This is a genomic window from Pseudomonas paraveronii (assembly GCF_963681955.1).
GTDB lineage: Bacteria > Pseudomonadota > Gammaproteobacteria > Pseudomonadales > Pseudomonadaceae > Aquipseudomonas > Aquipseudomonas paraveronii.
The window spans coordinates 2394762-2625447 of record NZ_OY817130.1 but is presented as its reverse complement, the minus strand read 5'-3'; the positions used below and the strand labels follow the sequence as shown (position 1 = coordinate 2625447).

Annotated in this window: 209 protein-coding genes and 10 pseudogenes (2 of these 219 only partly in view); 113 read left to right on the top strand and 106 right to left on the bottom strand. The window is 62.2% G+C overall.

The annotated features are described in order from the left end of the window. The 7 genes and pseudogenes from U5A08_RS29905 to U5A08_RS11965 all read right to left on the bottom strand — a co-directional run. On the bottom strand, window positions 1–496 hold the 5' portion of the coding sequence (locus tag U5A08_RS29905) for a pentapeptide repeat-containing protein (RefSeq protein WP_425262847.1). It extends 77 nt beyond the left edge of the window; the window shows 496 of its 573 coding nt (coding positions 1–496); the start codon lies at window positions 494–496; its stop codon lies off the left edge, out of view. A 388-nt stretch (window positions 497–884) separates the two neighbouring features. Further along, a complete protein-coding gene (locus U5A08_RS11990) occupies window positions 885–1508 on the bottom strand; it encodes a hypothetical protein (protein WP_321851681.1) in 624 nt (207 codons plus the stop codon). A gap of 9 nt (window positions 1509–1517) precedes the next feature. Continuing rightward, window positions 1518–1835: pseudogene (locus U5A08_RS11985) on the bottom strand (AHH domain-containing protein); the annotation flags it as partial. 132 nt (window positions 1836–1967) lie between these two features. Beyond that, window positions 1968–4931 (bottom strand): annotated as a pseudogene (locus U5A08_RS11980) (DUF6531 domain-containing protein); the annotation flags it as partial. 265 nt (window positions 4932–5196) lie between these two features. Further along, window positions 5197–5427, bottom strand: coding sequence for a cytochrome C oxidase subunit IV family protein (locus U5A08_RS11975; protein ID WP_253395105.1), 231 nt, complete (start codon window positions 5425–5427; stop codon window positions 5197–5199). A 7-nt stretch (window positions 5428–5434) separates the two neighbouring features. Beyond that, the gene (locus U5A08_RS11970) at window positions 5435–5998 is read right to left on the bottom strand and encodes a cytochrome c oxidase subunit 3 (RefSeq protein ID WP_321851680.1); all 564 of its coding nucleotides are present in this window, start codon (window positions 5996–5998) and stop codon (window positions 5435–5437) included. Then, window positions 5982–6758 (bottom strand): CbbQ/NirQ/NorQ/GpvN family protein, encoded by a 777-nt coding sequence (locus tag U5A08_RS11965; RefSeq protein ID WP_321851678.1) that lies wholly within the window; start codon window positions 6756–6758, stop codon window positions 5982–5984. Before U5A08_RS11965 ends, U5A08_RS11970 begins: the two co-directional genes overlap by 17 nt. 195 nt (window positions 6759–6953) lie before the next feature. Between U5A08_RS11965 and nirS the strand changes: the two genes are divergently transcribed. From nirS to U5A08_RS11910, 11 genes are read left to right on the top strand one after another with little or no spacing between them, the layout of a single operon-like run. Further along, window positions 6954–8627: a nitrite reductase gene (gene nirS / locus U5A08_RS11960; RefSeq protein WP_482221339.1), complete on the top strand. Its 1674-nt coding sequence runs from the start codon at window positions 6954–6956 to the stop codon at window positions 8625–8627. 24 nt (window positions 8628–8651) lie between these two features. Beyond that, the gene (locus tag U5A08_RS11955; RefSeq protein WP_321851676.1) at window positions 8652–8966 is read left to right on the top strand and encodes a c-type cytochrome; all 315 of its coding nucleotides are present in this window, start codon (window positions 8652–8654) and stop codon (window positions 8964–8966) included. 16 nt (window positions 8967–8982) lie between these two features. Further along, window positions 8983–9300 carry a c-type cytochrome gene (locus U5A08_RS11950; protein WP_301294963.1) on the top strand — a complete coding sequence of 106 codons (318 nt, stop codon included), beginning with the start codon at window positions 8983–8985 and terminating at the stop codon, window positions 9298–9300. Beyond that, window positions 9297–10466: a cytochrome D1 domain-containing protein gene (locus U5A08_RS11945; RefSeq protein ID WP_321851674.1), complete on the top strand. Its 1170-nt coding sequence runs from the start codon at window positions 9297–9299 to the stop codon at window positions 10464–10466. Before U5A08_RS11950 ends, U5A08_RS11945 begins: the two co-directional genes overlap by 4 nt. A gap of 1 nt (window position 10467) precedes the next feature. Continuing rightward, window positions 10468–10926 (top strand): Lrp/AsnC family transcriptional regulator, encoded by a 459-nt coding sequence (locus tag U5A08_RS11940; protein ID WP_247407497.1) that lies wholly within the window; start codon window positions 10468–10470, stop codon window positions 10924–10926. 23 nt (window positions 10927–10949) lie between these two features. Beyond that, entirely contained in the window at window positions 10950–11438 is a 489-nt protein-coding gene (gene ahbB, locus U5A08_RS11935; RefSeq protein ID WP_425262732.1) for a siroheme decarboxylase subunit beta, read from the top strand. Beyond that, window positions 11431–11874: an Lrp/AsnC family transcriptional regulator gene (locus U5A08_RS11930; RefSeq protein WP_247407493.1), complete on the top strand. Its 444-nt coding sequence runs from the start codon at window positions 11431–11433 to the stop codon at window positions 11872–11874. Before ahbB (U5A08_RS11935) ends, U5A08_RS11930 begins: the two co-directional genes overlap by 8 nt. Continuing rightward, on the top strand, window positions 11849–12349 hold the full coding sequence (gene ahbB, locus U5A08_RS11925; RefSeq protein ID WP_253395095.1) for a siroheme decarboxylase subunit beta: 501 nt from the start codon (window positions 11849–11851) through the stop codon (window positions 12347–12349). The genes U5A08_RS11930 and ahbB (U5A08_RS11925) overlap by 26 nt, the downstream gene beginning before the upstream one ends. Window positions 12350–12361: 12 nt before the next feature. Beyond that, the gene (nirJ, locus tag U5A08_RS11920; RefSeq protein WP_321851671.1) at window positions 12362–13543 is read left to right on the top strand and encodes a heme d1 biosynthesis radical SAM protein NirJ; all 1182 of its coding nucleotides are present in this window, start codon (window positions 12362–12364) and stop codon (window positions 13541–13543) included. A 44-nt stretch (window positions 13544–13587) separates the two neighbouring features. Beyond that, window positions 13588–14412: a uroporphyrinogen-III C-methyltransferase gene (gene cobA / locus U5A08_RS11915; RefSeq protein WP_321851669.1), complete on the top strand. Its 825-nt coding sequence runs from the start codon at window positions 13588–13590 to the stop codon at window positions 14410–14412. Beyond that, the gene (locus U5A08_RS11910) at window positions 14409–15863 is read left to right on the top strand and encodes a cytochrome D1 domain-containing protein (RefSeq protein ID WP_321851667.1); all 1455 of its coding nucleotides are present in this window, start codon (window positions 14409–14411) and stop codon (window positions 15861–15863) included. The genes cobA and U5A08_RS11910 overlap by 4 nt, the downstream gene beginning before the upstream one ends. A gap of 68 nt (window positions 15864–15931) precedes the next feature. Here U5A08_RS11910 and hemN read toward each other — a convergent pair whose 3' ends face one another. From hemN to U5A08_RS11880, 6 genes are all read right to left on the bottom strand, one after another. Beyond that, window positions 15932–17317, bottom strand: coding sequence for an oxygen-independent coproporphyrinogen III oxidase (gene hemN / locus U5A08_RS11905; RefSeq protein WP_321851666.1), 1386 nt, complete (start codon window positions 17315–17317; stop codon window positions 15932–15934). Next, window positions 17304–18623: an oxygen-independent coproporphyrinogen III oxidase gene (locus U5A08_RS11900; protein ID WP_321851664.1), complete on the bottom strand. Its 1320-nt coding sequence runs from the start codon at window positions 18621–18623 to the stop codon at window positions 17304–17306. Before U5A08_RS11900 ends, hemN begins: the two co-directional genes overlap by 14 nt. Before the next feature lie 90 nt (window positions 18624–18713). Next, window positions 18714–19157 (bottom strand): CopD family copper resistance protein, encoded by a 444-nt coding sequence (locus tag U5A08_RS11895; protein ID WP_247405576.1) that lies wholly within the window; start codon window positions 19155–19157, stop codon window positions 18714–18716. Between the two features lie 95 nt (window positions 19158–19252). Beyond that, entirely contained in the window at window positions 19253–20569 is a 1317-nt protein-coding gene (locus tag U5A08_RS11890) for an OprD family outer membrane porin (protein ID WP_253395083.1), read from the bottom strand. 223 nt (window positions 20570–20792) lie between these two features. After that, a complete protein-coding gene (locus U5A08_RS11885; protein ID WP_321851663.1) occupies window positions 20793–21338 on the bottom strand; it encodes a putative natural product biosynthesis protein in 546 nt (181 codons plus the stop codon). 62 nt (window positions 21339–21400) lie between these two features. Beyond that, entirely contained in the window at window positions 21401–21784 is a 384-nt protein-coding gene (locus tag U5A08_RS11880) for a DUF2946 domain-containing protein (RefSeq protein WP_321851662.1), read from the bottom strand. A 181-nt stretch (window positions 21785–21965) separates the two neighbouring features. Here U5A08_RS11880 and U5A08_RS11875 point away from each other — a divergent pair, with 181 nt between their 5' ends. Further along, window positions 21966–22571 (top strand): SCO family protein, encoded by a 606-nt coding sequence (locus U5A08_RS11875; protein ID WP_253395077.1) that lies wholly within the window; start codon window positions 21966–21968, stop codon window positions 22569–22571. Next, a complete protein-coding gene (locus U5A08_RS11870; protein ID WP_321851660.1) occupies window positions 22571–23038 on the top strand; it encodes a copper chaperone PCu(A)C in 468 nt (155 codons plus the stop codon). Before U5A08_RS11875 ends, U5A08_RS11870 begins: the two co-directional genes overlap by 1 nt. Window positions 23039–23053: 15 nt before the next feature. Here the strand turns inward: U5A08_RS11870 and U5A08_RS11865 are convergent, their stop codons facing one another. Then, the gene (locus U5A08_RS11865; RefSeq protein ID WP_253395075.1) at window positions 23054–23383 is read right to left on the bottom strand and encodes a DHCW motif cupin fold protein; all 330 of its coding nucleotides are present in this window, start codon (window positions 23381–23383) and stop codon (window positions 23054–23056) included. A gap of 200 nt (window positions 23384–23583) precedes the next feature. Further along, window positions 23584–23727 (bottom strand): hypothetical protein, encoded by a 144-nt coding sequence (locus U5A08_RS29900; RefSeq protein ID WP_373423809.1) that lies wholly within the window; start codon window positions 23725–23727, stop codon window positions 23584–23586. A gap of 82 nt (window positions 23728–23809) precedes the next feature. Here U5A08_RS29900 and U5A08_RS11855 point away from each other — a divergent pair. Continuing rightward, window positions 23810–23977, top strand: a pseudogene (locus tag U5A08_RS11855) (LuxR C-terminal-related transcriptional regulator); the annotation flags it as partial. A gap of 81 nt (window positions 23978–24058) precedes the next feature. Here U5A08_RS11855 and U5A08_RS11850 read toward each other — a convergent pair. The 3 genes and pseudogenes from U5A08_RS11850 to U5A08_RS11840 all read right to left on the bottom strand — a co-directional run. After that, a pseudogene (locus U5A08_RS11850) lies at window positions 24059–24331 on the bottom strand (aldehyde dehydrogenase family protein); the annotation flags it as partial. Further along, a complete protein-coding gene (locus U5A08_RS11845; protein WP_253395074.1) occupies window positions 24318–25691 on the bottom strand; it encodes an aspartate aminotransferase family protein in 1374 nt (457 codons plus the stop codon). The gene U5A08_RS11845 and the pseudogene U5A08_RS11850, both read right to left, overlap by 14 nt. Before the next feature lie 46 nt (window positions 25692–25737). Then, window positions 25738–26535, bottom strand: a complete 798-nt coding sequence (locus U5A08_RS11840; RefSeq protein WP_253400371.1) for a helix-turn-helix transcriptional regulator — start codon at window positions 26533–26535, stop codon at window positions 25738–25740. Window positions 26536–26729: 194 nt separating this feature from the next. On the opposite strand from U5A08_RS11840, the gene U5A08_RS11835 reads away from it, so the two are divergent. The 5 genes from U5A08_RS11835 (at window position 26730) to U5A08_RS11815 (ending at window position 30848) form a co-directional block, all read left to right on the top strand. Continuing rightward, window positions 26730–28061 (top strand): flavin-containing monooxygenase, encoded by a 1332-nt coding sequence (locus U5A08_RS11835; RefSeq protein ID WP_373423808.1) that lies wholly within the window; start codon window positions 26730–26732, stop codon window positions 28059–28061. A 22-nt stretch (window positions 28062–28083) separates the two neighbouring features. Next, window positions 28084–28494, top strand: coding sequence for a RidA family protein (locus tag U5A08_RS11830; RefSeq protein ID WP_253395072.1), 411 nt, complete (start codon window positions 28084–28086; stop codon window positions 28492–28494). 10 nt (window positions 28495–28504) lie between these two features. Further along, window positions 28505–29182 carry a DUF1028 domain-containing protein gene (locus U5A08_RS11825; RefSeq protein ID WP_321851657.1) on the top strand — a complete coding sequence of 226 codons (678 nt, stop codon included), beginning with the start codon at window positions 28505–28507 and terminating at the stop codon, window positions 29180–29182. Then, on the top strand, window positions 29179–30321 hold the full coding sequence (argE, locus tag U5A08_RS11820) for an acetylornithine deacetylase (RefSeq protein ID WP_321851656.1): 1143 nt from the start codon (window positions 29179–29181) through the stop codon (window positions 30319–30321). Before U5A08_RS11825 ends, argE begins: the two co-directional genes overlap by 4 nt. 203 nt (window positions 30322–30524) lie before the next feature. Beyond that, a complete protein-coding gene (locus U5A08_RS11815) occupies window positions 30525–30848 on the top strand; it encodes a hypothetical protein (protein ID WP_253395069.1) in 324 nt (107 codons plus the stop codon). Window positions 30849–30931: 83 nt separating this feature from the next. Here the strand turns inward: U5A08_RS11815 and U5A08_RS11810 are convergent, their stop codons facing one another. Beyond that, the gene (locus U5A08_RS11810; RefSeq protein WP_247396955.1) at window positions 30932–31843 is read right to left on the bottom strand and encodes a LysR substrate-binding domain-containing protein; all 912 of its coding nucleotides are present in this window, start codon (window positions 31841–31843) and stop codon (window positions 30932–30934) included. A gap of 216 nt (window positions 31844–32059) precedes the next feature. Between U5A08_RS11810 and U5A08_RS11805 the strand changes: the two genes are divergently transcribed. From U5A08_RS11805 to U5A08_RS11785, 5 genes are all read left to right on the top strand, one after another. Continuing rightward, on the top strand, window positions 32060–33475 hold the full coding sequence (locus U5A08_RS11805; protein ID WP_321851653.1) for a purine-cytosine permease family protein: 1416 nt from the start codon (window positions 32060–32062) through the stop codon (window positions 33473–33475). A gap of 259 nt (window positions 33476–33734) precedes the next feature. Further along, on the top strand, window positions 33735–34226 hold the full coding sequence (locus tag U5A08_RS11800) for a GNAT family N-acetyltransferase (RefSeq protein ID WP_253395065.1): 492 nt from the start codon (window positions 33735–33737) through the stop codon (window positions 34224–34226). Between the two features lie 322 nt (window positions 34227–34548). Further along, window positions 34549–34890: a hypothetical protein gene (locus tag U5A08_RS11795; RefSeq protein WP_253395063.1), complete on the top strand. Its 342-nt coding sequence runs from the start codon at window positions 34549–34551 to the stop codon at window positions 34888–34890. Window positions 34891–35062: 172 nt separating this feature from the next. Beyond that, entirely contained in the window at window positions 35063–35200 is a 138-nt protein-coding gene (locus U5A08_RS11790; protein WP_253395062.1) for a hypothetical protein, read from the top strand. 258 nt (window positions 35201–35458) lie between these two features. Further along, a complete protein-coding gene (locus U5A08_RS11785) occupies window positions 35459–35884 on the top strand; it encodes a GNAT family N-acetyltransferase (protein WP_253395061.1) in 426 nt (141 codons plus the stop codon). 11 nt (window positions 35885–35895) lie between these two features. Here the strand turns inward: U5A08_RS11785 and U5A08_RS11780 are convergent, their stop codons facing one another. Then, window positions 35896–36453, bottom strand: coding sequence for a hypothetical protein (locus tag U5A08_RS11780; protein WP_253395060.1), 558 nt, complete (start codon window positions 36451–36453; stop codon window positions 35896–35898). 253 nt (window positions 36454–36706) lie between these two features. On the opposite strand from U5A08_RS11780, the gene U5A08_RS11775 reads away from it, so the two are divergent. After that, a complete protein-coding gene (locus U5A08_RS11775; protein ID WP_253395059.1) occupies window positions 36707–37600 on the top strand; it encodes an AraC family transcriptional regulator in 894 nt (297 codons plus the stop codon). Here the strand turns inward: U5A08_RS11775 and U5A08_RS11770 are convergent. Together U5A08_RS11770 and U5A08_RS11765 are read right to left on the bottom strand one after the other, a co-directional pair. Next, the gene (locus U5A08_RS11770) at window positions 37542–38129 is read right to left on the bottom strand and encodes a LysE family translocator (protein WP_247396973.1); all 588 of its coding nucleotides are present in this window, start codon (window positions 38127–38129) and stop codon (window positions 37542–37544) included. The genes U5A08_RS11775 and U5A08_RS11770 overlap by 59 nt on opposite strands. Window positions 38130–38207: 78 nt before the next feature. Continuing rightward, window positions 38208–38909, bottom strand: a complete 702-nt coding sequence (locus tag U5A08_RS11765) for a FadR/GntR family transcriptional regulator (protein WP_253395058.1) — start codon at window positions 38907–38909, stop codon at window positions 38208–38210. A gap of 319 nt (window positions 38910–39228) precedes the next feature. Between U5A08_RS11765 and U5A08_RS11760 the strand changes: the two genes are divergently transcribed. Together U5A08_RS11760 and gudD are read left to right on the top strand one after the other, a co-directional pair. After that, a complete protein-coding gene (locus tag U5A08_RS11760; RefSeq protein ID WP_253395057.1) occupies window positions 39229–40578 on the top strand; it encodes an MFS transporter in 1350 nt (449 codons plus the stop codon). Window positions 40579–40590: 12 nt separating this feature from the next. After that, the gene (gudD, locus tag U5A08_RS11755) at window positions 40591–41940 is read left to right on the top strand and encodes a glucarate dehydratase (protein ID WP_321851648.1); all 1350 of its coding nucleotides are present in this window, start codon (window positions 40591–40593) and stop codon (window positions 41938–41940) included. A 28-nt stretch (window positions 41941–41968) separates the two neighbouring features. Here gudD and U5A08_RS11750 read toward each other — a convergent pair whose 3' ends face one another. Further along, entirely contained in the window at window positions 41969–42853 is an 885-nt protein-coding gene (locus U5A08_RS11750) for an NAD(P)/FAD-dependent oxidoreductase (RefSeq protein WP_253395053.1), read from the bottom strand. A gap of 143 nt (window positions 42854–42996) precedes the next feature. On the opposite strand from U5A08_RS11750, the gene U5A08_RS11745 reads away from it, so the two are divergent. Next, window positions 42997–43434 carry an Rrf2 family transcriptional regulator gene (locus U5A08_RS11745; protein ID WP_046383812.1) on the top strand — a complete coding sequence of 146 codons (438 nt, stop codon included), beginning with the start codon at window positions 42997–42999 and terminating at the stop codon, window positions 43432–43434. 5 nt (window positions 43435–43439) lie between these two features. On the opposite strand, the gene U5A08_RS11740 is transcribed toward U5A08_RS11745, so the two are convergent. After that, window positions 43440–44885, bottom strand: a complete 1446-nt coding sequence (locus tag U5A08_RS11740) for a mechanosensitive ion channel domain-containing protein (RefSeq protein ID WP_321851647.1) — start codon at window positions 44883–44885, stop codon at window positions 43440–43442. A gap of 224 nt (window positions 44886–45109) precedes the next feature. Here U5A08_RS11740 and U5A08_RS11735 point away from each other — a divergent pair, with 224 nt between their 5' ends. Further along, a complete protein-coding gene (locus U5A08_RS11735; RefSeq protein WP_321851645.1) occupies window positions 45110–46336 on the top strand; it encodes an MFS transporter in 1227 nt (408 codons plus the stop codon). Window positions 46337–46536: 200 nt separating this feature from the next. Here U5A08_RS11735 and U5A08_RS11730 read toward each other — a convergent pair whose 3' ends face one another. The 8 genes and pseudogenes from U5A08_RS11730 to U5A08_RS11695 form a co-directional block, all read right to left on the bottom strand. Next, a complete protein-coding gene (locus tag U5A08_RS11730) occupies window positions 46537–47403 on the bottom strand; it encodes a pirin family protein (RefSeq protein WP_321851644.1) in 867 nt (288 codons plus the stop codon). Window positions 47404–47533: 130 nt separating this feature from the next. Continuing rightward, window positions 47534–48733 (bottom strand): M20/M25/M40 family metallo-hydrolase, encoded by a 1200-nt coding sequence (locus U5A08_RS11725; protein ID WP_321851640.1) that lies wholly within the window; start codon window positions 48731–48733, stop codon window positions 47534–47536. A gap of 47 nt (window positions 48734–48780) precedes the next feature. Beyond that, complete coding sequence (locus U5A08_RS11720; RefSeq protein WP_321851639.1) at window positions 48781–49839, bottom strand: diguanylate cyclase; 1059 nt, start codon at window positions 49837–49839, stop codon at window positions 48781–48783. An 82-nt stretch (window positions 49840–49921) separates the two neighbouring features. Then, window positions 49922–50046 (bottom strand): annotated as a pseudogene (locus U5A08_RS29895) (LysE family translocator); the annotation flags it as partial. A 190-nt stretch (window positions 50047–50236) separates the two neighbouring features. Continuing rightward, window positions 50237–50902, bottom strand: a complete 666-nt coding sequence (locus U5A08_RS11710) for a methionine ABC transporter permease (RefSeq protein ID WP_253395040.1) — start codon at window positions 50900–50902, stop codon at window positions 50237–50239. Further along, entirely contained in the window at window positions 50899–51645 is a 747-nt protein-coding gene (locus U5A08_RS11705) for a methionine ABC transporter ATP-binding protein (RefSeq protein ID WP_253395038.1), read from the bottom strand. Before U5A08_RS11705 ends, U5A08_RS11710 begins: the two co-directional genes overlap by 4 nt. Further along, complete coding sequence (locus tag U5A08_RS11700; protein WP_253395036.1) at window positions 51642–52433, bottom strand: MetQ/NlpA family ABC transporter substrate-binding protein; 792 nt, start codon at window positions 52431–52433, stop codon at window positions 51642–51644. Before U5A08_RS11700 ends, U5A08_RS11705 begins: the two co-directional genes overlap by 4 nt. Before the next feature lie 16 nt (window positions 52434–52449). Continuing rightward, entirely contained in the window at window positions 52450–53481 is a 1032-nt protein-coding gene (locus U5A08_RS11695; protein WP_253395033.1) for an isopenicillin N synthase family dioxygenase, read from the bottom strand. Window positions 53482–53930: 449 nt separating this feature from the next. On the opposite strand from U5A08_RS11695, the gene U5A08_RS11690 reads away from it, so the two are divergent. The 4 genes from U5A08_RS11690 to U5A08_RS11675 all read left to right on the top strand — a co-directional run bounded on the left by U5A08_RS11690 (window position 53931) and on the right by U5A08_RS11675 (window position 57752). Further along, window positions 53931–54647: a winged helix-turn-helix domain-containing protein gene (locus U5A08_RS11690; RefSeq protein ID WP_253395031.1), complete on the top strand. Its 717-nt coding sequence runs from the start codon at window positions 53931–53933 to the stop codon at window positions 54645–54647. Window positions 54648–54651: 4 nt separating this feature from the next. After that, window positions 54652–55407, top strand: coding sequence for a YuxH family protein (locus U5A08_RS11685; protein ID WP_253395029.1), 756 nt, complete (start codon window positions 54652–54654; stop codon window positions 55405–55407). A gap of 29 nt (window positions 55408–55436) precedes the next feature. Next, complete coding sequence (locus U5A08_RS11680) at window positions 55437–56108, top strand: winged helix-turn-helix domain-containing protein (protein WP_253395027.1); 672 nt, start codon at window positions 55437–55439, stop codon at window positions 56106–56108. Between the two features lie 252 nt (window positions 56109–56360). Further along, window positions 56361–57752: an undecaprenyl-phosphate glucose phosphotransferase gene (locus tag U5A08_RS11675; RefSeq protein ID WP_321852202.1), complete on the top strand. Its 1392-nt coding sequence runs from the start codon at window positions 56361–56363 to the stop codon at window positions 57750–57752. A gap of 37 nt (window positions 57753–57789) precedes the next feature. Here U5A08_RS11675 and U5A08_RS11670 read toward each other — a convergent pair whose 3' ends face one another. From U5A08_RS11670 to U5A08_RS11585, 18 genes are all read right to left on the bottom strand, one after another. Continuing rightward, a complete protein-coding gene (locus tag U5A08_RS11670) occupies window positions 57790–59865 on the bottom strand; it encodes a YjbH domain-containing protein (protein ID WP_321851635.1) in 2076 nt (691 codons plus the stop codon). Next, window positions 59862–60629 (bottom strand): capsule biosynthesis GfcC family protein, encoded by a 768-nt coding sequence (locus tag U5A08_RS11665; protein ID WP_253395021.1) that lies wholly within the window; start codon window positions 60627–60629, stop codon window positions 59862–59864. The genes U5A08_RS11670 and U5A08_RS11665 overlap by 4 nt, the downstream gene beginning before the upstream one ends. Beyond that, the gene (locus tag U5A08_RS11660) at window positions 60626–61285 is read right to left on the bottom strand and encodes a YjbF family lipoprotein (RefSeq protein WP_253395019.1); all 660 of its coding nucleotides are present in this window, start codon (window positions 61283–61285) and stop codon (window positions 60626–60628) included. Before U5A08_RS11660 ends, U5A08_RS11665 begins: the two co-directional genes overlap by 4 nt. Window positions 61286–61298: 13 nt before the next feature. Then, complete coding sequence (locus U5A08_RS11655) at window positions 61299–62411, bottom strand: polysaccharide biosynthesis/export family protein (RefSeq protein ID WP_247398547.1); 1113 nt, start codon at window positions 62409–62411, stop codon at window positions 61299–61301. An 88-nt stretch (window positions 62412–62499) separates the two neighbouring features. Next, a complete protein-coding gene (locus U5A08_RS11650; protein ID WP_253395017.1) occupies window positions 62500–62739 on the bottom strand; it encodes a hypothetical protein in 240 nt (79 codons plus the stop codon). 251 nt (window positions 62740–62990) lie between these two features. Continuing rightward, entirely contained in the window at window positions 62991–64400 is a 1410-nt protein-coding gene (locus tag U5A08_RS11645) for a mannose-1-phosphate guanylyltransferase/mannose-6-phosphate isomerase (protein WP_253400370.1), read from the bottom strand. Between the two features lie 22 nt (window positions 64401–64422). Further along, the gene (locus U5A08_RS11640) at window positions 64423–64881 is read right to left on the bottom strand and encodes a GDP-mannose mannosyl hydrolase (protein WP_321851630.1); all 459 of its coding nucleotides are present in this window, start codon (window positions 64879–64881) and stop codon (window positions 64423–64425) included. A gap of 5 nt (window positions 64882–64886) precedes the next feature. Beyond that, window positions 64887–66095, bottom strand: coding sequence for a glycosyltransferase WbuB (locus tag U5A08_RS11635; protein WP_253395015.1), 1209 nt, complete (start codon window positions 66093–66095; stop codon window positions 64887–64889). Then, window positions 66095–67072, bottom strand: a complete 978-nt coding sequence (gene fcl, locus U5A08_RS11630) for a GDP-L-fucose synthase (RefSeq protein WP_321851627.1) — start codon at window positions 67070–67072, stop codon at window positions 66095–66097. The genes U5A08_RS11635 and fcl overlap by 1 nt, the downstream gene beginning before the upstream one ends. A 2-nt stretch (window positions 67073–67074) precedes the next feature. Further along, on the bottom strand, window positions 67075–68196 hold the full coding sequence (gmd, locus tag U5A08_RS11625) for a GDP-mannose 4,6-dehydratase (RefSeq protein ID WP_247398576.1): 1122 nt from the start codon (window positions 68194–68196) through the stop codon (window positions 67075–67077). A 69-nt stretch (window positions 68197–68265) separates the two neighbouring features. Next, entirely contained in the window at window positions 68266–69201 is a 936-nt protein-coding gene (locus tag U5A08_RS11620; protein WP_321851624.1) for a glycosyltransferase family 2 protein, read from the bottom strand. Between the two features lies 1 nt (window position 69202). Beyond that, a complete protein-coding gene (locus tag U5A08_RS11615) occupies window positions 69203–70162 on the bottom strand; it encodes a nitroreductase family protein (protein WP_321851623.1) in 960 nt (319 codons plus the stop codon). Between the two features lie 14 nt (window positions 70163–70176). Beyond that, window positions 70177–70728, bottom strand: a complete 552-nt coding sequence (locus tag U5A08_RS11610; protein WP_247398584.1) for an LbetaH domain-containing protein — start codon at window positions 70726–70728, stop codon at window positions 70177–70179. Beyond that, window positions 70725–71888, bottom strand: a complete 1164-nt coding sequence (locus tag U5A08_RS11605) for a polysaccharide pyruvyl transferase family protein (protein ID WP_321851622.1) — start codon at window positions 71886–71888, stop codon at window positions 70725–70727. Before U5A08_RS11605 ends, U5A08_RS11610 begins: the two co-directional genes overlap by 4 nt. Then, window positions 71885–73075, bottom strand: a complete 1191-nt coding sequence (locus U5A08_RS11600; protein WP_321851621.1) for an O-antigen ligase family protein — start codon at window positions 73073–73075, stop codon at window positions 71885–71887. Before U5A08_RS11600 ends, U5A08_RS11605 begins: the two co-directional genes overlap by 4 nt. Next, window positions 73072–74409 carry an MATE family efflux transporter gene (locus U5A08_RS11595; RefSeq protein ID WP_321851619.1) on the bottom strand — a complete coding sequence of 446 codons (1338 nt, stop codon included), beginning with the start codon at window positions 74407–74409 and terminating at the stop codon, window positions 73072–73074. The genes U5A08_RS11600 and U5A08_RS11595 overlap by 4 nt, the downstream gene beginning before the upstream one ends. 6 nt (window positions 74410–74415) lie before the next feature. Then, entirely contained in the window at window positions 74416–76635 is a 2220-nt protein-coding gene (locus U5A08_RS11590; RefSeq protein ID WP_253395005.1) for a polysaccharide biosynthesis tyrosine autokinase, read from the bottom strand. 38 nt (window positions 76636–76673) lie between these two features. Next, window positions 76674–77114 carry a low molecular weight protein-tyrosine-phosphatase gene (locus U5A08_RS11585; protein WP_247398609.1) on the bottom strand — a complete coding sequence of 147 codons (441 nt, stop codon included), beginning with the start codon at window positions 77112–77114 and terminating at the stop codon, window positions 76674–76676. Window positions 77115–77450: 336 nt separating this feature from the next. Between U5A08_RS11585 and U5A08_RS11580 the strand changes: the two genes are divergently transcribed. Beyond that, complete coding sequence (locus tag U5A08_RS11580; RefSeq protein WP_253395003.1) at window positions 77451–77660, top strand: phosphomannomutase; 210 nt, start codon at window positions 77451–77453, stop codon at window positions 77658–77660. Here the strand turns inward: U5A08_RS11580 and U5A08_RS11575 are convergent. Continuing rightward, window positions 77622–78272: a hypothetical protein gene (locus U5A08_RS11575; RefSeq protein ID WP_247398601.1), complete on the bottom strand. Its 651-nt coding sequence runs from the start codon at window positions 78270–78272 to the stop codon at window positions 77622–77624. The two genes, U5A08_RS11580 and U5A08_RS11575, sit on opposite strands and share 39 nt — an antisense overlap. Window positions 78273–78572: 300 nt before the next feature. Here U5A08_RS11575 and U5A08_RS11570 point away from each other — a divergent pair, with 300 nt between their 5' ends. From U5A08_RS11570 to U5A08_RS11550, 5 genes are all read left to right on the top strand, one after another. Further along, complete coding sequence (locus tag U5A08_RS11570; protein WP_253395001.1) at window positions 78573–79301, top strand: AraC family transcriptional regulator; 729 nt, start codon at window positions 78573–78575, stop codon at window positions 79299–79301. A 259-nt stretch (window positions 79302–79560) separates the two neighbouring features. After that, the gene (locus tag U5A08_RS11565) at window positions 79561–80628 is read left to right on the top strand and encodes an HlyD family secretion protein (protein ID WP_253394999.1); all 1068 of its coding nucleotides are present in this window, start codon (window positions 79561–79563) and stop codon (window positions 80626–80628) included. Then, window positions 80625–82142 (top strand): DHA2 family efflux MFS transporter permease subunit, encoded by a 1518-nt coding sequence (locus tag U5A08_RS11560; RefSeq protein ID WP_321851617.1) that lies wholly within the window; start codon window positions 80625–80627, stop codon window positions 82140–82142. Before U5A08_RS11565 ends, U5A08_RS11560 begins: the two co-directional genes overlap by 4 nt. A 23-nt stretch (window positions 82143–82165) precedes the next feature. Next, complete coding sequence (locus U5A08_RS11555) at window positions 82166–83509, top strand: TolC family outer membrane protein (protein ID WP_253394994.1); 1344 nt, start codon at window positions 82166–82168, stop codon at window positions 83507–83509. 198 nt (window positions 83510–83707) lie between these two features. Next, complete coding sequence (locus U5A08_RS11550; protein WP_321851616.1) at window positions 83708–85333, top strand: methyl-accepting chemotaxis protein; 1626 nt, start codon at window positions 83708–83710, stop codon at window positions 85331–85333. 185 nt (window positions 85334–85518) lie between these two features. Here U5A08_RS11550 and U5A08_RS11545 read toward each other — a convergent pair whose 3' ends face one another. From U5A08_RS11545 to U5A08_RS11525, 5 genes are all read right to left on the bottom strand, one after another. Then, on the bottom strand, window positions 85519–86280 hold the full coding sequence (locus tag U5A08_RS11545; protein WP_321851615.1) for an energy transducer TonB: 762 nt from the start codon (window positions 86278–86280) through the stop codon (window positions 85519–85521). Continuing rightward, complete coding sequence (gene tolR / locus U5A08_RS11540) at window positions 86277–86723, bottom strand: protein TolR (protein ID WP_253394988.1); 447 nt, start codon at window positions 86721–86723, stop codon at window positions 86277–86279. The genes U5A08_RS11545 and tolR overlap by 4 nt, the downstream gene beginning before the upstream one ends. A 14-nt stretch (window positions 86724–86737) precedes the next feature. Next, the gene (tolQ, locus tag U5A08_RS11535; RefSeq protein ID WP_321851613.1) at window positions 86738–87430 is read right to left on the bottom strand and encodes a protein TolQ; all 693 of its coding nucleotides are present in this window, start codon (window positions 87428–87430) and stop codon (window positions 86738–86740) included. 49 nt (window positions 87431–87479) lie between these two features. Then, complete coding sequence (locus tag U5A08_RS11530) at window positions 87480–89345, bottom strand: phytase (RefSeq protein WP_321851612.1); 1866 nt, start codon at window positions 89343–89345, stop codon at window positions 87480–87482. Between the two features lie 144 nt (window positions 89346–89489). Continuing rightward, window positions 89490–92003, bottom strand: a complete 2514-nt coding sequence (locus U5A08_RS11525) for a TonB-dependent receptor (RefSeq protein ID WP_321851610.1) — start codon at window positions 92001–92003, stop codon at window positions 89490–89492. 379 nt (window positions 92004–92382) lie between these two features. Between U5A08_RS11525 and U5A08_RS11520 the strand changes: the two genes are divergently transcribed. Both U5A08_RS11520 and U5A08_RS11515 read left to right on the top strand, forming a co-directional pair. Continuing rightward, a complete protein-coding gene (locus tag U5A08_RS11520) occupies window positions 92383–93297 on the top strand; it encodes a GGDEF domain-containing protein (protein WP_321851609.1) in 915 nt (304 codons plus the stop codon). A 1-nt stretch (window position 93298) separates the two neighbouring features. Further along, window positions 93299–94336, top strand: a complete 1038-nt coding sequence (locus U5A08_RS11515) for an AraC family transcriptional regulator (RefSeq protein WP_253394981.1) — start codon at window positions 93299–93301, stop codon at window positions 94334–94336. Here U5A08_RS11515 and U5A08_RS11510 read toward each other — a convergent pair. From U5A08_RS11510 to U5A08_RS11490, 5 genes are all read right to left on the bottom strand, one after another. Continuing rightward, complete coding sequence (locus tag U5A08_RS11510) at window positions 94323–95210, bottom strand: LysR family transcriptional regulator (protein WP_321851608.1); 888 nt, start codon at window positions 95208–95210, stop codon at window positions 94323–94325. The two genes, U5A08_RS11515 and U5A08_RS11510, sit on opposite strands and share 14 nt — an antisense overlap. Before the next feature lie 197 nt (window positions 95211–95407). Next, on the bottom strand, window positions 95408–96025 hold the full coding sequence (gene ycaC / locus U5A08_RS11505) for an isochorismate family cysteine hydrolase YcaC (RefSeq protein ID WP_159935861.1): 618 nt from the start codon (window positions 96023–96025) through the stop codon (window positions 95408–95410). Window positions 96026–96049: 24 nt separating this feature from the next. Next, window positions 96050–97888 carry an amidohydrolase gene (locus U5A08_RS11500; RefSeq protein ID WP_321851604.1) on the bottom strand — a complete coding sequence of 613 codons (1839 nt, stop codon included), beginning with the start codon at window positions 97886–97888 and terminating at the stop codon, window positions 96050–96052. Continuing rightward, the gene (locus U5A08_RS11495) at window positions 97885–98475 is read right to left on the bottom strand and encodes an antibiotic biosynthesis monooxygenase (RefSeq protein WP_253394978.1); all 591 of its coding nucleotides are present in this window, start codon (window positions 98473–98475) and stop codon (window positions 97885–97887) included. Before U5A08_RS11495 ends, U5A08_RS11500 begins: the two co-directional genes overlap by 4 nt. A gap of 110 nt (window positions 98476–98585) precedes the next feature. Continuing rightward, window positions 98586–99497, bottom strand: coding sequence for a LysR substrate-binding domain-containing protein (locus U5A08_RS11490; protein WP_253394977.1), 912 nt, complete (start codon window positions 99495–99497; stop codon window positions 98586–98588). A 203-nt stretch (window positions 99498–99700) separates the two neighbouring features. Between U5A08_RS11490 and U5A08_RS11485 the strand changes: the two genes are divergently transcribed. Then, window positions 99701–100096, top strand: a complete 396-nt coding sequence (locus U5A08_RS11485) for a helix-turn-helix domain-containing protein (protein ID WP_253394974.1) — start codon at window positions 99701–99703, stop codon at window positions 100094–100096. 58 nt (window positions 100097–100154) lie between these two features. Then, window positions 100155–102917: an ATP-binding protein gene (locus U5A08_RS11480; protein WP_321851602.1), complete on the top strand. Its 2763-nt coding sequence runs from the start codon at window positions 100155–100157 to the stop codon at window positions 102915–102917. Here the strand turns inward: U5A08_RS11480 and U5A08_RS11475 are convergent. After that, window positions 102864–104315 carry an ATP-binding protein gene (locus U5A08_RS11475; protein ID WP_321851600.1) on the bottom strand — a complete coding sequence of 484 codons (1452 nt, stop codon included), beginning with the start codon at window positions 104313–104315 and terminating at the stop codon, window positions 102864–102866. The genes U5A08_RS11480 and U5A08_RS11475 overlap by 54 nt on opposite strands. A 150-nt stretch (window positions 104316–104465) precedes the next feature. Continuing rightward, entirely contained in the window at window positions 104466–105416 is a 951-nt protein-coding gene (locus U5A08_RS11470) for a GlxA family transcriptional regulator (RefSeq protein WP_321851599.1), read from the bottom strand. Between the two features lie 180 nt (window positions 105417–105596). Between U5A08_RS11470 and U5A08_RS11465 the strand changes: the two genes are divergently transcribed. Next, complete coding sequence (locus U5A08_RS11465; protein ID WP_321851598.1) at window positions 105597–106319, top strand: pirin family protein; 723 nt, start codon at window positions 105597–105599, stop codon at window positions 106317–106319. A gap of 117 nt (window positions 106320–106436) precedes the next feature. On the opposite strand, the gene U5A08_RS29890 is transcribed toward U5A08_RS11465, so the two are convergent. Together U5A08_RS29890 and U5A08_RS11455 are read right to left on the bottom strand one after the other, a co-directional pair. After that, window positions 106437–106874 (bottom strand): hypothetical protein, encoded by a 438-nt coding sequence (locus U5A08_RS29890; RefSeq protein WP_425262825.1) that lies wholly within the window; start codon window positions 106872–106874, stop codon window positions 106437–106439. 75 nt (window positions 106875–106949) lie between these two features. Beyond that, window positions 106950–107909 carry a GlxA family transcriptional regulator gene (locus U5A08_RS11455; RefSeq protein WP_321851596.1) on the bottom strand — a complete coding sequence of 320 codons (960 nt, stop codon included), beginning with the start codon at window positions 107907–107909 and terminating at the stop codon, window positions 106950–106952. A 108-nt stretch (window positions 107910–108017) separates the two neighbouring features. Between U5A08_RS11455 and U5A08_RS11450 the strand changes: the two genes are divergently transcribed. Further along, the gene (locus tag U5A08_RS11450) at window positions 108018–108560 is read left to right on the top strand and encodes an acyl-CoA thioesterase (protein WP_247403831.1); all 543 of its coding nucleotides are present in this window, start codon (window positions 108018–108020) and stop codon (window positions 108558–108560) included. 102 nt (window positions 108561–108662) lie between these two features. Here the strand turns inward: U5A08_RS11450 and aqpZ are convergent, their stop codons facing one another. The 3 genes from aqpZ to U5A08_RS11435 form a co-directional block, all read right to left on the bottom strand. Beyond that, a complete protein-coding gene (gene aqpZ / locus U5A08_RS11445) occupies window positions 108663–109367 on the bottom strand; it encodes an aquaporin Z (RefSeq protein WP_321851594.1) in 705 nt (234 codons plus the stop codon). 121 nt (window positions 109368–109488) lie between these two features. Continuing rightward, on the bottom strand, window positions 109489–110673 hold the full coding sequence (locus tag U5A08_RS11440; protein WP_253394958.1) for a sugar transporter: 1185 nt from the start codon (window positions 110671–110673) through the stop codon (window positions 109489–109491). A gap of 137 nt (window positions 110674–110810) precedes the next feature. Next, a complete protein-coding gene (locus tag U5A08_RS11435) occupies window positions 110811–111809 on the bottom strand; it encodes a bile acid:sodium symporter family protein (protein WP_321851592.1) in 999 nt (332 codons plus the stop codon). An 85-nt stretch (window positions 111810–111894) separates the two neighbouring features. Between U5A08_RS11435 and U5A08_RS11430 the strand changes: the two genes are divergently transcribed. Further along, the gene (locus tag U5A08_RS11430) at window positions 111895–112683 is read left to right on the top strand and encodes an AraC family transcriptional regulator (RefSeq protein ID WP_253394954.1); all 789 of its coding nucleotides are present in this window, start codon (window positions 111895–111897) and stop codon (window positions 112681–112683) included. A gap of 15 nt (window positions 112684–112698) precedes the next feature. Here the strand turns inward: U5A08_RS11430 and araH are convergent, their stop codons facing one another. The 7 genes from araH to U5A08_RS11395 all read right to left on the bottom strand — a co-directional run bounded on the left by araH (window position 112699) and on the right by U5A08_RS11395 (window position 121158). Continuing rightward, entirely contained in the window at window positions 112699–113667 is a 969-nt protein-coding gene (gene araH / locus U5A08_RS11425) for an L-arabinose ABC transporter permease AraH (protein ID WP_253394952.1), read from the bottom strand. 9 nt (window positions 113668–113676) lie between these two features. Then, window positions 113677–115179 carry an L-arabinose ABC transporter ATP-binding protein AraG gene (gene araG / locus U5A08_RS11420; protein WP_321851589.1) on the bottom strand — a complete coding sequence of 501 codons (1503 nt, stop codon included), beginning with the start codon at window positions 115177–115179 and terminating at the stop codon, window positions 113677–113679. Continuing rightward, window positions 115176–116180, bottom strand: a complete 1005-nt coding sequence (locus tag U5A08_RS11415; RefSeq protein WP_253394950.1) for a substrate-binding domain-containing protein — start codon at window positions 116178–116180, stop codon at window positions 115176–115178. The genes araG and U5A08_RS11415 overlap by 4 nt, the downstream gene beginning before the upstream one ends. 149 nt (window positions 116181–116329) lie before the next feature. Further along, window positions 116330–117193, bottom strand: a complete 864-nt coding sequence (locus tag U5A08_RS11410; RefSeq protein ID WP_321851586.1) for an SMP-30/gluconolactonase/LRE family protein — start codon at window positions 117191–117193, stop codon at window positions 116330–116332. A gap of 36 nt (window positions 117194–117229) precedes the next feature. Then, on the bottom strand, window positions 117230–118810 hold the full coding sequence (locus tag U5A08_RS11405) for an aldehyde dehydrogenase (NADP(+)) (protein WP_321851585.1): 1581 nt from the start codon (window positions 118808–118810) through the stop codon (window positions 117230–117232). A gap of 11 nt (window positions 118811–118821) precedes the next feature. Next, complete coding sequence (araD1, locus tag U5A08_RS11400; RefSeq protein ID WP_321851583.1) at window positions 118822–119814, bottom strand: AraD1 family protein; 993 nt, start codon at window positions 119812–119814, stop codon at window positions 118822–118824. 21 nt (window positions 119815–119835) lie between these two features. Beyond that, window positions 119836–121158 carry an MFS transporter gene (locus U5A08_RS11395; protein ID WP_253394942.1) on the bottom strand — a complete coding sequence of 441 codons (1323 nt, stop codon included), beginning with the start codon at window positions 121156–121158 and terminating at the stop codon, window positions 119836–119838. A 193-nt stretch (window positions 121159–121351) separates the two neighbouring features. Between U5A08_RS11395 and U5A08_RS11390 the strand changes: the two genes are divergently transcribed. Beyond that, on the top strand, window positions 121352–123088 hold the full coding sequence (locus U5A08_RS11390; protein WP_253394940.1) for an IlvD/Edd family dehydratase: 1737 nt from the start codon (window positions 121352–121354) through the stop codon (window positions 123086–123088). Between the two features lie 47 nt (window positions 123089–123135). Beyond that, window positions 123136–123858, top strand: a complete 723-nt coding sequence (locus tag U5A08_RS11385) for a FadR/GntR family transcriptional regulator (protein ID WP_253394937.1) — start codon at window positions 123136–123138, stop codon at window positions 123856–123858. Between the two features lie 228 nt (window positions 123859–124086). Here U5A08_RS11385 and U5A08_RS11380 read toward each other — a convergent pair whose 3' ends face one another. After that, a complete protein-coding gene (locus U5A08_RS11380) occupies window positions 124087–125178 on the bottom strand; it encodes an NADH:flavin oxidoreductase/NADH oxidase (protein ID WP_253394935.1) in 1092 nt (363 codons plus the stop codon). 53 nt (window positions 125179–125231) lie between these two features. Between U5A08_RS11380 and U5A08_RS11375 the strand changes: the two genes are divergently transcribed. Then, window positions 125232–125567 (top strand): ArsR/SmtB family transcription factor, encoded by a 336-nt coding sequence (locus U5A08_RS11375; protein ID WP_373423807.1) that lies wholly within the window; start codon window positions 125232–125234, stop codon window positions 125565–125567. A gap of 45 nt (window positions 125568–125612) precedes the next feature. Here U5A08_RS11375 and U5A08_RS11370 read toward each other — a convergent pair whose 3' ends face one another. Continuing rightward, on the bottom strand, window positions 125613–126371 hold the full coding sequence (locus U5A08_RS11370) for a Fic/DOC family protein (RefSeq protein WP_321851580.1): 759 nt from the start codon (window positions 126369–126371) through the stop codon (window positions 125613–125615). Beyond that, window positions 126368–126631: a hypothetical protein gene (locus tag U5A08_RS11365; protein ID WP_253400368.1), complete on the bottom strand. Its 264-nt coding sequence runs from the start codon at window positions 126629–126631 to the stop codon at window positions 126368–126370. The genes U5A08_RS11370 and U5A08_RS11365 overlap by 4 nt, the downstream gene beginning before the upstream one ends. A 179-nt stretch (window positions 126632–126810) precedes the next feature. Here U5A08_RS11365 and U5A08_RS11360 point away from each other — a divergent pair, with 179 nt between their 5' ends. The 10 genes and pseudogenes from U5A08_RS11360 to U5A08_RS11320 all read left to right on the top strand — a co-directional run bounded on the left by U5A08_RS11360 (window position 126811) and on the right by U5A08_RS11320 (window position 135231). Beyond that, complete coding sequence (locus tag U5A08_RS11360; RefSeq protein ID WP_321851578.1) at window positions 126811–127701, top strand: bestrophin family protein; 891 nt, start codon at window positions 126811–126813, stop codon at window positions 127699–127701. Between the two features lie 132 nt (window positions 127702–127833). After that, window positions 127834–128913, top strand: a pseudogene (locus tag U5A08_RS29885) (HAMP domain-containing protein); the annotation flags it as partial. 327 nt (window positions 128914–129240) lie between these two features. After that, window positions 129241–129777: pseudogene (locus tag U5A08_RS29880) on the top strand (methyl-accepting chemotaxis protein); the annotation flags it as partial. A 267-nt stretch (window positions 129778–130044) separates the two neighbouring features. Further along, window positions 130045–130635 carry an amino acid synthesis family protein gene (locus tag U5A08_RS11350; protein WP_253394924.1) on the top strand — a complete coding sequence of 197 codons (591 nt, stop codon included), beginning with the start codon at window positions 130045–130047 and terminating at the stop codon, window positions 130633–130635. 41 nt (window positions 130636–130676) lie between these two features. After that, window positions 130677–131510: an alpha/beta fold hydrolase gene (locus U5A08_RS11345; RefSeq protein ID WP_253394922.1), complete on the top strand. Its 834-nt coding sequence runs from the start codon at window positions 130677–130679 to the stop codon at window positions 131508–131510. Beyond that, window positions 131507–132988 carry an aldehyde dehydrogenase gene (locus tag U5A08_RS11340; RefSeq protein ID WP_321851576.1) on the top strand — a complete coding sequence of 494 codons (1482 nt, stop codon included), beginning with the start codon at window positions 131507–131509 and terminating at the stop codon, window positions 132986–132988. Before U5A08_RS11345 ends, U5A08_RS11340 begins: the two co-directional genes overlap by 4 nt. 12 nt (window positions 132989–133000) lie before the next feature. Then, window positions 133001–133486, top strand: a complete 486-nt coding sequence (locus tag U5A08_RS11335) for a flavin reductase family protein (RefSeq protein ID WP_010567340.1) — start codon at window positions 133001–133003, stop codon at window positions 133484–133486. A 13-nt stretch (window positions 133487–133499) separates the two neighbouring features. Then, window positions 133500–133889 (top strand): carboxymuconolactone decarboxylase family protein, encoded by a 390-nt coding sequence (locus U5A08_RS11330; RefSeq protein ID WP_247407889.1) that lies wholly within the window; start codon window positions 133500–133502, stop codon window positions 133887–133889. A gap of 23 nt (window positions 133890–133912) precedes the next feature. Beyond that, window positions 133913–134665, top strand: a complete 753-nt coding sequence (locus U5A08_RS11325) for a GntR family transcriptional regulator (RefSeq protein ID WP_247407890.1) — start codon at window positions 133913–133915, stop codon at window positions 134663–134665. A 2-nt stretch (window positions 134666–134667) separates the two neighbouring features. Next, window positions 134668–135231 carry an NUDIX hydrolase gene (locus U5A08_RS11320; RefSeq protein ID WP_247407892.1) on the top strand — a complete coding sequence of 188 codons (564 nt, stop codon included), beginning with the start codon at window positions 134668–134670 and terminating at the stop codon, window positions 135229–135231. Between the two features lie 825 nt (window positions 135232–136056). On the opposite strand, the gene U5A08_RS11315 is transcribed toward U5A08_RS11320, so the two are convergent. Next, entirely contained in the window at window positions 136057–136350 is a 294-nt protein-coding gene (locus tag U5A08_RS11315) for a DUF1330 domain-containing protein (protein WP_046383894.1), read from the bottom strand. A gap of 68 nt (window positions 136351–136418) precedes the next feature. Between U5A08_RS11315 and ribBA the strand changes: the two genes are divergently transcribed. The 5 genes from ribBA (at window position 136419) to U5A08_RS11290 (ending at window position 141682) form a co-directional block, all read left to right on the top strand. After that, window positions 136419–137528 carry a bifunctional 3,4-dihydroxy-2-butanone-4-phosphate synthase/GTP cyclohydrolase II gene (gene ribBA, locus U5A08_RS11310; protein WP_253394915.1) on the top strand — a complete coding sequence of 370 codons (1110 nt, stop codon included), beginning with the start codon at window positions 136419–136421 and terminating at the stop codon, window positions 137526–137528. 226 nt (window positions 137529–137754) lie between these two features. Further along, on the top strand, window positions 137755–138780 hold the full coding sequence (locus tag U5A08_RS11305; RefSeq protein ID WP_247408482.1) for an ABC transporter substrate-binding protein: 1026 nt from the start codon (window positions 137755–137757) through the stop codon (window positions 138778–138780). Continuing rightward, window positions 138777–139694 carry an ABC transporter permease gene (locus U5A08_RS11300; protein ID WP_253400367.1) on the top strand — a complete coding sequence of 306 codons (918 nt, stop codon included), beginning with the start codon at window positions 138777–138779 and terminating at the stop codon, window positions 139692–139694. Before U5A08_RS11305 ends, U5A08_RS11300 begins: the two co-directional genes overlap by 4 nt. Before the next feature lie 6 nt (window positions 139695–139700). Beyond that, window positions 139701–140510 carry an ABC transporter permease gene (locus U5A08_RS11295; protein ID WP_247406707.1) on the top strand — a complete coding sequence of 270 codons (810 nt, stop codon included), beginning with the start codon at window positions 139701–139703 and terminating at the stop codon, window positions 140508–140510. A 17-nt stretch (window positions 140511–140527) separates the two neighbouring features. Further along, window positions 140528–141682, top strand: coding sequence for an ABC transporter ATP-binding protein (locus tag U5A08_RS11290; RefSeq protein WP_321851570.1), 1155 nt, complete (start codon window positions 140528–140530; stop codon window positions 141680–141682). Between the two features lie 178 nt (window positions 141683–141860). Here the strand turns inward: U5A08_RS11290 and U5A08_RS11285 are convergent, their stop codons facing one another. The 3 genes from U5A08_RS11285 to U5A08_RS11275 are packed head-to-tail and all read right to left on the bottom strand — an operon-like array spanning window position 141861 to window position 144279. After that, window positions 141861–142604, bottom strand: coding sequence for a PAS domain-containing protein (locus tag U5A08_RS11285; protein WP_321851568.1), 744 nt, complete (start codon window positions 142602–142604; stop codon window positions 141861–141863). Next, window positions 142605–143264, bottom strand: a complete 660-nt coding sequence (locus tag U5A08_RS11280; RefSeq protein WP_253394909.1) for a response regulator — start codon at window positions 143262–143264, stop codon at window positions 142605–142607. Continuing rightward, window positions 143233–144279, bottom strand: a complete 1047-nt coding sequence (locus U5A08_RS11275; protein WP_321851566.1) for an ATP-binding protein — start codon at window positions 144277–144279, stop codon at window positions 143233–143235. Before U5A08_RS11275 ends, U5A08_RS11280 begins: the two co-directional genes overlap by 32 nt. Before the next feature lie 248 nt (window positions 144280–144527). On the opposite strand from U5A08_RS11275, the gene U5A08_RS11270 reads away from it, so the two are divergent. The 9 genes from U5A08_RS11270 (at window position 144528) to U5A08_RS11230 (ending at window position 155471) form a co-directional block, all read left to right on the top strand. Next, on the top strand, window positions 144528–144974 hold the full coding sequence (locus tag U5A08_RS11270) for a dimethylamine monooxygenase subunit DmmA family protein (protein WP_321851565.1): 447 nt from the start codon (window positions 144528–144530) through the stop codon (window positions 144972–144974). After that, on the top strand, window positions 144971–145900 hold the full coding sequence (locus U5A08_RS11265) for a PDR/VanB family oxidoreductase (protein WP_321851564.1): 930 nt from the start codon (window positions 144971–144973) through the stop codon (window positions 145898–145900). The genes U5A08_RS11270 and U5A08_RS11265 overlap by 4 nt, the downstream gene beginning before the upstream one ends. A gap of 11 nt (window positions 145901–145911) precedes the next feature. After that, window positions 145912–146928 (top strand): heme-dependent oxidative N-demethylase family protein, encoded by a 1017-nt coding sequence (locus tag U5A08_RS11260; RefSeq protein ID WP_321851562.1) that lies wholly within the window; start codon window positions 145912–145914, stop codon window positions 146926–146928. Between the two features lie 27 nt (window positions 146929–146955). Continuing rightward, on the top strand, window positions 146956–148086 hold the full coding sequence (locus U5A08_RS11255; protein ID WP_321851561.1) for an aminomethyl transferase family protein: 1131 nt from the start codon (window positions 146956–146958) through the stop codon (window positions 148084–148086). A 30-nt stretch (window positions 148087–148116) separates the two neighbouring features. After that, window positions 148117–148983, top strand: a complete 867-nt coding sequence (purU, locus tag U5A08_RS11250; protein ID WP_321851559.1) for a formyltetrahydrofolate deformylase — start codon at window positions 148117–148119, stop codon at window positions 148981–148983. 21 nt (window positions 148984–149004) lie between these two features. After that, window positions 149005–150372 (top strand): trimethylamine monooxygenase, encoded by a 1368-nt coding sequence (locus U5A08_RS11245; protein WP_321851557.1) that lies wholly within the window; start codon window positions 149005–149007, stop codon window positions 150370–150372. Window positions 150373–150385: 13 nt separating this feature from the next. After that, window positions 150386–152695, top strand: a complete 2310-nt coding sequence (locus tag U5A08_RS11240; RefSeq protein ID WP_321851555.1) for a trimethylamine N-oxide demethylase — start codon at window positions 150386–150388, stop codon at window positions 152693–152695. An 88-nt stretch (window positions 152696–152783) separates the two neighbouring features. Continuing rightward, complete coding sequence (locus tag U5A08_RS11235; RefSeq protein ID WP_253394891.1) at window positions 152784–154463, top strand: APC family permease; 1680 nt, start codon at window positions 152784–152786, stop codon at window positions 154461–154463. 63 nt (window positions 154464–154526) lie between these two features. Further along, window positions 154527–155471 (top strand): bifunctional 5,10-methylenetetrahydrofolate dehydrogenase/5,10-methenyltetrahydrofolate cyclohydrolase, encoded by a 945-nt coding sequence (locus U5A08_RS11230; protein WP_321851554.1) that lies wholly within the window; start codon window positions 154527–154529, stop codon window positions 155469–155471. Window positions 155472–156187: 716 nt separating this feature from the next. Here the strand turns inward: U5A08_RS11230 and U5A08_RS11225 are convergent. The 6 genes from U5A08_RS11225 to glnT form a co-directional block, all read right to left on the bottom strand. After that, a protein-coding gene (locus U5A08_RS11225) for an IS3 family transposase (RefSeq protein WP_321848324.1) occupies window positions 156188–157563 on the bottom strand; the annotation gives its coding sequence in 2 pieces (ribosomal slippage) (window positions 156188–157060 and window positions 157063–157563; 1374 coding nt in all). A 112-nt stretch (window positions 157564–157675) separates the two neighbouring features. Continuing rightward, window positions 157676–159001, bottom strand: coding sequence for an ammonium transporter (locus U5A08_RS11220; RefSeq protein WP_321851553.1), 1326 nt, complete (start codon window positions 158999–159001; stop codon window positions 157676–157678). A gap of 188 nt (window positions 159002–159189) precedes the next feature. Then, on the bottom strand, window positions 159190–160512 hold the full coding sequence (locus tag U5A08_RS11215; protein WP_321851552.1) for an FMN-binding glutamate synthase family protein: 1323 nt from the start codon (window positions 160510–160512) through the stop codon (window positions 159190–159192). A gap of 15 nt (window positions 160513–160527) precedes the next feature. Beyond that, entirely contained in the window at window positions 160528–161202 is a 675-nt protein-coding gene (locus U5A08_RS11210; RefSeq protein ID WP_253394883.1) for a GltB/FmdC/FwdC-like GXGXG domain-containing protein, read from the bottom strand. An 11-nt stretch (window positions 161203–161213) separates the two neighbouring features. Then, on the bottom strand, window positions 161214–162119 hold the full coding sequence (locus U5A08_RS11205) for a class II glutamine amidotransferase (RefSeq protein ID WP_321851548.1): 906 nt from the start codon (window positions 162117–162119) through the stop codon (window positions 161214–161216). Window positions 162120–162141: 22 nt separating this feature from the next. Next, entirely contained in the window at window positions 162142–163476 is a 1335-nt protein-coding gene (gene glnT, locus U5A08_RS11200) for a type III glutamate--ammonia ligase (RefSeq protein ID WP_321851546.1), read from the bottom strand. Between the two features lie 282 nt (window positions 163477–163758). Here glnT and U5A08_RS11195 point away from each other — a divergent pair, with 282 nt between their 5' ends. From U5A08_RS11195 to U5A08_RS11135, 13 genes and pseudogenes are all read left to right on the top strand, one after another. Further along, window positions 163759–164358: a helix-turn-helix domain-containing protein gene (locus U5A08_RS11195; RefSeq protein WP_046383917.1), complete on the top strand. Its 600-nt coding sequence runs from the start codon at window positions 163759–163761 to the stop codon at window positions 164356–164358. Window positions 164359–164703: 345 nt separating this feature from the next. Continuing rightward, window positions 164704–165570, top strand: coding sequence for a formyltetrahydrofolate deformylase (gene purU / locus U5A08_RS11190; protein WP_321851545.1), 867 nt, complete (start codon window positions 164704–164706; stop codon window positions 165568–165570). Beyond that, complete coding sequence (gene folD / locus U5A08_RS11185; protein WP_321851544.1) at window positions 165567–166472, top strand: bifunctional methylenetetrahydrofolate dehydrogenase/methenyltetrahydrofolate cyclohydrolase FolD; 906 nt, start codon at window positions 165567–165569, stop codon at window positions 166470–166472. The genes purU (U5A08_RS11190) and folD overlap by 4 nt, the downstream gene beginning before the upstream one ends. Next, a complete protein-coding gene (locus tag U5A08_RS11180) occupies window positions 166454–167695 on the top strand; it encodes an FAD-dependent oxidoreductase (protein WP_321851542.1) in 1242 nt (413 codons plus the stop codon). Before folD ends, U5A08_RS11180 begins: the two co-directional genes overlap by 19 nt. Window positions 167696–167708: 13 nt before the next feature. Beyond that, the gene (locus U5A08_RS11175) at window positions 167709–168008 is read left to right on the top strand and encodes a sarcosine oxidase subunit delta (protein ID WP_253394874.1); all 300 of its coding nucleotides are present in this window, start codon (window positions 167709–167711) and stop codon (window positions 168006–168008) included. After that, window positions 168005–170902 (top strand): 2Fe-2S iron-sulfur cluster-binding protein, encoded by a 2898-nt coding sequence (locus tag U5A08_RS11170; RefSeq protein WP_321851540.1) that lies wholly within the window; start codon window positions 168005–168007, stop codon window positions 170900–170902. The genes U5A08_RS11175 and U5A08_RS11170 overlap by 4 nt, the downstream gene beginning before the upstream one ends. Before the next feature lie 3 nt (window positions 170903–170905). Next, window positions 170906–171475 (top strand): sarcosine oxidase subunit gamma, encoded by a 570-nt coding sequence (locus U5A08_RS11165; RefSeq protein ID WP_321851539.1) that lies wholly within the window; start codon window positions 170906–170908, stop codon window positions 171473–171475. Between the two features lie 335 nt (window positions 171476–171810). Continuing rightward, window positions 171811–172296 (top strand): flavin reductase family protein, encoded by a 486-nt coding sequence (locus U5A08_RS11160; protein ID WP_253394869.1) that lies wholly within the window; start codon window positions 171811–171813, stop codon window positions 172294–172296. A 145-nt stretch (window positions 172297–172441) separates the two neighbouring features. After that, window positions 172442–172516, top strand: a pseudogene (locus tag U5A08_RS11155) (flavin reductase family protein); the annotation flags it as partial. 99 nt (window positions 172517–172615) lie between these two features. Further along, window positions 172616–172690: pseudogene (locus U5A08_RS11150) on the top strand (flavin reductase family protein); the annotation flags it as partial. Window positions 172691–173165: 475 nt separating this feature from the next. After that, window positions 173166–174209, top strand: a complete 1044-nt coding sequence (locus tag U5A08_RS11145; RefSeq protein ID WP_253394868.1) for an LLM class flavin-dependent oxidoreductase — start codon at window positions 173166–173168, stop codon at window positions 174207–174209. 165 nt (window positions 174210–174374) lie between these two features. Beyond that, window positions 174375–176783 (top strand): glucose/quinate/shikimate family membrane-bound PQQ-dependent dehydrogenase, encoded by a 2409-nt coding sequence (locus U5A08_RS11140; protein WP_321851537.1) that lies wholly within the window; start codon window positions 174375–174377, stop codon window positions 176781–176783. A gap of 57 nt (window positions 176784–176840) precedes the next feature. Further along, window positions 176841–178118 (top strand): carbohydrate porin, encoded by a 1278-nt coding sequence (locus U5A08_RS11135; protein WP_321851536.1) that lies wholly within the window; start codon window positions 176841–176843, stop codon window positions 178116–178118. On the opposite strand, the gene U5A08_RS11130 is transcribed toward U5A08_RS11135, so the two are convergent. Continuing rightward, window positions 178115–179290, bottom strand: coding sequence for a XylR family transcriptional regulator (locus U5A08_RS11130; RefSeq protein ID WP_321851535.1), 1176 nt, complete (start codon window positions 179288–179290; stop codon window positions 178115–178117). The two genes, U5A08_RS11135 and U5A08_RS11130, sit on opposite strands and share 4 nt — an antisense overlap. A gap of 139 nt (window positions 179291–179429) precedes the next feature. Here U5A08_RS11130 and xylA point away from each other — a divergent pair, with 139 nt between their 5' ends. The 4 genes from xylA to U5A08_RS11110 all read left to right on the top strand — a co-directional run bounded on the left by xylA (window position 179430) and on the right by U5A08_RS11110 (window position 184663). Beyond that, window positions 179430–180746: a xylose isomerase gene (gene xylA, locus U5A08_RS11125; RefSeq protein ID WP_253394863.1), complete on the top strand. Its 1317-nt coding sequence runs from the start codon at window positions 179430–179432 to the stop codon at window positions 180744–180746. 101 nt (window positions 180747–180847) lie between these two features. Next, a complete protein-coding gene (gene xylF / locus U5A08_RS11120; protein WP_253394861.1) occupies window positions 180848–181846 on the top strand; it encodes a D-xylose ABC transporter substrate-binding protein in 999 nt (332 codons plus the stop codon). Window positions 181847–181981: 135 nt separating this feature from the next. Next, the gene (gene xylG / locus U5A08_RS11115; protein WP_321851532.1) at window positions 181982–183526 is read left to right on the top strand and encodes a D-xylose ABC transporter ATP-binding protein; all 1545 of its coding nucleotides are present in this window, start codon (window positions 181982–181984) and stop codon (window positions 183524–183526) included. Beyond that, window positions 183527–184663: a sugar ABC transporter permease gene (locus U5A08_RS11110; RefSeq protein WP_253394857.1), complete on the top strand. Its 1137-nt coding sequence runs from the start codon at window positions 183527–183529 to the stop codon at window positions 184661–184663. Window positions 184664–184849: 186 nt separating this feature from the next. On the opposite strand, the gene U5A08_RS11105 is transcribed toward U5A08_RS11110, so the two are convergent. From U5A08_RS11105 to U5A08_RS11095, 3 genes are read right to left on the bottom strand one after another with little or no spacing between them, the layout of a single operon-like run. Beyond that, window positions 184850–185773, bottom strand: a complete 924-nt coding sequence (locus U5A08_RS11105) for a LysR substrate-binding domain-containing protein (RefSeq protein ID WP_017847903.1) — start codon at window positions 185771–185773, stop codon at window positions 184850–184852. After that, window positions 185773–186621 carry an EamA family transporter gene (locus tag U5A08_RS11100; RefSeq protein WP_017847904.1) on the bottom strand — a complete coding sequence of 283 codons (849 nt, stop codon included), beginning with the start codon at window positions 186619–186621 and terminating at the stop codon, window positions 185773–185775. The genes U5A08_RS11105 and U5A08_RS11100 overlap by 1 nt, the downstream gene beginning before the upstream one ends. 55 nt (window positions 186622–186676) lie before the next feature. After that, window positions 186677–187624, bottom strand: a complete 948-nt coding sequence (locus U5A08_RS11095) for a TauD/TfdA family dioxygenase (protein WP_108525578.1) — start codon at window positions 187622–187624, stop codon at window positions 186677–186679. A 468-nt stretch (window positions 187625–188092) separates the two neighbouring features. Between U5A08_RS11095 and U5A08_RS11090 the strand changes: the two genes are divergently transcribed. Then, on the top strand, window positions 188093–188401 hold the full coding sequence (locus U5A08_RS11090) for a DUF6124 family protein (protein WP_017847906.1): 309 nt from the start codon (window positions 188093–188095) through the stop codon (window positions 188399–188401). Window positions 188402–188806: 405 nt separating this feature from the next. Here U5A08_RS11090 and U5A08_RS11085 read toward each other — a convergent pair whose 3' ends face one another. After that, window positions 188807–190306, bottom strand: a complete 1500-nt coding sequence (locus U5A08_RS11085; RefSeq protein WP_321851529.1) for a CoA-acylating methylmalonate-semialdehyde dehydrogenase — start codon at window positions 190304–190306, stop codon at window positions 188807–188809. A 110-nt stretch (window positions 190307–190416) separates the two neighbouring features. Between U5A08_RS11085 and U5A08_RS11080 the strand changes: the two genes are divergently transcribed. Next, the gene (locus U5A08_RS11080; RefSeq protein ID WP_321851528.1) at window positions 190417–191355 is read left to right on the top strand and encodes a LysR family transcriptional regulator; all 939 of its coding nucleotides are present in this window, start codon (window positions 190417–190419) and stop codon (window positions 191353–191355) included. A 6-nt stretch (window positions 191356–191361) separates the two neighbouring features. Here the strand turns inward: U5A08_RS11080 and U5A08_RS11075 are convergent, their stop codons facing one another. Then, a complete protein-coding gene (locus U5A08_RS11075; protein WP_321851526.1) occupies window positions 191362–192879 on the bottom strand; it encodes a trypsin-like serine peptidase in 1518 nt (505 codons plus the stop codon). 240 nt (window positions 192880–193119) lie between these two features. Between U5A08_RS11075 and U5A08_RS11070 the strand changes: the two genes are divergently transcribed. Beyond that, the gene (locus U5A08_RS11070; RefSeq protein ID WP_321851525.1) at window positions 193120–195519 is read left to right on the top strand and encodes a DUF3772 domain-containing protein; all 2400 of its coding nucleotides are present in this window, start codon (window positions 193120–193122) and stop codon (window positions 195517–195519) included. Window positions 195520–195543: 24 nt separating this feature from the next. Here U5A08_RS11070 and U5A08_RS11065 read toward each other — a convergent pair whose 3' ends face one another. After that, the gene (locus U5A08_RS11065; RefSeq protein ID WP_321851524.1) at window positions 195544–196320 is read right to left on the bottom strand and encodes a DNA-binding transcriptional regulator; all 777 of its coding nucleotides are present in this window, start codon (window positions 196318–196320) and stop codon (window positions 195544–195546) included. Window positions 196321–196453: 133 nt separating this feature from the next. Here U5A08_RS11065 and U5A08_RS11060 point away from each other — a divergent pair, with 133 nt between their 5' ends. From U5A08_RS11060 to U5A08_RS11015, 10 genes are all read left to right on the top strand, one after another. Continuing rightward, on the top strand, window positions 196454–198112 hold the full coding sequence (locus tag U5A08_RS11060) for a bifunctional 3-(3-hydroxy-phenyl)propionate/3-hydroxycinnamic acid hydroxylase (RefSeq protein WP_321851522.1): 1659 nt from the start codon (window positions 196454–196456) through the stop codon (window positions 198110–198112). 1 nt (window position 198113) lies between these two features. After that, window positions 198114–199067, top strand: coding sequence for a 3-carboxyethylcatechol 2,3-dioxygenase (mhpB, locus tag U5A08_RS11055; RefSeq protein WP_321851520.1), 954 nt, complete (start codon window positions 198114–198116; stop codon window positions 199065–199067). Between the two features lie 17 nt (window positions 199068–199084). Next, the gene (locus tag U5A08_RS11050) at window positions 199085–199948 is read left to right on the top strand and encodes an alpha/beta fold hydrolase (protein WP_321851518.1); all 864 of its coding nucleotides are present in this window, start codon (window positions 199085–199087) and stop codon (window positions 199946–199948) included. Between the two features lie 14 nt (window positions 199949–199962). Next, the gene (gene mhpD, locus U5A08_RS11045; RefSeq protein WP_321851516.1) at window positions 199963–200769 is read left to right on the top strand and encodes a 2-keto-4-pentenoate hydratase; all 807 of its coding nucleotides are present in this window, start codon (window positions 199963–199965) and stop codon (window positions 200767–200769) included. A 32-nt stretch (window positions 200770–200801) separates the two neighbouring features. Further along, window positions 200802–201737 carry an acetaldehyde dehydrogenase (acetylating) gene (locus U5A08_RS11040; protein WP_321851514.1) on the top strand — a complete coding sequence of 312 codons (936 nt, stop codon included), beginning with the start codon at window positions 200802–200804 and terminating at the stop codon, window positions 201735–201737. A 10-nt stretch (window positions 201738–201747) separates the two neighbouring features. Beyond that, window positions 201748–202758: a 4-hydroxy-2-oxovalerate aldolase gene (dmpG, locus tag U5A08_RS11035; protein ID WP_321851513.1), complete on the top strand. Its 1011-nt coding sequence runs from the start codon at window positions 201748–201750 to the stop codon at window positions 202756–202758. Between the two features lie 84 nt (window positions 202759–202842). Beyond that, a complete protein-coding gene (gene mhpT, locus U5A08_RS11030) occupies window positions 202843–204048 on the top strand; it encodes a 3-(3-hydroxy-phenyl)propionate transporter MhpT (protein WP_321851512.1) in 1206 nt (401 codons plus the stop codon). Between the two features lie 75 nt (window positions 204049–204123). Then, the gene (locus U5A08_RS11025; protein ID WP_321851510.1) at window positions 204124–205395 is read left to right on the top strand and encodes an OprD family porin; all 1272 of its coding nucleotides are present in this window, start codon (window positions 204124–204126) and stop codon (window positions 205393–205395) included. A gap of 256 nt (window positions 205396–205651) precedes the next feature. After that, window positions 205652–206713: a Rieske 2Fe-2S domain-containing protein gene (locus U5A08_RS11020; RefSeq protein ID WP_321851509.1), complete on the top strand. Its 1062-nt coding sequence runs from the start codon at window positions 205652–205654 to the stop codon at window positions 206711–206713. Between the two features lie 29 nt (window positions 206714–206742). Beyond that, window positions 206743–207693, top strand: a complete 951-nt coding sequence (locus U5A08_RS11015) for a PDR/VanB family oxidoreductase (RefSeq protein ID WP_321851508.1) — start codon at window positions 206743–206745, stop codon at window positions 207691–207693. Between the two features lie 6 nt (window positions 207694–207699). On the opposite strand, the gene U5A08_RS11010 is transcribed toward U5A08_RS11015, so the two are convergent. From U5A08_RS11010 to U5A08_RS10985, 6 genes are all read right to left on the bottom strand, one after another. After that, window positions 207700–208413, bottom strand: a complete 714-nt coding sequence (locus U5A08_RS11010) for a GntR family transcriptional regulator (protein WP_321851505.1) — start codon at window positions 208411–208413, stop codon at window positions 207700–207702. Window positions 208414–208468: 55 nt separating this feature from the next. Then, window positions 208469–210223, bottom strand: a complete 1755-nt coding sequence (locus U5A08_RS11005) for an acyl-CoA dehydrogenase family protein (RefSeq protein WP_321851503.1) — start codon at window positions 210221–210223, stop codon at window positions 208469–208471. A 43-nt stretch (window positions 210224–210266) separates the two neighbouring features. Then, window positions 210267–211508 carry a thiolase family protein gene (locus U5A08_RS11000; protein WP_321851501.1) on the bottom strand — a complete coding sequence of 414 codons (1242 nt, stop codon included), beginning with the start codon at window positions 211506–211508 and terminating at the stop codon, window positions 210267–210269. Further along, complete coding sequence (locus U5A08_RS10995) at window positions 211505–213379, bottom strand: feruloyl-CoA synthase (protein ID WP_321851499.1); 1875 nt, start codon at window positions 213377–213379, stop codon at window positions 211505–211507. Before U5A08_RS10995 ends, U5A08_RS11000 begins: the two co-directional genes overlap by 4 nt. A 62-nt stretch (window positions 213380–213441) precedes the next feature. Next, on the bottom strand, window positions 213442–214890 hold the full coding sequence (locus tag U5A08_RS10990; protein ID WP_253394815.1) for an aldehyde dehydrogenase: 1449 nt from the start codon (window positions 214888–214890) through the stop codon (window positions 213442–213444). Between the two features lie 109 nt (window positions 214891–214999). Beyond that, the gene (locus tag U5A08_RS10985) at window positions 215000–215830 is read right to left on the bottom strand and encodes a p-hydroxycinnamoyl CoA hydratase/lyase (protein WP_046483783.1); all 831 of its coding nucleotides are present in this window, start codon (window positions 215828–215830) and stop codon (window positions 215000–215002) included. Between the two features lie 213 nt (window positions 215831–216043). Between U5A08_RS10985 and U5A08_RS10980 the strand changes: the two genes are divergently transcribed. After that, window positions 216044–216532 (top strand): MarR family winged helix-turn-helix transcriptional regulator, encoded by a 489-nt coding sequence (locus tag U5A08_RS10980; RefSeq protein WP_253394808.1) that lies wholly within the window; start codon window positions 216044–216046, stop codon window positions 216530–216532. 5 nt (window positions 216533–216537) lie between these two features. Here U5A08_RS10980 and U5A08_RS10975 read toward each other — a convergent pair whose 3' ends face one another. Continuing rightward, window positions 216538–217863 carry an OprD family porin gene (locus tag U5A08_RS10975; RefSeq protein WP_253394803.1) on the bottom strand — a complete coding sequence of 442 codons (1326 nt, stop codon included), beginning with the start codon at window positions 217861–217863 and terminating at the stop codon, window positions 216538–216540. Window positions 217864–218173: 310 nt separating this feature from the next. Between U5A08_RS10975 and mhpT (U5A08_RS10970) the strand changes: the two genes are divergently transcribed. Then, window positions 218174–219403, top strand: coding sequence for a 3-(3-hydroxy-phenyl)propionate transporter MhpT (gene mhpT, locus U5A08_RS10970; protein WP_253394801.1), 1230 nt, complete (start codon window positions 218174–218176; stop codon window positions 219401–219403). Here mhpT (U5A08_RS10970) and U5A08_RS10965 read toward each other — a convergent pair. Beyond that, window positions 219400–219573, bottom strand: coding sequence for a hypothetical protein (locus U5A08_RS10965; protein ID WP_321851498.1), 174 nt, complete (start codon window positions 219571–219573; stop codon window positions 219400–219402). The genes mhpT (U5A08_RS10970) and U5A08_RS10965 overlap by 4 nt on opposite strands. A gap of 13 nt (window positions 219574–219586) precedes the next feature. Here U5A08_RS10965 and U5A08_RS10960 point away from each other — a divergent pair. Then, window positions 219587–219726, top strand: a pseudogene (locus U5A08_RS10960) (helix-turn-helix domain-containing protein); the annotation flags it as partial. A 95-nt stretch (window positions 219727–219821) separates the two neighbouring features. Beyond that, entirely contained in the window at window positions 219822–220433 is a 612-nt protein-coding gene (locus tag U5A08_RS10955; protein WP_321851496.1) for a TetR/AcrR family transcriptional regulator, read from the top strand. A 26-nt stretch (window positions 220434–220459) separates the two neighbouring features. Here U5A08_RS10955 and U5A08_RS10950 read toward each other — a convergent pair whose 3' ends face one another. From U5A08_RS10950 to U5A08_RS10940, 3 genes are all read right to left on the bottom strand, one after another. Then, window positions 220460–221563: a polyamine ABC transporter substrate-binding protein gene (locus U5A08_RS10950; protein ID WP_321851494.1), complete on the bottom strand. Its 1104-nt coding sequence runs from the start codon at window positions 221561–221563 to the stop codon at window positions 220460–220462. Between the two features lie 40 nt (window positions 221564–221603). Continuing rightward, window positions 221604–222941 (bottom strand): alginate export family protein, encoded by a 1338-nt coding sequence (locus tag U5A08_RS10945; protein WP_321851493.1) that lies wholly within the window; start codon window positions 222939–222941, stop codon window positions 221604–221606. A 116-nt stretch (window positions 222942–223057) separates the two neighbouring features. Further along, window positions 223058–224320 (bottom strand): serine hydrolase domain-containing protein, encoded by a 1263-nt coding sequence (locus U5A08_RS10940; RefSeq protein ID WP_321851492.1) that lies wholly within the window; start codon window positions 224318–224320, stop codon window positions 223058–223060. A gap of 384 nt (window positions 224321–224704) precedes the next feature. Between U5A08_RS10940 and U5A08_RS10935 the strand changes: the two genes are divergently transcribed. From U5A08_RS10935 to U5A08_RS10910, 6 genes are all read left to right on the top strand, one after another. Next, window positions 224705–225697: a SphA family protein gene (locus U5A08_RS10935; RefSeq protein ID WP_321851490.1), complete on the top strand. Its 993-nt coding sequence runs from the start codon at window positions 224705–224707 to the stop codon at window positions 225695–225697. A gap of 15 nt (window positions 225698–225712) precedes the next feature. Beyond that, window positions 225713–226894, top strand: a complete 1182-nt coding sequence (locus U5A08_RS10930; protein WP_321851489.1) for an MFS transporter — start codon at window positions 225713–225715, stop codon at window positions 226892–226894. A 45-nt stretch (window positions 226895–226939) separates the two neighbouring features. Beyond that, window positions 226940–228385, top strand: a complete 1446-nt coding sequence (locus U5A08_RS10925) for a carotenoid oxygenase family protein (RefSeq protein WP_321851488.1) — start codon at window positions 226940–226942, stop codon at window positions 228383–228385. A gap of 234 nt (window positions 228386–228619) precedes the next feature. Then, a complete protein-coding gene (locus U5A08_RS10920) occupies window positions 228620–229471 on the top strand; it encodes a fumarylacetoacetate hydrolase family protein (RefSeq protein WP_321851487.1) in 852 nt (283 codons plus the stop codon). Between the two features lie 3 nt (window positions 229472–229474). Further along, window positions 229475–230287 (top strand): IclR family transcriptional regulator, encoded by an 813-nt coding sequence (locus U5A08_RS10915; protein ID WP_321851486.1) that lies wholly within the window; start codon window positions 229475–229477, stop codon window positions 230285–230287. 30 nt (window positions 230288–230317) lie between these two features. Continuing rightward, a protein-coding gene (locus U5A08_RS10910) for a bifunctional 3-(3-hydroxy-phenyl)propionate/3-hydroxycinnamic acid hydroxylase (protein WP_321851485.1) crosses the window boundary here: on the top strand, window positions 230318–230686 show its 5' portion. The gene runs 1278 nt beyond the window's last position; the window shows 369 of its 1647 coding nt (coding positions 1–369); it begins with the start codon at window positions 230318–230320; its stop codon lies off the right edge, out of view.

The window sequence follows — 230686 nt, the reverse complement described above, 5'->3', positions numbered from 1 at the left end:
TTAAAAAAATGTGCTGGGGATCCGCAGGGGGAATGATATTATCAAGATTACAGTTCTGGAAAGTCACATACTCCAGCTTGCAAAGTTCAAAGTCGACGAGAAGAGGAGTGTTCGACTGATCGGATATGAAATATATCTCTTGGAGCTTTCCAGTAAATTTAATATTGGCAATCTTCTTCGCATTAAATGAGTTATCTATAATTTTGCACTGAATGAATGTGCAGTTGCTAAGGCGACAGCCTTTAAGTGACGTCTCTCGAAAATTGCATTTTGTAAACGTGCAGCTTTCAAACTCACTATCGTTTAGACCGGATGTTTGAAAATCGACGCTCTTGAACGTGCATTTGATCAAAGCTGTTTTATTAAAGAATCGAGATCCGGAAAAGTCAGTTTTTTCAAACTCGCAACCTTCCAGATCACACTGGTCAAAAATTGGGTCAGAGAGTTTCGAGTTTTTTAGTTTGCAGCTACCAATGAACTCGTTTTCGAAAAGCATTTTTGTAGGAAGAACTAATCCCTCCCGCTCAACGCCGGATAATATCTTTGATGTGATTTTTTCACTCACCATAACACTCCTTTATAACCATTGCCCCAGTTGCCATAACGCCGCTGATGCGTGCCTCTTTTCCAATCAGCTTTCGTCGTTAGACCCACCAAGTTTTAGTTTAAATATCATACACACCGTGTAGGCACTCTCCTGTTTTCGATACTTTTATGTGACGTAGTGACGGGTCATTACTTACCTTGCCTTTGAAAACGGCATCGATTCTCGGGGTAAAGGGGACGAATATATTTGAACTGTTAGAAAAACAAACAATGACATCCCCCCTAGTTCAAGAAATACCATTCCCACTCTGCCTGCATGGTGAAGCGGCACGATCAGTTCAGCTTTCCGAATATATTGACAGCTTTCTATTGTCCGGCAACTTTTCAAAAATCGTTAAGTTGCCATTCTTGCTATTTATTTCATAATTTCGCGTCGTGAAGGTCTCACGCCATATGTTTTCAGTGACGAAAGAGACTGCACCGGCATCGTACTTGTAAAATGTTTCGAAGTACTCACCTGTATCGAGCAAGCTATAATGCGCTATTACATGATTGACTTTAAGGATATTAATAGAAGCCGAATCGAGATTGGCCTCTGCACTATTTTCAAAATTACTGCCGAATGTCAATTCTACAATGCGACCTGGCTCATTAATAAAAAAACGTCTATATACAATCCATTGGCCTTTAAAGTCTGCGTATTTGGCGTATTGTATTTCCGCTATGATTTTTTCATTGGCGTCTAAAAAGTAGCAATGCCTATCTTTAGCTGGCTCAGAATCTTTTTTAAGTAAACGTCCAGGCTTGCATCCTTGTAGCTCGCAGATGTACGGTGCAGGATTGTATGAAGGCATGACGCCCACTCCCCACTTTTTTGTTTTGTACGTACTTTCTACGAACGACATGAGCTCAGCATATTTGTTATGATATTCATTTAACAATGAGAGCAAAAGTTCTTTCATAAAAGTCTCCTATTTGACCAGCGGAAAGGTTTTTCCGCCGCTTAGTTCAAGGTTGAGTGCCTTTAAACCTTGCTCGAACTCGGATTTAGTCTTTGCCTCTTTTAGGGACTCCCATACGTGTTTTTTGTAAGCGTTACCATGCACACCCTCTTCCGCGTGAGCCGTTGCTTTTGTATTTGGCAGGCGCGCTTTTGAATTAGCAGGCAGCCATATACCGTTTTCTTTTTGATTTATATCTATGCCTAGCCTGTCCATTCGTCTTCTCAACCAGCGCATACGTGCATCTTTCGAATTGGACATCACAACGTGGTGGGCTCGATAGTCTTTGCTTGGAGCCTTGCCTAGGCGTCCTCCAAGTTTTTTTGCGTCACTCGAGCAACTTAACCCAAGTGGGTCCATCCACGTGAGTGGGTTGGGTGTGTATTGATAAAGGTTCAGTCCACCCGCCAACCCAATCGGATCTGGATTCAGCTGATGCAGGTGGCCGCTGCCGTAGTACAGGCGATTGAGCCAGCGTCCGTCAGGCAAGTGGGTTTGAGTCAGGTTGCCCAATGCGTCGTAATGGTGTTGCAGACACCCCGCCGCGCTGTGTTCTTCGAGCAGTTGCCCCAGCGCGTCATAGCTAAAGCCAAGTGCTTGCTCGCGCCCGTCGAGGGCGGTGAAGGTGACCGCGACCAGTTGGTCGTTCAGGTCGTGCTTATAAACGGTGGTGCCGTCGGCGGTGACTTTGCTGACCAGGCGCCCGAGCGGGTCGCGTTGGAACTGGTGTGTCAGCGCGTCTACCGCCTCGCCTTCGCTTCCCGGCAGGTAAGCGACGGCGACGACGTTATCCAGCGGGTCATAGGCATAGCAGCGCTGACTGTGGTCGAGGTCGTGTTGCTGCACCAGGCGGTCGGCCGCGTCCCACTCAAAGCGATAGCTTTCGCCGTTTTCATTGGTCAGTTTCAGCAGTCGCCCGTAGGCGTCGTGGTCGAAGGTGACGCAGCGGTTGTGCGCGTCCCAGCGTTGTTTGACCTGGCCGCGCCGGTCGTAGGCATAGCGGGACGTGTTGCCAGCGGGGTCGACATAGCCCGTCAGATAACCACTGGCGTTGCGCTGGAAATGCTCAAGGCGGCCGTCCGAAAGTCGGCATTCCAGCAACAACCCTTGCCGGTTGTACTGATAGCGCACCGACTCACCTTCAGCATTGGTGTGCACCAGCACATTGCCGAACGCATCGTACTGGTAGCCGGTGGCGTAGCCCGAGCAATCCACTTCTTCGATCAGTTGGCTCCACTCGTTCCAGTGCAGCTTCCGGATTTTGTCGGTGGCATCGATGATCTGCACCGGCTGGCCGAAATCGTCGTAGACGTAGCGGGTGCGGTTGCCCAGCGGATCGATCTCTTCGATGCAGTTGCCATGCCGGTCGTAGCGGTAATGCCAACGGTTACCCGCCGGGTCGGTTTCCACTTCGGGCAATGCCCAATGCGCCAGCCACTGTGTGTTGCTGATCCTGGCCAGAGGGTCGGTCACTGCGCTGAGGTTGCCGGAGTCGTCGTAACTGAAGCGCCACTGGCCGTTTTGCGGATCAATCGCGCCGAGCAATTGGCGATCTTCGCTCCATTCGAACTGCCACGTATGGCCCAGGTTATCGACGTAGCGGGTGATCTGGTACTGCGGGTTCCAATAGCGCGTGCTGACCCGCTGCAGGCCATCGGTGACGCGCGTGATACCGGCATCCAGGTCGTAGTCGAAGGTGAATGCATCGCCGGCATCGGTCCAATGCCGGCTGACGCGCCATTCTTCACCCTGCGGGCCAGACACTGCGCGCCATTGGTAGAAGCAACGCAAGCCGCTCGGCAGTTGGTGTTCGACCATGCGTTGCGCGTTGTCGTAAGCAAAACGTCGTTGCCGCGTGCCTTGTGCGTCGAGGACTTCGGCCAGGTTGCCGTGGGTGTCGTAGCGATAGCTGACCAGCACGTCGCTGCGCCCAGCAAAATGTTGCCGATGCAGGTAACGGCGCTCGATATGGCTCACGCGCCGCGGATGCTCGGCGGTGTAGCTCACGTCGACGTGCATCAGCTCGTGGCTGTCGCGCAGGCGACACAGGCGCCCTTGCGCGTCGTAATCCAGAAAGATGCGCCCTTCGTTACGATCGCCCAACAGGTGCAGGCGCATCCGCGAGGGGTTCAGAGGGTCGGGTTCGAAGAGCCGATACAGGCCGTCGATACTTTCGATCAGGATAGTGCCGTCGGCGCTGCGCCTGACCGCAAGGCCTTCGCCGGGGCTGAAGGCGCCGCCTGACAACGGGATGTAGCCGATGTCTATACGGCGCCCCTGTTCGTCGATGTAGGTGAGGTGGTCATCTTGATCGATCTCGACGGCGACCTCATAGGCAACGCTCCAGCCGGCGCCGAAAAGGCCGTCGTGGCGTTGATCGAGGCTGCTGTAGAAGCGCTGCCAGTCGATGGGGAGCAGGCCTGGCAGGACGAAGTCCAGTTCTTCTTCGGCACCGAGGATTTTGGCGCCGGTCGGGCTATGCACCGGGTTGGGCGAGCCGTTGACCGCACTGTTGAGTGCCGAGGTGAGCTTGCCGGTTCCATACGCCACCGCCCCGCCCGCCAGCGCGCTGCCGACCAGGCATGGCAATGCGCTCCTAAAGCCCCGCACATTGCCGCGTAGGGCGAGCAGCGCGGCAATCGCCAAACCGACGCCCGGTGTCTTGCCACTGCGAATTTCGCGCACCACGACGGGGTCGCCGCCGATACGCACATCGGCAGAAATCAGCCCTTCGACGCTGCCGATCTTGGCGCCACACGTGCTGCGGTCACCGCTGCGGGCGGCCGGTTGCCCGTTGATGAAGACCGAACTGGAACCCTCGGCAATGAATTGCTCGGGCATGGGTGGGTGCTTGCTGCAGGCGACCGTGTCCAGCGCACACGGCACGGTACCGGCAGCGGGTGTGGCGACCGTCGGGCGCCACAGTTGTGAGAAAAATCCCTGTGCCATGTCCAGAAAACTGGGGGCCGGGGGCTCACTGGGCGCGACCGGCACCGCCATCATCTTTCCGGCGGCCCGGGCGGCCGGTTTGCCATTGATGAAAACGTCGTCTGAGCCGCTGGTGATAAAGGCCTCGATCACCGGCGGAAAAACCCAGTTGGCGGCGGTTTCGCACCAACTGGAGATCTTCACGTCAGCCCCCGAGAGCCCGGCGGTGACCCCCACCACCGCGCCGACCGCCAGCCCCAGGGCGACGCAGCCAACGCCGCCAGTGGCGATGGTCACGCCGGTCGCTGCGGCAATCAGCGCGCCAGCGGCCAGGCAGCCCACGGACGTGATGGCGGCATAGGCGGCGACTTCCAGCACACCGCCGAGAACATCGGCCATCATTGAGGTGTGCAGCAGCGCGTCGCCCTCGCGGGCGGCCCAAAACGCGTCAGTCATGCCCGCAATCCCTGCCTGAAAAGGCCGGAATCAAATCACGCGACTAACGTGTTGCTCAGGTGAGACTTTCCGAGAGGGGCGTAAGAATTTTCCCAAAACAGGCGGAGCGGAGGTGCCTGCGATGCAGTCACCTCAGTCCATCAGGTCCACCCAGGCGATGCCATCGCAGGCAAGCCAGCTCCCACAGGTGACCAGGCCTGGCTTCCAGGATCAAGTCGGCTATACGGCCGCCTCGCTTTGGCTTTTGATCTTGGGCACTCCGAGCCTAGACAAGCCCCACCACCAACACCAAAACGACAGGCCAGCCCAGCACCAGAGCGCGCCAAAACCCTGGAGCATGCCGCAACTCCATAAACCCATCGGCAATCATCCACGCCTTGACCACCGCTAGCAGCAAAACCACCAGCCACAGCCCGGAGCCGCCGGCCAGCACGGTGCCGACGCTGAGCACCACCAACGCAGCCCAACACACGATCAGCCCTTGGGAAGCGGTCATCAGCACCTCATCCAATCACGTAAACCAACGGAAACAGCACCACCCACACCAGGTCCACCATGTGCCAATACAGCACACCCGACTCCAGCCCGCCGACCGACAGCCCGCCGCGCCAGCAACCCAGCGCCAGCCACGCGAGAATCACCATGCCCAGCAGCACATGCAGGAAATGAAACCCCGTAAGTATCCAGTACAAGGTAAAAAACGTGCTGTGCTCCAGGCCCAGTCCGGCAGCGCCGAGGTGGGCGTACTCGGTGAGTTTGATCGCCACATAGACCAGCGTCACCAACAGCGCCGCGACGAACAAACCGGCGCCGCGTCGCCCGCGCTGCAATCGCACCTGCTGCAACGCCAGCGCGGCGAGCAACCCGGCGCTCAACAGACTCAAGGTCATCGCCAGCCCGGTGGAGGTGTCCAGTTGCGCGCGCCCTTCGGCAAACACCTCGGGCTTGAGCACCTGGGTCACGGCAAACGCGAGGATCAGAATCGCGAACACCGACAACTCGGCGAGGATGAAAAACCACATCGCCAGGTCGCCCGGCAGGCGGCGGGGTTCAGGCAAAGTGCACATCGACCACGTCCATCAAGGCGGCCACGGTGTGCGGGTCGTCCGTCAGCGCCTCGGCCAGGCACGCCAGGCAGGCTTCGCGAATGGGCATGCCGGCGGCGATCAGGCGCGCGGTGAAAATCAGCAGGCGCGTGGAGGCCACTTCTTCCAGGTCGTGTTGATCGAGGCGGCGCAGGGCCTGGCCGAGGCGCACCACCTGGGTCGCCAGGGCAAGGTCCACCTGAGCCTCACGCGCGACGATGCGCGCCTCGCCCTCGACGGCCGGGTAATCGAAGCGCATCGCGACGAAACGCTGGCGGGTGCTGGGCTTCATGCCCTTGAGCAGGTTCTGGTAACCGGGGTTATAGGACACCACCAGCATGAATGACGGCGGCGCCTTGACCACTTCGCCGGTGCGTTCCAGGTACAACTCGCGGCGGTCGTCGGCCACCGGGTGCAGCACCACGGCGGTGTCCTGGCGGGCCTCGACCACTTCGTCCAGGTAGCAGATGCCACCTTCGCGCACGGCGCGGGTCAATGGGCCGTCCTGCCACCAGGTGCCCTCGGCGCCGATCAGGTGGCGGCCGATCAGGTCGGCGGCACTCAGGTCGTCGTGGCAGGCCACGGTGTACAGCGGCAAGTTCAGACGATGCGCCATGTGCTGCACGAAACGGGTCTTGCCGCAGCCCGTGGGGCCTTTGATCAGCACCGGCATGCGGTGGCGCCAGGCGTGTTCGAACAGCAGCTGTTCATTGTCCAGGGGTTGGTAGAAGGGCTCAGTCATGACAGGCATCCACAGCGGGTTTGACGGCCACGCTACGGGCGCCTGCGACAACCTGGCAAGCGTCGCCTGCGGCGAACTTGATCGCGGTCAAGCGGGTATTCCGGCATGGCGCCATAGTCTGTGCCGGCACGAAGAACCTGCGCCCCGCACCGCGTTGCGAGGCACCGTAAAGGTCCCGCCTGAGGAGTAAATGGAATGCTGACTCGCAACAGAAAACCCTTCACCCTGAGCCTCGCCGCACTGAGTTGCGCGCTGGCCTTGGCACTGCCCATGAGCGCCCATGGCGCACCCCAGCCGACAGAAGTGAAAAGCGCCGGCGCGCCGGACATGAGTCAGGCCGACTTCGACACCTCCAAACAGATTTACTTCGAGCGCTGCGCCGGTTGCCACGGCGTGCTGCGCAAGGGTGCCACCGGCAAACCGCTGACCCCGGACATCACCCAGGCCCGTGGCCAGGCGTACCTGGAAGCATTGATCACCTATGGCTCCCCCGCCGGCATGCCGAACTGGGGCACCTCCAATGCGTTGACCAAAACCCAGATCAGCCACATGGCCAGCTTTATCCAGCACACCGCGCCAACCCCACCGGAATGGGGCATGGCCGAAACCCTCAAGACCTGGAAAGTGCTGGTCAAGCCCGAAGACCGGCCGAAGAAACAGCTGAACAGCCTCAACCTGGAAAACCTGTTCTCCGTCACCCTGCGCGACGACGGCAAGATTGCGCTGATCGATGGCGACAGCAAGAAAATCGTCAAACTGATCAACACCGGGTATGCCGTGCATATCTCGCGGATCTCCGCCTCGGGCCGCTACCTGCTGGTGATCGGCCGCGACGCCAAGATCGACATGATCGACCTGTGGCCTGCCGAACCGACCAAAGTCGCCGAGATCAAGGTCGGCATCGAGGCGCGCTCGGTGGAGACCTCGAAGTTCAAGGGCTACGAAGACAAGTACGCCATCGCCGGTTCCTACTGGCCGCCACAGTTCACCATCATGGACGGCGAGACCCTGGAGCCCAAACAGATCGTCTCCACCCGCGGCATGACCGTCGACAAGCAGGAATATCACCCCGAGCCCCGCGTCGCGGCGATCATCGCCTCCCACGAATGGCCGGAGTTCATCGTCAACGTCAAGGAAACCGGCAAGGTGATGCTGGTCAATTACCAAGACATCAAGAACCTCACCGTCACCACCATCGACGCCGCACCGTTCCTGCATGACGGCGGCTGGGACAGCACGCACCGGTACTTCATGACGGCGGCCAACAACTCGAACAAGGTCGCGGTGATCGACTCCAAGGAACGCAAGCTCACCGCGCTGGTCGAGGTCGGCAAGACCCCGCACCCAGGCCGTGGCGCCAACTTTGTGCACCCCACCTACGGGCCGGTCTGGGCCACCAGCCACCTGGGCGACGGCGGTATTTCGGTGATCGGCACCGACCCGGTCGACCACCCGCAATACGCCTGGAAACAGGTGGAATCGCTCAAGGGCCAGGGCGGCGGCTCGCTGTTCATCAAGACCCATCCCAACTCCCGGCATTTGTATGTCGACACCACCCTCAACCCCGACGCCAAGCTCAGCCAATCGGCAGCGGTATTTGACATCGACCATCTGGACAAGGGTTACACCGTGCTGCCGATCGCCGAATACGCCGGCATCAAGCAAGGCGCGCTGCGCGTGGTGCAGCCGGAATACAACAAGGCCGGCGACGAGGTGTGGTTCTCGGTGTGGAACGGCCAGACCGAGGAATCGGCGCTGGTGGTGATCGACGACCAGACCTTGAAGCTCAAAGCCGTGATCAAGGACAAGCGCCTGATCACCCCGACCGGAAAATTCAATGTCTACAACACCCAACACGACATTTATTGAGCCCCATCAACACAAGGACTTCCGATGAAAAATACTCTCTTCGCACTGTTGGCCTGCACCGCTGCACTCAGCCTGCAACCGGCCCTCGCCCAAGATGGGCAGGCCTTGTTCAACAGCAAACCCTGCGTCGGCTGCCACATGGTGGGCAGCAAGCTGGTGGGACCGGCCTTGAAGGATGTTGCAGCCAAGAACGCCGGCGTGAAAGACGCCGCCGTGACCCTGGCCAGCCACATCAAGAACGGCACCCAGGGCAATTGGGGACCGGTTCCGATGCCGCCGAATCAGGTGACGGAAGACGAAGCCAAGGTCTTGGCCGAATGGGTCCTGACCTTGAAATAAGCACAAGGAGCGCGCCATGAATGCATCGATGATCGGTACGGCCATGGCGCTGCTCCTGCTGATTCCCGCGCGGGCGCTGGCCACACCGGACGCCGCCCGCCTCGAACACCTGCTGACCCAGGACTGTGGCGCCTGCCACGGCCTGTACCTCACCGGCGGCCTGGGTCCGCCCCTCACCCCGGCGGCTCTCGCCGGGCACAGCCGCGACAGCCTGACCGCCACCATTACCTATGGCCGCCCTGCCCGTGCGATGCCCGGCTGGGCGCCGTTGCTCAGTGCCGGCGAGATCGCCTGGCTGGTCGAACGCCTCCTGCAAGGAAGCCCCGCACCATGATGCGTCCCACTCTTCTATCGCTGTGCCTGCTGCTCGGCGCCTGTGCCCAACCGCCGCTGCGCGGGACTGGCGACCTGGGCCTGGTGATCGAACGCGCCAGCGCCAGCGTGCAAATCATCGAAACCAGCGGGATGACGGAGCTGGGGCGGATCGACGGCTTGGGCGACCTGTCTCACGCCTCGGCGGTGTTTTCCCGCGACCAGCGCTACGCCTACATCTTCGGCCGCGATGGCGGCCTGAGCAAAGTCGACCTGCTGCGCCAACGCGTTGAAAAACGCATCATCCAGGGCGGCAACAGCATCGGCGGCGCGATCAGCCAGGACGGGCGCCTGATTGCCGTGTCCAACTACCAGCCCGGCGGGGTCAAGGTGTTCGATGCGCAGACCCTGGCCCAGGTCGCCGACATTCCCGCCACGCCCCTGGCCGACGGCAAACGCTCGCGGGTGGTGGGCCTGGTGGATGCGCCCGGCCAGCGCTTCGTGTTCAGCCTGTTCGACAGCGGCGAGATCTGGAGCGCCGACTTCAGCCAGGGCAACACCCCGCGGATCACGCGGTACCAGGACATCGGCGAGCAACCCTACGACGCGCTGATCACCGCCGACGGCCGTTACTACATGGCCGGGCTGTTCGGTGAGGACGGCATGGCCCAACTCGACCTGTGGCATCCGGAGCGCGGCGTAAAGCGCGTGCTCGCGGATTACGGGCGCGGCCAGGCCAAACTGCCGGTGTACAAGATGCCCCACCTCGAAGGCTGGGCCGTGGCCGATAACCAAGCCTTTGTGCCCGCCGTCGGCCATCACCAGGTGCTGGTGATGGATGCGCGCAGTTGGCAGCAGACCGCCGCCATCGACGTGGCCGGCCAACCGATTTTCGTCACCGCACGCCCGGACGGGCGCCAGTTGTGGGTCAATTTCGCCTACCCGGACAACGACCGCGTGCAGGTGATCGACACCGAGACCCACCAGGTGGTGGCCGACCTGCGCCCCGGCCCCGGCGTGCTGCACATGGAGTTCACCGGGCGTGGCGAACAGCTGTGGCTGTCGGTGCGCGACGGCGAGCAGGTACAGGTCTGGGACCCGTATCGCATGACCTTGCTCAAGACCCTGCCGGCCTTGAGTCCCAGTGGAATTTTCTTCAGCAATCGCGCGCAAAAAATGGGGTATTGAGATGGACCTTGACCTGCTCAGCCGTCAATTGATCGAACGCTACCAGCACGGCATGCCGCTGTGCGCCGAACCTTATCGCGAAATGGCCCAGGTGCTGGGCTGCAGCGAGGCACAGTTGATGACATGCCTGCACCGCCTGGAACTGGCCGGCTCGCTGTCGCGGGTCGGCCCGGTGTTCGAACACACCCGCGCCGGCGCCAGCACCCTGGCCGCCCTGGCGGTGCCGGTCGAACGCCTGGAACAGGTGGCGCGGCGCGTCAACCAGTACCCGGAAGTCAACCATAACTATGTCCGCGAGCATCAATACAACCTGTGGTTTGTCTTGACCGGCCCGCACCGTCAGCACCTGCAACAGATCCTCGACGAGCTGGAGCAAGACACCGGCCTCATCCCCCTGGACCTGCCGATGCTCACCGCCTACCGCATCGACCTCGGGTTTTCCCTGGGAGCGCATCCGTGATCGTCCCGCTGAGCCAAGAACAGATGCTCGACCTGCGCCAATGCCTGGAGCGCGGTTTGCCCCTCGTGACGCGACCCTACGACAACCTCGCCGAACAGATCGGCGCGCACCATGACCAGGTGTTGCAACAGATGCAGCAATGGCAGGAACAAGGCCTGTTCCGCCGCGTCGGCCTGGTGCTCAATCACCGCGCCCTGGGCTTTGTCGCCAATGCGATGCTGGTGCTGGATGTGCCCGATGCGCTGGTGGATGAAGTCGGCAACCGCCTGGGCCACGCGCCCGGCGTCAACCTGTGTTATCAGCGCCCGCGCCGCCTGCCGCAGTGGCGCTACAACTTGTTCTGCATGGTGCATGGCCGCGAACGCAAGGAGGTCACGGCGCATATCCAGCGGGTGCTGGAACAGCAGCAATTGAGTGACCTGCCGCACCAACTGCTGTTCAGCACCCGCGCCTTCAAGCAATGCGGCGGGCGCTTTACGCCGCCGTCGTCGCAGGTGTGGGCCCATGGATGATCTCGACCGGCGCCTGATCAATCGCCTGCAACACGGCCTGCCACTGGTGCGCGATCCCTGGCAGCAGGTGGCGCAGGAACTGCACAGCCAGCCGAGTGAAGTGCTCGACCGCCTGCATGACCTGCTCGAAGACGGAGTGCTGACACGCTTCGGTCCGATGTTCGATGTCGAGCGCCTCGGTGGCGCCTTCACCCTGGCCGCGTTGACTGTGCCCGAGGCGCGGTTTGAGGCGGTCGCCGAACAACTCAACGCATTGCCCCAGGTGGCCCACAACTACCGCCGCGAACACCGCTGGAACATGTGGTTCGTGCTGGCCTGCGGCACCGAGGCGGAACTGGCCGCCACCCTGTCCCGCATCGAGACCCTGACGGGGTTGGCGGTGCTCAATCTGCCGAAGGAGCAAACCTACCATGTCGGTCTGTATTTCCCGGTCTGATGACCACCTGGCCCTGCGCCTGGTCGCCCTCACCCAGGCTGGCCTGCCGCTGCTGGACGATCCCTGGGCCTGGCTCGCCGAGCAGTTGGGCATCAGCGTCGAGTCGACCCTCGACCTGCTCAAGCGCCTGCAGGCCGAGGGCGCGATCCGGCGTGTCGCCGCCGTGCCCAACCATTACCGCCTGGGTTATCGCCACAACGGCATGACCGTGTGGGATGTGGCCGACGTGCAGATGCCGCGCCTGGGCGAATTGATCGGGGCGCAGCCGTTTGTCAGCCATTGCTACCGCCGCCCGCGCCGTCCCGACTGGCCCTACAACCTGTTCGCCATGGTGCATGGGCGTAGCCGCGAAGAAATCGACAGCTACCGCGAGCACCTGCGCTACCTGCTCGGCGATGCCTGCCGCGCCGACGAGATGCTGGTGAGCAGCCGCATCCTGAAAAAAACCGGCCTGCGCCTGACGCCGGCAACCTAGAAGGAGCGTCCCATGCTGCGGATCAGTCAGTACCTGCGTACCCTGGCCGGACAATGCCCGCCGCCCCGCACCTCGCCGCCCGGCAAGGACCGGCCGCCGGTGGTGATCTGGAACCTGCTGCGGCGCTGCAACCTCACCTGCAAACACTGTTACGCCACCAGCGCCGACAGTGTGTTTCGCGATGAACTGGACACCCCGGCCGCACTCCAGGTGATCGATGACTTGCACGCGGCCGGGGTGCGCGTGCTGATTCTGTCGGGCGGCGAACCGCTGCTGCGTGCAGACTTGTTCCAGCTCAGCGCCTATGCCCGCGACAAAGGTTTTTTTGTCGCGCTGTCGAGCAACGGCACGCTGATCGACGAACAGAATATCCAGCAGATCGCCGACGCGCGTTTCGATTACGTGGGCATCAGCATCGACGGTCTACAGGCGACCCACGATGCGTTTCGCCAGTTGCAGGGCAGTTTCCAGCGTTCGATGCACGCTATCCGCCTGTGCCGCGAGGCCGGGATTCGCGTGGGCCTGCGCACCACCCTGACCCAGGAAAACCATGGCCAGTTGCCGCAACTGCTGGCGCTGATGCGTGACTACGATGTGCAGAAGTTCTACCTGTCGCACCTCAACTACAGCGGGCGCGGCAAACGCAGCCGCCAGCTGGACGCGCACCGGCAGATGAGCCGCGATGCGATGACGCTGATATTCCAGCAGGCCTGGCACGACATCGAAAACGGCGTCGACAGTGACTTCGTCAGCGGCAACAACGACGCCGACGCCGTGCTGTTGCTGCAGTGGGTCCACCAGCATCTGCCCGAGCATTACCCGCAACTGGAACACCTGCTGCACGGCTGGGGCGGCAATGCCTCGGGCAGCGGCGTCGCCAACATCGACAATACCGGCGAGGTCCACCCCGACACGTACTGGTGGCAGCACTCGGTAGGCAACGTGCGCAACACCACGTTCCGCCAACTCTGGCTGGACCAACCCGACCCGTTGCTGCTGCGCCTGCGCGAACACCCGCGGGCCATCGGCGGGCGGTGTGCCGAGTGTCGCTGGCTGCCGATCTGCAACGGCAATACGCGCACCCGCGCCTGGGCCGACGGCGACCTTTGGGGCCCCGACCCCGGTTGCCACCTCAGCGACGCCGAGATCGCCCTGCAGCCTTGCAACCTGATCCCTTGCTCGACCACCCGGTGACACAACCGGGGGCAGCCCACCTGATGATGTACCAAGGACGTCTCATGCACACTCCGACCGCCTTACCTGCCAGTTTGCACTGCCCTTTCCACCCCGGCGAAGTCGCGTTGGTGGGCGCCGGCCCCGGCGACCCGCGCTTGCTGACCCTGCGCGCCTGGAGCCTGCTGATGCAGGCCGATGCGGTGGTCTTCGATCGGTTGGTCAGCGCCGAGCTGTTGGCGCTGATCCCGCTGACTTGCGCGCGCCATTACGTGGGCAAGGCCAGCGGCTGCCACAGCCTGCCCCAGGATGAGCTCAACGAGCTGCTGGTAGAACTGGCCGACCAGGGCCAACGGGTGGTGCGCCTCAAGGGCGGCGACCCGTTTATCTTCGGCCGTGGCGCCGAGGAACTGGAATACCTGCTGGCCCACGGCGTGCCCTGCCAGGTGGTGCCGGGCATCACCGCCGCGTCCGGGTGCAGCGCCTATGCCGGCATCCCCCTGACCCACCGCGACCTGGTCAACTCCTGCCGCTTCGTCACCGGGCACCTGCAACGCGACGGCGCGTTGAAGCTGCCTTGGGCCAGCCTGGCGGAGCCGAGCCAGACGCTGGTGTTCTATATGGGCCTGTCGAACCTCGCGCTGATCGCCGAACACCTGGTGGCAGCAGGCCTGCCGGCGGACACCCCGGCGGCGCTGATCAGCAACGGCGCGCGCGCCGACCAGCAGGTGGCGCGTGGCACCCTGCGCCAATTGCCGACAATGGCCGCCGACTGCGAACCCGGTGTGCCGACCCTGACGGTAATTGGCCAGGTGGTGAACCTGTTCGCCGGGGCCGCCCTGCACTTTCCCGCCAGCCTGTCACCGGCCCGCGAAGCGGTGGCGGTATGAAACGCCTGCTGCTGGTGCCCTTGCTCTGGGCTACCACCGCCCACGGCACGCCGGCCGAGGACTACCAACGTCACTGCGCAAGCTGCCACGGCCTCAACCGCATCGGCGCCAGCGGCCCGGCGCTGCTGCCGGAAAGCCTGGGGCGGATCAAGCCCGAGGAAGTGCGCAAGGTCATCGAGCAAGGGCGCCCGGCCAGTCAGATGGCCGCGTTTGCGCCACAGCTGAGTGCCGCGCAGATCGACGGCTTGGCGAATTTCCTGCAGCAACCGCCCGCCACACCGGCAACCTGGAACGAACAGGACATCCGTAACAGCCACACCCTGCTGGCAGACCTGAGCCGCTTGCCGACCATGCCTTCGCATCACGCCGACCCGCTCAACCTGTTTGTGGTGGTGGAGTCCGGCGACCATCACATCGACATTCTCGACGGTGACACCTTTGCCGTGCTGGACCGCTTCCCGACCCATTTCGCGGTCCACGGCGGGCCGAAATTTTCGCCGGATGGACGCTTTGTGTACTTCGCCTCGCGCGACGGCTGGATCAGCCTGTACGACCTGCACAACCTGAAACTGATCGCCGAAACCCGCGTGGCACTCAACACGCGCAACCTCGCGGTGAGCAAGGACGGACGCTGGGTGCTGGTGGGCAATTACCTGCCGGGCAACCTGGTGGTGCTGGATGCCCGCGACCTGTCGCTGGTCAAGACCCTGGACACCGCGTCCCGGGTCAGCGCGGTGTACACCGCACCGCCGCGCAACAGCTTTATCGTAGCGCTCAAGGACGTGAATGAAGTCTGGGAGCTGTCCTATGCCGCCGCCCAGCCGAGCTTCGAACCCCGGCGCATCCAGGCCCAGGACGTGCTCGATGACTTTTCGTTTTCCCCCGACTACCGCCAACTGATCGCCACCTCACGCAAGGCCGGCGGCGGCCAGGTCATCGATCTGGACAGCGGCCACGTGGTCACCGACATCCCGCTGTCCGGCATGCCGCACCTGGGTTCAGGGACGTATTGGCAGCGCAATGGCCAGTGGGTGTTTGCCACGCCGAATATCAGCAAGGGGCAAATCTCGGTGATCGACCTCAATACGTGGAAACTGATCAAGCAGATCCCCACCCTCGGCCCGGGCTTTTTCCTGCGCAGCCATGCGAACTCGCGTTACGTGTGGAGCGATGTGTTTTTCGGGCCGGACAACGATGCGATTCACCTGATCGACAAACAGACCCTGGAAATCGCCCACACCCTGCGCCCAATGCCAGGCAAGACCGCCGCCCACGTGGAATTCACCCGCGATGGTCGCTACCTGTTGCTGAGCATCTGGGCCACCGATGGCGCGTTGATCGTCTACGACAGCCAGACACTCAAGGAGATCAAGCGCATCCCGATGAACAAACCGTCGGGCAAGTACAACGTGGGCAACAAGGTTGAATTTGCCGAAGGCACATCACACTGAACAGGGATTGAAATGAAAATCCCCTGTGGGCGCTGTCCAGCGCCCACAGGGGATACAGTCCTATCCGCTCAAACCGTGCGGGAAAACTGGCCTTTGTGCGCGCCGCCCAGGTAGGCGTCAAAGGCCATGGCCACGCTGCGCACCATCAGTTGGCCCTTGGGCAACAGTTGCAGCGCATCGGCCTGGATCAGCAATAGCCCGTCCGCTACCTGCTCGTCCAATTGCAGCAGTGCCTCGGCGAAATAGTCGTTGAAGCGCACGCCGTGGTCCGCCTCGATCCGTGGGAAGTCGACCCGGCCGTCACACATCAGGCCGTTGATCACTTCACGGCGCAGTACGTCATCCGGGTTGAGCCGATAACCGCGCTGCACCGGCAGCATCCCCGCGTCGAGTCGGGCGTAGTACTGGGACAGCTCCTTGACGCTCTGGCTGTAGCTGTCACCGACTTTGCCGATGGCCGATACGCCAAGGCCGATCAGGTCGCAGTCGGCATGGGTCGAATAACCCTGGAAGTTGCGCTGCAAGGTGCCGTTGACGCGGGCCAGCGCCAGTTCATCGTCGGGCAAGGCAAAGTGGTCCATGCCGATGTAGACGTAACCGGCCTCGGTCAGGCGGCGGATAGTCAGTTCCAGCAGTTCCAGCTTGCGCGCCGGCGGTGGCATGTCTTCGGGGCGGATCATGCGCTGGGCGCGGATCTGGCTCGGCAGGTGCGCGTAACTGTAGGCGGCCACACGGTCGGGGCGCAGGGCGATCAGCTTGCTCAAGGTCACGTCGAAGCTGGCCACGGTTTGCAGCGGCAGGCCATAGATCAGGTCGACGCTCACCGATTTGAAGTGTGCCTCACGGGCTGCGGCCACCAGTTGCAGAATCTGCGCTTCGCTTTGCACGCGATTGACCGCCGCCTGCACGTCGGGGTCGAAGTCCTGCACGCCGAAACTCAGGCGATTGAAGCCCAGGCGGCGCAGCGTGTTTATCCGCTCGACGCTGATGGTGCGCGGGTCGACCTCGATGGAGAACTCATGGGCGTCGCTGTCATCCAGGGTGAAGTGTTCGGCCAGGCAGGCCATCAGCTCGGCCAGTTGCGTATCGTCCAGATAGGTCGGCGTGCCGCCGCCCAGGTGCAACTGGGTCAGGCGCCGGGAACGCTCGAACAACGCCGCCTGCATCTGGATCTCGCGCTTGAGGTAAGCCAGGTACTCCACGGCCCGGTGGGTCTTGCGGGTGATGATCTTGTGGCAACCGCAGTAATAACAAAGGCTCTGGCAAAACGGGATGTGGATGTACACCGACAACGCCTTGGGCGTGGCCACCTGGTGACTGGCGCGGACCGCCTGATGATAGTCATCCAGGGCGAAGGCGCTGTTGAACTGCGGCGCGGTCGGGTACGAGGTGTAGCGCGGTCCCGGTCGGTCGTATTTGTGCACCAGGGCACGGTCGAATTCAAACGCACTCATGGTCGATCACCTCGTCGTTGGCGCTGACCGGGGTGGCGAGCACAGCCCGTTCAAACAGTGCGCAGATACCATCCACGTGCGGCAGGCCGGCCGGCAGCAACCAGATGAACGTCGGGGACAGCTCGATCAGACCGTCGCGGTGCAGGGCTTCCAGCAGCGGCCACAGGTAGGCGAAATAGCGCGCGAACACCAGGCCGTAGCGCCGCTCCACCGCCTGCACATCCAGTTCCAGGTCACAGGCCAGGCGTTCGGCCACGTGCAGGCGCACCGGGTCAGAGGTTTCGCGGAACCAGCCCCGCTGCGTGGCGAGCTGAGCATTACCCAACTGTTCGCGGTACTCGCGGGCATCGGCCGTGTTCTGCACGCACAGGGTGTCGATCTGGCTGATGGCGCCGAGGCCGAAACCGACGTGGTCGCAGTAACCGTGCAGGGTGAAGCCCTCGCAGTTACGGCTCAGGCGCCCGCGTTCCTGGGCTTGCTTGAGGTCATCGTCGGCGCGGGCGAACTGGCCCAGGCCGATGTAGTGATAGCCCGCCGCCGCCAGGTGCTGAAAGCAGAGACGGCGCATGGCGCTCTTATCCGACTCGCTGCAGAACGCCTGGGGTTGCTGGGATTGATAGCGCACAGGCGCGTGGGCGTAATCGAATACTTGCAAGCGATCCGGCTCCAGGGCGATCAGGCTGGTCAGTTTCAGCTCGATACTGGCTGGGGTTTGCCAGGCATGCCCGTAGCCGAGGTCGATGTTCACCGAGCGAAACCCGAAGGTGCGGGCCGCATCCACCAGCGACTCGATCGGCGCCGGGTCCTGATACCGCGCCTGGCACAGCGGCCCCTCGCGGTTGGCGTCCGGCACGCCGATGCTTGCATGGTTGAAGCCTTGTCCGCGGAGCAGGCCCATCGTGGCCCAGTCCATGTGCCAGGGGTCGAGGTCGATGCAGTAGTCGCCCCGGTCGTGGTCGAGAAAGTTGAAGCGCTCATGCAACAGCGCCATCAACTGCTGCACCTGGGCGAACGCCGGTGTGGTGCCGCGCAGGTGAAAGTGATCGACCGGCTGGCGGCTGCCGAGTTGGCAGCTGATCAGGTGGATTTCCTGGGCGAGGCTGTGCCAATAGTCACCGCCAACGTCGCTCGTCGGCCAGTGCAGGTTCAGCGCCAGGGGCCGCTGGCGCTGACGGCTGTCGCGCAAGGCGCGCAACAGGTCGAGGGAGCCGACACCGGCATGGAAGCGGCGGGTGTCCGTTTGGCAAGCCAGGTCCAACACGCCTTGATCGTGACGAAAGCGAGCGGGATGAAGATGGGTGCGCATGACAGACTCCGGTTCGGGCGGCGGTGGTGCATTGTCCGGTGCGACCCGGCAACGCACCTTGATATGCGTCAAGGTCGCAGCCCCGCCTGTCTACCAGCTCAGGTAAAACATGCCCTTGGCCAGCAGCACAATGGCGACCATGTGCGCGAACAGGCTCAGATGCACCCAGCGGACATAGCGCGCACTCACCGAGCCCCAGCGCATGCGCGCCATGGTCAGCAGAAAATGCACGAGCACACTGGCAGCCAGGATCAGCTTGAGGGTCAACAAGGTGCCGAAAGCCGACGCCGACGGCGCAGCCAACACTGGCAGGTAACGCAACCAGACCATGCCCAGGCCCGCGCCGAACAGCACCAGCAACACCCACGGCATCAATACCCGGGCACGCTGGCCGACGCCCTGCTCCACCAATACCATCACCCGCGCCGGCAATTGCCGGTGCAGGTGCCCCAGGATCAGCACCTCGAAAAACACCGTGCCGATGAAGATCAGCGCGGCGAACAGGTGAGCCACTAGAAACAGGGGGTAAAGCATGGTGGCCTCTCAAGGGGACCGGCCGTTGGGACTTCAGTGTGCGGCCTGGCGCAACGCGTGGCCTTGATACCGATCAAGCGTTGCGACGGCGCGGCTTACAGCAGTGGGATGCTGTAGCTGACGATCAGTCGCGTCTCGTCCTTGTCGGCCGTGTCGTTACCGCGCCACACCGCACCGCGCCAGGTCAGGCCCAGGCCCTTGAACGTGCCCGAGGGGATCACGTAATCGACACGCAGGTCGCGCTCCCACTCGCTGTTATCGCGACGCGCCGCCTGGATGTGGCTACCGTGGATATAGGTCACGCTCGAGCGCAGGCCCGGAATGCCAAGGCTGGTGAAGTCGTAGGCGTAGCTGCCTACCGTGGCCTGTTCCCCGGCATTGACGAACTTCAGCGACTGGGAGTTGGTGATCAGGTACAGCGAACGGCCCTGCCCCTGGTTGATATGGGGGAAGTCACTTTCGCCGGTGGTCTTTTGATAACCGAGGCTCACCGAGTGCCCGTACAGGCCGTAGGTGAACAGCGCACTCCACAGGCGGTTGTCGACCTTGCCGGTGTTGACGCCCGCGCCGTAATACCCCGAGCTGACATAGCCTTCGCCACGCCCGGCGGCGCTGGCGTTCTTGCCGTCGGCGGTGCTGTAGAAATAGCGCAGGTCGGTCTTGAACTGCCCCACCGGCAACTGCCAGTTGTGGATCAGGCCCAAGAAGTGCTGCTGGTAAAAGTTCTCCAGGCTGGCGTAGTAGTACTGCAGTTGCAGTTGCTTGCTGACGGCGTAATCCACCCCGCCGTAGTAGAACTGGTTGCTGAACTTGCCCTTGACCGGATCATTCGCACCGACGATGGACATGCCCTGGCCGTTGCTGGAGTTACGGTCCAGTACCTGCTCGATTTTACCGGCGATCAGGTTGAAGCCTTGCAGGTCCTTGGAGTCCACTTGATAGCCACGGAACGTCTGCGGCAACAGCCGGCCGTCTTCGGTGGTCAGCACGGGCAGCTTGGGCATCAGCGTGCCGGCTTTGAACTGGGTCTGGGAGATGCGCATCTTGCCGGTGGCGCCGGTTTTGCTGAAGTCGTTGGCGGCCTTGCCATCGGACAACGGAAAAACGCTGCCGGGGGTGTTGTCTTCACCGGCCTTGCCTGCGCGCCCCGAGGCGTCCAGGCGCAGGCCGTACATGGCTTGCAGGTCCAGGCCAAAACCGACCAGACCCTCGGTGAAACCGGACTGGTAGTTGAACATGAACGCCTGGCCCCACTCCTTATCCGTAGGGGCCTTGGCGTTACGAGTGTCTTGGTTGTAGTAGAAATTGCGCAGGTCGAGAGTGGCTTTGCTGTCGTCGATAAAACCCGACGCAGCCACCTGCTGCGCAGCGCCAAGAGAGACGGCGAGCGCCATGCAAGTCTTGTGATTCATGAAGGCTCCTGAAAGTAATTGAGGCAACCCGTCACAGCCCAGCCCTGTTCTTTGTAGGTCGGGTGGTGCTGCCTTTAACGGGTGCGCGCACGGTATAGCGTTGGGCGGCCGGGAAATAGTCGCTAAAACCGTCATTCAGTTTTTCATTTTTTGTAACAATCCCACCAGCGCGGCGGCCTCGCCGGGGCTCGCAAGCCCCCACGGGCAGCCGCCTGTGGGCACCTCATGGCACCGGCAACCAACCGCTGAAGCCGTCCCGCCGGGTCAACGGGCACCAGGCGAAGTCCCATGCGGGGGCTGGCAATGCCCGATGTTCGACGAGCGCAAACGCGCGCCCCTTCCAATCGAAGACTTCCGCACCCTGCCAGGCCAGGACCACCCCCTGGGCCAGACTGTCATCGGTGTGCACCCACCGCGCCGCCGCCGCAGCCATGAACGCGTCGATCGGTTCATCGTCGATCTGCGCGCGGTATGGCGAGCCCAGCAGCCAGCGGCAGACGTTCAGGTGCCAGGTCCAGTCCTGCGCCGGCTGGTTGCGGTAGGCCCAGGTCATGAAGCTGCGAAACAGGTTCAAGCCTTCGGGTGGGTCGAGCTTGAGCAGTGCCGGGCAGATATCGAACAAGGTGTGCCAATAGGGCAACAGGCGTGCATCCAGATGCACGAAGCTGCGGGAATTGCTCGGGTATTGCGGCCCCGCCGGTTCCGCGCGCAGGCGACGGGACGCCTTGCTGACCAAGCGGCTGGCGCCGGTAGGCAATAGAGGGTTCATAAAACGCACTCACAGTCGTGACGATAAAACGCCTCCTGATCACAGGAAGCCCAAGGCACACGTCAGACTGCGGGGGATGCGCGGGGGTTGGCCGAAGGCCAGGAATAACGCGGCGGCGCCTTGTTGCGCCGGTCATGGGCTGGCCGTGGGGTCTGGCCAAGGCCCAGCAGCCAGGCCAGGCCGATCAGAAACACGATGGCCACGCTCACGGCGGCGCACACCGGGCAGGCAAAGTAGTTCGAGATATTGCCGGACGCCGGGCTGCTCAACCCTTTGTCGGAAAGTGGCGCCTGGCTGCCGTCCACCGAACAGAACGCACCACCGATCCCATTGAGTTGCTGGCCCAACATCTGGCCATGGCCCAAACCGCACACGAACAGGTTCAGCAGGACGCAGACGTACAGGGTCCAGGCGATCAGCGAACGGTCGAAGTGGCGCAATTTCATGGCGCCGACTCTAGCATCGAAGCCCCGAAGGGATGAAGCGCAGCGCGCCCCTGTGGCAGAACGTCGCAGATTACGCGCATCGGCCAGGGTTGGTAGACTTGGCGCCCTCCGCGTTTACTCCTTTTCAACGCCTGGCGTATAGATCCAGAGCAAGGCAGGCGCTTCACAGGATGCACAGTTGATGAGTACGTTATTCACCCGCCGCAACGTCCTGACCGGCATGGGCCTGTTGGGTCTGGGCCTGCTGGCCGGTTGTGACAACAGCCCCAAGTTGAATTTCAAGTACGGCAAGGACTTGAGCGACAAGATCATGGGCCGCACCTTCAAACTCAAGAATACCCAGGGTGAAACCGTCACCCTGAGTTCGTACCGTGGCCTGATGCCGGTGGTGTTTTTCGGTTTCACCCAGTGCCCGGCCGTGTGCCCGACCACCCTCGCCCGCGCCGCCCAGGCCAAGAAACTGATGGGCCGCGACGGCGAGATCATGCAGGTGATTTTTATCACCCTCGACCCCGAGCGCGACACGCCGGAGATTCTCGACAAGTACGTCAAAGCCTTCGACCCCAGCTTCGAAGCGCTGTACGGCACCCCGGAAGAAATCGCCGTGGCCGCCAAGGAATTCGGGATCTTTTATGAAAAGGTCCCCGCCGGCGACACCTACACCCTGTCCCACACCGCCACCAGTTTCGTGTTCGACACCCGCGGCAACCTGCGCCTGGGCCTGTCGGCATCCCTTACCGCTAAAGAGTGCGCAGAAGACCTGCTCACCGTCATGGAGGTCTGCTAATGACTGCCGTTCAACACCTCAAGCGCACCCTGATCGGCCTGTCCCTGCTGGGCCTTGCCGCGCACGCCAGCGCCCAGGTCCACGTCAGCGACGCATGGGTGCGCGCCACGGTGCCGGGCCAGCCATCCAGCGGCGCGTTCATGACCGTGACGGCCGACAGCGACAGCAAACTGCTGCGCGTCGCCTCGCCGGTGGCCAAGGACGTACAGATCCATGAAATGAGCATGAAGGACGACGTGATGCGCATGGGCCCGGTGGACTCAATCGCCCTGCCCGCAGGCACAGCGGTCAAGCTCGACCCGGACGGTTATCACGTGATGCTGATGGGCCTGACCGGGCAGATCAAGGAAGGCGACCAGGTGCCGCTGACCTTGACCGTGGAAAATGCCAAGGGCGAGCGGCAGACCGTCGAGGTCAAAGCGGCTGCCCGTGGGCTGGGTGCCATGGACCCTGGCAAGATGCATTGAGGGACACGGGCAGGCTCAATCCACAATGAACAGCTTGGCGCCAACCCGCGTCGATGAGCGATGCCCTTCCATATCATTACCCACCTGATAACTCATCCCGGCCGTCAGCGTGAACTGGCGGCCATCTTCGAGTTCCGTTTGCAACTCACCTTCAAGGCACAGCAGCACATGCCCACGCCAGCACCAGTGATCGGCCAGGTAGCCGGGGGTGTATTCGACCATGCGCACACGGGTAGTGCCAAAGTGGCAAGTGCGCCACCAGGCACTGCCCGTAACGCCGGGATGAAGCTCGGGCTCAAGGATGGACCAATCGGTGATGCCAAACGGGACAGCGGTGAGTTCCATGGTGGGCTCGCTCGTCAGTTAACGTGACTCGACCCTAGCCACTTGGAACGATGCGCGACAGACACAGATCGCCGGCTTTTGCGGGATACAGGCGACCGTACTGGTTATCCTGGCGCTCCAACGCCCCATTTTTTGCCAGCCCCTCCGTCATCGCGGCCTCACTGAAGCTCAACGGCACCTCCAGGGGCTTTCCGGTGCGCTCAGCTGAGTCGCTTGACCATCGGAATACACGCCAACTGCAACCCCGACGGCGAGTGATAAATCGCCTCATCGTGCCCCACATATAGGCGGATGTCGAACGCCGCCTGGGCGTCCGCTTGGTTGGCACGCTTGATCTCCAACATCCCTAGCTCCTTCCATGATCTCAACATGCCGTTATCCCACGTGTGCTATTCGACCCGCGCGATATTCCCCAGCCCTTCCAACACGTGCCAGCAAGAGGTGCTGCGCCTGAGCGCCCAGGACAAGACCCACTGGGACATCGCCAAGGCCCTGGATCTCTCGCCGTTTACCGTGCGCATTCATGTGTCGTCGCCGCTGCACAGTTTGAAACTGTCGTTGCATGCAGCGCCTGCGGTCAAGTATTCCGGAGAGTTACAGGCGTTTTCGTTGCTGGGGCGAGTGAAGGCAAGGCGGTCGTGCACTCATGCATGCACGACCGGACGACAGCCTGCATTAACGCAGCTGAAACCTGGTGGTTTTCAACTGCGTGTACTTGTCAAAGGCATGCAGCGACAGATCACGACCGAACCCCGATTGCTTGCCGCCACCGAAGGGCACCGCGACATCCAGCGCATCGACGGTATTGACCGAAACAGTCCCGGCATTCAGGGCGCGAGCCACACGGTGGGCGCGGTTGAGGTCATCACTCCATACCGACGCCGCCAGCCCATAGATGCTGTCATTGGCGCGCTGTATTGCCTCTGCTTCCGTATCAAAGGCACTGATGGGTGCGGTCTACGGCAATATGGGTCTTCTCGACCAACTCGTCCAACTCCGCGCGCGTGGCCACCAATGCCGGCGCCATGATCATTCGCCCGAGTGTCGAGCGGATGATCACGCCCTCTTCAAAGCCAAAGGTGCGGCACTGCCAGGCCAGGTCGTTTTCATTGTCGAAGCGTTTGCGCGTGGTCTTGTCCTCGGCAAACTGCAAGGCTGCCAGCAGTCCGGCACCCTGGATCTCGCCGATCATGGGGTGGTTGTCGAACACCTCGTGGAGGATGCTCTGCAAGTACGGCCCGGTGTCGTCCTTCACCTGGCGCACGATGCCTTCATCGCGCAGGGCCTTGAGGTTGGCCAGCGCCACCGCCGCCGCCACTGGGTGGCCGGAATAGGTCAGCCCGTGGGCAAACACGCCGCCGCGCTCCACCAGCGCTTCGGCCATGCGTTTGCTCAGCACCAGGCCACCCATCGGCATGTAGCCGGACGTCAGCCCTTTGGCGATGGACAAGGTGTCCGGCTCGAAGCCGAAGTGTTGATGGGCGAACCACTCGCCGGTACGGCCAAACCCCCCAATCACCTCATCGGCGCACAGCAGCACATCATATTGACGGCAGATGCGCTGGATCTCGGGCCAATAGCTTTGCGGCGGAAAAATCATGCCACCGGCGCCCTGGAACGGCTCCGCGATAAAGCCCGCGACGTTCTCAGCGCCCAGCTCAAGAATTTTCTCTTCCAACTGCCGGGCACAGCGATGGCCGAATTCAGCGGGGGTCAGCTCGCCTCCATGAGCGTACCAATAAGGCTCGTCAATGTGTGCGACGTCAGGAATCAGGCCGCCCATCTCGTGCATGAACTTCATGCCGCCCAGCGCAGAAGCCGCCAGGGTGGAGCCGTGATAGCCGTTCCAGCGCCCGATCATGATCTTTTTCTGCGGCTGGCCGACCACTTGCCAGTAGCGGCGCACGGTACGGATCAACACCTCGTTGGCCTCGGAGCCGGAGTTGGTATAGATCACGTGACTGTAGTGGCTCGGCAACAGGCTGAAGAGCAGCTCCGACAGCTCGATCACCGCCGGGTGGGTAGTGTGAAAGAACATGTTGTAGTAGGCCAACTGGTCCATCTGCGCCGCGGCGGCAGCGGTCAAGTCCTTGCGGCCGTAACCCAGCTGGGTACACCACAAGCCGGACATGCCGTCCAGGTAGCGCGTGCCTTCGCTGTCCCACAGGTACAGCCCCTCACCACGCACCATCACACGCGGGCCTTCGGCATTCAGCGCCTTTTGGTCCACAAACCCATGGATATGGTGGGCTGCATCGGCCTTCTGATAGTCCTTGGTCAGACGGTTCGGTTGAGCGGGTAGATTCATGGCTTTTCTCTCTTGTTAGTGATGATGCAAGGAGGAGCAACGCCGCTCAGCGGTTCTTGCTCATGTAGCTTTCAAGGGGGTCTTTGCTCAGCACGCCCTGGGCTTCGGCCAACGAGTCGATAAACAAGGCAAACAGTTCCGACTGTGCGCAGATGTCGAGCTTGGTGTAGATGTGTTTGCGGTGGGACTTGATCGTATCCTCCGAGACTTCAAGGCGCTCGGCCAGCGAGCGGGTGGAATGCCCGCGCAGGATCAGTTGAGCGATGCGGCATTCACGCTCGGTCAATATCGATGAGCCGAAGTTGTTGAGCGCCGCGTGAATACGCTGTTCCAACACGTTTTCGAAGCGGGCACCGTGGGCATCCAGGCCAACGAATTGCTTACCCAATACCGCCAGCACCCAGGGCGCAATACGCTTGAACTGCTGGGTAGTGGCGGCGTCGAGTTTTTGCGTAAAGGCCAGTGAAACCGCCAGGCTCGACCCGTTGCTCGACTGCAGGATGTAGTTGAGTTCATCCTCCAGGTGCGAGTGGCGGTAGAACGACTGGAAGTACTCGCTGAGCTCAAAGTGATCGGGGGCGACGTCGGCGAGGTCGTAACAGCCTGAGCGGACGCCTTCCACGCACGCGCCATAAAAGGGGTCGAGCAAATAGAAGCCGGACAAGTACTGGCGCACATTACCTTGTGGCAACCACGGCCCTTCCAACTCGAACAGCGCGCTGGGCATGCCGCCGCGCGGGTAAAAATACAGCGTCGTGGCCTGAATCGGCTGGATATAACCGAGGGCCTCGAACAAGGTGGCGGCGAAGCCCGCTTGCCCGAGGCTCTCGGTCACCCGGGCCATCTGTTCGAACCATTGCACTGAAGAAAGCCGGTCGTTTTCCACTTCAAAGACTCGCTCAAAGAACTGCAGGAATGGTCACACACCTACCCCGTCATCGAAATCACCCGATAGGGTGAGGTTGCATCCGATATTTATGCTCACTTCCCAGCTTAATAATATTTTATTAAAAACCGCCCGCCCCCTACCTTGAAGTCATGCCCAAGCTGAATCCAACTGCATTACGCAAGGACAGACACATGACGCAAGCAATCACACAAACAGACACCCTGGTGGTGGGCGCCGGCCAAGCTGGCGTGGCCATGAGCGAGCATTTGAGCAAGCAAGGCGTGCCGCACCTGGTGCTGGAACGCAGCCGGATCGCCGAGCGCTGGCGCACCGCGCGCTGGGACTCGTTGGTGGCCAACGGGCCGGCCTGGCATGACCGTTTTCCCGGCCTGGCGTTCGAAGGTGTGGCCCCCGATGCGTTCGCGCCGAAAGAGCGCGTGGCGGATTACTTCGAAGCCTATGCACGCCAGTTCAATGCACCGATCCGCACTGGCGTGGAGGTGACCTCTGTAGTGCGCAATGAGGGTCGCCCAGGCTTTACCGTACACACCAGCGACGGCGTGATCGAAGCCAACCGCGTGGTGGCGGCGACCGGGCCGTTCCAGACGCCGGTAATTCCGGCGATTGCGCCTAAAGACACCGCGCTGCATCAGATTCACTCCGCCGACTACCGCAACCCGGCGCAGTTGCCGACCGGCGCCGTGCTGGTGGTGGGGGCAGGCTCCTCCGGCGTGCAGATCGCCGATGAGCTGCAACGCTCCGGTCGCCAGGTGTACCTGTCGGTCGGCGCCCACGACCGCCCGCCTCGCGCCTATCGCCAGCGCGATTTCTGCTGGTGGCTCGGTGTGCTGGGCGAATGGGACCAGGCGGCGATGAAACCTGGCCGCGAACACGTGACCATTGCCGTCAGCGGCGCCCACGGCGGCAAGACCATCGACTTCCGTGAACTGGCCCTGCAAGGCATCACCCTGGTCGGGCTCACCCAGTCGTTCAACGGCAGCGTGGCGACCTTCCAAGCCAACCTGGTGGAAAACCTGGCACGCGGCGACGAGAACTACCTGGCCCTGCTGGACGCGGCGGATGCGTATATCGAGCGCAACGGCCTCGACCTGCCCGTGGAGCCCGAAGCCCGGCGCGTCTTCGCCGATGCCGAGTGCGTGAAACAGCCGATCCTGGAACTGGACCTGGCCCGGGCCGGCATCACCTCGATCATCTGGGCCACCGGTTTTGCCGTGGATTACAGCTGGTTGAAGGTCGATGCGTTCGATGCCGCCGGCAAGCCGCAGCACCAGCGCGGCGTGTCCAGCGAAGCCGGCATCTACTTCCTCGGCTTGCCCTGGCAGTCGCGCCGTGGCTCGTCGTTTATCTGGGGCGTGTGGCACGACGCCAAGTACCTGGCCGACCACATCGCCACCCAGCGTCAGTACCTCGAGTATCGCGTCGCGGCCCCGGTCGTTCGCCCGTCCCCTGTCAGCGCCTGATCATTTTCCCCGGAGTTTTTTGATGCCTACCCACACGCGTATCCGCATGTTCAACACCCAGCAAACCTACCCCAACCAGAGCCTGGACAACGACCTGTGCCAGGCCGTGCGCGCCGGCAACACCGTGTATGTACGCGGCCAGGTCGGCAGCGATTTCGACGGTAACCTGGTGGGCCTCGGCGACCCGCGTGCCCAGGCCGAGCAGGCCATGCGCAACGTCAAGCAACTGCTGGAAGAAGCCGGCAGCGACCTCAGCCATATCGTCAAGACCACCACCTACCTGATCGACCCGCGCTACCGCGAGCCGGTGTACCAGGAAGTCGGCAAATGGCTTAAAGGCGTGTTTCCGATTTCCACCGGGCTGGTGGTATCGGCCCTCGGCCAGCCGCAGTGGCTGATGGAAATCGATGTGATCGCCGTGATTCCCGAGTAAGGAGCCGCACATGACCTTTTCAATCGTCGGCCGTTGCGCCGACACCGGCCAACTGGGCATTGCCATCAGCTCTTCGAGCATCGCCGTGGGCGCACGCTGCCCCTGGCTGCGGCCCGGTGTCGGGGCAGTCGCGACCCAGAACATCACGCTGCCGGCACTCGGCCCGGACGTGCTCGACCTGCTGCAACAAGGCCTGGCCCCCGCCGCTGCAATCGACCAGGCGTTGACCCGCAACGGCTACAGCCAATACCGCCAACTGACTGCGATCGATCACCTGGGCCGCAGCGTGCATTTCAGCGGCAGCCAAACCCTCGGCAAGCACCACGCCGTGTCGGGCGAACAGTGCGTCGCGGCCGGCAATATGCTCGCCGACCGTGCGGTGATCGAGGCGATGGTCCAGGCCTTCGAGCAAGGCGAAGGCCAACTGGCCGATCGACTCTTGGCCGCACTGCATGCTGCCATCGCCGCCGGTGGCGAAGCCGGCCCGGTGCATTCGGCCGCGTTGCAGGTGGTGGGCGAGCTGACCTGGCCGATCATCGACCTGCGGGTGGATTGGGCCGACACCAACCCGATGGGCCAACTGCACACGCTGTGGGACGCCTATCGCCCACAGGTGCAAGCCTACATCGACCGCGCCCTGGCGCCGGACCGCGCGCCCGGCTATGGCGTCGCCGGGGACGAACGATGAGCCGCAGCCGCGCGTTGTTGCAGACGCTGGTGGGGTTCGATACCACCAGCCGCGAATCCAACCTGCGGTTGATCGCCTTTGTGCGCGATTACCTGGCGAGTCACGGCGTGGCCAGCGAACTGATCTACAACGAGGCCCGCACCAAGGCCAACCTGTTTGCCAGCATCGGCCCGGTGGAGCTGCCCGGTATTGTGCTGTCCGGGCATACCGACGTGGTGCCGGTGGAGGGTCAGCCGTGGAGCGTGCCGCCGTTTGAATTGACCGAGCATGACGGCAAGCTGTTTGGCCGGGGCACTGCGGACATGAAGGGCTACATCGCCTGTGTGCTGGCCCTGGTGCCGGCGCTGGTCGCGGCCACTTTGCGGCGGCCGGTGCATATCGCCCTTTCCTACGACGAGGAAGTCGGTTGCCTGGGCGTGCGTTCGTTACTCAGCGTGCTGGCGCAGCGGCCGGTGAAGCCGATGCTGTGCATCATCGGCGAGCCGACCGAACTCAAACCGGTGCTCGGCCACAAAGGCAAACTGGCGATGCGCTGCGATGTGCATGGCGCGGCCTGCCATTCGGCGTATGCGCCCCATGGCGTGAATGCGATCGAGCATGCCGCCGAATTGATCGGCGAGCTGGGACGCATCGGACAGCGCCTGCAAGACCAGCAGGATGCGCGGTTTGATCCGCCGTTCAGCACGGTGCAGACCGGGGTGATTGGCGGGGGCAAGGCGCTGAACATCGTGCCCGCCGATTGCCAGTTTGATTTTGAGATCCGCGCGCTGCCGGGCCAGGCCCCGCAAGCAGTGGCTGATGAGTTGCGCGCCTACGCCGAGCAACAGGTATTGCCGCGCATGCAGGCGGTGAGCGCGCAGAGTGCGATTCGCTTTACTGAGTTGTCGGCGTATCCGGGGCTGATGACTGATCAGCAGAGCGAGGCTGCCGAGTTGATCGCGGTATTTTGCGGCTCGCGAGCGTTCGGCACGGTAGCGTTCGGCACCGAGGGCGGCTTGTTCGACGCGGTGGGCATTCCCACCGTGGTATGCGGGCCTGGCAGCATGGACCAGGGGCATAAGCCGGACGAGTTTGTGAGCGTGGCGCAGTTGGCGCAGTGTGATCAGATGTTGCAAAGACTGCTGAACTCGCTGCGTTGACCGCCCCTCTGCGGTGCGGACGACATAACCTGCATCAATCGCCGCCCGCAGCTGACGGAACCGTATTTGAAGGCTGCCCACATAGGGAAACGGCTAATAGCCGTTTTCACTTCAACAGCCTTTGAGTATTGACCATGATAGGAATTCCACCGCACTCGCCGTCGAACAGCCCGCTCAACGCTGCGCCACCCGAAGAGTTGCGTATGCGCCCCCAAGCAGGTGCGCCTGACCGGGAAACCATACGCATGGGCGTAAGAGAAGAGGACGCATACCGCACGCTGGATACCTTTTTTGACGTGGCAGAAGCTAACGGCATCAACGATCTGAACCCGCACCACGGCAAGCCCTACTTCGATAACAACTTGAACCCGCCGGGCAACGTGGTGCCGCTGTCCGTGCACTTCCGCCCGGACCGTCCGGATGACACCTACAGCCCGGAGCACTTGAAGGCGGTCAACAACTTCGGCACGCAACTCGACGCACGGCTGAAGCAACTGAACATCCAAAACGTCGGACCCAGCGAGTAATCCCATCGCTGATCAGGGTTAACGCCTGCGTGACTCAGTACAGCCAGGCCGATGCGTTGTCGGCCCTGGCTTGAGCGCGCCGATCAGGCGAGCAAACGCGCCAGCTCCTCGCGGCAGTAATCGACGAACAACTGCACCGGCTTGGTCAGTGGTGCGCGGCGCAACCACACGGCGGACAAGCCCGAACCGGTGACGGTTTCCGCCAGCGGCAGGCACACGACTTTCTGGCCGTCATAGGTGTACTCGGTAAACGGCCTGGTCACCAGGATCGAAAAGCCAAACCCGCGCCCCACCATGCCCCGTACCATCTCGATCGACGGCGAGCTGAACACGATGTTCGGCGTCAACCCACGCTCTTCAAAGATGCTCACGAAGTACGTGCGGCTCGGCAGTACATCCAGCAGGATCATCGGCTCCAGCACCAGGTCCGCCAGCGACACCTTGGCCTGCTGCGCAAAGCGATGATCAGCCGGCAGCAACGCATATGGCTGCTGCGGCGGCATCAACGGCGTGGTCTCGATGGTGGCGCCCAGGTCATGCTCGAACAGCATCGCCACGTCGATACTGCCGGCGGTCAGCGCTTGCACCAACTCTTGTTGCTCGCCATCGCGAATGCGGATTTCCACCCCTGGCCAGCGCGCCTTGAAACCGGCGATCAAGCGCGGCAGGTACAACGGTGCGACGGTCTCAAAGCAGCCGATATCGATCTGCCCCGCCACCACGTCATTGTCGGCCAGGGCGTTCTGTTCGAACTCGTGGGCCACCCGCAGCAGCTCCAGCGCCTTGCGATAAAACCGTGCGCCGCTGGGGGTGAGCGACACGCCCTGGGCGTGATGGCGGATGAATAGCTGCACGCCAAAGCTGTCTTCCAACTGCTTGATCGCGGTGGACACCGACGGTTGCGCGATATACAGCTTGCGCGACGCCTCGGCGACGCTGCCGCACTCGGCCGTGGTGACGAAATATCTGAGCTGGCGCAGGTTATAGGCAGCCATCGGGCCCTCCGCAAATGTGGGACTTCGCCCCAAAACACAAGCAGGCAACATACCGGAGCGCATGGCCACGCGAGATACTTTTTTTAAGGTCTATAGCAACAAACTTACTAATTTACCTTCCCGCACCCATTGCAGATGATCACTCCAACAACAAAGCGCCGCTGAGCGGCGCACAGCGAAGTACGTCAACGTACTCACCTTGCCTTGGAGCTCGTCATGGTTACCACTGCAACATCATCCGCCCCGCTTATCGAAAAACACACGATTGGATACGTGCCCCCACAAGATCGCCACGGAAAGGTAAGAGACCTGTTCACCCTGTGGTTCGGCGGCAACATCGCGCCGTTGCCGATCGTCACGGGTGCGCTGGGCGTGCAACTGTTCCACCTCAACCTGATCTGGGGCATCGTCGCCATCCTCGTCGGCCACCTGGTCGGCGGCGTGCTGATGGCACTGCACTCGGCCCAGGGCCCGCAAATGGGCATCCCGCAAATGATCCAGAGCCGCGCACAATTCGGCTCCCTCGGCGCGTTGCTGGTGGTGGTGATCGCCGGGGTCATGTACATCGGTTTCTTCGCCTCCAACATCGTACTCGCCGGTAAATCCCTGCACGGCGTGGTCGACAGCGTGCCGGTGCCGGTGGGCATCGTGATCGGCGCCATCGGCTCCGGGATCATCGGCATCATCGGCTATCGCTTCATCCATGTGCTCAACCGCATCGGCACCTGGGTGCTGGGCGCGGGGATCGTGCTCGGCTTCGGCTACATCTTCACGCATGTGCAGACCACGGACTTTCTGACCCGCGGCAGCTTCAACCTCTCCGGTTGGCTGGCCACCGTGTCCCTGGCCGCACTGTGGCAGATCGCGTTCGCGCCCTACGTCTCCGACTACTCGCGCTACCTGCCGGCCGACGTACCCGTCGCCGCCACCTTCTGGACCACCTACCTGGGCTCGGCCCTGGGTTCGAGCCTGTCATTCATCTTCGGCGCCGTCGCCGTGCTCGCCACCCCGGTAGGCATGGACACCATGGACGCGGTCAAACTCGCCACCGGCACCATCGGCCCGCTGATGCTGGTGCTGTTTTTGCTCAGCGTGATCAGCCATAACGCGCTCAACCTGTACGGTGCGGTGCTGTCGATCATCACCCTGGTGCAGACCTTCGCCTACCGCTGGATCCCCACCGCGAAAAGCCGCGCCGTGATCTCGATCATCGTGCTCGCGGCCTGCTCGGTTGCCGCCGTATTCGCCTCGAAAGACTTTATCGGCCACTTCGTCGACATGGTCCTGGTGCTGCTGGTGGTCCTGGTGCCATGGACGGCGATCAACCTGATCGACTTCTACGCGATCCATAAGGGCAAGTACGACATCGCGTCGATCTTCCGCGTGGACGGCGGGATTTACGGACGCTACAACCCCCAGGCGCTGCTGGCGTATGCGGTGGGGATTGCGGTGCAGATTCCGTTCATGAACACGCCGCTGTACGTGGGGCCGATTTCGGAGCACATCAACGGCGCGGATTTGTCGTGGGTGGTGGGGTTGGTGGTGACGTCGCCGTTGTATTTCTGGTTGGCGAGTCGGGACAGTGCGTATAAGCGGCGGATGGATGCGGGGACGTTGGTGGGTGGGGTTTGATTCAGGCGGCCTTATAGCCGACCTGATACTGAAATCCGAACTCGGTCAAAAATGTGGGAGGGGGCTTGCCCCTCCCACATTTCTGACCGAGTTCGGCTTTTGCTCTGGCCAAGCCACAAGAGAACTGCATTGCCCGCAAAAAATCCCGCTTGCCGAAGCTCACCCTGTGGGAGCCATCCAACCCCAGCGAGGCCACGATGGCGACGCTATTGACACCCCGCTATGATGTGGCCCTTCGCTTAACACCCCAGGAAACCGCATGCCCGCCCTCACCTTCCGCAACGCCCTCCCCAGCGACGCCGCCCGTTGCTTTGACATCGAAATCAGCGCCTACGAAGGCGACGAAGCCGCAACCCTGGAAAAGATCGCCACGCGCATTGCGTTGTACCCGCAAGGCTTTTTGATCCTGGAGGCAGATGGCGAGGTGGTGGGCTTCATCAACAGCGGCTGCGCCCACAAGGTGGTGATGTCAGATGAGGCGTTCAAGGAGTTGGTCGGGCATTCGGCCGAGGCACCGAATGCGGTGATCATGTCGGTGGTGGTCGCTCCGGCGCACCAGGGCAAGGGTTATTCCACCGCGTTGATGCGCGAGTTCGTGCAGCGCATGCGCGCGATGGGCAAGCAAACCCTTCACTTGATGTGCAAAGACCGCCATGTCGAGTTGTACACACGCATGGGCTACCGCTATGTGCAACCGTCGGCGTCGGATCATGGCGGGATGGCGTGGCATGAGATGGTGATGGACCTTTAGGTCGGCGCCGCGTGGGGCGCATTTATGTGTCAAAACATCTAACCGTCAGCGAACGCCCAGTCGGCAAATGTATTTCAACCCGAAAAACCCCTATCTGCATGCCCAACATCTGACGCTACTCCTGACGCGGCGCAGTCTGACCCAGACACGCCCTACAGCCACGTCGCGCATTCTGTGGATGCGTCCAGCGCCGGTTTTAACCAGTTACATCCGCCCGAATTCACCTTATTGAGCGCCCCTTCATGACTCGGTAGCCTGCCGATGCGATCAACCAGACCGGGGTCTGGCGGATCTTTTCATTCCCCATCTACGAGGTGTACTCATGTCTTCCATCGGCGGTTCCAACCTATACCCCGCGCTTTACCCGGCGTCAGACGCAAGCAGGTTCAATAACGACAATTCAAGCCACAACTCACAGGGTCCAACGAAAGGGAATGACATCCTGATAGCCAAACCGGGCGGCTACGATAACGACGCTCCACGCCATAACCCGCTGGATAGCACGGCCGGGGACGATGCCGAGGTCTTCGATCCGAATACCCAAAGCTGGCAACCCACCCAGGCAGCCGGCAACGGCCAATACGCCCCGCTTGGCGATCCTTACCGCGAGGCCATCGATTTCGAGATCAAGCCCGATAACATGGGCGGCTGGCAGCGGGCGTAAGGCAACTGGCGGGCTGGGGCGGTTTCATCCTCCCCAGTTCCGCCCCGCCAGCACGCCATAGGGCTGTCGCGCGGTGCTACCCTCGGCGTCGGATCACAGCGGGATGGCGTGGCACGCAAGGCTCAGTAACGATCAGCGCCGCTCATTTTAAGTCCGGGGAAGGAACTGCAACGTGATCATCGCAAGACCGCTCACCTTTCAACAGGCGTTGAAAAAGAACCTCAAACGGGTGCTGACCTTCTGGGCGCCGCTCAGCGTTATTTTTACCGGACCGGGCGCCCTGCTGGGGTTTTATACGTTGTCGAGCTAGGCGACTGCTATAGGTCGTCTCGACGTGATGGCCGCCGCACTCGAGGCCAAAGGAACAATCGGCCTACTGCGTGCTCACCCAAAGCAGCAACGCGATTCGCGTCCCCAAAAAGTCGCAGCCGGCAACCTCTACGGTAACGACACCCGCAAACACCACAGGAATTCGCGTAGGAAATCCTACGGCAGACGCAACGAAAAAAGCATAAAGTCTGCCTCCAGGGACAGAGTCAAGGCTCAGCACAACAAGGAATCCAGCGCGATGCAGCACCCCCTCATTGAAATCAGCGACCAACCCAACCCCGACGCCGAACGCATCCTTGCCAACGGCCTGGCGGCGTTCAACGAACAAGCCACCGGCTACCATGACCGACGCCCGCTGACGGTGCTGGTCAAAGACCCGCACACCCAGCAAGTGCTCGGCGGCATCACCGGCCGGAGCGCATTCGGCATGGCCTTCCTCGACCTCTTCCACCTACCCGCCACGTTGCGCGGTGCAGGCATCGGCAGCCAATTGCTGCACGCATTCGAAGACGAAGCCCGGCGCCGGGGTTGCCGCAATGCCGTGCTCTACACCATCAGCTTCCAGGCGCCGGGGTTCTATGAGAAGAACGGCTGGGTGCGGTTTGGCGAAATACCCTGTGAACCCGAGGGCAGCAGCCGGGTGTTTCTGTCTAAACAGCTGTGAGATTCAAGCGTTTACTCGTTGGAAATCAACGTGCCGGTACCGACAGGCGGATAGATGATTTCCTGGGTATCCAGGTTCTTGATGCTCGAATAGGTGTGGTATTGGGTGCTGTAGTTCGGCCCGATGCCCTTGGTGCTTGCGGTCAGGCGGTAGGTCACCACGTAACGCTGGCCGGCCTTGAACTCCACGTCGTCCGCGCCGTTGTTGCAGAACGCACCACCGGTGCCGAGGGCATTCATCGACACGTTGCACCAACGTAGCGAATGTTTGCCGGGGGCCAGTTTCAGGGCTTGTTCGCCGGTGACGTTGAGGATCGAGTGGCGACCCGCACCAGGCAATGGCACACCGTCGACTTCCATCGCCAGGGCCAGGCGGTGAAACGGCACGCCCAGCTCACGTTCACGCCAGGTGTCGAAGTACACCAGCGCGGCGTCGGGCGCGCCATTGGAGAGGTCGACAGGCTGGAGCTTTTCCGGGGCCCAGTCGCCCTGATAGTTTTTGTAGTGGTAGTCGGAGCAGGCGCCAAGCAGTGGCAAGGTGAGTACGGCAGTGAGCTTCAGCCATTTCATCGGGTAACGGTCCTTGTGGGTGATGATAGCCTATCGACATCACCACTGATTTCTTTAGGCAATCGATACGCCATCCTGAAGCAGACCTTACGCCCGACACCCTGCTGACCCTCGGCATCGACCAGCAAGGCACCGGGTTCCACGGCGTACCGCGCAGCCTGCAACTGGCGACTAAATCGGACTTCCCGGCTGACGGCCCTCGCCGTCTGTGCAATGATCCTCCCTCGATCTCTCGAGGGATGGAGCCACCGCCATGTCGCTGAACACTGCCACTCACCCCGCACAAGCGCCGCGCTTCTGGCGCGACGAGCGCTTGCCGTTCATCGAAGCGCGGACCATCGCCGATGGGCGTAAGGTCACCTACACCCGCCACGCCCACGAGCATTTCTCCATCGGCGCGATCACCACCGGGTGCAGCGATTACCACTACGGTGCGGACACCTTTCAGATCAGTGCCGGCACGGTGGTGTTGATGAACCCTGGCGATGTGCATGCGTGCAACCCGATCCACGACCAGCCCTGGTCGTATCACATGCTCTACCTCGACACCCCCTGGCTGACGGACCTGCAACACCAATTGGGTTTCAGCACCGACCAGGGTTATCGACCGTTCAATACGCCCTATACCCGCGATCCGGTGTTGTACAACGGCCTGATCGAACTGTACCGGGTGCTGCTGGATGAGCAGGCCGAACTGCTGCAAAAACAGAGCGTGCTGGTGAGTTACTTCAGTGAGGTGCAGCAGCGCCTGAACCCTTCGAACACGCCGGTGCGGGAGGTCAACCACAAGTTGGAGCGCGCCGCTGAGTACATCCGCGAACACTGCACTCAGGCCTTGAAACTCGAAGACATTTGCTTGGCGGCCGAGCTGTCGCCGTCTTATCTGATCCGCGCGTTCAAGCTGTATTACGGCCTGACGCCCCATGCGTTCCTGGTGAACCGGCGCATCCAGTTTGCCCGCACCCAATTGCGCAACGGCGAACTGATCGCCGACGTGGCCCTGGCCGCCGGCTTTGCCGACCAGGCGCACTTCCAGCGCACCTTCAAGCAGCACTTCGCCGCCACGCCGGGGCAGTACCGCGACTTGCTCAAGCCATCAGCAAATAACCCACACTGGCCACCAGCAACGCGGCCATCGAACGGTTGAACACCCGCACGCCCTGCGGGTTGCCGAGGTAACGTCGCAAGAACGTGCCGGCATAGGCCCAGCACGCCACCGACAGATAGCAGATCACCAGGTAGAGCGCCGCAAACAGCCACACTTGCCTGGCGTCGCCATCCGCGACAAACAACCCCATCCCCGCCACGCAGGCCAGCCAGGCTTTCGGGTTAAGCCATTGCATGATCGCCCCGTACAACATCGACGGCGCCGTTGCGGTGCCTTCGGCGTCCAGGCGGCCATCGTCCACCGCGAGTTTCCAGGCCATGTACAGCAGGAAAGCGACCCCGCCCCACTGAATCAACTGGGTCAGGATGGGCCAGCGCACCAGCACTTCATGCAGCCCCAGGCCGATCAGCACCAGCAACAGCGTGAAGCCGGCGGCGGCGCCGAACACGTGTTTCTGGCTGGCGGCAAACCCGAAGCGTGCGCCCGAACTGAGGGCGACCACATTCACCGGCCCCGGTGTGATGGAAGTGGCCAACGCGAAGGCGGCCATGGAAAGGATCAAGCTCATTGCGGTTCCTTGTTGTGGTGATGAACAAGGGCCACGGTAAACACCCCAACGAGCCGGGTATTGAAGAAAATACCCCTGCTACTCGCCGGTCATGCGTTCCAGGCTGTTGCTCAGGTGCAACAACATGGCGGCGCGGGCGGCGTCGGGGTCCTGGCGGCGGATCGCCTTGAGGATCGCCTCGTGTTCCAGGTTGGCCAACTGGCCCAGCTTCATCAGGTCGATATCGCCGCGCTCCTCGGCATTGATGCGCGTGCGCGGGATCACCGAGTTGCCCAAGTGATAAATCACATCGGTGAAGTAGCTGTTGCCGGTGGCCTGGGCAATCAACTGATGGAAGCGCACGTCGGGTTCGACGCTGCTGTCATTGTTGGCCAGCGAGGCCTGGTAGTCGTCGAGGGCCTGGCGCATGAGCTGCAACTGCGCCTCGCTGCGACGCAACGCAGCCAGGGCAGCGGCCTGGGTTTCCAGGCCAAGGCGCAACTCAAGAATGCCGCGCACGCTGACGGCGGTGTCGTGGTTCAGTTGCAGGCCCTGGCGCTGGTCCCGCTCAAGCACAAAGGTGCCCACCCCATGCCGGGTTTCCACCAGCCCCGCCGCCTGCAACTTCGACAACGCCTCACGCACCACCGTGCGACTGACGCCGTACTCGCCAACGATGGCCGACTCGGAGGGCAGCTTTTCGCCCGGCGCCATTTGGCCGAGGAGAATGCGCTGGGTCAACGTAGTGACGATGTCATGGGCAAGGCCTTGGGAGCGCTTGCGGGGGGCGTCGGTGTGCATCGGTCATTCCATGGGTTGGGCCCGGCCAATACTAACACCTCCACCGACCACCTACTTGTATGACAACAAACAAATTCCACTATGTCTGGCCACGATTTTTGTGGGAGTAGGCTTGCCTTGGATTGCGTCGAGGCGGTTGAAATCAAGCACAATGACGCCTAATCCTTAGGAAATAAAGCTCCCACAGCGCGCTCATACTGCCGAAATTTACGTTGCCACATGGAAAAAAGCAGTTGTATGATGTCTATCAAGTTGTCAGACATCTCCGGCAGCCCTGAACCCATCCCCGCACAACAATAATCCGTGGGAGTTCTACCCCGTGACCGCTTCCAGCCCTGCGACAGCTGCGCCCGCCCTCGACCCCGTCCTGGCCCGCGCGATCAAGAAAGTGAAGCAGCATGTGCTGCCATTGTTCGTGATCATGTTCATCGTCAACTACATCGACCGCGTCAACATCGGCTTTGTACGCACCCACATGGAACACGACCTGGGCATCGGCGCGGCCGCCTATGGTTTCGGTGCCGGTTTGTTCTTTATCGGCTATGCCTTGTTCGAAGTGCCCTCCAACCTGCTGCTGCAAAAAGTCGGCGCGCGTATCTGGCTGACCCGCATCATGTTCACCTGGGGCATCACCGCGACGCTGATGGCCTTTATCCAGAACGAAACCCACTTCTATATCCTGCGTTTTCTGCTGGGCGTGGCCGAGGCCGGGTTCTTTCCGGGGGTGATCTACTACTTCACCCGCTGGCTGCCCGGGGTGGAGCGCGGCAAAGCGATTGCGATCTTCCTCAGCGGCTCGGCCCTGGCCTCGCTGATCTCCGGCCCGCTGTCCGGCGTGCTGCTGCAAATCAACGGGCTGGGCCTGCACGGCTGGCAATGGATGTACATCATCGAAGGCATGGCCTCGGTGCTGTTGTGCTTTTTCGTGTGGTTCTGGCTCGACTCCAAACCCCACGATGCCAAATGGCTCAGCCGCGCAGAACAGGACGCGCTGGTCGGCGAGATCGAGCGCGAACAACGCGAGCGTGACGCCGCCAACACGGTCAAGCCAACCCTGGGCACGCTGCTCAAGGACCGCCAGATCATGCTGTTCTGCGCCCTGTATTTCTGCATCCAACTGACCATCTATGCCGCCACGTTCTGGCTGCCGAGCATCATCAAGAAGATGGGCGACCTGAGTGACATCCAGGTGGGTTTCTACAACTCCATTCCCTGGCTGATTTCGATCATCGCCATGTACTCGTTCGCGGCCCTGGCCGGCAAGTACAAGCACCAGCAGGCGTGGGTGGCCACGGCGCTGTTGATTGCCGCAGCGGGGATGTTTTTCTCCACCACCGGTGGGCCGATCTTTGCCTTTGTCGCCATCTGTTTTGCGGCGATTGGGTTCAAGTCGGCGTCCTCGCTGTTCTGGCCGATTCCCCAGGGCTACCTGGATGCGCGCATCGCGGCGGCAGTGATCGCGCTGATCAATTCCATCGGCAACCTCGGCGGGTTTGTCGCACCCACTACCTTCGGGTTTCTGGAGCAGACCACCGGGTCGATCCAGGGCGGTTTGTATGGGCTGGCCGGCACCTCGATCCTCGCGGCGATCCTGGTGTTCTTCGCCAAGACCCGGCCCGGCGCCCAAAGCCCGAGCGTGCTGCACCCCGCCCCCGTCTTGAGCAAATAAGGAAGCGTTTTCATGAACACAGAACACCAGCACCACGCCAGCCACGCCCCAATCGTCACCCACCTGCAAGTGATCCCGGTGGCCGGCCACGACAGCATGCTGCTCAACCTCAGCGGCGCCCACGGGCCGTTTTTCACGCGCAATATCGTGATCCTCAAGGACAGCGCCGGGCACATCGGCGTGGGCGAAGTACCGGGCGGCGAACGCATCCGCGAAACCCTGGAAGACGCACGCAGCCTGGTGATCGGCAAACCGATCGGCGAGTACCAGAGCATCCTCAATGCCATGCGCCGCACCTTCGCCGCCCGCGACAGCGCGGGTCGCGGCCTGCAGACGTTTGACCTGCGCATCACCATCCACGCCGTCACCGCGATGGAAGCGGCGCTGCTCGACCTGCTCGGCCAATTCCTCGAAGTGCCAGTGGCCGCCCTGCTCGGCGAAGGCCAGCAGCGCGACGCGGTGAAGATGCTCGGCTACCTGTTCTATATCGGCGACCGCCAGCAGACCGACCTGGCCTACCGCAGCGAAGCCGACGGCGACGATTGGTTTCGCCTGCGCCATGAACCGGCCCTGACCCCGGACGCCATCGTGCGCCTGGCCGAAGCCGCCCAGGCCAAGTACGGTTTCAACGACTTCAAGCTCAAGGGCGGCGTGTTGCGCGGCGCCGAAGAAATCGAAGCGGTCACCGCCCTGGCCGAGCGCTTCCCCGACGCACGCATCACCCTGGACCCGAACGGCGCCTGGTCACTCAAGGAAGCCATCGCCCTGTGCCGCGACCAACATCACGTCTTGGCCTACGCCGAAGACCCGTGCGGCGCGGAAAACGGCTATTCGGGCCGCGAAGTCATGGCTGAATTCCGCCGCGCCACCGGCCTGCCTACCGCCACCAACATGATCGCCACCGACTGGCGCGAATTGGGCCACGCGATCCAGTTGCAATCGGTGGACATCCCCCTCGCCGACCCGCACTTCTGGACGATGCAAGGCTCGGTGCGCGTCGCGCAGATGTGCCATGAATGGGGCCTGACCTGGGGCTCGCATTCCAACAACCACTTCGATATTTCCCTGGCGATGTTTACCCAGGTGGCGGCCGCCGCACCGGGCGCTATCACCGCGATCGACACCCACTGGATCTGGCAGGACGGCCAGCGCCTGACCAAGGCGCCGTTGCAGATTGTCGACGGTCACATCCAGGTGCCGACCAAACCAGGCCTGGGTGTAGAGATCGACATGGACGCCGTGGCCCAGGCCCACGAATACTACAAAGGCATGGGCCTGGGCGCGCGCAATGACAGCGTGGCCATGCAGTTCCTGATTCCCGGTTGGAGTTTCGATAACAAGCGCCCGTGCCTGGTGCGCTGAGCGCCGATCCCGGCCAGCCCGGCCGACCTCAACCGTGGATCAACGAAACGTGCGCGCCCACCCCGGCGCGCACGCCCTCGGCCACCGCCAGCGCCACGGAACCGGCGGCAAGGGACGCATCGCCACAGGCAAACACCCCGGCCACGGAGGTCTGGCGGGTTTCGTTGGTGTGCAGGTACGGGCCGGTAGGGCCGTCGGCCAGCGCACAGCCCAACTGCTCGGCCAAGGGGCTGAGGCGAGTGCGGGACATCGTGAATACGCCGTCCAGTTGAATCACGCGACCATCAGCCAGTTCCAGATCCACGCGCTCGCCGCTGATCCGCGTCACCGCCGTGTGCTCCACGCGAACCCCGCGCCGATCCAACTGCGCCTGTTGCTCTGCATCCGGGGTGAACACGCCATTGGTGAACAAGGTGGTGGTGCCCCAGTCCGGCAACATCAGCGCATGGTGCATCGCCAGCGGCGAGGTGGCCAACACACCGATGCGGCCTTGATCCAGCTCATAGCCATGGCAGTAAGGGCAATGGAACACGTGCTTGCCCCAGCGTTCCGCCAAGCCTTCGAGAGCGGGCAATTCGTCCACCACCCCGGTGGCGAGGATCAGGCGGCGGGCCTTGAACTCTGCGTTGCACTGCGTGCGCACGCTGAAACCACCTTGCACCGGGCCGGCCTGGATCGCGCTGTCCTGCACCCAGGTGACGCTCGGATATTCCATCAACTGACTGCGACCTTCGGCGGCAATGACGTCCGGCGCCTCGCCGTCCTGGCCGAGAAAGCCATGGGCGGTGGCGGCAAACCGATTGCGCCGCTGCCCCGCGTCGATCACCAGAACCTTGCGTCGCGCCCGCGCCAACTGCAGGCCGGCGGACAAGCCAGCATAGCTACCGCCCACGATAATGACGTCATGCATCATGAAAGTGCCCCTTGTCAGGTGCGCACGGTCATCCGCGCGCTTTCACGACACACCATAAGTTACGTAAAAATAGCGCGTCAAGTGTCTCGCAACTTTTTGGGTTACGAAGGATACTTTCGACCCAATCGACTTGAGGTTTTTTGATGAGAAACGACACCCGCCTCTCGCGCATGCTGCATGTACTGATCCATATGGACCGCCATGAAGCGCGCGCCACCTCGGAGACCATCGCGCAGATGCTCGGCACCAACCCGGTGGTGGTGCGGCGCACACTGGGGCTGCTCAAGGAAAAAGGCTATGTACGCTCGGAAAAAGGCCATCAGGGCGGCTGGACGCTGGGCAAACCCTTGAGTGAAATCACCTTGCTGGATATTCACAATGCCTTGGGCACACCGTCGATATTCGCCATCGGCCTGTCCACCGACCACCCGCAATGCCTGGTGGAACAGGCAGTGAACGCGGCGCTGAGCGACGCGTTCGACCAGGCCCAGGCTCTGTTACTGGCGCGGCTGGGGGATGTGACGCTGGCGCAGTTGGCCGAAGATTTCGACGAGCGTTGCCGCCTCGCCCCGGCGCCCTGATCGCGCTACAACCCGCGCTTGCGCAACCACTGCAGGAAGCCCTTCTTCACCGGCACCACCGGCGCTTCCTGGGTCAGGGTCTGCGCCGTATGTACGCGAAAATCCAGCAGCGCTTTCATCGCTTCGCCGATGTCATGCCGCGCATCCAGGCACGGCTTGAGGTATTCCTTCTCGACGCGGTAGAGCGTGCAGTAGGTCTTGGCGCTGAAGTCCGCCAGCGTGGCCTCGTCGGACAAGATCCCGGCCTCGCCGATCACTTCCCCCGGCCCCATGCGCCCGGCTTCGAACGTGTGCCCAGCCTTGTTCAGCATCACCGAGACCACGCCGGTTTCGACGATAAACAAATGATCGCTGACTTCCCCCGCCGGCAGGATCATCTCGCCAGCACGGTAGCTGTGCAGGGTCATGTTCTGGCTGAAGGTGTCCTTCTCTTCCTGGCGCAAGGTGGAGAAAATCGACGAACGCTCCAGCAACGCCCGCGCACCTGACAGCGCCGGCGGCGTGCTGCTTTCGGTGGCCGACAGCAGACCGACACCTGCCGCCTGCAGGTGCCGGAAAGCCAGGTCGTATAGCTGATTGCGCACTTCGCGCTTGAGTAGCATCGCCGGTACAAAACCGCTGATTTCATACTCGACGCCGCCACTGGACGAGGTTTTGAACGCCACGTTCGGCGCCGGTTTGGCCAGCAGCGGCCGGCAACCTTGCATCGCCCGTTCCAACGCCTCGATCACGGTTTGCGGACGTGCGTGGGGGCTGACTTGCAGGCAGACCGACAGGCCGAACATATCCGCCGGGCGCGAGAAATTGATGATCTTGGCCTTGGCCGCCAACGAATTGGGGATCACCGCCATGCTGCCCTGGGACGTCTGCAACCGCGTGGCGCGCCAGTCGATATCGGTGACGCGGCCTTCAGTACCGTCGATGGAAATCCAGTCGCCGAGCTGGTAGGGCTTGGTGGTGTTGAGCACGATCCCGGAAAACACATCGCTGAGGGTGCTTTGCAACGCCAGGCCGACGATGATCGCCACCGCACCGGAGGTGGCAAGCACGCCCTTGACCGGCAGGTCGAGCACATAGGCCATGGCGGCGATGATCGCAATCAGGAAAATCACCGCGCCCAGCAGGTCCTGCAACAGCCGACCGGTATGGCCCACGCGCTGCATCATCACCGCACCGAGCAACACCGTCAGGGTCCGCGCCGCGAACAGCCACCAACCGATCTGCAACGCGGTGGCGGCCAGGTGCAACGCGGTGTTGTCGGCATACGGCGCGACGAGCATCGGGTTCATGCCGTCGTTGAACAACACGGCGCTGAACACCGCAAAAATCACCAGCCGCGCCGCCAGCTTCCAGTTGGCCAGCTCAGCGGAAATCAGGCGCCACACACCGATGTCGATAAAGATCAGCGCCAGGGCGCACAACATGGGGTGATCAGCGATAAATGAGGGCATCCAGACGACTCCAGGGTGAATGCCGAGAAGATCGCATGAAATGGGGATGTGGGGGTATAGCGCGGAGCGAAATGCGGGTGGGAAATTGCACCGTATCTGACCACCTGATTGCATCAGCACTGACCAGGCGTTTGCATCGCGCCGGATTATCTAGACACCTTGCAAACTCATACTGATGTTTCTTCAGACCGCTATGCCACGTCGCTTACACAAAGGAGTTCCCTATGCGTAAGGATTACCTCGCCTTTTTTATCTCGCTCTTTCTATCGAGGCTGGCGGATCAGATCCTGTTGTTTATTGTGCCGCTGGTGGTGTTCCAGACCACCAACAGCGCTTCATGGGCAGGGCTAGCGTTCTTCGTCGAATCGCTACCGCGATTTCTCGCGTTCCCGCTGTGCGGCGCGCTGTGCGACAAGTACCCGCCTATTAAGATCCTGCATATCAGTCAGGTCTACCGGGCATGGCTCTGTGTGCTGGGGGTGGTGCTCTACGGAATCTTTGGTGGCATCGGTTGGATAGTGGTGCTGTCGGCACTGTGCGGAGTGCTGACCACGCAAGGCATCATGGCTCGCGAAGTGCTGATGCCGCATATCTTCCAGCACTACAGCTACACCAAGACGTTGTCCTACTCCCAGATCGCCGACCAGACGGGACTGGTCCTCGGGCCTCTGGTGGCGGCACTGATGCTTGAGGTTTGGGCTTGGCATTGGGTGGTGCTTTGGATCGCCGGATTGTTCCTGCTGGCAGACCTGAGCATGCTGGCGTGGCAACGTCTTGGCCGTATGACGCTGGACGTGTTCGAGCAGCATCAAGACATCTGGCTGCAGCCGTTGCGGATCGCTTTTGGGCATATCCGTAGCCTGGCGGAATTGAAAAAAATCATCATTCTGGCGGTAGGCGTCAACCTGATCGTTGGTGTCACCTTGGCAACTTCGGCGGCCATGGTGATCGGCCAGTACAGCGCCGGCAAGGATAGCTATGCAGGGCTTCAGGCGGCGGGTGCGGTGACAACAATCGTGATCCTGTTCCTTCTCGCTCGGGTGGTGCTGCCTCTGCGAGTCCTCGGGGGTGTCGGATATTCGATGATCGCAACGGGGGCATTCATCAGCGCCCTGAGTCCGAGTCTGCTCGGCTATGTGCTGGGTTTCCTGTTGATCGCAGGCTTCGACAAAATGTTCAACGTCTACATACGCACTATCCGGCAGCGGGTGATACCGCCTCAGGACTTCGGCAAGACGGTAGGTGTGATCACGCTGCTGAACAACATGTCCCAGCCTCTGGCAGGTTTACTGGTGGCTTTGTTAGCTGCGCCCTTGGGCACCCAGACCGTAATCCTGATTTTGGCCGTGTTAACGACTATTCTTGGGACATTTGCCATGTGGTGGTTCGCAAAGGCTCGCGGCCCATCCCCGAGCTTGATTCTCGAAGCTGACCAAGAAGCCGGAAAATAGAAAATTGCGTCGGCAGGCTTGTAAGCCTATTCCAAGGAAGCATACGGATCATGTCCGCAAAGAAGAGTCTGCCGGTTCGAACTCATGATCGCCGCCGAACGTTTACAGCATAACGACCACTCTCGGCCTCACGGGTCAAGTCCATGCAATTACGCATGTGGGGGCTTGCCCGCTCCCACATTAGGCTTGGCGTCAACCTTTCAGCGCTGCATCTGCCCGAAATGACCGGAGTGAAAATCAGCAAACGCCTGATGGATTTCCTGCTCGGTATTCATCACGAACGGCCCATGCCCGACGATAGGCTCGTCGATCGGCTCACCACTGAGCAGCAGCACCCTGGCATCGTCGCTGGGCTCCAGGGACAGTTGCGTGCCGTCGCGCTCAAACAGTGCCAATTGCCCCTGGCGCGCGATTTCTGCGCCATTGACCAGCACCGTACCGCGCAAGATCACCAGCGCGGTGTTGCGTCCGGCGTGCAGGTCCAGGGTCAGCGCCTTGCCGGCGTTGAGGCGCAGGTCCCACACGTCGATGGGTGTGAAGGTGCGTGCCGGGCCTTTTGTACCTGCGAATTCACCGGCAATCAGGCGCAGTTGGCCGGCCTCATTGGCCAACGGCAGCAGCGGAATATCGCCGTCGACAATCGTCTGGTAGCCGGCGTCGGCCATTTTGTCCTTGGCCGGCAGGTTGACCCACAGTTGCACCATCTCCAACACCCCGCCGCTACGGGCGAAGGCTTCGGAGTGGAACTCTTCGTGGAGGATGCCCTTCGCGGCGGTCATCCATTGCACGTCGCCGGGGCCGATCGTGCCACCGGCCCCGGTGGAGTCGCGGTGTTCGACTTCGCCGTCGTAGACGATGGTCACGGTTTCAAAGCCGCGATGCGGGTGCTGGCCGACGCCGCGACGTTGTGCGGTCGGGGTGAAATCCGCCGGACCGGCGTGGTCCAACAACAAGAATGGGCTGATGTGCTTGCCCAGGGTGTCGTAGGAAAATAGCGTGCGCACCGGAAAACCGTCGCCGACCCAATGGGCGCGGGGGCTGGTGTAGATGCCGATGAGTTTTTTCATGGTGTACCTCCAAAGTGCCTACACCCTAAGCCCCTCGAGCCCTGGGGACTAGCCGGTAAACGCGACCTTGTTCGTTCTATGCATAGGACAATCAGCAGGTCCTCACAGAACGATCCCGGAGAACCTCAAGTCAGCGCTTCGCCAACTCCATGATCATGCGGCTCAACAAATAGATGCGCGGCGCCACACTCCCCACCTCCGCATATTCCTCGGGCGTGTGGATATTCCCACCGACAATCCCAAACCCATCCAGGGTCGGCGTTCCTACCCCGGCCGACAAACTCGCATCCGCCGCGCCACCACTGCCTTCAATGGTCAGCGTGCGCCCCAGCTCGCCATAAATGCCTTGGGCAATCGCCACCAACTTGTCCGATTCCGGCGTCTGTGGCATCGGCGGCAGACCGCGCTGCAGGCTGGTCTTCACTTGCGTCTCGGGGATCAACTTGTTGGCCGATACCCGCGCCAGGTCTTTCTCGATGCGGTCGAACTCTTCCGGCAACGCCGCACGCACATCGGCCTTGGCCGTCGCCTGGTCAGGAATCACGTTGACGCGATCACCGGCCTGAAGCACGGTGAAGTTGATGGTGGTTTTCTTTTCTGCATCGCCCAGCTGGCCCAGTTGCAGGATCTGATGGGCGGCTTCCATCGCGGCGTTGCGCCCCAGTTCCGGTGCGACGCCGGCGTGAGCGGCTTTGCCTTTGCGCCAGACCACCAGGCCATCCGCCGGGCGACCGGGCTCGAGGTTCAAGGTCACATCGTGGGCCTTGGCAGTTTTGCGGATCAGCGCTGAGGCGGCGTCGGAACCGGTTTCTTCGCTGGCGTCGAGCAGGAAGGTGATCCGCGCGTAGTCCGTGAAGCCCTGGTTTTTCAGGACTTTCAGCGCGTAGATACCGGCGACGATACCGCCCTTGTCATCCATCACGCCGGGACCGTAGGCGCGACCGTCCTTGATGTGGAACGGACGTGCGGCGGCCGAGCCTTCTTTGAATACGGTGTCCATGTGGGCCATCAGCAGGATGTTGGCCTTGCCGGTGCCTTTGAGGGTGGCGATTACATGGCTGCTGTTGGCCGCGGCATCGGGCACCCGTTCGATACTGAAGCCCAACTGCTTGAGCTCATCGACGGCGATGTCGCTGACCTGGGTCAGGCCCGGCCCGTAGCCAGAACCCGAGTCGATGTTGACCAGGCGCTCGAGCAGTTTCAGCGCGTCGGCCTGGTACTGTTCGGCAGCCGCCTGGATCTGTGTGTGGGGTTCGGCACTGTAGGCCGGGAGTGCGAAGGACACGGCCAGGGTCGCGGCCAAAAGAGTACGGGGGAAGGTGAAGAGCATGAATCGATCCTTGTTTTTATTGGAAGGGATCGTCACACCCTACCCCACTAGACCGACCTCAACCAAGGGCCCTGCACCGCGCTGACCCGGTTGCGCCCGCTGCTCTTGGCTTCGTATAACGCCTGGTCAGCATCGTTGAGCCAACTGGTGGAATCGGCATGCCCAGGCTGATAAGGCGCCAGGCCGATGCTCAAGCTGGCACGCAGGGTCGGGTCCTGGGCATAGGCCAGCGCATTGAAGCGATCACGCAGGGTATCCATGACTTCCGTGGCCCGATTGAGCGGCACGCCCGGCAGGATCACGCAGAATTCATCACCGCCGTAGCGCCCGACCAGGTCGGTGGCGCGCAGGTTCTGGCGCAGCACTTTACTGAGCTGGCACAGGACGATATCGCCAGTGACATGGCCGTAGGTGTCGTTGATCGCTTTGAAGTGATCGATGTCGATCAGGGCAATGACCGCGCCCTGTGGTTCGCGGTGGCAGCGTTGGAACTCGATGTCCAGATGGTCCTTCCACGCGCCATGGTTGAGCAGGCCGGACAAGCTGTCGGTACGACTCAGGGCCAGTAGCTCGCGCTTGTGCCCGGCCAGGCTCACGGCCTGGCGATAGCAAATCCAGCCCAGGGCCAGCGGATACAGCATCAGGATCGGCAAGCAGGCGTACAGCTGCGCCTGGGTGGTCATGCTGACGAACGCCGGGGTGAAGATCAGCAGCGCCACGCCGACACCCAACGCCTGCGCCACCCAGCCCGCCAGCATGAAACGGGTACCGCCGATGGCCACATTATTCATGGTCATCATCGACAGGGTGGTGACGCTGGGCAGTGGGTTGAAGTGCATGGCGCCGACCCAGAAGCCGCCGCAAAACGAATCGAACAGCAGGTTGCGGCGCTCACAACGCAAGGTGTTGGCGGTACGGCGCGACCATTGATAAGCCAGATGCGGCCAGACAAAGCCGTTGATCACCATCAACACCCACACCCATGACGGTGGGTTGAGCGGATACATGCCGAACGCCACGCAGGCAAAGCCAAGCGTCAGCCCCAACATGCGGGATTTGTATAAGCGGGTAGCGAGCGGAACTCCATTTCCTCCGGGGGCAGGCATGGTGGGATGCGATCCTGAGAGAGTGCCTGGAGTCTATCAGGGCAACGTCATATCACCACTACCGCTCATAAACTCTCCGTCGTCAGTCGGAAAAGCCCCGTGCCAGCATCCCGGCAACGCCCAGCAGCAGCAGCAACGCCGTGACCCGTTGCAGCCATACCCGCCGCCGGGGGGGTCCAGCACGGGCTTGATGCGTTGGCCGAAATAGCCGCCGGTCCACTGTTTGTAGGCCAGGTAGAGGATGTAGGCGGCATGTTCATCTGGGCCAGCCTGCCGCCAGGGGTGAACGGTGAACAGTTGGCCCACACTGATGGGCCTGGGGTGCAGCAAGCCTTCGAAACGCTGTTGCTCAAGGCCGTGCGCGACCGTTGAGCATGCCGCGATCAACATTAAGCGTTTATCGGCGATGCGCCAACGACCTCACGCAGCGATCCCCCAGGCTTTGCACGCCCTGCACGAGCACGACCAACACCACCACCGTCACCACCATGATCTGGTTGTTGAAACGCTGGTAGCCGTAGCGAATCGCCAAGTCGCCCAAACCACCACCACCGATCACCCCGGCCATGGACGAAAAGCCGATCAGCATCACCAGGGTCAGCGTGACCCCGGCCACCAGCGCCGGCAAGGCTTCGGGCAGCAGCACCTTGAAAATCACATGCCGGATATCGCCGCCCATCGCCACGATCGCCTCGATGCGGCCCGCGTCCACTTCGTCCAGGGCGGCCTCGACAATGCGTGCGAAAAATGGAAAAGCACCCATGGTGATCGGCACCACGGCGGCCGTGCTGCCCAAGGTGGTGCCGACAATCAGGCGGGTCAGCGGAATCAGCGCGATCAACATCACCACAAACGGCAACGAACGCCCCAGGTTGATCACCGCGCCCAACACACGGTTGAGCCGTGGCAGCGGGAACAGCCCAGCCGGGCGGCTGATAAACAGCAACACGCCCAGCGGCAGGCCGATCAACAAGGTGAACAGCCCCGCCAGCAGCACCATGTAGAGGGTTTCGCCGGTGGCGTTGAGCAGCAGTTGGAGCACCTCATACCAGTCGGTTTTCATACGGCCCTCACCACGTGCAGGCTGGGCGCCAGCGAGCGGCCCAGGCGCGATGACGGGTCAGCCTGCAGTTGCAGCAGCGTGCCGCTTTCCACCACGCGCCCCGCCGCCAGGGATACCGCGCTGTCGCAGATCGCCTTGACCACCTCCAGTTCATGGGTGATCAACACGATGGTCACCCCGAGTTGCCGGTTGATGTCGCGCAACAGCGCCAGGATCGAAGCCGTGGTTTCCGGGTCCAGGGCGCTGGTGGCTTCATCCGACAGCAGATACGCCGGGCGCGCGGCCAATGCGCGGGCGATGCCGACGCGCTGCTTTTGCCCACCGGAAAGTTGCGAAGGAAACGCCGCCGCCTTGTCGCTCAAGCCAACCAACGCCAGCAACTCCTCCACCCGCACGGCACGCTCGGCCTTGGGCAGCCCGGCAATCTCCAACGGCACCGCGACGTTATCCGCCACATTGCGCGAGTGCAGCAGGTTGAACCCCTGGAAGATCATGCCGATGCGCTGGCGTTGCTGGCGCAGCGCCTTGTCGGTTAAGCGGGTCAGGTCCTGGCCATCCATGAGGATGCGCCCGGAGGTCGGCCGCTCCAGCAGGTTAAGGCAGCGCAGCAAGGTGCTTTTACCCGCGCCGCTGCGGCCGACGATGCCGAAGATCGAGCCGTCGGCGATCTGCAGCGACACGTTATCCAGCGCCGCCGGCTGGCCGTCGGCGTAGGTTTTGCTGACGCCCTCGACGACGATCATTCGAGCGCCACCGGGATCACCGAACCGGCATATTTCTCGCTGATGAACTGGGCCACCGCCGGCGAGCGCAGGTCCTTGGCCAGTTGCTGGATGCGCGGGTCCTGCGCCAGTTTGGGCGTGGTCACCAGAATATTCGCGTAAGGGTTGCCCTGGGCCTTTTCCAGCCCCAACGCATCCTTGGCCGGTTGCAGCCCGGCTTCCAGGGCGAAGTTGCCATTGATCACCGCCAGGTCGACATCCTCCAGCGCCCGGGGAATTTGCGGCGATTCGATTTCCAGGATCTTCAGGTGCTTGGGGTTCTCGGCAATGTCCTTGGGCGTGGCCTGGTCCTTGGCCGCATCGTTGAAGCCCGGCTTGAGGGTGATCAGGCCATTGGCTTGCAACAGGTACAGGGCGCGACTGAGGTTGGTGACGTTATTCGGCACGGCGACGGTGCCGTTGTCGGGCACCTGGTCGAAGCGGGTGTGGCGGTGCGAATAAATCCCCAACGGTTCGATATGCACGGTGGCCGCCACGGCGAACTTCTGGCCGAGCGCCTGTTCCTGGGACTTGAGATACGGCAGGTGCTGGAAGTAATTGGCGTCGACATCGCCATGGGCCAACAACTCATTGGAGTTCACGCCGCTGGGGATCTCGATGATGTTCAGCTTCAGGCTCGGGTCGAGCGTCTGCACGTATTCGAGGATTTGCGCATGGGGAATCGGGTCGGCGGCGACGCGCAAGGCATCGGCGGCCGACACATTGAAAGCGGCCAGCAAGGCCGCCAGGGTAAGTGCGGATGTCTTCAACTGAGTGATCTCCTGATCAGGCGGACAGTGCGTGGGGCAACGTGGCGTCGGCGTAGAAACGCTGGGCGACATCCGGGTGGGAGCGCAGGCGGCCCTTGAGGTAGTTCCAGCCGACGTCGCGCAGCAACGGGTTGCGCGGATCGCTGGTGGGGCCGTGGGCATCGCGCAGCAGTTCGGGCGCGAGTTGGTACACCGGCACCACCGCATCCAGTTGCGCGCCGAGGAAAAATGCCAGGGACAAGCGTTCGCTGCCCACCGGCGGCGACACCACGCGGTGGACCGTGGCACGCAGATAGCCGTTACTGGCCAGTTCCAGCAATTCGCCGATATTCACCACCAGCGTATCGGGACGCGGCGCGGCATCGATCCAGCGGCCCTCCTCCACTTCTACCTGCAAACCGGCCTGCTGGTCTTGCAGCAGGAAACTCAGGAAGCCGGAGTCCTTGTGCGCGCCGACACCCTGGCGACTTTGACCGGCATGGCGGCTGGGATAGCGGATCAGCTTGATATGTTCGTTGGGCGTGTCGCCGTACAGCGCGTCGAACGCGTTCTCGGGCAGGGACAAGGCCTGGGCGAACGCACGTAGCAGGCGCAACGACATCTGGGTCATCGCCTGCTGCCAGGCCAACACCAAGGGCTTGAGCTCGGGCAACGCCGCCGGCCATTGATTGGGGCCTTGCAGGCGTGCCCAGGCCGCAGGGTGCTGATCGACGGCCAAGGGTTCGCGCTCGGCACCGACGTCGAACTGCTCACGCAGGTCCGGCTGGCCGCGGGTGATTTCCGACGCTGCGCGGTTATAGCCGCGAAAGTGCGCGGAGTTGAGCATGCCGACGGCCAGTTTTTCTGCCTCGGGCAAGGCGAAAAAAGCCCGCGCTTGCTGCTGCACCTGCGCCAGCAGCGCCGGATCGATACCGTGACCGGTGAGGTAGAAGAAGCCGATGTGCCGCGCGGCAAAACGCAGCTCATCGAGAAATGCGCCGCGCTGCGCCGGGCTGCCATCGAGCAGCGACAGGTCCAGCAGCGGCAAGGCGTTGATTGATTGCAGCATCGGCGGCTCACTCCATGAGTGTCTTGGGGGAGCGACCAAGCTAAACGATCTTAAAAAGCGGTAATAAATACCTTTTTAGAATTAGCTTAAGCAGTCATTGGTCCCGGCAGGATCACTCATGCCAGCGCGGAATCGACGGCACCGCGCTGGCATTTTCAGGCTATTCGTCGCCCCGCCACCCGGCCTCATTTATAGAAAAAATTAAATCACCATAGGCCTAAAAACCAATTGACCTAAGACACTTACCGCATACTAACAATCTGCACTAGCATATGTGTACACCCGCGCAAATGCGGCCCCGCAACACGCCCCCGTCACCCCGCTGCAGCCTTTAGAACAAAGTGACGAATGTTAAAATTTGTCACGTTTTGGCGGAATCAATTCGATTAGTATCTAACGCTAGCAGCGATTGAACTGTCGGCCTTGCATGCCAGAAAAGGGAGTAGGTGATGCATTTTTCCAACGTCCTCGCTATTGCACGGACTACGTCTAAAACCGAGGATTTCAGAGCACTTATAGTTCGCACTGTACCGAATGATTTAAAAGTCGATACACGCAGCTACGGTCAACTAGTCGGTCATCAGGAAGATCACGCCGATTATCGCGCCATTGTCATAGAAATCGACACCCCTTCTGCCAGCAGTCAAACCCTGGACATCATAAAAAAGACCAGGACTAAAAATCCGGCCTGTCTAATAGTTATTTTCATCACGTTCGCCTCAACTCAAAGCAAAACCAAATATTATTTGGCCGGTGCGGACTACTGTCTAAAAGTGACAGACACCTCGCCGGAGGAAAAGTTGAGTTTAGTCGAGGCGTTTCTCAATGAAACGTATCGTTTGAACTACTGCAAACTCATCCTGGATCAGGATCGGATGTGCCTTTACGGCAACGGCCAGAAACTCGAGATTTCCTTCGTCGAAATGAAAGTCCTTGAGGCACTGATCCATAGTCGGCTGCTCAGTCATGATGAAATCGCCAGCGTTATGGGACTCAATACCAAATTCTACGACTCTCGCGCCCTGGAGAAATCCATCAGCCGCCTGCGCAGTAAAATCAAGGCATGTTATGGCGAAAACATCATTCAGAACATCCGTGGCTACGGCTATAAATTGAGCCGCGGAATTATTTCCGCCCATCATTTACACCCGACCCAAGAGAGCTAGCATCGTGAATAACGAGAAAATATCGCCTGCCGGAATAGCGCACCCCAAGCTCTTCAGGCAAGCGATAGTTGAACGAAGCTGCACACTTTGGGGCAATGAAATTCGCGTAACTAGCGCATGTAATCCGCTCAACCTTCCAGAGCATTTGCACCCCATATATCGCGAGCAACTTAAATGCGCCTACCGTGACGCGTTATTGCGCATCGCCCCGCGCACGACTGCCGACTTCAGTCACCGTCGCCTTGCTTCGGCACAGCCTGCGACTCATAAATTTCTGCGCATCGACCAATCGGCGCTTATGTCCGAAGATACGCTAAATGAACTTATCCATGTCGCGAATGTCTTGGAAAGCTATAAACAACAACTCGTTATCAGCGTGGAGAACCCCTTGGACGCACTCCCCGGCCCAACAGAACGCCGCGCGATGGTGCGCCAGCTTTATGCCCTGAAAGACCGAAGCAGTATCAAGCTCGCCTACAATAACTACACTCTGGATACAAAGCAGGCTGACCTGCTGATCGAACTAAAGCTCTATGACTATATAAAAATGCCATTTCCGGATGCTGCCCTGAGGTTGAGTTTGAATACTCGCTCAGACCTGTTCGACCGCCTCTATGACCGCATGCTAGAGCTGATAAGCGCCACCCGAATTTCGTTCATTGCGGACAAGGTTGAGTTTTCCGACAGTGCGACACTCGCTAAGCGCTTGCCTTTCAATCACTTTCAGGGCAGTTACTACTCGCCGCCTGAAAGTTTATAACTCCTACCCACCTGACCATGGTAACCACTATGAGCTCACTCAAGAAACACCTACCCACCGCGCCCTCCGCTTTTATCCCGCTGCCCGACTTTGCGTCGAACGCGGAGTTACTCTATGGTGACATCGCTTGGCTGCCACTAACGCAGGCAACTGAGGATCAGGCACCCCACACACCATCGCTCGCCAACCATTACTTCAATCCACAGCACGCTCATTACCCCGCGTTCAAAAAACTCGACAGTCCCAATACCGCAGCGAAATCTGTTATTTATAGAACATTACAACCTTACAATAAACTTGAACTCAATGTTCAACTTTGCGAGGCCGACCGGCATCAAAAAACACTGGCGACACACACCGAAAAACCTCCGGTACAGGCACCCGACTTCTGGATACTTACGCAACATGATCGAATGTTGAGCAAGGGCGGCCTACGCATTTCCCTGACCACCATTGAATCAGCACTTATCAAAAAAATGTTACACCATGAAGAACGCGTGGTGAGCAAAGAAGAACTTATTCGCAATATTGGTCGCGAACCTGAGTTGTACCGCGGCCTGGAAATGTGCCTCAGCCGACTTCAGGAGAAATTCAAGCGCATCAACGATGGCGAGCGTTTGTTCCGCTCGGTGAGAAATCGTGGTTATTGTTTGACCCAGAGAATAAAAAAGCCCATGGAGCTTTCCCAGCAACTCCGTTGAAAAAAACAATAATTCCAAAATCGTCAATCTTGGCGTTGATCACGCTCGTATATCTGCCTTTTTATAACAATCCGTCTCACCCAACAACCACTTAACTACCGCTATGCGCCTGTTATAAGTCGTCAGCTACTGCCCCCTGCCGTTGATTAATATCAATCTGTGCGCGCTTACGTGTGCCTGTCATTTGGCCGCTTTAACGCCACGTCTCGCTTAAGCCTGCCACCGCGAGTGGTCACCACTGGGAGCAGTAGTATGCTAAATAACCGGAGAATGCATCGTCACCTAACCCCCAAAGGTCTGACCTTTTGGGGGCAGTGGACACTGGCCTCAAGTTTGGTCGTCGCGCTGTTATTTGCATTGGTTATTTTAAAGACCGGCCAACTGGAGTATCACTACCGGGTTTTGGCCGCCTTTAGCATATTGGCCTCGATTCCGGCCTATATGCTGTGTGACGTTTATAGCAAGAAAGATGATTACGGCGTGGGATTAGGCCGACTTTTTATGGGTTGGTTACTTACCCTGCTGATACTGCTTGCGGTGGGCATCGCCTGCAATGCCGATGCCTTATTCCCGATCGAAATACTGCTGCTGTGGGCGGCAACCAGTTATGCCGTGCTGGCGCTCTGTTACATCCCCATCCATAGTCTTTCCCGCTATTATCATGGGCAACTTCACGAGCGGCATAAGTCGTTAATAATTGGCACCGGCAAACTTGCCGCCGACCTTGCGAGAACACTTTCCCGGCAAAAACGCTCGCCGCTGGTCGGCCTCGTCGGCACCACGGCGTCCGCCTCCCCAGGCGTACAATCGCAGATACTCGGCGAGTTGCAGGACCTGCCGCAGTTGATCAGGCAGCACGGTATCCGCAGGCTGTACATCACCCATTCGCTGCAGGAAGCCACCCACATCGAGGCGCTGTACATCAACCTGCTGGAGATCAGCGTGGACGTCATTTGGGTCCCCGACCTCAATAACATGCTGCTGCTCAATCACTGCGTGGCCGAGGTGGATGGCCTGCCAGCGATTTTCCTCAATGAAAGCCCGCTGACCAGCCGCCCGACCGCCGCACTGAGCAAGTCGCTGCTGGACAAAAGCCTGGCCTTGCTCGCGATCATCCTGCTGAGCCCGCTGCTGTTGCTGTTCGCCGTGCTGATCAAACTGACCTCCCCCGGCCCGGTGATTTTCAAGCAGGACCGCCACGGCTGGAACGGTCAGGTGATCAAGGTGTGGAAATTCCGCTCGATGCGTGTGCATGACGACCAGGAGGTACGCCAGGCCAGCCGCCACGATTCGCGCATCACCCCGGTGGGGCGGTTTATACGCCGCACGTCCATTGATGAACTGCCGCAGTTGTTCAACGTGCTGCAAGGACACATGGCCCTGGTCGGTCCAAGGCCCCATGCGGTTGCGCACAACGACTACTACTCGGGGAAGATTCACGCGTACATGGCGCGCCACCGTATCAAGCCCGGCATCACGGGGCTGGCGCAGATCAATGGGTGCCGGGGCGAGACCGAGACCCTGGAGAAGATGCAAAAACGCGTCGACATCGACCTGCGCTACATCAACACCTGGTCACTGTGGCTGGACATCAAGATCCTGCTGAAAACGCCGTTCACCCTGCTGTCCAAAGACATCTACTAAGATCAAAAAAGGGGGACTTCACGTCCCCCTTCCCCGCCTATTCAGTGACTTTCTCGAAGTTCCGGTAGAACAGGTCACTGTCGCGGCCGTCGGTCATCGTATGCAGCGAATACGCGCGATTGAGCCGCGCACCACCATCGCGGGTCAGCGGCGCCCACACCAGGTTGGCGCGGCGCATCGTCGACAGGCTCATCAACTCATCGAAGGGAATCGACAGATAAAGGCCTTTGTCGAAGCTGCCTTCGCCGTAGGCTTCTTTTGACGCGGTGGTGCGGGTGACCCACGCGCCAATCCGCACGCCATTGTTGAACTCGCGCGACAAGTCCAGGGTGGCGCCCCAGTCCCGGGCCAGGTAGCGACCGACACTCAGCGCCCCCTGTGTGTTGAACGGCAAGTCGGTGTAGCCGGTGATATGCCCCGTGACCGTGCGGTAGTCGCGCAGGCTGAAGTCCTGCTCGAATCCGCGCTGGCGCACGTAGTTCAGATCAGCGCCCAGCGCCCAGCGCTGGCCCATCGGCCGGTACAGCACTTCACTGCCGACACCGGCATACATCGACTCCAGTAAACCGCCATAGACCATGCCGTACAGATCCTGATCCAGTCGCACCGCATGGTTGAGCTGGAACGTCGGCAAGGTTACATCGGAGCTGGTCATGTACTTGCGCAGATCGGTGCGCACGCGCGGCAAGCCGCTGGGGGCGTCGTAGGTGAAGCCATCGTAATTGTTCAGCAGGTTGACGCTGAGCAGGCCGCTCCACCAGGTGTTGCGGGTGAAGCGGTATTCGGCGTCGAGGTCGGCGGAAATCTGATACAGCAGGCCATCCGGCCCGCCGACGTTCTGCTTGTATCCCAGGCCGACGCCGTAGCTCAAGGGCTTGGGGGGTTGGGTGTAGAGCAGCGTTTGCGCCTGGGCGCCAGGCGGGTTGACTTCAGTCTGGCGACGCAGGGTTTGCAATGCCTCGCGCTGGTTGATCACCTCGCGGAACGTCTCGCGGGGTACGCTGGTTTCTTCGATCGGCATGGCGTACCGCTCGCTGACCAGGGTGAACCAACTGATCTGGTCATTGACGCTGGCGTCCAGGATCCGGCTGGCGCGGCCCACGGCCTTGGCGCTGGAGAAATAGCGTTGCTGCTCGCCATACACCAATAGCTCAGGGCCGCGCTGGGCAATCCGCTCGACGCTATAGCCGGCATTGTCCTGCAAGCGCCTGGACACCGCGGCCCAATCCACCTGATCCATGGCGACGGTCGGCGCCTGGGCGGGCAGCTTGGGGGCCGGCGGGTCGTAGGTTTTGACCGGCGCCTTGCGGCTGACGAAATTGGTGTGCAGGGTGATGCCGAACATCGCCGTGTTGCCGCGTTCCCAGGCGGCACTCACGTCGACGGCGTCGGCCACCTTGTAGACCAGCCCGAGGTTGACCGGCGAGTCCTGGCGCTGGTTGTTGTTTCGGGGCTCGCTTTGGTAGTCGTTGCCCTCGTATTCCAGCTTGAGGCTCAACGGTGCCCAGGGGGTCTGGTAGGCGACGCCGCCAAACAGCGCGGGCCGGCCGCGGAAGTAACCGTTGGAAAAGTTGCCGGAACCTTCGGCGGTAGGCCGCTCGTTGAACCGATCACTCAGCGCGCCCAACGGGTTGCCGAAATCGCCACGGCTGCCCAGGTAGCCCCAGGCGATGCCCGCACTGAAATCGAATTCGCCATACCGCTTGTTGGCCACCAGGTACTCGCTGGAAAACAGCCCGGTGCCCCCCAGGTCGAGCATCCCCACTGCGACCTGGGGCAACCAGTGGCTTTCCTCGTAGAGGCGCACTTTGGCGTCGATGGCTTTGTCCTTGTAGCTCTGGCTGCCACTGAACGATTCGGCGCCATAAGGCCGGTTGGTAATGGCGGTGTAGCGAAAGGTGCCTTCGAGCCAGTCCAGCGGCTGCGCCGAAAAACTGTAGCGACTGTAAGGCTCGGTGCGGTTGGCATTGACGCTGAGTTCGCCGGCCGGGGCCATGCGTGCGGTCGGCGTTTGCAACAGCCCGACCCCGCCAAAATCACTCTGGGTGTAACGCGGATCGCCATGCGCGACGCCACAGGGCACCAGCAGCACGGCTGCAATACATAATTTCAAGGCGTGACCTCAGCCAGGGGTTGGGTGGCAAGAAACTCGGCCAGTTGTTGGTTCAGCTCAGGCGTGGGCGGTTCCAGGTCGTCGCTGCGCAGCGGCACCAGCAATGTGCTGCCCGGTGCAGGCGCGGCAGCTGTCTCGCGGTTCCACGGGGCAATGCCCAGGCGCGTGACCTGGCCGTCGGGCTGGATCTGCCACACGTAGTCGAGATCGGCACCCGCCACCGCCGGGCATTCGTCGAGGTAGTCGCGCGCCGCACGCATCGGTTGGAACGCCAAGGTGCAAGGGGCCGCAACGGCGCCCACGACGCGCACGCTCGTGGGCCTTTCCGGGTAGATCAGTTGATCACCCTCGCTGACCCGCAGGTTGGGCGCAAAGCCGACCTCCACGGCCACCGGGTCCAGCACCGCGCGTTGCCGGCCGGTCACCGGCAAGGCCTGCACCTGTCGATAGACGCGCGCCGCCACGTCGGCCCTGCCGTCGCGCCCGGCGGCCAATGCGGCCTGACGCAACGTATCCAGATCAAACAGCACACCGGCTTTGAGCCGGGCCTGGGGCTCGATCAATGGCCGGTGCAGCCAGGCCGCCGCCAGCCAGTAGCCCTGGGCATCCGGTTGCGACGCGGTGATCGCGTCGAGCAGGCGCGCCTCGGGTGGCAGGGTGATCGGCCCGGGGTGCAGGACTTGACCGCTCACCGTCACGGCGGCCTGGCAGGCACTGGCGCCGCTCCACAACAGCGCCAGCACCCATCGTTTGCGAGCGGTCATCGGGCCTCCTGGCGGGCGGGTTGCAGTTGGGTGATTTTCAACGTGAGGCGGGGGCTGAGGTGCTGTTCGCTTTGCACGATGAAGCCGTCAGTGGGGTCGACCCAATAACGGTTGCGCGCACGAAACCCCAGGGCCTCGGCTTCGATGTCTTCATCGACGCGCAGCAGGGCGTAAGGCTTGTCGAGGATCTCGAGCGTCTCCATGCCCTCGCGGGTCAGGCGGCTGGTGACGGTGATGCCGACGCGATAGCCCTCCACCAGGTCGATCTGCCGGCTGCTGCGGTAGCCGTCCGGCACGCGGTGCAGCCCCTGCTGGAACGGCGACTGCCCTTGCCAGCGTGTGCCATCCAGATCAGTGCCCAGGCCAACGGTGCGCACTACCAGGCCATCGCGCATCAACAGCACCTGTTTGCCGGAGGCGACCCAGAACTGCAGGTCATCGCGCTGGCGAATCATCGCCATCACCCCTTCGCTGGACACCGTGGTCACTTTGATCTGGGGAAACGGCACGGCGTCCACCTGGGCCTGGCTCAGCGCCAATGGCGCAGGCCCGACGACGGCCGCCTTGAAGGTATCGAGCGAGGCCTGCATCAGCGGATTGCAGCCGCACAACAGCCACGCAAGACACACGTAAATACCGATTTTCACACTGTCCACGCTGGTTCCACCCTTATCGGCTGTTGGCTTCGCTCAGGTTGTTTTGGGTGGAAGCACCGGTGCCGATGATCGAGGCAGAAGGTAACAACTGACTGATGACCCGGTTCCAGCGGGTGATATTGGCGGGGCCGACAAACACCACGTCCTGGGGCTGCACATCGAAGCGCGTGGCCAGGGCCATGGCCGCTGCGGAACCGGCTTGCAGATGGAAGACCTTGGCCGGTTGCGCGTCCAGGTTCTGCGCACCGCGGATCACGTAGATCGCATCGGCGTTCGAGGTGTTCTGGTTGATGCCGCCCACCGAGCCCAACACATCCGAGAGGTTCATGCTGCGTGTCTTGAAACTCAGCGCGCGAGGCTGCATGACCTCGCCCATCACATAGATGCGCTTGCGGTCGTTGTAGGGCAGGTACAACTGGTCACCGTCCTTGAGGTAGATATCGTTCAAGCGCGACGGGTTGAGATTCAACATGTCGAGGTCGAGCGTGTAACGCTTGCCGTCGCGGGTCAGCGTCAGGTTCGAGAGGTCGGCATTGATCGGATCGACGCCGGACGCACCGATGGCCTCCATGACGCTCATCGGGATGGTGGTGATCGGTACAGGCCCGGCCTTGAGCACTGCCCCGGTGATCACCACTCTCTGGCTGGCAAACCGCAGCACACTGATATCGACCTGGGGGCTGTCGATGTACTGACGTAGCTTGTCGCTGATTTCGCTGCGCAACGCCGTAAGGGTGCGGCCCTTGGCAGCCACTTCGCCCACATAGGGGTAGAACAGATTGCCATCGGGGTTGACCAGACGCCCGTTGGCGTCAATTTGCTGCTGCGGACCGGAAGGCGCGGTCAACTCCGGATGATCCCAGACCGTGATGTACAACGCATCATTTGGGCCGATCAAATAGGGACCGGGTTTATAATCGAGCAGTTCTTTGGGAAGCGCATAAGACACTTGAGTCGCTGCGTCCATGGCCAGCAACTTTGGCGTAATCGGGATCAACTCCACGCGACTGCTTTCTGCACCGCCCTCCTTGGTCATTGCCTCGGTATCCATATATTGACCGGGCGCAAACATGCAGCCTTGTAACAATGCGGAGGCCACGACCGCCACAGAAAAAATACGCATCATAGGGCTAAGACACTCGCGATAAACGACAAGAAAAAAAGACTACTTGGGCGGGGTTTCCAAGCAGTCTTATAAAGCGGAAGGCGTTCTATTAGTTGCCGGTACCGGTGGTACCCGTGGTGCCTGTAGTGCCTGTGGTAGTACCACCGTTGGAGCTGCCACCGCTGCTGGAAGCGGCGGCGACGCCCGCTACCAGTGCCGTGCCGACCAGCAGGGTTTCCCCCACCGTCACAGATCCCACCACTGCGGTACTCAGACCAAGCGGCAACTCGGCAGACAGGGCAGAAGTACTCAAAAGACTGAGCACAATAATAGCCAGTTGTTTTCTCATATCAGACTCCTTATCGATAGTGAGTATTCAGCAAACGAGCGTGTGCCACTGAAGTACGCCTTGATAGTGCCACTCAAGTAAACAGCGCACCAGCCATACTCCAGCCCGGCCATTACCCGGTAAGTTGAACGTATTCATTCGAAAATAACATTTCTCGACGCCAGCCCCCGTGTATCAACACATTGAGGTCGCGAAGTTAACAAGGCTGGCAATTTAACATTGAGGCAAATGTTATTAATTGTCGGAAAACCTCAGGCCCTGCCGTACTTGTCTTCAAAGCGCACAATATCGTCCTCGCCCAGATAAGAACCCGATTGCACCTCGATCAACTCCAACGCAATCACGCCCGGGTTTTCCAGTGCATGCACCTGGCCAATCGGGATATAGGTCGACTGGTTTTCCGAGACCAGATACGTCTGCTCGCCATTGGTGACCTTGGCCGTACCGCTGACCACGATCCAGTGTTCCGCACGGTGATGATGCATCTGCACCGAGAGCTTGGCGCCGGGCTTCACGGTGATGCGCTTGACCTGGTAGCGGTGGCCGCTGTCGATGGCGTCATACATGCCCCAGGGCCGGTAGACCTCACGATGGTTGAGGTGTTCATGACGCCCGTCGCGCTTGAGTTGGTCGACAATGCCCTTGACCTGCTGCACCTGGTCCTTGTGCGCCACCAGCACCGCGTCCTTGGTTTCAACGATGATCAGGTCCTGCACACCCACCGTCGCGACCAGGCGGCTGTCGGCGTTCACGTAGGTATCGCGGGTATCCAGTTGCAGCACATCGCCCTGCAGCACGTTGCCGCCGTCGGTCTTCTCGCTGGCTTCCCATAACGCCGACCAGGAGCCGATATCACTCCAACCGGCCTGCAACGGCACCATGATCGCGTCGCTGGTTTTTTCCATCACGGCATAATCGATGGAGTCGTCCGGGCAGGCGGCGAATAGCGCCTCATCGACCCGGGTGAACAGCTGATCCTGGCTACCCGCAGCCAACGCCGCGCGACAAGCCGCGAGAATCGCCGGCTGCAAGCGTGCCAAGGCGTCCAGGTAACGGCTGGCACGGAACATGAACATGCCGCTGTTCCAGTAATGATCGCCCCGCGCCACGTAGTCCGCAGCGGTGGCGGCGTCCGGCTTCTCGACGAAACGCTTCACGGCGTACCCGCCCTCGCCCACCGCCGCGCCCTGTTCGATATAGCCATATCCGGTGTGCGCGCAGGTCGGCGTGATGCCGAACGTCACCAGCTTGCCGGCCTCGGCCAGGGGCCGCGCCACCGCAAGGCTGGCATGAAACGCGGGAACATCTTCAATCAGATGATCCGCCGCCAGCACCAGCAGGATCGGGTCATGGGACTCGTCGACCGCCTTGCAGGCCGCCAACGCAATCGCCGGCGCCGTATTGCGCCCCATGGGTTCCAGCAGGATGCGCGCCTGCTCCATGCCCAATTGACGTAATTGCTCGGCCACCAGAAAACGGTGCTGCTCATTGCAGATCACGTGCGGCAAGGCGACATCCGCGCCCTCCAGGCGGCCGATGGTCTGCTGCAACATCGACAGGTTTTTATGGGTCAGGCGCAAGAACTGCTTGGGGTTGAGTTGCCGCGAGAGCGGCCACAGGCGCGAACCCGAACCTCCCGCCAAGATCACCGGTAATAACATGAAGGCGTCCTTCGATAGAGGGTCAGAAATAGGCACGGGTGTTCTCGTGTACACGTGGGCTGTAGCGCAGCTCATCGAGCGACCACCAGCGGTAGTGCCGATGCTGCTCGGTGGGCGGTTCCAGCACCTGATCCTCGGCGAGGGTCAGGCAATAACTCAGCACCACATAGTGGGTGTCCGGGCCGCTCCCGGTGTTGGCGAAGACGCTGTCGTCGTAGAAGTGCTCGAACACGCCCAGCAGCCGCGCATCGGCGCGTTCAAAGGTACGGCCCAGTTCTTCGCGGGTCAGGCGGCGGAAGGCGTTGTCCAGGGTTTCGTTTTTCTGGATACGCCCACCAGGGACAAACCAGAAGCCATAGGCCGGCCGATTGATCCGCAAGCCCAGCAACGTATCACCGCTGGGTTTGCTCACGACCAAGTCGATGGCCACCAACGGCGTCGATGCCACGACCGTATTGAAGGTCGGTAAATCAAGCCACATAAGCGTCAAACCTGTGCCAGGAAGCGTTGGAGAATGCGTTCTTTATCGAGAAATTCTGCGGCGTAGTTCAACGCCACCGCGTTGTGCGCCGGCAATGCCAGCACCCGCGCGATCCCTTCATTCAGGGCGGTGACCGATTCGGGCTCGACCCGCACGGCAATGCCCGGATGCTCATCGCACAAGCGACCAAGGGTGGTTTCGGGGTCGGCGGTGATGATTGCATTGCCGCCGACGGCCAGAATATTGGTCAGCTTGGAGGGCAATACCGAATCCGCCGCGCCGCGTTTCTGGATCACCAAATGGACGTCCGCCGAGGCCAGTAGCGCAGGCAAGTCTTCATAGGCCTGTAACGGGGCGAAGACCACGTTGTGCAAGCCCTCGCGCTCTACGCGCTGCTGCAGACGGGCCTTGCCGGCGCCCTGGCCGACGATCAGAAACACCAGCTCCGGGCGATGGGCGTGGGCCTGGGCGGCATCGAGGATCAGTTCGAGCCCCTGCTTCTCGCCGATGTTGCCCGAGTACAACAGCACCCGCTTTCCCGCCGGCACGCCGAGCCGTTCCAGCAGCCCGCTGTTGCGCGGCACATCGAGGAAACGCTCGGTCTCCGACCAGTTGGGAAAGAACAGCAGGCGCTGAGCCTCGACGCCCTTGCCGGCGGCCTTATCGAGCATGCCGCTGGATATCGTCGAGACCCGATCAAAGCGCCGCAGCAAGCCGCGCTCCACACCCCACGCGAGTCGCCGCAGTAAAGGGCTGCCGCCCAGGCCCAGGCCGAACATCGCATCGACTTCATAATCCTGGATATGCAGCACCGACTTGGCGCCACACAGCCTGGCCAACAGCAACGCCTGGGGCGCGCAGAACAAGGTGGGCACCACCAGGATCACCAGGTCCGGCTTCCAGCGCAGCTGCCCCAGTACCGCCAGGCACGAGCTGGCGGAAAAGCTGATCAGGTGCAGCAAGCGCTTCAGCGCCGTGGGCTTGCGCGGCACGTACAACGGGCAGCGCACCACCGTCACGCCGTCGACCTGCTCGGTGCGAAACCGCCACGCCGAGTAGCCCTCGCTGACCTGCCATTGCGGGTAATACGGCGGCGCCGTGACCACCCGCACCGCGTGGCCCTTGCTGGCCAGCCAACGCGCCTGTTCACCGCTGTACTTGCCGATGCCGGTCAGCTCGGGGCTGTAGTTGATGCCATACAGAAGGATCTTCATCACTGGCCCCGAGGCTGTTCGAGGGCAGCGCGATACGCGTTGTAGGCATCGCGCAGGCCCTCTTCCAACGGCACGTAGGCTTCCCAGCCGAGGGCGTTGATACGGCTGACATCGAGCAACTTGCGCGGCGCCCCGTCGGGTTTGCTGGTGTCGAAACGCAAACGCCCCTTGAAGCCCGTGACCCGCGCCAGCGCCTCGGCCAGTTCGCGGATGGTGCAATCCACGCCGGTGCCGACGTTGACGTGGGAGCGCATGGGTTCGGTGTGTTCGCCATAGCGCTCCTGGCTGAGCTCCATCACATGCACGCTGGCGGCCGCCATGTCATCCACATGCAAGAACTCGCGCCGTGGCGCGCCGCTGCCCCAGATCAGCACCTCTTCATCACCGCGCTGCACCGCCTCATGGAAACGGCGCAGCAAGCCGGCGATCACATGGCTGTTGTGCGGGTGGTAGTTGTCGCCCGGGCCGTACAGGTTGGTCGGCATCACGCTGCGGTAATCGCGCCCGTGCTGGCGGTTGTAGCTTTCGCACAGTTTGATGCCGGCGATCTTGGCCACGGCGTAGGGTTCGTTGGTCGGCTCCAGCGCGCCCGAGAGCAGCGCTTGTTCGGTCATCGGTTGGGCGGCGAGCACCGGGTAAATGCACGATGAGCCGAGGAACAACAACTTGAACACCCCATGCGTGTGGGCGGCGTGGATCACATTGGCCTGGAGCATCAGGTTCTGGTAGATGAAATCGGCCGGGTACGTGGCGTTGGCATGAATCCCCCCGACCTTGGCCGCGGCCAGGTACACCTGGTCGACCCGTTGCTCGGCGAAATACGCCTGCACCGCTACCGGGTCCAACAGGTCCAGTTCATCACGGCTGGCGGTGAGGATCTGGGTATAACCCAAGGCCCAGAGGCGGCGCACGATGGCCGAGCCGACCATGCCGCGATGGCCGGCGACAAAAATCCGCGCGTTCAGATCACGTGCCATGCTCAGTTCTCCACGGCAATCGGCGCATCGTGGCCGTGCAGGCGCAGCAACGCATGGCGCCGCGCGATTTTCAGGTCTTCACGCACCATCTCCGCACACATCTGCTGGGCGCTGATTTCCGGTACCCAGCCCAGTTTCTGCTTGGCCTTGGAGGGGTCGCCCAGCAGCGTCTCGACTTCCGCCGGGCGGAAGTAGCGCGGGTCCACCCGCACAATCACGTCGCCCACCAGCATGCCGGGCGCCTGGTCGCCGTCGATGTGCTCGACCACCCCGACTTCCTCCACGCCCTCCCCGACAAAACGCAAGCGCACCCCCAACTCCGCCGCCGACCAGCGAATGAAGTCGCGCACCGAATACTGCACGCCGGTGGCGATCACGAAGTCCTCGGGGTTGTCCTGTTGCAGCATCATCCACTGCATGCGCACGTAGTCCTTGGCGTGGCCCCAGTCGCGCAAGGCGTCCATGTTGCCCATGTACAGGCATTGCTCCAGGCCCAGGGCGATGTTGGTCAAGGCCCGGGTGATCTTGCGGGTGACGAAGGTTTCGCCACGACGCGGCGATTCGTGGTTGAACAGGATGCCGTTGCAGGCATACAGCCCGTAGGCTTCGCGGAAATTCACGGTGATCCAGTAGGCGTACAGCTTGGCCACGGCATAGGGCGAACGCGGATAGAACGGCGTGGTTTCCTTTTGCGGGGTTTCCTGCACCAACCCGTACAGCTCGGAGGTGGAGGCCTGGTAGAAACGGGTTTTCTTTTCCAGGCCGAGCAGACGGATCGCCTCGAGGATGCGCAAGGTGCCGAGGGCATCCACATCGGCGGTGTATTCCGGCGAATCGAAGCTGACGGCCACGTGGGATTGGGCGCCGAGGTTATAGATTTCGTCCGGCTGGATCTGCTGGATGATGCGCGTCAGGTTGGACGCATCCGCCAAGTCGCCATAGTGCAGAATCAGGTTTTTATGCGGGGCTTGGGGGTCTTGGTAAATGTGATCGATGCGCTGGGTATTGAACGACGAAGAGCGGCGTTTCAAGCCATGCACCACGTAGCCTTTTTCCAGCAACAGTTCCGCCAGGTAAGAACCATCCTGCCCGGTAACCCCGGTAATAAGCGCGACTTTTTTCATGTCTATCTCCCAAATAATAGGCGAACGAAGGCCGACACCCGAACTTGGGTGTTTGTTAAAAACGGTCAGTTACTTCGGTGTGGGCAGCGTCAAGTTATGTCCGGTCAACGTTGAAAGTTCGCGGATAATTGCGTCCTTATCGCGTAAGTGAGCAATCGCGGTTTCCAGTTCAAGCACCTTGGCGCCCACCAGAAAGCGGTACCAGTAACCTTGGAGCACGTGATAAACCAGGCCGCTGCGGCCATCGAGAAAACCCAGTTGAATGAAGTAGCGCCAGAGAAAGTACGCGGTCGAACTCAAGGTAAACGGCACGCGGTTATACACACGGTTTTTAACCAGGCGCTTGAGCCTGGCCTGGAACGAACTGTGCCCCTCATTCAATTCATGGCGCACCACAAATAACCCCAGGCGCGAGTTGATGATCTCAATCGCTTCCCGGGTCGCGTACTGGTTGTGCTTGTGGGTGAAGAACGTCAAGTCATGCAGGTTGTGATCGGCAAACCCGCCTTCCAGGGTGATGGTGCGGCCCTCGGCCACCGAGATGTGCTCGTCCATCCAACGATCTTCGATGCGCCCCTGCCCCGTGCGCCATAGCCGCAGCATCTGCAACGGGTAGCGGCCGCCATGGCGCACCCAGCGGCCCATGAAAATATGCTTGCGCTTGAAGTTGATGCCGGTGATGTCCTTGTCCAGCGTCGGTAGCCGCGTGTTGATCTGCGCGGCCAGGTCGGCCTCGATGATTTCATCGGCATCCAGGCGCATCGTCCAGTTACCGGTGACCGGCAAATTATCCAGCGCCCACTGGAACTGCTTGGCCTGGTTGACGAACGCGTGCTGCACCACCAGGGCACCGTGGCGCCGGGCGATCTCGCAGGTGTCGTCACTGGAGAACGAGTCGACCACCAGCACTTCATCGCTGAAGGCGCGCACCGATTCGATCGCACGGGCGATATGCAGGCTTTCGTTGTAGGTGAGGATAATCACACTGACGGTTTCGCGTTTCATGTCAGCCACCGTGCAGTTGCAGAATTTCGGCGGTCAAACGTCGTGGCGAACGCGCGGCCCGGAAGTGGCTTTCCAGGGGTTTGCCCACCGCGATCATCATGATCAACCGCTCGCTGGCTTCGATACCGCCCACACTGCAGATTTTCTTTTCCAGCGTGTTCAGGATCGCCAGGTTCAACGGGCAAGCGCCCAGCCCATTGGCATGACACGCCAGCAGCAGGCCCATGGAAAACAGTGCACCGTCGACATATAGCTGGTTACGCTGGCCGGCACCGCCCCAGGCAGTCACTTCCGAGGTGACCACGAACAGGTTGTCCACGGAATGCGCGAAGCCGCGCGATCCGCCTTGCAGCTCAAGCAATTGCGCAATCACCGCGCGGTCCTGGTAGACATGCACCCGCGACGACTGGCGGTTGCATTGCGACGGCGCCGACTGCGCCAGCTCCACCAGCGAGGTCAGCAAGCGGCTGTCTAGCTTGCCGGGCTGGAACATCCTGCAACTGGAGCGCGACTCCAGGAACGCCTTGGCGTCAAGCCCGCCATTGCCCAGCCACGGCGCGGCGCGCTTGGTGCCGCCATTGCCCGAGGTACCGTCGCGCTTGAGATGCTCGACATAAGCATCCAGGTAAAACAGGAAGTCATCGCTCAAACCCAGGGTGCGATGCAGGTCGAGATAACCCTGGAAGGCGCCCAGCGCCATTTCCAGCGGTAACGACGAGTAGGTGCGGTCGTACTCGTTGAGCATATGAATGATACCGTTGATCTTATCCTTGCCGAACAGCGGCTTGGGCTCCTTGAGCGACAGGCCTTTTTCAACGGTGTGGGTTTCAATCAGGATTTTGTAAAACAACTTCTTGTTGCGGCTCGCCAACGGCGAATACCCGTTGTGGCGAATAAACGTGTACATGTCGCGAAAAAACTCGCTGAAAAAAAACATCAACTTCCATGTCTTATCCATCATGCGCTTTACCTGTTTCATTGTGCGATGTCTCTCGGTTTGATGGAGCGGCAGGGCGCACCGACGCAAATCATCCAGGCCGGTAAGTCGGTGGTGACCACCGAGCGCGCGCCAACCACACAGCCCTCGCCCACCACGCAACCCGGATGGATGAAGGACTCGGCGGCAACCCATACGTGGTCCTTGATGACGATCGCCCGAGTCACCAGCGGCCGCAGCAGGCTGCGAGTGTCATGGGTGCCCGTGCATAAAAAGCTGCGTTGGCTGATGGCGACTTTTGATCCAATGGTGATCCTGGCCATGGCGTACACATCCACTCCATCGGCGATGGCCGTAAAGTCACCGACTTCAAGGTTCCACGGTGCCCAGATGCAGCAGGTGGGTGCGATGCGGCAACCAACACCGATCCTGGCGCCGAAACAGCGCAGCAGAAAACACCGCCAGCCATGCAGCATCCACCGTGGCGTAGGGCGAAACAGCAACCGATACACCACGCCCCAGACCAGGCGCCGAGCCTTGTCGCTGCGGGGCAAGGTGTCCACATACTTCAGGCGTTCAAAGCCACTCATGACTTGATCGCCGCGAGTTGTTCCAACAAATAGCGCTCGCCCACTTGCTGCAACGCCTGGCGCCGGGCGCGCACCGCGACCCAGTCAATCGGCGCAGCGATCAAGCGCTGCACCTGATCGGCGTTGTCCGCCGGCAAAAAGCGCTGGGACAGTTCCAGCTTTGCCAGCAGGTTGCACACGCGGGCGTTGAGCGAGGCCTTGCTGCCCGGCAAACCGACGGCAATAAACGGTTTCTCGAAAATGATCGCGAACACTGTTGCGTGAAAAGAGTTGGTCACCACATACGCCGACTCCTTCAACAACTTGAGCCAGTCCTGCGGCCCGACTTGCACGGTCTGGCCGATCTGCCGCCAGCGCCGGTGCGCGTTATAGGGCGAAACAATCGGCCCGGCGACGTGCTGGGACAACGCCTGAGCGACCTCCCTGACACCGACGCCGGTACGCAACGCATAACAGAACACATGGCCGCTGCGGGTCTGCGTGGACGTGGCCAGCAACGCCGAGTAATCGCGGTGCAGCAGCGTCGGGTCGGGCACACACTGGGCCGCCAGCCCCGAAACTTGCTGGACAATTGCCACCCCGCTCTCTTCACGCACGCTGACCGCTGACAGTTGCTTGAGCAGCACCTCGGCTTTCGCATGGTACTCAGGCTCCAGGTACTCCTTGCCAAAGCTTGCGGCGTAAGAGATGCGCCGAATCGCCTTGTCGCAATCGAAAGCAAGAAAATACGCAGGGTCCAGGCCCGTCTGGCCCGATGGGTTCCAGATCTGATCACTGCCTGCCACCAACAACTGCTGGTTGCGGACCGCTTGGTTGAGCTGATCTGCACGGGTATAGCGCGGCCCGTCGATATTCAGGAAGCGCGCCTTGAACGCCTCAAACTGACGAGATTGAGCGTTAGCCCCAAACACCCAGGTTTTCAAAGACAGGGTTTTCAAGTACAGCGCCTTGAGATTGCCCTTGAAGTGACGTGGATTCAGCAGTTGTTTGAGCTCGCTGCCGTCTTCGACGTAAGCCGGATGGTAGTTGATCAAACTGACCTGCAAGCCCTGTTGCTGCAGCCAGCGCTGTAACGCATAGGCCTGCAACACAGCGCCGAAGTTCTCACTGAAATGGTACGTCAGTATCCCGGCCCTGACGGGGCGTAAAGATGCGCTCATGATCCAGCCTGTTTTAACGAGGAATGTGTAGGGGGTATAGGCAGGACAAAGGCCTGGCGCGCAGGTGCTGCGTTATTGAGCAGCCCGATGAATATCGACCACACCAGCAGATAGCTGCCGTCAAACGTGGTGAAAAACTGGTAACTGGTCTTGAACGAGAAGATCAGCAGGATCGCCCCCACCGCCAGCGACACTGGGTTGCGTGGCAAGGCGCTGAATAGCAGGCCAAACAGCACGACCCCCACCACGCCCAACTTCGCGAGTACGCCCCAATATCCGTTCTCGATATCGAACTTGGAATTCTCGAACCAACGCTCGTCATTGGTGGGTACCCCCGGCGTCAATTGCTTCGCCAGGCCATTGCCGAGAAACACCGTGGCCGGGTTCTCCAGAAAGGACGCCTTGGCATGAGAGATCTCGAAGGCACGGGTGACGTCCTCGCCCTTCTCCTCAAACAGATACGCGGCAAAACGCGACACCGCCAGGGGGCTGGCATAAAACGTCAGCGTGCCCAAGGCACCGATGGCCACTACCAGCACCGCAAGGGATTTGAGCTTGCGCTGGGTGATCGCCGATAACAGGATCATTACCGCCATTGCCGCCAGGATGGTCTTGGAACCCGCCGCCAGCAGTGTCACCGCGAGGATCAGCATCAACGCGATCTTGCGCTGGCAACAGGCGTAGAAAAACAGCAGCACGGCCGAACTGGTGGGAAACAGCATGATCCGGCCCACCTCGTCGCTGGACTTGGAGGCCGCGTTGGTAAGATCAATGCCGACGCCATACAGGCTCACTTGCAGCAACTGACCCAGGGCAAAAATGTAGATCGCCCGCTCGATGATGCGGCGATAGCTGACGCTGTGGGCGCGTGCGATTTTCTCCACGTTGGCCAGCGCATAGCGATAGCCGGCCAACAGCAGCACAAAATAGAGAAACGGAATGCCGGAACGCAAAAATTGATACAAGGAGATTTTCGAGCCGCTGGACACCAGCACCTGCAGGATGCTGGCGCCGACCACGAACGCCAGCAAAGCCGCTGCCCGGGTGAATCCGCGCGCCGCATACACCACAAAGGGCAATAGCAGCAGCAATGCCAAGGGCTGCGACAGGTTATTGCTCAACGCCAACGGCAAGGCGAAAAACGTCAGCGGCAGGTACAGGGTCAAGCGCGCCTGGGACAACATCATGGGCACACCTCCCCAGCGAACTGCACCTTACTGATCAACCGCAGGTACACCAGCACCACCAGTTCCGGCAGCGACAGCAACAGCGAAGCTCCCAACAACGGGTCAATCCGGTCGATGCACAGCATCCACAACAGCAACACCGCCAAGCTGCTCAGGGCGTAAATCACCGATGTCCGGGTGTGACGATTAGTGGAGATCAACATTGCCGCGAGAATGAACCAGGCCACGTTCAAAATTGTATGGGAGCCGATCAGCGCCAATGACACCCGGTCGATCTGCACCAAACCATGGCTCCACAGCATAATAATTTGCGGGCCGGCCCAGATACCGGCGCCGTAAACCAGCACGCACACACCCAGTACGAGAGAACTGGCGCGCTGGGTAAAGCGCCGAGCCTCCTCGAACTGACCGCGCCCGGCCAGGCGCGAGATTTCAGGGGTCAGCGCATTGCTGCAGGTGATGCCCAACTGGATGATCAGCCGCATCAAAGTACGTGCCATGGTGTAACCCACCACCACGCCTGGGCCGGCGATCTGGTTCAGCAGCTGCAAACCGCCTTGCAGGGTGATCAACTGCGCCAGCGGGATGGCTGCGCTGCCCACGGCGGGTTTCCAAATGCCGCGAAACTCTGCCCAGGAGGCCGACGCCAATCCAAGCAGCGGCCAGGGCGAAATACGTCGCACAAACAGCGTCACTAACACCAGGAACAGCACTTGGCTGAAGAACATGCCTTGGGCCAACTGCAGCTCGGTACCGCCCAGCATCAGGATGAGAATCGACAGCACGATATCCAGCGTTCTGCGATTGGCCATGATCAAGACACCGCCGACGGTTTTGTCGATCACCCGGAACCATGCTTCGATCGGCCCACCCAATAAACGCGTACACAGGTAACCGGACATGCACAGCACCACCAGGCTTGCCTGGCCAGGCTCAAGACTCTTGAGCTTCAGTAACCCGACCCAGTCGATCCACCGGCCCAAGGTCAACGCGAACAGCGATACCAGCGCAACCACCACCAGGGTAAATGCCAACGCGGTCTGCACACTGCGCCGCGCACCTGGCACATCCCCTTGGCTTGCGCGCACCGTAGCGCGGGTGGCCGAGGCTTGGGCAACACCCAGGTCCAGCAGGCTGAGCATCGACGGAATACCGGTGAGTACCAACCAATCGGCATAACGCCCAGTCCCCCAGGCGTGCAGGAAGAACGGCACCAGTACCAACTGCGCCGCCAGTGTCACCAACTGGGTGTAGCCATAGCTCAAAACGTTGAGGCGAAACCGGCTCGACAACGAACGTTGCCCCAGCAGCGGCTTCTCAAGAACCTTGCTCATAAGTCGTCAGGCTTTGTCAGAGTGGTAGGCATAGTGGTAGTAGCCGTAGTCGCCGTAGCCGTAACTGGCAGAGCGGCGTTTTTCCACACCATTGAAGATTGCGCCCTTGAGCTCGATACCGTTCTGATGGAAGCGCCGTAGGGTCAACTCGACTTCCTTCGCCGAGTTGACGCCAAAACGGGTCACCAGCAGGCTTGTACCGGATTGACGCCCGACGATGGCGGCGTCCGTCACCGCCAGCAATGGCGGCGTATCGATGATCACCAGGTCATACAGCTCGCTGACCTCGGCCAACAACACAGCAAAATTGGGGTGCATCAGCAATTCGGACGGGTTGGGCGGAATCTGCCCGCGCCCGATGAAATCGAACAGTTCCAAATCGGTTTTTTGAATCGCCTCCTGCAATTGGCACCGTTTGACCAACAGATCCGACAAACCGTTTTGCGCGGTAGTGCCGAGCATTTTGTGCATATAGCCCTTGCGCATATCCGCATCGATCAGCAGTACCCGCTGCCCGGACTGGGCCACCACCGCAGCCAGGTTCGCCGAGACAAACGTCTTGCCCACCTCCGGGCTGGGGCCAGAAATCATCAGGCGATTGTCCTTCGCCTCCAGCATCGCGAAATGCAGGCTGGTGCGCAGGCTGCGCATCGCCTCCATGACCAGATCATGAGGATGATTCAGGGCCAGTAGCTGCGGCATCGCCGAGCGGCCCTTGAGGGCACGGATTTCCGCGGTCTTTTGCAACGGACTGAATGGGATTGAGGCATATACCGGCAAGCCGAGCTTCTCGATGTCATCGGGGTTTTCCAAGCCACGATTGAGCAGGCTGCGCACCAGCACCAGTCCCACCGAAAACATGCCACCGAGCAGCATCGCCAGCAGCACCACAATGACCTTGCGCGGCGCAACGGGCTTGCTGATGTTTGCGTCGGCGCTGTCGATCAAGCGCACGTTACCCACGGTGCCGGCCCGCATCACATCCAGTTCCTGGGAACGATTGAGCAGTTGGGTATAAATCTCGGTGCCCACCTGCACATCCCGGGTCAGGCTCAACAGTTCTTGCTGGGTGCTGGGCAGACCTTCGATCCGCTTGGTCAATTGCGCCTGCTTGCCGTTGAGCTCATCAAGCTTGGCCAATAACGCGCGATAGGCCGGATGTTGACGAGTGAACTTGCGGTCCATTTCGGCCTGTTGCAGCTTGAGTTCGGAGATCCCGGTGTCCAGGGCAACCACCTGATCGAGCACGGCCTTGGCTTCGAGACTAATGTCGATGGATTTGCTACGGGTCTGAAAGCGATTCAGCGCGCTTTCAGCCTTCTCCAAGTCGCGGCGCACCTGTGGCAATTGATCATTGAGGAACGCCAGGCTCTGCGCCGCCTCGGCTGAAGTGCGGTCAACATTCTGGCGCACATACAGGTTGGAAATTTCATTCAGCGTGCGCACCGCCAAGGCCGGGTGAGTGCTCTCCAGCGATAGGCTGATGATTCCCGATTCCTTACCGCGCTCCACCACATTGAGCAGGTCCTGATAATCAGCGACTGCGTCCAGGCGTGGTTTGCGTACAATCTTGAAGCGCGCACCCGGGTTAGCCCGCAGGGCTTCGACCAGCACCTCCACGCCATCCTCGGCGAACGGCTCGCCGACGCGGCCCGCAGCGATCTGCCGGCCGTCCTCGTCAAACAGTTGATAGCTTTGGTCATCTCCGGCCACCAACACCAGTGTGGTACCCAACAATGCGGCCGGCAGCTTCAGCGTCGCCAGACTCAGGCGCTCGCCACCGGCGTTATAGCGGCTGATGCCGAACAGCGGCGACGCAATATCGCCCGGGGTTTGTGGCGCATAGCGCCGGGCAAGAAAACCGCCGATCAACGGGAAGTGCTGGGGGGTGATGGTAATGTCCAACTTCAAGGTATCGACCGTCTTGCCAATGATCGTGCGCGACTTGATCAGCTCGATCTCAGTCACCGCCGGTGATTCCTTGCCCAACAAACTACTCACATCGGAGAAACCGAGCATGTCGTTTTTCTTCGGTTCCACTTGGATCAAGGCGTTGGCCTGGTACACCGGAGACGCCAGGACTGCGTAGGCTGCGCCGATCAACATGCAGGTACCGGTGACTCCAGCGATCAACCATTTGTGATCGATCAGGGTGCCCAGCATGCCGAGTACATCGATCTCGTCACGGTGCGGATTGTCAGCAGAGGCGTTCTGGGGTGAATACATAAATCGAGTCTTCGTCCTTGTAATCATTAAAAGGGGCGTCATCGCGCCAAGCGCTGTGCCCAGGCGTGTGCCGCCTGCTCAATCAAGGCATAGGCCTGCACAAAGGCCGGCTTTCCCTGTCGATACGGGTCCCGGATTTCAAGCTCTTGCTGCCACTTGCCCAGCAGGAACACTTTGCCCCGGGCCTCGGGAGCGAGGTTGAGTACGCCGTCGATGTGATGCCTTTCCATCACCAGAATCAGATCCGCCTCGCTCACGGCCTCGACGCTCAGTTGCCGGGCCCTGTGCGTTTGGGGAGCATGCCCATGCTCTTGCAGGACTTCGTCTGCCGTGGGCTCCATCGGGTGATCAGACAAAGCCGCCAGGCCTGCCGAACTCACCTTGATACCGGATGAATGAAGGGCGGCCCCCAGCAGTTGTTGCGCAGTGGGACTGCGGCAAATATTGCCAATACACACGATCAAAACTTTTTTGAACAAGGCAACCTCCCACACACCGCACAGTAATAAATCGGCAAAGGGACTGCCTTATCTCAAACTTCCAAGAATAGATAACTTACGACCCTTTAATTATGATCACAGCTGACAGAGGGCGACCATCTATCGAGCAGGACAATAAATAACAACAACTGCATTGCCTGACTAAAAATAACATTCGCTTACTTTTGTTCTTCTTCATAATAAAGTGCCCACTGAACATAGCGACGGGGCACGGCCATGAAAGGTTCAAAGTTACTCGTAGAGCGTATTGGCCTATTCCCTTCTTCGGGAAACATTCATCTCAACGTCGACAACTCGACAACGGTAGTTGAGCGTATGCACGTGTTATATGCCGGCAACTCTTTAGACTTCGACGAGTCCGGCTCCGGACTGTCCATGGTCTTCGCTGACTGGCGCTTCAAGTTGCAAGTCAGTAATCCCCTGTCCGTATGCCTGTGCGTAGAAAGCCGTGGCGACCGCCATTTCATGCAAGCCAAGACCGACGAGTTACTGGCGCACATCTTCAGCGCCGAGGGGCACTCGTGAACCTGTACGGCCAGTCAAGGCGCGCCACGCGGGCTCCTGGTGGGCGTGTTGCGCCCCCGAGACGCTGACGGCTAAATGGTTAAGCAGGCGCTCGGCGTTGTACTTGGGCGCCAGCGCACTCAATAGCACGACCACTAGCCCAGCGCCGATCAGCGACGGCGGCACATTGACCGGCGCGACGTCTATTCGCCACAAGAAAGCCAGCGCAGCCACAGCGCCCAATAACCCGCCCGCCAACGCCTCGTTCAGAGGGTGAATATACGGCGCGACACAATAAGCACTGAACCAGCCGGTGGCGATTAGTCCGGCGAGCGCCGCCGGCCAGCGAAAGGCCAGGTTGAACTGGCGTGCAATCAAACTCATTGCCACGGTGACCATCAGGCACGTGTTCATGGCGTGGCCACTGAGCACGGCAATATCAAGGTGTTGAAACGAAACGCCCCAGCCCTTGAACAGCAACTTGCTGAACGCCACGATTGAATAAGTGCAAGTGACGGTGACTACCCACCACCTGAACGCCTGCGGCGATGAATAGCGCAGCCACACAGCGATGACCAGCGCGGCCGGAATCATGACGGTAATACCGCCATAGTGTGCGAGTTCTGCGCGCATGAGTGACCAACCTGACCCACTAATTTTCCGCGCCCATCTGACCGCAGGCCTGGGAAAAATACAACGTTATCTACGGTCAGACTAAAACCCTTGCAACCCTTTCCCGCAGCGCGCGAAAACCCGACGTGCGTGGGCAAGAGAACCATCCGACCCTGCTAGCGAATACGACGAAACCTGTATCAAATTGGGAGGCATGCGCGCAGCGTCGCAGAGAGACCCGGCGCCCAGTGCTTGAATCAAGATTTGTGCAGGCCTACCCTGCACACGCACTATTCACCCTCCGAGTCAGGAAGACCTTACATGTGGGATGGCAATGTTACCTTTGGTGATTCATGGGCCGGCTACATGGGTCGCGCGGATCAAAACACTGCACATTCTCATGTTGCGATTCAGTTGTGCATCGGCGTACACCAGCCAGTCACCCTGGAACTGCCCGGCCAGCTGATCCGTGCGGCCGGCGTGATCATCGGGCCCAATGTCGAACACCGCGCCGTGGCCGATAGTCATCCGGTGGCCTTTGTGTACGTCAACGCGGACACCCCGTTGGGCCGTGCGCTCAACGCATTGCTGCAAGACAATGGCATTGCCCTGGCCAGTGACGAACTGCTGGAGTGCTTTCACCGCACCACCTCCCTGCCCCAGTTCGTCGAAGCCCTGGGGCGATTGCTGGCGATTGTGTCGCCCATCGACCAACGCCTCTACAAAGCCTTGAACATTCTGCGCCTGGACCACGACGGTCCTGGCTCCGTCAGCCGCGCCGCCAATGCAGTCGGCCTGTCCGGCCCGCGTTTGCGTTATGTCGCCACGCACCAGATGGGCGTGTCCCTCTCCCAATGGATCATCTGGAACAAACTCGAGCGAGCGTCCAAATCCCTCGCTGACGGCTCCAGCTTGTCGGACGCCGCCGCCGACGGCGGCTTTTCCGACCAGGCGCACTTAGCCCGCATGATGCGCCGCATGATTGGCATGACGCCCCGCACCGCCGCCATGGTTTTGCGAAAGACAAGCGTTTCGTTCAAGACGCACTGATATTAAAAAACCAATATCGATCGGGCCTTATTCGCGAAAACGTTAAGCGCTGATTGCCTGCGTCACCAAGCCCCTCAGCGCCAACGACAGTGAACACAAGCGTGTTCGCCAGGGGGCTCCATGCCCGGGATTCGGTGGAACGCGCCGTTAATTCTTTCTATGACTCCGCAGGAAGCATCGACCGTCCTTCTCACCGGTGGCAAACGCGCACTCGGTGATTCACTGCTTGAGCGCCTCGCATGACCACAGGGAACAGGACATGACCAAAGGTAAATTGATAAAACTGACACTGTGCGGCGTTGTGGTCGGTGGGTTACTGCTGCTCGGCTGGCAGCGTTGGCAGTATTCCAACGCTTACGTGAGTACCGATAACGCCGAGCTCGATGGCGTGATCATTCCGGTGCGCGCCAAGCTCTCGGGGGTGGTGGTGAGCGTGCCGGTGACGGACAACGTCACGGTGCAAAGCGGTGATCTGCTGTTTCAGATCCGCGACAGCGAATATCAATACCAGGTCGAGCAGCGTGAGGCGCAATGGCAGGCGTTGCTTGCCGCCGCAGGGCGTGGCGGCGGCCCGGGCGCGTTGGACAGCCAGGTCCTCGGCGCGGTCGCGATGCGCCAGGCGGCGCAAGCGGCGCTGGCACAATCCAGCGCCAATCTGCAGCAGGCGCGCAACGACTATGGGCGCGCCCGCCGCCTGGGCGCCCAAGGCGTGTTGAGCACCCAGGATCTTGAGGTGGCCAAGGCGCGTTTCGACGCCCTGAGCCACGCCCAGGAAGTAGCACGCAGCAATGCCCAGGCTGCCGCGCAAAGCACCTTGGCCAACAAAGCCGAACTCAAGGTGCAGGACTACCGGATCGCGGCGGCGCAAGCCGAACTGGAACAGGCCCGGATCAAGTTGCACGACACCCGTCAAACCGCGCCGGTGCGCAGCATTGTCTCGAAAAAAGAAGTGGAACCCGGCCAATTTGTGGTCGCCGGGCAGAAGCTGTTGAGCCTGATTGCCACCGACCCACTGTGGATTACCGCCAACTTCAAGGAAACCCAGGTCGGGCGCGTGCGAGTCGGCCAGCACGCCAAAGTCAGCGTGGATGCGTTTCCCGGGCACACATTCGACGGGGTGGTCGAAAGCCTCGCACCGGCTACCGGTGCAAAGTTTTCACTGCTGCCTCAAGAGAACGCCACCGGCAATTTCACCAAGGTGGTGCAGCGCGTCCAGGTCAGGATTGCCCTCAAAGACGTGACGGATGACTACAAAGCCTTGTTGAGCCCCGGCATGAGCGCCTTCGTCGAAGTCGCCACGCTACAGCACGGTAGCCAAACGCTATGAGGTCGCCGTACCTGATTGCGCTGACCGTGACGCTGGTGTCGATGATGGAGCTGCTCGACGTCACCATCGTCAACGTAGCGATTCCCAGCCTGATGGGCACCTACGGGGCGTCGGTCGATGAAATCTCCTGGGTGTCTACCGGCTACGTGGTGGCCAACGTGGTGATCCTGCCGGTCAGCGGCTGGCTGTCGGCCTGGTTTGGGCGGCGCACTTATTACCTGGTCTCCACGGCGGTGTTCGTACTGGCATCCGTGGGCTGCGCCTTTTCCGCCGAACTCTGGCAACTGGTGGCATTCCGCGTACTGCAAGGCTTGGCGGGCGGCGGGTTGCTGGGGATTTCCCAGGCAATCATTTACGACGTATTCCCCAAGGAGAAGGTCAGCAGCGGCATGGCGTTGTACGGCGTTGGCGTGATGATGGGGCCGACGTTGGGCCCCACCGTCGGCGGCTATCTGATCGACACCTTGTCCTGGCACTGGATATTCCTGATCAATGTGCCTATCGGGGCCGTAGCCCTGCTGCTGTGCTGGCTGTGCATCGGCGATTCAGCCAATGAAAGCAAACCCAGCAGCGTCGACTACAGCGGCTTCTGCCTGCTGGCCCTGGGCGTCGGCAGCCTGCAGATCCTGCTGGAGCGCGGCGAGCATTGGGACTGGATGGAATCCAACTGGACGGTCGCCTGTCTGTTGCTCAGCAGCTTCAGCCTGGTGGGGTTCTTCTGGTGGGAACGGCGCGCGACCAACCCGATCGTCAATGTGGCGCTGTTTCAGAACCGCGAGTTTTTGATGGGCTGCATCTGCGCGTTTTGCGTGGGCTTCGGGCTGTACAGCACCTTATTCATGGTGCCGCTGTTTTTGCAGACGTTGCTGGCACAGAGCGCGTACCAGAGCGGGCTGGTGATTTTCCCCGGGGCGGTGGCCAGTGCCATCAGCACCTTGGTGATCGGCAAGCTGTCCCAGGAAAACAAGATCGACGAGCGCGTGTTCGTGACCTTGGGCATCGTCATGTACTGCTACGCGATGTTCCTGCACACCCAATTCACCCTCGACAGTAACCCGGACACGCTCTATTGGCCCCTGGTGATTCGCGGCCTGGGCCTGGGCATGATCTTCGTACCGCTGACCAACCTGGCCATGCGCCGTCTGCCGCTGACGTTGATCTCGGGCGCCTCGGGCGTGCTCAACCTGATGCGCCAACTGGGCGGCAGCGTCGGCATCGCCATTGCCGCGACCCTGCTCACGCGGTTTTCGTGGGAGCGCTATCGCCTGCTGTCCGAGCATGTGACCGAGTCCAGCCTGGTTGCCAGTGGCTGGGGCGGCGTGGAATCCAACCCGCTGTTTCTGTCCCTGAACCTTGCAAGCCATCAACAAGCCTTGGCGCTGATGCCTTACCTGCAAGCACGTGAACAAGCGCAAATGCTGGCCTTCAGCATGCTGTTCGGCACGTTGGGGGCGGTCATGGCCATCGGCATTCCCATGGTACTGATGATGCGCAGAAGCACCCTCAGCCGATAAATTTTCCAGTGGAGCACATCCCCTTGCGTATTCCAGGGCTGCATCTCGACCCCATCACACTGCTCACTTTCCTGTGCGGCCTCACCCTCACCTGCTGCCCGGCCAACGCCTCGGCGGAAGACTTGTACCAGCTGTACCAGAAGGCGCTGACCCACGACATGAAGTTCGCCGCCGCGCAGGCGCAACAATTGGCCACGGCGGAAAAAGAACCGCAAAGCCGCGCCAACCTGTTGCCGGACCTGTCACTCACCGGCGGCGCGGCCTGGGTCGATGCCGAGGATTCGTCCGACTACCATCGCAACCGCAATAACACCAACGCCTATGCCGTGGTCCTCACCCAACCGTTGTTGCGCTGGCAGAAGGTGATCGCCCACGACCAAAGCAAACTGTTGATCAGCGTCAGCGAAATACAGACCGAACAGGCGCGCCAGGACCTGATGCTGCGTGTCGCCCGCGCCTACTTTGATGTGCTGCTCAACCAGGAACTGCTCAACACCCGCACGCAACAGTTGCAAACCCTGCAGGAGAGCCAGGACCGCACCCGGCGTTTGTTGGCCGATGGCGCCAGCACCCACAACGCGCTCGAACAGGTGCAGGCCAAGTACGACCAGGCCTTCGCCGAGCAAATCGCCGCACGCGGCGCGCTGGATATCGCCACCGAAGCCCTCACCCAATTGACTGCCGCCCAGGCGCTCCCGTGGTCGGGCAAGGAGCCGCAATTCAGTGCCCCGGTGCCCGCCGCCATCGACGCCTGGGCGACCACCGCGCAACAAGGCAACCTCGCCGTGCAGCAGGCGCAGATTGCCCTGAGCCTGGCCGAAAAGGACATCAACAAGGAACAAGCCGGCCACTTGCCGACCCTTGACCTGATCGCCGCCCATGGCCGTTTTGCCTCGGTGGGCGGCGAAGTGTACGACGTCACCCTGCCCGAGAATCGTTACAACCACACGGTGGTCGGGGTCAAACTGAGCGTGCCACTGTATGGCGGTGGCCGTACCAGCAGCCGCGTGCGTGAAGCCCATGCGTTGCAGAGCAAGGCCCTGGATGAGCTCGAAGACGCGCGCCGCAACGCCGGGCTGATGGCCCGCCAGGCCTACCTGCAAGTGACCAGCGGCATGAGCCAATACCGGGCGCTCAAGCAGGCGCTGAAATCCAGCCAAGTCAACCTCACGTCGGTAACCCAGCGCTTTGAGGCCGGTTCGCGCATCAACACGGATGTGCTGGACGCACAGCAGAAAGTCACGGATACCCAGCAACGTCTGGCCCAGCAGCGCTATGGAATTCTGCTCGCGCAGTTGAACCTGCTGGCGTCTACGGGGAACCTGAACGACGTGCGTCTGCGGGAGGTCAGTCGCCTGCTGGATTGAAGCCTTGCGGGCATGCCATACGGCTTGTCAGCGAAGCGGGTGAAACGGCTGCGTCGCAAACCCCACTCAGCCCGCGCACCCGACCCCTTGAACGCTTGGTTCGATAATCGAACGGGTTTCCACTTCTGCCATTTAAGTTCCGGGGATGAATGCGGATAGTTCGATCAATATCAATCAAGTGGTCCGCGGAGTACTCCCATGTTTGCCCATCTGAAAATTCGCACCGGCATGATCGGGGTGCTACTGCTGTTCGCCATTGCACTGTTGTTTTCGACCCTTAACGGCGGGCGGTCGGCGGTACTCAGTTACGATCAGATTGACGAGTTGGGGCGTACCTCGCGACAAATCGACGGCATCAACAATGCGTTGCTGCTGGCAATCCGTACCAGCGCCAACGTGTCCTCGGCGTTCATCGAGACCGTCGGCGAGCGTTTCGATGACGCTGAAGCCCGGCTGGTTCGCAGCGAGGCGATCTGGAGTGAAGCCATCGCCAAGGTCAATGCCTCTACCACAGACTTGCGTGACCCGAAGTTGAAGGCCCTCGCCGAAGATCTCAAGCATGCGTTCGCCGAATATGGCGTGGCCATCGTCGGTCAGCGCGCCGCCGCTCGCGCGCGCTCCGCCAAACAGTATTTTCAAGTCAACATCGATGCCGGCAACAGCATGACCAAGCTCCAGGACATTCGCATGAAGCTGGTCGGCGCATTGGATGCCCGTACTCAGGAGATCAACACGCAGGCGGCTGCGCGGCTACAGACTTCGCAAACCCTGGCCATTGCCTTGATCCTGCTGACCCTGGCACTGGCTGTCGTCTGCTGGATATTCATCTCGGGCACCGTCCTGCGCCCATTGCGCGCGGCCGGCGAGCACTTCAAGCGCATTGCCGGGGGCGATTTGACCCGCGAGGTCGTCTCGCCTGGCCGCAACGAAATTGGCGAGTTGTTCCTTGAGCTCCAACGCATGCAAGCCAGCCAGCGTGAAACACTGATCCAGATCGCTGACTCAGCCACGCAGTTGGCCTCGGCCGCTGAAGAACTCAACGCCGTCACCGAAGAAAGCAACCGTGGCCTCCAGCAGCAGGACATGCAGCTCGAACAGGCCGCAACCGCCGTTAACCAGATGACCAGTGCGGTCGAAGAAGTGGCGCGCAACGCGGTGTCTACTTCGCAAGCGGCCACCGCCTCCAATACGCTGTCAGAAAAAAGCCGTCAGCAGGTACGCGAGAACATCAACGGTACGCAATCGATGACCGCCGAGATTCAGGGCAGCGCCGAACGTATCCAGCACCTCGCCGATGAGGTGCGCAACATCGGCAAGGTGCTGGACGTGATCCGAGCCGTCTCGGAGCAGACCAACCTGCTGGCCCTCAACGCAGCGATCGAAGCCGCCCGGGCGGGTGAAGCCGGTCGGGGGTTTGCGGTCGTGGCCGACGAGGTGCGCACCCTCGCCTACCGCACTCAGGAGTCGACCCGCGAGATCGAGCAGATGATTGCGAGCGTGCAGAGCACTGCCGAACAGGCGGTGGATTCGATGCGCAGCAGCACGGCTCGGGCACAAGGCACGCTGGAGATCACGCAGGCGTCGGGGGTAGTGCTGGAGGATATCTTCGCCGCCATCGGCCAGATCAATGAGCGCAACTTGGTGATTGCCAGTGCCGCCGAAGAGCAAGCCCAGGTTGCCCGTGAGGTGGACAGCAACCTCGTGGCGATCCGCGACCTGTCGGCGCAATCGGCAGCGGGCGCCTTGCAGACCAACGCGGCAAGCCATGCACTGTCGAAGTTGGCCGCCGAACTGAGCGGGCTGGTGGGGCGCTTTCGTACCTGATCCTGCGGGCTCGCCAAGACAGACCGACACGCCACCCAATGCAATGGACATAACGTGAACTGCGCACCGCCCCCTTCTCCAGGCGCAGGTAAGCGAAGCCTTTGACGATCGCCGACCGCCGACCTGCAACCGCTGCGGGCGGCGAATCAGAAGACCACGATCAAGGGCCTGGCCAGCGCCAGTCCCTACTTGATGCGGTAGTGAAAGGTATTACGCACCGCCGGCACCGCAACCGCCCTGCCTTCAACAATCCTCGGCTGGTAGCGGAACGTATTCGCCGCCGCCAGTGACGGCCGGATAAACAGCGGGTGACAGCCGTCCAGCACCTTGGGGTTTTCCACGCGGCCCTGGGGGTTGACGGTGTATTCCACCGAGCAATCGCCTTCGATGTTTTTATCCAGGGCGCGCTCGGGGTACTCCGGTGCTTCTTTGCTCAGCGGCAGGTATTGACGACTGTCGAACGCCGGGGCCGGAGCGGGTGTGGCGACTCGCGGTTTTTCAGCGGCCAGCCGGTCCTGGTTCAGCCGTTGTTGCGCCAGCTCCAGCTCGCGGTTGCGCTGTTCGGAGGCCAAGCGCTCCTGTTGCTGCTCAAGTTTTTTGTCCTCGACCCGTTTACGCGCCAAGGCAGCCTTCTCCAGTTTTTGCGCCTGGACCTGCGGGTCGAGGGTGGGTTTGAGCGGCGGCGGGACCACCACGGGCGCAGGCGGTGGCGGCGCCACAGCCACCGGTTCGGGCACGGGCGCCGGCGGCAGCATCACCAGCTGGGTGTGCATCACCTGAGGCGCTTGCACCCTCGGTTTCTCCGGTGACCAGCCCAGCATCAGCGCGGCTACCACGCCCACATGCAGCGCAACGGCCAGACTCGCCGCCATACCCTTGCGCCACCACCCGCTGAAATCCCGAGGTGCCATAACCAGGGTCGAACTGTGCATGATCATCGCCGTCATTGCGGGGCCTCGGTCACCAGCCCCAGGTTGCTGACGCCGCCCTTTTGCAACACCGCCATCGCTGCGACCACGCGCCCATAACCCGCGTCTTCGTCAGCACGGATATAGACCTGCGTATCACTGCGCGCCGCCACCACCTGCATGACCTTGGCGCCCATCTCCTCCAGGCTCACGGCGCTGTCGGTCTGGTGCTGCGTGTCCAGCTCGCCGCCGAGGTTCCAGTAGTAACCGCCGTCAGCCTTTACCGACAGCGTGAGGATCTGTTGACGGGTATCGGTGGCCAGCGCCTCGGCGGCGACCTTGGGCAGTTCGATCTTCACGCCCTGGGTCAGCATCGGCGCGGTGACCATAAAGATCACCAGCAGCACCAGCATCACGTCGATGTAAGGCACCACGTTCATCTCGGCCTTGGGCCCGTGCTTGCGTTGCGGCCTGGTTAACATGGGCTTGCTCCTGTTCAGGCGGCCGTGGCCAGGTGGCTCGGCATGCCGCGCAGACTGCGATGCAGGCGCACTTGCAGTTCATTGCCGAAGGCGTAATAGCGGGTGAGTAGCGTCTGGCTGCGCGCTGAAAAGCGGTTGTAGGCGATCACCGCCGGGATGGCGGCAAACAGGCCAATGGCCGTGGCGATCAACGCCTCGGCGATGCCCGGCGCCACCGTGGACAGCGTGGCCTGTTGCACCTGGGACAAGCCGAGAAAGGAATTCATGATGCCCCACACCGTACCGAACAGGCCGATGTAAGGGCTGACCGAGCCCACGGTGGCGAGAAATTGCAGGCCTTTTTCCAGCTCGATTTCCTGCTCCGTGATCGCCACCTGCAAGGCGCGCTCCACCCCTTCCAGCACCGCCGGATCGTGGCTGTGCAGGTGCTGGTATTCCTGAACGCCGGCAATAAAGATCGTCGCCACGCCGCCCTCGCCCGCTTGCACGCTGTCGCGGTACAGCGTCTGCACGTCCGGTGCGGCACGAAAGCGCGGCACAAACCCGTTCAACTGGCGCTCCAGGCGCCGCAGCACACTGCCACGCTGGATAATCAGGTACCAACTGAGCAAGGACGCCAACAGCAGCGTGACCATCACCGCCTTGACCAACAGGCTGGCGTCGCTGATCAAACCCCAGATCGTCATATGTTCCATCGTCGCGTGCATGGTGGTGAACTCCTATTCGATTAAAAAGTGATGACCGGGTGATGACGGCTCACGGCAATTTCAGGGCGCCAGTCACATCGCGCCAGGGCACGAACTTGAAGTTCTGGGTTTGCTCGGGCATGCGCTTGCGCCCGTCCTGCACCACCAGCATGCCTTGGCTCCACGGCCCGCCGAGGTTGACGGCGGTGACTTCGAGGCCATCGGTTTCCGACGCGCCGTCGATCCCGGCTTCAGCGTTCAAGCCGACGCGAAAGGCGCCGTGAGCGGCGAACGGCGGTTCGGCATCCACCACCAGGTAGCTGTCATTGCCTTGGCTGGAGATCACCAGGTAATCGCGCGCGCCGCTCTGATACAGCGCCAGCCCCTCGACATCCGCATGCAGTTGCGCACCGACCTTGATCACGCTGGTCAGCGTCGCCGGCTGATCGGCACGGGCGTCGACGGCCCAGACGCCGACATCTTCTTCACCGATGAACAGGCGCTGGCGCTGGTCGTCGGCCACGCAGCCTTCGGGTTGGCTGTCGACCTTGAACTGACGCACCAGCTCGCCCTGCACCCGGCCATCCGGCGCGCTCAGGCGGTATTGCAGGAAGGTGCCGTCCTTGCCATTGGCGATCGCGTAAATGTCCCCGCTGGGCGGCTGGAACAGGCAGATACCGTAGATTTCCTTGAGGGGCGTCGGCACTTCGCCGGCTTCGCGCAACTCGCCGCTGCGACGGTCGATGCTGAACAGGCTCAGGCTGTTGTGGTCGCGATTGCTCGCCACGGCAAGGTCGACGGTCTGCTGGCCGAGCTTGAAGTTGGGACGCACATCGACGTTGTTCAGGCGCCCCACCGCCAGCTCTTGCAGCAGCTTGCCGTCGAGGTCGTAGGCCAGCAGGCCCTGTTTCTTGTTGGTGCCGAGCACGCGGCTCTGCGCCGGCTGTTCCGGGTGAATCCAGATCGCCGGGTCATCCGCCGCATCGCCCTGACGGCCGACCGGGTCGGTCTGGCGCTGGGCGGCGACTTCCGGCAGCACTGGCGCCGGCGCGACAGGCTTGGCCTGCCACGTCAGTTCAGCCTGATAGAGGTTGCCGGTGTCGTCGTCGCGCAGCAGCAGTTGCCGGCCTTTGATTGCGAGGTTTTCCGGTTCCGTCACACCCGGCAGGCGCAGGTTCGATTGTGCAACCCAGCGTTCGCCCTCCTGCTGGAACAGCTGCAGTTGCGCGGTCTTTGGATCAAGCGCGACCACACCACCGGGCACCAGCGCCATGGCACCGGCTGCGCGCTTGGGATTGTCAAACAGCGCGACCGGGGTGCGTTTCACCTCGGCTTCCGGGTGCGCCGGGTAGGCCCACCAGCCGACGTTTTGCTCATTGACCAGCAACTGATTGGCGGCATCGTCCACCTGGCAGAACTGCGCCGACGGCGGCAGCGGCAAGCCGCGTACACGCAGGGGTTGTGCCAGCAACGTCGGGCCATTGCCCACCAGCCATTGCTCACCCTTGCCCTCTTCGCCCACCAGGAACACAAACAGGTTGGCCGCCGGGTCGCGATACAGGCACAGGCCGTTGACCGGATAGTCGCGGGTCGGCAGGTACAGCGGCGCGCCCCAGCGTTTGCCGGCGCTATCCAGGCTGATCAGCATGGCCTGCTGGCGTTGGTTATCCAGGGTTGCCACCAGCACCTGGGCACCCGCGGCGCGGCTGTCGAGGCTGCTGAAGTTACCCTTGAAACGCGCCAGTTCGGCGCCTTTGTCGTCGAGCAGCAACAGGCCGTCGCGGGTGCTGGCGGCCAGGCGTTCAGGGCCGTTGGGCAGGAAGGCCAGCGCCTCGGCGTTCAGGTTCGGTGCCCAACGAGTCAGGGCCAGGTCGGCGGCCAGCGCATGGCCGCAGGTGGCCAGGGCCATCAGCAGGTATAGCTTGGAAAATCTCATGAACAGGCAAATCCTTCGAAAACGATGAAGAACCCATGTGGGAGGGGGCTTGTTCCCGATGGCAGTGGTTCGGCTAATGAATCCGGCGACTGACATACCGCTATCGGGGGCAAGCCCCCTCCCACATTCGGATTGAGGTGTTGGTTAGAAATGGGTGAAGGTCAGGCCGAGCTTGTAGGTCGGGCCGTACTCCTCGTACTGGCCGTTGTAGCTGCGGTGGCCGGTGTAGACGAAGTACGACTCGTCGGTCAGGTTCTGCGCCTCGAAGCTGACCTGCAGGTTCTTGGTCAGCGAGTAACGCGCGCTGAAGTCGACAAAGGTCTGTGCGTCGACGTGCAGGTCGTGGGCCTTGTCGTTGATCGAAGCCAGTTCATACAGGTAGTCCGATTTGTAGTTGGCCGACAGGCGCAGGCTGAGCTTGTCGTCTTCCCAGCCGAGCATCAGGTTGCCAACGGTGTCCGACTGGTTGGGCAGGCTGATGTTGCGTTTGCGGTTGCCGCCACTGGCGGCGTCGAAGCCTTCGATATCGGCGCTGGAGCGGCTGAACGTGGTGTTGGCACCGACCAGCAGGCCGTTCCACGGCGCGGGCAGCCAGTCGAACTTCTGTGAGTAGGCCAGTTCCAGGCCGTAGAGCTTGGCGCTGTCGCCGTTGGCATAGGTGTGGGCCTCGGCGAAGTTGGTCCAGGCGCCGGTGCCGGCCACGTCGGTGTTGTAGACAAAGTGCTTGATGTCTTTGTAGAACACGAACGCCGACACGGTGCCCGCACGGCCCATGAAGTGCTCGATACCCAGGTCCAGGTTGCTCGACTCCAGGGGCTTGAGGTCCGGGTTGCCGAAGGTCGCTTCGTCATCGTCGATCACAAAACCCGGCGCCAACTGGCCAAAGGTCGGGCGCACCACGGATTTGGTCCAGGCCGCGCGCACCTGGGTGTTCTTGTCGATCTGGTAACGCGCATGCAGGCCCGGCAACCAATGGTGATAGCGCCGTTTGGTCTCGGTAGCGCTGAACTGGCCGTCGGTGGCGCCGGTGCCCTTGGCTTCGAACTCGGTGCCTTCGTAGCGCATGCCCGCGATGAAACGCCAGTCGTCGATGTCGACGGTGTTCATCAGGTAGCCGGCGTTGATGTCTTCGCGGATGGTGAAATCGTTGACCCGGGATTCGGTCTCGTCATAGAAGTCATCGCGGTTAAGGCCGCCGATCAGTTGCTTGATGCTGCCCGCGTTGATACCCGGGCCGTAATTGCCGAGGCGGTAGTCGACGTTGCCCGTCTGGAACTGGGTGAGGTTGAGCTGTTCGTCGGTAAAGCCCAGGGTGTCGAAGTTCTTATAAACCCAGGCTTCCAGGTCGTTGTCCTTGTGGCGCCGGCTGACCTTGCCGCCGAACTTGACCTGGGACGCGTAGCCGCTCAGGTCGTAGTCGCGGGCCAGGTCCAGGCGCAGGTTCTTCTCGGTGTCTTGGGTGTTCTGTTTTTCCCAGTCGACCTTGTCCAGGGTGAAGTTGCTCGCGTCGTAGAAGCCGGCGCCGACGATGGGGCGTGGTTTGTCTGTGTCGTAGAAGCCGCTGTCGGCAAAGTCGCCGCCATCGAAGGTGGCGCCGGCGATGTGCGCCGGGCTGTCTTCGCTGGATTGGCTGTAGCCGGCCTGGCCGCTGAGGGTCCACAGGCCGAACATGCGTTCGCCGCCGAACACGTAGGACTGGATTTCCTGGGTCTCCTCGCGGTTCTTCAGCTTGCGCTTGCCCTCCGCCACGCCCAGCTCGCCAGGCGCCTGGGGGTCGGCAAATTCGAGGCTGGCGGCGTTGCGGGTCTCGGTGTCTGTGTAGCGGCTGTAGAGGGTGCGCAGGTAGTAGCTGCTGAGGTCATCGGGCTTGTAGTCGAAGTTCAGGCCACCACCGGCGCGCTCGCGACTGATGTCGTAGTCGCGCTGCTCGAACTCGCTGAGTTTGGCCCCCTGGCTGAAGTCCCAGGCGCCGCCGGTTTCGACGTTGTCCGAGCCGAAGTCGCGCTTCTGCCAGCTCAGGGCTGCGGCGACGCCAAAGTTGTCGATGCCATCGCCAAGGCTGAAGCGATTGCTGGCCGCGCCGGAGAATTTCGGGCTGGTCTGGCGTGTGTTCTTGTCGTAGCTGGCCTCAGTGCTGCCGGTGTAGAACAGGCCCTTGTGGTCGAACGCCGACAAGCTCTTCACATCGACGGTGCCACCTAGGGAGTTGGCGTCCATGTCCGGAGTCAGGGTCTTGATCACCGACAGCGACTGCACCAGCTCGGAGGGCAACACATCGAGGGCCACGGCGCGACGTTCGCTTTCGGGCGACGGCACCAGGGTGCCGTTGATGGTCACGCTGTTGAGGTCCGGGCCGAGGCCACGCACGCTGACAAAACGCCCTTCGCCCTGGTCGCGCTCGACGCTGACACCGGGCAGGCGCTGCACGGCTTCGGCGACGTTTTCATCCGGCAACTGGGCCACGCCGTCGGCATGCACCACACTCTTGATGCTGTCGGAAGAACGCTGCTCCTTGAGCGCCTGGTCGATAGCGGCAGCCTGGCCGACCACGTCGACGTGCTCGATGTTGGCGATGTCGGCCGCCTGGAGCCGCTCGCTGGCCATCGCCAGGGCCAAGGCGGTAAGCGTAAAGCTGACGAGCCCGGTGCGCTTGTACATGAAATCCTCCCCAAGAGTCCGTTGGCGCCAGGCAAGGGGCCCGGCAACTGGGAGGGCAAGCTAGGGATGAGGGATGACGGTTCTGTGACAGGGATCGACCGTGGAGCCCGTAAATCGTGAGTTTTGCCTGGTTCTCAACGTGGAATGAGCCGAAATGACCTCTGGTGGTCAACGGTGGGAGGGGGCTCGCCCCTGATAGCGGTGGGTCAGTCAATAGATAAGCCATCTGGCACACCGCAATCGGGGGCAAGCCCCCTCCCACCGTTGGTTTTCATCGCGTGTGGGGTGAGCTGATTCGACCCTCCCCCCTCGTCATCCAACCGTCACATCCATCTGCTGTGCTGGCGCCCATCGCTCATTTGCCCAAGGACTCGCGGCCATGTTTTCCGTGCTCAAACCCCACCGCTGGAAACTCGCCCTGCTGCTGATCGCCGCCAACCTCGGCCTGCTGCTGTTCCTGGCCTGCGGCGAGCTGAAAAGCATCAACGAGTGGGTATGGCTGGATATCATCGGCGAGGGCGGCTCCGCCCTGCTCGCCCTGGTATGGCTGGGCCTGGTGCTGAAAAGCCGCCCCGCCGGGCGCGTCACCAATTACCTGGCACTGGGCCTGTCGTGCATCTTTTTCTCCTGGTGGATCGACAGCCTCGACGAATTCATTCGCCTGCCCGCCAGCATCACCTGGGATCACTGGCTGGAGTCCGGGCCGATGCCGGTGGGCATGATCCTGCTGACCCTCGGCATCTACCACTGGCACCGCGAACAACTGGCGATCAGCGCGCAAATGGAAAAACGCGAGCGGCTGTTTCGCGAGCATCGGCTGTTCGACAAACTCACGCCCCTGGGTGGCGCCGATTACCTCAAGCGCCAACTGGCCCACAGCCTGCAAGACAGCCGTGACCAGCAACAACCGCTGTCGCTGCTGGCCCTGGACCTGGACAACTTCACCGCCATCAACCAGGCCTACGGCCACGCCGAGGGCGATGCGGTGTTGCAAGCCCTCAGCCATGTGCTGCTGCTCAACCTGCGCCGTCAGGATTTACTTTGCCGCCTGGCCGGCGACCGCTTTGTGGTGGTGTTGCCCAACACCGGCGAGCGCCAGGCCCAGGTGCTGGCGCTGGAGCTGGAGCAAGCGGTACGCAGCCTGGCGCACAAGACGCGGCAACACGGCGAGCGCCTGCAACTGGCGGCGACCCTGGCCGTGGTAATGGCCTTGGAAGAACCGCCGCAGGACCTGCTCAAGCGCCTGAACCTGGCGCTCGCCCGGGCCAAACAACCGCTTGCGAAAAGCGCCTGAGATGGCCGTGAAAACCCGTTGGTATGAAGCCGACAGCCGCTTCATCCCTGGGCATTACCAACCTGCCACGCTGATCGACCTGGCGTTGTCCCGCGACATCGACAGCCATCGGCTGCTGCGCGGCACCGGGCTGTTCCACGAGGACATCCTCGCCGGTAAAGCGCAACTGAGCCCGCAGCAGTTTCTCGCATTGATCGGCAACAGCCGGCGCCTGCTCGATGCCGATGAGAGCAGCTTTCTGTTTGGCCAACGCCTGCTGCCCGGCTATTACGGCGCCGCCAGCCATGCCCTGGGCCACGCGCAAAACCTCGATCAGGCGCTGGAGATCCTGATCCAGCAACAGGTGTTGCTCAGCCCGTTGGTCACGCTGCAAGTGGAGCTCGATGAGCACCACGCCTACCTGTACTGGCGGGACAGTTGCGGCGCCGGCGAACACTGGCGGTTCCTGCTGGAAGCCAGCATGACGTCGCTGGTCGCAATGAGCCAATGGCTCAGCGGCCAACGCCTGCCGTGGCAATGCAGCTTCAGCCATGGCGAGCCGCACTATGTCGAACAATATTGGGTACACCTGGGGGAACACACGCGCTTCGCCCGCCCGCTGGACATGATGTGCATCCCGCGCGAATACCTGGTCATGGCCTGGCCCGGCGCGTCGGCCACCGCCGGCCAAGTCGCGCGGCAGCAGGCCCGCGAGCAGGTCGAAACGCTCGGCTTTGCCGACAGTTTTCTCGATTGCCTCTACGACTACCTGCGCGAACAGGTGCGTCAGCCGCCCAGCCTGGAACAGGCGGCCCAGGCGTTCGCCATGAGCCCGGCGACCCTCAAGCGCAAACTGCACAAGCACGACACCGGCTTTCAACAGCAGGTGGATCGGGTGCGCAAGCACGTCGCGTTGCACCTGTATCAGGTCAAGGGGTTCAGCAACGATGAAGTGGCCGCGTACCTGAACTTCAACGATGCGGCGAACTTCCGGCGCTCGTTCAAACGCTGGACGGGTACCACGCCGAACCTGATCCGTCAGCTATTCAGCAGCCGCTAGCCAGGCGCTCACGCAGGAAGTCCACCAGCGCCTGCACCGGCCGCGAACTCTGCCGGTGCTGCGGGTACACCGCCGACAGGGTCAGGGCGTCGGGGGCGAAGTCCTCCAGCAGCGTCACCAGGCGCCCGTCCTTCAAGGCATCGTCGATGATAAAGGTTGGCAGGTAGGTGATGCCCAGGCCGGCGATAGCGGTGTCGCGCAGCAGCTCGCCGTTGTTCACGCGCATGCGCCCGCTGACGTTCAGCGACTGCAGCTTGCCCTTGTTCTGGAACCGCCATTGCACTTGGCGGCCGTGGCCGTAGGGCAGGCAATCGTGGTCGGCCAGGTCGTCAGGCTTCTGCGGCGTACCGTGCAACGCGAGGTACTCGGGGCTGGCGCAATACACACGCTGCACGCTGGCGATACGGCGGGCGATCAGGGTGGAGTCTTCGAGAATGCCAATGCGCAGCACCAGGTCGTAGCCTTCGCCGATCAAATCCACGGGGCGGTCGCTCAGGTCGACTTCCACCGATACCTGCCGATAGCGCTGCAAAAACGCCGGCAGCAGGCAGCCCAGGTGGGCCATGGCAAACGACAACGGCGCACTCAGGCGGATCGTGCCGCGTGGCTCGCTGTTCTGGCCGGCGATGCCCTGCTCCACTTGCTCGACTTCACCGAGCAGGCGCAAGGCCGACTCGTAGTAACTCTGCCCCAGGGGCGTGACATCCAGGCGGCGGGTGGAGCGGTTGAGCAAACGCACGCCGAGGCGGTCTTCGAGCTGGATCAGACGACGGCTGACGAATTGCTTGGACAGCCCCAGTTGTTCGGCGGCGGCGGTGAAGCTGCCGGATTCCATGACCTGGCAAAACAGGCGCATGTCTTCGAAGGGGTTCATTGTCGCTTCTCGGTGGACATTTTGCTGACTTATAGCCTGTCAGTGACCACACCACAAACCCAATGTGTGAACACCATCAAATGTGGGAGGGGGCTTGCCCCCGATGGCAGGGTGTCAGCCAATGCATGCGTGACTGACACACCGCTATCGGGGGCAAGCCCCCTCCCACATTGATTACCTACATTCGTGAGGTCGGGTTACTTGGCAGTGAACGCCGAGTAGCTGTTCATCAGGTTGCGGTAGTTGGGAATGCGCGGCGACAGCAGGTTGGCCAGGCCTTCCATGTCGTTGCGCCAGTCAACTTGCAGCTCGCAGGCCACGGAGAACCAGTTCACCAGTTGCGCGCCGGCAGCGGTCATACGGGCCCAGGCAGCCTGTTGCACGGTTTCGTTGAAAGTGCCGGAAGCATCGGTGACCACAAACACCTCAAAGCCTTCGTCGAGGGCGCACAGGGTCGGGAACGCTACGCACACATCCGTCACCACACCGGCAATGATGATCTGCTTGCGGCCGGTGGCCTTCACCGCTTTGACGAAGTCTTCGTTGTCCCAGGCATTGATCTGGCCAGGGCGCGGGATGTACGGCGCGTCCGGGAACAGTTCTTTGAGCTCGGGCACCAGCGGGCCGTTGGGGCCGCTTTCAAAGCTGGTGGTGAGGATGGTCGGCAGGTTGAAGAACTTCGCCACGTCGGCCAGGGCCAGCACGTTGTTCTTGAATTCGTTGGGGGAGAAATCCTGCACCAGGGAGATCAGGCCAGTCTGGTGATCCACCAACAGCACGACTGCGTCATCTTTATTCAGGCGTTTGTAAGTCATGGGAGTAGCTCCTTTGTGGGTTGATTAGAAAGCAAAGCAGGAACAGCCAAACGCGCCCCAGAAACCCTGGAAGTCGCTGACCGGCACGCTGGAAAGGCGTGCTTTTTCATGGCTATGGGAATGCACGCCGCACGGGCCGCTGCACTGGTGAACCTGGGCTTGCAGCGGCGACGTCGGACGCCAGTGCCCCGGCACCTTGACCACCGGCGACCAGTCCGGCAGCACCGGCACGCGCGGGGGCGCGAAATCTTCGAAGTCGCCGGCGCCATACACCACCTTGCCGCCGACCACGGTCAGCACCGATTCGATCCACTTGATGGCCTCTTCATCGACACTGAAAAAATCCGCCGACAGCGCGGCGACATCCGCCAACTGGCCGACCTTGATCTGGCCCTTCTTGCCCTGTTCGGACGAGAACCAGGCGCTGCCATGGGTGAACAGTTCCAGCGCGGTCAGGCGCGGCAGGCCTTCGGCGTGCAACTCCAGGCCGCCCACGGTGCGGCCGCTGACCATCCAGTACAACGAGGTCCACGGGTTATAACTCGAGACCCGCGTGGCATCGGTGCCCGCGCCGACCGGCACGCCTTCGGCGAGCATGCGCTTGATCGGCGGCGTGGCTTCGGCGGCCTTGGCGCCGTAGCGCTCGACAAAGTACTCACCCTGGAACGCCATGCGGTCCTGGATCGCAATCCCGCCGCCGAGGGCGCGCACGCGCTCGATGTTGTGCGGGGTGATGGTTTCGGCGTGGTCGAAGAACCACGGCAAGCCATTGAACGGGATATCGCGGTTGACCTTCTCGAACACGTCGAGCATGCGCGAGATCGATTCGTTATAGGTGGCGTGCAGGCGGAACGGCCAGCGCTGCTCGACCAGGTGGCGCACCACCGGCTCCAGTTCCTGCTCCATGCTCAGCGGCAGGTCCGGGCGTGGTTCGAGGAAGTCTTCGAAATCCGCCGCCGAGAACACCAGCATCTCGCCGGCGCCGTTGTGGCGCAGGTAGTCGTCGCCCTGGTGCAAGGTGACGCTGCCGGTCCAGTTTTTGAAGTCACTGAGTTCTTCCTTGGGCTTCTGGGTGAACAGGTTGTAGGCGATACGCACCGTCAACTGTTCATCCTTGGCCAGTTGCTCGATCACCGCGTAGTCATCGGGGTAGTTCTGGAAACCGCCGCCGGCGTCGATTGCACTGGTCAGGCCGAGGCGATTGAGTTCGCGCATGAACTGGCGGGTCGAGTTGACCTGGTATTCCAGCGGCAGTTTCGGCCCCTTGGCCAGGGTCGAGTAGAGAATCATTGCGTTGGGCCGCGCGACCAGCATGCCGGTGGGGTTGCCGTGGCTGTCGCGCACGATCTCGCCGCCCGGCGGGTTGGGCGTGTCCTTGGTGTAGCCGGCCACGCGCAGGGCGGCGCGGTTGAGCAAGGCACGGTCGTACAGGTGCAACACGAACACCGGGGTGTCCGGCGCCGCCTGGTTGAGTTCTTCCAGGGTCGGCATACGCTTTTCGGCGAACTGGAATTCGTTCCAGCCGCCCACCACGCGTACCCATTGCGGCGTGGGGGTGCGGTCGGCCTGATCCTTGAGCATGCGCAGCGCGTCAGCCAGGGACGGCACGCCCTCCCAGCGCAGTTCGAGGTTGTAGTTCAAGCCGCCACGGATCAGGTGCAGGTGCGAGTCGTTGAGGCCGGGGATCACCGTGCGGCCTTTGAGGTCGATGACCTGGGTGGCGCTGCCACGCAGGGCCATGGCTTCACCGTCGGTGCCCACTGCCACGAAGCGCCCCTGGCGAATGGCGACGGCGGTGGCGCGTGGATTTTCACGGTCCACGGTGTGGAACTGGCCATTGAACAGAATCAGATCGGCGTTCATAGGGTTTCCTTTACAGAGGCTTCAAGCCAGGGAGCGAACAGGCGGGTAGCCGCTGGCATCAGCAGGTACACCACCAGCACGACGATGGTCACGGTCACCAGGAAGGTGGCGACCACGTAGTTGGACAGCAACGGATGCAGAGCCAGTATCGGACCCCACGCGATCGGCACCAGCAGGGTCAGCGGCAGGATCACACACAGGGTGACCACGGCCTGTTTCCAGCGCGGCGGTTTGGCGACGCTGTCGGTTTGCGGCGTGAACCAGAACTCGTTGACCGCACCGATTTCGGTGTGGTCGCCGTCGGCCAGCATCGGCGCGGCTTCTTCGATCAGGGTCTTGCGCTGCGGAGAGTCGAGCCAGCGTTGCAGGTCGTCGGTGGAGCGATAGCGCAACACGCAGGTGAACAGCGCCAGGCCATCCTGTTTACCGCGCACGACGTCGACACCGAGATGGCCGGGACGCTCGCCGGCGATGCGCACGATGCGCCGTAGCCAGGCTTCGTAGTCAGCCTCGCTGCCGGATTTGATCCGGTGTTTGACGATCAGGGTGACGACTTCGTCGGGGCTGGTTTCGAGTGTTGGGTTCATGCTGTGTTCTTCCCCCCTGGAGAGCTGAGCGATGGAGGGAGTTTGGCGGCGACGGGCAATTCGGAATTGGATGTTTGTGCTGTTTGGCGGGGCGACCTTTCAGGGGGCGCCTACACAGGGAAAGTGGACATGTGCGCGCTGATCCGGCTCCTCAACCAGCGCTCCGCCGGGTCGTTGTCATGCACCCCGCTCCACACCATCGACAACTCCGCCGCATCGATCGCAAACGGCGGGTCTTGTGCGCGTAACGTGGTGCCTTCCGTCAAGGCACACGCCGCGTAGTCCGGCACCGTCGCGATGATCTGCGTGCCCGCCAGTAACGCACGCAATCCGCTGAATTGCGGCACCGCCAGCACCACCCGGCGCGCTCGGCCGATACGCGCCAGGTCGAGGTCGATATTGCCGCTCAAGTCCCCCGAGAACGACACCATGGCATGGGGCCGCGCGCAGTATTCGTCCAGGGTCAGCGGTTCTATGCCGCCATCGCCGCGCAGCACCTTGCACGGTATATCGCGCAGTTTCTTGCGCTTGGCATTGGCCGGCAGATCCGTGGTGTAGCTGACGCCTACAGTGATCTCGCCACTGGCCAACAGCGACGACATCAACAAGTAATTGGCGCGGCGCACCACCAGGATAATCCCCGGTGCCTCGTCACGCAGTTGGCTGAGCAACGGCGGGAACAGGCCGAACTCGGCGTCATCGGACAGGCCGATGCGGAACACCGCACAGCTGGTGGAAGGGTCGAAATCCTTGGCGCGGCTGACGGCGCTTGAGATGGTGTCCATGGCCGGTTGCAGCTCCTTGAGTATCGCCATTGCGCGTGGCGTGGGCTCCATGCCCCGCCCGTTGCGCAGCAGCAACGGGTCGTCGAACAAATCGCGTAAACGGCCCAGGGCCGCACTCACCGCCGGTTGGCCCATGAAGAGTTTTTCAGCGACCCGGGTCAGGTTCTTCTCGAACATCAGCGCTTCGAAAATCACCAGCAGGTTCATGTCGACACGGCGCAGGTCGTTGCGGTTCATGGCGGTATCCAAACAGTTAGCAGAGCACTAGCTAAGCACGCGGCAGGCGAGCGCGATTGCACACCTGTGCTGTCTTTTTTACGTCCGCACCTGGCGAAATTAACAACGATTAACTCGTCAGCCGAGCGGTTCGGTTCCAAAAATAACGCCGTCTACACTCTTCCATTCACCGGGAACGCTCCCATCGACCACGGATATTCGTCATGGCCCGACTTGAGCACCGTGCTCCAAGCATCTGCGCGACCGGCGGCCTCTGCCCCCGGCGCGAGCGTATCGCCAAGCAACTGATCCTCGCCAACCTCGGCGAAAGCCTGACGATTGCCGACCTGGCCCAGGCCTGCGCCCTGTCACGCAGCCACTTCTCCCGCGCCTTCAAATGCACCACCGGGCTGTCGCCACAGGAATGGATTCGCCAACAGCGCATCCAGCGCGCCAAGGAATTGATCACCGGTACGTCCTTGAGCCTGACGCAAATCAGCCTGGAATGTGGCTTCTGCGACCAGGCGCACTTTTGCCATATGTTCACCCGCAGCGAAGGCGTCAACCCGATGACCTGGCGCAATCACCAACTGCGCCACAAGCAGGTCATCGCGGCCTAGTGCTCGCTGCACGCGTGGAATATGCTGGGCAGCCCCTTGTCTCAGAGCATGCGCAGGCATGAGCGACCTCAGCGAACAGGCCGTGCACTTCGGCCCGTACCGGATCCACCCACGCCAACGCCTGGTACTGGAGGCGGGCCGGCCGCTGCGCCTGGGACGGCGGGCGGTGGAGATCCTGCTGATCCTGCTGGAACAGGCCGGCAATGTGGTGAGCAAGCAGGAACTGATCGCGCGGGTCTGGCCCAAAAGCGTGGTCGAAGACGGCAACCTGCGGGTGCATATGGCGGCGTTGCGCAAGGCCCTCGGCGATGGCCAGGCCGGGCAGCGCTATATCGTCACCGTGGCCCAGCGCGGTTACAGTTTTGTGGCGCCACTGAGCATCGAACCGATGACCATTCCAGCCGACGGTATTCCCCAAAGCCAGGCCCATAACCTGCCGCTGCGCCGCACGCGGATGATCGGCCGCCAGGCGCTGATCGATGCGCTGGTGCAGCAATTGCCGCAACAACGTTTTATCACCCTGACCGGCGCGGGGGGCATCGGCAAGACCACGGTGGCGCTGCGCGTCGCCGAATTGTTGATCGGGCACTACCGCGACGGTATCCGCCTGCTGGACCTGGCGCCCCTCAGCACGCCGTCGATGATCCTGCCCAACCTCGCCGCCCTGCTCGACCTCACACTCGCCGAACACGCGCCGCTGCTCACCCTGGCACGCAGCCTGCAGGCGCGCCAGTTGCTGTTGGTGATCGACAACTGCGAACACCTGCTCGACGACATCGCGCTGATCAGCGAAACCCTGCTGCGCCACGCGCCCGACCTGCACATCCTCACCACCAGCCGTGAAGCACTGCGAGCCGAGGGTGAGTACGTGCAGCGCCTGGAGCCGCTGGCCTGCCCGCCCGCCACCGGCAACCGTGCCCAGGCCCTGGGCTATCCGGCCCTGCAACTGTTGATCGAACGGGCCATGTCCCATCAGGACAGCTTCGCGCTCAGCGAAGCCGAACTGCCGCTGGCGATTGATATCTGCCAGCGCCTCGACGGTATCCCGCTGGCCATCGAGCTGGTAGCGGCGCAGATCGAACGCTTCGGCCTGCCGGGCTTGCTGGTGCAGATGGAAGACAACTTTCGCCTGCTGACCCGTGGCCGCCGCAGCGCCCTGCCCCGTCAGCAGACCTTGCGCGCCACGCTGGACTGGAGTTTCGACCTGCTCTCGCCCTGCGAACAGATCTGCCTGCGCCGCCTGGCGGTGTTTCGTGGCGGCTTCAGCCTGGCCAGCGCGGCGGCGGTAATCGCCGGGGAGCAGATCGCGCCGGCCGAGGTGCTGGGTTCGATCACCCAACTGGTGGCCAAGTCGCTGCTCAATGTCGAGCCCGGCGATGACGAAATGGTCTACCGCCTGCTCGACATCACCCGCACCTACGCCCTGGAAAAGCTCAGCGTGGCCGCTGAACTCGACACCACCCGCGAGCGCCACGCCGCACGCTGCCTGGCCTTGATGGAACAGGCACGGGAAGATTGGGAACGGACCGCGACCCAGCCCTGGATCGACCGCTATGCGCCCCTGCGCGAAGACATCCGCACCGCGCTGGATTGGGGCCTGGGCGACCAGGGCGCGCACCTGTTGGGGATTCGCCTGACGGTCAGCGCGATGCCGTTGTGGCAGGAGCTGTCACTGCTGAGGGAGCACGGGCTGTACGTGGGCAAGGCGCTCGCGCGGCTGGCGCAATCGCCGGCGCCGAACCCGCACTTGCACATGGCGTTGCAACTGGCGCTGGGCAGTTTCTCGTATCACACCCAGGGCGGTACGCCGCAGACCATTGACGCCTTTGCCTGCGCGCGGCGCCTGGCCGAAGCGAACAATGACCTGAGCGGCCAGTTGCGTGCGGTGTCGGGCCACATGGCGGTCAACCTGTGTTGCGGCAACTATCGCCAGGCGCTTGCGCAAAGCCTGCACTTCGATCAACTCGGCCCCCAGGCCGTCCCCTTGCTCGACCTCAGCGCCCAACGCCTGCGGGTACTGGCCCAGCACTTTGCGGGTGACCAGGCGTTGGCCCAGCACAATGCCGAACAGGTGATCCAGCGCATGGCCCACAGCGGTCATCTGAACCGGTTCACCCATGGCTTCGGCGTGCAGTACGACCAGAGCGTCGCCTCTCTGACGATCCTCGCCCGCATCCTGTGGCTGCGGGGCTTCCCGGAGCGCGCCTGGCGCACCGCGAACCAGGCCCTGGAACTGGCGCTGCAGATCAACCACGGCACCTCGATCTGCTACACCCTGGCCCTGGCCGGGGTGGTCATCGCCCGCTACAACGGCGACGCGACCACGGCGCATTCACTGCTGGACCTGTTGATGCAACAAGCGCAAAAACACTCGGTGCAGCTGTTTCACACCTGGGCCAGACACTACGCCGGCACGGCGCCAGAGCAAGACATGCACGGGCTCGGCCTGGTCGCAGACACCCTGGTGACCTTCAACGCGACGGCGGTGGACACGGCGATGTTCGAACGCGCCAGAAACGGCGCGGCCGGCTGGTGTACTGCGGAGATTCTGCGGGTGCGCGCCGAGCACATCGACGATCCCCAGGCGGCAGAAGCACTGCTGCTCGACGCGTTGGGCCTGGCGCACCAGCATGGTGCCCTGGCCTGGGAGTTACGCAGTGCGACCGCACTGGCGCGGCTGTGGCAGCGCCAAGACCGCCGGCAAGCGGCCCACGAGCTGCTGAACGCGGTCTACGCGCGATTCACCGAAGGGTTCGCCACCCAGGACCTAATCGGCGTGCGCCGCCTGCTCGACGAGTTGCAAGACAAACGGCCGGCCTGAAAACGCGCCCAGATAATGCCCATACCCTTGCTGCAACTGCGCCACCTGCAGCGGGTCGCGCAGTTGCGCCAGGGCGTAGCTGCGCACGCTGTTGAGCAGGCGATAACGCTCGGGACCGAGACCGGGTTCCACGCTCAGCAGCGAGGTGTCGACCAGTCGCCGCAGCAGGTAAGCCAGGTCGGCGTGGGCCAACTCGGTGCCGGCGATCAACTGAGTCAGGGCGGGCAAGCTCACCGCCATCTTGAACAGCCCCAGTTGCAGGAACATCCAGCGCTCCGGCAGGCTCAGGCGCTCGTATGACCAATCCAGGGCCGCCGCCAGGGATCGGTGCCGTTCCACCGCCGTGCGCCGACCGCGCGCCAGCACTTGCAGGCCGCTGCGCAATTGCACCTGCAAGCCCTGCACGCCGAGGGCGTCGACCTGGGCGGCTGCCAGTTCCAGGGCCAAAGGGATACCGTCGAGCCGGCGGCAGATATCGCGCAGCGCCGGCAAGTCCTGGGAGCGCAGGGCAAACCCTTGCTGACTGGCGCGTACCCGCGCAACGAACACCTGCACCGCCGAGTAGGCCATCGCCTGCTCGACACTGCCCCAGGCGGACGGCATCGGCAGCGCCAGGCGAGGCACGCGCTGCACCCACTCGCCGGGCACCCGCAAGGCTTCGCGACTGCTCAACAACAGCGTCACTCCGGGCGCGCTGGCCTGCAGCGCGCGCGCCAGATGACGGCAGGCACCGAGCAATACGTCGGCACCATCGAGCACCAACAGTAACTGGCGCGAGGCCAATTGACGGGATAACGCCGAGGCACTGTCACACGCCTCGAGCCCAAGGGTCTGGGCCACGTGGCGCAGGATTGCCGTGGGCGCATCGACGCTGGCCAGGTCCAGCCACCATACGCCGTCGCGATAACGCGGCAACACGCGCTCGGCCAACGCCAGCGCCAGGCTGCTCTTGCCGACACCGGCGCCTCCGGTCAAGGTCATCAGGCGTTGCCCGGACAGGCGCCGGACCAGCGCACCCAAGAGTTCGTCGCGGCCGATCAACGGGCTGAGTCGGGTCGCAAGGTTGTGCCGCAGTGCCACGTGGCGGGCGGCATCCTGCAGCGGCGCGACGCAGCAATAGCCGCGCTGGGGGTCATTGAGAATGTAGCGACGGCCGTCCAATGCACGGCGCAGGGCGGCGATATGCACCCGCAGGTTGTTCTCTTCCACCACGCTGCACGGCCAGACGCGGGCGATCAGGGTGTCTTTGCCGACAAATTGCCCCGGCGTTTCGAGCAGCACCGCCAGGATATCCAACGCGCGCCCGCCCAACGGCACGGGCATGCCCGCCTTGCTGACCAGGCGCTGCTGGCGATGAAAGGTGTAAGGGCCAAAGCGCATCGCATGGTCGTTGTTCATCTGCGTAAAAGCGCTGAAACACCCGAGCTTGGGCGCCTGCGCATCCTTCTTCCATGGGCCTGCCGTTATCTTGCCAGCTCGTTGTAACAGGACAATGCTGGCACGGGGAGCGATACGGACAATCGGGTGCGCGAGACGGACATCCTGTCGTTAACTGAACTGCTGGCGGTATTGGGTGGGGTTAAGGCCGAGTTTTTCACTGAACAGAAAGCGCATATGTCGCACGCTGCCGAAGCCTGCGTGAAAGGCCACGGTCTTGAGCGGCAGGTCGGTGGTTTCCAGCAAGTGCCGGGCGCGGTCGATGCGCGCGCCTTGCAGGAACGCCATGGGCGTCATCTGCACTTCTTTGGCGAACAATCGCGCAAAGTGCCGCGCACTCATGCCCGCCAGCGCCGCCATGGATTCGATGGTGAACGGCTGGTCCAGATGCGCCAGCACCTGGTTCTGCACCCGCGTGATCGCGGTTTCCTGGGGCGCCACGGCGGCGGTCATCGGGCTGAACTGGGCCTGCCCGCCCTGGCGTTTCATCACCACCAGCAGCACTTTGGCCACGTCCACCGCCACCTGCTTGCCGTGGTCCTGGGCGACGACCGACAGCGCCAGGTCGATGCCCGCCGTCACCCCACCCGAAGTGATCAGGCGACCGTCCTGCAGGTAGATGCGGTCGGTTTCAACGATGGCCTGGGGGAAGGCCTTGATCAGCCGCTCGGTGTAATGCCAGTGGGTGGTCACGTGGTGGCCGTCGAGCAGCCCGGCATGCCCGAGCACGAAGGCACCGGTGCAGATCGAGCCGAAGCGCCGCGCGCGCGGGGCGGCGGCCTTGAGCCAGGGCAACAGGTCGGGGTGGCATTCGTTATAGGCACCGGGGCCACCCGGCACCAACAGCAGGTCATAGGCCTCGTGCGCCTGGGCCAGCAGCAGGTCGGGCTGGACGACCACGCCATTGGACGCACGCAGCGGGCCGGGCTCGGTGCCGACGGTCAGGATCTGATAGTGCTGCGCCGCTGGCAGGTAGCGGTTGGCAATCGAAAACACTTCTAGCGGCCCGGCCATGTCGAGCAGGAGGAAGTCTGGAAACAGCGCCATGGCCACGGTGTTCATAGAGAGAGACGTCCATCAGGAAGGAAGGCAGCGGCCATTATGCCACGCCTGAGACTGTCAACTTAAACGTGACAGTTATTCAAATATCAGCTCCTTAATGAATATTTCAGTAACCAGTAACCTTCTTCTCAACGCAAGCGCCCTGCATTTCGCAGCCCGCTCTGACTTGAGGACACCACCATGCTGACCCTTCGCAAAGCCTCCGACCGCGGCGCCGCCAATCACGGTTGGTTGAAGTCGTTCCACACCTTCTCGTTCGCCAACTACTGGAACCCCGCCGAACAGGGTTTTTCCGACCTGCTGGTGATCAACGATGACCGCGTCGCCGCAGGCCGTGGTTTCGGTCAGCACCCGCACCGCGACATGGAGATTTTCTCCTATGTGCTTGAAGGCGCCCTGGAACACAAGGACACCCTGGGCACCGGTTCGGTGATCCGTCCCGGCGATGTGCAACTGATGAGCGCCGGCAGCGGCGTGGCCCACAGCGAGTTCAACCATAGCCAGAGCCGTGGCGTGCACTTCCTGCAAATCTGGATCGTGCCGAATGTGGCCGGCGCCGAGCCGCGCTATCAGCAAGAGCACTTCAGCGCAGCGCAGAAACGTGGACGCTTGCAGTTGATCATCTCGCCGGATGGCGCCGACGGCTCCCTGCACGTGCGTCAGGATGCACGGGTGTACGCCGGGCTGTTCAACGCCGACGAAAGCGCACGCCTGGACGTGGCGCCGGACCGCCACGTGTACATCCATGTGGCCCGTGGCAGCGTCGAGATCAACGGCCAGCGCCTGCAGGAAGGCGACGGTGCCCGCGTGCGTGATGAGCGCCAGATCCACCTGAGCCACGGTGAGGATGCCGAAGTACTGGTGTTTGACCTGCGCCCCCTGGAACTGCCGCAGATGCCGTGACCGCTGCGCGATAGCCCGCCCACACGGGCTATCGCTGGCATCGATAGTCACCATCAACCCAATGAAGTTCTCTTAAAAATAGCAACGCGTAACATCAAACCCACACCAGGCAACACCCTAATCAAACACTCGGAGCACACTCTCATGAAACGCCAACTCTTGCTTAGCCTCGCTTTCTCGGTACTTGCAGCAAACGCTTTTGCCCACCCTGTCGTCGCTGAAGGGGGCGCTGATCGCCTCAACGAAAATCGCGTCGCCGAAGGTGGTGCGGATCGCCTGCAAGGCAACCGTGTCGCTGAAGGCGGTGCTGATCGCCTGCAGGAACGTGGCCTGGCCGAAGGCGGTGCTGATCGCCTGCAGGAACGTGGCCTGGCCGAAGGCGGTGCTGATCGTCTGCAGGAACGTGGTCTGGCCGAAGGCGGTGCTGATCGCCTGCAGGAACGTGGCCTGGCTGAAGGCGGTGCTGATCGCCTGCAGGAACGTGGCCTGGCCGAAGGCGGCGCTGATCGCCTGCAGGAACGTGGCCTGGCCGAAGGCGGCGCTGATCGCCTGCACAGCAACAACGCCTGACCCCGCGCTGTTTGCGGAACACCCCAAACCGGCCTGATCAGCCGGTTTTTTTTCGTCTGCTCATCGGTTGTTGGCTTGAAATCGCTTGCGATACGCCGCCGGCAGCATCCCCACCCGCTGCTGAAACAGGCGCCGAAACGAGTTGCTGTCTTCATAGCCCACCGCGTAGGTGATGCTTTCGAGGGTCATGCGCGTCGATTCCAGCATCTGCTTGGCGCGCTCCAGGCGCAGGGTCTGCACATAGGCGATCGGTGTATAACCGGTGGCTTCCTTGAAACGCCGCTTGAAATTGCGCACACCAAAACCAAAGCGCCCGGCCACGTCGTCAATCGCCAGCGTCTGGGCGCAGTGCTGCTCCAGCCAATGCTGCACGCGCAGTATCTGCGCGTCGCCATGGTTCTTGGGCAACGACCACATGGCGTACACCGACTGCACCGTGCGCACCGTGTCGATCAGCAGGTATTTGCCACAGGTGTGAGCCAGTTCCGGCGAACCGAAGCGGCGGATCAGGTGGAGCATCAGGTCCATCGCCGCACTGGCACCACCACCGGTAATCACGCGGTTTTCTTCGCAGAGCATCAGCGCGTCATCGAGGATCACGTCCGCGTAGCGTCGCCGGAAAAGTTCGGCAAAGGCCCAGTGGGTGGTGGCATGCAAGCCTTGCAGTACACCGGCTTCAGCCAACACAAAGGCGGCGGTACACATCGAAGCCAGCACAGCGCCGCGCCCATGCTGTTCGCGCAGCCAGGGGCCGAAGGCGGCAAACGTCGGCAAAGCCTCTTTCAAGGTGAAGAGAAAGCCGGGGATCAACACCAGCTCGGTCTGCCCGATCTGCGCGGTCGAACAGTCCACTTGCAGACGCTGCCCGCCCCAGGCGTTCACGGCCTGGCCGTCCAGGGACGCGACCACAACCTCGAAGGGCGGGCTGTCGGCAAACAGGTTGGCGGCGCTGAGCATTTCCAGGGCCAGGGTGGCGCTGGCGGCGGAACAGTGATCGGCCAGGAGCAAGGTAATGTGCATTCATGGACCTTTTTTGCGCTTTTGGCATGTAATAAGTCATTTGCGCACCTACCTTAGCCGATTTGGCGCCCTTACAGTGCTGCCACTGATTAACTGTTTGGCGTCTCTATGAATCTCTGGTTTCGATTGCTGTACATGCTCTGCCGTCGCCCCTGGCGCAAACCTGCCCATGGCCTGGCGACCACCGTGGTGCGCATGCGGGTGTGGCCGCTGGACCTGGATCTCAACCGGCATGTCACCAATGGCCGCTACTTCTCCCTGGCGGACGTTGCGCGGATGGATTTTGTCTTGCGCACCGGCGCGTTTCGCGTGGCCCTGCGCAACAAGGCGCTGCCGATCGTGGGCGATACCTGGGGCAAGTTTCGCCGCGAGCTCAAGTTATTCGAGGTGTTCGAGGTACACACCCGCATGCTCGGCTGGGACCACAAGTGGAGCCTGATGGAGCACCGTTTCGTCAGCAAAGGTCGGGTGGTCGGCGTGGTGGTGATGCGCGGGCTGTTCCGCTCAGCCAAGGGCACCCTGCCCCCGGCGGATTTTTTGCGTGAACTGGGGTTGGACGAAGCCTCGCCGCCCATGCCGCAGTGGCTGAGCGACTGGGCGCAGAGTTGCGATGCGATGAGCGTGCAGTTGCGAGGCGAGGAACAGGCGTGAACCGGCGGAAGCCAGCGTCTTCACGTTGGCGCCAGCGCCGTCTCTCGCAACGTACAGGGACCCTTTAGCCGGGGGAATGCGCTTGATTCCCCCGTTCTCGATTCAAGCCGGGCTGCGCTCCTCCAACCCACGCGCCGCCAACGCACCCAACACGCCACCGGCAATCGGCGCCAGCCAGAACGCCCAGAGTTGCGCCAGGTACTCGACGCCAGCGAACAACGCCGGCCCGGTGCTGCGCGCGGGGTTGACCGAGGTGTTGGTGACGGGGATCAGGATCAGGTGAATCAAGGTCAGCGCCAGGCCGATGGCAATCGGCGCAAAGCCGGCAACCGCGCCCGGTGCGGTCACGCGCATGATGATCAGCACAAAGAAGAACGTAGCGATCAGTTCGGCCAGCAATGCCGCCTTCATGTCGAACTGGCCGGGGCTCAGCGGGCCATAGCCGTTGGCGGCAAAACCACCCACTTCAAAGCCTGGCTGCCCGTTGGCAATCACAAACAGGGCGGCGGCGGCAACGATCGCACCCGCGACCTGAGCGGCTATGTAGGGCAGCACATCGACGCCGGGAATGCGGCGCCCGGCCCATAGGCCAATGGTCACCGCCGGGTTGAAGTGCCCGCCCGAGACACCGCCGACCGCGTAGGCCATGGTCAGTACAGTGAGCCCGAACGCCAGGGACACTCCCAGAAAACCGATCCCCAGTTCCGGGAATGCCGCCGCCAGAATGGCACTGCCACACCCGCCGAACGTCAACCAGAAGGTACCTGCAAACTCTGCGGTCAAACGCTTTTGCACAATCGACTCCATTGCTTTTCAAACGCCACGGCCCTGCTCGAAGGGCGTGGCAATCGCCGTCACCACAGGATGTGGGAGGTCCTGGGTGACGGTAGCAACGGGCGTCAAGGCGCCTTGTAAGATTTGTCTGGTTTTAGTCGCGCGCGACGCCCTGCCCAAACCGCCGGATCGCCAGGCAATAGCCGATCAACGCCAGCGCCGCCAACAACCCGCCCGCCGCGCCGATCCAGGCGAAGCCGAAGTGGCTGCCGACCCAACTGCCCATCAACGCGCCGCCGCCGATACCGATGTTGTAGATCCCGGAGAACATCGCCATGGCCACGTCGGTGGCGTCCGGCGCGAGCACCAGGACTTTGGACTGCATGGCCAGGCCGAAGCCCATGATCGCCATGCCCCAGAACACGCTCAGGCCGACGAGGTAGGATTCGGCCCCGCTCAACGGCAGCATCAGTGCCAGGCACGCGGCCAGCAGGAACACCGCGCCGACCACGAACAGATGCGGGCTGAACCGGTGTACCAGGCTGAACAACAGCGAGCCGATGATGCCCGCACCGCCGAACACCAGCAGGAACAGGGTCACGACGTTACCGCTCAGGCCGGCGACGCGTTCGACAAACGGTTCGATATAGCTGTAGGCGGTGAATTGCGCGGTGATCACCATGGCGGTGAGCACGTAGAGCGCCACCAGTGCCGGGCGTTTGAACAGCAGCGGCAGGCTGCGCAGGGAGCCGGAGTTCTGGCTCGGCAACAGCGGCAAGGTCCGCGCCAGCCAGAACACCAGGGCCGCGGCGAATGCCGCAATCACCAGGAACGTGGTGCGCCAACCCATCGCTTCGCCGAGCAGGCGACCAAGGGGAATGCCCAACACCATCGCCAGCGACGTGCCGGTGGCCAACAGGCCGAGGGCTTGCACTTGTTTGCCAGCCGGCGCCAGGCGTACCGCGAGGGACGCGGTGATCGACCAGAACAACGCGTGGGACAAGGCGATGCCGATCCGGCTGACCATCAGCAGGCCAAAGCTGGTGGCGACGCTGGAGAGGATGTGACTGGCGATGAACAGGCCGAACAACACGATCAGCAGCTTGCGCCGTTCGATATTGCGCGTCAGCAGCATCACCGGTAGCGAGGTCAGCGACACGATCCAGGCATAGATCGTGAGCATCAGGCCGACGCTGGCGATCGGCATGTCGAAGCTGGCGCCGATGGCGCTGAGCAGGCCAACGGGCACAAATTCAGTGGTATTGAACACAAAGGCGGCCAGCGCGAGGGCGATGACCGGTTGCCAGTTGGCACGGGGCGTTGCGGTTGAAAGGCTCATTGAAGGGCGAGGCACTCTGACGATGATCGAACGGCCACCCAGGACAAGCGCCGCCGCCGAACATTCTATAGGTTTCTCGCTCGGCTGTTGACGCTCATCCGGGATAAATCGCCCTCGGCAGGATCAGCGTAGCCCCCTCACGGGTCGACCTGCCCCATCAGTTCCGGAATGCTTTCCGGGCGCTGAGCATAACGCTGCGCCAACGCCGCACACACCATCAACTGGATCTGGTGAAACAGCATCAACGGCAGGATCAACACGCCCATAGTCGCGCCGGCGAACAGCACCTGGGCCATGGGCACCCCGGTGGCCAGGCTTTTCTTCGAACCGCAGAACAGGATGGTGATGCGGTCCTCCTGGTTAAAACCGAAGGCCTTGCCCAACAGCGTGGACGCCACCAATACCAGAGCGAGCAACACGCAGCAGGCCACCACCAGGCCGCCCAGTTCCCACAGCGGAATCTGCTGCCAGATGCCTTGGATGACCGCTTCGCTGAACGCGCCGTAGACCACCAACAGGATCGAGCTCTGGTCGACGAACTTCAGCCAGGCCTTGTTGCGACCGACCCACTCGCCGATCCAGCGGCGGGCGATCTGCCCGGCGATGAACGGCAGCAGCAGTTGCACGCTGATTTTCAGCATGGCGTCGACGGTCGAACCGCTCTCGCCGTGGACATTCAGCAGCAGCGTCACCAGCAACGGCGTGAGGAAGATCCCGAACAGGCTCGACGCCGCCGCGCTGCAAATCGCCGCCGGGATATTGCCGCGCGCCAGCGACGTAAAGGCAATCGCCGACTGCACCGTGGCCGGTAACGCGCACAGATAGAGCATGCCCATGTACAGGTCTTTGCCGATCAGCGGCGACAACAGCAGCTTGAGCGCCAGGCCCAACAGCGGGAACAGCACAAAGGTCAGGCTGAACACCAACAGGTGCAGGCGCCAGTGACCGGCCCCGGCAACGATGGCCTGGCGCGACAGCTTGGCGCCGTGCAGGAAAAACAGCAGCGCGATGGCCAGGTTGGTCACCCAGCCGAAGGCCACGGCGGTCTGGCCGCTGGCGGGCAGCAAGGACGCGAGGACCACCGTGGCGATCAGGGTCAGGGTGAAATTGTCGGGCAGAAAGCGCGGGCGAGTCATAAGCAGGATCTTCCGGGGTTGCCAAGAGCGTCATCACGACTCTAACGTAACGTTTTATTACCGACTAACGCCAATGAGCCAGTAAATGCCGCCTAAAGGACATGACAAGACCGTCCGCCGCAGCGTGCCCGGGCTTTCCAGCCTGCCACGCCCGGTGTACGGGCGCACCGAATCCTTGCCCAACCGCGCCCTGACCCGCCGGCACAGCCACCCGTGGGTGCAGTTGTCCTACGCGATTTCCGGGGTGCTGGAGATTCAGACCAGCGTCGGCCGCTTCGTCGCGCCGCCGCAGCGCGCAGTGTGGATTCCGGCGGGCATGCCGCATCGGGTCTACAGCTCGCCGCACACGGAGATGCGCAGCCTGTACCTGGATTGCAGCGTCACTGGGTGGGCGGACGAACGTTGCCAAGTGTTGGCGGTGAGCAGTTTGTTGCGCGAGTTGATCCGCCGCTTCAGTGAACTGCCGGTGGAATATGCCGAAGCGGGACCGGACGGCAGGCTGGCCCAGGTGATACTGGACCAACTGGCGGCGGCGCCCCAGGTCGATTTGATGCTGCCGTTGCCCCTGGACCCGCGCTTGCGGCAGATCTATCGCAGCTTGAACCTGCACCCGGAGCAACCCACGACCCTGGGGGATTGGAGCCGCAAGCTGGCGGTCAGCGAGAAAACCCTCAGCCGCCTGTTTTTGCGTGACACCGGGCTGACCTTCCGCGCCTGGCGCCAGCGCTTGCGCCTGCTCAGCGCCCTGCCCGCCCTGGAGCAAGGCGAGCGGGTGACGGATGTGGCGTTGGCGTGTGGGTATGAATCCACGTCGGCGTTTATCAACGCGTTTCGCCAACAATTCGACGCCACTCCCGGCGAGTTCTTCCGCTAATGCAGAGGAAGGTGCTCAGCGTTGCTTCATACGGTCGATCACCACCGCCAGCAGCAGGATCGAACCGCGGATCACGTACTGGTAGAAGGTGTCGATGTTCTTCAGGTTCATCGCATTCTCGATGATCGCCAGAATCAGCACCCCGGCGATCACATGGCGGATCATGCCGATGCCGCCACTCAACGACACCCCGCCGAGTACGCAGGCGGAAATCACCGTCAGCTCAAAGCCCTGGCCGATCATCGGCTGGCCCGAGGTCATGCGTGACGCGAGGATCACCCCGGCCAACGCGCCGATCAGGCCATGCACGGCAAAGATCAGGATCTTCGTGCGGTCCACGTTGACCCCGGCCAACAGCGCGGCTTCCGGGTTGCCGCCGATGGCCATGGTGTTGCGCCCGTAGGTGGTGTAGTTGAGCAGCCAGCCGAAGAACAGGAAGCAGACGATGGTGATCAGGATCGGCACCGGCACGCCCAATAACTGGCCGTTGCCGAACACGAAGAACTGATCCTGGGACACCCCCACCGCCTTGCCGTCGGCAAAGATATAGGCTAGGCCGCGCACGATCTGCATGGTCGCCAAGGTGGTGATCAGCGCATTGACCCGCAGCTTGGCGATGACGATGCCGTTGATCAGCCCGACGATCAGGCCCATCAGCAGCGCCGCGCCGATGCCGAGCAGGACGCTGTCGGTGTCACGCATCACAATCGCCGCGACCACGCCGGCGCAGGCGATCACCGAGCCCACCGACAAGTCGAAGTGCCCCGACGCCAGGCAGAACAGCATGGTGCAGGCGGCAATACCCACCGTGGAAATCGCCAGGCCCAGCCCGCGCATGTTCAGCGGCGAGAGGAAGTTGTCAATCAGCAAGGCGCACAGCAGAAAAATCCCCAGCGCCGCGAGCAACATCGCCCAGTTGTCGAGCAGCGCGCGCATATCCAAGGGTTTGCGTGCCGTCGGCAACGCGTTGTGTTGGGTCGTCATAGTCGTCTCTCAGTTCGCCAGGCCACGCGGCAAGGCCAGTTGCAGCAAGTTGGATTCAGTGGCGTGTTCGCGCCGTTGTTCGCCGCGCAAAGTGCCTTCGCACAGCACCAGAATGCGGTCAGAAATCCCCATCACCTCCATCAGGTCGCTGGACACCACAATCACCGCGATACCGCTGGCCGCGAGGTCATGGATGATCTGGTAGATCTCCGACTTGGCGCCGATGTCGATGCCCCGCGTCGGCTCGTCCAGCAGCAGCACCTTCATCGGCATCGACAGCCAGCGGCCGAGAATGGCCTTCTGCTGATTGCCGCCGGACAGGTACATGATTTTCTGCTCGGCGCTTGGGGTCTTGACCTTCATCGCGCTGATTTGCCGGCCGGCGTTGCCCTGCTCCCAGCCCTCGCGCAGCAGCCAGCCAAACCGGGAATGGGCGCCGCGCGCGCTGATGTTGATGTTCTCGGCCACGCTGGACAGCGGGATGATGCCCTCCTTCTTGCGGTCCTCCGGGCACAGCAGCACGCCGGCGGCGATGGCGTCGCGGGGTGAACGCAGGTTCAGGCTTTCGCCGCACAGTTCCAACTGCCCCGCCGTGGCGCGCTGCAAGCCGCTGAGCAGGCGAAACAACTCGGTGCGCCCGGCGCCGACCAAGCCGAACAGGCCAAGGATCTCGCCCTTGCGCACGTCAAAACTGATCGGCTCGCGCAGGCCGGGGCCGAGCAAACCGTCGACCTTGAGCGCCACGTCACCGTGCTCGCGCGGGCGGTAGTCGTAGATATCCTGGATATCGCGACCGACCATGCAGGTGACCAACTGGTCGTGGCTCAGCGCGCTCATGTCGTCGAAGGTGCGCACGTAGCGGCCGTCCTTGAACACCGTCACCGCGTCGCAGATGCGGAACACTTCTTCCATGCGATGGGACACGTACAGCACCACTTTGCCCTCGTCGCGCAGGCGCGTGATGATCGCCATCAGCCGGTCGATCTCGCGGGCCGACAGGCTGCTGGTCGGTTCATCGAAAGCGATCACATGCGCGCCACGCGACAGCGCCTTGGCGATTTCCACCAATTGGCGCTGGCCCAGGGACAGGCGGCCGAGCTTCTCCTGCGGGTCGATTTCATCGGCCAGACCCTTGAGGCAGGCCAGCGCCTGCTCGCGCAGCCGCCGGCGGTTGACCACGCCGAAACGCGCCGGCAAATGCCCGAGGAACAGGTTTTCGGCGACGCTCATTTCCGGCACCAGATGCAACTCCTGGTGGATCACCGCGACGCCGCTGGCGATGCTGTCGGCCGCGCATTTGAAGGCCATGGTCTGCGCGCCGATCTGCACGTTGCCGCTGCTCGGGATGTAGGCGCCGCCGAGGATTTTCAGCAGCGTCGACTTGCCCGCGCCGTTCTCGCCCATCAGCGCGTGGACCTGCCCCGGGAGGGCAGTGAAACTGATGCTGTCGAGCGCCTTGACCCCGGGGAAGGTTTTGCCGATGCCGTCAAAGCGCAGTGCCGCTGCGGTCATTTCCACAGCCCGATCTTGGTCAGTTCTTCCTGGAAGTTGGCGCGGGTGATCAGCGTCACTTCGTCCATCGCGGTGTACTTCGGCGGTTCCTTACCGGTGGTGACCCACTCGTACATCATCAGCGCGGTGTTGTAGCCCTCGATGTGCGGGCTGGGCAGCATCGAACCGAAGAAGCCGCTGTTGGCCTTCTTCAACTCACCGATGGCGTCGGTGCCGTTGATACCGATGCCGATCACGTTGGCGGCTTTGAAGCCGGCGCTTTCGGTAGCGCGCACGCCGCCGAGCACGGTGTTGTCGTTCATGCCGCCGATGATCAGGTTTTTCGCGCCGCTGGGCAGCTTGACCAGGGCCGAGTTGGTGGCGTCCATGCTGCCGGGCACGTCGAGGGTCTTGAGCGCGGCGGTGAGGATGTGGTCCTTGGGAATGCCCGCTTCTTCGAGGGATTTGATCGAGCCGTCGGTGCGCTTTTTACCGGTGTCGAGTTCGTTGAAAGTGGTAATCACCGCGTAGGTGTCCTTCCAGTCCCAGCCGCGTTTCTTCGCCTCGGCGGCCATCGCCGCGCCTTGCTTCTGGCCGACTTCAAAAGCGGCCATGCCCAGGTACGGCACGTCCTCCATGAAATTGCCCTTGGCGTCGACGAAACGATCATCCACGGCGATCACTTTCAAGCCGTTGGCTTTGGCCTTGGCGACAATCGCCGGGCCGAGGGACACGTCCGGCGGGCAGATCACAAAACCCTTGGCGCCGTTGGCGGCCAGGCTGTCGATGGCCGAGAGGGTTTTCTCGCCGTCGGGCACGGCGATCTTGATCACGCTGAAACCATGTTCCTTGCCGGCTTTTTCGGCGAAGGCCCATTCGGTCTGGAACCAGGGTTCTTCGGCTTGTTTGACCAAAAAGCCGATTTTTACTGCTTCAGCGGCCAGCGACAGCCCACTCAAGCTGATGGCCGAGACCGCCACAGCGGCGCAGCACAAGGAACGGATAGCACGACGACGATTCATACGGTTGACTCCTTATTGTTGTTTTCTTTTGTAGGAGCGGGCTTGCTCGCGAAAAGCCAGAGAGCGCCGCGTGCATTCAGGATGCGCGCGTCATCGTTAACGTTTTTCGCGAGCAAGCTCGCTCCTACAGGGGTGAAGCGGTACAGCGTTCAGCCGGCAAAGCGGTGACAGGGTTTACCGGGCACATCGACCTCGATGGCAAACACCGCGCCATCCAGGGGGTGATCAAGAGGGCTGGCGGCGCTGGTGATGTACAGGGTGGTGAGGTGGGGGCCGCCGAACACGCAACTGGTGGGGCGACTGACGGGCAGTTCGATGATCCGATCCACTTCACCCTCCGGCGTCAGGCGCAGCAGGCAACTGCCGTTCCAGCGTGCGTTCCAGAGATAGCCTTGGCTGTCCATCGCCGAGCCGTCCGGCGCGCCGCGCCCGTGCGGGCCGAACCACACTTGGGCTGGGTCGAGTTGGCCGTTCGGTTGGATCGCGTGCCGATACAGCGTGCCGTCGAGGCTGTCGCCGAAATGCACCTGGGCGCCGTCCTCGCTCCACAGCAAGGTGTTGGGAATGCCCAGGCCGTGCAGCAACGGCGTGACCCGCGCATCGGCATCCACGCGAAACAGCCCGCCGGAACGTCGTGTAACGGGCAGGTCTTCGCCGTGCTCGCCGAGGTTGTTCTGCATGGTGCCCAGCCACAGGCGGCCCTGGGCGTCGCAGCGCGCTTCATTGCCACGGTTGCCCGCGTGCGGGTCGGCCACGCAGAACAGGCGCAAGGCTTCGGTCGCGAGGTTCAGTCGATACACGCCGCTGCTCAAGGTCACCAGCGCATCGCCGCTTTCACACGGGATAAACGCGGACACATGCTCCGGCAACTGCCAGGCCTGCAATTGCCCGTCCATCAGGCGCAGCGCCTGTTTGCCGGCGATGTCGACCCAATACAGGGCCTGGGTGGGCACGTCCCAGAACGGGCCCTCCCCCAGTTGCGCACGGTGTGCGCTGACGGCGTGAAACGACATGTTGCCTCCTGGATTGTTATTGTTCTCAGGTGCGCGTTACAGCGCGTCGCGTGACGGCGTGCCATCCACCAGGCGCTGGATACGCAATGGGTTGGCGTTTTTCAACGCGTCGGGCAGCAGGCTGTCCGGGTAGTTCTGGAAACACACCGGGCGCAGGAAGCGGTCGATGGCCAGGCTGCCGACCGAGGTGCCCCGCGCATCCGACGTCGCGGGGTACGGGCCGCCGTGGACCATTGCGTCGCAGACTTCCACGCCGGTCGGGTAGCCGTTGAGCAGGATACGCCCGACTTTCTGTTCCAGCAGCGGCGTGAGTTCGGCGAACTGCTGCAGGTCGGCCGGCTCGCCGATGATCGTCGCCGTGAGCTGGCCGTGCAGGCCATGCAAGGCGGCGCTGAGCTGGGCCTGGTCGGCGACTTCGACGAACACCGTGGTGGGGCCGAACACTTCCTCTTGCAGCACTTCATCGCCGTCGATCAGCAGGCTGACATCGGCCTTGAACAACTGCGGCCGCGCCTGATGCCCGGCTTGAGCCTGACCGGCCAGATGTTGGATGCCGGGGTGTGCCAGCAGTTTTTCCAGGCCCTTGCCATAGCTGCTCAAGGTGCCGGCATTGAGCATGGTCTGCGCCGGCTGATCACCGATCAGTTGCGCCACCTGCTGAGTGAACGCGCTGAAGGCGGGCGACGCGAGGCCGATCACCAGCCCGGGGTTGGTACAGAACTGGCCGCAGCCTTGCACCACCGAGGCGGTCAGCTCGCGTGCCACGGTTTCGGCCCGCGCCTGCAGGGCCTGGGGCAGCACGATGACCGGGTTGATGCTCGACATCTCGGCGAACACCGGGATCGGCTGCGGGCGTGCCGCCGCCATGTCGCACAAGGCGCGCCCGCCCTTGAGCGAGCCGGTAAAGCCGACCGCCTGGATCGCCGGGTGCTTGACCAGCGCTTCACCGACGCCGCCGCCGAAGATCATGTTGAACACGCCCGCCGGCATCTCGGTAGCCTCGGCCGCGCGAATGATCGCATCGGCGACGCGCTCGGCCGTGGCCATATGCCCGCTGTGGGCCTTGAACACCACCGGGCAACCGGCCGCCAGCGCGGCGGCGGTATCCCCGCCTGCCGTGGAAAACGCCAGGGGAAAGTTACTCGCGCCAAACACGGCGACCGGGCCCAGGCCGATGCGGTACTGGCGCAGGTCCGGGCGTGGCAGCGGCTGGCGCTCCGGCAGTGCCTTGTCGATGCGCGCGCCGTAGAAATCGCCGCGGCGCAACACCGTGGCGAACAGCCGCATCTGCCCGCTGGTGCGGCCGCGCTCGCCTTTGATACGGGCAGCGGGCAGTGCGGTTTCACGGCAGACCAGCTCGACGAAGGCATCGCCCAGCGCGTCCAGCTCATCGGCGATCGCGTCAAGGAACTGCGCGCGGCGCGCTGCACTCAGGGCGCGGTACGCCGGGTAAGCCGCTGCCGCGGCCTTGGCGGCGGCGTCGACTTCCTGCGGGGTCGCCTGGTAGAAATCCTGGGGCAAGGCTTCGCCGGTCGCCGCATCGATGCTCTGCAGCGTGAGGCTGCCGTTGGCGCTGCGCTGGCCGCCGATGTAGTTGTGGCCAAGGAACTGGGACATGTGGCTCTCCTTTAAAGGGTGATGACGTCGCCGGGTGCGAAGACGGCGTTAGCACTGCCGACACGATTGACCAGCGGCGCGCCGAACTCGGCCTGGCTGATCTCGAACACATCGCCCGGTTGGGTACGTATACCGTCGGCGAATGACAGGGTCGCGGTGCCGAAGAAATGAATGTGTACATCGCCAGGTTTGAGGAACTGGCTGTATTTGAAGTGGTGGTACTCAAGGTTTTCCAGGCTGTGGCACATATTGGCCTCGCCACTGAGGAATTCGTTCTGCCAGATCACTTCGCCGTTGCGCAGGATGCGGCTGGTGCCGGCCAGATGCTGCGGTAACTCGCCCACGCGCAACTCCGGGCCGTAGCTGCAACTGCGCAGTTTGGAATGGGCCAGGTACAGGTAGTTCTTGCGTTCCATCACGTGGTCGGAGAACTCGTTGCCCACCGCAAAACCCACGCGATAGGGCTTGCGGTCGTGGCCGATCACATACAGCCCGCCGATCTCCGGCTCTTCGCCGGCGTCTTCGGCAAAGGGCGGCACCGGGAACGCCGCGCCGGGGCGCACGACGATGCTGCCATCGCCCTTGTAGAACCACTCCGGTTGCACGCCCGCCTGGCCGGCCGCCGGTTTGCCGCCCTCCACGCCCCATTTGAAGATACGCATGGTGTCGGTCAGCGCGCTGTCGTCACCGCCCTGCTGGTGCATCTTGTCCCGCGCCGACGCGCTGCCCAGGTGGGTCAGGCCGGTGCCGCTGATCAGCATATGGGCCGGGTCCGGGTGGTCCAGCGGTGGCAGGATCTTCAGGTCGGCGAGCAGCTCGGCGTAGGTGTGACTGGCGCCCAGGCCGAGGCTCTGCACCTGCTGCGCCAGGCCCACACCCGCTTCAATTGCGGCCAGCGCCAACTCGCGCACGCTGTGCGCGCTGAGCACTTCGCGTACCTGGCTACCCTCCACCACGCCGACCCGACGCTCACCGTTGCGCAACTCGAACTGAACTAAACGCATGCCGCTTCTCCTGATAATCGATTAAGTACGCGTGGCGCCACGGGCGCTCGCGGCGAATTGCTCGGCCGGCAGCACATGCTTGCGCTCCAGCAGACGGTAGACCACGCCGGTCAGCAGCAAGCCGAACACCATCACTGCGGACAGGAAGTACAAGCCCGAGGCCAGGTTGCCGGTGTATTCCTTGAGCGCGCCGATCACGAACGGGCCGATATAGCCGCCGAGGTTGCCCACCGAATTGATCAAGGCAATGCCCGCCGCCGCACTCGCCCCGGCAAAAAACCGCCCGGGCAGGGTCCAGAACACCGCCGTGCAGGAAAACATCGCGAACGCCGCCAGGCACAGCGCCGCCATTTGCAGCACCGGCACACTCAGCCAGGCACTGCAGAACAGGCCGATGGCACCCAGTACGTAAAGCACCGCCAGGTGGCCGTAGCGATCGTTCAAACGGTCGGAACTGCGCGGGATGATCAACAGCCCGATGATCCCGAAGATATACGGCACCGCCGAGACAAAGCCGGTGACCAGGTCCGTACCGCCGAACTGCTTGATCAGCGTCGGCAGCCACAGGCCCAACCCGTAGATGCTCAGGGTCACCGGCAGGTAGAACAGCGCCAGCAGCAGCACGCGCTTGTCCTTGAGGGCGTGCAGTGGATTGCCGTGGCGGGTCTGGCCGTAGGCTTGCAGGTCCTTGGCCAGTTCGCCGGTGAGCCAGGCTTTTTCGTCCTCGCTCATCCAGTTGACCTGCTTGGGGCCGTCCGGCAGGTAGCGCAGCACCGGCCAGGTGAGCAGGATCGCCGGGGTGCCGATGACGATGAACAGCCATTGCCAGCCGTGCAGCCCGAGGGTGCCGTCCATGCCCAACAGGCCGCCGGAGACCGGGCCGGTGATCATCATTGCGATCGGTTGCGAGAGGATGAACAGCCCGAGGATCTTGCCGCGATGGCGCACCGGGAACCACTGAGTGATGTAGTACAGAACGCCGGGAAAGAACCCCGCCTCCGCCGCGCCGAGCAGAAAGCGCATCACATAGAAGCTCTGTGGCCCCTGCACGAACGCCATGCCGATGGTGATGGTGCCCCAGGTGATCATGATCCGGGCGAACCAGCGCCGTGCGCCGAAGCGATCGAGCATCAGGTTGCTGGGGATCTCGAACAGGAAATAGCCAATGAAGAACAGGCCTGCGCCAAAGCCGTAGGCCGCATCACCGATGCCGACGTCGGCGCCCATGTGCAGCTTGGCGAACCCCACGGCGGAGCGGTCCACGTAGGCGATCAGGTACAGCAGGATGAGGAAGGGAATCAGTTTCAGCGTGATGCGCCGTATAAGCCGCAGTTCCTGGCTCATGGGAGTCGATCTCCGATTGTTGTTTTTATAGAAGCTCGGGGGACGCCTCTCGCGAAAATCCGCCAGGGCAATACCTCAGTTGAGATCGACTATATAGTAGTACTATTTACGAAACAACACTTCCAAACCGAACATTTTGCGCTTATGTTTAGCCGCACAGAGAACATATAGTCATACAATAAGAGAAACCATCATGTCTGATAAAAAACCTGGCCTGCGCTCCGCCCAGTGGTTCGGTACCGCCGACAAGAACGGCTTCATGTACCGCAGCTGGATGAAGAACCAGGGCATCGCCGACCATCAGTTCCATGGCAAACCGATCATCGGTATCTGCAACACCTGGTCCGAGCTGACCCCGTGCAACGCCCACTTCCGCCAGATCGCCGAGCACGTCAAGCGCGGCGTGATCGAGGCCGGCGGCTTCCCCGTGGAATTCCCGGTGTTCTCCAATGGCGAATCGAACCTGCGCCCCACCGCCATGCTCACGCGCAACCTGGCGAGCATGGACGTGGAGGAAGCGATTCGCGGCAACCCCATCGACGGCGTGGTGCTGCTGACCGGCTGCGACAAGACCACCCCGGCGCTGCTGATGGGCGCGGCCAGTTGCGACGTGCCGGCCATCGTGGTCACCGGCGGGCCGATGCTCAACGGCAAACACAAGGGCCAGGACATCGGCTCGGGCACGGTGGTGTGGCAGCTCAGCGAACAGGTCAAGGCCGGCACCATCACCCTGGATGACTTCCTCGCGGCCGAGGGCGGCATGTCGCGTTCGGCGGGCACCTGCAACACCATGGGCACCGCGTCGACCATGGCCTGCATGGCCGAGGCACTCGGCACGTCGCTGCCGCACAACGCGGCGATCCCGGCGGTGGATGCACGGCGCTATGTGCTGGCGCATATGTCCGGCATGCGTGCGGTGGAGATGGTGCGCGAAGACTTGAAGCTGTCGAAGATCCTCACCAAGGAAGCCTTTGAAAACGCGATCCGCGTGAATGCGGCCATCGGCGGCTCGACCAATGCGGTGATCCACCTCAAAGCCATCGCCGGGCGCATCGGTGTCGAGCTCGATCTGGACGACTGGACGCGCATCGGGCGCGGCATGCCGACCATCGTCGACCTGCAACCGTCCGGGCGTTTCTTGATGGAAGAGTTCTACTACGCTGGCGGCCTGCCGGCGGTGCTGCGCCGTCTCGGCGAAGCCAACCTGATCCCGCACCCGAACGCCTTGACCGTCAACGGCAAGTCGTTGGGCGAGAACACCAAGGATTCGCCGATCTACGGCCAGGACGAAGTGATCCGCACCCTCGACAACCCGATCCGCGCCGACGGCGGCATCTGTGTGCTGCGCGGCAACCTCGCCCCGCTGGGCGCGGTGCTCAAGCCGTCGGCCGCCAGCCCGACGTTGATGCAGCACCGTGGCCGCGCCGTGGTGTTCGAGGATTTCGACATGTACAAGGCGCGTATCAACGACCCGGACCTGGACGTGGACGCCAACTCGATCCTGGTCATGAAGAACTGCGGGCCCAAGGGTTACCCGGGCATGGCCGAAGTCGGCAACATGGGCCTGCCGGCCAAGCTGCTGGCCCAGGGCGTGACCGACATGGTGCGGATTTCCGATGCGCGCATGAGCGGCACGGCATATGGCACGGTGGTCTTGCATGTGGCACCGGAAGCCGCTGCCGGCGGGCCGTTGGCCACGGTGCAGGAAGGTGACTGGATCGAACTCGACTGCGCCAACGGGCGCTTGCACCTGGACATCCCCGACGCCGAGCTGGCGGCGCGCATGGCCGACCTGAAACCCCCGCAAAAGTTGATCGTCGGCGGCTATCGCCAGCTGTACATCGACCATGTGCTGCAGGCGGACCAGGGCTGCGACTTCGATTTCCTGGTGGGTTGCCGTGGGGCCGAAGTCCCACGTCATTCCCACTAATTGGGATGCTATGATGCCGCCTATTTAGCCAGAGCATCCCTGTCGTTATGGATCACCAGCCGTCCAAGCCGCGCAAGAGCATGCATGCCCAGATCGTCCAGGACTTGGGCATGCACATCGTTTCCGGTCGCTTCAAACCAGAAGAACGACTGCCCATGGAGGCCACGCTGTGCGAGGAGTACAAGGTCAGCCGCTCGGTGTTGCGTGAGGCCACGCGAGTGCTCAGCGCCAAGGGCCTGGTGTATTCCAAGCCCCGAGTGGGCGCGGTGGTGCGGCCTCGGGTGAAGTGGCACCTGCTCGACCCGGACGTGCTGTCCTGGTTGATGCAGTCCACGCCCCATAGCGAGTTTTTCAACACCCTGGCCGGTGTGCGGCGCATCCTCGAACCGGAAATCGCCGCCATGGCCGCGACCACGGCCACCGACGAAGACATCACCACCATCGAAAAAGCCTACCTCGGCATGGAAACCGCGCAGACCCACGACGCGCTGTTGCAGGCCGACCTGGACTTCCACCGTGCGATTGCCGACGCCACGCGCAACGACCTGCTGGCGTACATGTGCAACATGCTGTCGCTGCCGCTGCGCGAGTCGATCAACATCACCAACCGCCGCCCGGATATCCAGGGCCTGAGCCTGCCCCGCCACAAGGCGATCCTCACCGCGATCCAGAACCGCGACGCCCTCGGCGCCCGGCATGCTTCGCTGGTGCAACTGGATGACACGCGGGTAGCGCTGGATACGGTGATGAATGTGCTGACGCCGTTGTAAGATCTACCCTCGTTCGACGGCCATGAAGATCAAATGTGGGACTCGACAGTGCCCGCAAGGTGGGGGCAGAACACTTTCCGTCAGCCCTGGAGATCGAATGTGGGAGATGTCGAGCCCCAGCGAGGCTTCGATGACGGTGGTTCTGCCAGCATTGTTGCTGCCTGACCCACCACTATCGCGGCCTCGCCGGGGCTCAACATCTCCCACAGGTCTTGCTGAGCGGCTACCTCAGCGATAGCGTTCCAACCAATGGGCATACGGCGCAGGCAAGGTCCAGGACGCTTTCTCTACCCCCAGCTCCTTGGCGGCAAAGTACGCCCAATGCGGATCAGCCAGATGCGCACGCCCCACCGAGACCAAGTCCACCTGCCCGGCCTGCAACGCACCTTCTGCCAGTTGCGGCGTGCCAAACCCCCAGGCCGAGGTGACCGGGATACCGGCTTCGCGGCGCACGCGCTCAGCGATCGGCCCCAGGAACGCCGGGCCCCACGGGATCTGGGTGTCGGCAATGGTGAAGCCGACGCTGACGCTCAGCAGGTCGAGGCCACCGGCCTTGAAGCGACGGGCCAACTCGATGGATTCGGTCAGGGTCTGCTCGTCACGGCCGTCGTATTCGATCACACCGAAACGCGCGGTCAACGGCAGGTTTTCCGGCCAGACTTCACGCACAGCGGCCAGGGTTTCCAGGAGGAAACGGCTGCGATTATCGAAGCTGCCGCCGTAGGCATCGGTACGCTGGTTGGAATGCTCGGAGAAAAAGCTCTGGGCCAGGTAGCCGTGGGCAAAGTGCAGTTCGATCCATTCAAAACCGGCGTCGCGGGCACGGCGGGCGGCGTCGACGAAATCCTGGCGCACCCGGGCGATGTCGTCCAGGGTCATGGCGCGCGGCACGTTAGGCAGGTTGGCGCCGAACGCAATGGCCGACGGTGCAATGGTTTCCCAGCTGCGCACATCTGAAGCGGGGATATGATCGTCGCCTTCCCACGGGCGGTTGGCACTGGCCTTACGACCGGCATGGGCGATCTGAATGCCCGGTACCGCGCCAGCAGCCTTGATGGCCTTGACCATCGGCACGAACGCCTGAGCGTGGGCGTCGCTCCAGATACCCGCGCAACCGGGGGTGATACGGCCTTCAGGGGACACTGCGGTGGCTTCGACCACCAGCAAACCCGCGCCGCCACGGGCCATGCTGGCCAGGTGAACATGGTGCCAGTCGTTGACGATGCCGTCGTTGGCCATGTACTGGCACATCGGCGGGATCGCGATGCGGTTGCGCAAGGTCACGTCTTTAAGCTTGTAGGGTTCAAACAGAGCAGCCATCGGGAATCTCCAGGGGCAAGTGCGTGATTCGATAGTTCGATGGTATTCGAACTATGGTATTCAACGCTAGCCCTGTTATCATTTGTTTTATGCGAGCCTTCAAACACCCCGCCCAACAAGACCTGACCCTCGAACGCGTGCTCTACGCCTTGAGCGACCCAGTGCGCCTGGAAATCGTCCGCTGCCTGGCCGGCGTACCCGAAGCCACCTGCGGCGAACTGGACGGCGGGCGGCCGAAATCCAGCATGTCCCACCACTTTCGCGTGTTGCGCGATGCCGGGCTGGTCCACACCCGCAGCGTCGGCACCACTCATCTGAATTCGCTGCGCGCGGATGTGCTTGAGGCGCGCTTTCCTGGGTTGCTGGCGAGTATTTTGGCTCAACGGTAAACGATAGGATCAGTACAACTGATCAGAGAGCATTACATCACTACTTTATTTTTTTGCGGGCGGGAGCGTATCGATCATCTGCGCTCGATAGACTTTGTAGATCTGTTGAACCTCAGGATTGTCTAGATTTTCGTAAGTTATCCCTTCTTTATCCAGACCATCCAGCCCCTTGATGCCACCTATCATCCCAGGCCATTCATCACGGTGGGCGATATCGACAACAAAGGGTTTCAAGTAGTTATTCAGATGCCCTTTGAAAGGTGCCCCAATCTCTTCGCTAAGTGCGCGAAGATAATCGTCCTTACTCGTTTTCGACCACTCAATAGCGAACTTTGCTCGATAACAAAGTTCCATGAAAACAAGCAAAATCGTGCGCCCATTACCATCAAGAAAAGGGTGTGCAAATGCCAATTGCCCCATCACATCGCCAGGGCGTTCTCTAAAGCGTTTCTTGTTCGACGCCAGTTCAAGCGCATAGTCAATCGAGCGTTTGATTGAGCCCGGATGCTCAAAAACAGTATGCCGAGGATCGTCGTGGAAAGCCTTGAATACGGCAAGATGCGGCACCAGATCATTTCGATCTTTACCCGCCCAGTGATAGAAATCAGAGAACAAGATTTGGTGTACTTTGAGCACCGACTTGTAATCAATCGGTTTTTTCCTGGCCAAATAATCCAGTGCATCTTCCATGCTCAGCTCAAACGAGAGATGCTCGGATTCCTTGACCTCTACAGGATCTTTAAGCTGTAACGCATTCTGAAGATATCCAGCGGTGTCGAAGTCTCCAAAAGGATCAAAACTCATGCGCTGAGTTTCTTCTTGGCGCGGCGCTTCTCCTGAAGATAACTGCCCTGAAGTGCGAGGGTTTCCGACTTGCTCAAAATACCCTTGCGCTTAAGGTTGACCAATAACTGTTCCACGCCATCCAATTCGACCACATCGCCAGCCAGTCCGGTGATAGCAACCGCCATTCGACTGATGCTGTCACGTTCGGCGGTGACATGATGCGCTTTAGCCAGCCTGAGCACTTTGCTGGCAATACTGACATCGGTTGTACTCGTCATTTGAAATCCCTCAGTGAGCTTTTCGAGCATAGCATGGTGGTGGTCCTTGCTCTCTACCCCGCTCGACGGGCGCAATCATTGATTTGATCCGACGCGTTGCCCCCGCCGCCGAACCTTTCACCGCAAACCACCGTCCGAGCTTAGGCACTGTTGCTTATCGCTCGCCGCGAGGTCTCCGTTTGAAAGCCGCCATCATCGAAAAATACCGCCTGATCATCAAAACCATGGGGTATGTCGGTTGGGCCCTGTTCTGGCTGTTGCTGTGGGACGTCGCCGTCACCGTGGACTTCATGCTGTTTCTCACCGCCAAGATCAACCTGCCGTTGATGCCGCTGACCTTGCTCGGCTCAGCGCTGGTGGTGCTGATCAGTTTTCGTAACAGCAGTGCCTACAACCGCTGGTGGGAAGCGCGCACCTTATGGGGCGCCATGGTTAACAATTCGCGCAGTTTCGCGCGGCAGGTGCTGACGCTGCTGGATGACCTTGGCAGCGACGTGAACCCGGTCAAGGCCACCCTGTTGCGTCGCCATGTGGCCTACGTGAACTGCCTGGCCTCCCACCTCAAGGGCCAGCCGTGCCCCGATGAGGTGCGGGCGTTTATCCCGGCCGAGGAATTTGCGCGCAACGGCGCCACCAACAACTTCGCCAATGACATCCTCACCGGCTCGGCGGCGCTGTTGGCCAGGGAATACAAGGCCGGGCGCCTGGACAGTATCCGTCTGGCGCGGCTGGAGTCGACTCTGGTGGATTTGTCCAACGCCCAGGGCGGCATGGAACGCATCGCCAATACCCCGCTGCCCTACCCTTACGTGTACTTCCCGCGCCTGTTCATTTCGCTGTTCTGCCTGATCGTGCCGGTGGGCCTGGTCGAATCCCTGGGCTGGTTCACCCCGCTGGCGTCCACGGTGGTGGGCTTCATGCTGCTGGCCATCGAACGCATCGGCACCGACCTGCAAAGCCCGTTTCACTCCAGCGAGCACCAGATCCAGATGGAATCCATCTGCGAAACCATCGAGAAAAACCTGCAGTCGATGCAGCGTGATGCGCTGGGCGGCAACCGTATCGGCTGAACGCACCCACGGCCTCAAGTGCGTGCCCCGGCGGTCGATATAAGGGGTACGCATGGCCGCACCCCTCATAAAAACACATGCGACGCTACTGTTTTCCCCTTGCCAAAACTATAAATACCCGCGGGAGAAGTCATGAATATCAAGCAAAAGCTGACCTGGGCGTTTGCGGCCATCGCGTGCGTGCCGGTTATCCTGGTGGCGGTGCTGGTGGTGCTGAACCTGCGCGAGGCGGCTGTGGCCAATTTCCTCGACAGCAGCGGCCGCGAGATCCGTCAGATCGATAACGGCATGAAGCAGTTCTTCGACGGCATCAGCCAGAACGTCGAGTACGTGGCCAAAGACCCGCGCGTTGTCGCGGCCAAGGAGCTGAAGAACTACGCCGGTGCCGACGCTGCGCAAATCGCGCTGACGCCGACGAATAAAGAGCTGCTGGCGATATTCGAGCAGTTCGCCAAAAGCCATCCGAGTACCGCCTACCTGTCCCTGGGCCTGAGCGATGGCGGTTATGCGAGCTGGCCTGACGACACCAAACTGAACAACTACGACCCGCGCGTGCGCCCCTGGTACAAAGCCGCCGTGGCCGCACCGGGCACCACCGTGCGGACCGGGGCCTACTACTGGGCGCCGGACGATGTGGTGTTGATCGGCACGGTCCATACCGTGGTCGACGCCAGCGGCACCCTGCTCGGCGTGGTCGGACTGGACGTCTCGCTCAAGCAGCTCACCGAGCTGGTGCGCAACATCAAGCTGGGCGACAGCGGCTACCTGATGCTGGTGGAAGCCAACGGCAACGTGCTGGTGGACCCCAGCGATGCCAAGCACAACTTCAAGCCGATGACCGAACTCGGCGCCAACTACGCCGAACTGGCCAAGCGCGGCGACGGCGTGACCCAAGTCGATATCGATGGCGTGGCCTACATGGCCAACGTGGTCAGTTCCAAAGACTTGGGCTGGCGCTTTATCGGCCTGATCAAGCGCGACGAAGTGATGGCCGACGCCACGCGTCTGACCTGGCTGATCGCGGCCATCGCAGCGGTACTCGCCGTCGTCTTCGCGATTGTCGGTGCGAGCTTCGCCAGCATGATTGTGCGCCCGATTCGCGGGGTCGCCGACGGCCTGCAAGAAATCGCCGAAGGTGAAGGTGACCTCACCCGTCAACTCAAGGTGCAAGGCAAGGACGAAACCGCCAGCCTGGCCGGCTGGTTCAACCAGTTCCTGAGCATGATCGCCCAGTTGGTACAGCGCATCGGCAGTGCTTCATCCGACCTGCAAACCGCCGCCGCCGACACCCGCGAAGTGGCCAACAACATGAACCAGGCCGCCGGCCGCCAGCGTGAAGCGGTGGAACTGGTGAGCACCGCGTTCAACGAAATGGTGGCCACCGCCAACGAAGTCGCACGCTCCTGCAGCGCCGCCGCGTCGAGTGCCGACGAAGGCTATCGCGATGTACATGACGGCCAGCAGCACATCGGCGAAGCCACCGGCAGCGTGCTCAAATTGAGCGAAGAACTGCAAAAATCGACCCAGACCATGCAGTTGCTGGAGCAGGACAGCAAAAACATCAACACCATCCTCGACACCATCCGCTCGATTGCCGAGCAGACCAACCTGCTGGCGCTCAACGCAGCGATTGAAGCCGCGCGCGCCGGTGACCAGGGCCGAGGCTTTGCAGTCGTCGCCGACGAAGTCCGCGCCCTGGCCCGCCGCACCGCCGACTCCACCGGCGAAATCGACAGCCTGCTCGGCAACCTCGCACGCCGCACCCAGGAAGTCACCCTGCAGATGCAGGGCAGCCTGCAGGTGTCGCAAACCAGCGTGGAACGCATCCAGCAGGCCCGCGACAGCTTCGACAAGATCCAAGGCTCGGTGGACTCGATCCGCGACCAGAACACCCAAATCGCCACCGCCGCCGAGGAACAGCATCAAGTCGCCGAACAGATCAACCGACACATCGCGCAGATCCATGCCGATGCCCAGCTAGTAGAAGACTTTGCCCACTCGGCACAGACCGGCTCTGGCCGCCTGACGGATATTTCCGGTCAGCTCAAGGGCCTGGTAGGCCGCTTCAAGTTCTAACCCCCGCCAATGCAAGGCGGTGAGCCACTCACCGCCTCTGCTGCTGACCCCACGCCAGCCTTCACCTTGAGCTCGACCGCGCAGCCGGTTGCCTTGAGGTACATCCGCACACTCCCGCACATCCCGCCGACCTTGGTGGCACTGTCCGCATCCGCAGATGAGGGCGGCGTACAACCGTCGATCATTCGAACGCGCTGACGTCTATTGCGATTCTCGTATTATGGTATACCATCATACGCAGACCTCTCACATCAGACGGAGCAGCCCATGAGTTTCGAAATCCGCAAGATCGTCAGCTACGCAGAAGAAACCTTTATCGAAGGCGGCAAGGCCTCGGACACTCCCGTGACCATGGTCGGCCTGGCCGTGGTGCTGAAAAACCCCTGGCTGGGTCGTGGTTTCGTCGAAGACCTCAAGCCGGAGATCCGTGCCAACTGCTCCGACCTCGGCGCGCTGATGGTCGAGCGCCTGGTGGGCATCATCGGCGGCGCGGAAAAAATCGAGGCCTACGGCAAGGCGGCAGTGGTCGGTGCCGACGGCGAGATCGAACATGCCAGCGCGATCATCCACACCCTGCGCTTCGGCAACCATTACCGTGAGGCGGTCAAGGCCAAGAGCTACCTGAGCTTTACCAACAAGCGCGGCGGCCCGGGCACGTCGATCCAGATCCCGATGATGCACAAGGACGACGAAGGCCTGCGTTCGCACTACATCACCCTGGAAATGCAGATCGAAGATGCGCCGCGTGCCGACGAAATCGTCGTGGTACTCGGTTGCGCCGATGGCGGCCGCCTGCATCCGCGCATCGGCAACCGTTATATCGACCTGGAAGAGCTGGCGGCTGAAAAAGCCCAATAAGCAAGACCGGCCCCCCAACAAAAAGCATGCAGGAGCGCTCCATGATTCGGCTCACCGCTGAACGCACCCCGGCTGGCACCAGTTATCTGGCGACCGGCCAAGGCCAGCCTGTGGTTTTGATCCACGGCGTGGGCCTGAATAAAGAAATGTGGGGCGGACAAGTCGTTGGCCTGGCCACGAATTACCGCGTGATCACCTATGACATGCTCGGCCATGGCGCCAGCCCGCGCCCGGCCGCCGACACCCCGCTGCTCGGCTATGCCGACCAGTTGCTGGAACTGCTCGATCACCTGCAACTGCCCCAGGCCAGCGTGATCGGATTTTCCATGGGCGGCCTGGTCGCGCGGGCGTTTGCCTTGCATTACCCCGAGCGCCTGAAGGGCCTGGTGGTGCTCAACAGTGTGTTCAACCGCAGCCCTGAACAGCGTGCCGGCGTGATCGCACGTACCGCCCAGGCCGCCGAACACGGCCCGGACGCGAATGCCGAAGCCGCACTGTCGCGCTGGTTCAGCCGCGAATACCAGGCGGCCAACCCGGCGCAGATCGCCGCGCTGCGGGAAACCCTGGCGGGCAACGACCCCCAGGGTTACCTGACCACCTATGAACTGTTTGCGACCCAGGACATGTACCGTGCCGACGACCTCCCGGGGTTGCGCGCACCGACCCTGGTCGCCACCGGCGAACTCGACCCCGGCTCGACCCCGGACATGGCCCGGCAACTGGCCGACCGTATTCCCGGCGCCAGCGTTGCGGTGCTGGCCGAGCAACGGCATATGATGCCGGTAGAGTCACCGCGCCTGGTCAACCAGTTGCTGCTGGGGTTCCTCGACACGGTGTACGCCCAAAACACTCCAATAAAGGGGATCGTTGCATGACACTCGCACGCTTCCAGATGTGCATCGGCGGTGAATGGGTCGATGCCCTCTCCGGCAAGACCTTCGACAGCCTCAACCCGGCCCTGGCCGAACCCTGGGCGCAACTGCCCGACGCCGACGAAGCCGACGTGGAGCGCGCCGTACAGGCCGCGCAAAGCGCCTTCGACAGCCCGGCCTGGCGTGGCCTCACGGCTACCGCACGGGGCAAACTGTTGCGCCGCCTGGGTGACCTGATCGCCGAGAACAAGGAACACCTGGCCCAGCTGGAAAGCCGCGACAACGGCAAGCTGATCCGCGAAACCCGTGGCCAGGTCAGCTACCTGCCGGAGTTTTTCCACTATACCGCCGGCCTGGCCGACAAGCTCGAAGGCGGCACCCTGCCGCTGGACAAGCCAGACCTGTTCGCCTACACCGTGCATGAAGCCATGGGCGTGGTCGCCGCGATCATTCCGTGGAACAGCCCGCTGTACCTGACGGCGATCAAACTCGCACCGGCCCTGGCGGCGGGCAATACCATCGTGATCAAGCCCTCGGAACATGCCTCGGCGACCGTCCTGGAACTGGCGCGCCTGGCCCTCGAAGCCGGCATTCCAGCGGGCGTGGTCAACGTGGTCACAGGCTTTGGCCCCAGCACCGGCGCCGCCCTCACCCGCCACCCACTGGTGCGCAAGATCGCCTTTACCGGCGGCGCGGCCACGGCAAGGCATGTGGTGCGCAGCAGCGCGGAGAACTTCGCCAAACTCTCCCTGGAACTGGGCGGCAAGTCGCCGAATATCATTTTTGCCGACGCCGACCTCGACAGCGCCATCAATGGTGCAATCGCCGGCATCTACGCGGCGTCCGGGCAGAGTTGCGTCTCCGGTTCGCGCCTGCTGGTGCAGGACACTATCTACGACGAATTCGTCGAGCGCCTGGTAGCGCGCGCCCAACGCATCCGCATCGGCAACCCGCAAGACGACGCCAGCGAAATGGGCCCCATGGCCACCGCGCAGCAACTGGCCGTGGTCGAAGGCCTGGTGGCGGACGCCATCGCCGAAGGCGCACGCCTGCGCACTGGCGGCAAACGCCCGCAGAACCTCGGCGAAGGCTGGTTCTATGAGCCGACGCTGTTCGAGTGCGACCGCAACTCGATGAAGATCATGCAAGAGGAAGTGTTCGGGCCGGTGGCCTCGGTCATCCGTTTCAAGGACGAAGCCGAAGCACTGGCCATCGCCAACGACTCGCAGTTCGGCCTCGCTGCCGGCATCTGGACCCGCGACCTCGGGCGCGCCCACCGCCTGGCGCGCGATGTGCGTTCGGGGATCATCTGGGTCAACACCTACCGCGCGGTCTCGGCCATGGCGCCCATCGGCGGTTTCAAGAACAGTGGCTACGGACGCGAAAGCGGCATCGATTCGGTGCTCGCCTACACCGAGCTGAAGACGGTGTGGATCAACCTCTCCCAGGCGCCCATGCCTGATCCTTTTGTGATGCGTTAAGAGTCCACAACCATGATCGAACCCGGCATATACAAAGACGTCATGAGCTCGTTCCCGTCCGGGGTCACGGTGGTCACCACCCTCGACCCGGACGGCGGCATCGTCGGCATCACCGCCAGCGCGTTCAGCGCGCTGTCGATCGACCCGGCCCTGGTGCTGTTCTGCCCCAACTATGCGTCGGACACCTACCCGATCCTGCGTGACAGCAAGCGCTTTGCGATTCACTTGCTGTCCGCCGACCAGACCGCCGAAGCCTACGCTTTCGCCAGCAAAGGCAAGGAAAAAGCCAAGGGCATCGAGTGGCACTTGAGCGAGCTGGGCAACCCGCTGCTGGCCAAGGCCACGGCGATCATCGAGTGCGAGCTGTGGCGCGAGTACGACGGCGGCGATCACGCGATCATCGTCGGCGCCGTGAAGAACCTGATCCTGCCCGAGCAACCGGTCACGCCGATGATCTATCACAAAGGCAAGCTGGGCCCGCTGCCCACCCTGGCCTGAGGAGCTGTGTGCAATGAGCAACGCAAAGTATGAGCAGGGGCTGAAGATCCGCACCCAGGTGCTGGGCGAAGCCTACGTACAGCGTTCGATCGAGAACGCCGACGACTTCACCCGCCCCCTGCAGGAGATGGTCACCGAATACTGCTGGGGCCATGTGTGGGGCCGGGAGGGTTTGTCGCTTAAAGAACGCAGCATGATAAACTTGGCGATGATTTCGGCCCTCAATCGGCCCCACGAGCTCAAGCTGCATGTGCGCGGCGCCTTGCGTAACGGGCTGAGTCGTGAACAAATACGCGAAATTCTGCTTCAGGTCGGCATCTATTGCGGGGTTCCCGCCGCCGTGGACAGCTTCCGGCTGGCCCGGGAAGCCTTCGCCGAAGCCGATGCCGAGGCCTCCCGTTAACCGTCCCATTCAGAGCAGCCCCCATGAAACGCCTGCCACTCGACGACAGCTTCAAGGTCAATCACAACCCGATCACCCTGCGCGAAATCGTGCTGGAGAAACTGCGCAGCGCCATCATGAACTTCCAGCTGCTGCCGGGTGACCGCCTGGTGGAGCGCGACCTGTGCGACCGCCTCGGCGTCAGCCGCACCTCGGTGCGCGAAGCCTTGCGTCACCTGGAGTCCGAAGGCCTGGTGGAATTCGCCGATGCCAAGGGCCCCCAGGTGGCGATCATTACCCTGGCCGACGCCGTCGACATCTATGAACTGCGCTGCGTGCTTGAAGGCTTGATCGTGCAGTTGTTCACCCTGCGCGCCAAGGCCAAGGACATCAAGGCCCTGGAAAAAGCCCTGGAGGAAAACCGCAAGGCCCTCAAGGACGGCGAACTGCAACAGGTCATCGATTCGGTACAGGGGTTCTACGACGTGTTGCTTGAAGGCTCCGGCAACCACGTGGCCGCCACCCAGTTGCGTCAGTTGCAGGCGCGTATCAGCTACCTGCGCGCCACGTCGGTGTCCCAGGAAAACCGTCGCGGCACCAGCAATCAGGAAATGGAACGCATGGTCCAGGCGATCAAGAGCGGCGACCCGCTCGCCGCCCACCAGGCCTGCGTCGACCACGTGCGCGCGGCAGCAGCCGTGGCCCTGGATTACCTCAAGCGCAAACAGGAAGAGACCGGCAAGATCCCCGAGATCACCCTGCCCATCGCCCTCAAAGAACCGCGCATAGGTCACTGACCGTGTTCAGGCCAAGCTTTTGCCCCAAATGCGGCGGCAGTGACCTCGGTCACCAGCTGCCACCGGGCGATACGCATGAGCGCCTGATGTGCCGCGGTTGCGGCTATATCCACTACATCAATCCCAAGATCATCGCCGGCTGCATCATCGAGCAGGACGGCAAGTACCTGCTGTGCCAACGCGCGATCCCACCGCGCCCCGGCACCTGGACACTGCCGGCCGGGTTCATGGAAGGTGGCGAGACCACTGAACAAGCGGCGTTGCGCGAAGTCTGGGAAGAAAGCGGCGTGCGCGCGGAGATCCTTTCGCCCTACTCGATCTTCAGCGTGCCGAAGATCAGCGAGGTGTACATCATCTTCCGCGCCATTGCGCTGGAGATCACCGGCCAGTTCGGGCCGGAAACCCTCGACTATCAGTTCTTCGCGCCCGAGGACATTCCCTGGGACAGCATCTACTACCCGGCGATCCGGCAGATCCTCGAACGCTACATCGAGGAACGCCAGGCCGGGGTGTATGGCATCTACATCGGCAATGACGACAGCGGCAAGATCCATTTCATCCGCTGATCTTCAGGCTGAACTCGGTTCAAATGTGGGAGGGGGCTTGCCCTCGATGGCAGTGGCATATTCAACATCGCCGTTGGCTGACACACCGCTATCGGGGGCAAGCCCCCTCCCACAGTTTGAAGCACGTGAATCAGCCCTGCTCATCCTCGAAACCAGGGCGCTGCAACGCAGCCTACTCCACACCACCGAACCCAATGTGGAAGGGGGCTTGCCCCCGATGGCAGTGGCATATTCAACATCGCCGTTGGCTGACACACCGCTATCGGGGGCAAGCCCCCTCCCACAGTTTGAAGCGCGTGAATCAGCCCTGCTCATCCTCGAAACCAGGGCGCTGTAACGCAGCCTACTCCACACCACCGAACCCAATGTGGGAGGGGGCTTGCCCCCGATGGCAGTGGCATATTCAACATCGCCGTTGGCTGACACACCGCTATCGGGGGCAAGCCCCCTCCCACAGTTTGAAGCGCGTGAATCAGCCCTGCTCATCGTCGAAACCAGGGCGCTGCAACGCAGCCTACTCCACACCACCGAACCCAATGTGGGAGGGAGCTTGCCCCCGATGGCAGTGGCATATTCAACATCGCCGTTGGCTGACACACCGCCATCGGGGGCAAGCCCCCTCCCACAGTTTGAAGCGCGTGAATCAGCCCTGCTCATCGTAGAAACCAGGGCGCTGCAACGCAGCCTACTCCACACCACCGAACCCAATGTGGGAGGGGGCTTGCCCCCGATGGCAGTGGCATATTCAACATCGCCGTTGGCTGACACACCGCTATCGGGGGCAAGCTCCCTCCCACATTTGAATCGATTTACACCTGAAAAAAACTAAGGCGCCAGCCCTTCCACGATGATGATCTGCGCCTGCCCCACCCCCTCACGGTGCGCCTTCGCCGCCTGATATTCGGCGGATTCGTAACACGCCACCGCCTGCTCATAGCTATCGAACTCAATCACCACATTACGCTGCCGCGCCGGCCCGCCTTCCATCGCTTCGCTGCGCCCGCCCCGGGCCAGAAACCGCCCGCCAAACTGCGCAAACGCCGCCGGCGCGCGTTGGGTGTATTGCGTGTACTGCTCTGCATCGGACACATCTACATGGGCAATCCAATAGGCCTTCATCGTGACATCCTCTCGCCTGATTTTGTGGTATACCATAATACACACAACCAACAAGTCGAGCACCCAACATGTCCTTCAACAGCATCGCAGACATCATCGAAGACTACCGCCAAGGCAAGATGGTGCTCCTGGTGGACGACGAAGATCGGGAAAACGAAGGCGACCTGCTGCTGCCTGCAGCGTGCTGCACCGCCGAGACTATCAGTTTCATGGCCCGCGAAGCCCGTGGCCTGATCTGCCTGACCCTCACCGACGAACACTGCCAGCGCCTGGGCCTGGAGCAGATGGTGCCGAGCAATGGCAGCGCGTTCAGCACCGCGTTTACCGTGTCCATCGAAGCGGCCAGCGGCGTGACCACCGGTATCTCTGCCGCCGACCGCGCACGCACGGTGGCGGCGGCCGTGGACGTCAACGCGGGGCCTGCCGATATCGTGCAGCCGGGGCATATCTTTCCGTTACGCGCCAAAGATGGCGGCGTGCTGACCCGCGCCGGCCACACCGAAGCCGGCTGTGACCTGGCCCGCCTGGCCGGGCATGCACCGGCCTCGGTGATCGTCGAAGTGATGAACGACGACGGCACCATGGCCCGCCGGCCTGACCTGGAAATCTTCGCGCGCAAGCATGGGATCAAGATGGGCACTATCGCCGACCTGATTCACTACCGCCTCAGTACCGAACGCACCGTGGTGCGCATTGGCGAACGCGACCTGCCCACGGTGCATGGCACGTTCCGCCTGATTACCTTTGAAGACCGCATCGACGGTGGCGTACACATGGCCATGGTGATGGGCCCATTGCGCCGCGATGAACCTACGCTGGTGCGCGTGCATGTGATCGACCCGCTGCGCGATCTGGTCGGCGCCGAGTACAGCGGTCCGTCCAACTGGACGCTGTGGGCCGCCCTGCAACGCGTCGCGGCCGAAGGCCGTGGCGTGGTGGTGGTGCTGGCCAATCATGAATCGTCCCAGGCGCTGCTGGAGCGCGTACCGCAACTGACCCAGGCACCGCGCCAGTTCAACCGTTCGCAGTCGCGGATTTATTCGGAAGTCGGCACCGGGGCGCAGATATTGCAGGATCTGGGCGTCGGCAAGTTGCGTCACCTCGGCCCGCCCCTGAAATACGCCGGGCTGACCGGCTACGACCTGGAGGTGGTCGAGAGCATTCCCTTCACCGAATGACGGATAACCGGTAAGGCAAAATGCTTGCACAAAGTTTGGAATACCATAATATGATATTCCATAGACCGAACGCTTTCGCCAAGTGCGCCCGCCAGGGACAGCACCAATAACAGCCCTTGGCACGGTCGCCTTTTGGGCCTCGATTAGAGGCTCCGATGGACCTACTGCTCCCGATAGGCGGGCATTACCAAGCCCGCTCAATAACAAAACAAATGAGGGCGTGAAAATGGTGTTGAACAAACGTGCAACCGCTGTGCTGTTCGCGGGTTTATTGGCTACGGCCACTCACGCGGCCCTGGCGGCCGAAAGCGTGAATTTCGTGAGCTGGGGCGGTAGCACCCAGGATGCGCAGAAACAGGCGTGGGCCGACCCTTTCAGCAAGGCCAGCGGCATCACCGTTGTACAGGACGGCCCGACCGACTACGGCAAGCTCAAGGCCATGGTCGAAAGCGGCAACGTGCAGTGGGACGTGGTGGATGTCGAGGCCGACTTCGCCTTGCGCGCCGCCGCCGAAGGCCTGCTCGAACCCCTGGACTTCTCGGTAATCCAACGCGACAAGATCGACCCACGCTTCGTCTCCGACCATGGCGTCGGCTCGTTCTTCTTCTCCTTTGTGCTGGGCTACAACGAAAGCAAACTCGGCGCCGGCAAACCCCAGGATTGGACCGCGCTGTTCGACACCAAGACCTACCCCGGCAAACGCGCCCTCTACAAATGGCCCAGCCCTGGCGTGCTCGAACTGGCCCTGCTGGCCGACGGCGTACCGGCCGACAAGCTCTACCCCCTGGACCTGGACCGCGCCTTCAAGAAACTCGACACCATCAAAAAAGACATCGTCTGGTGGGGCGGTGGTGCGCAGTCGCAGCAACTGCTGGCCTCCGGCGAAGTCAGCATGGGCCAGTTCTGGAACGGTCGCATCCACGCCCTGCAGGAAGACGGCGCACCCGTGGGCGTGAGCTGGAAGCAGAACCTGGTCATGGCCGACATCCTCGTCGTGCCTAAGGGCACCAAAAACAAAGCCGCCGCGATGAAGTTCCTGGCCAGTGCCAGCAGCGCCAAGGGCCAGGCCGATTTCTCCAACCTGACCGCCTATGCACCGGTGAATATCGACAGCGTGCAGCGCCTGGATTCAGTCCTGGCGTCCAACCTGCCGACGGCGTATGCCAAGGACCAGATCACCCTCGATTTCGCCTACTGGGCCAAGAACGGTTCGGCCATTGCGACACGGTGGAATGAATGGCTAGTCAAATGAAAATGACGGCAACTACACCGACCGGGAGCGCCCTCGGCGCTGCCGGCGCGGTTTGCAGCAACGCCGTAGCGCCGTCCCTGGCCCAGCGCTGGCGGGGCGCGGGCAACCTGATCCCGGCCCTGCTGTTCCTCGGCCTGTTCTTCCTCGCACCGCTGATCGGGCTGTTGCTGCGCGGTGTACTGGAACCGGTGCCGGGCCTGGGCAACTATGAACAGCTGTTCGCCAACTCGGCCTACGCCCGGGTAATGCTCAACACCTTTTCGGTGGCGGGCCTGGTGACCCTGTTCAGCCTGTTGCTGGGCTTCCCGCTGGCCTGGGCGATTACCCTGGTGCCACGCGGCTGGGGCCGCTGGATCTTGAATATCGTGTTGCTGTCGATGTGGACCAGCCTGCTGGCCCGCACCTACTCCTGGCTGGTATTGCTGCAAGCCTCCGGGGTCATCAACAAGGCGCTGATGGCCATGGGCATCATCGATGTTCCCCTGGAGATGGTGCATAACCTCACTGGCGTGGTGATCGGCATGAGCTACATCATGATCCCGTTCATCGTGCTGCCGTTGCAGGCGACCATGCAGGCCATCGACCCGATGATCCTGCAGGCCGGCTCCATCTGCGGCGCGAGCCCGTGGACCAACTTCTTCCGGGTGTTCCTGCCGCTGTGCCGGCCGGGGTTGTTTTCTGGCGGGTTGATGGTGTTCGTGATGTCCCTCGGTTACTACGTTACCCCGGCGCTGCTCGGCGGTGCGCAGAACATGATGCTGCCCGAGTTCATCATCCAGCAGGTGCAATCGTTCCTCAATTGGGGCCTGGCCAGTGCCGGTGCCGCGTTGCTGATCTTCATCACGCTGGTGCTGTTCTACTTCTACCTGAAGCTTCAGCCGGAATCCCCGGTTGGCGCGAGCAATGCGAGGTAAGCCGTCATGCTGCTGACTCCGAATGCCATGAGCCGCAGGATGCGCCTGGGCCTCTACACCACCACCGGTTTGATTGGGCTGTTCCTGCTGCTGCCGATCGTGTTTATCGTGCTGCTGTCGTTCGGCTCGTCGCAATGGCTGGTGTTCCCGCCACCGGGCTGGACGCTGAAATGGTACGGCCAGTTCTTCTCCAACGCCGACTGGATGAACGCGGCGCTGGCCAGCCTCAAGGTCGCCGTGCTGACCACCGTGTTCGCCGTGGCGCTGGGCCTGCCCACGGCATTTGCCCTGGTGCGCGGGCGCTTCCCCGGCCGCGAGCTGCTCTATGGCCTGTTCACCCTGCCGATGATCGTGCCACTGGTGATCATCGCCGTGGCGGTGTACGCGCTGTTCCTCAAGCTCGGCTACACCGGCACGATGTTCGCCTTTGTGGTCAGCCACGTGATTGTCGCGTTGCCGTTCACCATCATCTCGATCATCAACTCGCTGAAACTGTTCGATCAGTCGATTGAAGACGCGGCGGTGATCTGCGGGGCGTCGCGCCTGCAGGCGGTGTTCAAGGTGACCTTCCCGGCGATTCGCCCGGGGATGGTGGCCGGTGCGCTGTTCGCCTTTCTTGTGTCATGGGACGAAGTGGTGCTCAGCGTGATGATGGCCAGCCCGACCCTGCAAACCCTTCCCGTGAAAATGTGGACCACCCTGCGTCAGGACCTGACACCGGTGATCGCCGTCGCCTCGACGCTGCTGATCGGCCTCTCGGTGCTGGTCATGGTCATCGCCGCCGCCGTCCGCCGGCGCACAGAAACCCGCGCTTGAGCGCCCAGGAGCAGAACATGAGTGCAGTGATCCAAGATGCCGCGCAGAACCCGGGCCAACCCCTGGTCAGCCTGCGCAACCTGAACAAGTTCTATGGCGAATTTTGCGCCGTGGACAACATTTCGCTGGACATCAAGGACGGCGAGTTCCTCACCTTCCTCGGCTCCAGCGGCTCGGGCAAAAGCACCACCCTGTCGATGCTCGCCGGTTTTGAAACGCCGAGCAGCGGCGAGATCCTGGTGAGTGGTCAATCGCTGGTCAACGTACCGCCGCACAAGCGCGACATCGGCATGGTGTTCCAACGCTACTCGCTGTTCCCGCACCTGTCGGTACGCGACAACATCGCCTTCCCCCTGGCGATCCGCAAACTGGCCAGCGCCGAGCGCGAGAAGCGTGTCGACGCCATGCTCAAGCTGGTGCAACTGGAACAATTCGCCCATCGCCGCCCGTCGCAACTGTCCGGCGGCCAGCAACAGCGCGTCGCCATCGCCCGGGCGCTGGTGTACGAGCCGCGCATCCTGCTGATGGACGAACCGCTCGGCGCCCTCGACAAGAAGCTGCGTGAAGACTTGCAGGACGAGCTGCGCCAGTTGCATCGGCGCCTGGGCATCACCATCGTCTATGTGACCCACGACCAGGAAGAAGCGATGCGCCTGTCGCAACGCATCGCGATTTTCAGCCACGGCAAGATCGTCGGCCTGGGCAGCGGTTTCGACCTGTACCAGAACCCGCCGAACGCGTTTGTCGCCTCATTCCTGGGCAACTCCAACTTCCTCAAGCTCAAGGCCCAGGGCAACGCGGCCGCGTCATTCGAAGGCCAATCCGTGTCGATCCGCCTGACCGGCGGCCTGCGCAGCGAGCAGGATGTGCTGCTGATGGTGCGCCCGGAAAAAGCCCTGGCGCTGAGCGTCGAACAGGCCGCCGAACAGCCCCTGGCCGCCGGTTGGAATGAGGTGTCGGCGCTCGTCGGCGAAGTGCTGTTCCTCGGCGAAAGCCAGACCTGCAGCGTGAAAACCCTGGGCGGCACCTCGATGACGGTCAAGGCATTGTCCGCTGCGGGCATGCCGCTCAAGGCCGGCGACCCGGTGCGCGTGCGCTGGGCCACCGCAGATGCCTGTGTGTACACCGAGTGGGCGGAAAGCGATCTGAACAAAGCTGCCGGCGCCCACTGAGTCACCCATTGTGGGAGGGGGCTTGCCCCCTCCCACATTTTGAACTGCATCCTACGCTGGAAAATCGCCCCCTCGATGCCCGGCACCTCGCAGGTATCGGCATAGATCCCCACGCTGGGCCACGGCGATCTGAACAAGGCTGCCGGCGCTCATTGAGCCCCCTCCCACATTTTTTGAACTACGTCCTACGCTCGAAAATCGCCCCCTCGATGCCCAGCACCTCGCAGGTATCGGCATAGATCCCCACGCCCTTCTCCCACACATGCTTGATCGACTGGTCGGCGCAGCGGATCTGGTAATTGAGCTCGAACGGTTCATGGCGTGACAACGCATATTGCACCTCGCGCCACACGTAGTCGGCGTCCTGGGCCAGGATCAGGCTGTTGTAGGTGAACTCATGGTTGTCCACCAGCCGCTCGGCGGGGTAGCCGGTCAATTGCAGGCAGCCGGCACTGACGAACTCCATGGTCCAGTCGCGGTTGTTACGGCCGCGATAGATCAGCCCGGGCATGCTGTCGAGCAAGCTCATGCTGCTGCGCTGGCTGGCTAGCAAGGCGATTTCGCGGCGCTTGTGCGCAGTGACATCCCCGGCCACCAGGTAGAAACCCTGCGGGCCGCGCTTGAGGCTGATCTCGAACCAGCGCAGCTCGCCGCACGGATGCACGAAGCGCAGGCGTTGGTTGAACGAGGTCTCGGGACGTCGGCGCAGCTCATGCAAAGCCTGGCGCCACAGCGGGCGGTCTTCCTGATGGACGTAGTCGACGACGTTGCGTTCCGCGCCCGGCGCGCCCATCAACTCGGCCCAGGCCAGGTTGAAGTGGGCGATCTGGCCGTTGTCGCGCAGGTGCAGCAAAGCGGCGGGAAAACAATCCATCAGGTGCGCGGGCGGTGTCTGCACCCAAGCGTCAGGGCTTTCCCTCATCTAATGACGCTCCTCGTGTTTGAGCAACGCGCCGCTGTGCACCCGGGCGGCCAGCTCCAGGCGCGAATGCAGGTTGAGTTTCTGCAACAGGCTGCGCACATAGATTTTCACCGTGCCGTCGCTGATCCCCAGCTCCCTGCCGATCTGTTTGTTGCTCATGCCGGCGGCGATCAGCGCCAGGGTCTGGCCTTCGCGTTCGGTGAGGTGCTCACCGCCCGGCGTCTCGCCGTGTGGCCTGGGCTCGGCCGGGTCGGCGAGCAAGGCGATCAGGGTTGAGTCGAGCATGATCGCGCCCTTGTGACAGTTGCGCATATACGCCAGCAATGCCTCGGGCTCGGTTTCCTTGAGCACGTAACCGCTGGCGCCCAGGCGCAAGGCGCTGAGCAATTCGGCGCGGTCCATCGACGCCGTGAGCACCACCACCTGGCAGTCCAGGCGCAATTGGCGCAGTTCGTCCAGCACCTGCAGGCCGCTCAGGCCAGGCATGTGCAGATCCAGCAAGACCTGCTGCGGCGTCAGGCTCACGGCCAGGTTGATGCCTTCTCGGCCACTGGCCGCCTGCCCCACCACTTCGAAGTCGTCGCTGGCATCGAACAGTTGCGCCAGGCCTTTGCGAAACAGCGGGTGATCATCGATCAGTAATAAGGTCGTGCAGTCCATCGAGACTCCCTTGTGGCAGGTCGTGGTGGCGGCGCAGGCCAAGGTGCACGCGCACGCCGTGCGGGCGGATCGCTTCAATGCTCAGCCGCGCGCCGATGCTGGCGGCGCGCTCGCGGATAATTGCCAGGCCGAAATGGTTGTGCTCATCGCACGCCGGGCTCAAGCCGATGCCATCGTCCTCCACCGACACCGAGGCATCGCCGTCCTGGGTCTGGCGCAGTTCAATACGCACATGCCGCGCGTGGGAATGGCGCACCGCATTGGCCAGGGCCTCGCGCACGATCTGCAGGATCTGCAACTCGGTTTCCGGACTCAGGGCATCGTCGGCCAGGCGGTTGTCCAACTCGAACACGATGATGCAGCGCCGCGAAAACTCCGCGACCGAGTCGGCCAGGGCCTGGCGCAGCGAGCGTCCGTCCATGGTCAGGCGCGCGCTGGTGATCAGCTCGCGCACCTGGCGCTGCAACTGGCTGAGGCCGGCGCACAGGTCCTGCAGGACGGGCGCGCCCAACTGTGACTGCAAGCCGTGGGCCTGGAATGCCAGGTAACCCAACTGCTGCGCCACCGAATCGTGCAACTCACGGGCCAGCGCGCCGTGGCGCGACGTTGCCTGTCTGCGCTGCTGCTCACGGTTGTCGCTGCGCAGACGCACGGTGACCGCCACGGCGTGCGCCGCTTCCTCCAGCAACTGACGCCAACTGGCACCGGCCCGTCTGGGGGTATCAAGCAGCAATGCGCCCTTTTCACCCTCGGGCAAGGCGCACACCAATCGGTGCACACCCCTTTGCCGGCAAGGACCGCACGCCTGGGGCGTGTCCATCGCACTCGCGTCGCGCCCGGGGCAGTGCGCCACGCCCTGGCAGCCCTCGATCAAGCCACGCCGCGTCGGGCCGAGGTCTTCGCCGCCGAGGATCAAATTGAGCCTGGCGGCGGGCAGCAGTGCGTCGAAACGGTCCAGAAAACCCGACAAGGCACCGTCCGCGTGCAGGGGCAACCCGGCCAGCAGCCTGCGCACGCTACGCGCCTGTTCGGGGCGCACAGGCCCCAACCAGAGCGGCCAGCCCTTCGGTCGTGTTCGCACTCTTCGATAACTCCCCGTCCGGTTGCTGAGCGTTAATGCAAGACCAGCAACTTCCATGCCCCGAACGGTGGTGCGGCAAGGCTTATCTCCAAAGGCATAGCCCTTTTTCCAGATTGAGAAGATTTTCCTCATAGGAAAGTATCTCTCCCAACAGGAAACAAAACGCACCTTGGAGAGCCCGCATGACGCACACCCACAACCGCACCATCGTGGTGATGCAATCGGCAACCGCCTTCACGCAGGGGGTCACCGAACTGGACAACCCGTTGCTGCTGAGCGGCGAACAACCCGACTTTGCCCGGCGCTTGCAACAGGCATTGGCCAGCGCCACCGTGGGCTGTCGACTCCACCTGCTAGGCGATGAAGCCTTTGTCTGGCGCATTCACGCTGAGGCCCGCGCCGCTGGCCTGGAAGACGCCGAGATCGGCATGACCTGCACGACGCCGGGCCTGCGCCAGGTGTATTGCGCCCATTGCGGGCTGACCCAGACCGCAGGCCCAGCGCCGGTGTTGAACTGCATCGGCTGCAACGTCGGGCTGGAAGTGCGCACCCATTTTTCCCGGCGCCTGGGCGCTTACCTCGGCGTGTGCAGCAACCCCGAACAGCCCTATGCGGGGTTCCAACCATGAGCGCCGCCCTCAAGGTCCAGGTCAGCGCGGCCAGAATGCTCACGCCCGTGGTGCGCGAGTTCACCCTGACCGCCTGCGACGGCGCCCTGCCCGCTTTCTCGCCCGGCAGCCACGTACAGGTGCATCTGCCGCTGGCCGAGGGCACGGTGCGCAACGCCTACTCGCTGACCGGCGACCCGGCGCACACGCACCACTACCGCATCGCCGTGCGCCTGCAGGAGGCTTCTCGCGGCGGTTCGCAGTACTTGCATCGCCAGGTGCAGGTCGGCGACACCTTGCGGATTTCGCCGCCGGCCAATCTGTTCGCGCCCCATGGCACCGCACGCCGGCACATCCTGATCGCCGCCGGCATCGGCATCACGCCGTTCATGGCCTATATCGCCACGATGGAACAGCAGCAGGCCGATTTCGAACTGCATTACCTGTTCCGCCCAGGGCTCAGCGATGCCTACCTCAATGAGTTACAACAGCGCCTCGGCCCGCGTCTGCACGCCTACGACCGCCGCCCGGACCTGAGCCGCATCCTCGCCAACCGGGCGCTGGGCAGCCACGTCTACACCTGTGGCCCGCAACCCTTGATCGAGGCGGTCGAGCAACACGCCGATCGCCTCGGTTGGCCGCGCAATCGGCTGCACGCCGAGGCATTCAAAGGCGCGCAACCGGGCCAGCCGTTCGACCTGCAACTGCTGCGCAGTGGCCGCACCCTGCGCGTGGAGGCCGAGCAGAGCCTGCTCGAAGCCTTGGAACACGCGGGGTTGCAGGTGCCCAACCTGTGCCGTGGCGGGGTCTGCGGCCAGTGCATCACGCGCCATCAAGGCGGTGCCATCGAACACCGCGACAGTTTCCTCAGCCCGGCCGAGCAGGCCGAATTTCTGATGCCCTGCGTCTCACGCGGCAGCGGCCCCTGCGTTTCGCTGGACCTATAGGAGTGAGTGCCATGCCCCTGCAATCGAGCCCTGTGCTGAGCTATCGCGACGATTTCAGCTTTCGCAACAGCCCGGCGGCGATCCGTCGCTTCCCCTTCCCGTTTATCGAGGACAGCTACCGGTACTCGGTGAACATCGAACCGGCCACCTCCCGCGACCCGGGTTCCGTCTACGAGCACGCCTTCGACATCGACGAGCACTACCGCTCGGAAATGGCCGAACGCGCCCTGATCCTGGACAACGACCCACGCCGCTACCTGGTGATGCCGCACATGCAAGCGGCGGCCTGGGATGCGCTGCACATGCTCATGGAAAACCTCGCCGTCGACTACCCGCAGTGGTTCAGCCTGGTGCGTGACGGCGACCGCTGGCACTGGCGCAACCACCTGCTGCAGATCGATCAACCGTTCATCTTCGGCGATGCCGCCAGCCTGCCCTGCGCACCGCTGGAATACATCGGCCGCCAGGTACAAGGGGATTTCGCCCTGCTCGACCAGCGCGACGGAGACCTGTACATGGACGCCGGCCTGGTCACCAGCCCGGCCGACTGGTCGCTGGCGTTCGATGCCGGCATGAGCTTCAAGCAGTGGCATGCACCGGTGCCCATGGCCAACCAGATGGGCGTGTTCGACCGTGCGCTGAAGTACCTGCTCAACCTGCAGGCCGGCCAGCCGGTCCGGCGCCTGAACTGGACCCTGACCATCAACCCGCGCCTGGATTCATCCCCGGAAACCTTCCATCAATGGGGCGCCGACCGCGGCCGGATCACCGCGCAGAACGTCGGGCAACAGGTACACCTGCGGGTCGAACTGCAAGTGATGGCGCGCCTGCCGCGCAGCAACGCGGTGATGTTCAGCATTCGCACCTACCTGATCAGCCTGGACGAACTGGCCACCCAACCCGGCTGGGGCTGCCGCCTGCACCGCGTGCTGCGCGACCTGCCCGATGCCATCGCCGACTACAAGGGCATGACCCGCTATCGACAGCCCCTGGTCGAGTGGCTGAGCCAGTTCGATCCACTCGCCTGACCTTCTTTTCCCGACGAGGAACATCACATGACCCACTCCTGGCGTATTTCTGCATTAGCCGAGCGGCACCGCGCCCTTGGCTCGAACCTCGAAGACTGGAACGGCATGGGCACCGCCTGGACCTACAACAGCGCGCTGGCCGACCACCACGAAGCGATCCGCACCCGCGCCGGCCTGATGGACGTATCGGGCCTGAAAAAAGTCCACTACGTAGGCCCGCACGCCGAAAGCCTGTTGCAGTGGGCCACCACCCGCGACATCGCCAAGCTCTATCCCGGCAAATCGGTGTATGCATCGATGCTCGACGAGGACGGCAAATTCGTCGATGACTGCATCGTCTACCGCACCGGGCCCAATGCCTTCATGGTCGTGCATGGCGCCGGCACCGGGCATGAAATGCTCGTGCGCTCCGCTCAGGGCCGGCAAGTGGCGGTGCTGTTCGACGACGACCTGCACGACCTGTCGCTGCAAGGCCCGCTGGCGGTGGATTTTCTCGCCGAGCACGTGCCTGGCATCCGCCAGTTGCCGTACTTCCATCACCTGCAAACGCGCCTGTTCGAGCGCCCGGTGATGATCTCCCGCACCGGCTACACCGGCGAGCGCGGCTACGAGATTTTCTGCAAGGCGGCCGACGCACCGTTCCTGTGGGACAGCATCCTCGAACAGGGCGCGAGCCTGGGAATCATTCCCTGCGCCTTCACCGCCCTGGACTGGCTGCGGGTGGAAAGTTCGCTGATGTTTTTCCCCTACGACAACTCGCAGATGTACCCCTTCGCCGACCAGAAGGCCGGCGACACCCTGTGGGAAATGGGCCTGGACTTCACGGTTTCGCCCGGCAAACAAGCGTTCCGTGGCGCCGAGGAACACCTGCGCCTGCGCGGCCAGGAGCGCTTCAGGATCACCGGCGTGCTGCTCGACGGCGTGCGCCCGGCCGAGGCTGGCGACACCTTGTGGCAGGGCAACCAGCAAGTCGGCGTGATCACCTGCGGCATGTATTCGCGCCTGAGCAAACGCTCGATGGCCCTCGCGCGCATGAACGTCGCCTGTTCCACACCCGGCATCGCATTGCAGGTGCGCGGCAGCCTCGAAGGCGCCGCCACCACCCACGCCCTGCCTTTCGACGACCCGGAAAAAACCAAGCGCACGGCCAAGGGCTGAGTCTTCCTTCATCTTATTCAGGAGCCTTCGATGGACGCCTCAAGCGAACATTACATTCTCAAGATCACCTGCCCGGCAGCGTCCGGGATCGTCGCCGCGATCAGCGCCTGCCTGGCCCGGCAGCAGTGCTACATCAGCGAGTTGGCGCAATTCGATGACGAGTTCACCGGGCAGTTTTTCATGCGCGCGGTGTTCCGCTTCAACAAGGGCGTCAGCGGTGATGTCGGCGCCCTGCGCGAAGACCTGGGCGGACTCGCCGGCGGCTTCGACATGCAGTGGCAGTTGTTCAGCTCACGCCAGCCGACCCGCGTGCTGCTGATGGTCAGCAAGTTCGACCATTGCCTCACCGACCTGCTCTACCGCCACCGCAAAGGCGAAATGGACATGACCATCACCGCCGTGGTCTCCAACCACCTGGACCTGCGGGCGATGGCCGAGCGTGAAGGCATCCGCTTCATCTACCTGCCCATCACCAAGGACACCAAGGCCAGCCAGGAAGGCGAATTGATGCGCATCGTCGAAGACACCCAGACCGATCTGGTGGTGCTCGCGCGCTACATGCAGATCCTGTCCGACGGCCTGTGCCAGCAACTCTCGGGGCGCGCGATCAACATTCACCACTCGTTCCTGCCCGGTTTCAAGGGCGCCAAGCCGTATCACCAGGCCTATGACCGGGGGGTGAAGCTGATCGGCGCCACCGCCCACTACGTCACCAGCGACCTCGACGAGGGGCCGATCATCGAGCAGGAAATCCAGCGCGTCGACCATACCCACTTGCCCGACTCCCTGGTCGCCATCGGCCGCGACACCGAAACCGTCGCCCTTTCCAAAGCCCTGAAATACCACCTGGAACACCGGGTGTTCATCAACCACGACAAGACAGTGATCTTTCGCTGAAACCCCTCAGGAGACACGTTCATGACGCTACGTGTAGCAATCATCGGCGCCGGCCCATGCGGCCTGGCACAACTTCGCGCCTTTCAGTCGGCCCGCGACAAAGGCGCCGCTATTCCCGAACTGGTGTGCTTCGAGAAGCAGCAGGACTGGGGCGGCATGTGGAACTACACCTGGCGCACCGGCCTGGACGAAAACGGCGAGCCGGTACACGGCAGCATGTACCGCTACCTGTGGTCCAACGGCCCCAAGGAATGCCTGGAGTTCGCCGACTACACCTTTGAAGAACATTTCGGCCGGCCCATCGCCTCCTATCCGCCCCGCGAGGTGCTGTGGGACTACATCAAGGGCCGGGTGGAAAAGGCCGGCGTGCGCGACTACATCCGCTTCAACAATGTGGTGCGCCAGGTCACCTTCGACGAACAGACCCAGCACTTCACCGTGTACGCCCACGACTACACCCACGACACCTTGACCTGTGAAGAATTCGACTACGTGATCAACGCCTGCGGCCACTTCTCCACGCCCAAGGTGCCGTACTTCGAAGGCTTCGAGCAGTTCGCCGGGCGTATCCTGCATGCCCATGACTTTCGCGAGGCGCTGGAATTCAAGGACAAGGACCTGCTGATCGTCGGCAGCAGCTATTCGGCCGAGGACATCGGCTCGCAATGCTACAAATACGGTGCGCGCAGCATCACCAGTTGCTACCGCACCACGCCCATGGGCTATGCCTGGCCGGACAACTGGGAAGAAAAACCGCTGCTGCAGCGCCTGGAAAACAACCGCGCATTCTTTGCCGATGGCAGCAGCAAGCACGTCGACGCGGTGATCCTGTGCACCGGCTACAAGCACCACTTCCCGTTCCTGCCGGATGAACTGAGCCTCAGGACCGACAACCGCCTGTGGCCGATGAACCTCTACAAGGGCGTGTTCTGGGAACCCAACCCGCGGCTGATCTACCTCGGCATGCAAGACCAGTGGTACTCGTTCAACATGTTCGACGCCCAGGCCTGGTATGCCCGCGATGTGATCCTGGGGCGGATCGCGCTGCCCAGCCAGGCCGCGATGATCGCCGACAGCCAGCAGTGGCAGGCACGCGAACAGACCCTGGAAACCAACCAGCAGATGTTCGAGTTCCAGGGCGCCTACATCCAGCACCTGGTGGACGCCACCGACTACCCGAATTTCGACATTGCAGCCGTCAACGAGACCTTCCTGCACTGGAAGCACGACAAGGCCGAAAACATCATGGGTTATCGTGACAAGTCCTACCGCTCGCTGATGACCGGCACCCAGTCGCCGCCGCACCACACCCCGTGGCTGCAGGCCCTGGACGACTCGATGGCGGCGTACCTGGGCGAGCCCGCAACGCCCATCAAGTCAGTCGGCTGAGCGGGTGCCCATGATGAATGCTCCGCGTGTTTCCCACCCGCGAGAACCCGGGCTGTTTGCCCGGGCGCCGAACCTGGAACGCTACCGCGTGGCCGCAGGCGGTGTGACCCTGGTCGACCTGCAGCCCGGCGACGGCCTGCAGGTGATCGACGTCGAAGGCCGGCAAACCTGCGCACTGCTGGCCCTCGACGCCAGCGGTCGCAGTGCCCTGGCGAGCTGGGGGCTGAGCGGCTCAAGCGCCTGCCGCGTACCCCTGCGTGTCGGCCAGGCGCTCAAGCGGCGCGGCATCGACGCGCAGGCATTGCCCCTGGCCGCCGCGCTGTGGGACGACGCCAGCCCGCCCGGCCACGCCCGGCAGTTCGTCGCCGATGATCGCCTGCTGGTGATCGTCGCCGCCCCTGCCAGGCCCACCGCCGTCGACCGACAATACCGGCCCAGCGAACTGCGCCTACAGGTGACACGGGCCAACCCGTCGCCCCTGCTGATGCCCGCCCTGCCCGAGCCATTGGGCGAGGTGCTGGACGAGTTCACCCTGCACGCGGGCACGGCCCGCAGCTACACCGTCGCCAAGGGCCAGTACGTGCAGGTGCTGGACGTCGCCGGCCGCCAGTGTTCGGACTTCGTCGCCCTCGACCGCCGCGCCCTGGATCGCGGCGTGGAGCTGGACCTGGACCAGACCGTGACGCGCACGCTGAACGGCAGCGCCTACCCGGCACCGGGGCTGTTCTCGAAGTTTTTCGACCGCCGGATGCAGCCGATGCTGGAGGTGGTGCAGGACACCGTCGGACGCCACGACGCCTTCGCCCTGGCCTGCGCGGCGCGCTACTACGAATCCCATGGCTATTTCGGGCACGACAACTGCAGCGACAACCTCAGCCGCGTACTCGCGCCCTACGGCGTGCAGGCGCGCAACGGCTGGCCGGCGATCAATTTCTTCTTCAACACCGGCATTGATGCACACCAACAGATGACCCTGGATGAGCCGTGGTCGCGGCCCGGTGACTACGTGCTGCTGCGGGCCATGACCGAACTGGTGTGCGGCAGTACCTCGTGCCCGGATGACATCGACCCGGCCAATGGCTGGAACCCGACCGATATCCATGTCCGTATCTATAGCGAGAAGGAGCGTTTTTCCATCGCCATGAGCACTCGAACCACGGCCGATGCCGACCCGATACTGACCCGTGAGACCGCGTTTCACTCACGCACCAGCGCCCTCACCGGCAGCTTCACCGACTACCGCAACTGGTGGCTGCCGCTGCGCTACGACGGCTACGGCGCCACCGAGGAATACCTCGGCTGCCGCGAACGCGTGGCCGTGATGGACCTGACCGCCCTGCGCAAGTTCGAGATCATCGGCCCCGACGCCGAAGCCCTGTTGCAATACTGCCTGACCCGCGACGTGCGGCGCCTGGCGGTGGGCCAAGTGGTCTATTCGGCGATGTGCCACGCGCACGGCGGCATGCTCGACGACGGCACCCTGCTGCGCCTCGGCCCGGACAACTTCCGCTGGATCTGCGGCGAAGACTACGCCGGCGTGTGGCTGCGCGAGCAGGCCGAAAAACTGGGTATGAAGGTGTGGGTCAAGTCCGCCAGCGAGCAGATTCACAACCTGGCGGTGCAAGGGCCGCTCAGCCGCGAGCTGCTCAAGCAGATGGTCTGGACGCCGCCCACCCAACCGAGCGTCGACAGCCTCGGCTGGTTCCGCTTCCTGGTCGGCCGGCTGGACAGTTTCGAGGGCTGCCCGTTGATGATTTCGCGCACCGGCTACACCGGCGAACTGGGCTTTGAAGTGTGGTGCCAGCCCGAAGACGCCGAACGGGTGTGGGACCGCATCTGGCAACTCGGCCAACCCTTGGGCCTGGTGCCCCTCGGCCTGGAAGCGCTGGACTTGCTGCGCATCGAAGCCGGGCTGATTTTTGCCGGCTACGAGTTCAGCGACCAGACCGACCCGTTCGAGGCCGGCATCGGCTTCAGCGTGCCACTCAAGAGCAAGACCGATGACTTTATCGGCCGCGACGCCCTGTTGCGGCGCAGCGCCCATCCCAGCCACAAGCTGGTCGGCCTGCACCTGCGCGGCAACGAGGCGGCCCACCACGGCGACCCGGTGTACCACGGCCGCGCCCAGGTCGGGGTCATCACCAGTGCCTGCCGCTCACCGTTGCTGGCCAGCAATATCGCGCTGTGCCGGGTCGACGTGAGCTGCGCCGAACCCGGCACCCTGCTTGAGATCGGCAAAGTCGATGGCCTACAGAAGCGCATCAGCGCCACGGTCAGCGCAGCGATTTTCTATGACCCGGACAAGAGCCGTGTGCGTAGCTGATCGTCCCGATACCGATGTGTGCCACCCCACTTTGACTGCCCACTTTGATTGCCCTTCTTAACCGCTACTCAGACATGGGAATACGAAGATGGAAGCGACGACGTTCGAGGCTGTACCGCAGGCTGCCAGCTCAGTGGGCAGCCTGCACCGCAAGATCGATTGGCGCGGTGCATTCTGGGTCGCCAGTGGCGTCCCCGCGCTGGTGCTGTTCTCCATCGGCGCGATTGCCGCCACGGTGGGCAAACCGGCCTGGATCGTGTGGATCGTGTCGATCCTGTTCGGGTTTATCCAGGCCTTCACCTATGCCGAGATCGCCGGGCTGTTCCCGCACAAGTCCGGCGGCGCGTCGGTGTACGGCGCGGTGGCCTGGGTGCGCTACAGCAAGTTGATCGCACCGGTGTCGGTGTGGTGTAACTGGCTGGCCTGGTCGCCGGTGCTGTCCATCGGTTCGGGGCTGGCGGCGGGGTATATCCTCACCGCGCTGTTTCCCGCCGACGCGCTGATCAACACCTGGCAACTGACCCTGCTCGACCTGGGTTGGGTCAAGAGCGGCCTGTCGTTGCGCATCAACGCGACATTCGCCATTGGCTTGTTGATCCTGCTTACGGTGTTTGCCGTGCAGCATGGCGGCATCCTGCGCTCGGCGCGCCTGACGCTGGTGCTCGGCGTCACCTCGCTGATCCCGCTGTTGCTGGTGGGCGTGGTGCCGTTGTTCACCGGGGACGCGACCCAAGCCAACTTCCTGCCGCTGTACCCGCTGGCCCATGACGCAGCCGGGCAAGTCATCGACGGCCCGTGGGATATGTCCGGCTGGTCGCTGATGGCCGGCGGGCTGTTCATGGCCGCGTGGTCCACCTACGGGTTCGAAACGGCGGTGTGCTACACCCGCGAGTTCAAGGACCCCAAGCGTGACACCTTCAAGGCGATCTTCTACGCCGGCCTGCTGTGCATCCTGGTGTTCACCCTGGTGCCGCTGGCGTTTCAAGGCAGCCTGGGGCTCGGCCAACTGGTGACCCCGGCGGTGCTCGACGCCAGCGGCGCGGTGGTGACACCGGCGGTGTACAGCGGCCTGCTGTCGCCAGCGATCTACAGCGGCATGGGCGTTGGCCAGGTGATGGCCGACAGCATCGGCGGCGGCAAGGTGGTCGCCAATATCGTACTGATCATGCTGGTATTGGCCACGTTGCTGGCGATCATGACCTCAATGTCCGGCTCGTCGCGTACCCTGTATCAGGCATCGGTGGACGGCTGGCTGCCCAAGTACCTGGGCCGCACCAACGAACACGGCGCGCCCACGGCGGCGATGTGGACCGACCTGTCGTTCAACCTGCTGTTGTTGCTGATGTCGGACTATGTGTTCGTGCTGGCGGCGTCCAACGTCAGCTACATCATTTTCAACTTCCTCAACCTCAACGCCGGCTGGATCCACCGCCTCGACCGCCCCGACTGGGTGCGCCCGTACAAAGCCCCCACCGTGCTGCTGGCGGCCGGCGGCGTGCTGAGCTTCGTCAACCTGGCGTGCATGGGCCTGGGTGCGGATATCTGGGGCGCCGGTACGCTGGTCACCGGCTTGCTGCTGGCGCTGCTGATCCTGCCGGTGTTCTGCTACCGCCACTACGTGCAGGACAAAGGCCGCTTCCCCGCGGCGATGCTCAGCGACCTGTATCTCCAGGCCGATGACGGCCAACGCCGCGCCGGCTGGCTGCCCTATGCCACGCTGATCGCCGGTGTGCTGGTGGTGTATGCCTGCCATCAACTGGTAGCCTGAATGCCCTGGGCGGCTTATCGCTGAGGGATTTATCCCTCAGCTCCCCTATTTTTCCAGACAACGGTGACGCTTTTGACCAGCACACTCTCCTCCCTTGCCCGCGATATCGACGGCAAGGCCATTTCTGCCCAGGTTCTCGACGAGGTTCGCGACGAGGTCCTGCTGCTTGCCACGCAAAAAATCTTCCCGGCCCTGGCCGTCGTGCTGGTGGGCAACGACCCGGCCAGCGAAGTGTATGTGCGCAACAAACTGCTACGGGCCAAGGAAGTCGGGATTCGCTCCCTTGAATACCGGCTGCCGGATGACGCCAGCCAGGCGCAAGTGCTCGACCTGCTTGCCCAGTTGAACGCCGACGCGTCGGTCAACGGCGTGCTGGTGCAGTTGCCGTTGCCGGCGCATATCGATGAGGCAGCGGTGATCCATGCGATTGACCCGATCAAGGACGTGGACGGTTTCCACCGTGAAAACGTCGGCGGCCTGGTGCAAGGCATCGAGGTCCTCACGCCCTGCACGCCCAGCGGCTGCATGCGCCTGCTGCATGAAACCTGCGGCGATTTGAGTGGCTTGCACGCGGTGGTGATTGGTCGCTCGAACATCGTCGGCAAACCGATGGCGACCCTGCTGTTGCAGGCCAACTGCTCGGTCAGCGTGGTGCACTCGCGCAGCGTCGATGCACCGGCGTTGTGCCGCCTGGCCGACATCGTCGTCGCCGCCGTCGGGCGGCCGCAGTTGATCGATGCCAACTGGCTCAAGCCCGGCGCGGTGGTGATCGACGTGGGGATCAACCGCATCAGCACCGAGACCGGCACGCGGTTGGTGGGCGATGTGGACTATGCCAGCGCACGCACCGTGGCCAGCGCGATTACACCGGTGCCGGGGGGCGTGGGGCCGATGACGATTGCCTACCTGCTGAAGAACACCCTGGTGGCCAGCCAGTTGCAGCGCAACAAAGCAACTGTGGGAGAGGGCTTGCCCCCGATGGCAGTGGGTCAGCTACAAACAAGCTGACTGATCCGGCGCCATCGGGAGCAAGCTCCCTCCCACATTTTGAGCTGCGTTTACTCAGGGGGAAGATCAGTGGTTGTAAGCCCGCTCGTTATGCTCGGCCAGGTCCAGCCCCATCCACCGTGGCGCAATAAGGCAACTGTGGGAGGGGGCTTGCCCCCGATGGCAGTGGGTCAGCTACAAACAGGCTGCTGATCCGGCGCCATCGGGGGCAAGCCCCCTCCCACATTAAAAAGCTGCGTTTACTCAGGGGGAGGATCAGTGGTTATAAGCCCGCCCGTTATGCTCGGCCAAGTCCAACCCCATCCACCGTGGCGCAGCAAGCCCCCTCCCACATTTTGAGCTGCGTTTACTCAGGGGGAGGATCAGTGGTTGTAGGCCCGCTCGTTATGCTCGGCCAGGTCCAACCCCATCCACCGTGGCGCAGCAAGGCAACTGTGGGAGGGGGCTTGCCCCCGATTGCAGTGGGTCAGCTACAAACAAGCTGACTGATCCGGCGCCATCGGGGGCAAGCCCCCTCCCACATTAAAAAGCTGCGTTTACTCAGGGGGAGGATCAGTGGTTGTAAGCCCGCCCGTTATGCTCGGCCAGGTCCAACCCCATCCACCGTGGAGCAGCAAGGCAACTGTGGGAGGGGGCTTGCCCCCGATGGCAGTGGGTCAGCTACAAACAAGCTGACTGATCCGGTGAAGTGCGCCCCAAAAGTTGGACAGTGATTGTTAGGCTACAGCGGACCGGGCTCTGTACGCTACAGGGCTCAGTCCGCCAAGCTTCGTTTTGATTCGTTTATGGTTGTAGTAATGGATGTATTCAGCCAGTCCAGCCTGCAACTGAGCCACGCTGTCGAAGCTTTCCCGGTAGTAAAATTCTGACTTCAACGTACCAAAGAAGCTCTCCATTGTGGCGTTGTCATAGCAGTTTCCTCTGCGTGACATGCTCTGTTCCAACCCTGCTTTTTCTAGTTGATCCCGGTACTTTGGGTATCGATAGTGCCAACCCTGATCCGAGTGCAGCATGGGTTTGACGCCCTCAGGCAAGCGCTCAAGAGCTTGTTCCAGCATGTCGCCCACCAACGCATATTGGGGGCGTGTGGCGGTCTGATAAGCCACGATTTCTCCGTTGTACAAGTCTAAAACTGGAGACAGATACAGCTTTCCGCCAGCCACTTTGAACTCGGTGACATCCGTTACCCATTTCTGATTCGGTTGTTCAGCCTCGAACTGACGAGCCAGGGTATTGGGCGAGACTTTTCCCATCGGCCCTCGATACGATCTGTATTTCTTCGGTCGTACCGTACATTTCAGACTCAACTCCCCCATCAGTCGCCGCACCGTTTTACTGTTGATCAACTGTCCGTTGCTGCGCAGAGCTAAAGTCATACGACGATAGCCGAAGCGCCCCTTATGCTCGTCTTGAAGGCTCTGGATAGAGGCTTTCAGCGAAACGAACCGGTCTGCTCCGTCCATCGCCTTGAGTTGGTAGTAGTACGTGCTGCGGGCGAGCCCAACCAGTTTGAGCAAAGGGTCCAAAGGGAAGCTTTGCCTCAACTCAGAGACTAATCGGGCTTTTTCTTCGCTTCTTTCTCGCGCCTCATTACCGCCTCGCCTAACTCCCCAAGCTTTTTTAGGTAGGCGTTCTCCATGCGCAAATACTGGAGTTCATCAAGTAAAGCCTTGTGAGCACGCTCTTGGTCGGTGAGTGGGGCAGCCGTTTTTCGAGGTTTAGCTGGTGGTTTGGACATAGCGATATTCAATCCTTTTTCCCCTGAGGCCAGGGCTTCAATACCGCCACTGTAATACTGCTGCTGCCATCTGCCCACTTGGGTAGAGTCACCCAGATTGAAGAGTGCCGCTGCGCGGCGAAAAGAGAGGGAGTCACGCCACATGCGTTGCAGAACGGAGAACTTGAACAAAGCACTATAACGTCCACCGGAACTACTCAGACTGGCCTCACCGTGCAGCCGGTAAGCTTCCACCCAGCGGCGAAGCAAAGTGGGGTCCATTTGAAATCGGGCTGCAATATGGCGAAAGCCTCGGCCTCGCTCTAGGAAGGCGGTAATGGCGGAAAGTTTGAACTGCGCGGTGTACTTGCTCATGAAAAAGCCCCAGGAGTTGGATGAGTGTCCAACTTTTGGGGCGCACTTCACCGGCGCCATCGGGAGCAAGCCCCCTCCCACATTTTGAGCTGCGTTTACTCAGGGGGGAGGATCAGTGGTTGTAGGCCCGCTCGTTATGCTCGGCGAGGTCCAGGCCCATCTCTTCCACCGACTCATGGGCGCGCAGGCCGACCAGGGCATTGACCACCTTGAGGATGATCCAGCTGACCACGAAGCAGTATACGGTGGTCAGCGCCACCCCTTTGAGCTGTGCCACTACCTGGGCGCCCATGGTCACGCCTTCCACCAGGCCGCCCATGGACGGCACGCAGAACACCCCGGTGAGCACGGCGCCGATCATGCCGCCGATGCCGTGCAGGCCAAATACGTCGAGGCTGTCGTCGTAGCCGAAGCGCCGCTTCAACACGGTCACGCTCAAGTAGCAGAACACCCCGCACAACAAGCCGATGGCCAACGCGCCGCCGACGCCGACATAGGCGCACGCCGGGGTGATCCCCACCAGGCCGGCCAATGCACCGCTGGCCAGGCCCAGGGCGCTGGGTTTGCCGACCTTGAACCACTCGGTGAACATCCAGCCGAGAATCCCCGCACAGGCGCCCAGTTGGGTGTTGAGCATGACAATCCCCGAGGTGCCGTTGAGGCCGCCGCCGGAGCCGATATTGAAGCCGAACCAGCCGACCCAGAGCATCGCCGCACCGGCCATGGTCAGGCTCAGGTTATGCGCGGGCATCGGCGTGTTCTGGTAGCCCTTGCGCTTGCCGAGGATCAGGCATGCGGCGAGCGCGGCCACACCGGCGTTGATGTGTACGGCGGTGCCGCCGGCAAAGTCGAGCACGCCCCAGTTATGCATCAAGGCCCCCGAACCGCCCCAGACCATATGCGCCACCGGGGCATATACCAGGGTGAACCAGATGGCCATGAACAGCAGCGCCGCCGAGAACTTCATGCGTTCGGCGAAGGCGCCGGCGATCAGCGCCGGGGTGATGATCGCGAAGGTCATCTGGAAGGTCACGAACACGCCTTCCGGAATATCCCCCACCAGGCTCTCGGGGGTCATGCCCGCCAGGAACGCGCGGCTCAGGCCGCCGACAAAACTGTTGAAGGTCACCTGCCCTTCGACCATGCCCGTGGTGTCCACCACCATGCTGTAGCCGTAGATCACCCACAGCACGCCCACCAGCCCGGCGACGCCAAAACACTGGGTGAACAGCGAGAGCATGTTTTTCGCCCGGACCAACCCGCCGTAGAACAGCGCGAGCCCCGGCAGGCACATGAACAGCACCAGCACCGCGGCGGTGACCATCCAGGCGGTGCTGCCGGTGTTCAAGGTGGGCGCATCGGCGGCCTGGGCCAAGGGTGCGAAGGCACCGGCGGCCAATAAGCCGAAGAGGGATTTGCCGAGAAGACGATTGATCATGTTCAAAGCTCCTGCAAAAGATAGGGGAGATGCTGGTAGGAGCGAGCTTGCTCGCGAAAAACGTTCAGGCAACGCGGGCATCCAGGATCCCCGCGTTATCGTTAACGACCTTCGCGAGCAAGAACTAGGCGTCCCCCTCGCTCCTACAGGGGTGGAACGCCGTAACAGCCGGCAAGCCGGCTCGTAACTCAGTAACCGGAACCCGGTATCCAACGGGTCCCCGCCAACGGCACCCGTGCCATGGCGGCCGACTCCACCGTCAGCGCCACCAGGTCCTCGGGGTCGAGGTTGTGCAGGTGCGACTTGCCACACGCACGGGCCATGGTCTGGGCCTCCAGCACCATCACCCGCAGGTAGTTGGCCAAGCGCCGCCCGCCTTCCACCGGGTCCAGGCGTTTCGACAGCTCCGGGTCCTGGGTGGTGATGCCGGCCGGGTCGCGGCCGTTCTGCCAGTCGTCGTAGAAGCCGGCGGCCGAGCCGATCTTTTTCAGTTCCGCGTCCAGCCGCGGGTGGTTGTCGCCCAGGGCAATCAGCGCGGCCGTGCCGATGGCCACCGCATCCGCGCCCATCGCCATGGCCTTGGCCACATCGGCGCCGTTACGAATCCCGCCCGACACAATCAACTGGACCTTGCGGTGCATGCCCATCTCTTGCAAAGCCTGTACCGCTTGGGGGATGGCCGACAGAATCGGGATACCCACATGCTCGATAAACACTTCCTGGGTGGCGGCTGTGCCGCCTTGCATGCCGTCGAGCACGATCACATCGGCACCGGCCTTGACCGCCAGCTTCACGTCGTAATACGGCCGGCTGGCGCCGATTTTCACGTAGATCGGTTTTTCCCAATCGGTGATTTCGCGCAACTCGGCAATCTTGATCGCCAGGTCGTCCGGGCCGGTCCAGTCCGGGTGGCGGCAGGCGCTGCGCTGGTCCACGCCGATCGGCAAGGTGCGCATGCCGGCCACGCGTTCGGTGACTTTCATGCCCAGCAACATGCCGCCACCGCCGGGCTTGGCGCCCTGGCCGAGGACGATCTCGATGGCGTCGGCCTTGCGCAGGTCATCGGGGTTCATGCCGTAGCGCGACGGCAGGTACTGGTACACCAGGTGCCGCGACTGGCCGCGCTCTTCCGGGGTCATGCCGCCGTCACCGGTGGTGGTGCTGGTGCCGGCGATGCTCGCGCCACGGCCCAGGGCTTCCTTGGCGTTGGCCGACAACGCACCGAAACTCATGCCGGCGATGGTCACCGGGATCTTCAGGTGGATCGGCTTCTTGGCGAAGCGGTTGCCGAGGATCACGTCGGTGCCGCACTTCTCGCGATAGCCTTCCAGCGGGTAACGCGACACGCTGGCGCCCAGCAGCAACAAGTCATCGAAGTGCGGCAGCTTGCGCTTGGTACCGCCACCGCGAATGTCGTAGATGCCGGTTTCGGCGGCACGCTGGATTTCCTGGATGGTCAGGCGGTCGAAGGTGGCCGACTCGCGCAACACTGGAGGGGTTTGTTCACTCATGTTGTAGCTCCTGAATCAGTATGCGGAGGCGTTATCGACTTTGAAGTTGTATAACTGGCGGGCCGAGCCGTAGCGCTTGAAATCCGCAGCGCGGTGGGCGAAACCGGCGCGATCGAGCAGCTCTTGCAGCTCGTGCAGGTGCTCGCTGCGCATCTCTTTTTCGACGCAATCGGAGCCCAGCGACTCCACCGTGCCCTTCACGTAGATGTGGGTTTCGTACAGCGAGTCGCCCAGCGCGTCGCCGGCATCGCCGCAGACGACCAAACGCCCGGCCTGGCCCATGAAGCAGCTCATGTGGCCGATGCTGCCGCCGACCACGATGTCGATGCCTTTCATGGAAATCCCGCAACGCGCCCCCGCGTCGCCTTCGATCACCAGCAAGCCGCCATGGGCCGTGGCCCCAGCCGCCTGGGACGCGCTGCCTTTGACGCGCACCGAACCGGACATCATGTTCTCGGCGCAGCCCACGCCGACGTTGCCGTGTACGGTGATCGACGCCTGTTGGTTCATGCCCGCGCAGTAGTAGCCGGCGTGCCCCTCGATATCGATGGACACCGCCTGATTCACCCCGACCGCCAGGTTGTGCTTGCCGTTGGAGTGGGTGACGCGCCATTCGTTGTCGATGGCCTGCGCGTGCAGCGCCTGGTTGAGGTCACGCACGGTGGCGGTGGAAAGATCGATGATTTTCATGTGTGCGCTCCTTAAGCTGACTGGCGTTCCCAGATGTACAAAGTGGCCGGTGCGGGCTCCCAGATGCGGGCGTTCTCGATGCCTGGCAGGCTCGACAGCGCCTGGTACTCGGAGGCCATGGCGACGTAGTCGTCGGTCTCGGCGAGGATCGCCGGCTTGCACGCGATCGGGTCGCGGATCACCGCAAAACCGTTGCGCGTGCCGATGGCGAAGGTGAAGAAGCCGTCGAGGTCTTCCAGGGCGTGGTCCAGCGCGTCTTTGAGCGAATCGCCCTGTTGCAGGCGCCAGGTCAGGTAGCCGGCGGCGACTTCGGTGTCGTTGTCGGTTTCGAAATGGATGCCTTCGCGCTTGAGTTCCTGGCGCAGGCGGAAGTGGTTCGACAGCGAACCGTTGTGCACCAGGCACAGGTCGGCCCCGGTGGAAAACGGGTGGCTGCCTTCCATGGTCACCGCGCTTTCAGTGGCCATGCGGGTGTGGCCGATGATGTGGCTGCCTTGCATGCTCGCCAGGCCAAAGCGCTGGGAAATTTCCTGGGGCAGGCCCATGCCCTTGAGGATTTCGATGCTCTGCCCGGCGCTCATGACGCGCACGCTCGGCGCCAGTTCGGCCAAGGCCAGGCGCACCGGGGCTTCGTCGGCGTGGATCTTCAACACGGCGGCGCTGGCGTTCTGAAACCAGTCCAGCGAACAGCCCAGGCGCCCTTCCAGTTCGCCCATCAGGGCTTTCCAGTCGAAGCCCTCGGTGGTCGCTTGCAGGGTCAGCTTGACCCAGCCGTCGGCGACTTCATCACCGTAGATGGCAAAACCCGCACTGTCCGGGCCACGGTCGGTCATGGCCTGCAACATCGGTTCAAACAACTGGCCGAGCTGGGGTTCCAGTCGGGGGTTTTTCAGGTACAGACCTACGATTCCACACATATCAAGTCTCCGTCACACGGTGTCAGAAAAATTCGGTATAGCGCTGGACTTCCCAGTCGCTCACATGGCGGCTGTATTCCACCCATTCCATGCGCTTGAGCTTGATGAACTCACCTACGATCTGCGGGCCCAGCACCTCGGCGAACAGCGGGTCGGCTTCCAGCGCGTCGCAGGCTTCCTTGAGGGATTGCGGCAAGGTCTTGATGCCGCGTTCGGCGATCTGCTCCAGGCTCAGGCTGTAGAGGTTTTCGTTGCAGACGTGGTCGATTTCCAACTCGCGATCGATGCCGTCCAGGCCCGCCGCGATGATCGCGGCGCTGACCAGGTAAGGGTTGCAGCCGGCGTCCGGCAGGCGGAACTCCAGGCGGCCGTAAGGCACGCGCACCATGGCCGAACGGTTGTTGGCGCCAAACGCGATAAAGGCCGGGGCCCAGGTGGCGCCGGACAGCGAGTGGCCCACCACCAGGCGCTTGTAGGAGTTGACGGTGGGCGCGGCGAACGCACACAGCGCCGGGCCATGGGCGAGCAGGCCGGCGGCGAAGTGATAGGCCAGTTTCGACAGGCCCATGCCGCTCGGGTCGCTGGCGTCATGGAACAGGTTCTTGTTCTCGGCGCTGCTGATCGACAGGTGAAAGTGCATGCCGTTGCCGGCACGTTTCGGGTCGGGCTTGGGCATGAACGAACAGATCATGCCCAGGTCATTGGCGATCTCGCCGGCGGCCATGCGGAAGAAGGTGAAGCGGTCGGCCGAGGTCAGGGCGTCGCTGTAGGTGTAGTTGATCTCGAACTGGCCGTTGGCGTCTTCGTGGTCGATCTGATAGACCTCGAAATCCACCGCCTGCAAGGCTTCGGTCAGGCGCTCCAGGAACACCCGCGAGCGCGACAGGCCCTTGTAGTCGTAGCAGGGCTTGTCGAGGTTGTCGCTGGGGTCGACCAGTTGCAGCTTGCCCTGTTCATCGCGGCGCATCAGGTTGAATTCGGGTTCCAGGCCGGTGTTCAGCGTCCAGCCCTTGTCTTGCAGGCGCTGCACCTGCTGCTGCAGCACGTAGCGGCTATCAAAGGGATGGGGCTTGCCGTCGACATGCCCGACGCACACCACGCGCCCGTAACCTGGCTGCCAGGGCACCGGGGTCAGCGTGGACAGGTCACCCCGCGCCATGAAGTCAGGGCCGTGGGGTTCCATGCCCATGCCGCTGATGGCAAACCCGGCAAACCCGGCGCCCTCTTCGGCCACCGTCTTGAGCCCGCAAATCGGCACCGACTTGGTCTTGGCCGCACCGTGTATATCCACAAACTGCGCAAGCACGTACTTGATGCCGTACTTGTCGATGATGCGCTGGGTTTCTGCTGGCAACATTGCGTGTCACTCCTCGCGAAAGGCAAAACCGTGTGGGTGGGCCTGGACTGTCTTTTTATTCTTAAAAAGAAAGTTAGTTTCCCCACAGGAATGCAATACCCTTGCCAGATTCGCGAGCAGCCGATCGAAGTGCCGGTGAAAGCGCTTTTGTGCTGTATATATGGGAAAATTCTTTTCCCCGTGGGAATACGTGCCGGGGCGCGGCCGCCAAGCGCCGTCGCTTGCACTTTCCTAGTGCGAAACTAATATTACTGAACGGAAAGCGTGCAGGATCTGATGACTATGTCCACCGAAACCGCCCCCCGCCTCAAGCTGGAGCAATACCTGGGTTTGCAGATCAAACGCCAGCGCCAGGCCCAGGACCTGAAGCTGTCCGACGTGGCGAAGATTGCCGATATCAGCCAGGGCATGTTGAGCAAGATCGAAAACGCCCAGGTCTCCACCAGCCTCGACACCCTGAGTCGCCTGTGCGACGTGCTCGGGCTGCCGTTGTCGAAATTGTTCGCCGAATACGATCAACAAGATGGCAGTGCCTTGTTGGTCAAAGCCGACCAAGGCATGGAAGTGGTGCGCCGGGGGACGGAAAAGGGGCATACCTACCATCTGCTCAACCATACGCGGGGGCCGAAGAAGAGCTTTGAGGCGTACATGGTCAGCATGGATGACGCCAGCGAGGAGTTCCCGACCTTTGCCCACCCGGGGACCGAGTTTCTGCACTTGCTGGAAGGGGAGCTGATTTATCGGCATGGGAATCAGCTGTATCGGATGGAAGCCGGCGACAGCCTGACGTTCGAGGGCGAGATTCCCCATGGGCCGGAAGAGTTGGTGCGGGTGCCGATTCGCCTGCTGTCGATCATGAATTACGGCAACGACAAAGAGTAATCCGGACTCGATACACCTGAAGCACAGAGATCCAACTGTGGGAGGGGGCTTGCTCCCGATGAGGGAGTGTCAGTGAATGCATCTTTCACTGCCCCCCCCCCCTCATCGGGGGCAAGCCCCCTCCCACATTTTTAATAGCGTTCGATGCCGTCCTCCCCGATAAAAATTTCCCCTCAGTTAAAAAACTTTCCCAAACCCCCTAGACGCCCCGCGTCCATTCCCCTATAAAGCCAACTCAGGAATATTTTATTCCTCACAAGAAAATGCGCTCACGGAATGAGCCTGCTGTCCTCTGACGTTTTTTCGCTATGCGATGAGCTGCCGCCATCATCCCGAGGACGTGTCATGCAACACGAAAAAAACCATTTCATCATCAAGGTCACTTGTCCCGCGGTGTCCGGCATTGTCGCTGCCGTCACCACGTACCTGGCGGACAACGCGTGCTACATCGGGGAGATGGCGCAGTTCGATGATGACTTCAGCGGCCGCTTCTTCATGCGTGCCGTGTTCCGTTTCAACGATGGCCACGCCGGCGATCTGGAACAGATCCGCGCCGGTTTCGCCGACGTCGCCCAGGCCTTCGACATGCAGTGGGAGCTCTACGACACCCGCGAGCCGATGCGCGTGCTGCTGATGGTGAGCAAGTTCGACCATTGCCTCACCGACCTGCTCTACCGCTACCACAAGGGCGAGATGGACATGACCATCACCGCCATCGTCTCCAACCACCTCGACCTGCGGCCCATGGCCGAGCGCGAGGGCATCCGCTTTATCTACCTGCCCGTGACCAAGGACACCAAGGCCGCGCAGGAAGCCGAGCTGATGAAGATCGTCGACGACACCCGCACCGAACTGGTGGTGTTGGCGCGCTACATGCAGATCCTCTCCGACGACCTGTGTCGGCAACTGTCGGGGCGCGCGATCAATATTCACCATTCGTTCCTGCCCGGCTTCAAAGGCGCCAAGCCCTATCACCAGGCCTATCAGCGTGGCGTGAAGTTGATCGGCGCCACCGCGCACTATGTCACCAGCGACCTGGATGAGGGGCCGATCATCGAGCAGGAAGTACAACGCGTCGACCATGTGTACAAGCCCGACGACCTGGTTGCTATCGGCCGTGACACCGAGACCGTGGCCCTGTCCAAGGCGGTCAAGTACCACCTGGGGCACCGGGTGTTCCTCAACCAGGACAGAACGGTGGTATTCCGGTGAGCGCGCCTAAACTGATCGATGGCAAAGCCGCCGCTGCGCGGGTGCTGCTGCAGGTCCGCGAGGACGTAGCGCGTCTGCATGCGCAAGCTATTCAACCGGCCCTGGCGGTGATCCTGGTGGGCAACGACCCGGCCAGTCAGGTCTATGTGCGCAACAAGGTCCTGCGTGCCGAAGAAGTGGGCATCCGCTCCCTGGAGCATCGGCTACCCGACGATACCAGCACCGAACAACTGTTGATCCTGATCGCCCAGTTGAATGCCGACCCGGCGATCCACGGCATTCTCCTGCAATTGCCGCTGCCCAAGCAGATGGACGAACTGCGCGCCCTGGAAGCCATCGCACCGCACAAGGACGTGGACGGTTTCCACAGCCAGAACGTCGGTGGCCTCAGCCAGGGGCGCGCCGTGCTCACGCCCTGCACTCCCAGCGGTTGCCTGTACCTGCTGGAGCAAACCTGTGGCGACCTGCGCGGTAAGCACGCGGTGGTGGTCGGCCGCTCGAACATCGTCGGCAAGCCCATGGCGGCGCTGCTGCTCAAGGCCGATTGCTCGGTGACGGTGCTGCATTCGCGCAGCCACAACGCCCAGGCGCTGTGCCGCCAGGCCGACATCGTGATCGCCGCCGTGGGCCGCCCACGCTTGATCGATGCCAGCTGGCTCAAGCCCGGCGCGGTGGTGATCGACGTCGGCATCAACCGTATCGATGACGACGGCCGCAGCCGCCTGGTCGGCGATGTCGACTTCGACGCTGCCCTGCCCCACGTCGCCGCCATCACCCCGGTCCCCGGCGGTGTCGGCCCGATGACCATTGCCTTCCTGATGAAAAACACCGTGACCGCCGCCCTTGCGCAACATCACGCCCTACGCAGCCAATCGGAGGCCGTATGCCATTCAATCTATTGAAATACGGGCTGAGTTCGGAGTACCCGGTGGAGGTGGATCTGCCACCGCCCAAAGAGCTCAAGTCGAGTTACGACGTGGTGATCATCGGCGCCGGCGGCCACGGCCTGGCGACCGCCTACTACCTGGCCAAGTACCACGGCATCAGCAACATTGCCGTGCTGGAAAAGTCCTACCTGGGCGGCGGCAATACCGCGCGCAACACGGCGGTGATCCGCTCCAACTACCTGACCAGCGAAGGGGTGCGCTTCTACGCCGAGTCAGTGAAGATGTTCCAGGCGCTGTCCAATGAATTCGATTTCAACATCATGTACTCCGAGCGCGGCCAACTGACCCTGGCCCACACCGACGCCACGGTGCGTTCGTTCCGCCAGCGCGCCGAGGTCAACAAGCACTTCGGCGGGCGCACCGAGATGCTCGACCGCCAGCAGATCCGCGAACTGGTGCCCAGCCTCAACCTCGACCCCGGCCACCTGCCGGTGCTCGCCGGGCTCTGGCACATCGACGGCGCCACTGCGCGCCATGATGCGGTGGCCTGGGGCTACGCCAAGCAGGCGGCCAAGCGCGGCGTGGAAATCCATCAGCTCACCGAAGTGCAAGACCTGATCATCGAGAACGGCGCCATCACTGCGGTGAAAACCAATCGCGGCACCATCCGGTGCGGTTGCGCGGTGCAGGCGATTGCCGGGCACAGTTCGCTGTTGATGGCCAAGGCCGGCATCCGCTCGCCGATCCAGACCTTCCCGTTGCAAGCCATGGTGACCCAGCCGTTCAAACCGTTCCTCGACCCGCTGGTGAGTTCCTCGGCCCTGCATTGCTACGTGCAGCAAACCAGTCGCGGCGAAGTGGTGTTCGGCGGCGGTTCCGATCCCTACCCGCTGTTCAACACGCGCTCGACCCTGGACCTCAAGGAAAGCCTGCTGGCCCATGCCATCGAGATGTTCCCGTTCCTGGCCAACGCCAAGTTGATGCGCCAGTGGACCGGGATCACCGACATGACCCCGGACTACAGCCCGATCATGGGCCTGTCGCCGGTGAACAATTACTACCTCGACGCCGGTTGGGGCACCTGGGGCTTCAAGGCCACGCCGATCTGCGGCAAGACCATGGCCGAGTTGGTCGCCAGCGGCGGCAAGGTGCCGGAGCTGATCAAACCCTTCGGCCTCGAACGTTTCTCGACCTTCCAGCAAGTCAACGAAATGGGCGCCACGGCGGCCAGCCATTGATGGAGAGCGGACTATGAAAATCATGATTTGCCCGCTCAACGGGCCGCGCAATATCAGCGAGTTCACCTACGGCGGCGAGTTCAAGTCTATGCCCGATCCGGTCAACTGCAGCGACGCCGAATGGGCCGACTACGTGTTCAACACCGACAACCTCGCCGGTGTGGTGCGCGAATGGTGGATGCACACGCCGTCCAGCTATTGGTTCCTCGCCGAGCGCCACACCGTCACCGATGAAATCCAGCGCACCTTCGACCCCAGGGAAGTGTTCAACACGCGTGTCGACTTCAACGCCGCCAAGGAGATCGCCGGATGAACCGCCTCCCCGCCCCCATGGGCCTGCTGATCCAACGCGATCAGCCACTCGATTTCAGTTTCGACGGCCACCCCTACCAAGGCTTGCAGGGCGACAGCATCGCCAGCGCCCTGCTTGCCAACGGGCGCTTCCTGATGTCGCGTTCGTTCAAATACCACCGTCCACGCGGCCCGCTGAGCATGGCCGGCCAGGACGCCAACAGCCTGGTGCAATTGCCCCAGGAACCCAACGTGCTGGCCGATGCCCACGCGCTGACCAACGGCCTGGCGGTGAGCGCGCAGAACGTCAATGGCACGCTGGACAACGACCGCGATGCCTATATGGGCAAGTTCTCCAAATTCATGCCGGTGGGGTTCTATTACCGTTCGTTCTACAAGCCCAAGGGCATGTGGAAAGTGTGGGAGCCAATCATCCGTAAAAAGGCCGGTTTGGGCGTGCTCGACCTGAACTTCCAGCCCGAGTACTACGACAAGGCTTACCTGTTCACCGACCTGGCCGTCATCGGTGCCGGCCCCGCCGGTTTGCAGGCGGCGCTGACCGCCGCCGATGCCGGGGCCAAAGTGCTGCTGATCGAGCAGCAGCCGATCCTCGGCGGTTCGCTGACTTATGCGCGCTTCGATATCGCCGGCACCCGCGCCGACAGCCTGCGCCGCGAATTGCTCGGCGCGGTGCAGCAACACGCGAATATCCAGGTGCTCACCGAGGCCACCTGCAACGCCTGGTTCACCGACAACTACCTGCCGGTGATCCAGGGCAAGCGCATGTACAAAGTGCGCGCGCAGCAGTGCCTGGTGTGCAGCGGTTCGTTCGACCAGCCGGTGATCTTTCGCAACAACGACCTGCCGGGGGTGATGCTGACCAGTGCCGCGCAACGCCTGATGAGGCTCTACGCCGTCAAGCCCGGCAAACGCGCGGTGGTGCTGACCGGCAACGATGACGGCTACCTCGCCGCCCTCGACCTGCATGACCAGGGCGTGGACGTCGCCGCCGTGATCGACCTGCGTCACGCCCCAGCCGACCAGGCCCTGGCTGGCGCGCTGGGGCAGCGCAAGATCCGTTGCCTGCCCAACAGCACGGTGTTCGAGGCCTTGCATGAAAAAGGCCTGCGCCATGTGAAGGGTGTCGATGTGCGCCAGATCACCGCTCAAGGCCAGGTCAGCGACAATGGGCAGGTGATCGACTGCGACCTGCTGTGCATGTCGGCCGGCTATATGCCGGTGTACCAACTGCTGTGCCAGGCCGGCGGCAAGCTGGCCTATGAGGACTCGCGTGCGGAGTTCAGCCTCAGCGGCCTGCCGCAGAACCTGAATGTGGCCGGTTCGGTCCACGGTCGGCACCAACTGGACAATGTGCTGGTAGACGCGACCAACGCCGCCAACACCATCGCCCTCGCCCTCGGTTTGATCACGGCCAGCGCGCCCGTACCGCTGCGCGCCGAAGCCCAGGTCAACTTCAACTGGCCGATCTTCCCGCACCCCAAGGGCAAGGATTTCGTCGACTTCGACGAAGACCTGCAAGTGGCGGATATCGTCAACGCCACCCGCATCGGCTACCGCGATGTGCAACTGGTGAAACGCTATTCCACCGTCGGCATGGGCCCGTCCCAGGGCCGCCACTCGGCGCTGCCGACCGCACGCCTGGTGGCCTGGGCGACCCAGCGCAATATCAGTGAAACCGGCGTCACCACCGCACGGCCGCCGTTTGTTGCGGAGAAACTCGCCCATGTGGCGGGTCGCGCCTTCGACCCTTACCGGCAAACGCCGATGCATGTGCGGCACCTGCAGGCCGGGGCGAAGATGATGCCCGCCGGCATCTGGCAGCGCCCGGCCTATTACGGCAAGGCCGAGGACCGCGACGCCTGCATGCAGGCCGAAGCCCTGCATGTGCGCAACAAGGTCGGGCTGATCGATGTGTCGACCCTCGGCGGCCTGGACGTGCGCGGCCCGGATGCCGCCGAACTGCTCAACCGGATGTACACCTTCGCGTTTCTCAAGCAGCCGGTGGGCCGTTCGCGTTATGCGCTGATGACCAATGAACATGGGGTGGTGATCGACGACGGCGTGTGCGCGCGGCTGGCCGACAAGCACTTCTACGTCACCGCCACCACCAGCGGCGTCGACCGCATCTACCAGCAGATGCTCAAGTGGAACGCGCAATGGCGCCTGGACGTGGATGTGACCAACGTCACCGCCGCGATCTGTGCGGTGAACGTGGCCGGGCCGGATTCGCGCAAGGTGCTGGAACAGCTGTGCAGCGACCTCGACCTGAGCGCCGAGGGTTTCCCTTACCTCGGCGTGCGCCAGGGCACGGTGGCCGGGATCAAGGCGCGGCTGCTGCGGGTCGGCTTCGTCGGCGAACTGGGTTATGAAATCCACGTTGCCGCACGTCATGGCCTCGCATTGTGGGATGCGTTGATGGCCGCCGGCAAAGCCTTCGACATTCGCCCCTTCGGCGTCGAAACCCAGCGCCTGCTGCGCCTGGAAAAAGGCCACGTGATCATCAGCCAGGACACCGACGGTATGACCCATCCGGCGGAAATCGACATGGGCTGGGCGGTCAGTCGCAACAAACCGTTCTTCGTCGGCCGCCGCTCGGTGGACATCCTCGAAGCCCAGCCGCTGAAACGCAAACTGGTCGGCTTCAGCTTGCCCAAGGGCAGCGTGCAACCGCTGGAAGGCCACCTGGTGCTCAACGGCCCGGACATCAGCGGCAACGTCACCTCGTGTGAATACTCCGCCAGCCTGGGCCGGATCATCGGCCTGGCCTACGCCGGGATCGACCAGAGCACACCGGGGCAATGCATTCCGATTCGCGTCGAAGGCGGCATCGTCGTCCAGGCCGAAGTGGTGCAGCTACCGTTCTTCGACCCCACCAACCAACGCCAGGAGGGTTAAGCCATGACCAGTCTGAAAGCCCACGAATTGATCACCCGGCCCTGCCATCTGGTCGACCAGACCGACCTGCCCCGGGTCGGCTTTCGCGGCGCACACAGCGCCGATTACCTTACGGCGCGAGGCTTCAACCTGCCCGCCGCGCCCAACCAAGCCAGCGCGCAAGCGGACGGCGGTTGGGTGGCGCGCCTGTCGCAGAACGAATACCTGTTGCTGGGCAGCCCGAAGGATCAGGGCCAGCGCATCGCCGATGAAGAGGCGCGCTGGGAACTGGACCACCGCGCCCACTACCTGCTGCCGCGCCAGGACAGTCACGCCTGCGTGTTGCTCAGCGGCGGCGCGATTGCCCAGGTGATGGCCAAGCTGTGCGGCGTCGACCTCAGTTTTCCGGCCTTCAAGCCGGGAGCGGTGGCGCAGACGGCGGCGGCGCGGATCAATGTGATCGTCATCCACTCGGGAAGCGTGGAGGCGCCAGCGTTCCATATCCTCTGGGACCGCGCCTCGAAGGACTACTTCGAAGGTGCGTTAATGGATGCGTTGGAGGAGTTTGGCGGGAACGGCCTACACAGCAGATGAAGCAGGCGTGCCCCCGCGGCCTAAGAAGCAATGGGCATCTCATGTCGATATCGGTCAAACATGTGGGAGCGGGCGGGCGCTGACGCGTCGCCCGACAGCGCCACACGCAGCCCGATTTTTTCACAAGACTGATCCGTAGTTCTGGCGCTTATCTGATCTGCTAATGTGATACATGGCCAATAGCCATTTCTCACCTTTACCCCAGCATTTATTGGTTAAAAGACCAAGAACTGACGTTCATCGGGCGCTTGAAAAAGCAGTTGCATGCTTTGTATTACGGTATACCATCATACCTACAAACCTATAAAAACCGCTCCACCGCCGAGGACCGTCCCATGATCGATGCCGCTCTCTACAAACAAGTGATGGGTTCGTTTCCGTCCGGGGTCACCGTGATCACCACGCTCGATGACGACGGGCAAATCGTCGGGCTGACCGCCAGCGCGTTCAGTTCATTGTCGATGGACCCGGCGCTGGTGCTGTTCTGCCCCAACTACAGCTCCGACTCGTACCCGGTGTTGATCAAGAACAAACGCTTTGCCATCCATGTGCTCTCCGGCGGGCAGCAAACCGAAGCCTATGCCTTTGCGCGCAAGGGCAAAGACAAGGCCCAAGGCATCGAGTGGACGCTCAGCGAGCTGGGCAACCCGATCCTGGCGAATGCCACGGCGGTGATCGAATGCGAGTTGTGGCGCGAGTATGAAGGCGGTGACCACGCGATCATGGTCGGCTCGGTGAAGAACCTCATCGTGCCCCAGCAGAACGCCGGGCCACTGGTGTATTGCCACGGCAAGATGGGCGCCCTGCCCATGCCAGCCTAAGCCACACACAAAACTTTGTGGGAGGGGGCTTGCCCCGATGGCGGAGGAACAGCCAGCTTATCTGTAGCTGAACCACCGCTATCGGGGGCAAGCCCCCTCCCACAGTTTGATTGCGGGGTGTCAGCCCCGCTCCAGTGGCGTGAGCGAGCACGCGATCATGGTCGGCTCGGTGAAGAACCTCATCGTGCCCCAGCAGAACGCCGGGCCACTGGTGTATTGCCCATGCCAGCCTAAGCCACACACAAAATTTTGTGGGAGGGGGCTTGCCCCCTCCCACAGTTTGATTGCGGGGTGTCAGCCCCGCTCCAGTGGCGTGAGCGACCACGCGATCATGGTCGGCTCGGTGAAGAACCTCATCGTGCCCCGGCAGAACGCCGGGCCACTGGTGTATTGCCCATGCCAGCCTAAGCCACACACAAAATTTTGTGGGAGGGGGCTTGCCCCCGATGGCGGAGGAACAGCCAGCTTATCTGTAGCTGACCCACCGCTATCGGGGGCAAGCCCCCTCCCACAGTTTGATTGCAGGGTGTCAGCCCCGTCCCAGTGGCGTGAGACCACGCGGTCATGGTCGGCTCGGTGAAGAACCTCATGCACGTTGAGGATGATCAGCACAGCCACCAGAATCACCGGTAGGCTGGCAATCACCGCAAAGGCCAGGATCAGTTTTTGTTTTATGTTCATCGGGCTCACCTTCCTTGTGAGGTGAGGGTGTAACCGTTGGAGAGAAAAGTTTTGTGGATATTCCATATTATGGTATACCAACAATCAATCCACCGAACAGCCGTTATCCAAGGCAAGCGTTACAACGGTGAGAGCACTTAAGGGCCCGTGGTCGACAGGCCGATCACAATAGATCCGAGGTAAACGTCATGAAGTTTTCCCTGTTCGTACACATGGAACGTTGGGACGAGAGCATCAGCCACCGCCAGTTGTTCGAAGACTTGACCGAATTGACCCTGATGGCCGAAGCCGGTGGCTTCAGCACCGTATGGATTGGCGAGCACCACGCCATGGAATACACCATCTCGCCAAGCCCGATGCCGTTGCTGGCTTACCTCGCGGCCAAGACCACCACCATTCACCTGGGCGCCGGCACCATCATCGCGCCGTTCTGGCACCCGCTGCGGGTGGCGGGTGAATGCGCCTTGCTCGACGTGATCAGCAACGGCCGCATGGAAGTCGGCCTGGCCCGCGGCGCCTACCAGGTCGAGTTCGACCGCATGGCCGGCGGCATGCCCGCTTCCAGCGGCGGCCAGGCGCTGCGCGAAATGGTCCCGGTGGTGCGCGCGTTGTGGCAAGGCGACTATGCCCACGACGGCGATATCTGGAAATTCCCCACCTCCACCAGCGTGCCCAAACCCGTGCAGAAACCCCACCCGCCGATGTGGATCGCCGCCCGCGACCCGGACTCCCACAACTTCGCGGTGGCCAACGGCTGCAACGTGATGGTCACGCCGCTGATGAAGGGCGACGAAGAAGTCCTGGACCTGAAAAACAAATTCCAGACCGCCCTCGACAACAACCCCGGCGTGCCGCGCCCGCAATTGATGGTGCTGCGCCACACCCACGTACACGCCGCCGACGACCCGCAAGGCTGGAAAGTCGGGGCCAAGGCGATCTCCAAGTTCTATCGCACCTTCGATGCCTGGTTCGGCAACAAGGAGGTGCCGGTCAACGGTTTCCTGGCGCCGAGCCCGGAAGAGAAATTCGCCGGCCGCCCGGAGTTCGAGCTGGACAGCCTGCACAAGACCGCCATGATCGGCACCGCCGAAGAAATCATCCCGCGTATCCAGTACTACCAGGAGCTGGGCGTGGATGAGTTCAGCTTCTGGTGCGACAACAGCCTGCCCCATGCCGAGAAGAAAAAGTCCTTGGCGCTGTTTATCGAGCAGGTCGTGCCAGCGTTTCGTTGATCGCTGAATAACCAAGCCGCTTGCCTCTTCACGGAGCAAGCGGCTTTTTTGCGCCCGGCTATCATCCCCCTACAGGGAAGAGTCTATTACCGAGCTAAATGTACTAACCAGTTACTTATCTTGCTAAAATCACGTTTTTGCCCCTCCCACTCGAGTCCTGTCGACATGAAACGAGCATCGCGCGCCACTGGCGCCTCTAGATTCCTCCTCCTGGGCCTGGGCGTGATCATCGCCCTGCTCGGCCTCGCGCTAGCCGTTGGCGGCTTCAAGCTGGTCAGCCTGGGCGGCTCCTGGTACTTCCTGATCGGCGGCGTGGTCATGGCCGTTTCCGGGCTGTTGATTGCCCAGTGCAAAACCGCTGGCGCGTGGTTGTTTGCGGCGTTCCTGGTGGGCACCGCGATCTGGGCGGTGGCGGAGGTGGGGCTGGTGTTCTGGCCGCTGTTTTCGCGGCTGTTCATGTTCGCGGTGGTCGGCCTGGTGGTGGCGCTGGTGTATCCGCTGCTGGCCGGCCGACCTGCGCGCGCTGCTTATGGCATCGCCGCCGTCCTGGCGGTGGGCGTGGCGGTCGCGGCGGGCAATATGTTCGTGGCTCACCCAAGCGTAGCGCCGACAGGTAAAGGCCCTGGCATCACGCCAGTGGCCGCAGCCGATGCACAGAAAGACTGGGCCCACTACGGCAACACCGAAGGGGGCAGCCGCTTTGCCGCGCTGGACCAGATCAATCGCGACAACATCGACAAACTCAAAGTGGCGTGGACCTACCACACCGGCGACGTGGCCATCAGCGACGGCAATGGTGCCGAAGACCAACTGACGCCCCTGCAGATCGGCAACAAAGTGTTTATCTGCACGCCGCACAACACCCTGATCGCCCTGGACGCCGACACCGGCAAAGAGCTGTGGAAGAACGCAATAAACGCCAAGTCGGCGGTATGGCAGCGTTGCCGAGGCATGGCGTATTTCGATGCCACCGCGCCGATCGCACAGCCGACCCAGCCGAACAGCTCGCCGATCATCGCCGCCAGCGTGGCAGCCGGTGCGCAGTGCCAGCGTCGCTTGCTGACCAACACCATCGATGCGCGCCTGATCGCCGTGGATGCCGACACCGGTAAATTCTGCGAAGACTTCGGCACCCACGGCCAGGTGGATCTCAAAGCCGGCCTGGGCGATGTGCCCGACAGTTATTACCAATTGTCCTCGGCGCCGTTGATCGCCGGCACCACCGTGGTGGTCGGTGGCCGCGTGGCCGACAACGTGCAGACCGACATGCCCGGTGGCGTGATCCGTGGCTTCGATGTGATCAGCGGGCAAATGCGCTGGGCCTTCGACCCGGGCAATCCGGACGACAAACAAGCGCCGGCAGCAGGCAGCGCCTATGTGCGCAGCACGCCCAACAGTTGGGCGCCGATGTCCTATGACCCACTGATGAACACCGTGTTCCTGCCAATGGGCAGCTCGTCCACCGATATCTACGGTGTGGAACGCACCCAGCTGAACCACAAATACGGGGCTTCCGTGCTGGCGCTGGACGCCTCCACCGGTGCTGAAAAGTGGGTGTACCAGACCGTCCACAATGACCTGTGGGACTTCGACCTGCCGATGCAACCGAGCCTGATCGACTTCACCCCGCCGGGCAGCGACAAAGCCGTACCGGCGGTGGTGATCGGCACCAAGGCCGGGCAGATCTATGTGCTCGACCGCGCCACCGGCAAGCCGCTGACCGACGTGCAGGAAGTACCGGTCAAGGCGGCGAATATCCCCAACGAACCGTACTCGCCAACCCAGCCCAAATCCCTGGGCATGCCGCAGATCGGCGCGCAGACCCTGACCGAGTCGGACATGTGGGGCGCCACGCCCTATGACCAGTTGCTGTGCCGCATCGACTTCAAAGGCATGCGCTACGACGGCCTGTACACCGCGCCGGGTACCGACAAATCGCTGAGCTTCCCCGGCTCCCTGGGCGGCATGAACTGGGGCAGTATTTCCACCGACCCGGTACACGGCTTTATCTTCGTCAACGACATGCGCCTGGGCCTGTGGATTCAGATGATCCCATCGCAGAACAAGGCCCAGGCCACGTCCGGTGGCGAAGCGCTGAACACCGGCATGGGCGCGGTGCCGCTCAAGGGCACGCCGTATGCGGTGAATAAAAACCGCTTCCTGTCGGTGGCCGGCATCCCGTGCCAGGCGCCGCCATTCGGCACCCTCACCGCCATCGACATGAAGACCCAGAAAATCGCCTGGCAAGTACCGGTGGGCACCGTGGAAGACACCGGCCCCCTGGGCATCCGCATGCACCTGCCGATCAAGATCGGCCTGCCGACCCTCGGCGGCACGCTGTCGACCCAGGGCGGCCTGATCTTTATCGCCGGCACCCAGGACTTCTACCTGCGCGCCTTCAACAGCGGCAACGGTGACGAAATCTGGAAGGCCCGCCTGCCCGTCGGCAGCCAAGGCGGCCCGATGACCTACGTGTCGCCGAAAACCGGCAAACAGTACGTCGTGATCACTGCCGGCGGTGCGCGCCAGTCCACCGACCGTGGCGACTCTGTGATCGCCTACGCCCTGCCATAACCCTGCCCTTTCGCGCGGTACCCCCGTACCGCGCGTTGTGTTTCTGGAAGACCACGCATGCCTCCTGCTTCTCACTTTTTACCCAACAACCTCGTTGGGCGCCTGCTGCTGGGCCTGGCGTTTGGTGCTGCCCTGCCCGCCCAAGCCGATGACACCACCCTGACCGGCGACTGGGGCGGCCTGCGCCGTGAACTCGACGAGCAAGGCGTTCGCTTCACCGGCGACTACAGCGGCGAAACCGCGTACAACGCCCACGGCGGCCTACACCGTTCGGCACGCTACTCGCAAAACATCAAGCTGGGCGTGCAGTTCGACTTGGGCAAGTTGTACGGCTTGAACAACGGCGACCGCATCCAACTGACCATCAACGACCGACGCGGCAACAGCGCTTCCGAGGACCTGGTAGGCAACCGCCTGCCGATCCAGGAAAACTACGGCGGCCTCTACACCCGCCTGACCGAGTTGAGCTACGAGCGCACGCTGTTCACCCCGGCGGTGAACCTCAAGCTCGGTTATATGGCGATGGGCAACGACCTGGGAGGCTTGGACAGCGGCATCCTATGCAATTTCATGAACGCCGGTTTCTGCGGGCACCCGCTGAACATGTCCGGAGGCAGCGGCTGGACCAACTACCCGAATGCCCGCCTGGGCGCGCGGGTGAAATACGACTTTTCGCCGTCCTGGCAACTGCGCGTGGCCGCGTTCAACGTGGACCCGGAGAGTAATGGCAACTCCAGCCGCGCCTGGAAGCTGAGCCCCAAGCACACCACCGGCACTGTGGTACCGATTGAGTTGGTGTACAAATCGGCCGGCACGCTGCCGGGTGAATACAAGTTGGGCTATTACTACGATAGCTCCGATGTGAAACGCATCGGCAGCACTGAGAAGGTCAGCGGACGCGGCGGTCACTACCTGCTGATCGACCAGGCAGTCTGGGCGTCCAGCGCGTCGGCAGGTCGCGTGCTGCACGCCTTCGGCCAATACTCCGCCGCCAGCGAAGCGGCCTCGCCGTTCACCAAGTGGTATGGCGCGGGCGTCGTGCTGTACAAACCGTTCGAAGGCCGGCCACGCGACACCCTCGCCCTGGGTTATGGCCGCGCCATGCCAAACCCGCGCAGCCGCGATGTGCAGGAGCTGGCCGCCTTCAACGCCGGTACCAGCTACCCCAACCTCGACAACGCCGAACAATTGATCGAACTCAGTTACGGCTACCAGGCCACGCCATGGCTGAACCTGCGCCCGGATGTGCAATACATCCTCGAGCCTGGGGCGTTTTCCGGTAAGGACATCGACAACGCACTGGTGCTGGGCTTGCAGGTCAAGGCGGTGTTCTAGGCCACGCCTTGCTGATACTCCCGCGGCGTGCAACCAAATTCACGGCGAAACACCGTATGTAGGTACTGCGCCGACTTGAAGCCGCACTTCGCCGCAATATCAGCAATCGCCAGTTCGTGGCTTTCCAGGCCCTTGGCGGCGGCGGCGAGTTTGAAGCGCAGGATCTCGTCATGCACGCTGCACCCGCGCTCCTTGCGAAAGTGCGCTTCCAGGGATGAGCGCGACACGCCGACATACGCCGCGACCTGCGCGGTCTTGATGCCCTGGCAGGCGTACTGGCGGATAAACAGCAGCGCCTGCATCACATACGGATTGCCCAACGGCTGATGCAAGCTGGAGGCCTGCACATTGATTGCCTCCGGCGGTACCAGGATCTGCGTGCCGGTGCAGGGTTTGCCGTGCAGCATCTGATGCAACAACGCGGCGGCCGTGCGGCCCATGGTTTCCGTGCCCTGGATCACCGAACTCAGCGGCACCCGCGTGAGGGTGCGGGTCAGCGGGTCGTTGTCGATGCCGATCAACGCGACCTCCTCCGGCACGGCGATACCGGCAGTCAGGCAGGCTTGCAGCAGTTGCCGGGCGCGGGCGTCGGTGACGGCGATGATACCGATGGGTTTGGGCAGGCTGTGCAGCCAGGCGATCTGCTGCTCCACCGCGCTGTCCCACAACGGCGCACTGGTGCCCAGGCCGCGATACACCTCCACCGGCAAGCCGTCGCGTTGCAGCAGATGCTTGAAGGCCTTTTCGCGCTCTTGGGCCCAACGATTGGCCTGGGCTGGCGGCAGGCTGAAACAGGCAAACCGGGTCAGCCCGGCTTCGATCAGGTGTTCATACGCCAGCTTCATCAGCGCATGGTTGTCGGTGGCCACATAGGGAATGCCCTCGGGGTAGGCACACGCATCCTCATAGGAGCCGCCCACCGCCACCACCGGCAACTTAATGTCGGCCAGCGCCTCGCCGATCAGCGGGTCGTCGAAGTCGGCAATGATCCCGTCGCCCTGCCAGCGCTCGATACCGCGCAGGCGGCAGAGGAAATCCTCCTCGAGGAACAAATCCCAGGACGCGCGGGTGCTGCTCAAGTAATTGCCGATGCCGGTGATGATGCCACGGTCGTAGATTTTGCTGCCGTTGAACAACAGGGCGATGCGGTGGACGGGCGGTAGGGTTTTCATTGTTTTTGTCCTGAGGCCAGTGGCAACAGACTAGCCCCCACCACTCAAAATCGCACTACACCTTGGTGATTTTCATAATCAGCGGGCCAGGTGCCGTTGCTAGTATCCAGACACCGCCAAGAACAATAAGGAAAACGCCATGCCGTACTTCCCCGGTGTCGAGAAGGTTCGCTTCGAAGGCCCCAGCAGCGATGCCTCCCTCGCCTTTCGTCACTACGACGCCAACAAGCTGATCCTCGGCAAACCGATGCGCGAGCACCTGCGCATGGCTGCGTGTTATTGGCACACCTTCGTCTGGCCCGGCGCCGATATGTTTGGCATGGGCACCTTCAAGCGCCCGTGGCAGCGCAGCGGCGAGCCGATGGACGTGGCCATCGGCAAGGCTGACGCGGCCTTTGAGTTTTTCTCCAAGCTGGGCATCGACTACTACAGTTTTCACGACACCGACGTTGCGCCGGAAGGCAGTTCGCTCAAGGAGTACCGCAACCACTTTGCGCAGATGGTCGACCACTTGGAGCGCCATCAGGAACAGACCGGTATCAAGCTGTTGTGGGGCACCGCCAACTGCTTCAGCAACCCGCGTTTTGCCGCCGGTGCCGCGAGCAACCCGGACCCGCAGGTGTTTGCCTACGCCGCCGCCCAGGTGTTCAGTGCGATGAACGCAACCCTGCGGCTCAAGGGTGCCAATTACGTGCTGTGGGGCGGCCGTGAAGGTTATGAAACCCTGCTCAATACCGACCTCAAGCGCGAGCGCGAACAGCTCGGGCGCTTTATGCGCATGGTGGTGGAGCACAAGCACAAGATCGGGTTCAAGGGCGACCTGCTGATCGAACCCAAGCCCCAGGAGCCGACCAAGCACCAATACGATTACGACAGCGCCACCGTGTTCGGCTTCCTGCATGAATACGGCCTGGAACACGAGATCAAGGTGAATATCGAGGCCAACCACGCGACCCTGGCCGGGCACAGCTTTCATCATGAGATCGCCACCGCCGTGTCCCTGGGGATCTTCGGCAGCATCGACGCCAACCGTGGCGACCCGCAGAACGGCTGGGACACCGACCAGTTCCCCAACAGCGTCGAGGAAATGACCCTCGCGACCTATGAAATCCTCAAGGCCGGCGGCTTCAAGAACGGCGGCTACAACTTCGACTCCAAGGTGCGCCGCCAGAGCCTGGACGAGATCGACCTGTTCCACGGCCACGTCGCCGCCATGGATGTACTCGCCCTGGCACTGGAACGCGCGGCGGCAATGGTGCAGAACGATCGGTTGCAGCAGTTCAAGGACCAGCGCTATGCCGGTTGGCAGCAGCCGTTGGGCCAGGCGGTCCTGGCGGGCGAGTTCAGCCTTGAGTCCCTGGCCGAACACGCGTTTGCCCACGAGTTCAACCCGCAGGCCGTCAGTGGCCGGCAGGAGATGCTTGAAGGCGTGGTCAATCGGTTTATCTATCGGTGACATTTGCGCGACAAATCTGCGCACCGAGCGTCGAGGGACGCTCTACAGTTCTATCCGCATCACGCTGTGTCTTTCCAACAACAATAAAAGGACGCACCACCATGAAATCATTCAAACGCACGCTGCTCGCCAGCGCCCTGGCCCTGCTCGCCCTGCCGGTGATGGCCGATTCCGCGCATCCGAAAATCGGTTTTTCCATCGACGACCTGCGCCTGGAACGCTGGTCCCGCGACCGTGACTACTTCGTCGCGGCGGCGGAAAAACTCGACGCCAAGGTCTTCGTGCAGTCAGCCGATGCCAACGAGCAAAAGCAGATATCCCAGATCGAAAACCTGATTTCACGCGGCGTCGATGTGATCGTGATCGTGCCGTTCAACGCCACCGTGCTGACCAACGCCGTCGCCGAAGCCAAGAAGGCCGGGATCAAGGTCGTGTCCTATGACCGTCTGATCCTCAACGCCGACATCGACGCCTATATTTCCTTCGATAACGAAAAGGTCGGCGAGATGCAGGCCAATGGCGTGCTGCAGGCGGCGCCCAAGGGCAACTACTTCCTGCTCGGCGGCGCGCCCACCGACAACAACGCCAAGGTGCTGCGCGAAGGCCAGATGAAGGTGCTGCAACCGGCCATCGACAAGGGCGACATCAAGATTGTCGGCCAGCAGTGGGTCAAGGAATGGAACCCGACCGAAGCCCTGAGCATCGTCGAAAACGCCCTGACCCGGAACGACAATAAGATCGACGCCATCGTCGCCTCCAACGACGCCACCGCCGGCGGTGCGATCCAGGCCCTGGCCGCGCAGAAGCTGGCGGGCAAGGTGCCGATCTCCGGGCAGGACGCCGACCTCGCCGCCGTCAAGCGCGTGATCGACGGCACCCAGACCATGACCGTGTACAAGCCGCTCAAGCTGATCGCCACCGAAGCCGCCAAGCTCTCGGTGCAGCTTGCACGCAATGAAAAGCCCACCTACAGCTCGCAATACGACAACGGCAGCAAGAAAGTCGACACCATCCTGCTCACCCCGACTCCGCTGACCAAGGCCAATATCGACCTGTTGGAGAAGGACGGGTTCTACACCAAAGAGCAGATCGGCCTGTAGGAGCGGGCTTGCCCGCGAAAAACGTCAACGATGACGCGGGCATTCAGGATGAACGCGGGGTCCTCGGGTTCTTCGCGAGCAAGCTCGCTCCTACAGGAACCCGCGTTTCTTCGGCCTTTTGTGTGAGCCATCGCCATGTCGCACTACCTGCTGCAAATGAACGGCATCGTCAAAAGTTTTGGCGGTGTCAACGCGCTCAATGGCATCGATATCAAGGTGCGGCCGGGGGAATGTGTCGGCCTGTGCGGCGAGAACGGTGCCGGCAAATCCACCTTGATGAAGGTGCTGTCGGCGGTTTATCCCCATGGCACCTGGGACGGCGAAATCCTCTGGGACGGGCAACCGCTCAAAGCCCAGTCGATCAGCGAAACCGAGGCCGCCGGCATCGTCATCATTCACCAGGAACTGACCCTGGTGCCGGACCTGTCGGTAGCCGAGAACATCTTCATGGGCCACGAGCTGACCCTGCCCGGCGGGCGCATGAACTACCCGGCGATGCTGCACCGCGCCGAAGCGTTGATGCGTGAACTCAAGGTCCCGGACATGAACGTCGCGCTGCCGGTGTCGCAGTATGGCGGCGGCTACCAGCAACTGGTGGAAATCGCCAAGGCCCTGAACAAACAGGCACGCCTGTTGATCCTCGACGAACCTTCCTCGGCCCTGACCCGCTCGGAAATCGAGGTGCTGCTGGACATCATCAAAGGGCTCAAGGCCAAGGGCGTGGCCTGCGTGTACATCTCCCACAAGCTCGATGAAGTGGCCGCGGTGTGCGACACCATCACGGTGATCCGCGATGGCCAGCACATCGCGACCACCGCCATGGCCGACATGGATATCCCCCGGATCATCACGCAGATGGTCGGGCGCGAAATGAGCAACCTCTACCCCACCGAGCCCCATGAGATCGGCGAGGTGATGTTCGAAGCACGCCACGTCACCTGCTACGACGTCGACAACCCCAAGCGCAAACGCGTCGACGATATTTCCTTCGTGCTCAAGCGCGGGGAAATCCTCGGCATTGCCGGGCTGGTCGGCGCCGGGCGTACCGAGTTGGTGTCGGCACTGTTCGGCGCCTACCCGGGCCGCTACAGCGCCGAGGTGTGGCTGGACGGCCAACGGATCGACACGCGCACGCCGCTCAAATCGATCCGCGCCGGGCTGTGCATGGTGCCCGAGGACCGCAAGCGCCAGGGCATCATTCCCGACCTGGGCGTGGGCCAGAACATCACCCTGACCGTACTCGACACCTACGCGCACCTGACGCGCATCGACGCCGAAGCCGAACTGGGCAGCATCGACCGGCAGATCGCGCGCATGCACCTGAAGACCGCCAGCCCGTTTTTGCCGATCACCAGCCTGTCCGGCGGCAATCAGCAAAAGGCCGTGCTCGCAAAAATGCTCATGGCCAAGCCCAAGGTGCTGATCCTCGACGAGCCCACGCGCGGGGTGGATGTGGGCGCCAAGTATGAGATCTACAAACTGATGGGCGCGCTGGCGGCCGAAGGCGTGGCGATCATCATGGTCTCCTCGGAGCTGGCCGAAGTGCTCGGCGTGTCCAACCGCGTGCTGGTGATCGGCGACGGCCAGTTGCGTGGGGATTTCATCAATGCAGGGCTCACCCAGGAACAGGTCCTCGCCGCCGCGCTCAGCCAAAATAATAATGATCGGAAGACCGCTTAGATGAATCAGCTCAAACAGCTGTTTACCCGCTACAAAATGCTCGCCCTGGTGATCGCCGTGGCGTTCATCTGGCTGTTTTTCAGTTGGCAGACCGAGGGCGGTTTCCTCACGCCGCGCAACCTGTCCAACCTGCTGCGGCAGATGTCGATCACCGGGATTCTGGCGTGCGGCATGGTGCTGGTGATCATCAGCGGCGAGATCGATTTGTCGGTGGGCTCGATGCTCGGGCTGTTGGGCGGGCTCGCGGCGATCCTGGACGTGGTCTATCACCTGCCGCTGCTGGCCAACCTCAGCCTGGTGGCGTTGTGCGGGTTGATGATCGGCTTGGCCAACGGCTACATGACCGCTTACCTGCGCATCCCGTCGTTTATCGTCGGCCTGGGCGGCATGCTGGCGTTTCGCGGGATTCTGCTGGGCATCACCGGCGGCACCACCATCGCACCGGTGTCGCCGTCGCTGGTGTATGTGGGCCAGGGGTATTTGCCGCATGCGGTGGGCATCGGCCTCGGGGTTTTGCTGTTGGCCCTGACGCTGTTCTTGACCTGGAAACAACGGCGCAACCGCGCACTGCACGGGCTGGCCGCCCACTCGTTGGTGCGCGACGTACTGCGCGTGGGGGTGATCGGCGCGGTGCTGGCCGGGTTCGTCACCACGCTCAACAGCTACGACGGCATCCCGGTGCCGGTGCTGCTATTGCTGGTGCTGCTCGGCGTGTTCAGCTACGTCACCAGCCAGACCGTCTTCGGCCGCCGCGTGTATGCGGTGGGCAGCAACATGGAAGCCACGCGCCTGTCGGGCATCAACGTGCAGGCGGTGAAACTGTGGATCTTCGGCATCATGGGCGTAATGTGCGCCCTCGCCGGCCTGGTCAACACCGCACGCCTCGCCGCCGGTTCACCGTCGGCGGGCAACATGGGCGAACTCGACGCCATCGCCGCGTGCTTTATCGGCGGCACCTCCATGCGCGGCGGCTCGGGCACGGTGTATGGCGCGCTGCTCGGGGCGTTGGTGATTACCAGCCTGGATAACGGCATGTCGATGCTGGATGTGGACAGTTACTGGCAGATGATTGTGAAGGGCAGCATTTTGGTGCTGGCGGTGTGGGTGGATGTGAGTACGCGGGCGGGCCGGCGGTGAGCCCCACTCTCCCATGTGGGAGGGGGCTTGCCCCCGATGGCGGTGGGTCAGTCACTGCATGAGTGCCTGAACCACCGCCATCGGGAGCAAGTCGAACCGTCGCACCGCCCCTCCCACATTGACCGCATTCCATTGTTTGAGCGGCGGTGTGGGTGGATGCGAGTACGCGGGCAGGTCGCCGGTGAGTCATTTACCGGAACGCTGCACCTCCCCCATAAACTGATGCGCTTGGGCCTTGAGCCAATCAAGCAAACGGGCGATATCGGGCTCTGATTGTCGTCCGTTTCGACAAATGATGTAGTACGCAGCAGGCGACATCATTAAGGGGGCCTCCAACGCAACCAATTCACCGTCTTTCAATTGGTCATACACCAGTGCCGTCCTGCCCAGCGCAATCCCACCGCCTTTCACTGCCAAACTGATGGCCAGGCTGGAATCTGGAAAGCGCGGCCCATGGTGATACGGCGGTGCCTCTAGCCCTTGAAATGCAAACCAGCTCTCCCACCCTGGGCATACCTGATCGTCGACGCGATGAATCAGCGGGTACCGCGCTATTTCCTCCAGCGCAATATCACCATTCACACGTTTGAATTCCGGCGAGCACACAGGGAACACCGCATCGCGCATCAGCAGTTCGGCATGATGATCCGGGTAGTCGCCATACCCCATCACCACCGCGACATCGAACGGGTGAGCACTTAAGCTGGCGCTGCTTATGTCCGCGCTGGTCAACACCAGATCAAGGTTGAATGCCGCTTCGGCGTGGGCACCATGCATTCTGGGAATCAGCCAGGTTGCACAAAGAGAGGAGGTGCATGAAAGGTAAAGTGGCTGGGATCTACTCGGGTTGAGCGAATGCAGCACCGTATCCAGTTCTTTGAAAAAACCATCGGTCACTGGCAACAAGGCCTGCCCCGCTGTCGTGAGTTTGACCCCCCGCGAATGCCGCTCGAACAACTGCACCCCCCACCATTCTTCCAGGCCCGCAATTTGATGGCTGATGGCACTGGCGGTGAGGTTCAACTCGAACGCAGCACGCGCAAAACTGCCCGTTTGCGCGGCGCTGACGAAGGCTTGAAGCATGGGAGTGGGTGGCGGGCGCTGGGCCATCAGGTGCTCACTTTGATCAGGATGATCCCACAGACAATGACGAATGCCGAAAGCATCCGTCGCCAGCCGAACTGCTCCCGGAAGAACAGCGCAGCAATGATGGCGCCGATAATAACACTGGTTTCCCGCAGGGCTGAGACCTTGGCCACTGCGTCCAGCGACAACGCAAACAGGACCAAACCGTAGGACGCCAAGTAAAAAACACCGCCCATTGCACCTACCCGCCAGTGGTCGCGCACAGCCTGGGTGAGTGCTGATCGCGTCTTGAAAAACGCCAGCATCGGAATCGGAATGCTCTGGAACAGCGTGAGGTAGATGATGTACTGCAGCACCGTCTCACTGGCTCTTACACCTTTGGCATCCACCACCGTGTAGGACGCGATGAACACCCCCGCACACACGGCCATCAGAATTGGTTTGAACATCTGCGCGGTCATCCTGCGCACAAACGTCAGGCTGATGATCCCCGCGCAAATCAGCAGCACTCCCGCCATCGACGGGAACGATAGCTGTTCATGCAAAAGGAAGTAGGAAAACACCGCAACCAACACCGGCGGCACGCCACGCATCACCGGGTAGACCTGGCCGAAGTCGCCTGTTTCATAAGCCTTGATTAGGAACAATCGATAGACCGTATTGAGCATCACAGAAATCAGCACATAGCCCCACACCTCCAGGCTCGGTACGTTGACCAACGGCAGCGCCGCCAGGCAGATCACTAATGCGGTGCCATCGACCATGGCCAAGGTCATGAAACGGCTGCTGCCGGCACGGACAACAGCATTCCAAGTGGCGTGCATGAAGGCGGAGATCAAGACCAGGGTGATGGCTATGTTGGCGTTGTCCATGAGGGCTCGGCTTTTGAGTGGGTATAAAGGTCGCGCGCCATGCGTGACATGGGCATCATTGCTTGCGTAACCACATCCGCAACATGTAGCGATTCAAGGCGTTTAAAGGCTCTGCATCATCAATTTCCGAGCGTGGAGAATGCATATCGATGAAATGCGTTCGGGTATGGAGAAACTTGTTGTCCGCGGAAATAAGCACCTGACCAGGCTCAAGCAATACACGATGCTGAACAGATGATTGATCGAGAACTGTATCCAGAAAATCCAATGCTTGAACCTGCGCCAACGTCAACGGCATTTTCGCTTTAAGGTGAGCCGATTCAATGTAGACGCGAAAGTACCTTATCAAGGGAATACCTTCATTGGAAAAACTCAGGATGGGCGCTTTAAATAGGCACTCGTCCTCTGACATGCCTCTATTTTCAAAATAGAAATCGCATTTAAGCTCCTCGAGAACTTCCGGAAATGCCATCAGCTCCGCATATACCGCGCTTGCATCAATAAGAATGCTCTCGCCTCCCAGAAGCGCTTTCTGTCCACAAGCCAGAATCAAATAGTCGATAGGGAGAGGGTCGCTGACGCCATCGTTATGTACGTAGGCGCCCTGACGGGTCTGATGGTACCTCGCACCCTCTTCAATGCTTTTACCGCCTCGGTCGTAAACCTCAATAACCTTATGACCAAGATGATTTTGCACCATTGGCGTACCAAGCAAAGATCCAAATGCCCACACCAGTGATTTGAAACTTGCAAGGTTATCCGTCCTAAATCCATCAAGGATCAAGACATGACTTTCATGTTCAATAATGTTTCGTATATTGCGCAACGCCTCGCCAAGGGACTGCGAATAAAACGGATCAATGCAAGCGTGTTTTATATCGAATCGACCGGTTTTGGTTTCTGCACCCAACATCGCGCTGGCACTCAGCAACTCTTCAAATGCTGCGTTTGAGAGCCTGATCTTAGATACTGCTTGGCGAAAATTACTGACGTTTATGTTCATCGCAATCCTTTACGGAGGTTAGTTGGCGTCGATATTTAACTCGGCCCACTACACCCTGAAAAAGCGAAAAGTCGTCAGCGCTGCCATCAAGTTCCGTCATGGCAGATCTTTCCTACAGATAGAAACCATCACGTGTTCGTTAGTGGCATTTGGTCATGGTTTTTAAAGGGCCAGCAAGCCGGGTCGCTTTAAATTGCAGGACGTTTCCTAGACAATCTGCGCCGCCTTGTGCCTGTTGGAATCGATGGCTAGTCTGCGGTCCGTCACTGCCAAATCAGTGATCGGGTTTAGTCGCCCGACCTCTCATCACGTGCACGGTCTTCCATCAGTTTTTATGGTGGCTGTGCGCAGGGCGCCTTCGGGTGCGCCGGATTTTCGTGATGACCGGTCGACTAACCTGCGTACAGCCGCCACCCTACGTTTAGTCGCGGCGGGGTGGCGAATCTCAATCCATCACGGAATTACACCATGACCAAAGCCCTACCCGACCCACCCATCGATCCCACCAAAGACCGCGCTGCCTTCAACCGCGCCATCGACCATTACCTGCCCACCCAAGGTTTCCACGCCGTCAACGAAGACCTGAGCTTCGAAGACGCCCTGCTCTACACCGCCAGTCTGCTGGACAGCGCTTCGGCGACTGCGCTGGATTGCGGGGAGCTGCTGGAGAAACCGGAGCGGGCGAAGATCCTCGCGGTGTGGCATTTGCTGGAAATCGCCAAAACCACGGTGGACCGCTCCATCGAATGCCTCAGGCCCACGAAGACCACTGCCTGACCACGGGCAAAAAAATGTGGGAGGGGCGGTGCGACGGTTCGACTTGCTCCCGATGGCGGCAGGTCAGCCAAGTCGTTGTCGACTGACACTCCGCCATCGGGGGCAAGCCCCCTCCCACATTGACCGTATTCCACCGATTGATCGGCGGGGTAAGTGGCATTTGGTCATGTATCCACAGTTACTGGCAGATGATCGTGAATGGCAGCATGTTGGTGCTGGCGGTGTGGGTGAATGTGAGTACGCGGGCAGGTCGCCGATAAACCCCATTCTCACCGACACCGCATAACCTCTGTGGGAGGGGGCTTGCCCCCGATGGCGGCGGGTCAGCCAAGTCGTTGTTGACTGATACTCCGCCATCGGGGGCAAGCCCCCTCCCACATGAGGTCCTGCAGTGTTTGTAAGACCTTACTTGGAGACGGGCATCGCAAACTCCGCACCCTGCTCAATGCTCTCCGACCAGCGCTGCATGATCGACTTCTGCTTGGTGTAGAAGCGCACCCCTTCAGTGCCGTAGGCATGCATGTCGCCGAACAGGCTTTTCTTCCAGCCGCCAAAGCCGTGCCAGGCCATCGGCACCGGGATCGGTACGTTGATGCCGACCATGCCCACTTCGATACGCCGCGCGAATTCGCGGGCGATGTTGCCGTCGCGGGTGAAGCAACTGACGCCGTTGCCGAATTCATGGTCGTTGACCAGCTTTACGGCCTCGGCAAAGTCATTCACGCGCACGCAGGCCAGCACCGGGCCGAAGATTTCTTCGCGGTAGATGCTCATCTCCCGAGTCACGTGGTCGAACAAGGTCGCGCCAAGCCAGAAGCCGTGTTCCAGGCCGGGTTCGGTCGGCACGTAATCGCGCCCGTCGAGCAGCAGCTGCGCGCCGGCCTGGACGCCTTGTTCGATGTAGCCGCTGATGCGTTCCAGTGCGGCGCGCGAGACGATCGGGCCCATTTCGGCCTTGAGGTCGCGGCCGTCGGTGATGCGCAGTGTCTTGGCCCGTTCGGTCAGGGCGGCGATGACTTTGTCACCGACATCGCCCACCAGCACCGCCACCGAGATCGCCATGCAGCGTTCGCCAGCGCTGCCGTAGGCCGCGCCCATCAGCGCGTCGACGGTGCGTTCAATGTCGGCGTCGGGCATCACCACCATGTGGTTTTTCGCGCCGCCCAGGCCTTGCACGCGCTTGCCGTGGCGTGCGCCGGCTTCGTAGATGTATTGGGCGATCGGCGTGGAACCGACAAAGCTCACGGCCTTGACGTCCGGGTGCTCGATCAGCGCGTCCACCGCTTCCTTGTCACCCTGCACCACGTTGAACACGCCTTTGGGCAGACCGGCTTCACGCAGCAGTTCGGCCATGAACAGCGCGGCGCTCGGGTCGGTCGGGCTGGGCTTGAGGATGAAGGTGTTGCCCGCCGCGATGGCGATCGGGTACATCCACATCGGCACCATTACCGGGAAGTTGAACGGCGTGACGCCAGCGACTACACCCAGGGGCTGGCGCATCGTCCAGTTGTCCATGCCACGCGAGACCTGATCGGAATGTTCGCCCTTGAGCAGGTTGGGAATGCCACACGCGAACTCGAGGATGTCGATGCCACGGTCGACTTCGCCCTGGGCATCGGTAAACACCTTGCCATGTTCGGCGACGATGATGCGCGCCAGGTCGTCCTTGCGTTCGCGCAGCAGGTGCAGGTATTGGAACAAGACGCGGGCGCGGCGGATCGGCGGGGTGTCGGCCCAATCGGCGAAGGCGGCTTGCGCGGCGGCGACGGCTTCGCCGACGGTCTGGCGGCTGGCCAGGGCGACGCGCCCGGTCACGGCGCCGGTGGCCGGGTTGTACACGTCCTGATAGCGATCATCGCGGCTCACGCGTTGGTCGTTGATGTAGTGCTCGAGGGTTGTAGTCATGGCAGTCGATCCCTGGTGGGTAGCGTTGGGACACACGATAGGCTTTCGATTTGTTCCAAACCAGAGCAGAATCCAGAACTGATTGTCCTCACAAGCGAACAATAAAGCCCATGGAAAAGTCTGAGATCGAAGGGCTGTGGACCCACATCCACTGGCTCTCGGTGCTGGAAGAACACGGCACCTACACCGCCGCCGCCGCGCGCCTGGGGGTGAGCAAGTCGGCGGTCAGCCAGCGCATCAGCGACCTGGAAAAAGCCACCGGCACGCGCCTGGTCACCCGCACCACCCGCAGCGTGCGCCTGACCGACGCCGGGCAGTCACTGACGCGGGACGTGCGCAGCGCCTACGCACAGATCGCCCGCAGCTTTTCCTCGGTGCGCGACGCCGCCGGGGAAATCCGCGGCCTGGTACGCCTGACCGCACCGGTCGCGTTCGCACGGCAGCAACTGGTGCCGCACCTGTCGGCATTCCTGCAGCGGTACCCGCAGGTACGTATCCAGCTGGATGTGTCGGATGCCTTGAGTTCGCTGGCTGCCGAAGGCTACGACCTGGCGGTGCGCCACGGTTTTCAGGTGCCGGAAACCCACGTGGCGTGGAAGCTGTGCGACACCACCTCGGTGCTGGTCGCCACCCGCGACTACCTGCAACGCCACGGCGAACCGCGCACGCCCGGTGACCTCAGCGCGCACAACTGCCTCTACTATCCGCGCGGCACCGATCAGCCCGCCTGGACCTTCGAGCGCGGCAGCAAAAAGCTCGAGCGGGTCACCGTGCCGATCGCCGGGAGCTTCTCCACCAACAACAGCGAAGCCTTGCGCGACTCGGCGCTCAATCACCTGGGCATCGCCCTGCTCCCGGACTTCAGCGCCCACGCGGCACTGGCCGGCGGCACGTTGGTGCAGGTGCTCAAGGGCTGGACGCTCAAGGGCGCGTTTGCCGATGAGATTTACTTGATTCGACCCTACTCGCCCCATGTGCCCAAATCCGTGAGTGCGTTGGTGGGTTATCTGAAGGAAAAACTGTCCGGGGGCTTTCGGGTCGAAGGTTGACCGCTCTCATTGTGCAGCAGGTGCCGGCTGGCGCGTTTGGGTGGGCGGTAGGTAGGAGGATCGCTCGATGACATCCGTGCGTATGGCCGAAGGTTGCCCGGCCTGGTTACGCGCAAAACTGCACAGGGTGACGGGCAGTTGCGAGACCGGGTAGTTCGTACCGCCAGCGGCCAGGAGGTAGCGGACGTCGTCGGTGTCACGGCAGGTGGCTTCAGCCGAGGTGTCCACATAGAAGTAATGATGGCTGAAGGCGGTTTGCGGGTAGTCCCAGTTGACGCTGTAGTTCAGGCCGATGCGCGGGGCCGGCGCCGGGTCGGTCAAGAACACCGAATGGGTGAACGCATTGTGCAGCAAGGCCGGCGTCAACGCCTCGCCGGGGGTTTGGACGCCGATGATGCACAGCACATAAGCGCCCAGCGCCGGGCCGATGGCTTGGTTGATGTAACCCTCGGTTGACGCTGTCGCAGTTTGATAACCACTGGGAAACCTGCATTCATTGACGTTGCGCACGGCCTTGAAGCGATAGAACGGGTCCTGGATCGAGAACCGGATGTTCCACGTGGGCTGCACATTCTGCCCGAGTTCGCCCAGTTGCATATGGACATAGGGGTTCAGCTTCCAGGGCTCCTCAAGGAGGATATCAACGGCTTTGAGCTGACAATCCGTCGTATTGTTCAAGAATTGGCCCTCGACAAAACAACGGTGCAAGTCGTTGGCCGGATAGCTGTAGTTGAACTTGGCCGCTTCACACGCCGAGACGTTCTGGCAGTTGTTGAGGATGTCTTTTTTAATGACCGCCGCGACTTTGCTGACAATGCCAGTGACTTCGTTGGTATGCCGATCCAGCATCGGGCTGCCGGAACTGCCGTACTGCAGGTCATTGCAGCGGTTTTTCAGGGCGCCGGGAAACACCCCGGGATGCTCGACAAAGCTGTTGGTCGGCGTTTCCTTGCAGGCGCTCATGCGCAAGCCCTTCTGACGAAAGCCGCTCGGGGAACCGACATTGACGACCTCACGCTCCCCCGTACTTTGATGGGTGGCGAGCTTGAGCGGCATGATGCCGTCGGTGATCAGGTGGGCGAGTGACGTATCCAGCTCGAGCACCGCCAGATCAGTGCCAACCATACTGGTCCAATGCGCCGTTTTAATGCGAAACGTGCGCTGTTGCGCCGGCGTGTCGTGGAAATAATTGAACGTGATGCTCGCCTCGATGGCTTGGTTGATATGGGCCGTGCCGAAGCTGAAGTACACGCAATGCCCGCTGGTCAAGACATACGCCGGGCCGACGGCCTTGCCCTGGCGGTTGCGGGTATCCAGCAGCACCGCGGTGCAGGTTTGGCCGATAGCGTTTTTCAACAAACCGATACCGGACCACAACGCATAACGCTGGTCGCGATTCTGCAGCGCGATAGAGGCGCTGCCGTCGCTCAGGCCCTGGGCCAGGTCTCTGGCTTGGGCTTGGGTGTTGCCGACAAGGCAAGGCAACAGCAGTAACAAAAGGGGAAAGATACAGCGGGTCAGCATGATCGAGCGTCCGTATGGCAATAGGGGGAGTGCCGAACGTACTTGAGGCTTGGCGAACGGGTGACCTACATAGATAGGGGAAGACCGTGGCGGATGCCGACGTTATCCAAGAGTCTGCCATCTAGCACTTACGCGCGATTGCCAGGCAGGCTTCCGCAAAAAATTCGCACGAATGGCTTGCCTTCGCCTCATAGAGTGGTAACGCTTAGCCATTTTGCGCAACGGTCAAAGGGCAAACGCATGCACAGAGTCACCACGAGCCGTTTTTTCACCGGGCTGTTCGCCCTGCTGATGCTGTGCGCCACGTTGCCCGCCCTCGTGCAGGCTGCGCCCTCCCCAACCAGCGACCTGCGCAGTGTGCCGCTGCTGGCTGAAGACGCCAGTGTGCAAGACCTCAACGAGCAACTCGACCTGATCCGCCAGAAAGTCTCGGGCAGCGCCAATGACGACCTGCTCTCGACCTTGCGCCAGGCCGCCTTGCAGGTGCAAAAACAGGCCGACACCCTGGCCGCCAAACAAGCCATCGATCTTGAACACCTGGATGACCAGCTCAACGTGCTCGGCCCGCTACAGGCCGATGCGCCCCCGAGCCTCACCCAGCAACGCACCGCACTGACCCGGCAGAAGAACGCCCTGCTCGCCGAGCAGCGCCAGGCCAGCACCCTGAGCCAATCAGCCAGCGACCTCGCCGCGCAGATCTTCAGCCTGCGCCGCAGCCTCTTCGACTCACAGATCAGCACCCGCTCGGCGAGCCCGATCAGCGTGGTGTTCTGGTCCAACATCATCCGCCCGACCGACGACGACCTCAGCCGTTTACGCAGCCTGTACGTCGACGCACGCAGCGTGACGGACACCGCCGTGGCGCCGGGAAACCGCTGGTTTTTCGTGAGCATGCTGTTAAGTGCGCTGCTGATCTGGGTGGCGGGACGACGGGTGTTGGAGCACGCGCTGGTGCGGCTGACGGTGCGTTGGCTGCCCGAAGGCCGCCTGCGACGCAGCGCGCTGGCGCTGGCGGTGGGGTTGGCCAGCGTGCTGACCATCAGCGTGGCGGCCTCACTGCTGCGCTGGGGCCTGACACGCGACACCGTGCCCAGCGCCGACATGCTCACGTTGCTCGATCAATTGCAGACCCTGGTGGTGTTCTGCGCCTTCATTGTCGGCCTCGGCCGCGCCCTGTTGATGCGTGCGCATCCGTCCTGGCGCCTGCCCCAGATCCCCGACCAGATCGCTGTCGCCCTGGGCCCGTTCCCTGTGCTGTTGGGGCTGGCCCTGATGGTGATCGGCACCCAGGAACGCATCAACAGCGTCATCGACAGTAGCCTGGCACTGACTGTGGCGGTAAACGGCCTGACCGCGCTGGCCGTCGCGCTGGTGTTCTTCTTTGCCCTGCTGCGTTACCACCGCACCCGCCGCCGCTACACGCTTGAGCGCATGAGCGGCGTCGCCGGGCTGATTCCGTTTGTCGTCGGGGCCTGGATCGGGATCAGCCTGCTGGCGCTATTGGGCGGCTACCTGACCCTGGCTTACTTCCTCACCGTCAAACTGCTGTGGATGAGCGTGGTCGCGGCGACGGCTTATCTGCTGATCGCCTGCTTCGGCGATTTCTGTGAGACCCTGCTCTCGCCGAAACAACCTGGCGGCCTGGCGCTCGGTTCGGCCCTGGGCCTGTCCGAGCGCCACCAGGCACAGGCCAGCACGCTACTCGCGGGCGTGGGCCGCACCCTGCTGATGTTCACCGCGGTCCTGTTGGCGTTCCTGCCCTCCGGCTCCAGCCCGGGCGAGCTGCTGGCGGGCCTGACGCAACTCGACCTGGGCAGCAAGCCGCTGGGCAACCTGACCATCGCCCCCGGCGATATTCTGCTGGCCCTTGCCCTGCTCGTGATCGGTCTGTTCGGCGTGCGCGTGCTCAAAGACTGGCTCGGCGAACGGCTGCTGCCGGAAACCAACATGGACGCCGGCATGCGCGCCTCGCTGGTGACCCTGGTGGGTTACATCGGCTTCGTGCTGGTCGCAGTGGTGGTGATGTCCACGCTGAATATCAGCCTGACCAACTTGACCTGGGTGGTCAGCGCCCTGTCGGTGGGCATCGGTTTCGGCCTGCAGGCGATCGTGCAGAACTTCATCTCGGGCCTGATCCTGCTCACCGAACGCCCGGTCAAGGTCGGGGATTGGGTCAGCCTCGCGGGTGTCGAAGGCGATATCCGCCGCATCAACGTGCGCGCCACGGAAATCCAGATGTCCGACCGTTCAACGGTGATCGTGCCCAACTCGCAGTTCATCACCCAGAACGTGCGCAACGTGACCATGGGCAATGCGCTGGGCGTCGTCGGCATTACGCTGACCCTGCCGCTGGAAACGGACGTGCTGCAGATCCGCGATCTGCTGTTGAGCGCGTTCACCGAACACGAAGCCGTGCTGGATACACCGGCGCCTTCGGTGACATTCAAGGACCTGACCGCCAACGGATTGGTCATCGCCGTCAGCGGTTACGTCAACAGCCCGCGCTCGGTGGGGACAGCCCGCAGCGACCTGCTGTTCACCGTCCTCGGGCGCCTGCGCGAACTTGGCGTGGCGCTGTCTTCGCCGCAGAGTATGGTGCTGATCAATGAGGCGGCGGAAAAAGCGCCGCCGGCAGATTAGAGTCCCCAACGCCAAGCACCACCCCTACGCCAACTGAGCCCTGATTTTCTCCACCACACCCTGCATCGCCGGCAGATAACGGCGGGCGGCTTCGTCAACCGACATCGCTTTGGCGATGTAAACCAGATTCAGGCAGCCCATCACCCGCTCCTCGTGCATGACCGGAATCGCAATCGCGGCGATCTTGCGCTCAAGGCCCCAATGGGAGTTATTTTCGCCGTAGCCCTTGCCGAGGGTGTGCTCCACCAGCCGATCGACAAAGCCGCGATCCGCCGCCAGCGCCGACTGTTCATCTTCGCGGCTGATCAACAACTCGATCAGCTCTTCGCGCTCGGCCGGCGGGCAGAACGCAAAGTACGCGCGCCCCGTGGCGGTCATGAGCAAGGGTAAACGCCGACCGACCATGGAGCGGTGAAACGACAGGCGGCTGAAGCGATGCGTGGTCTCGCGTATCACCATGGCATCGCCGTCCAGCGTACACAGGTCGGTGGGCCAGACCACTTGTTGCAGCAGCTCGCCGAGCAGCGGCGCAGCAATCGAAGAAATCCATTGCTCGTCGCGAAACCCCTCGCTCAATTCGCGGACTTTCAACGTCAGGCGATAGCTGTCATCCGACTCGCTGCGGCGCACGTAACCCTCGGCTTGCAAGGTCTCCAGCAATCGACGAACCGTGGTCCGATGTAGCCCGCTTTGCTCGGCCAACTGCGCCGTACTGGCCCCGCCATCAAAACGATTCAAGCCATTGATCAGGGCCAAACCACGCATCAGCCCACGAACGCTCTTGTATTCTGTTTCGCTCATGGACGCTCCATTCTCTTTTAAAATCAATGCTGTGCACCTAGTGCACCCTAGCAGGGGTTTTCGTTGTCCACCAGCCTCGTGATTTCCATACTGCGCCCCACAAGAAATCCAAAAACGCTGTACGGAGATACCCATGAGTCTTGCACCCGCTCCTTCCACATTGGAGCTGACCGCCGACGTTGCCATCGTCGGCGCCGGCCCTGTCGGCTTGATGATCGCCAATTACCTGGGGCAACGTGGCGTAAACGTCACCTTGGTGGAAAAGCTCGACACCCTGATCGACTACCCCCGCGCCATCGGCCTGGACGATGAAAGCCTGCGCACGTTCCAGGCCGTCGGTCTGGCGGACAAGGTGCTGCCGCATACCACGCCCTGGCACGCCATGCGTTTCCTGACCCCCAAGGGTCGCTGCTTTGCCGATATCCAACCGAAAACCGACGAGTTCGGCTGGTCCCGTCGCAACGCGTTCATTCAACCTTTGGCCGACCGCGTGCTGTTCGACGGCCTGCAGCGCTTCAGCAACGTCAAGGTGCTGTTCAGTCGCGAGCTAGACAGCTTTGAACAAAGCGACAGCGCGGTGGTGCTCAACCTCAAGGATCAGCATGGCCGCAGCGAACGCCTGAATGCCCGTTACCTGATCGGTTGCGACGGTGGCAACAGCCTGGTGCGACGCAGCCTGGACATCAGTTTCGAGGGCAAGACCGCGCCCAATCAATGGATCGTGGTCGACATCGCCAACGACCCGCTGGCCACGCCCCATGTCTACCTGTGCTGCGACCCGGTGCGGCCTTACGTGTCCGCCGCCCTGCCCCATGGCGTGCGTCGTTTCGAGTTCATGGTGATGCCCGGCGAAACCGAGACCGAGCTGAGCAAGCCCGAGAACCTGCGCAAGCTGCTGAGTAAAGTATTGCCGAATCCGGACCGCATCGAGCTGATCCGCAGCCGCGTCTATACCCATAACGCGCGTCTGGCCGGGCGGTTCCGTCAGGGCCGGGTACTGCTGGCCGGCGATGCCGCGCACATCATGCCGGTATGGCAAGGCCAGGGGTACAACAGCGGCATGCGCGATGCCTCGAACCTGGCGTGGAAACTCGCGCTGGTGATCAAGGGCCTGGCCGCCGATAACCTGCTCGACAGCTACGAAGAGGAACGCCGCGACCACGCCAAGGCGATGATCAATCTCTCCGTGCTCGCCGGCCACGTGTTGGCCCCGCCGAAACGCTGGCAAGGCACCCTGCGCGATGGGGTGTCGTGGCTGCTCAACTACCTGCCGCCGGTCAAGCGCTACTTCGTCGAAATGCGCTTCAAACCGATGCCGCAATACACCCGCGGCGCGTTGATCGTGCCGAATGAAAAGGACTCGCCGGTCGGCAAGATGTTCATTCAGCCCAAGGTCTTGACGGACGCCGGCACCACGGTGCTGCTGGATGAAGTGATTGGCGACAACTTTGCGATCATTGCCTGGGGCTGCGATCCGACCTGGGGCCTGTCGGCCACGCAAATCGCGCAATGGAAAGCCCTGGGCACGCGCTTCATCCAAGTGTTGCCGGACGTGCAGCTCAGAGTCCCGAGCGATGCCAGCCACGACGTGATCCGCGTGGGTGACAGCAGCGGTCGGTTGAAAGAATGGTTCGCCCTCGGCACGTCGTCCATCGCCCTGGTGCGTCCGGACCGCTTCCTCGCCGGGCTGGCCATCCCGCAAACCGTTGGCCAGGCCTGCGATGAATTGGCCCGGGCGCTCAAAGCCCTGCCACACACCTCGGCGAACGCTGTTGTCAGCAAGGTCGCGTGACATGAGCGCCTTTGTGCATTGTTTGTCTCATACGCCGTTGGTGGGCTACGTCGATCCGGCGCCGCATGTGTTGGCCGAAGTCGATGGCGTGATCAACGCCGCTCGCGAGCGTATCGCGCGCTTCGACCCGCAGTTGGTGGTGCTGTTCGCTCCCGACCATTACAACGGGTTTTTCTACGACGTGATGCCGGCCTTTTGCATCGGCATGGCGGCCGACGCGATTGGTGATTTCGACACCGCCGCCGGCCCGCTGGACGTGCCCAAAGCGCTGGCCGAATCCTGCGCCCAGGCGGTGTTGGATGCCGGTGTCGATGCCGCTGTGTCGTATCGCATGCAGGTCGACCATGGGTTCGCGCAACCGTTGGAACTGTTGCTCGGCGGCTTGCAGCGCTGCCCGGTGATTCCGGTGTTTATCAACTCGGTGGCCGTACCGCTGCCGAGTTTCAAACGCGCCCGACTGTTGGGTGAAGCGATCGGCCAATGGGCCAAAGCGCTGGATAAACGCGTGCTGTTCCTGGCCTCCGGCGGTTTGTCCCATCAACCGCCGGTACCGGAACTGGCCAAGGTCGATGCGCGCATGGCTGACCGTCTGATGGGCAGCGGGCGCCAGCTCCCCGCCGATGAACGACAGGCCCGCCAGAACCGGGTGATTCAAGCCGCGCGAGACTTCGTCGAAGACCCGCACAGCCTGCACCCGCTGAACCCGGCCTGGGATCAGCAGTTTCTCGACAGCCTCGAACAGGGCCGCATGCGCGACCTCGACAGCTTGAGCAATGACGCGTTGTCGGCGCTGGCCGGCAAGTCGACCCACGAGGTGAAAACCTGGGTCGCCGCCTTCGCTGCCCTGAGTGCCTTCGGCCCGTATCAGACCGAAGGCCGCTACTACCGCCCGATTCCCGAGTGGATCGCAGGTTTCGGTGCGCTTGGCGCACAGCCGCTGACCCCTCATCCATGAATTCAAGGAACACTGCCATGACCGCCACTGCTTTCAGTGAAGCCTCCACCAGCCGCTTTGCCCGTATCAAGGAAGGCGACCTGGACCTGCAACTGCACTACAACGACCTTGGCGAAGGTGCCGAAACCGTGGTCATGCTGCACGGCTCCGGGCCGGGCGCGAGCGGCTGGGCCAACTTCAATCGCAATATCGAACCGCTGGTGAATGCCGGTTTTCGCGTGATCCTGATGGATTGCCCGGGCTGGAGCAAAAGCGACACGATCGTCAGCCAAGGCTCGCGCTCGAACCTCAATGCCCAAGCGCTCAAGGGCCTGCTCGATGTGCTAGGGCTGGACCGCGTCCACATCATCGGCAATTCGATGGGTGCCCACAGCACCGTCGCCTTCGCCCTGGAATACCCCGAGCGGATCGGCAAACTGATCCTGATGGGCGGCGGCACCGGCGGCCCGAGTGCCTTCGTGCCGCAGCCCACCGAAGGCATCAAACTGATCGGCGCGCTGTACCGCGACCCGACCATCGAAAACCTGAAGAAGATGATGAACGTCTTCGTTTTCGACGCCAGCGGCCTCACCGACGAACTGTTCCAGACCCGCCTGGACAACCTCCTGTCGCGCCGCGATCACCTGGAAAACTTCGTCAAGAGCAGCACGCTCAACCCCAAGCAATTTCCGGATTTCAGCCACCGCCTGCACGAAATCAACGCCGACACCCTGCTCGTCTGGGGCCGCGAGGACCGCTTCGTGCCGATGGACACCGGCTTGCGCCTGCTGGCCGGCCTGCCCAGGGCGCAATTGCACGTGTTCAACCGTTGCGGCCACTGGGCGCAGTGGGAACACGCCGAGAAGTTCAACCGCATGGTCCTGGACTTCCTGACCCACTGATCATCGAGGCTGACATGACACTGACTCAAGACACCCTGCAACAACTCGCCGCCGACCTGCGCCAGGCCGAAGCCCATGGCGAAGCCATCGGGCCGCTGCGCGAGCGGATCGGTGAAGACAATGCCGCCGCCGCGTATGCCATCCAGCGCCTCAACGTCGACCACGGCGTGGCCAACGGGCGCCGCGTGGTCGGCCGCAAGATCGGCCTGACCAACCCCAAAGTCCAGGCCCAGTTGGGCGTGGACCAGCCGGACTTCGGCACCCTGTTTGCCGACATGTGCTACGGCGACAACGCCACCGTGCCAACCGGCCGCGTACTGCAACCGAAGATCGAGGCTGAAATCGCCCTGATCCTCGAACGCGACCTGCCCCGCGCCGACAGCACATTCGCCGACGTGATGGCGGCCACCGGCTGGGTCGTCCCGGCACTGGAAATCGTCGGCAGTCGCATCCAGGGCTGGAACATCCGCTTCGTCGATACCGTGGCTGACAACGCGTCCAGCGGCTGCTTTGTACTCGGTGGCCCGGCTCGACGGCTCGATGGCCTCGACCTGCGCCAGGCCAGCATGCGGATGACCCGCAACGCTGAAGAAGTGTCCAGCGGCAGTGGCGCCGAATGCCTCGGTCATCCGCTCAACGCGGCCGTCTGGCTGGCCTGCGCCATGGCGCGCCTGGGCGATCCGCTGCGGGCCGGCGACATCATTCTCACCGGCGCGCTGGGGCCGATGGTGGCGGTCGCCGCCGGTGATCGGTTCGAGGCCGAGATCGAGGGCATCGGCCGGGTTGGTGTGAACTTCTCGGTAGACAGTCGCGCCGAGTGATCGGCGACTTGCGTGCATATGAGGCAATAACAATGAATAAACTCAAAGTCGCCATCGTCGGCTCCGGCAACATCGGCACCGACCTGATGATCAAGATCCTGCGCAACGCCAAACACCTGGAAATGGCGGTCATGGTCGGCATCGACCCGGCCTCCGACGGCCTCGCCCGCGCCCAGCGCATGGGCGTGGCCACCACCCACGAAGGCGTCGAAGGCCTGACCCGCATGGACGTGTTCCAGCACATCGACTTCGTCTTCGATGCCACCTCGGCCGGTGCGCATGTGCAGAACGATGCGTTCCTGCGCTCGATCAAACCCGGCATCCGCCTGATCGACCTGACGCCCGCGGCCATCGGCCCGTACTGCGTGCCGGTGGTCAACCTGGAACAGAACCTCGATCAGCTCAACGTCAACATGGTCACCTGCGGCGGCCAGGCGACTATCCCGATGGTCGCCGCAGTGTCGCGCGTGGCCAAGGTGCATTACGCCGAAATCGTCGCCTCGATCGCCAGCAAATCCGCCGGCCCCGGCACCCGCGCCAATATCGACGAATTCACCGAAACCACCTCCAAGGCCATCGAAGTCATCGGTGGCGCGGCCAAGGGTAAGGCGATCATCGTGATGAACCCGGCCGAGCCGCCGTTGATCATGCGCGACACGGTGTTCGTGCTGTCCGAAGCGGCGGATCAGGCGTTGGTCGAAGCGTCCATCGTCGAGATGGCGGCGGCCGTGCAGGCCTATGTGCCGGGCTATCGCCTCAAGCAAAACGTGCAGTTCGATGTGATCCCGGCAGACGCGCCGTTGAACATTCCCGGCCTGGGTAAATTCTCCGGCCTGAAGACCTCGGTGTTCCTCGAAGTCGAAGGCGCCGCCCATTACCTGCCGGCCTACGCTGGCAACCTCGACATCATGACCTCCGCTGCCTTGGCTACCGCCGAGCGCATGGCGCAGTCGATGCAACAGGCCTGAGGAGAGCGACATGAACGGTAAGAAAATCTACATCTCCGACGTGACCCTGCGCGACGGCAACCATGCGGTGCGCCATCAGTACTCGCTGCAGAACGTGCAGGACATCGCCCGTGCGCTGGACAAGGCCAAGGTCGACTCGATCGAAGTCGCCCACGGCGACGGCCTGCAAGGTTCGAGCTTCAACTACGGCTTCGCCGCGCACACCGATCTGGAATGGATCGAAGCCGCCGCCGACGTGATCAGCCACGCCAAGATCACCACGCTGTTGCTGCCCGGCATCGGCACGGTGCATGACCTCAAGGCGGCCTACAACGCCGGAGCCCGCGTGGTGCGCATCGCCACCCATTGCACCGAGGCCGACGTGTCGAAACAGCACATCGAATACGCGCGCGAACTGGGCATGGACACCGTCGGTTTCCTGATGATGAGCCACATGATCCCCGCCGAGCAGCTCGCCGCCCAAGCCAAGCTGATGGAAAGCTACGGCGCGACCTGCGTGTACATGGCCGACTCCGGTGGCGCGATGAACATGCAGGACATCCGCGATCGCTTCCGTGCGTTCAAGGCCGTGCTCAAACCGGACACCGAAACCGGCATGCACGCCCACCACAACCTCTCGCTCGGCGTGGCCAACTCGATCACGGCGGTCGAGGAAGGCTGCGACCGCATCGACGCCAGCCTCGCCGGCATGGGCGCCGGGGCCGGCAACGCGCCGCTGGAAGTGTTCATCGCCGCCGCCGAACGCCTGGGCTGGAACCACGGCACCGACCTCTACACCTTGATGGACGCGGCGGATGACATCGTGCGGCCGTTGCAGGACCGGCCGGTGCGGGTCGACCGCGAATCGCTGGCGCTGGGGTATGCCGGGGTCTATTCGAGCTTCCTGCGCCATGCCGAAATCGCCGCGGCCAAGTACGGTTTGAAGACCGTGGACATCCTCGTCGAGCTGGGCAAACGGCGCATGGTCGGCGGCCAGGAAGACATGATCGTCGACGTCGCGCTGGACCTGCTCAAACGCTGAACCGTGCATCCCCCCGTCCGGTCGCCCACGCAGCGGCCGGACGGTTTTGCTGTGCCCATTACAACAATAAAACGGGTATTTCCCATGACATCGCTAAACGTGCTGACACCGTTGTACATGGCGCGGACCATCGGTCTGTGCTTCCTCGTCGCCCTGATGGAAGGCCTCGACCTGCAAGCCTCGGGCATCGCCGCCCAAGGCATGGCGGCCGCGTTCCAACTGGACAAACTACACATGGGCTGGGTCTTCAGCGCCGGCATTTTCGGCCTGCTGCCCGGAGCGTTTCTCGGCGGTTTGCTGGCTGATCGGATCGGCCGCAAACGGGTGTTGATGGCCTCGGTGGCCCTATTCGGATTGTTCTCGCTGGTCACGACCATGGCCTGGGACTTCAACAGCCTGCTGGTTGCGCGCTGCCTCACGGGCGTCGGCCTGGGCGCGGCACTGCCTAACCTGATCGCGCTGACCAGTGAAGTGGCTGGCCCCCGCCTACGTGGCAGCGCCGTGAGCCTGATGTATTGCGGCGTGCCCCTGGGCGCGGCGCTGGCGGCCAGCATTGGCATTGCGCAACTGGCCGGTGGCTGGCAAGTGGTGTTCTACGTCGGCGGTATCGTGCCGTTGCTGATCGTGCCGCTGCTGGGGGTTTATCTGCCGGAGTCCGCGGCGTTTCGCAGCGTGCGCGACGCCGCGCCGATCAGTGTGGTCAGCGGCCTGTTCCGCGGGGGCGCGGCATGGCCGACCGTGATGATCTGGGTCAGCTACTTCTTTACGCTCATGGTGGTTTACATCCTGATCAACTGGCTGCCAAGCCTGTTGGTCGGCCAGGGCTTCAGCGGTTCTCAGGCAAGCTGGGTGATGCTCGCGCTGCAATTTGGCGCGGCGGCAGGCACGTTGTTGCTGGGCTGGGTCATGGATCGTCTGCCCGCCTGGGCGTTGTCGGCGCTGATTTACCTCGGCATTCTCGCCTCACTGACCGCGCTGGGCATGGCCACCCAATGGCACAGCATGCTGGCGGCCGGCTTCGTCGCCGGTTTCTTCGCCACGGGCGGGCAATGCGTGCTGTATGCGTTGGCCCCGCATTTCTATCGTCCGTCAATTCGCGCCACGGGCGTCGGCAGCGCCGTCGCCATTGGCCGGTTGGGTGCGATGAGCGGCCCGTTGGTGGCCGGCAAGATGCTCGCACTGGGCACGGGCACCGCCGGCGTGATGATGGCCTCGGCACCCGGCATTGTGATTGCGGCGCTGGCGATGTTTTACCTGTCGGTACGCCGCAACCGCTCACCGGCTGACTGACCGCCAATTCGCACTCCACTTCCGCGCCACGATGGCGCGGGGGTTACTCCAACAACAATAAAAGTGAACACTGCCATGCTCAGGAATTTCTCTCGGGGCGTCAGCGCCTGCACCTGCGTTTTTTCCGTAAGCCAGGCGTGCGCCGCCGGTTTTGTCGACGACAGCCAGGCCGATCTGGCGATACGCAACTATTACTTCGATCGCAATTACGTGAACGCCACGCCGCAGGCGGCTGCCCGCGAGTGGGCGCAGGGCTTCATTCTCAACGTGCGCTCGGGTTATACCGAAGGGCCTGTCGGCTTCGGCCTGGACGCCCAGGGTTTGCTGGGGGTCCGTCTGGACTCCTCGCCCGCGCGCACGGGGACCGGCCTGCTACCGTACAACCCCCAGACCCGTGAGCCGGCCAGCGAATATTCGGAGCTGGGCCTGACCGCCAAAGCCCGGGCCTCCAAGAGCGAGTTGCAACTGGGTACCATCAGTACGTTTTTGCCAATCGCCTTCGCCAGCCCCACCCGTCTGCTACCGCAGACTTTTCGCGGCGCGTACCTCAAGTCCCAGGAAATCGACAACCTGACCCTGCACGTCGGTTGGCTCGATCGCATCAACCTGCGCGACTCCACCCACTACCAGAAAATGTCGGTGGCCTCGCCCAACGGCCGCTTCAACGGCGCCGCCGAATCCGACCGTTTTACCTTCCTCGGCGGCGACTATGCCTGGTCGCCGCAACTGACGTTGAAGTACTACCACGCCGAACTGGCTGACCTTTACCGCAAGGATTTCTACGGTTTCGTCGACAATCGCCCGATAGGCCCCGGCAGCCTGAAAAGCGACGTTCGCCTGTTCGTCACCGGCGAGAACGGCGCCGCCAAGGCCGGCCCGGTGGACAATCGCAACGCCGCCCTGATGCTGACGTACAGCCTGGGCGCGCACAAATTCGGCGCCGGCTACATGCAACTGACCGGCAAGACCGCCATGCCTTACCTGTTCGGCACCGAGCCCTTGGTCATCACCGAAGGCACGCTGAGCTCGGAGTTCCTCAACCCCAAGGAACGCAGTTGGCAGGTGCGCTACGACTACAACTTTGTCGCGCTGGGCTTGCCCGGGCTCAATGGCATGCTGCGCTACGTCAGCGGCGACAACATTGAGCTACCCAAGCTGGGCGGCAGCAACCTGAAGGAAAGCGAAAAAGACATCGAACTGAACTATGTGCTTCAGGGCACGCCCCTTAAAGGCCTGACCCTGCGTGTGCGCAACGCCTGGTACCGCAATGACTTCATCGCCCAGGCCAGTCATCGGGATGACAATGAGCTACGGGTGAATGTCGATTACACCTGGAAGCTCTGGTGAGTGAATGCCCAGTGATCCACCTGGGCTAGATCGCTCAAATGTGGCCATCGGATAGGCCTTCTGGAGCAACAAAAACCCGGCCTCGGGCCGGGTTACCCATCCCGCAAAGACGCGAGCAATGGATCCACAAACAAAAAGATGATCGATAATCGCCCAAATAAATCTCGCTAAAACCACACTGCATGTTGACTCAAAGTGAATCGCTTCATTTAATGGATCCATTAAATAAGAACAATCACTCGCCTGGAGAGTCACCATGTACCCCAAGAACACGTGGTATGTCGCCTGCACCCCCGATGAAATCGCACAGAAGCCGCTGGGTCGGCAGATCTGCGGTGAAAAAATGGTGTTTTATCGCGGGCTGGAAGGCGCCGTCGTGGCTGTCGAGGACTTCTGTCCGCATCGCGGCGCGCCGCTCTCGTTGGGCTATGTGGAGAACGGCAAGCTGGTCTGCGGCTACCATGGCCTGGTCATGGGGGACGATGGCAAGACCGTCGAAATGCCTGGGCAGCGGGTGCGCGGGTTTCCCTGCAACAAGACCTTCGCCGCGGTGGAACGCTACGGTTTCATCTGGGTGTGGCCCGGCGATCAGGCCCTGGCCGACCCGGCGCTGATCCACCACTTGGAATGGGCCGAGAGTGACCAGTGGGCCTATGGCGGCGGCCTGTTTGAGATCCAGTGCGACTACCGCCTGATGATCGACAATCTGATGGACCTGACCCACGAAACCTACGTCCACGCCTCCAGCATCGGCCAGAAGGAAATCGACGAAGCGCCCCCCGTGACCACGGTCGAAGGCGATGAAGTCGTCACCGCCCGACACATGGAAAACATCATGGCCCCGCCGTTCTGGCGCATGGCCCTGCGTGGCAATAACCTCGCCGATGACGTGCCGGTGGACCGCTGGCAGATCTGCCGCTTCACCCCGCCCAGCCACGTGCTGATCGAAGTCGGCGTGGCCCACGCCGGCAAGGGCGGCTACCACGCCGCGCCCGAGCACAAGGCCGCGAGCATCGTGGTGGACTTCATCACCCCGCAAACCGAAACGTCGATCTGGTACTTCTGGGGCATGGCGCGCAGCTTCAATCCTCAGGACCCGGCACTGACCGCGAGCATTCGCGAAGGCCAGGGCAAGATTTTCAGCGAAGACCTGGAGATGCTTGAACGCCAGCAACAGAACCTGCTGGCCCACCCGACGCGCACTCTGCTCAAGCTCAATATCGATGCCGGCGGCGTGCAGTCGCGCAAGGTCCTCGAACGGCTGATCGCCAAGGAACGCGCCCTCGCAGCGCAACTGATCACCACCACCAGCGCCTGAACGGCGCGATAACTCTACGAGGACTGAACATGATCGATGTGGTGGTGGTATCGCGCAACAACGAAGCCCAGGACATTTGCAGCTTTGAATTGGCCAGCGTCGATGGCCAAGCGCTGCCGGCCTTCAGCGCCGGCGCACATATCGACGTGCATCTGCCGGACGGGCTGATCCGCCAATATTCCCTGTGCAATCACCCTGAAGAACAGCATCGCTACCTGATCGGGGTGCTCAAGGATCCAGCCTCTCGGGGTGGCTCCCGCTGCCTGCACGAACACATACACCCGGGCGCCCGCCTGCAGATCAGCGCACCGCGCAACCTGTTCCCGCTGGCGCACGAAGCCCGACGCAGCCTGCTGTTCGCCGGCGGCATCGGCATCACCCCGATCCTGTGCATGGCCGAGCGCCTGGCCCATATCGGCGCCGACTTCGAACTGCATTATTGTGCCCGCGCCAGTGAACGCGCAGCCTTTGTGCAACGCCTCAAGAACGCATCGTTCGCCGAACGCGTGTTCCTGCATTTCGACGAGCAGCCCCATACGGCAATGAACACCGCCCAGGTACTGGCGGCGCCCGACGCCAACGTCCACCTGTATGTCTGCGGCCCCGGCGGCTTCATGCAGCATGTGCTCGACAGCGCTCGGGCCCAGGGCTGGCAGGAGGCATGCCTGCATCGCGAATACTTCGCGGCGGCGCCGGTGGACAGTAGCCTCGACGGGAGTTTTTCGGTGAAGCTTGCCAGCAGCGGCCAGGTTTTCGACGTACCCGCCGACCGGAGCGTGGTCCAGGTCCTGGAAAGCCACGGCATCGAGATTGCCGTGTCGTGCGAACAAGGGATTTGCGGAACCTGCCTGACCCGCGTGCTCGAAGGCATCCCGGAGCACCGCGACCTGTTCCTCACCGAGCAGGAACAAGCGCTGAACGACCAGTTCACCCCCTGCTGCTCGCGCGCGAAAACCGCGCTGCTGGTGCTCGATCTCTGAAAGGCGTCACGCCGTGGGCAGAATGACCTTCATCCGCGCATTGACGGTCGCCGAACCGAAGATCTCGGCATAACGCAAGGTCGCGTTGGCGTGCTCGCGCATGATCGCTTCGGCCCGCGCGCCCTGGCGATTGACCAGGGCATCGAAGACCGAGTGATGTTGCATGTGGGCATAGTTGAAACGCCGGTATTCGCGGACCATGTCGTCGAGATCCACCGCCAGCGCGGTGACCGACGCGAACGGCAGATGATCATTGCGTGCCAGCGCATCGGCGATCGCCGGGTTGTGGCTGCCTTCCACAATGACGCGGTGAAAGCGCATGTTCAGGTCGTGATAGACCTCAAGGTCGTCCTCGGTCACGTACCCTTTGTCGAACAGTTGATCGCCTTCCACCAGGCAGCGCTCAAGCGTGGCACGCGCCGCGTCGGACAAACCGTGCTCGGCAGTTTGACGCGCAGCCAGGCCCTCGAGCACGCCACGCACTTCGACGGCGCCGGCAATGTCGTCCGGGCTGACCGAACGCACCTGATACCCGCGCCCGCCAAACGGCACCAGCAGCCCTTCCTGCTCGAGGGTACGGAACGCCATGCGCACGGGCATGCGTGACACACCGAACAGTTGCGCCGTGGGAATCTCCATCAGCCGCTCGCCCGCCGCCAACTCGCCGCTGGCGATCATCTTGCGCAGTGCAACCAGCACCAACTGACCGGGTTTACTCATCCAGGCAACTTCCAGAAAACGTGGGTCGCCATAGTACCGCAAGCATCCGACCGCGTCAGACGAACACCAACGCCGCGCGTGCCGCGTCTATCGCGCCGAGGTGCTGCGCCAACCGCGACGGCAGGTAATCGAAAAAGAACCCGGCGCTTTGCAGCTTGGCGGCACGCAACGGATCGTCCTCGGGCAATGCCCGGGAAACCCGAGCGGCCCGCGCCCATGCCAGGGCCAGCAGGGCCACGCCGCATAACTGGAGAAAGTCCGGCGCGGCCCGATAGGGGTACTCGCTGTCTTCCAGCGCCCGTTCACGTATGGCCTCGACCACACGGGCCAGTGCGTCACACAGGCTGCCCAGCGCTTCGGCGAAACCTGCACACGCGGCGCATTGGCCGCCCTGCCCGGCCTCGGTGCGCAGCACTGCCAGCAGCAAGTCGAAGGCCCGCCCCTCATCGCCCAGCACCTTGCGCAGCAGCAGGTCATTGGCCTGGATCTCGTTGCTGCCCTCATAGATCATCGCGATGCGACTGTCGCGCAGCGTTTGCTCGATGGCGAACTCGGCGACGTAGCCGTAACCGCCGAAGACCTGCAAGGCATTGCTCGCCTGACGGAAACCCTGCTCGGTGAAAAACGCCTTGATGATCGGCGTCAGCAACTGCGCCAGTTGACCGGCGCACGCTCGCGCTTGCGGGTCCGGGTCGTGCTCGGCCTGATCAAGTAAATGCGCGGCCCAATAACCGATGGCCCGCATCCCCTCGCTGGCCGTGCGCAACTCCAGCAACACGCGGCGCATCGCCGGGTGATAACGGATAGGGTCAGCCGCTTGGGCCGATGCCCCTTGCGGCCTCGACGGCGCACGCATTTGCACGCGCTCGGCGGCGTATTGCGCAGCGTTCTGCCAAGCCGCCTCGACATGCCCCAGGCCTTGCAGGCCGACATGCAGGCGCGCCGAATTCATCATCACGAACATCGCCGCCAAGCCGCGATTGGCGTCGCCGATCAGCCAGCCTTGGGCGGCGTCGAACACCAGGGAGCACGTGGCGCTGCCCTTGATGCCCATCTTGTGTTCAATGCCGTCGCAATGCACAGCGTTGGCCTGGCCATCGTCCAGCAGCTTGGGCACCAGGAACAGTGAAAGGCCGCGACTGCCCGGCGGCGCATCGGGCAGGCGCGCCAGCACCAGGTGCAGGATATTGGCCGTGAGGTCGTGCTCGCCGCCGGAGATAAACAGTTTGTTGCCCTGCAGGCGATAACGGCCGTCGCCCTCGGGGGTCGCGCGACAGCGCAGCAGCCCGACATCGCTGCCGGCCTGGGGCTCGGTCAGGCACATGGTGGGTAAGGCATGCCCGCTGACGATCTCGGGCAAGTAGCGCGCCTGCAACCAGGGTGCGGCGTGGGTCTTGAGACAGAGGTAGGCGCCGTGGGCGATCCCGGTGTACATGGCCCACGCGTGATTGCTGGCGTAGAGCATCTCTTGCAGCGCCGCGTCGAGCAGTTGCGGCAACCCTTGGCCGCCCTGCCCTTCGGCGCACGCCAAGGCCGGCCAGCCAGCGTCGACATAGGCGCGATAGGCCTCGGCGAAACCGTCCGGCGTGCTGACCTGGCCGGCGTTCCAGCGACAGCCTTGACGATCGCCGCTGGCGTTCAGGGGCGCCAGCACCCGCTGACTGAAGCGCGCCGCTTCCTCCAACACCTGCACGGCGAGTGACATGTCCAACGTCTCGAACGCCGAACATTGGCTCCACACCTCGGGGGCTTGCAGCCAATGTTCAAGCACAAATTGCATATCGCGCAGCGGCGCCTGATAGCTCCACATGGCAAACCTCATCGAATAAAAAAGGAGTTACACCGTTGAACGCTCAACCGCGATAGGCCGGGTTCTCGATCAACAACGCCATGCCCTGCCCACCGCCGACACACGCCGCGGCAATCCCGTAGCGCAGGTTGTGCCGGCGTAATTGCCGGGCCAGCGTCATGACCAAGCGCAGGCCGGTGGCGGCCAGTGGATGCCCCACCGCCAGCGAACCGCCCTGGACGTTGAGCCGGGCGCTGTCCAACTGCAGTTCCTGGGCCACCGCCAATACCTGGGCCGCCTGTGCTTCGTTGATCTCGAAACGGCCGATCTCATCCAGGCTCAACCCGCTGCGCTGCAGCAGCAGACGGATCGCCGGCGCCGGGCCGATGCCCATGAACTCCGGCGCCACGCCGACCACCGCGCTGGCCAGCAGTTGGGCCAGGGCCGGACGCGTGCAGGCCGAGGCGCGCCCGACCAGGGCTGCCGCCGCGCCATCGACCACCGCGCAGCTGTTGCCAGCGGTTTGCACGCCATTGACATGCACGGCACGCAAGCGTGCCAGGGCCGCAAGATCGGTGGGCCGTGGGTGGCTGTCCTGGGTGACGGCAGCGGCGCGGTGCGCCAGGCTGATGCCACGCGGCTGATACCCCTCAAGCTCGAACACTTGGTTATCGACCGTCACGATCTCTTCGGCCCAAGCGCCGTCACGCTGCGCCTGCAACGCGCGCTGATGGCTCTCGCAGGCGTAACGGTCCACGGCCTCGCGGCTCAGGCCATAGCGGCGCGCCAGGTGGTCCGCGGTGGCGATCATGTCCAGTCCCGGGGCCGGGTCGTAGAGGGCCTCCCAGAGAAAATCCTTGAATTGCACCTCGCCCCCCAGACGAAACCCATCCCGGTGGGTGTAGGCCGCAATCGGGTTGCGGGACATCGACTCACTGGCCACGCACAAGGCCAGTTGCACCTCGTCGCGCAGTTGCTCAGCGGCCTGGCGCAACAGCTCGAAGCCCGTGGCGCAGATGCGCTGCACCCCCAGCGCCGGGACCGATTGCGCCACACCGCTGTACAATCCGACATGTCGCGGCAGCAAATACGCATCGAAGCTGGCCTGGGCCATGGACCCAGCCAGTACGCTGTCCACCGCCAGCGGGTCGACACCGGCACGGGCCAGGACTTCACGGCCGACCTTGATCCCCAGGTCGATGGGCGACACCTGGGCCAGAGCGCCACCGAGGTCGACCCACGGCGTGCGTACCGCCGCGTAAATCGCCACGTCGGCAAACGCCGAATATTGCCCGACGCCGCTCAAGGCCTGGGCTCGGCACGCAGGATCGCAGCATCTTCACCGCGATACAGCGCCTCGACCTTGGCCGCACGCCATTGCAGTACCGCACGCTGGTTGATCGAGCCCTTGTCGGTAATTTCCCCACGGTCGATAGACGCCGGCTCGTCGAGCAAGGCAATCCATTCCAAACGGCTGGCATTGCCGGTGGCGTCGCGATTGAGGCGCTGCAACCAGTCGCCGAACCACTGGCGCACCGACGCGCTGGCGAGTACGTCGGCGTCGCTCGCGTCGGCGTCCAAGCCCGCCAGCCGGCGGCATTCGTAGAGCCTGGGGAAGACCAGGGCGCCCAGGCATTCGCGGTCCGGCGCGGTAATCACCAGGTCCTGCACATAGGGCGAGCCTTCGAGCACCGCACGATTGCGCAACGGCCCGACGCTGACAAACACCCCGGAGGACAGTTTGAAATCCTCGGCAATGCGCCCGTCGAACATCAGCCCCAGTTGCGGCCGATTCGGGTCGGCGAGTTTGATTGCGTCTCCCGAACAGAAAAACCCCTGTTCGTCGAACACTTCAGCGGTTTGCTCGGGCGCCCGCCAGTACCCCGGCATGATGTGTGGCCCGCAAAATCGCCCTTCGAACTTGCCGTCCACCGGCACCAGGCGCACCTCGCAGCCCGGCGCGGGCAAACCGATATAACCGGCCATGGACAACGGCCCGGTGGTGAAGGTGCAGGACGGCGCGGCTTCGGTCATGCCCAGCCCGGCCATCATGCGGATGCGTTCGCCGCAGTGCTGTTCGGCCACGCGGTCGAGGCGGTCCCAGACACTTTGCGAAAGGCCGGCGGCGGCGAAGAAAAACAATTTCATCCGCGCAAAAAAGCACTCGCGCAACTCGGCGTCCTGCTCCAGGGCGCTGACCAATTCTTCCCAGCCCTTGGGCACCGTCAGATAGGCCGTGGGCGATACCTCCTTGAGGTTGCGCAGGGTCTCGGCAAACCCCTGGGCCGTGGGCTTGCCGTTGTCGAGGTAAAAGGTGCCGCCGTTGTAGAGCACGATGCCGACGTTGTGACTGCCACCGAAGGTGTGATTCCACGGCAACCAGTCCACCAACACCGGAGGTTCTTCACCGAACACCGGAAATGTCTGCAACAGCATTTGCTGGTTGGCGCAGAGCATGCGTTGCGTGGTAATCACTGCCTTGGGCAACTTGGTCGAGCCCGAGGTGAAAAGAAACTTGGCGATGCTGTCCGGGCCGGTGGCCTTGAACGCCTGATCGGCCGCACTGCCGCCTGGGGTTTGCAGCAGGCTCGCGAAGCTGACCTGGGCGCGTCCGGGCACGTGGCCACGCACGCTGATCAGCGGCGTCTCGGCCGGCAATACCGCGTCGATCGCGCGCTGGTAGGCCGCCGCATCGCTGACGAACACCAGCCCTGGTTGCAGCAGGTCGCAGACATGCCGCAGCTTGGCGAAGTCCTGGGACAACAACGAATACGCCGGCGACACCGGGCAATAAGGAATACCGGCATACATCGCGCCGAGGGCCACCTGTAAATGCTCGATGTCGTTGCCCGACAGCAACGCCAGCGGCTTGTCTGCCGACAGGCCGTAACTCAGCAAGGCCTGGGCAATCGCCCGCACGCTCTCAAGCATCTGCGCGTAGCTGACGCGACGCCAGTCACCATCGGCCTGGCGTGCGGCAATGAAGGTCTGCTCGGGACGCACCCGGGCCCAATGCACCAGACGATCGAGCAAGCGCGCCGGCAACTCGGCCAATGGCTCCAGGGAACGCATATGCAGCACGCCCTGTTCTTCAGTGACTTCCACCGGCGCATGGCCGATGGAGACCGCGCGGTAGCGCGGTGCGGACTGGGGTTGCGGTCTGAATTCGGAACTCACAAGGGTGTCCTCCAGCAAGGCGGATCACAGCCGCCTTGTTATTGTTATGTCGCGCCGCCGACTCAGATCGGGTAATGCCGCGGCCCGTTCTGCAAGGTCACCCAGCGCAATTGCGTGAAGTGTTCAATCGACGCCTTGCCGCCAAAGCTGCCGTAACCGCTGGACTTGACCCCACCAAAGGGCATCTGCGCTTCGTCATGCACGGTCGGGCCGTTGATGTGGCAAATGCCCGATTCCACCCGCTGCGCCAGCGCCAGCGCACGCCCGCTGTCGCGACTGAAGATCGCCGCCGACAGGCCGAACTCGGAGTCGTTGGCCAGGCGCAGCAGTGCTTCATCACCGTCACCGCGCAGCAACACCGCCACCGGGCCGAAGGATTCTTCGCGGTACAAGCGCATATGCTCGGTGACGCCATCGATCAGGGTCGGCTGCAGGATGCTGCCCTCCAACTGGCCGCCCGCGACCAGCCGGGCGCCCTTGGCGAGGGCATCGTCGATCAGCGCCTTGATGCGTGTGCCGGCGCTGGCGTCCACCAGCGAACCCAAGACCGAATCCGCCGCCGCAGGGTCACCGGCGCGCAGGCTGGCGACCTTGGCGGTCAGCTTGGCGATAAACGCATCGGCGACCTTGGCATCGACAATCAGGCGTTCGGTGGACATGCAAATCTGGCCCTGGTTGAAATAGGCCCCAAACGCCGCTGCGGCAACCGCCGCATCCAGATCGGCGTCGTCGAGCACCAGCAACGGCGCCTTGCCGCCCAACTCGAGCAAGGCCGGCTTGAGGTGACGCGCCGAGAGTTCGCCGACAATCCGTCCGACATGCGTCGAGCCGGTGAAGTTGACCCGGCGCACAGCCGGGTTGGCGATCAGCCGTTCGACAATCGCGGCGGCATCGGCCGGGGCATTGCTGATGACGTTGACCACGCCGTCGCCCAGGCCGGCATCCTGCAATACCTGGCCAATCAGGCGATGCACCGCCGGGCTCAGTTCCGAGGCCTTGAGCACCACGGTATTACCGCAGGCCAGCGGCATGGCGATGGCGCGTGTGGCAAGGATGACCGGGGCATTCCACGGCGCGATACCCAACACCACACCGCAAGGCTGACGCAGGGCCATGGCGAAACTGCCGGGAACATCGGAGGGGATCACTTCACCGGTGATCTGGGTGGTCATCGACGCCGCTTCGCGCAGCATATTGGCCGCCAGGCGCACGTTGAAGCCATACCAGTTGGCCATGGCGCCGGTTTCGCCGGCGGCGGCGATGAATTCGGCGCTGCGCGCCTGCAATTGCTCGGCAGCGTTGAGCAAGCGGGTGCGGCGTTCATTCGGCGCCAGTGCGGCCCAGCCGGGGAACGCCGCCTGGGCCGCCGCCACGGCGGCGTCGGCATCTTCCAGGGTCGCGGCGGCAACCCGCGAAACCACTTCACCGGTCACCGGGTTGCGACGCTCGAAGGTTCGACCGTCACGGGCGGGGCACGACTGGCCGCCGATCAACAGGGGCACGTCCAGCATGGTGATTCCTCTTTATTGTCTTTATGGGGAATGCATTCAAGCGATGTCACAGTAGCGCCAGCGTGAGGCAGCGAACAGCGGGATGCGGCCCACTATTCGCCGGCAAGCCTCAGCGTTTGTACGTCTGCAGGCCGGGTTTGATGCTCTTGTCGTCGAGGAACTGCTTCATGCCCTGCTCGCGGCCGCCTTCGGTGTCGAGCAAGCGCGACTGATCGAGCTTGGCGTAGAGGTAATCCTCATTCTGCTCCCAGGTCAGTTCACGGCAACGCTTGAAGCCATGCTTGGCCGCCCGCAGCACCACCGGGTTTTTCTCCAGCAGGTTGCGCGCCAATTCAATCGTCACTTCGCGCAGTTGCGCCAGCGGCACGCTTTCGTTGACTAGGCCCATCTCGGCGGCCTTCTGCCCGCCGAAGGTCTTGCCGGTCATGATGTAGTACAGCGATTGACGATGGCCCACGGTGTCGGCCATGGCCTTGCTCACCAGATTGCCCGGTGGGATGCCCCAGTTGATTTCCGAGAGACCGAAGGTGGCTTCGTCGGCACAGATCGCCAGGTCGCAGGCCACCAATGGGCTGAAGCCGCCGCCGAAGCACCAGCCATTGACCATGGCGATGGTGGGCTTGGCGTACATGCGCAGCAGTTTCCATTGCCATTGCGAGGCTTCGCGGCGGATTTTCTCCTGGAGGATTTCCGGGCCGGCATCCACTTCGCGAAAGTATTCCTTGAGGTCCATGCCGGCGGTCCAGGCTTCGCCGGCACCGGTCAAGACCAGCACCCCAGCGGCAGGGTCCTGCTCCAGGGTTTCCAGAACGTCGATCATTTCGCGGTTCAGGGTCGGGCTCATGGCGTTGCGTTTTTCCGGGCGATTGAGAATCACCCAGGCAATGCCTTCCTCGATTTCAACCTTGACGGTGGTCCAACGGCCTTCGTAATTACTCATGACGGTACGCTCTTGTTCTGGGTTGGAAGATGATTCGAAATTAAACCGCAAATATAGTTATGTCAATTAACTATTAATCTTGATAACCAATATTTTTCCCCTGCAAACCCTAAGCTGCTCGGGTGTTATGAAAAGCCGGCATAGCCATGGCGCGCCAACCTCGGCAAACTAGATATCTTTCTTAACCTCCACCTTCTGAGGATTGCACTGTTAATGGCCAAGCCTTCCAACATCGCCGACGCCAACCTGGCCCTGCCCGACACCACCGAGGGGCGTGCGCCGCTGGATTCGGCCCTGGACGACCTGATCGGTTACGCCATGCGTCGCGCCCAGCTCAAGCTGTTCCAGAACCTGATCGGTCGACTTTCCGAGCACGACCTGCGCCCGGCTCAGTTCTCGGCCCTGGCGATCATCGAGCAGAACCCCGGCCTGATGCAGGCCGACCTCGCCCGCGCCCTGACGATTGAGCCGCCCCAGGTGGTGCCGTTGCTGAACAAGCTGGAAAGCCGCGCCCTCGCCGTGCGTGTGCGCTGCAAGCCGGACAAGCGCTCCTATGGGATCTTCCTCAGCAAGACCGGCGAAACCCTGCTCAAGACGCTCAAAGAGATCGCCGCCCAGAGTGACCTGGACGCCACCGCAGCCCTGGACGGTCAAGAACGTGCAGAGCTGCTGCGCTTGCTGAAGAAGGTGTATCAGGACTGACAGGCCTACCAGAGCGCCACGGTGTAGAGCACCAGGAAACGAGTCTGGTTTTCATCGCGAAACGCCGCGCCGCTCGGGAAGTCATTGCGATAGATCGACTTGCGCGCCATCAGCCCGACGTTCTTCAGCGGACCGCTCTGGATCACGTAGCCCAGCTCCATCTGGAACTCACGCTCCTTGCGATCCTCGGCATTGAACGCCGCCAGCTCGATGTTATCGCCGCGCACATAACGCAGCCGGCCCTTCAGGCCCGGTAAACCGGAAGCCGCGAAGTCATAGTCGTAGATCGCCTGCCAGGTGCGTTCCTTGGCGTTGAGAAAGTCCGAACTCATGGTCAGTTCGCTCATGCCCATCAGCTCCGTCCCCGAGATATAGGGCGTGGCCGTCTCCCCACTGGAATGCATGTAGCCCAGGCTGAATTTGTGACCGCCCAGGCGGTAGCCAAACAACGCCGAAAGGTTGCGGTTATCCACGTTCCCGGCCTTGGCGCTGCCGTCCTCGCGACTGAAGAAACTGCGCAGATCGCTGGTGAGCACGCCATCGCCCACGGGCAGATTGTGCAGCAACGCCAGGGTGTCCTGCTGGTAGAGGTCGGCGATCTGCGAGTGATAGGCGCGCAGGCTGAGGTCTTTGTTGACCTGGTAGTCACCGCCGACGTAAGCCAGGTGCGAGGTGGTGGCGGTGGCGTTGAAACGCCGGTTGGGCGAGGCGATGGTCATGGCCTGGTAGTCGGTGGAGTCGCGCTTGTTGATGCGGTCGATGTAGCCGGTATTGAGAGTCAGGCCATCGATATCCTTGGAGCTCAAGGTGGTGCCGCGAAAGGTTTGCGGCAGCAGGCGCGACGGGCTGGCAAAGGCGAACGGCAGGAAGATCGACACGTCACCGGTCTTCACGGTGGTTTGTGCAAACCGCAGCTTGGCGGTCGGCGCCAGGCGCGAGTACTCATCGGCGGCACGCTTGTCGCTGGCCGACACCGGCAACAACTCGGTGCCGCTGCGGTCCGGCGAAGAGTCGAGCTTGACCCCCATCAGCCCGCGCACATCCAGGCCAAAGCCCACCGGCCCTGGGGTGTATCCCGATTCCAGGTTGAGGATGAACGCCTGAGCCCATTCCCGCGCAGCGGTCTTCGCACCATCGTCCTTGTAGTCGCGGTCCAGGTAGTAATTGCGCAGGGTCAAGGTGCCGTGGCTGTCGTCAATAAAGCCGGCCGCCCACAGCGGGGTGGGCAGCACGCTCAAGGCCAGTAACGCCATGACCAGGCTTGGCTTGCGGTTCGACACACAGGAGACGGACGCCACTGCAACGGCGTCCTCCATAGGGAGTTTTGGCATGTTCGTTGTCCATTTTTTGTTGTTGTTTTTGGGGTGGCACACGCTCGGCCCAGTCGGCTTCGCGAACAGAGAATGGAAACAGCCGACGGTGCTCGTCAACCGCAAATGACCGATAATCGAACATTAATAAAGCTATCTACTTTTAAGATCATCACAGATACACATCTCAACACTATGAATTTAAAGTACTTATTTATCTATTTTTGCATTTCTAATACGCCATTCATTTTTTAGTTATCTTTGTTATCTTAATCGCAGCAGCCACTTGCGCTCGCCACCACAACAAAAACAACAACAATGAGGTTTGCCCATGGACAGTCCATCGCGTCGTTCGACGCTGACTATCGCGTTGTGCTTTATCGTTGCGCTGATCGAGGGGTTCGATCTGCAAGCCGCCGGAACCACCGCCGCAGGGTTGCGTCAGAGTTTTGCCCTGGACCCGAAGATGCTCGGCTGGGTATTCAGCATCGGGATCATTGGCCTGCTGCCGGGGGCGTTCTTCGGCGGCTGGGTCGCCGACCGAATTGGGCGCAAGAAAATCCTGGTGATCGCCGTGCTGCTGTTCGGGCTGTTCTCGCTTTGCACCGCGTTTGTCGAAAGCTACTCGAGCCTGCTGTTGGTGCGTTTTCTGACCGGTCTGGGGCTGGGCGCCGCGCTGCCCAACCTGATCGCCCTGTGCGCCGAAGCGGCCAGCGAACGCAACCGTGGCACCGCCATCAGTGTCATGTACTGCGGCGTGCCGTTGGGCGGCGCATTGGCGGCGGTGGTGGCGATGTTTTCCAGTGAACACTGGCAGACCACCTTTATCATCGGCGGCCTGGCGCCCTTGTTGGCCGTGCCATTGATGATCCTGCTGCTGCCCGAGTCCAACGCCTTTCGCCAACAGCTCGACAAGACCCTCAGTGCTCGTCCCTCCACCCGCCAGGCGCTGTTCGGCGAAGGCCGCGCGCGCACCACGCTGGCGTTGTGGCTCAGCTACTTCTTCACCCTGACCGTGATGTACATGCTGCTCAACTGGCTGCCGTCGTTGTTGCTCGAACAAGGTTTCAGCAAACCCCAGGCGGGCATGGTGCAGATGCTGTTCAACATTGGCGGCGCCCTTGGCTCATTGCTCGGTGGTGTCCTGCTGGACCGCTGCAATGCCCTCAGAGTGGTGCTGTTCGTGTATGCCGGGCTGCTCGCGGCCTTGGCCGGGGTCGGGCTGTCGGTGGGTATCGTGCCCATGGCCATCGCCGGTTTCGCCGCAGGCTTGTTCGTGATGGCCGCGCAGTTGGTGCTCTATGCGTCGGCACCACCGTCCTATCCAACGGCGGTGCGCGCCACTGGCGTCGGTGCAGCCGTTGCCATCGGCCGGCTGGGCTCGGTAGCCGGACCGCTGGCGGCGGGACAACTGCTCGCCGCAGGTGCAGGCACCACGGGAGTCCTGCTGGCGACCTCCCCCGGGGTGGCGATCGCGGCGCTGGCCATCATCAGCGTCATGGTGCGTAAGGCGCCACTGAACCTACCCGAGCTTGGCGTTGCCCGGCATACGAAAGCCTAGAGCGTGCGCCGCCAATCGAGCCCCCGCTGGTTGCCCTCGGTGCGGTTATCAGCCTGTTGCTCGAAGTCAGCGTTCAACGACAGCGCGTTTTCCTCGTAGATGACGTCGAGCAGGTCTGGGCCAGTGGCCCAGACCTTTTCTCGACGCTGATTGACGGCGTGCCCATCCACTTCGGTGTCTTGCTCCGTCGAAGACCTTGAATCAAACCTGATCAATGAAGCGCGCAACGCAACGCCGGCAACCTGGCCTCCGCCAGGCTCGTGGGGCTCAGCCGCGCTCAATTCGCTTACCGGTTGAAGAAGCACCCGCAGCAAATCCCTTGAATGGCAATTAGTGCTTTAAAAGATTTATCCAATTAAGTATTTTGCAGGGGTAACGGGCGGCATACGCCTCTTTTTCATCGCGACAAGGATCTCCCGTGAGCGGACTGCGTGAACGTCAGAAAGCCGAACGCCGGCAAGCCATCAGTAAGGCGGCAATCGAACTGTTTGAACGCCAGGGTTTCCAGAACACCACCATCGAGCAGATCGCCAACCAGGCCGGCGTATCGGCGCCGACGGTGTTCAAGTACTTCGGCAACAAGCAGGAAATCATCCTGGAAATCCTGCACCACGCCGATCAACGCGCCATCACCGACACCCGCAGCCGGATCCAGGAAATAGACGACCCGGTCGAGGCGCTCTGCCACTTGGAACGCCTTCTTACCGGTTATGCGTTGGAAGTCATGCACCCCAGCCTGTGGCGCGAACTGCTGCCGTTGATCCTGTTCGGTGGCAACAATGAACTGCCCGCCGGTTATCGGGCCATGAACGATGCGCTCAGGGCCGAAATCAGCCAACTGCTCAGGGAACTGCAACTGGCCGGCAAGCTGCGCCCGCAACTCGATGTGGAGTTGGCCGCGTTCCTGTTGAACGACTATTCACACTTGCAACTGTTCCGGCTGGTGAACCAGGAACACCCGGATATCGACGCGCACTCTACCCAGGTCAGGCGTATCACCGAGTTGCTGTTTTACGGCATGCAGGCCTGACCCATTGCAGGGTCAGGCCATACTGATCAGCGGTTGCTCTTGATAGCGGTCCAGGTGCGGGTACGGATGCGCTCCGCGGCGGCCGGGATCGGCTCCAGGGCGAACAGGGTCTTGCGCGCTTCCTCCGGCACATACATGTTGGGGTCGTTGCGGATGCTGGCGTCCACCAGCGCAGTGGCGTCCTTGTTCGGGTTGGGGTAGCCGATCTTGTTGCTGATGCGCGCAATCACGTCCGGGCGCAGGATGTAATTGATGAACGCATGGGCCTCTGCAGTATCGGGCGCATTGGCCGGGATCATCATCACGTCCGCCCACATCGGCGCGCCTTCCCTGGGCAGTGCCATCTCGACCTTGACGCCCTTGCCGGCGGCATCTGCCAGTCGCGTGGCCAATGCGACACCGCCGGACCAGCCCACGCCCACACAGATATCACCGTTGGCCAGGTCCATGCCGTAGCGCGACGAGTTGAAGTAAGTGACGTAAGGGCGAATCTTCATCATCACGGCCTGGGCTTGCACATAGTCCTCACGCTTCTGGCTATTGGGGTCGAGGCCCTTGTAGTGCAAGGCAATCGGCAGGATCTCGTTGCCGGCGTCGAGGAAACCCACGCCACAACTGGCGAGCTTGGCGAGGTTTTCTTCCTTGAAGATGATGTCCCAGCTGTTCATCTGCACGTCGGCGCCCAGGGCTTTGCGCACCTTGTCGACGTTGTAGCCGATCAGCGTGGTGCCCCACAGATAAGGCGCGGCATAGCGATTGCCGGAGTCACCCACCGCTTCCAGGGATTTCATGAACTCGGGGTCCAGGTGCTGCCAGTTCGGCAACTGCGCGCGGTCCAACGGCTGGACGGCCCCGGCGGTGATCAGATGCCCGAGGTTGGCGGAGCCGGGGAATACCACGTCATACCCGGAGTTTCCCGTCAGCAGCTTGGATTCCATGGTTTCGGCGCTGTCGAATACATCGTAGATCGGGCGGATTCCGGTCTCTTCCTGGAAGCTCTTGAGCACTTCCGGCGGCAGGTATTCGATCCAGTTGTAGATCCTTACGGTTCGTTCTTCGGCCAGGCAAAAACCGCTGATCAACAACGAAGCGACAGTGCCCAATACGGTATTACGCAAAAAACGGTTCATGATAAAAACACTCCAGCGCGGCCGCAAAGGCTCGCGGCACTTAATAGCGATAGGTGAAATACAGTTCCAACGCACTGAAGGTCTGGTCGTCACCGAATACCTGCTTGGCAGCGGCCAGTGGTTTGACCCAGTTATAGGACAGCGACGTATAAAACGACGGCGTTGGGGTCCAGTCGAGGAATATCACGCTCTCATCGGCAAAGCGCCGATCACTGACCGCTGCGCCCATGTAGTTTTTCTCGTCGAGCCAGAACTGGTAGTGAATCGCGCCGAGGGTCAGGGTCTCGTTGAGGTGGGTCTTGAGCGAGAACTGTTGGACATTTTCGTTGCTGTTGAACAGCAGGTAGTTGCCGACCACGTCGCCGACGAGCCACGTGCCCCAGTCGACGAAGCCCTTGCTCAGCGGGTCCCAGGCTTTCTGGCGGTTATCGCTCGGGTTGTCGTCACCGGAAAAGCTCGCGTAGCGATAACCGATCACGGGCGTCAACGGCAACGTGCTGAAGGCATAGTCGGCCTGGCCGTACCAGGCGTTGGCATCGTAATCGACCCCCTCGCCGCTACCGCGCTCCAACGCGTACTCCGCATTCAGGGTCAATGCCGGTACGCCGGGCACCTTGGCATTGAGCGCGCGGAGGTTGTACACCTGCATGCCGTCGCGACGACGAGGCAGCGTACTGCCTTTTGGCCCCAGGGCGTTGACCCGCATGGCCATGGCACCCAGTGTCACTTGGTCATCGACGTTGTAATCGAGGTTGACGCCGGTCATGCGGAAATCACCCAGGTCGTCGTCGGTGCGCAGGGTGAATGCCTGAGACTTCAACGCGCCATGCTCCCAGGCCAGAATCGCCGAATCCTTGAAGGCGGTTCGGGGCCCCAACCAGTAGGCGCCGTCCTTGAGCTGGTCCAGGTTACCGTCCATGACGATGAACCCCGTACCGACCATGTAGTTCTGGCGGCCAGCCGTGAACGTCCACTCACCGGCGCGGAACCCGCCGTACAGTTCTTCAGCGGCAACCTTGCCGTCGGAACTGCGAGTGAAGCCGCCCGCATCGCCATCGCCGAACGTGCTTGCCGCGACCAGCGAACCGCCGGCCAGCAAGCTGAAATCGGGTTGCAACGCATACTCGAGTTTGACCCCAGGCTTTACGTAGAACTCTTGCCAGTCGATCTTGGTGCCGCCATTTTTACTGTTGCGCGCATCGACCCGTCCGCTGCCGAAGTTGACGCCACGGGTTGATAGCGTCGCTCCCCCTACGGTGAGGTTGACTTCGCCTTTGAGATCGCCGTCCTCAAAGGTGTAGCCCGCCAACGCAACGTGGGTGGTCAAGGGTAAGCCGACCGCTAAGAGCGCTCGAGAGAAACGCTTGATATAAACCATAAGAAGCTCCTGTGTGATTATTGTTGTTACAGGGCAGTCAATGGCGACGCAAAGCGCCGCCAACACCTGGCAAAGCCAGGTGAATAGAACGCAAGACTCTTATTTTTCGGGGTGTCTCAGTGACTCAGGTGAGCGCTGATAGCGCGCAGCATGCGCACGCTATCGGCATCGAACGGGCCGACGGCATCGGTCAACGACGATTGCTTGACGATCACCACGCCGGAGGGCTTGTCGATGAACAGGTACTGACCGTGGATACCGCCGGCCATCAGGGCCTGACTGTGATCGTTGAATACGTACCACTGGCTTCGATAGGAAGCACCCGGTGTCCAGTTGGAGAACTCGGCATTTTGCGCGTAGATCGCGGGATCCCCGCCGGCGGCGATACGTGCCACGGTCTCGGGCGACAGCAACTGCCGCCCTTCATGACAGCCATCGTTGGCCAGCAGGCGGCCGAAGCGCGCCATGTCTCTTAACGTCGCACTGAAACCCGCCCCGGCGACGTTACGCCCCCAGGGATCAGCCATGAAATAGCCGTCGCGATCACAACCCAACCGGCTCCAGATTTCCCCCAACAACTGACTGCAGGCCTTGCCCGAGGCGCGTTCCATGACCCAAGCCAAGACTTCAGTGGTCGCGGTCACATAATGGAAAAAACCACCGTGGCGAGCGCGTTTTTTGAGGGACGGCAGGTACTGGTACAACGACTCGAATTGGACGTATTGCGCCGGGGCCGGTTGAAACCCGCAGGCGTAACCGTACTGCGAGCTCTCCGAGCTGGGATCGTCGTACACCTCGCTGTAGTCGATGCCCACGGCCATATCGAACAACTCGCGCACCGTCGCATCGCCAAACGCACTGCCCACCAACTCGGGCACGTAGTACGCGGCGGGTAACCCGGGTTTGAGCACGCCACTGCAAACCAGTTGTTCGCCAAGGGTGCCGATCAGCGACTTGGTCACCGAAAACATGATGTGCCGGTCGCAAGCCTGCTGACCGTTGAAGTAGCGCTCGAACAAGACTGTGTCGCCCTGCATCACCAAAAAGGCGTCGGTCTGGCTGGCGTTGAGGTGATCGATAACGCGGATGCTCAGCCCACACTCACTGTCGAAACACAGCTCGTCCAACGCTTTGGGCGCCTGCTTGAGCGTAGCGACCGGCCCTGGACCCGCCGGTACGTCAATGGTGGGGCGCAGTCGGGCCAGGTTGCGGAACCCCCACTGGCTGAAGGGCGGACGCATCCAGTTGTGCCACGTGACTCGGTGTTTCGGCTCGGCGGGAAAGCCATGCATCAGCAAAGGGGCCACGCAAGTGGCCGACGACGATTCAGTGGCCTCGACGTAAAGCGTCGCAAGAAAAGACGGGGGTTGATGACTCATCGGGAGATAACCCTGGAGATGACTCTGCATGAAAGCAGATGCACAGAAATAATTACCCGATATTTATTTTTAGTCAATAAAACTTTTTACTCGATAATATAGCCTCCACTGTCTCCGCATCGAGCTGATTGCCTGCTGTGAGTGCCACCTTCGGCGACCTGAAAAGCACGATCCACACCGGTCTCGGAAATCAACGGCGGCCGACGCGCGCAGACCCCGGTGAAAATGCGCGGTATGACGCTACCGTGCCTGCGCGTTTACCGCCTGTGGCACGCTCAGTCAAATCTGGCCGTTGCACTCAAGCATTGCGTCTGCCCGGGCACTACAGTCGAAGTGCCAGGGGTGTTAACCCCCGCTCACAATTCCAATAATAGAGCCATCGCAATGAACTTGACTCGATCCCTGCCGGCTTGCCTGGCACTCAGCCTCATCGCCTTTACCGTGCACGCCGCCGATGGCCCACCACCGCCCACGGTCAGCCAACCCAGCGGCATCAACCTAGGCGGCACCAGCTTCTACGACGGGTTCGCCGGACCACCCGGGCTAACGCATCAGACCTATCTGAAGTTCAGTACGGCCAGCAGCGTTCGTGACAATGGCGGCAAGGACAACCGCAACTTCGATAACCCGAAGATCAATGTCATTAGCTTGATCAACCAATTCAGCTATTACTCACCCGACACCATCGGCGGCGGCGCGCACCTGGGCTGGAGCCTGTTGGTACCCGTGATCTCACTGGACGGCGAGTTTGGCGACAACGGCGCCAAACTCAAGGACAACGGCGTTGGCCTGGGCGACATCACTGTCGGCCCGCAGATCCAGTTCGATCCGATCGTCAACGCCGAAGGCCGCCCGGTGTTTGTGCAGCGCGTGGCCTTCGATACGATCCTGCCCACCGGCAAGTACGACAAACACAAGGACTTGAATACCGGCTCCAATTACTTCTCCTTCAACCCCTACTGGGCCGCGACCTTGATGCCGGCACCGCGCTGGGAAGTGAGCTGGCGCCTGAATTACTTGTACAACTTCAAGAACAACGACCCGGCAAGCAGTTCGACGCAGGTTTTTGAAGGACGGCCGGTGCGCGACACCCAATCAGGGCAATCGGCCTGGGCCAACTTTACGGCTTCGTATGAGGTGTTCCCGAAGGTTTCAGTCGGGATCAACGGCTATTACTTCAGGCAGATTTCGGATGACCAGGTCAACGGCGACCGCCTGAGTAATTCTCGCGAAAAAGTACTGGGCATTGGTCCCGGCCTGTTCTGGAAAATGACCGAAGACAAGGCCTTCTGGCTCAATACCTATAAAGAGACCGGCGTGGAAAACCGCAGCAAAACGGATTACGCCGTGCAAGTCCGCTACGTTCACAAGTTCTGACTGAGGTGATGTGTGATGAATGCGCTCGACTCCATCGACAGCAAGAAATCACTGGGCGCTATTTGCCTGATGATGGTCATTTCCCTGGGAACGCTGCAGATCCAGCCGATCCTGGGCGGCGCGTTGATTGATCAACTGGGCCTGCCGCTCAATGCCATCGGCGCGATCTTCGCCGCCGAGCTGATAGCGATGGCCATGGCCTGCGGCGTCTGTGCGCTGTTTATGGCACGGGTCGACCGCCGCCGCTTTGCGCTGGTTGCCTTGCTGATCCTGGCCGCCGGCAACCTGGCAAGCACGCAACTGCACAGCCAGGCTTGGCTGGTGGTGTTCAGGATCATCTGCGGCGCCAGCGGTGGCGCGGTCATGGCGGTGGTGTATGCGACCGCTGCGCTGCGCAGGTCGAAAGACGCGACGTTTGCCGTGATCAATATCGGTAACCTGCTCTGGGGCATGCTGCTGGTGACGTCCATGCCCACGCTCTTGCAGGCGTTTGGTGTGCAGGGCGCGTTTTCGTTGCTGGCCATCACCAGCCTGCTCGCGGCGCTGGGTTGCTGGAAAATCCCCAGACACTACCCTGATGCCCATCGCATCGCCCATGGTGCGGCTCAGCCGTTCGGGCTGACCGCCGTGCTGCTGATCATGCTGTTTGCACTGTTGTTTTTCGGACACTCGGCGCTGTGGGTGTATCAGGAACGCATTGGCAAAAGCATTGGCCTGGAGCCCCAGCAAATCGGCGCCATCCTCGGCGGCAGCATCCTTGCCGGTGCCCTGGGCGCCGGGCTCTCCGGGCTGTTGGGGCGCCGTCTGGGCCTGTTGTTTCCGCAACTGCTGAGCTTTGGTACCGCGTTGCTGGCGACCCTGGTCATGGTCTACGGCGACAGTACCGTCGCGTTTGCCGCCACCGCGTGCCTGATCCATATGGTGTGGTTTTTCAGCCTGCCCTACCTGCTGTCGATGGCGGCCGAACTGGACCCTTCCGGTCGATTGGCCGGCCTGGGCAATGCGGCGATTTTTGTCGGTCAAGGGCTGGGCCCGTTTGGCGCCGCGCTGGTGGTCGGCGAAGGGCATTTTCGGGCGGTGGGATGGCTGGCAGCCTCGGCGTATGTCGTGGCCTTGATCATTTCATGCCTGGTGGTGGCGCGCTTTCGTCGAGGCGTCAAACCGCGCACGCCAGCCCTGTCGCCGCAATCTGCCTGAATACCCTGCCCTGACGTGAACCCACTGGATCAATGAGATGACGCGATGAATATTCCATTTCCCCAAACCCCCGAGTTTTCCGGCGCGCTGTACGCCCCCAGCCGCGTAGAGGGCGAGGTGTACGACCTTGAGATCGAAGGCGGCATTCCCGAGGCGATCCGCGGCACCTTTTATCAAGTCTCGCCGGACCCGCAATACCCGCCCATGCTGGGCACCGATATCTTCTTCAACGGCGACGCCATGGTCAGCGGCTTCTATTTTGCCGATGGCAGGGTCTCGCTGCGTCGGCGCTATGTGCTCACCGATCGTTTGGTCGCCCAGCGCCGTGAAGGGCGTTCGCTCAACGGCGTTTATCGCAATGCCTACACCAATGACCCGCTCGCGGCAAAAAACAACACCACGGCAAACACCTCCGTGATCCCGCACAACAACGTGCTGCTGGCACTCAAGGAAGATGCCATGCCGTGGGCGCTGGACCCACACACGCTGGAAACCCTCGGCGAGTGGAATTTCGACGGGCAGATCGAGTCAGCCACCTTCACCGCCCATCCCAAGCTCGACCCACTGACCGGAAACCTGCTGGCCTTCAGCTACGAAGCCAAAGGCGACGGCACACCGGACATGGCGTATTTCGAAATTTCACCGCAGGGCAAACTGCTGCACCAGATCTGGTTCCAGGCGCCCTACGCCGCGATGGTCCACGACTTCGCGGTCACCGAGCACTATGTGGTGTTCCCGCTGATCCCCCTGACGGTGGACGTCGAGCGCATGAAAAAAGGCGGCCAGCATTTCCAGTGGCAACCCGAGCTGCCCCAACTGTTTGCCGTGGTGCCGCGCCACGGCGACGCGCGCGACGTGCGGTGGTTCAAAGGGCCCAAGGACGGCTTCCAGGGCCATACCCTGAATGCGTTCGACGAAGACGGTAAGGTCTATCTGGACATGCCGGTCACCGGTGGCAACGTCTTCTACTTCTTCCCCCAGGCGGACGGTTTCGTACCGCCGCCGGAAACCCTGGCGGCCAGCCTGATGCGCTGGGTCTTTGACCTGAGCAGCGCACAGGACGAACTGCAACCGCAGGCGCTGACGGACTATCCCTGTGAGTTTCCCCGTTGCGATGACCGTTACATAGGTCGCAAGTATGAACACGGATTCCTGCTCGCCTTTGATCCGCAGCGGCCGTATAACTCGGCGAATGGCCCGATGCCGTTTCAGTTCTTCAACCTGCTGGCTCACATCAACCTGACAACCGGCGTCACCGATGCCTGGTTTCCCGGGGACAGCGGGTGCTTTCAGGAGCCCATTTTCATTCCACGCTCCGCTGAGGCCGCGGAAGGTGATGGCTACGTGGTCTGCCTGCTCAACCTCATTGCCGAAGGCCGCAGCGAGCTGGTGGTGCTGGACTCCACTGACATGGCGGCCGGGCCTATCGCCCGTATCAAAGTCCCATTCCGTATGCGCATGTCGCTGCATGGCTGCTGGGCACCGCGCTAAAGCGGCATAGCGTTCCCCCCCCCTCCTCCAATCGCCACGCCCGTAGCCATCCACTTGCTGGAATGGCACGGGCTGTTTGGCGTTTCGGGCCGCGATCCGATCACCGAACAGAAAAAACACATTTATTCCGAAATGCAGGATTTCTACAAAAATCCCACTTTACAGGATTAATTCGCAAGACTAGATTAAGTCCATTGCAGTCCACCCCCGCTCCCCTTTCCGAGAGGACACTTCATGAAATTCGCGAGCTTTATCGTTCAAGGCCGTACCACCTACGGCGTGGTTGAGGGCGCTCAGGTGATTGACCTGGAATCGGTCAAACCCACCTTTGGCACCGACCTCAAGCAGGCCATCGCCATCAATCGCCTGGGTGAACTGACGCCGGCCGTCCTGGCCCCGCTGCCACGCGTAGCATTGGCGGACGTCACGTTCCTGCCGGTGATCGAGAACCCGGGCAAAGTGCTGTGCATCGGCATCAACTACGCCACCCACGTGCGTGAAACCGGTCGTGAAATGCCGACCTACCCGATGATTTTCACGCGTTTCGCCGACAGCCAGGTTGCGCACCTGCAACCGATCATTCGTCCGCAGGCTTCGCATAAGTTGGATTTCGAAGGCGAACTCGCCGTGGTCATCGGCAAAACCGCGCGCCACGTCAAGGCCGCAGATGCGCTGGAGTATGTGGCCGGTTATGCCTGCTACAACGATGGCAGCGTCCGTGACTGGCAGAAGCACACCATCCAGTTCGTGCCGGGCAAGAATTTCCCGCGCACCGGCGGCTTCGGTCCTTGGTTGGTGACCTCAGATGAGATCGGCGACCCGCAAGACCTGGAATTGACCACGCGCCTGAACGGCCAAGTGATGCAACACACCCGCACCAGCGACATGATTTTCGACGTGCGCCACCTGATCGAATACTGCTCCACCTTCACCGAACTGGCGCCCGGCGATGTGATTGTCAGCGGCACCACCGGTGGCGTCGGCGCATTCCGCGAACCGCCGGTATGGATGAAGCCCGGCGATACCGTCGAGGTCGAGATCTCGGGCATCGGCATCCTGCGCAACAGCATCGCCGATGAGCAGTAAGCCATGAAGTTATTGCCTGAATCAGAGCACCTGCCCGAGCAGGACGCCGATAGCAAAGGCTCAAGCCTGGAACGCATGCTGCGGGTGCTGGACTTATTTACCGAGGCCAGCCCGATCTGGGCGGTCGACGAGATGGGCGCTGCGCTGGGTTACACGCGGTCGACCATCTACCGCTACGTGCGCGAGTTGGCCGAGGCGAACCTGTTGTTTCAGGTCGAAGCCGGCCGCTACGCGCTGGGCGCGCGGATTATCACCTGGGACCGCCAACTGCGCCTGAGCGACCCGCTGGTGCGCGCAGCACACGCCCTGGAGCAGGACCTGCCACGCTGGAGCGAGCAACAGGTGTGGCTGATCTGTCGACTGTTCAAGGACCAGGTGGTGTGTATCCACCAGCACGGCGACTTGTTCAGCGAGGTCAGCTACTCCCGTGGTTCACCCCGCCCGCTGTTCCGCGGCGCGACCTCCAAGGCGATCCTCGCCAACATGACGTCGCGCCAGCACAGCCAGCTGTTTCTGGAAAACCCCGATGAAGTGCGCGCCAGCCATCTGGGGCAGACCTGGGAACAGTTCCGCCGCTCGCTGCAGCAACTGCGCCGTCAGGGGTATGTCGCCAGCGCGGCTGAAATTGATCCCGGCGTCTACGGCCTCGCGGCACCGATCTTCGACAGCGACGGCAAGGTGGTCGGCAGCATCAGTTGCCTTCGTCCGATTCAGGAGCGCGACAACGCACTGGAAGCGCAACAAGGGGCACACATGCAGGCCCTCGCGCAGGCGTTGTCGCAGCGCATGGCGACGCTCACCCACCGCCCCGCGTAGCCAGACTGAAAACTTTGGAAGGGAATAACAATGACAACCCTCAACAGCTTCAGCACCCAAGTCTTGATCATCGGTGCCGGTCCTACCGGACTGACCCTGGCCAACCTCCTCGGCCAGGCCAATGTGGACACCCTGATCATCGACCGCAAACCCGGCACCGTGACCGAACCCCGCGCCGTCTCGATCGACGATGAATCCTTGCGCACCATGCAAGCCATCGGGATGGATGACGCCGTGTTGCGCGATGTGGTGCCCGGCTATGGCGTGCATTACTTCACCCGCGCGGGCGGGCGTTGCTTCGGCAAGGTCGAGCCCACCGGCAGGTTATATGGGTTTCCCAAGCGTAATGCGTTTCGCCAGCCGCTGTTCGAAAGCACGCTGAAGGTCGGCCTTGAACGT

Excerpts from the sequence above, each read along its gene's own strand:
- U5A08_RS11020 (WP_321851509.1), top strand. The coding sequence starts at position 205,652 with ATGTACCCCAAGAACACGTGGTATGTCGCCTGCACCCCCGATGAAATC.
- U5A08_RS11090 (WP_017847906.1), top strand. The coding sequence starts at position 188,093 with ATGACCAAAGCCCTACCCGACCCACCCATCGATCCCACCAAAGACCGC.
- U5A08_RS11265 (WP_321851564.1), top strand. The coding sequence starts at position 144,971 with ATGAGCGCCGCCCTCAAGGTCCAGGTCAGCGCGGCCAGAATGCTCACG.
- U5A08_RS11060 (WP_321851522.1), top strand. The coding sequence starts at position 196,454 with ATGAGTCTTGCACCCGCTCCTTCCACATTGGAGCTGACCGCCGACGTT.
- U5A08_RS11940 (WP_247407497.1), top strand. The coding sequence starts at position 10,468 with ATGGACCTTGACCTGCTCAGCCGTCAATTGATCGAACGCTACCAGCAC.
- U5A08_RS11735 (WP_321851645.1), top strand. The coding sequence starts at position 45,110 with ATGCGTAAGGATTACCTCGCCTTTTTTATCTCGCTCTTTCTATCGAGG.
- U5A08_RS11235 (WP_253394891.1), top strand. The coding sequence starts at position 152,784 with ATGGAAGCGACGACGTTCGAGGCTGTACCGCAGGCTGCCAGCTCAGTG.
- U5A08_RS11910 (WP_321851667.1), top strand. The coding sequence starts at position 14,409 with ATGAAACGCCTGCTGCTGGTGCCCTTGCTCTGGGCTACCACCGCCCAC.
- U5A08_RS11580 (WP_253395003.1), top strand. The coding sequence starts at position 77,451 with ATGCACGTGTTATATGCCGGCAACTCTTTAGACTTCGACGAGTCCGGC.
- U5A08_RS11885 (WP_321851663.1), bottom strand. The coding sequence starts at position 21,338 with ATGAACCCTCTATTGCCTACCGGCGCCAGCCGCTTGGTCAGCAAGGCG.
- U5A08_RS11215 (WP_321851552.1), bottom strand. The coding sequence starts at position 160,512 with ATGAGTGAACAAACCCCTCCAGTGTTGCGCGAGTCGGCCACCTTCGAC.
- U5A08_RS11830 (WP_253395072.1), top strand. The coding sequence starts at position 28,084 with ATGCCTACCCACACGCGTATCCGCATGTTCAACACCCAGCAAACCTAC.
- U5A08_RS11845 (WP_253395074.1), bottom strand. The coding sequence starts at position 25,691 with ATGAATCTACCCGCTCAACCGAACCGTCTGACCAAGGACTATCAGAAG.
- U5A08_RS11565 (WP_253394999.1), top strand. The coding sequence starts at position 79,561 with ATGACCAAAGGTAAATTGATAAAACTGACACTGTGCGGCGTTGTGGTC.
- U5A08_RS11640 (WP_321851630.1), bottom strand. The coding sequence starts at position 64,881 with ATGTGGCTTGATTTACCGACCTTCAATACGGTCGTGGCATCGACGCCG.
- ahbB (WP_253395095.1), top strand. The coding sequence starts at position 11,849 with ATGTCGGTCTGTATTTCCCGGTCTGATGACCACCTGGCCCTGCGCCTG.
- U5A08_RS11095 (WP_108525578.1), bottom strand. The coding sequence starts at position 187,624 with ATGAACATAAACGTCAGTAATTTTCGCCAAGCAGTATCTAAGATCAGG.
- U5A08_RS11795 (WP_253395063.1), top strand. The coding sequence starts at position 34,549 with ATGTCTTCCATCGGCGGTTCCAACCTATACCCCGCGCTTTACCCGGCG.
- U5A08_RS11110 (WP_253394857.1), top strand. The coding sequence starts at position 183,527 with ATGAATCAGCTCAAACAGCTGTTTACCCGCTACAAAATGCTCGCCCTG.
- ahbB (WP_425262732.1), top strand. The coding sequence starts at position 10,950 with ATGCTCGACCTGCGCCAATGCCTGGAGCGCGGTTTGCCCCTCGTGACG.
- U5A08_RS11945 (WP_321851674.1), top strand. The coding sequence starts at position 9,297 with ATGATGCGTCCCACTCTTCTATCGCTGTGCCTGCTGCTCGGCGCCTGT.
- U5A08_RS11895 (WP_247405576.1), bottom strand. The coding sequence starts at position 19,157 with ATGCTTTACCCCCTGTTTCTAGTGGCTCACCTGTTCGCCGCGCTGATC.
- purU (WP_321851545.1), top strand. The coding sequence starts at position 164,704 with ATGCAACACGAAAAAAACCATTTCATCATCAAGGTCACTTGTCCCGCG.
- U5A08_RS11350 (WP_253394924.1), top strand. The coding sequence starts at position 130,045 with ATGAGTTTCGAAATCCGCAAGATCGTCAGCTACGCAGAAGAAACCTTT.
- U5A08_RS10920 (WP_321851487.1), top strand. The coding sequence starts at position 228,620 with ATGAAATTCGCGAGCTTTATCGTTCAAGGCCGTACCACCTACGGCGTG.
- xylF (WP_253394861.1), top strand. The coding sequence starts at position 180,848 with ATGAAATCATTCAAACGCACGCTGCTCGCCAGCGCCCTGGCCCTGCTC.
- U5A08_RS10980 (WP_253394808.1), top strand. The coding sequence starts at position 216,044 with ATGGCCAAGCCTTCCAACATCGCCGACGCCAACCTGGCCCTGCCCGAC.
- gudD (WP_321851648.1), top strand. The coding sequence starts at position 40,591 with ATGAACACAGAACACCAGCACCACGCCAGCCACGCCCCAATCGTCACC.
- gmd (WP_247398576.1), bottom strand. The coding sequence starts at position 68,196 with ATGAAAAAAGTCGCGCTTATTACCGGGGTTACCGGGCAGGATGGTTCT.
- U5A08_RS11490 (WP_253394977.1), bottom strand. The coding sequence starts at position 99,497 with ATGAACCGCAACGACCTGCGCCGTGTCGACATGAACCTGCTGGTGATT.
- U5A08_RS11500 (WP_321851604.1), bottom strand. The coding sequence starts at position 97,888 with ATGAACGCCGATCTGATTCTGTTCAATGGCCAGTTCCACACCGTGGAC.
- aqpZ (WP_321851594.1), bottom strand. The coding sequence starts at position 109,367 with ATGGAGTCGATTGTGCAAAAGCGTTTGACCGCAGAGTTTGCAGGTACC.
- U5A08_RS11085 (WP_321851529.1), bottom strand. The coding sequence starts at position 190,306 with ATGACTACAACCCTCGAGCACTACATCAACGACCAACGCGTGAGCCGC.
- U5A08_RS11785 (WP_253395061.1), top strand. The coding sequence starts at position 35,459 with ATGCAGCACCCCCTCATTGAAATCAGCGACCAACCCAACCCCGACGCC.
- araH (WP_253394952.1), bottom strand. The coding sequence starts at position 113,667 with ATGACGACCCAACACAACGCGTTGCCGACGGCACGCAAACCCTTGGAT.
- U5A08_RS11410 (WP_321851586.1), bottom strand. The coding sequence starts at position 117,193 with ATGTCGTTTCACGCCGTCAGCGCACACCGTGCGCAACTGGGGGAGGGC.
- U5A08_RS11720 (WP_321851639.1), bottom strand. The coding sequence starts at position 49,839 with ATGCCTGCCCCCGGAGGAAATGGAGTTCCGCTCGCTACCCGCTTATAC.
- U5A08_RS10985 (WP_046483783.1), bottom strand. The coding sequence starts at position 215,830 with ATGAGTAATTACGAAGGCCGTTGGACCACCGTCAAGGTTGAAATCGAG.
- xylG (WP_321851532.1), top strand. The coding sequence starts at position 181,982 with ATGTCGCACTACCTGCTGCAAATGAACGGCATCGTCAAAAGTTTTGGC.
- U5A08_RS10925 (WP_321851488.1), top strand. The coding sequence starts at position 226,940 with ATGAATATTCCATTTCCCCAAACCCCCGAGTTTTCCGGCGCGCTGTAC.
- U5A08_RS11300 (WP_253400367.1), top strand. The coding sequence starts at position 138,777 with ATGAAAATGACGGCAACTACACCGACCGGGAGCGCCCTCGGCGCTGCC.
- U5A08_RS11475 (WP_321851600.1), bottom strand. The coding sequence starts at position 104,315 with ATGAACAACGACCATGCGATGCGCTTTGGCCCTTACACCTTTCATCGC.
- U5A08_RS10930 (WP_321851489.1), top strand. The coding sequence starts at position 225,713 with ATGAATGCGCTCGACTCCATCGACAGCAAGAAATCACTGGGCGCTATT.
- nirJ (WP_321851671.1), top strand. The coding sequence starts at position 12,362 with ATGCTGCGGATCAGTCAGTACCTGCGTACCCTGGCCGGACAATGCCCG.
- U5A08_RS11295 (WP_247406707.1), top strand. The coding sequence starts at position 139,701 with ATGCTGCTGACTCCGAATGCCATGAGCCGCAGGATGCGCCTGGGCCTC.
- U5A08_RS11575 (WP_247398601.1), bottom strand. The coding sequence starts at position 78,272 with ATGCGCGCAGAACTCGCACACTATGGCGGTATTACCGTCATGATTCCG.
- hemN (WP_321851666.1), bottom strand. The coding sequence starts at position 17,317 with ATGAGTGCGTTTGAATTCGACCGTGCCCTGGTGCACAAATACGACCGA.
- U5A08_RS11645 (WP_253400370.1), bottom strand. The coding sequence starts at position 64,400 with ATGTTATTACCGGTGATCTTGGCGGGAGGTTCGGGTTCGCGCCTGTGG.
- mhpT (WP_321851512.1), top strand. The coding sequence starts at position 202,843 with ATGACATCGCTAAACGTGCTGACACCGTTGTACATGGCGCGGACCATC.
- U5A08_RS11675 (WP_321852202.1), top strand. The coding sequence starts at position 56,361 with ATGCTAAATAACCGGAGAATGCATCGTCACCTAACCCCCAAAGGTCTG.
- U5A08_RS11710 (WP_253395040.1), bottom strand. The coding sequence starts at position 50,902 with ATGAAAACCGACTGGTATGAGGTGCTCCAACTGCTGCTCAACGCCACC.
- U5A08_RS11655 (WP_247398547.1), bottom strand. The coding sequence starts at position 62,411 with ATGATGCGTATTTTTTCTGTGGCGGTCGTGGCCTCCGCATTGTTACAA.
- U5A08_RS11485 (WP_253394974.1), top strand. The coding sequence starts at position 99,701 with ATGGCCCGACTTGAGCACCGTGCTCCAAGCATCTGCGCGACCGGCGGC.
- U5A08_RS11385 (WP_253394937.1), top strand. The coding sequence starts at position 123,136 with ATGGATCACCAGCCGTCCAAGCCGCGCAAGAGCATGCATGCCCAGATC.
- U5A08_RS11515 (WP_253394981.1), top strand. The coding sequence starts at position 93,299 with ATGGCCGTGAAAACCCGTTGGTATGAAGCCGACAGCCGCTTCATCCCT.
- U5A08_RS11780 (WP_253395060.1), bottom strand. The coding sequence starts at position 36,453 with ATGAAATGGCTGAAGCTCACTGCCGTACTCACCTTGCCACTGCTTGGC.
- U5A08_RS10950 (WP_321851494.1), bottom strand. The coding sequence starts at position 221,563 with ATGAACCGTTTTTTGCGTAATACCGTATTGGGCACTGTCGCTTCGTTG.
- U5A08_RS11380 (WP_253394935.1), bottom strand. The coding sequence starts at position 125,178 with ATGGCTGCTCTGTTTGAACCCTACAAGCTTAAAGACGTGACCTTGCGC.
- U5A08_RS11010 (WP_321851505.1), bottom strand. The coding sequence starts at position 208,413 with ATGAGTAAACCCGGTCAGTTGGTGCTGGTTGCACTGCGCAAGATGATC.
- U5A08_RS11590 (WP_253395005.1), bottom strand. The coding sequence starts at position 76,635 with ATGTATTCACCCCAGAACGCCTCTGCTGACAATCCGCACCGTGACGAG.
- U5A08_RS11810 (WP_247396955.1), bottom strand. The coding sequence starts at position 31,843 with ATGGCTGCCTATAACCTGCGCCAGCTCAGATATTTCGTCACCACGGCC.
- U5A08_RS11725 (WP_321851640.1), bottom strand. The coding sequence starts at position 48,733 with ATGCTCTTCACCTTCCCCCGTACTCTTTTGGCCGCGACCCTGGCCGTG.
- tolR (WP_253394988.1), bottom strand. The coding sequence starts at position 86,723 with ATGTTAACCAGGCCGCAACGCAAGCACGGGCCCAAGGCCGAGATGAAC.
- U5A08_RS11765 (WP_253395058.1), bottom strand. The coding sequence starts at position 38,909 with ATGCACACCGACGCCCCCCGCAAGCGCTCCCAAGGCCTTGCCCATGAC.
- U5A08_RS11875 (WP_253395077.1), top strand. The coding sequence starts at position 21,966 with ATGAGTACGTTATTCACCCGCCGCAACGTCCTGACCGGCATGGGCCTG.
- U5A08_RS11600 (WP_321851621.1), bottom strand. The coding sequence starts at position 73,075 with ATGATGTTGTCCCAGGCGCGCTTGACCCTGTACCTGCCGCTGACGTTT.
- U5A08_RS11615 (WP_321851623.1), bottom strand. The coding sequence starts at position 70,162 with ATGATGGATAAGACATGGAAGTTGATGTTTTTTTTCAGCGAGTTTTTT.
- U5A08_RS11900 (WP_321851664.1), bottom strand. The coding sequence starts at position 18,623 with ATGCGCACCCATCTTCATCCCGCTCGCTTTCGTCACGATCAAGGCGTG.
- U5A08_RS11990 (WP_321851681.1), bottom strand. The coding sequence starts at position 1,508 with ATGAAAGAACTTTTGCTCTCATTGTTAAATGAATATCATAACAAATAT.
- U5A08_RS10990 (WP_253394815.1), bottom strand. The coding sequence starts at position 214,890 with ATGCTGGACGTGCCCCTGTTGATCGGCGGCCAGTCGTGCCCCGCCCGT.
- U5A08_RS11665 (WP_253395021.1), bottom strand. The coding sequence starts at position 60,629 with ATGACCGCTCGCAAACGATGGGTGCTGGCGCTGTTGTGGAGCGGCGCC.
- U5A08_RS11520 (WP_321851609.1), top strand. The coding sequence starts at position 92,383 with ATGTTTTCCGTGCTCAAACCCCACCGCTGGAAACTCGCCCTGCTGCTG.
- U5A08_RS11005 (WP_321851503.1), bottom strand. The coding sequence starts at position 210,223 with ATGTGGAGCTATCAGGCGCCGCTGCGCGATATGCAATTTGTGCTTGAA.
- tolQ (WP_321851613.1), bottom strand. The coding sequence starts at position 87,430 with ATGCACGCGACGATGGAACATATGACGATCTGGGGTTTGATCAGCGAC.
- fcl (WP_321851627.1), bottom strand. The coding sequence starts at position 67,072 with ATGGCACGTGATCTGAACGCGCGGATTTTTGTCGCCGGCCATCGCGGC.
- U5A08_RS11395 (WP_253394942.1), bottom strand. The coding sequence starts at position 121,158 with ATGAGCCAGGAACTGCGGCTTATACGGCGCATCACGCTGAAACTGATT.
- U5A08_RS11745 (WP_046383812.1), top strand. The coding sequence starts at position 42,997 with ATGAGAAACGACACCCGCCTCTCGCGCATGCTGCATGTACTGATCCAT.
- U5A08_RS11740 (WP_321851647.1), bottom strand. The coding sequence starts at position 44,885 with ATGCCCTCATTTATCGCTGATCACCCCATGTTGTGCGCCCTGGCGCTG.
- U5A08_RS11100 (WP_017847904.1), bottom strand. The coding sequence starts at position 186,621 with ATGGACAACGCCAACATAGCCATCACCCTGGTCTTGATCTCCGCCTTC.
- araG (WP_321851589.1), bottom strand. The coding sequence starts at position 115,179 with ATGACCGCAGCGGCACTGCGCTTTGACGGCATCGGCAAAACCTTCCCC.
- mhpB (WP_321851520.1), top strand. The coding sequence starts at position 198,114 with ATGAGCGCCTTTGTGCATTGTTTGTCTCATACGCCGTTGGTGGGCTAC.
- U5A08_RS11245 (WP_321851557.1), top strand. The coding sequence starts at position 149,005 with ATGACGCTACGTGTAGCAATCATCGGCGCCGGCCCATGCGGCCTGGCA.
- U5A08_RS11890 (WP_253395083.1), bottom strand. The coding sequence starts at position 20,569 with ATGAATCACAAGACTTGCATGGCGCTCGCCGTCTCTCTTGGCGCTGCG.
- U5A08_RS11170 (WP_321851540.1), top strand. The coding sequence starts at position 168,005 with ATGAACCGCCTCCCCGCCCCCATGGGCCTGCTGATCCAACGCGATCAG.
- U5A08_RS11880 (WP_321851662.1), bottom strand. The coding sequence starts at position 21,784 with ATGAAATTGCGCCACTTCGACCGTTCGCTGATCGCCTGGACCCTGTAC.
- U5A08_RS11560 (WP_321851617.1), top strand. The coding sequence starts at position 80,625 with ATGAGGTCGCCGTACCTGATTGCGCTGACCGTGACGCTGGTGTCGATG.
- U5A08_RS11690 (WP_253395031.1), top strand. The coding sequence starts at position 53,931 with ATGCATTTTTCCAACGTCCTCGCTATTGCACGGACTACGTCTAAAACC.
- U5A08_RS11835 (WP_373423808.1), top strand. The coding sequence starts at position 26,730 with ATGCCCAAGCTGAATCCAACTGCATTACGCAAGGACAGACACATGACG.
- U5A08_RS11015 (WP_321851508.1), top strand. The coding sequence starts at position 206,743 with ATGATCGATGTGGTGGTGGTATCGCGCAACAACGAAGCCCAGGACATT.
- U5A08_RS11430 (WP_253394954.1), top strand. The coding sequence starts at position 111,895 with ATGCCGCCTAAAGGACATGACAAGACCGTCCGCCGCAGCGTGCCCGGG.
- U5A08_RS11435 (WP_321851592.1), bottom strand. The coding sequence starts at position 111,809 with ATGACTCGCCCGCGCTTTCTGCCCGACAATTTCACCCTGACCCTGATC.
- U5A08_RS11070 (WP_321851525.1), top strand. The coding sequence starts at position 193,120 with ATGCACAGAGTCACCACGAGCCGTTTTTTCACCGGGCTGTTCGCCCTG.
- argE (WP_321851656.1), top strand. The coding sequence starts at position 29,179 with ATGAGCCGCAGCCGCGCGTTGTTGCAGACGCTGGTGGGGTTCGATACC.
- dmpG (WP_321851513.1), top strand. The coding sequence starts at position 201,748 with ATGAACGGTAAGAAAATCTACATCTCCGACGTGACCCTGCGCGACGGC.
- U5A08_RS10945 (WP_321851493.1), bottom strand. The coding sequence starts at position 222,941 with ATGGTTTATATCAAGCGTTTCTCTCGAGCGCTCTTAGCGGTCGGCTTA.
- U5A08_RS11135 (WP_321851536.1), top strand. The coding sequence starts at position 176,841 with ATGCCTCCTGCTTCTCACTTTTTACCCAACAACCTCGTTGGGCGCCTG.
- U5A08_RS11370 (WP_321851580.1), bottom strand. The coding sequence starts at position 126,371 with ATGAGTTTTGATCCTTTTGGAGACTTCGACACCGCTGGATATCTTCAG.
- U5A08_RS11210 (WP_253394883.1), bottom strand. The coding sequence starts at position 161,202 with ATGAAAATCATCGATCTTTCCACCGCCACCGTGCGTGACCTCAACCAG.
- U5A08_RS11175 (WP_253394874.1), top strand. The coding sequence starts at position 167,709 with ATGAAAATCATGATTTGCCCGCTCAACGGGCCGCGCAATATCAGCGAG.
- U5A08_RS11595 (WP_321851619.1), bottom strand. The coding sequence starts at position 74,409 with ATGAGCAAGGTTCTTGAGAAGCCGCTGCTGGGGCAACGTTCGTTGTCG.
- U5A08_RS11550 (WP_321851616.1), top strand. The coding sequence starts at position 83,708 with ATGTTTGCCCATCTGAAAATTCGCACCGGCATGATCGGGGTGCTACTG.
- U5A08_RS11195 (WP_046383917.1), top strand. The coding sequence starts at position 163,759 with ATGTCCACCGAAACCGCCCCCCGCCTCAAGCTGGAGCAATACCTGGGT.
- U5A08_RS11635 (WP_253395015.1), bottom strand. The coding sequence starts at position 66,095 with ATGAAGATCCTTCTGTATGGCATCAACTACAGCCCCGAGCTGACCGGC.
- U5A08_RS11205 (WP_321851548.1), bottom strand. The coding sequence starts at position 162,119 with ATGTGTGGAATCGTAGGTCTGTACCTGAAAAACCCCCGACTGGAACCC.
- U5A08_RS11970 (WP_321851680.1), bottom strand. The coding sequence starts at position 5,998 with ATGTGCACTTTGCCTGAACCCCGCCGCCTGCCGGGCGACCTGGCGATG.
- U5A08_RS11965 (WP_321851678.1), bottom strand. The coding sequence starts at position 6,758 with ATGACTGAGCCCTTCTACCAACCCCTGGACAATGAACAGCTGCTGTTC.
- U5A08_RS11315 (WP_046383894.1), bottom strand. The coding sequence starts at position 136,350 with ATGAAGGCCTATTGGATTGCCCATGTAGATGTGTCCGATGCAGAGCAG.
- U5A08_RS11065 (WP_321851524.1), bottom strand. The coding sequence starts at position 196,320 with ATGAGCGAAACAGAATACAAGAGCGTTCGTGGGCTGATGCGTGGTTTG.
- U5A08_RS11415 (WP_253394950.1), bottom strand. The coding sequence starts at position 116,180 with ATGAATCGTCGTCGTGCTATCCGTTCCTTGTGCTGCGCCGCTGTGGCG.
- U5A08_RS10915 (WP_321851486.1), top strand. The coding sequence starts at position 229,475 with ATGAAGTTATTGCCTGAATCAGAGCACCTGCCCGAGCAGGACGCCGAT.
- U5A08_RS11145 (WP_253394868.1), top strand. The coding sequence starts at position 173,166 with ATGAAGTTTTCCCTGTTCGTACACATGGAACGTTGGGACGAGAGCATC.
- U5A08_RS11270 (WP_321851565.1), top strand. The coding sequence starts at position 144,528 with ATGACGCACACCCACAACCGCACCATCGTGGTGATGCAATCGGCAACC.
- U5A08_RS11240 (WP_321851555.1), top strand. The coding sequence starts at position 150,386 with ATGAATGCTCCGCGTGTTTCCCACCCGCGAGAACCCGGGCTGTTTGCC.
- U5A08_RS11390 (WP_253394940.1), top strand. The coding sequence starts at position 121,352 with ATGTCTGATAAAAAACCTGGCCTGCGCTCCGCCCAGTGGTTCGGTACC.
- U5A08_RS11305 (WP_247408482.1), top strand. The coding sequence starts at position 137,755 with ATGGTGTTGAACAAACGTGCAACCGCTGTGCTGTTCGCGGGTTTATTG.
- U5A08_RS11975 (WP_253395105.1), bottom strand. The coding sequence starts at position 5,427 with ATGACCGCTTCCCAAGGGCTGATCGTGTGTTGGGCTGCGTTGGTGGTG.
- U5A08_RS11280 (WP_253394909.1), bottom strand. The coding sequence starts at position 143,264 with ATGGACTGCACGACCTTATTACTGATCGATGATCACCCGCTGTTTCGC.
- nirS (WP_482221339.1), top strand. The coding sequence starts at position 6,954 with ATGCTGACTCGCAACAGAAAACCCTTCACCCTGAGCCTCGCCGCACTG.
- U5A08_RS11525 (WP_321851610.1), bottom strand. The coding sequence starts at position 92,003 with ATGTACAAGCGCACCGGGCTCGTCAGCTTTACGCTTACCGCCTTGGCC.
- U5A08_RS11160 (WP_253394869.1), top strand. The coding sequence starts at position 171,811 with ATGATCGATGCCGCTCTCTACAAACAAGTGATGGGTTCGTTTCCGTCC.
- U5A08_RS11570 (WP_253395001.1), top strand. The coding sequence starts at position 78,573 with ATGTGGGATGGCAATGTTACCTTTGGTGATTCATGGGCCGGCTACATG.
- U5A08_RS10940 (WP_321851492.1), bottom strand. The coding sequence starts at position 224,320 with ATGAGTCATCAACCCCCGTCTTTTCTTGCGACGCTTTACGTCGAGGCC.
- U5A08_RS11620 (WP_321851624.1), bottom strand. The coding sequence starts at position 69,201 with ATGAAACGCGAAACCGTCAGTGTGATTATCCTCACCTACAACGAAAGC.
- U5A08_RS11140 (WP_321851537.1), top strand. The coding sequence starts at position 174,375 with ATGAAACGAGCATCGCGCGCCACTGGCGCCTCTAGATTCCTCCTCCTG.
- U5A08_RS11335 (WP_010567340.1), top strand. The coding sequence starts at position 133,001 with ATGATCGAACCCGGCATATACAAAGACGTCATGAGCTCGTTCCCGTCC.
- U5A08_RS11025 (WP_321851510.1), top strand. The coding sequence starts at position 204,124 with ATGCTCAGGAATTTCTCTCGGGGCGTCAGCGCCTGCACCTGCGTTTTT.
- U5A08_RS11365 (WP_253400368.1), bottom strand. The coding sequence starts at position 126,631 with ATGACGAGTACAACCGATGTCAGTATTGCCAGCAAAGTGCTCAGGCTG.
- U5A08_RS11220 (WP_321851553.1), bottom strand. The coding sequence starts at position 159,001 with ATGATCAATCGTCTTCTCGGCAAATCCCTCTTCGGCTTATTGGCCGCC.
- U5A08_RS11080 (WP_321851528.1), top strand. The coding sequence starts at position 190,417 with ATGGAAAAGTCTGAGATCGAAGGGCTGTGGACCCACATCCACTGGCTC.
- U5A08_RS11180 (WP_321851542.1), top strand. The coding sequence starts at position 166,454 with ATGCCATTCAATCTATTGAAATACGGGCTGAGTTCGGAGTACCCGGTG.
- U5A08_RS11330 (WP_247407889.1), top strand. The coding sequence starts at position 133,500 with ATGAGCAACGCAAAGTATGAGCAGGGGCTGAAGATCCGCACCCAGGTG.
- U5A08_RS11605 (WP_321851622.1), bottom strand. The coding sequence starts at position 71,888 with ATGAGCGCATCTTTACGCCCCGTCAGGGCCGGGATACTGACGTACCAT.
- U5A08_RS11650 (WP_253395017.1), bottom strand. The coding sequence starts at position 62,739 with ATGAGAAAACAACTGGCTATTATTGTGCTCAGTCTTTTGAGTACTTCT.
- cobA (WP_321851669.1), top strand. The coding sequence starts at position 13,588 with ATGCACACTCCGACCGCCTTACCTGCCAGTTTGCACTGCCCTTTCCAC.
- U5A08_RS11105 (WP_017847903.1), bottom strand. The coding sequence starts at position 185,773 with ATGGCCCAGCGCCCGCCACCCACTCCCATGCTTCAAGCCTTCGTCAGC.
- U5A08_RS11930 (WP_247407493.1), top strand. The coding sequence starts at position 11,431 with ATGGATGATCTCGACCGGCGCCTGATCAATCGCCTGCAACACGGCCTG.
- U5A08_RS11050 (WP_321851518.1), top strand. The coding sequence starts at position 199,085 with ATGACCGCCACTGCTTTCAGTGAAGCCTCCACCAGCCGCTTTGCCCGT.
- U5A08_RS11955 (WP_321851676.1), top strand. The coding sequence starts at position 8,652 with ATGAAAAATACTCTCTTCGCACTGTTGGCCTGCACCGCTGCACTCAGC.
- U5A08_RS11680 (WP_253395027.1), top strand. The coding sequence starts at position 55,437 with ATGAGCTCACTCAAGAAACACCTACCCACCGCGCCCTCCGCTTTTATC.
- U5A08_RS11695 (WP_253395033.1), bottom strand. The coding sequence starts at position 53,481 with ATGCTGCAATCAATCAACGCCTTGCCGCTGCTGGACCTGTCGCTGCTC.
- U5A08_RS11730 (WP_321851644.1), bottom strand. The coding sequence starts at position 47,403 with ATGAAAAAACTCATCGGCATCTACACCAGCCCCCGCGCCCATTGGGTC.
- U5A08_RS11825 (WP_321851657.1), top strand. The coding sequence starts at position 28,505 with ATGACCTTTTCAATCGTCGGCCGTTGCGCCGACACCGGCCAACTGGGC.
- araD1 (WP_321851583.1), bottom strand. The coding sequence starts at position 119,814 with ATGCGTTTAGTTCAGTTCGAGTTGCGCAACGGTGAGCGTCGGGTCGGC.
- U5A08_RS11040 (WP_321851514.1), top strand. The coding sequence starts at position 200,802 with ATGAATAAACTCAAAGTCGCCATCGTCGGCTCCGGCAACATCGGCACC.
- U5A08_RS11775 (WP_253395059.1), top strand. The coding sequence starts at position 36,707 with ATGTCGCTGAACACTGCCACTCACCCCGCACAAGCGCCGCGCTTCTGG.
- U5A08_RS11840 (WP_253400371.1), bottom strand. The coding sequence starts at position 26,535 with ATGGCCCGGGTGACCGAGAGCCTCGGGCAAGCGGGCTTCGCCGCCACC.
- U5A08_RS11545 (WP_321851615.1), bottom strand. The coding sequence starts at position 86,280 with ATGACGGCGATGATCATGCACAGTTCGACCCTGGTTATGGCACCTCGG.
- U5A08_RS11950 (WP_301294963.1), top strand. The coding sequence starts at position 8,983 with ATGAATGCATCGATGATCGGTACGGCCATGGCGCTGCTCCTGCTGATT.
- U5A08_RS11405 (WP_321851585.1), bottom strand. The coding sequence starts at position 118,810 with ATGTCCCAGTTCCTTGGCCACAACTACATCGGCGGCCAGCGCAGCGCC.
- mhpT (WP_253394801.1), top strand. The coding sequence starts at position 218,174 with ATGGACAGTCCATCGCGTCGTTCGACGCTGACTATCGCGTTGTGCTTT.
- U5A08_RS11130 (WP_321851535.1), bottom strand. The coding sequence starts at position 179,290 with ATGAAAACCCTACCGCCCGTCCACCGCATCGCCCTGTTGTTCAACGGC.
- U5A08_RS11530 (WP_321851612.1), bottom strand. The coding sequence starts at position 89,345 with ATGAGATTTTCCAAGCTATACCTGCTGATGGCCCTGGCCACCTGCGGC.
- xylA (WP_253394863.1), top strand. The coding sequence starts at position 179,430 with ATGCCGTACTTCCCCGGTGTCGAGAAGGTTCGCTTCGAAGGCCCCAGC.
- U5A08_RS11075 (WP_321851526.1), bottom strand. The coding sequence starts at position 192,879 with ATGCTGACCCGCTGTATCTTTCCCCTTTTGTTACTGCTGTTGCCTTGC.
- U5A08_RS11705 (WP_253395038.1), bottom strand. The coding sequence starts at position 51,645 with ATGATCGTCGTCGAGGGCGTCAGCAAAACCTACGCCGACGGCCAGCCG.
- U5A08_RS11470 (WP_321851599.1), bottom strand. The coding sequence starts at position 105,416 with ATGAACACCGTGGCCATGGCGCTGTTTCCAGACTTCCTCCTGCTCGAC.
- mhpD (WP_321851516.1), top strand. The coding sequence starts at position 199,963 with ATGACACTGACTCAAGACACCCTGCAACAACTCGCCGCCGACCTGCGC.
- U5A08_RS11610 (WP_247398584.1), bottom strand. The coding sequence starts at position 70,728 with ATGAGTGGCTTTGAACGCCTGAAGTATGTGGACACCTTGCCCCGCAGC.
- glnT (WP_321851546.1), bottom strand. The coding sequence starts at position 163,476 with ATGTTGCCAGCAGAAACCCAGCGCATCATCGACAAGTACGGCATCAAG.
- U5A08_RS11165 (WP_321851539.1), top strand. The coding sequence starts at position 170,906 with ATGACCAGTCTGAAAGCCCACGAATTGATCACCCGGCCCTGCCATCTG.
- U5A08_RS11870 (WP_321851660.1), top strand. The coding sequence starts at position 22,571 with ATGACTGCCGTTCAACACCTCAAGCGCACCCTGATCGGCCTGTCCCTG.
- U5A08_RS11800 (WP_253395065.1), top strand. The coding sequence starts at position 33,735 with ATGCCCGCCCTCACCTTCCGCAACGCCCTCCCCAGCGACGCCGCCCGT.
- U5A08_RS11465 (WP_321851598.1), top strand. The coding sequence starts at position 105,597 with ATGCTGACCCTTCGCAAAGCCTCCGACCGCGGCGCCGCCAATCACGGT.
- U5A08_RS11290 (WP_321851570.1), top strand. The coding sequence starts at position 140,528 with ATGAGTGCAGTGATCCAAGATGCCGCGCAGAACCCGGGCCAACCCCTG.
- U5A08_RS11480 (WP_321851602.1), top strand. The coding sequence starts at position 100,155 with ATGAGCGACCTCAGCGAACAGGCCGTGCACTTCGGCCCGTACCGGATC.
- U5A08_RS11285 (WP_321851568.1), bottom strand. The coding sequence starts at position 142,604 with ATGAGGGAAAGCCCTGACGCTTGGGTGCAGACACCGCCCGCGCACCTG.
- U5A08_RS29900 (WP_373423809.1), bottom strand. The coding sequence starts at position 23,727 with ATGTTGGAGATCAAGCGTGCCAACCAAGCGGACGCCCAGGCGGCGTTC.
- purU (WP_321851559.1), top strand. The coding sequence starts at position 148,117 with ATGGACGCCTCAAGCGAACATTACATTCTCAAGATCACCTGCCCGGCA.
- ycaC (WP_159935861.1), bottom strand. The coding sequence starts at position 96,025 with ATGACTTACAAACGCCTGAATAAAGATGACGCAGTCGTGCTGTTGGTG.
- U5A08_RS11375 (WP_373423807.1), top strand. The coding sequence starts at position 125,232 with ATGGTATTCAACGCTAGCCCTGTTATCATTTGTTTTATGCGAGCCTTC.
- U5A08_RS11510 (WP_321851608.1), bottom strand. The coding sequence starts at position 95,210 with ATGAACCCCTTCGAAGACATGCGCCTGTTTTGCCAGGTCATGGAATCC.
- U5A08_RS11815 (WP_253395069.1), top strand. The coding sequence starts at position 30,525 with ATGCGCCCCCAAGCAGGTGCGCCTGACCGGGAAACCATACGCATGGGC.
- U5A08_RS11260 (WP_321851562.1), top strand. The coding sequence starts at position 145,912 with ATGCCCCTGCAATCGAGCCCTGTGCTGAGCTATCGCGACGATTTCAGC.
- U5A08_RS11455 (WP_321851596.1), bottom strand. The coding sequence starts at position 107,909 with ATGCACATTACCTTGCTCCTGGCCGATCACTGTTCCGCCGCCAGCGCC.
- U5A08_RS11255 (WP_321851561.1), top strand. The coding sequence starts at position 146,956 with ATGACCCACTCCTGGCGTATTTCTGCATTAGCCGAGCGGCACCGCGCC.
- ribBA (WP_253394915.1), top strand. The coding sequence starts at position 136,419 with ATGTCCTTCAACAGCATCGCAGACATCATCGAAGACTACCGCCAAGGC.
- U5A08_RS11805 (WP_321851653.1), top strand. The coding sequence starts at position 32,060 with ATGGTTACCACTGCAACATCATCCGCCCCGCTTATCGAAAAACACACG.
- U5A08_RS11345 (WP_253394922.1), top strand. The coding sequence starts at position 130,677 with ATGATTCGGCTCACCGCTGAACGCACCCCGGCTGGCACCAGTTATCTG.
- U5A08_RS10935 (WP_321851490.1), top strand. The coding sequence starts at position 224,705 with ATGAACTTGACTCGATCCCTGCCGGCTTGCCTGGCACTCAGCCTCATC.
- U5A08_RS11865 (WP_253395075.1), bottom strand. The coding sequence starts at position 23,383 with ATGGAACTCACCGCTGTCCCGTTTGGCATCACCGATTGGTCCATCCTT.
- U5A08_RS11750 (WP_253395053.1), bottom strand. The coding sequence starts at position 42,853 with ATGATGCATGACGTCATTATCGTGGGCGGTAGCTATGCTGGCTTGTCC.
- U5A08_RS11450 (WP_247403831.1), top strand. The coding sequence starts at position 108,018 with ATGAATCTCTGGTTTCGATTGCTGTACATGCTCTGCCGTCGCCCCTGG.
- U5A08_RS10975 (WP_253394803.1), bottom strand. The coding sequence starts at position 217,863 with ATGCCAAAACTCCCTATGGAGGACGCCGTTGCAGTGGCGTCCGTCTCC.
- U5A08_RS11325 (WP_247407890.1), top strand. The coding sequence starts at position 133,913 with ATGAAACGCCTGCCACTCGACGACAGCTTCAAGGTCAATCACAACCCG.
- U5A08_RS11495 (WP_253394978.1), bottom strand. The coding sequence starts at position 98,475 with ATGAACCCAACACTCGAAACCAGCCCCGACGAAGTCGTCACCCTGATC.
- U5A08_RS11770 (WP_247396973.1), bottom strand. The coding sequence starts at position 38,129 with ATGAGCTTGATCCTTTCCATGGCCGCCTTCGCGTTGGCCACTTCCATC.
- U5A08_RS11440 (WP_253394958.1), bottom strand. The coding sequence starts at position 110,673 with ATGAGCCTTTCAACCGCAACGCCCCGTGCCAACTGGCAACCGGTCATC.
- U5A08_RS11340 (WP_321851576.1), top strand. The coding sequence starts at position 131,507 with ATGACACTCGCACGCTTCCAGATGTGCATCGGCGGTGAATGGGTCGAT.